This window comes from Epibacterium sp. ABZ3_068, from assembly GCF_056159265.1.
The window spans coordinates 1-228,053 of record NZ_JBSWUV010000002.1 but is presented as its reverse complement, the minus strand read 5'-3'; the positions used below and the strand labels follow the sequence as shown (position 1 = coordinate 228,053).

Below are 228,053 nucleotides of genomic sequence, written 5' to 3'. Positions count from 1 at the left end.
TTTTTGTGCGCTGATTGATCATGGGAGGATCAAGTTATGAAGAGACTTTTGGCTGGTGTTTTTGCGGCTGGTGCGTTGAGTGTTTCAGCGCCTGTTTTTGCGCAGGACATCATTGTTGTTGCGCATGGTCAGGCGAATGATCCGTTCTGGTCTGTTGTGAAGAACGGTGTTGAGGAAGCGGGTAAGGATACGGGTGTGAATGTTGATTTCCGCTCTCCTGAGACGTTTGACATGGTTGCGATGTCGCAGCTGATTGATGCAGCGGTGAACCAGGAGCCGGATGGTCTGGTTGTTTCGATCCCGGATGCGGATGCGTTGGGCCCGTCGATTGAACGTGCGGTTGCGGCTGGTATTCCGGTGATTTCGATCAACTCTGGTTCTGATGTGTCCAAGGGTCTGGGCGCGCTGCTGCATGTGGGTCAGGACGAGTATGACGCGGGCAAGGCTGCGGGCGAGAAGCTTGCGGGCATGGGCGGCACCTCTGCGATCTGTGTGAACCAGGAAGTTGGCAATGTTGCGCTGGATCTGCGCTGCGAGGGTTTCCTTGCGGGATTTGGCGGCACGGGGTCTGTTCTTCCGACGACCAATGACCCGACCGAGGTTGAGGCCAAGGTTGCGGCGGCGCTGTCGTCTGATGAGAGCATCGACACCATCATGGCGCTGGGAGCGTCGACTGCGGGTGAGCCTGCGGTTGCGGCGGCCAAAGCGTCTGGCCGTGATGTGAATGTTGCCACGTTTGATATGTCTGCGCCGTTCCTGCAGTCGATCATGGCGGGCGACGCGGCCTTTGCAATTGACCAGCAACAGTTCCTGCAGGGGTACCTGTCGGTGAACTTCCTGGCGCTGCACGCCAAATACGGTCTGATGCCGGGTGGCAATGTGCCGTCTGGTCCGAACCTGATCACCGCCGACAAAGCCGGTCAGGTTGTTGATCTGTCGGCCAAGGGCATCCGCTAAGCCCGGGCCGGATTTAATCCGAATGCAACCAAACGGAGCGGCGCGTCAGGCGCCGTTCCTCACTCTGGGAGGAAGACATGAGTGTAACAACTCAAGATGCCGGGGATGAGAGGATCAAGTCTGAACCGCTTCTCACCAAATTGATGAAACGCCCTGAGCTGGGTGCCATCGCGGGCGTGGTCCTTGTATTTCTGTTTTTTGCGATCACGGCGGACCGGTCGATGTTCAGCCTCTCGGGGGTTATGAACTTTATGACCCCTGCCTCGCAGCTGGGGATCCTGGCGATCGGGGCAGCCCTGTTGATGATTGGCGGTGAGTTTGACCTGTCGATTGGCTCGATGGTGGCCTTTGCGGGTCTGTTCTTTGGGGTCTGTGTGGTGAACTGGTCGCTGCCTCTGGTGGTTGCGATCCCGATGACCTTTGTTTTTGCAGCGCTTGTGGGTGCGATCAACGGCAATATCGTGATGCGCTCGGGGCTTCCGTCCTTCATTGTGACGCTGGCGTTCCTGTTTATCCTGCGGGGTCTGTCGCTGGTGGGTCTGAAGCTGGCCACGGGCGGGTCGACCCAGCTGCGCGGCGTGCGCGATGCGATCGAGGGGGACTGGCTTGCGCCGGTGTTCTCGGGCGAGGCCTTTGGCGGCCTGTTTGCCTGGCTGGCAGAGGCGGGTGTGATTGCCACCTTCAAGAGCGGTGCGCCCAAGGTGCCTGGCATTCCGGTTGAGATCCTGTGGTTCATCGCAATTGCGCTGGCGGCGACCTATGTGCTGCTGCGCACGCCTGCGGGCAACTGGATCTTTGCGTCGGGCGGGGACAGCAATGCGGCGTCGAATTCCGGTGTTCCGGTGCGCAAGATCAAGGTCTCTCTGTTTATGCTGACGGCCTGCTGTGCGGCTTTGGTGGCGATCATCACAGTGATGGATGCCGGTTCGACCGATGCGCGGCGTGGCTTCCAGAAAGAGTTCGAGGCGATCATCGCGGCGGTGATTGGTGGCTGTCTTCTGACCGGTGGCTATGGTTCTGCGATCGGTGCGTTTTTTGGCTCGATCATCTTTGGCATGGTTGTGATTGGCCTGACCTATACGGATTTTGACCAGGACTGGTTCCAGGTTTTCCTGGGGGCGATGCTGCTGATTGCTGTTCTGTTCAACAATGCGATCCGCAAACGTGTGACAGGGGAGCGCTGATATGACTGAGGATAGCACATTCCACCACGGTGATGCGGCTGATGCTGCGGCTCCGATCGTGCAGATGAAGAACATCGAGAAGCATTTTGGCAATATCATCGCGCTGGCGGGGGTGAGCTTTGATGTGCGCCCCGGTGAATGCCACTGCCTTCTAGGGGACAACGGCGCGGGGAAATCGACCTTTATCAAGACGATGTCGGGGGTTCACAAACCCACCAAAGGGGAGATCCTCTTTGAAGGGAAGCCGATGAACTTCAACAGTCCGCGCGATTCCATGGAGGCCGGGATTGCCACCGTGTTCCAGGATCTGGCGATGATCCCGCTGATGAGCGTGACGCGCAACTTCTTCATGGGGCGCGAGCCCACCAAGGGGCGCGGTTTGCTGAAGCGCTTTGATGTGGAACACGCCAATGATGTCTGCGTGGAAGAGATGCGCAAGATGGGCATCAACCTGCGCGGTCCCGATCAGGCGGTTGGCACGTTGTCGGGCGGCGAGCGCCAGACGGTTGCCATTGCGCGTGCGGTTTATTTTGGCGCCAAGGTTCTGATCCTGGATGAGCCGACCTCGGCCCTTGGGGTGCGTCAGACCTCCAATGTTCTGGCCACCATCGATAAGGTGCGCAACCAGGGCGTGGGCGTTGTCTTTATCAGCCACAACGTGCGCCATGCGCTTGCGGTGGGGGATCGGTTTACGGTTCTTAATCGCGGCAAGACGCTTGGCACGGCCAAACGGGGGGAGATCACCCCGAACGAGCTGCAGGATCTGATGGCGGGCGGGCAGGAGCTTGCGCAGCTGGAAGGGTCGCTTGAGGGCACGATCTGACACGGCGGATCGGGCAGAGACAACCCGCAGCCTGACCCCTCCTCCCGAAGGGCAGGCGATGCGGGGGCGCGGGGAGGGGTGCTGCTTCTCCCCGCCGCAAAGACGGCACAAGAGGGCCAGGGCGGGCGCAGCGGGGACGGATCCCGCAGCCTGCACCGCCTGGGATACGGAAACTTTTGAAGTCCTGAAGAGGAAAAGACCATGCACAAGCATCTCGATGTGATCACCATCGGGCGGTCCTCGGTCGACCTTTACGGCGCGCAGATCGGTGGGCGGCTGGAGGATATGTCCTCCTTTAACAAATACATCGGCGGCTCGCCCACGAATATTGCGGCGGGCACGGCGCGCCTGGGGCTGAAATCGGCGCTGATCACCCGGGTGGGCGACGAACATATGGGCCGCTTCATCCGCGAGGAGCTGGCGCGTGAGGGGGTGGACACCACCGGTGTGATCACCGACCCCGAGCGTCTGACGGCGCTGGTGCTTCTGGGCATTCGCGACCAGGAACAGTTCCCGTTGATCTTTTACCGCGAGAACTGCGCCGATATGGCGCTGAGCGCGGATGACATTGATCCGGACTTTATCGCTTCGGCCAAGGCGGTGGTGGCCACGGGCACCCATCTGAGCCATCCGAATGTGGAGGCGGCGACGCTGAAGGCGCTGCACCTGGCCCGTGAAAGCGGCGCGCAGACGGCGCTGGATATTGATTACCGCCCGAACCTCTGGGGGGTTGCGGGCCATGGCGACGGTGAGAGCCGGTTTGTCGAAAGCCAGGCGGTCACCGAGAAGCTGCAGTCGACGCTGCATCTGTTTGACCTGATTGTGGGCACCGAGGAAGAGTTCCATATTGCCGGGGGCACCACCGATACAATTGCGGCCCTGCGCGCGGTGCGCCAGGTGTCGGCTGCGACGCTGGTGTGCAAACGCGGTCCGATGGGGGCTGTGGCCTTTGGCGGTGACATTCCCGACAGTCTGGATGACGGCGAAAGCGGTCCGGGCTTTCCGATCGACGTGTTCAATGTGCTGGGGGCCGGGGACGGGTTTATGTCCGGTCTGCTGAAGGGCTGGATCGAGGGGGAAGACTGGCCCACCGCGCTGACCTATGCCAATGCCTGTGGCGCTTTTGCGGTCAGCCGCCATGGCTGTACCCCGGCCTATCCCAGCTGGGAGGAGTTGCAGTTCTTCCTGAAGCGCGGGGTCAAGGAGAAGGCGCTGCGCAAGGATCTCGAGCTGGAGCAGCTGCATTGGTCCACCAACCGCAAGGGCGACTGGTCCACCATGCGGGTCTTTGCCTATGACCACCGCATGCAGCTGGAAGAGCTGGAGGGCGCGACGGACGCCAAGATCGGCAGCTTCAAGGAGCTGTGTCTGGAGGCCACCGCAGCGGTGGCCAAAGGGCAGCCCGGCTATGGTCTGTTGTGTGACAGCCGCCTGGGGCGCGATGCGCTTTACAAGGCGGCAGGCCAGGGGTTGTGGATCGGCCACCCGGTGGAGTGGCCCGGCTCACGGCCGCTGCGGCTGGAGCCTGAGATCGGCGCCGATTTTGGCGGGCTGAATGAATGGCCGCTGGAACATGTGGTGAAGGTTCTGTGTTTTTATCACCCCGATGATACGGATGAGATGAAGGCCGACCACGAAGACACGATCAAACGCCTGTTTGAAGCCTGTCGCCGCAACCGACTGGAGATGCTGCTGGAGGTGATCCCCTCCAAGGCGGGTCCGGTGAATGACACCACAACAGCCGAGGTGATCCAGCGGTTTTACGATATTGGCGTCTACCCTGACTGGTGGAAGCTGGAGCCGATGACCACATCTGCGGCCTGGGAGGCCACGGTGGCGGCGATCACCCGCAATGATGCCAATACCCGGGGTATTGTGATCCTGGGGCTTGCGGCGTCCGAGGCGGAACTGGCGGCCAGTTTTGAAGTGGCGGCGGCCTATCCGCTGGTCAAGGGCTTTGCGGTGGGGCGTACCATTTTTGGCGATGCGGCCAAGGCCTATATGACCGGGGAGATCTCGGACGCGGATGCGGTGGCCGATATGGCGGGCAGATATCAGCGCCTTTGTGAGATCTGGGACACAGCGCGGGGCAAGGCCCATTGGCCGAGTAACGAAGGATAAGAGCGATGAGCAAGACGATCCGACTGACAGCGGCGCAGGCGATGGTGCGCTATCTTCAGGCGCAGCTGACCGAGACCGGAGAGCCCTTTATTGCGGGCTGTTGGGCGATCTTTGGCCATGGGAATGTGGCCGGGATTGGTGAGGCGCTTTATGACGCGCGCGAAACCTTCCAGACCTGGCGTGGCCATAACGAGCAGACCATGGCCCATGCGGCGATTGCCTATGCCAAACAATCGGGGCGTCAGCGCGCCATGGCGGTGACCTCCTCGATCGGCCCCGGCGCCACCAATCTGGTGACCGCCGCCGCGCTGGCCCATGTGAACCGGCTGCCGCTGCTGCTGATCCCCGGCGACGTATTTGCCAACCGCGGCCCCGATCCCGTGTTGCAGCAGATCGAGGATTTTGGCGATGGCACCATCAGCGCCAATGACTGCTTCAAACCGGTCAGCCGCTATTTTGACCGGATCACCCGGCCCGAGCAGCTGCTGACCGCGCTGCCGCGCGCCTTTGCCACGATGACCGATCCGGCCGATTGCGGCCCGGTGACCCTGGCGTTCTGTCAGGATGTGCAGGCCGAAGCCTATGATTACCCGGAGGCGTTCTTTGAGCCCAAGACCTGGTATCAGCGTCGCATTCGCCCTGATGCGGGTGAGCTGGCCCGTGTGGCCGCGGCGCTGAAGGCGGCCAAAGCCCCGGTGATTGTGGCCGGGGGCGGCGTGCATTACGCGGGCGCAACCGAGGATCTGAAAGCCTTTGCCGAGGCGCATCAGATCCCGGTGGTGGAAAGCCAGGCCGGGAAATCTGCGCTGGCCTGGGATCATCCGCTGAACCTCGGCCCGGTGGGGGTGACGGGGGCGTCCTCGGCCAATACGGTCTGCGCGGCTGCGGATCTGGTTCTGGGTGTGGGCACGCGGTTCCAGGATTTTACCACCGGCTCCTGGGCGCTGTTCCAGAACCCGGAGCGCCAGCTCGTCAGCCTCAATGTGGCGGCCTATGATGCGGTGAAACACGGCGCTCTGCCCATGCAGGCAGATGCCAAAGTGGGCCTTGCAGAGCTGAGCGCGGCCCTGAGTGCGGACCTGGGAACACATGTGTTCAAGGCGCCGTCGCCAGAGCTGAAAACCAGCTGGTTTTCAGCTGTGGATCCGCTGTGTGACGCGCCTGCAGGGGAGGCGGCCAATGCGCTGCCCACCGACCAGCAGGTCATCGGCGCGGTGCAGCGCGCCTCAAACGAGGACACCGTGGTGATGTGTGCCGCAGGCACCATGCCCGGCGAATTGCACAAACTCTGGAAAGCGCCGCGCCCCGGGGCCTATCATATGGAATACGGCTATTCTTGCATGGGCTATGAGGTGGCAGGCGCCATGGGCATCAAAATGGCCCAGCCCGAGCGTGACGTGATCTGCATGGTCGGCGATGGCTCCTACATGATGGCCAACTCGGAACTGGCCACCGCCTGTATGATGGGGATCAAGATCACCCTGGTGATCACCGACAACCGCGGCTACGGCTGTATCAACCGGCTGCAGATGGGCACCGGCGGGGCAGAGTTCAACAACCTCTTGGAACACAGCTACCATGTGAACCCCTCCGACATCGACTTTGTCGCCCATACCGCCGCCATGGGCGCCACTTCCGAAAAGGTCAAAACCATCGCCGAGCTGGAACAGGCCCTCACCCGCGCCAAAAAGGCCAAGGGACCCTATGTCGTCGTCATCGACACAGACCCATACCCCAGCACACCAGACGGCGGACACTGGTGGGACGTCGCCGTCCCAGAAGTCTCAAACAGAGACAAGGTCAAACAAGCAAGAAAAACATACGAAACAAACATACGCGCAAGATTAAACTAAGCGCATCGTTAGGAAAGAGATCAACATGAGCGTGAAAATTGGTATTTCCCCTATCGCGTGGCAGAACGACGACCTGCCGGATCTGACAGCAGAATTCACCATGGAACAGGCGCTGAAAGAAGCGCGTGAGATCGGCTACACCGGTGTTGAACGGGGGCGGCGCATGCCTCAGGACACGGATGGTCTGCGCGCCTATCTGGCGGCAAATGATATCGCACTGTGTGGTGGCTGGTGTTCCGGCAATCTGATGCAGGCTAGCGTTGCCGACGAGATTGAAGCTGTCAAACAACAGGTTGAGCAGTTTGTCGCGCTGAAGTCCCCCTGTCTGGTCTATGCGGAATGTTCCAACACCGTGCAGGGTGACATTGCGACCCCGGTGAACAACCGTCCCAAGCTGAGCCGGGATGAGGTTACAGGCTATGCGGCGAAGCTGTCCGAAGTGGCCAAGTGGATGGCGGATCAGGGTATGGTTATGGCCTATCACCACCACATGGGATCCATGATCGAAGATCAGGAGGATATCGACTGGTTGATGGAGGGCAGTTCGGAAGAGGTGACCCTGTTGTTTGACACCGGCCACCTGCATTTTGGCGGTGCGGATGTGATGGCGACATTGGACAAATGGGGCCATCGGGTGCGTCATGTGCACTTTAAAGATGTCCGTGAGGATGTGACCAAGATGATCCGGGCAGAAAACAAGAGCTTCCTGGACGGCGTAATCGGTGGGGCCTTTACGGTTCCGGGTGATCCACAGGGCACCATTGACTTTCAGGCGGTGACCGACAAGCTGAAGAAGATGGATTACAAAGGATGGATCGTGGTCGAGGCAGAGCAGGATCCTGTGAAAGCGAACCCCTTTGAGTATTCGAAACTCGGCTATGACTATATTGCCGAGATTTGCGGCAAGTCTGGCCTGACCATCGTGAACGGCAACTGAAACGCGGAGAGACCTAATGGCAGATCTTCTGAAGAAACCTTTTGGTAAACGCGGTAAAGTGCATCAGATCACCCCGGAAAGCGCGGGGTGGCGATATGTGGGGTTCTCGCTTTATCAGCTGAAGGCCGGGGACACGGCGGCTGAGGCCACCGGTGACAATGAGGTGATCCTGGTCATGGTCGAAGGCAAGGCCAAGATTGAGGGCGCGGGTCAGGATTGGGGGGTACTGGGCGAACGGATGAATGTCTTTGAGAAGACACCACCGCATTGTCTGTACCTGCCAAACGGATCCGATTGGAGCGCCGTCGCTGAGACCGATTGCACCATCGCCGTTTGCGCGGCTCCGGGAAAAGGCGGGCATGAGGCCCGTCGCATTGGCCCCGATGGCATCCAGTTGACGGAACGTGGCAAGGGTACAAATACGCGGTATATCAACAATATCGCGATGGAGAATGAAGACTATTGCGACAGTCTGCTGGTGACCGAAGTGTTCACTCCGGCGGGACATTGGTCGTCGTTTCCCAGCCATCGCCACGACGAAGATGACTTTCCGCGCATCACCTATCTGGAAGAGACCTATTACCATCGTTTGAACCCGGCCGATGGCTTTGGCATTCAGCGCGTTTACACCGATGACGGGCAGCTGGATGAGACCATGGCCGTTTCAGACGGGGATGTGGTCTGTGTTCCGCGGGGTCACCACCCTTGTGGCGCGCCCTATGGGTTTGAGATGTACTACCTCAACGTGATGGCGGGTCCCCTGCGCAAGTGGCGTTTTGTGCCCGCTCCCGAGGTCGAGTGGATTATGGAACGCGACGCATGAGTCGGGCCTTTGCATCCTATCCCAGCCTGAAGGGCAAGGTGGTTTTTGTCACCGGTGGAGCTTCGGGGATTGGGGCGACAATGGTCGAGGCCTTTGCCGAACAGGGCGCGAACGTCGGTTTTGTCGACCGGGATGTGGCCGCGGCTGAGACCTTGGTGGATCGGTTGGATGCAGAGGTCTCTTTTGCCGAATGTGATCTGTGCGACATCGCATCGTTGCAGACTGCCTTTGGTCAATTGAAAGATAAATTGGGGGCGGCGGAGGTTCTGGTGAACAATGCCGCCCGCGATGACAGGCACAATTGGCAAGACGTCACTCCCGCGTATTGGGACGAGCGTCAGGCGACCAATCTGCGGCATATGTTCTTTGCCATACAGGCCGTTGCGCCGGGGATGATTGCGGCGGGGCAGGGCGCAATCATCAATATGGGATCAAATTCCTGGTGGGAAGCGGGGGGCGGCTTTCCGGCCTATACCACCGCAAAATCTGCGGTCCATGGATTGACCCGGACAATGGCGCGGGATCTGGGCGCGCACCGGATCCGGGTGAATACGGTGGTGCCGGGCTGGATCATGACCGACCGGCAAAAAGAGCTGTGGGTGACACCGGAAGCCCTGGCCAAACATCTGGAGCGACAATGTCTGCCGGACCCGATCGACCCTGTCTATGTGGTGCGGATGGTCTTGTTTCTGGCCTCGGATGACGCCGCTATGTGCAGTGCAAATAACTACATGGTCGAAGCTGGTTCGATCTAACTGAACACTTTTTATCGAAATGTCTGATTGAAGGACAAAAGACATGACACAACCGTTTCAACTGGCGGCCTGTGCAGAAATGCTTTGGCCGGAACACGCGATCGACTGGCGCGCTGCGCGGCTGACCGAGATGGGCTTTGGCGTCGGCCTGTGGAATTGGCCGGAGCATGACCTCAACAAGCTGGAAGCTGTTGGGGCGAATTATACCATCATGAACGGCTATCTTGAGGGTCGCCTGGCGGATGATGAGGGGGCTGATATGCTCTTGAAATCCGCGTATGAGACAGCGCAGGTGGGCAAGCGCCTGGGTGTGGATCGTCTGAACCTGCACGGCACGGGCTTGGGCGACATGGGTATTCCGATCCCGCAGATGGCGCATGTGGCACCGGGGATGTGGACCAAGGCGCGGGACACGCTGCACCGGATCTGCGACATGGCCGAAAAAGAGGGCGTGGTCTTTACGCTTGAGAACCTGAACCTGCGCGACCATCCGGGTTGCCCGTTCAATTCAACCGCCGCAGTGCTGGAACTGGTGTCCACCGTGAACCGCCCGCAGTTGCGTATTAACCTTGACCTTTACCACACGCAGATCGGCGAAGGTGATCTGATCCGCTGGTGCGAAGCCTGCCTGCCGTGGATTGGTGAAGTGCAGGTGGCTGACAATCCGGGCCGCTGCGAGCCCGGCACGGGTGAGATCAACTATGCCGGCGTGGCCAAAGCGCTCAACGACATGGGCTATCGCGGCCCGGTCGGTATGGAAGCCTTTGCCGCAGGCGACAGCGAGGTGGCATTGGAAGCGTTCCGCGCGGCCTTTACGCTCTGATCTGTCACGCAGGAGATGCGTCGCAGTTTGGCACCCGAAGCAAGGGAAACCTTGCTTCGGGTGTTTCACTATTCGGGCGTGCCCATCTGGTTGATCTGGCCAATCAGCTCTTCTGCGGCGGTCAACGCACGCCCCGAGGCCTGAAGCATCTGTGGCAGGATCATCCACTCCAGCGACCAGGCAGCACCTGAACGTTCTTGTTCATGCACAAGGGCATGGTGCATGCCAGCGACTTGCGTAGCGTTAAACCGGGCAAGGGTCACCAAAAGCTCTGCCAGAACCGGGTTTTGCTTGTGCGGCATGGCTGATGATCCGCCGCCGCCAGAGAGTTTTACCTCGTCCAGTCCTTGCTGGGCCATCAGGGCAATGTCCTGGCCCATTTTGCCCAAAGTGCCCGTGACCAGAGAAAGCCAATTGGCCAATTCCGCAATCCCGTCGCGGCGGCTGTGCCAAGAATTTGCCGGGTTGATGAGATCCAGATCTTCACACATCGCTTTGGCGATTGCTTTTGCATCTTCGCCAAGTGCCGCACGATCCCCGGCAGCGCCGCCCAGTTGTAATTTGAGCAGGCGCGGTTTCACCTGATTCAACCGCTGCATGTGGTTCGCCAGGGGATTTGCCCAGGTGTCGATACGTTGTCCGACTTTGATGGGCAGTGCGGCTTGCATCCGTGTGCGGCCCATCAATGGGGTCTGCCCATGGTCCCGTTGCAGGTCGCGGAGCCAACGCAAGATGGCATCGAGCCGGTCCGTGAACAAGGCGCAGACGTCAGACAGTGTCAGCACCAGCGCGGTGTCTATGACATCCTGCGAGGTCAGGCCCTTGTGGACACATTTGTGCTGTTCTTCGCTCAGACCCGCTTTTAAGGCACGCACCAATGCGGGCACAACGACTCCGTCGGATGCGGTTCCGGTGCGCAGCAGTGAAAGATCCGGGCGTTGGGCCAGAATATGTCGTGCAACCTCATCAGCGGTTGCCGCGGGAACACGGCCGACGCGCCCAAGGGCGCGGGTAAATGAGGCCTCAACCCGCAACATCGCCGCAAGCTGCGCCTCGGGACCAATCACGGCGGCAGTGTCCGGGTCACCAAACAAGCCGCCCAGCCAAGGATGTGCAAAGGGGTCAACCATCAGCGCGCCGCAAGCCCAAGGATTTGACGTGCCTCTTGCCAGGTTGCAACGGGACGCTCGTATTTGGCGCAAAGCTCGGCTGCGCGCCCCACCAGTGCGGCATTGGATGGGGCTAGTGTTTCGCGGTCGAGCCGCACGTTGTCCTCTAGCCCGGTGCGGGTATGACCGCCCGCCGCAATGGCCCATTCATTCACAACAATCTGGTTGGATCCAATCCCTGCAGCACACCATTCCGCGCCGGGTGCGCGGGTTTTCATCGTCTCGACGTAATAGTCGAACACAGCCTTGTCCGCAGGCATTGCGTTTTTCACGCCCATGACAAACTGAACGTAGAGCTTGCCAAACAGTTTGTCGTCGCCGTGCAAGCGGATGGCCTGCAGAATATGGCTGAGGTCAAAGGCCTCGACCTCTGGCATAACGTGGTGGGTCCGCATCTCACTGGCGAGCCATTCAACCAAATCAGGCGGGTTCTCATAGACGCGGGTGGGGAAGTTGTTCGACCCCACAGACAAAGAGGCCATATCCGGAGACAACGGAAGCATACCGCCACGGGTTTTCCCCGCGCCCGAACGACCCCCGGTGGAGAACTGGATGATCATACCGGGGCAGTGTCTTTCCAGCCCTTCCTTGAGGCGCGCGAATTTCTCAGGATCGCTTGAGGGCGTTTCGTCGTCATTGCGCACATGGGCGTGGACAATACTGGCTCCGGCTTCAAAGGCTTCCTGGGTGCTTTCGACCTGTTCTGTAACCGTGATGGGCACGGCGGGATTGTTGGCCTTGGTCGGCAAGGAGCCGGTGATAGCCACACAGATGATACAGGGTTTGCCTGCGACTGGGTTTGGATCAGTGGTCATCCACGCCTCCTCAAAGTGACTGCCGCTCCCGGTTTGGGGGCGGCACATGTTTTAGATGTCAAAGAAAACGGTCTCGTCTTCGCCCTGCAGCTTGATGTCAAAGCGATAGACAACCTGCCCGTCCCGAACGCTACGAGACGCCAGCAACGTTGCCCGGCGGCGCTCCCATTCGATCAGGTTGATGACCGGGTCAGCGGCGTTTGCCTCACTCTCGTCTTCGAAATACATGCGGGTGTTGAGACCAACGTTGATGCCACGCGCCACGATCCACAGGTTCAGATGCGGAGCCATCAAACGCCCGTCTCGCCCCATCACGGGGCCGGGTTTGATTGTGTCAAACCCCCATTCGCCGGTTTCGAAATCGGTGATCACCCGACCCCAGCCACGAAAGCCATCCTCGACCGGGCGACCATCTTCGACATGCGCATAGACGCCGTCGTTATTGGCCTGCCAGATCTCCAGCATCACGTCTTTGACAGGAGATTCGGTGCCGTCGATCACGGTGCCTTCGACACGGATACGCTCGCCTTTGGCGTTGGGACCGGCGATATCCCAGCCGAGTTCCTGTTTGTAGATCTCAAACCCTGCGGCACCGGGCGCGAGGCCGATGTGAACATAGGGGCCTGCGGTCTGTGAGGGGGTTTCTTTCAGATATCCCAATTCCTGTGGCATGATCAGTTCCCCTCCAGACGGTTTTCAAAAAGGGTCGAGCGGCGACCGCGCAAGACGATGTCAAACTTGTAGGCTATACTATCGAGCGGGATGGTTGCGTTCATATCAAGCGCGGCAACCAGCCGTTCGATGGCATCCGGATCAGGAATCGTTTTCACAATCGGACATTTCGGGATCAGTGGATCCCCTTCAAAATAGCATTGGGTGATCAGGCGCTGCGCAAAGGCTGTACCAAAGATCGAGACATGGATATGGGCTGGCCGCCAGCTGTTGACAAAGTTGCGCCAGGGGTAGGCCCCCGGTTTTACTGTGCGGAAAAAGTAATATCCGTTCTCATCGGTCAAGGTACGGCCACACCCCCCGAAATTCGGGTCGATCGGAGCCAGATAGGTATCTTTCTTATGGCGATACCGCCCGCCGGCATTGGCTTGCCAGATCTCAACCAGAGTATTGGGAAGCGGGCGCGCATTTTCGTCCAGAACCCGACCGTGCAGGATGATCCGTTCGCCAATCGGGTTTTCGCCCGGTTTGGCGTAGTTCAGGATCAGGTCATTGTCGATCGGATCTATGTCATTGTGGCCAAAGGTCGGCCCGGTGATTTCGCTGGCAGAGTTTTGCAGCGAAATCAGCGAATACTGCGGCGAGCGAGCGACGCTTGTTTTGTAATCAAGAGCAAGCGCTGGCGGATGCTGGCTCCGGTCTCTTTGGTAGAATTCGCCTGGTTTGGTCATCTGGCGGCTCTCCTCTTGGGTCTGGGAATTTTGCGCGTTTCCCAGGGTTAATCCTGTTGTTCCATCTCGGCGTAAGTCTCTTTGGCGAGCTTCAAGGCGTGATTTGCACGGGGCACACCGGCATAGATCGCCACATGTTGAAAGGCTTCAAGCACATCCTGTTTGCTGGCCCCGGTGCGGGCGGTTGCGCGAATATGCATCGGGATTTCGTCAAAATTCCCCAAAGCCGCCAACAGAGCGAGCGTGAGCATGGAGCGTTCCCGGTCGCTGATCCCATCTGACGCCCAAACCGTCCCCCAGGCCCCTTCGGTGATGAGGGTCTGAAAGGCTTCGTCAAAGGGTGTCTTGTTGGCTTCGGCCCGATCCACATGGGCATCGCCAAGGACCTGGCGCCGGACGGTCATCCCGGTATCAAATCGGTCGCTCATGTCTGGATCTCCTGAATAAATGCGGTCAGATGGGCTGCGTATTCCGCTGGTGCCTCAACGCAGGGCAGATGGCCCGCGTTTTCAATTTCAACGTAGGTCGACCCTGCAATCATCTGTGTGGTCTTGCGAACCAGCTCTGGCGGGCTGGCCCCATCAACACTGCCCCCAATGCCCAGAGTGGGGAGCGCCAGAGTGGCTGTCTGCGGGCCTAGATCTGTCCCGGCAATGGCGTGGCAGCACCCGATGTAACCTTCCTTCGGCGTGCGGGTCAGCATGTTGTGCCAGCCTTCAACCTCGGGGCGGTGCCGGAAGCTGGGGCCAAACCAGCGATCCAGAATGGGCTCTGCCAGGCTTTTGATCCCACCGGATTGGATGGCGGCGATGCGGTCGGCCCACATTGCAGCCTCTCCCATCTTGTGGCCCGTGTTGGACAGAACAAGCGCTTGCACCAGATCAGGGCGTTTATACGCCAGCCCCTGGCCAATCATGCCGCCGATCGACAGGCCAACAAAGAGACAATGGCTTACCGCCAGCTGGTCCAACAGCTCTTCGGTATCTGTAATCAGATCAGACAGAGCAAAAGGCGCGGCAGGGCAGGACGAAAGCCCGTGGCCGCGTTTGTCAAACCGGATCAGGCGCAACCCTGCGGGCAGCAGCGGCAAGACCTGATCCCACAGACGCAGGTCGGTACCCAGGGAGTTGGCAAATACAACTGGAAGACCCTCCGGATCGCCGTCTTCGCACCAATGCATTCGTACCTTTGAGAGTTCTGCGATACGCATCAATACGGAAGTCCCACATAGTTCTGCGCAAAGGCCTTTTGCGCCGCTTCATTATCCCGCAGGAATGCCACATCGGCGGCCTGCATTTTCAGATCAAAGGCGTTCTGGTCCGGGAAATTGTGCAGAAGGTTCGTGGTTGACCAACTAAAGCGTTCGGCCTTCCAAATCCGGGCCAGCGCTTTTTCTGAGTAGCGGTCAATGCCTTCGCTGTCGTCCTCTTCGTAGAACTGTACCAACCCATTATAAAGATAGTGGATGTCGCTTGCGGCCGTATTCAGCCCCTTGGCTCCTGTGGGGGGCACGATATGTGCCGCGTCGCCGCACAGGAACAGACGCCCCCAGCGCATCGGCTCAGTCACAAAAGACCGCAGCGGAGCAATGGATTTCTCAATCGTCGGGCCCGTCACAATCTGTTCTGCGTATTCGGAGGGGATCCGGCGTTTCAGTTCTTCCCAGAATGCCGCGTCGGTCCAATCCTCCGGGGAATCCGACAGCGAACATTGGATATAATACCGGCTGAGGTTCTCGTTGCGCATCGAGCAAAGTGCAAACCCTCGGTCCGACCCGGCATAGATCAGCTCGTGGTTCACGGGCGGCGTTTCGGACAGGATACCCAGCCAGCCAAAAGGGTAGACCTTTTCGTATTCTTTGCGGACCGACAAAGGGATTGTCTGGCGGCTGACGCCGTGAAAACCGTCGCAGCCCGCGATAAAGTCACAATCTAGGCGCTGGCTTTGCCCGTCGACCGAATAGGTAACAAAGGGTCTGTCACCATCGGCCTCGTTGATCACCACGTTCTCAACGTTAAAGACGATTTTACCGTCCGCTGCTTCACGCGCGTCATAGAGATCGCGGGTCACTTCTGTCTGGCCGTAAACCACAACATGGCTGCCGGTTAGCTCTTTGAAATTAATGCCAAACCGTGTTTCCCCATAGGAAATGACCGTGCCGTCATGGACATAGCATTCCGCGTCCATACGTTTGCCAACCCCGGCCTCTCGCATGAGGTTCACAAAACCCGTTTCAAGGATGCCTGCCCGGATGCGGCCCAAGACATAGTCCTTTGTCTTGCGTTCCAGCACCACGGTGTCGATGCCTTTGCGGTGCAAAAGCTGGCTCAACAACAGCCCGGATGGGCCGCCACCAATGATGGCAACTTGGGTCCGCATGGTGTTTCCTCCTCCGAATCTTCACCGATGATATTGATTGTTCGATTTGGCAAAGTAAAATGAAGATAAATCCGACTTACTTATCCAAAATGGAAACTAAATGGACCGACGTATCAAATTTCGCCACATCCAGTGTTTTGTCGAAATTTGCCGTGAGAAGAGCCTGAAAATAGCGGCTGAGAAGTTGTATCTGACCCAGCCTGCGATCTCGAAAACCCTGAAGGAGCTGGAAGACATTCTGGGTTCGACACTTTTGGTACGCAACAGATCCGGCGTTGTCACAACACGGCAGGGTGAGGTGTTCCTGCATTTTGCAGAGATGTCACTGGCGGCTCTCCAACAGGGGCTTACGGAAGTTGAAGAAGTCGGAAGCCAGGGGAAGGCGCGGCTTTCAGTTGGGGTTTTGCCCTCGGTTGCGGCGCGGCTGCTGCCAGACGTCGCCGTTGAATTTGCCGCTCTCAGCCCGAACACGACGCTCAGGGTGATTGATGGGCCGGTTGCCTATCTTATGGAACGTTTGCGGCTGGGAGAGCTGGATCTGGTGATCGGTCGTCAGGGGACGCCCGAGATGATGCAGGGCGTGACCTTTACCCAGCTTTACGAGGAACGGGTAGAGTTCGTTGTGCGCGCTGGTCATCCTTTGCTGGAGGCACCGGATCTGCAAAAGATCGTGGATTGGCAGGTGATCTACCCCCCGGAAGGCGCTGCAATTCGGCCGATTGTGGATCACTTTATGGTGGCCAATGGGATTGGAAAAATCGAAAATCGGCTGGAGACCGTGTCGGGCGCATTTGGTCGGAATTATACCCGCCGCTCGGATGCGGTCTGGATCATCTCAGCCGGTGTTGTTGCCAATGAAGTGGCAGACGGGCATTTGGTGGTATTGCCAATTGATACGGATCTCACCCGGGGGCCTGTGGGCATGATGCAGCGTCCTGACGATATCCAATTGCCGCAAACAGGTGTCTTTAACCGCGCGGTCAATACCGTCCTGCGGCAAATGGGTCTTGTACAGGCGGTTGCCAAAAACGAGATGAATATGTTGCCAATTGGCGGGAAACGGCACAAAACGCCGTCCGTGCCACAGGATAATGGCACATAAATGGACGCATGGGCGCCGGACAATGGCCCGTGCAGGCAAAGGCGTTGCGAGACATATATGAGCCAGAATTCAAAAGGGTCCCACACAAAACCCAATGACGGGTCCCAGGCGGACGTGGATGAATTGGTGCTTGAGAATTACCGGGCCAATGCCCGGATACTGACGCCTTCAGACCGTAAGCTGCTGCATGAACTGACAATCAGTGTGTTCTGGCCGCATCGTGATCACGATCTTGATCTGTTCATGTCCCTGGGGGATGGCTACCTCGCACTGGATGAGATCGACCGGCCAATGGGCTCGGCCATGAGCTTTCCAATGGGCGATGACTTTGCAATGATCGGCATGATGGTGACCCACCCACGTCTTCAGACCCAGGGAACCGGGCGGTGGTTGTTGCAGCGGATTATGGCGGATTGCGAAGGACGCGATCTGCGGTTGAGCGCGACACGTGCCGGCTATTGGCTATATGAAAGCGTCGGTTTCCGGCCCGTGCAGCGGATCTGGCAACACCAAGGCCTGGCCCGCCCCATCCATTTGCCGGAGCCGGTGCCTGCTGTCGAAGTGCGCCCGCTGGAAGAGGGGGATATTGCGGCTGTTCTGGCTTTGGATACGCCTGCATTTGGGGCAGACCGCAGCCATGTCTTGAACGCTTTGTTGGCCCGTTCAACAGGGCAGGTCGCGCTGCGAAACGGCGAGATCATTGCCTATGCTTTGGTGCGCCATTTCGGGCGGGGCAAGGTTATTGGTCCGGTTGTGGCAGAAGATGCCCAGCTTGCGATGCAAATGATTGCGCCTGTGGTACAGGCCAATGCAGGTGGTTTCCTGCGCCTTGATCTGCCTTTGGAAAGCCCTGAGTTTGCGGCGTTTCTTTCGGCGTGTGGTCTTGGCGTTTTTGATACGGTTACGGAAATGCACATCGGCCCCCAGCGTCGCGCGCTGGAGGGACCACAGTTGTTTGGCCTTGCGGCGCATTCCTTAGGGTGAGGGTCAGGACAGGGGCAAGGGTCATGACAGGCGGTCCTTGAGGCCGAACCACATGCCCACAAAGGGGAGAAACCAGGGTTTGCCGGTGTGGCCGGGAACGGCTGGCCAGTCCAACCCGTGGAGCGGAGAGTCGATCTGCCGTCCCATCGCCATATCGGCAAGGTTCTGCCCCACCAGTGTCGACATTTGCGCCCCATGGCCGGAGTAGCCCATTCCATAAAGCCAGCCGTCCTCTTGACCGGCACGTGGGAACCGGTCTTTCGTCATCCCCACAAGACCGCCCCAGCAATAATCGATCTCAACACCTTTCAGATGCGGGAAGATCCGGGCCAGACCCTCTTGCAGAATGGTGCCGGACTTCGCGTCGGACTGTTGATCGGAGACCGCAGAAAACCGCGCCCGCCCGCCAAAGATCAGCCGGTTGTCCGGCGACAAGCGGAAATAGTTGCCGATGTTCATGGACGTCACACAGGTGCGGTTGCCCGGCATGGTCTGCGCAACCTCATCAGAGCTCAGCGGACGTGTGGCAATGATGAAGGAACCAACCGAGATGATCCGGCGTCGAAACCAGCCAAGAGGGGCATTGGCGTGCTGTGCGGTATATGCTCCTGTCGCAAGGATGACCCGCTCTGCCCAAAGCGTGCCACCTTTGGTTTCCAGATCCCACCCCGCACCGGCACGTTTGCGGCCGAGCATGGGCGTCTGTTCCCAGATTTGCACGCCATGGCGATGTGCAGCCTCTGCCAGCCCATTGACGTAGCGGCCCATGTGCATCATGGCGGATTTCTCGTGAAGGATGGCTCCGTGGAAACCGGGGGAGCCGATTTCGGATTTTAGATCGGCTGCATCCAGCCATTTGGTTTCGGGGTCTACTTCCTTGTTGATCAGTTCGAAATTGGCGCGCAGACCTGCGACATGGCTTGGCTTGGAGGCCAGTTTCAGCTTGCCCGCGCGGCGGAAGTCACAGGCGATCCCTTCCTCGGAAATCACCTTTTCGATTACGTCGATGGAGTGATCAAAAGCATGGTAAAGCGCATGGGCGCGCTCTGCGCCCAAATGTGATTTGGCCGCCGCATAGCCATGCGCGATCCCATTGTTGAGATGCCCCCCATTGCGTCCGGACCCACCGGCACCGATGTGTTCGGCCTCTAACAAGGCGACGCGCACGCCTGATTTTGCCAATCGCAACGCAGCTGAAAGGCCCGTGAACCCGCCGCCAACAATGGCCACGTCAAACCGTCCTTCAACCGGACCGGATTGGCCGTTGGCAAAGGGGGCTGAACTGTCGTGCCAATAGGATTTGAACTGCATGTGACCCTCGTTTCTTGGTCTGGGGACGGCGCCGGTCAAAGACCGACGACACCTGCAAGGCCAGAAATATCCGCAATCTCAGTATAGCCATAGTACGGGTTTGCCGGTTCGTGACCGCGGTTCACCCAAACCTTGTTTTTAATGCCGATGTCATGGGCGGTCATCAGGTCATAGCGGAAACTGGAAGAAACGTGCAGAACATCCTCGGGACCACAGCCGAGCTGGTCGAACATATACTCAAACGCGCGCATCTGGGGTTTGTAAGCGCCTGCACTTTCCGCGGTGAACACATGCGCAATCGGCGCGCCCAGTTTTTCGATGTTGTGCGGGATCTGCGCATTCATCGAATTGGTCAGGGCGACCAATGGGATTTCCTTGGCGACTTTGGCAAGGCCGGCAGGTACATCGGCATGCGGACCCCAGGTGGGAACGCGATTATAGATGTCTTCTGCAACAGCTGGATCAAAGGCGATGCCATTGCGTTTGCATGTGCGTTCCAGCGAATTGTAAACAACTTCGGCATAGGGTTTCCACGCGCCAAGAACCTCGTCCAGGCGATAGGCAGAGAAGTCGCGAATGAACACATCCATCGCTTCTGGCGACAGGATTTCGGCATAATGTGCCCGTGCAGCGCCCGCCATGTCGAAAAAGATCATGGTGCCGTGGCAATCAAAGGTGATGAACTTGGGGCGGAAGGTCATGAGGGTCTCCAAAACTCGTTTGACCCAAGTTTTGCGGTTTGTGACAGGCAGCGTGCACTGCAGTTTGTGAATTTTGACGCAGGAAATTGCGTTTCATCGGCGCAGTGCGGCACGGGATGCCGTTGTGTCGCGGCCATCGGTGGCTCTTGTTGCATTGGGTGTGGCACAATAATAGCGAACTGGTATGCCTGTTGGACATAACCGTTGGTGTGCACGCAATTGAGGAGGTCCCATGACACCTGAAGAAATTCTCGCCAAACTGGTCGGGTTTCCATCCGTGGTCGGTCAGCCGAACCAAGAGATTGTGAACTGGGTGAAGGGGTTCCTGGAAGGCCATGGTGTTGCGGTGCGTGTCCTGCCGGGGCCCGAGGGAGATCGCTCGAACCTGTTTGCCACCATCGGTGACGCATCGCAGCCCGGGTATATACTGTCGGCACATCTGGATGTCGTCCCGGCCCAGGAGCCGGAATGGAAGGCTGACCCGTTTGTCTTGCGCCAGGACGGGGAACGCCTGATCGGGCGCGGGGCCTGTGACATGAAAGGCTTTGTTGCCTCGGTTCTGTCCATGGTGCCAGAATTCACGGCGATGAGCCTGAATGCGCCGATCCATATTGCGCTGTCTTACGATGAGGAAGCGGGATGCAAAGGTGTGCCCCATATGTTAGCCCAGCTCCCGGATCTGTGCGCTCCGGCGACCGGTGCCATTATCGGGGAGCCGACGGGGCTGGTGCCGGTTCTGGCGCATAAGGGCAAGGCAGCATTGCGCTTTTTGGCGCAGGGTGTGCCGGGTCACTCATCCCGTCCGGACCTTGGGAAAAACGCCATTCACATGATGGTTCCGGTGCTTTCGGCTGCGACCGGGCTTGCGGAGGATCTGGCCAAAAGGGCACGGGATGACCGGTTCCAGCCGCCATATTCCACCGTGCAAATTGGCACGATCGCGGGTGGTCAGGCGGTGAATATTATTCCGGACAGAACGGAAGCACGGATCGAACTGCGTGCGATTGCCGGTCAGGATCCGGAAACACTTCTGGCACCGCTTGTATCCATTGCCGAGTCTGCGGGCGTATCTGCTGAACTCCTGTCCAGCTACCCTGCACTTGCCCTGGACAGCGGTCATCCTCTGGTCGATTTGGTCTGTGACATCTCCGGCCGTCCCGCGCAGGAAGCGGTGAGCTTTGGGACAGAGGCCGGGTTGTTTCAGGCGGCAGGGGTTCCGTCTGTTGTCTGTGGTCCCGGAGATATCGCCCGTGCCCATCGTCCCGAAGAGTTCATCACCCAAAGTGAGCTGCAGGCGACCCGTCTGTTGATGCGTCGACTGGCTGAGCGACTGGCCGTTTAGGCAATCGAACCCGCGCAGAATTTCCTGCCGCCGACTGCAGTTTCGGCGCAGGAAACTGCCGCGACTTTCTCGAAACAGAGCAAAACTGCCGCTCGAAACGCCCTATGCTGACACAAACAGCAAGTTTCGGAGCGAAAATGACCCTCGCTGAGTCGCAGAATATTGTCCTGTCAGAGTTCACCCCAGAGCACCTGGATGGTGCGCTCCATCTTTCACAACAGGTAAGCTGGCCGCATCGCCGCGAAGATTGGGCGCTGGCCCTGTCCGTCTCCGTCGGTGTGGTTGCGCTGGATGGGGATCGGGTTGTTGGTACGGCGCTGTGCTCCATCTTTGGGGATGTCGCAACGCTGAATATGATTATCGTCGATGACGCCTTGCAGGGGCGCGGCCTGGGCCGCAAGCTGATGAACCAAGCCATCGAGGCCGCGGGCGCCCGCGAATTGCGATTGATTGCCACTGCGGAAGGCTTGCCTCTTTATGAGAAGATGGGGTTTGCTCGAACCGGTATTATCAAACAGTTTCAGGGTATTGCCCAAGGTTCTGAGCCTGAACAGCCGGTTGAGTTCCTGGAGGATGTGAGCGTTTCGACCTTTGCGCGCGATGACCAGTCGGCCTGCGGGATGGAACGTAAGGGGCTTTTGTCAAAAGTCGTCGATGCGGGCCTTGTGCTGACAACTGACGGAGGCTTTGCGATGCTGCGTCCCTTTGGCCGTGGTTACGTTTTGGGGCCGATTATTGCGGAAAACGATGGTGCTGCAGAGGCTTTGGTTGCGGCTGGGGCCTCCCGTCTGGATGGCCAGTTCCTGCGGATTGATTTCCCGGCCGAGCGTGAGCTGGACGCGATGGCAACGCGGGTTGGTCTTGAACATGTCGGGGGCGGCACGGCCATGGTGCGGGATCTGAAGATCCGCCCGGCATCCGACCTCAAAACCTACGCTCTTGTATCTCAGGCCTTTGGCTGACTTCGTGGAGAATATTATGCTGTCCAATTCACTTGTTGAGCTTGATCGCCGTCATTTGTTTCATCCGGTGTCGTCACCCAAAGGCCATGAAGCGCGCGGTGTGCGTGTCCTGACCGGTGCCAAAGGGGCCACAGTTACCGATTCCGAAGGCCGTGAGCTGTTGGACGGGTTTGCCGGTCTTTGGTGTGTGAATGCGGGGTATGGCCATGAAAGCATTGTCGAAGCCGCCGCGCAGCAGATGAGGCAACTGCCTTATGCGACCGGGTATTTTGACTTGGGCGCCGAAGCTCCCATCCAGCTGGCAGCCGCCTTGGCCGAACGTGCGCCGGGGGATCTGAATCATGTCTATTTCACATTGGGTGGGTCTGATGCGGTGGACAGCACGATCCGGTATGTGCGCTATTACTGGCATGCCAAAGGTCAGCCAGAGCGGGATCAGTTTATTTCGGTTGAGCAGGGCTACCACGGATCGTCCTCAGCTGGGGCTGGCCTGACGGCTTTGTCCGCATTCCATGACGGGTTTGGCCTGCCCTATGCATGGCAGCATAAAATCCCGTCGCATTACCTGTATCGCAACCCGGTGGGCGATGATCCGCAAACGGTCATTGATGCCTCTGTTGCAGCGCTGAAGGCCAAAGTCGAAGAGGTCGGTGCAGAGCGGGTTGCCGCATTTTATGTCGAACCGATCCAGGGCTCTGGCGGCGTGCTGGTTCCGCCCAAAGGCTGGATCAAAGCGATGCGCGACGCCTGCCGTGAATATGGCATCCTTTTTATCGCCGATGAGGTGATCACGGGCTTTGGCCGTACCGGGCCGCTCTTTGCTTGTGCCGAAGAGGGCATTGTACCGGATATGATGACCACGGCCAAAGGGCTGACCTCCGGCTATGTGCCGATGGGGGCCGTTTTGATGTCCGATCATGTCTATGAAACCATTGCCGAGGGTGCAGGGGCCAAGGCCGTTGGCCATGGGTTTACCTATTCGGCGCATCCGGTTTCAGCCGCAGTTGCTCTGGAAGTTTTGAAACTCTATGAGGGTGGATTACTTGAAAACGGCGTAAAGGCGGGCGCAAGGTTGCAAGCCGACCTTCAAGACCTGCGCGATCACCCGTTGGTGGGCGATGTGCGCGGTCGCGGCATGCTGGCGGCGGTCGAGCTTGTCGTGGACAAGGAGAAGAAAACACCACTGCCCGCAACCGTCGAGCCGGCAACCCGTCTGTTTGATCGCGCCTGGGAACAGGGACTGGTGATCCGCTCGTTTGCCCAGGGTATCTTTGGCTATGCTCCACCGCTGTGCTGCACGGATGAGGAAATCGACCAGATTGTGGCGCGTACCCGTAAGGTACTGGACCTGACACTTGAAGATCCCGAGATCCGTGAGGTCTTGCGTTAATGGCGATGCTGCTCCGCACGACTCCGGCGCGCACGGATGTGTGGCGCAAGGTGTTCGCAGAAAACGGCGTGCCGCTGTATTGCAGTGTGGATGAGGTGCCGGATTTGGCTGAAATCCGGTATCTCGCCTGCTGGATCCCTCCCGAGGATCTGTCGGTTTTCCCCAACCTGGAGATTGTTCTGTCTGTAGGGGCCGGTGTGGATCAGATGCAGGGGTTGCCGGATGGCGTCAAGCTTTGCCGGACTGTTGCGCCCAGCATCGAAGAGAAGGTGCGCGATTGGGTGCTGATGGCGGTTTTGATGCTTTACCGGGACATGCCTGGCTATCTGGCATCAGCTTGTCAGGGGGACTGGGCTTCCAAACCCGTGCCCCTTGCCCGTCACGGGCGTGTCGGGATCATGGGTATGGGGCGGATCGGCCGTCTGGTGGCCTGTGTTCTGGCTGATCTGGGCTTTCAAGTGTCCGGCTGGTCGCGGTCAGGCACAGCTGTCTCTGGCGTTCAGATGTTTGGCGCAGAAGATCGTGCTGCGTTTCTGGGCCAAAGCGATGTGCTGATCTGCCTGTTGCCTTTGACCAAAGACACCGAAGGGGTTCTGAACAAGGGGTTGTTCGCAGACCTGCCGCGGGGCGCGCATCTTGTTCACGCAGGGCGGGGCGCACAGTTGGACATGACGGCCTTGCAGACGGCCCTCGATGAGGGCCAGATTGCTTCGGCGATGCTTGATGTGACGAACCCAGAGCCTTTGCCACAAGGGCATTGGGCCTGGGCAGACCCGCGTGTTGTGGTCACGCCGCATGTAGCTGCGGATACAGACAATGTCGAAGGGGCGGAGCATGCGCTGGACGTGATCCGGGCTGCGGAGAACGGAACTGCGCTGCCGGGCTTTGTCGACCGGGTTCAGGGCTACTGAGCTTTTGATCCGGACAGTGGGAAATATCACGCACTGTCTGATTTCGAAAGATTCTGCTGCCGAACCCGCGCAATTCGGAGCATTTCCTGCCGGGCGCAGGTTGACACTGAACATAACAGACGGTGCACAGCCGCCGTCGTTGATCACCGAGGGTGCCCCGCCGCCCTTCATAGAGGACGTCAGCCATGGCTGAGATGACAACATGCAAATCGCTGAGCGCTTTTGGTTACGTCACCTTTGACGTGGTCGGGACGTTGATCGACTTTGAAAGCGCCATCAAGGGCGCGCTGGCCGAGATCGCAGCCCGGGAAGGCGTTGAGGTCGATGGCGAAACTGCCCTGGGTCTTTATCGTGACGCCCGCTATGAGGAGGATGCTGGGCTGTTCCCGGACGATCTTGGGCGGTGTTACGGCCGGATGTCTGTGTCCTTGGGTTTGCCCGACACGGCGGAATATCGTCAACTTATGATCGATCGCGTGGGTGAAGCAGAGCCGTTTCCGGATTCAGTTGCGGCAATGAAAAAGCTGGCCGCGCGCTTTAAGCTGATTGCAATGACCAATGCACAACGTTGGGCGTTTGAGAAGTACGAAGCCAAGTTGCAAAGCCCGTTCTGGGCCAGTTTTACAGCAGATGACACGGGAACCGAAAAACCGGATCCTGCGTATTTCGAACAGGTCTTTGCGTTTGTTGCTCAGGACGGTGGCACAAAAGACGACATTTTGCATACGGCGCAAAGCCAGTACCACGATATTGGCATTTCCCGGGCTTTGGGCATGACCAACGTCTGGATTGAGCGCCGACACGATCAGGCCGGATATGGCGGGACGATCGCGCCGCAGGCCTTTACCAAACCCGACTACCACTTTCACGCTTTGGCGGAACTTGCCGCTGAAATTGATACCTAACCTTCATCTCGGGCCACAAAAGCGCCGGACAAGAGCGCATCGGGTCCTCAACAACAGGGAAGTTGATATGACAAAGAAAACACCATCAAACTGGACCAATCGCGATGATGCGATGGTTGAAAATGCGATCCGCCGTGGTGCGTCGCGTCGTGAATTGCTGAAGATGCTGATGGCGTCAGGCGTTGGCGTTGCTGCGGGTGGATCGCTTCTGATGAGCGCGGGCCGGGCTGTGGCTGAAACTCCGAAATTTGGGGGCCACCTGAAGGCTGCTGGTTGGTCCTCGTCAACCGCGGATACGCTGGATCCGGCAAAAGCATCCTTGTCTACGGATTATGTCCGCTGCTGCGCGATTTATAACCGGCTGACATTCCTCGATGAATTTGGTGCTGTCCAGATGGAGCTTGCGGACAGCATTGACTCCGCGGACGCCAAAACTTGGACAGTCAAACTGAAATCTGGTGTGACCTTCCACGACGGTAAGCCTTTGACTTCGGCGGATGTTGTCTTTTCGATGAATCGTCACCTGGATCCGGCTGTCGGGTCCAAGGTGAACTCCATCGCCAAGCAGATGACCTCGATCACGGCCAAGGATGACCTGACGGTTGAGATTGTTCTGGAAGAATCCAACGCTGACCTGCCGACCATTCTGTCGCTGCACCATTTCATGATTGTTGCTGACGGCACCACCGACTTCTCCAAGGGCAACGGCACCGGCGCCTTTATGATCGAGACGTTTGAGCCCGGCGTGAAATCCATTGCGGTCAAGAACCCGAACTATTTCAAGGACGGTCCTTACCTCGACAGCTTTGAGTATTTTGCGATCACCGACAACAATGCCCGTGTTAACGCGGTTCTGTCCGGTGATATTCACATGGGTGCCTCTATCAAGGGTCGTTCGCGCCGTATGCTGGAAGGCCAGGACCATGTGTGGTCGTCGGTTACAAGCTCGGGCAACTACACGAACCTCAACATCCGTCTGGATATGGAACCTGGTGCGCAGGCCGGCTTTATCGAGGGGATGAAACATCTGATCAACCGCGAAGTGATCGAGAAATCGGTTCTGCGTGGGATGGCTACCATTGGGAACGACCAGCCGGTTTCCGCAGCCAACCGCTATCACAACTCGGAACTCGCACCTGCGGCCTATGATCCGGAAAAAGCCAAAGCACTGTTCGAAAAATCCGGTCTTCTGGGTCAAACTGTTCCGATCGTGGCGTCGGATGCGGCAACGGCATCGGTGGATATGGCAACCGTGGTGCAGCAAGCCGGTGCCGAGATCGGCATGAAGTTCGATGTCCAGCGTGTGCCGTCCGATGGCTACTGGTCGAAATACTGGCTGAAAGCGCCGATCCACTTTGGCAACATCAACCCGCGCCCGACCCCGGACATCCTGTTCTCGTTGCTCTACACTTCTGATGCGAAATGGAACGAGAGCCAGTTCAAATCCGAGAAGTTCGACAAGATGCTGATCGAGGCACGGGGTGCTTTGAACGAGGATCTGCGCAAAGACATCTATTGGGACATGCAGGAGATGATCGCAAAAGAGGCGGGCACTGTGATCCCGGCCTATCTGGCGAACGTTGATGCGCTGTCCAAGTCGGTCAAAGGGTTGCGTCCGAACCCGCTGGGTGGCCAGATGGGCTATGCCTTTGCGGAATATGTCTGGCTCGACGCCTGATCATATTTGAACCATGTGACCCCGCGCAGGTCCGGCCTGCGCGGGAATTCGCATCTGATTAACGACTGAACTGACGGGAGCGCCTCTTGCTAGGGTCCTTGAACACATGGATATTGGCCGCACAACGGATTGGGATCGCCTTGATAACATTGGTGATTGTTTCGTTCGCGGTTTTCTTCGCAACGGAGTTGTTGCCGGGGGATGTTGCTGAAATTCTGCTGGGGCAGGCTGCAACGCCCGAGGCGGTTGCTGGTTTGCGGGAAGCGATGGGCCTGAATGAGCCTGCTTTTTCGCGTTTCCTAGGCTGGCTGTCCGGTTTGGCAACGGGCGACATGGGGCGTTCTTACGTAAATGACATAGAGGTGGCCGATCTTTTGGGGCGTCGCCTTGCAAATTCTTTGCGGCTGGCTGCCGTTGTCACCATGATCTGTGTACCCTTTGCGCTGACCTGCGGTATTGCCGCTGCTATGTGGCAGGGGTCCGTTCTGGACCGGGTGGTGTCGATCCTGACAATCTCTGTGATCTCTATCCCTGAGTTTATGGTTGCTACACTGGCTGTGTTGATCTTTGCGGTCTGGCTCGGCTGGTTGCCCGCCTTGAGCTATGGCGCGGATGCGAGCAATTTCTTCGCGCTGCTCAAAGCATATGCAATGCCGGTGATCACGCTGACCTGTGTGGTTTCCGCGCAGATGATCCGCATGACCCGCGCAGCCGTGATTGAAACAATAAACACACCCTATGTTGAAATGGCCTTGCTGAAAGGCGCCAGCCGTCGCCGTATGGTACTGGGCCATGCCTTGCCCAATGCGCTGGGGCCAATTGCCAACGCTGTGGCTTTGTCACTGTCCTATCTTGTCGGCGGTGTGATCATTGTCGAAACCGTCTTCAACTATCCAGGTGTGGCAAAGCTGATGGTGGATGCGGTTGCCACCCGTGATCTGCCGCTGATCCAGTCATGCGCCATGGTGTTCTGCGTCAGCTACCTGTCGCTGATTACTCTGGCGGATGTGATCGCCACCCTGTCTAACCCGAGGCTGCGCAAATGATCCGAGAAACCAAAAGCGCGGCGCGCAGATTTACCTTTCCAACCACTGGTTACTCCTTCAAGCTGACGGGCAAAATTGGACTGGCCATCATCCTGTTCTGGGCCGTGATCGCGCTGGTTGCGCCACTGATCACACCGTATTCTCCGGGAGAGATCATTGACTGGGACTATTTCGGACCGGTCAGCGCAAAATACTGGATGGGCACGGATTATCTGGGACGAGATATCTTCAGCCGCGTCTTGATGGGTGCGCGCTATACGGTTGGTATTTCTTTGGCGGGTGTCACACTGGCCTGTAGTGGCGGTATTATCCTGGGGATGGTTGCCGCAGTTGCAGGTGGCTGGTTTGACACCATCCTGTCCCGCCTCCTGGATGCGTTTAACGGGATCCCGTCGCTGTTGTTCGGCCTTGTTGTCGTCGCGGCTGTCGGCTCTTCCATTCCGGTGCTGATCCTGACGCTTGCGGCCATCTATTTGCCCGGCAGCTATCGGTTTGCCCGCGCGTTGGCCGTCAATGTGAACACGATGGATTTTGTGACCGTTGCCCGGGCGCGCGGGGAGAAAACCCCGTATCTGATCCGCTCGGAAATCTTCCCCAATATCTTGGGGCCCGTCCTGGCGGATCTGGGTTTGCGGTTTGTTTTCATCGTGCTCGTCCTGTCCGGCCTCTCGTTTCTGGGCATTGGTGTGCAGCCTCCGCATGCCGATTGGGGTGGTTTGGTGCGTGAAAACATCGAAGGTCTAAGCCTTGGCGCGCCGGCTGTGATCTTCCCCTGTATCGCCATCGCCTCGCTGACGATTTCGGTCAATATGTTCATCGACAATCTTCCCACCAAAATCCGCGATAGGAGCGAATGATGACGCAATCCCCCCTCGTTTCCGTTCGCGATCTGACCATTGGGGCCAAAACCGATTCCGGTCGAAAGGTGCAGATCATCAATGGTGTGAGCTTTGATATCGCGCCGGGTGAAATTGTTGCACTGATTGGTGAAAGCGGATCGGGTAAAACCACGATTGCATTGTCCCTGATGGGGCATACCCGCCCCGGATGCCGGATTACCGGCGGAGACATACGTCTTGGTGAGCACATGGTGACAGCCATGCGCGAAAAGGAGCGTAGCGCCCTGCGCGGGACCGAAGTGTCTTATGTCCCGCAATCTGCGGCCGCGGCCTTCAATCCGAGCCAGCGTATCATTCAACAGGTGATCGAGGTTACCAATATCCATGATCTGATGCCGCAGGCCGATGCCGAAGCAAAAGCGGTGGAGCTGTTTCGCCTGTTGGCCTTGCCGGATCCTGAAACCATCGGACAGCGCTATCCGCATCAGGTGTCAGGTGGGCAGCTGCAACGTCTGTCAGCGGCAATGGCGCTGATCGGTGATCCGCAACTGGTAATCTTTGACGAGCCGACAACTGCGTTGGATGTAACAACCCAGATCGAAGTGCTGCGTGCGTTCAAATCCGTGATGGATAACAGCCAGATGGCAGGGGTCTACGTCAGCCACGACCTGGCGGTTGTGGCGCAGATTGCGGACCGGATCATTGTTTTGCGAAACGGTGCGATTCAGGAAGAGGGCAGCACAGAGCAGATCCTGAACGCTCCGACCCATCGCTATACCCGGGAATTGTTGGCGGCGTTCGAGCCTGTTCCCCATGCCCAGGCTGATGTAGCGGATGCTGTGTCCAAGCCGATTTTGCAGGTGACCAACCTTTGTGCAGGCTATGGTCCGATTAGGGACGGCCAGCCGCAGGTGAAGATTCTGAAGGACGTAAATTTCACGCTTGAGCGGGGTCGAAATTTGGGTGTGATCGGCGAAAGCGGTTCCGGCAAATCCACACTGGCGCGGGCTATTTCCGGAATTGTCCCTGCCTATCAGGGAAATGTGATGCTGGATGGGCGCGAGCTCAACAAATCACTGGCAGATCGCAGCACGGAAGAGCTGCGCAAGGCGCAGATCGTTTTCCAGCTGGCAGACACCGCGTTGAACCCGGCGCAGTCCATTGAAAAGATCCTGGGCCGCCCGCTCACCTTTTACAAAGGTATGAAAGGCCGTGCGCGGGAGAAGCGGGTGATCGAGCTTTTGGAAATGGTTCATCTGCCGGCCTCAATTCGGCACCGCTTGCCGTCAGAGCTTTCGGGTGGGCAGAAGCAACGGGTCAATTTGGCGCGTGCATTGGCGGCGGAGCCCGAGTTGATCCTGTGTGACGAGATTACCTCGGCTTTGGATACGGTTGTTGCGGCGGCTATTCTGGATTTGTTGAAAGAACTGCAACGCGAGCTGAAGCTGAGCTATATGTTCATCAGCCATGACCTATCGACCGTAGAGGCGATCTGTGACGATGTTCTGGTCATGTACAAAGGGGTGGTGGTCGAAGCGCTACCAGCTGCGCGGATGTCTACCGATGCAACACACCCCTATTCCAAGCTGTTGATTTCCTCGGTGCCCAAGCTGGATACTGGTTGGCTTTCCAACCTTGAACAAGATCCGCAGCTGGTGGCAGAGTTCTCCAATCGCTAAGCCAGAGCAGAGGGCCGGTTACAGCCGGTCCTCAAACAACCGCGTCAGGGGCAATTTGTCTTTGATAAAAGGTGTCTTGATGACGACAAAGCTGAAGTATTTGTCGATCCCCACCTCGCGATCCAGAAGCGATTCAATGATATTCTGGTAGTCCACGATGCCAGCTGTCACGAATTTCACCAGATAGTCATAACCACCTGAAATCAGGTGACATTCCACGCAGCTATCAATTTTCTCAATCGCTTCCTGGAAACGTGCGAAATCGATCTGGCGGTGGTTCTTCAACGTAAATTCGGTAAAGACGGTCAGTGTCTCTCCCAATTTCGCCACGTCTATTTTCCCGGTATAGCCAGTGATGAAACCGGCCTTCTGCAGCTTCTTCACCCGCATCAGGCAGGGAGAGGGTGACAGGTTCACTTTGTCTGCCAGCTCTACATTGGTAATCCGGCCATTTTGTTGCAGTTCTGACAGAATTTTCAGATCTATCCGGTCCAGTTTGAGTTGGCTTTTCATCGTGTCTTCCTTTGGGCCTGAGCCGCAGTATCACACCTGTGAGAATTCAATGGCGCTGCAGTGTCAATCGCATTTAACAGAAAATGCCGAGCGAATGCCCCGATCCGGCATAAGTCTCTGGACTGGCTTGGATAGGTTGCCCGAAACAACCGGAGAAATCCATGCCTGCCCCATTGATGCAGATCGCTACGTCCACCGAATTGCCCGCCCAAGCTGATTGCGTGATAATCGGCGCAGGGATTGTGGGTGTCAGTACAGCATATTGGCTTGCCCGCGCAGGGCAATCGGTTGTTCTGCTGGAAAAAGGGCAGATCGGAGCGGAACAATCCAGCAGAAACTGGGGATGGTGCCGCCAACAGAACCGTGACGCGCGCGAACTGCCGCTGTCGACCAAAAGCCTTGCGCTGTGGGAGGATATGGCACGCGATATTGGCGCCGACCTCGGCTTTCGGCGCTGTGGTTTGCTTTATCTGTCGAACAACGCGGCAGAATTGGAGGGCTGGTCGAAATGGGGCCAGTTTGCGCGTGGTGAAGGTGTGGAAACCCGTATGCTGGCCAGCGTTGAGGCGGCTGAGCGTGGCGCTGCCACCGGGCAAGCCTGGCTGGGTGGTGTGTGGTCGCCCACCGACGGGGTGGCCGATCCCGCGATTGCAGCGCCTCTGATTGCGCAAGGTGTCATGAAACATGGCAGTGTTGTGCTCCAAAACTGTGCGGCGCGCGGGCTGTCTTTGGCCGCTGGTCAGGTGTCTGGCGTGGTTACAGAACGCGGAGAAATCGCAACAAAACAGGTTGTTATGGCTGGTGGGGCATGGGCCAGCAGCTTCCTTCATCAATTGGGGGTCCGCTTCCCGCAGGCATCGGTGCGCAGTTCGATCCTGTCTGTTGAACCCGGAGCAACCGGTTTGCCGGACGCGCTGCACACGGCACAAGTGTCGGTCACCCGTCGGGGTGATGGCGGGTATACGCTGGCGATCTCGGGGCGAGGCCATTTGGATCTGACACCGGGTGCCTTGGCTGAAACCAGACATTTCCTGCCAATGTTTGCCAAACGTTGGCGTGCCTTGCGACCCGGCGGTTTGCAGGGATGGCGCGCGGAATTTGAAACACGCCGCAGATGGGCTTTGGACAAAGAAACGCCGATGGAACGGATGCGCATTCTGGATCCACGTCCCTCGATGCCGTTGATCGAGGAAACCCTGCGCCGCGCGCGGAATTTGTTGCCCGGTCTGGCGGGGCAAAACGTTCAGGCCGCCTGGGCCGGTTTCATTGACTCGACCCCGGACGGGGTGCCGGTCATCGACACAGATACAGGCTTGCCGGGATTGACGCTGGCGGCGGGCCTGTCGGGACATGGGTTTGGTATTGGTCCCGGAGTTGGCCATCTTGTGGCTGACATGCTTATGGGGCGCGAAACCCTGACCGAGGTTGCGCAATATCGGTTGTCTCGTTTCCAAAGCAGCCAGTGGGGCAAAGTATCTGACTTCTGACCTCATGCGGCGAACCGGGTGACTGAAAATGGTTCCAGTGGGATCTCTGATGTTCCGGTGACTATCAGCTCTGCCATCGCGTCGCCCACACCGGGGCCCAACTGGAAACCATGCCCGCAAAATCCGAAGGCATGGAACAGACCTGGTGTCGTTCCCGAAGGCCCCATGACGGGCAGCATGTCCTGGATATAGCCCTCGCATCCTGACCAAGTGCGAATGACCGTCACATCTTTGAGCGCGGGCAGCAGAGGCAGCATCGCCCTGATCTGGGTGGACAGCCCAACGGGGTCTGCTTTGGCGTGGCCAGGATACAGGTCCACGGGGCGACGCGCCACGCCACCGCCAAAGACGATGTTACCGCGCTCGACCTGCCGAAAATAGGCACTGCCATTCTTGGCGCGGCTCCACAGGCCGACCACAGGCAAAATGCGATGCGGCAGCGGTTCTGTGACACCCATTTGCGGTCCAAAGGCTTCGATCGGCACAGGTTCATGAAAACGCGCGGCAATTTCTCCGCCCCAAGCACCTGCGCAGTTCAGCAATGCATCTGCACTGTAGCGTCCCTGACTGGTTTCGACGCTGAAGCCGGTCTCTGTTTGGTGTAACGATTTCAGTTCAGCCTCTTCTACAAGGTTCACCCCAAGCTTGCGTGCGGCGTTTGCAAAGGCGGGCGCAATCAGTCGCGGGTTGCCGCTGCCATCATTCGGCGCAAAACTCGCCGCAATGGCTGATGGACCAAGTCCGGGAAACCGTTTGTGAATCTCTTTCGGCGTCAGTTCATCCAGATCAAAGTCCCAGGATCGCGCCGCAGTGGCAAAGCTGCGCATGTCTTCCAGGCTGTCGTGGTCAAAGATCAGGCGCAGGTGACCGGTTGCACGGAATTCCACGTCTTGGCCTAACAGATCTTCGGCCTCCGCCCAGAGCGAACGTGATCTATGGGCCAGCGGCATCTGGGGGAGGAACCGACCCGTTCTGCGAATATTTCCGAAACTTGCAAGCGTGGCACCGGTTCCAATTCGATTGCGCTCGATCAGAGTGACCCGCGCACCGCGTTTGGCAAGGAAGAAGGCGCAGGCCGTCCCCATCAACCCGCCTCCCAGCACAATAACGTCCATTTTTCGCTCCAGGATCCAGCCGCCGTTCCGGAACAGTCAAACAGGGCTGGCCGTCATGGTCAAAGACAGGTTATGTGTGCTACCATAAGTCAAACCTATGGAGGTGCAATGCGCGCGCGTCAGCTTGAAGTCTTTACCGCAGTCATGAGGGCAGGCACCGTAACAGCGGCGGCGCGGGTGCTGAATATCTCCCAACCTGCGCTCAGCCAGATCTTGATGCATACAGAAGACGAGCTGGGTTTTCAGCTGTTCACCCGCAAGAAGGGACGTCTGCACCCAACGCCAGAAGCCTTGGAGCTCTACCCCGAGGCTGAACGATTGTTCGCGGGCTTGGAGGGGATCAGGCGGAAAACAACGGATCTGAAGCTGGGAAAGGCCGGGTTGGTACGGCTGGCAGCATCGACGCCTCCGGCTCTGGCTGTCGTTCCACAGGTGTTGCGCGCATTTCACGATCTTCACCCGGACGTCCTTTTGCGCTCACATGTTGCCCCGCTCGACGCGATGATTGCGATGTTGCGCACCGGTGATACCGGCTTGGCCCTGGCCCTGGATGACCGGCTTCCCGCTGATATTGAGGTGGAAACACTGGCGCATGTCGGGTTTTGCTGCTTGCTGCCCGCTGATGACATGCGCGCGGATCTGCAGATCCTGGATTTCGCTTCGCTTTGTGATGGGCCGATGATTTCCTATCGTTCCAACACCCGCCCGCATGAGGAGCTTTCCAAGGCCGCAGCGCAGGCGTCTTCTAAATTTATGCCGCAATTTGAGATAGATACGTCGATATCAGCGGCAGGTCTTGTGCAGGCTGGGTTAGGTGTTGCAGTGGTGGACGATTTGATGCCCTGGTCTCAGTTCGAGGGGATCGTGGCACGTCCGATAGGCGTTTCAGTGCAACTTCCGCTGGCTATGTTGAAGCTAAAGGGCAGATCGCTTTCTCGCGCGGAAACTCTGTTGCGCGACCAGATCCGGAAGCAGTGCAAAAATCTATAGGTTTTACTTATGGAGTCTGCCCGGAAGCGTCTTGGACGCTGCTTCCGCTTTCTGAAAGTTTGCAAAAAACAGCTTTTTGAAAGGGATCCTCATGGACGGCAGCCCAAATGCCCAACCCGTTTCCGATTGGAAGATCGGCGTCGATATTGGTGGCACATTCATGGATTTCTGTGCGCTGGACACAACAACGGGTCGTGTTGCCTCGCTTAAAGTTCTGACAACACCGGATGATCCGGGGGCTGAACTGCTGACGGGACTGGACCTTTTGGCCGAACGGGAAGGGCTGGACCCAAAGCAGGTCAGCCGCTTTGTGCACGGCACAACGGTCGGGATCAACACGATCCTTCAGCGTCGCGGCGCGGACTTGGCGTTGATCACCAACGAAGGGTTCGAAGATGTAATCGAGCTCGCGCGGCTGCGAATGCCGGACATGTACTCGTTGTTCTGTCATCGGGCGGACCCGCTTGTGCCGCGTGATCGAGTCTTTGGCATCCCGGCGCGCCTGCGGGCAAACGGGCAAGAGACAAAGGCACCCGATCCCGAAGCGATTGCCAATGCCGTCGCCCAGATCCAAGCGTCAGGCGCGTGTGGCGTGATTGTTTCGCTGCTGCACAGCTGGCGCGATGACAAGCAGGAGGCAGCGGTCAAAGCTGAAATTGAGCGTCTAGCACCCGAGCTTTTTGTATTCACCTCTGCCGAGGTCTGGCCGGTTATTCGTGAATATGAACGCACCTCTACCGCTATTTTGAATGGCTACGTTCATCCGCGTGTATCTGGATACCTCGAAGCGCTGGAAGGTAACTTACGGTCCCAAGGTGTTCCCGCACCTGCGATGCTGACCAAATCCAACGGCGGTGTCATGAGCGCGGGGCAGGGGCGGCGCGATTGTGTTTCCATGCTCTTGTCGGGAACGGCTTCGGGTGTCATCGGCGCGGCTTGGCTTGCGCGCCAGGCCGGAGAGGAAAAGATCCTGACGCTTGATATCGGGGGAACTTCTGCTGATTTCGCGCTGATTATTGATGGGCAAGCGCAGTTTGGCTCGGGCGAGCTGATCGGCGATTTTCCATTGTATATTCCGTCCGTCTCTGTGAGCTCAATCGGGATTGGCGGAGGGTCCATCGCCCATGTGGATGCTCAGGGGGTTCTGCGGGTGGGTCCGCAATCGGCAGGCTCTACGCCGGGGCCCGCATGTTATGGCCGTGGGGGAACGCAGGCAACTGTCACGGATGCGATGGTGGTCTGCGGATGGCTTGGACATTCGCAGATGGCTTATGGACAGTTGACGATGGATCGGGATCTGGCGGCTGACGCTGTTGGAGCGCTGGCGCAGACATTGAACCGCAGTGTCGAGGAAACCGCGCAGGCAATCCTGGACATTGCTGTGTCAGAAATGTTCGTTGAAGTTGAGAAACTTGCCTCGCGCAGCGGGATTGACCTGCGTGATTTTACTCTGATGCCCTTTGGCGGCGGGGGCCCCATGCTGGGAGCGTTTTTGGCGCGTGAGCTTGGGTTGGCCAAGGTCATGGCGCCAAGTCGGCCCGGTGTCGTGTCCGCACTTGGCGGGCTGGTCGCCGAGATGCGGGGTGATTTCTTGCGGACAGTCTATGCGGATCTGACTGCCGAAAGCCTTTCTGCCTTGCGTGATAAGCTGCAGGATCTGTCGTGCGACGGTGCCGCCTGGCTTCGGGCCCAAGGGCATGAGGGCGCGATGGTGGAGAAACTGGCCGCCGACATGCGGTATGCCGGGCAAAGCTACGAGATCGAAGTGGCGATACATCCTGAGTGGCTGAAGGATGGGGTGCGTTTGGCGCAGGCGTTTCATGACACCCACCGTAAAATTTATGATTTTGACGATCCCGATGGAACGGTTGAGATTGTGAACCTGAAACTCTCTGCAATCGGCGCGGGACCTGAGCTGAATTTACCAGAGGCGGCGGACCACGGCGCGGTTGTAACTGCTGCAAAACATGTCCCTGTCTATCTGGGCACCACAACGGATGTCCCGTTGTATGACCGGGCGACCCTGTCTGGCGGAGCGGCCTTCAGCGGGCCAGCCATTGTGGCGCAGGAAGATACAACCTTTGCCATTCCAGCAGGGACCAAGGCGGTGGTCGACCGTCATCTGAATATTCACCTGACCTTTGTGGAGTGACGCTGATGTTTGACAAAATGAACCTTCAGGTGCTTGCCAATCACGCGCGCGCCGCAGCTGAGAATATGGCCTTTACGCTGCACCGGACAGCCCATTCCGCTTTTGTAAAGGAGACACAGGATTTTACTGTGATGCTGATGGACCAGCAGGGGGATACCTTTGCGGTCCCTATGGAGCTGGGGGCCACCTGGTATCCGGGCCTGACCTATGGGCGTGCCATAGATATGATTGCGGACTACAGACCTGGCGATGTTGCCTTTACCAATGATCCCTATTCCGGTCATGTTGCCACCCATGCGCCGGACACCCACTTGTGGAAGCCGATCTTTGTAGGGGATGAAATCGTTGCCTGGGCTGGAGGTCACATCCACAACACGGATATGGGAGGCGCGGTCCCGGCCTCGCTGTCGCGGTCTCTGACCGAGATCCATCAGGAAGGCATCCGTTTCCCGCCCATGAAACTGGTACAAGGCGGGCAGTTCGACGATCAGATCCTGCGGATCATGGAAACAAATGTTCGCAAACCGGATCTGAATATCGGTGACATCAAGGCTTTGGTCGGAGCGCTTAACACCGGTGAACGCAAAGTGCTGTCAATGGTAGAGCGTTTTGGCAAAGCGGGGTTTGTCTCGGGGGTTGCGGCCTTGATGGATGAGGCGGAAGCACAGGCGCGGGACATTCTGCGGGCAATTCCGGATGGGGAATGGGTTTTTGCCGATTATGCCGATGAAGACAGTGACGAAGCCAATCCCTGCCGTCTGAAGCTGACACTTCGGATTTCGGATGATCAGGCGGTGCTGGACTTCACCGGCTCCGATCCGCAACTGGCAAGCTCGCTCAACGTGCCATCTGGTGGGGATCCCCGTCATACCATGTTGCTGGTCGGGGTTTACTACGTTCTTTATACGCTGAACCCAAACATCCTTCTGAACACCGGTCTGACCCGACCCTTTACGTGCATCGCACCGGAGGGGACCGTGCTGAACCCGGTGTCGCCCGCAGCCGTGGGGATGCGGTCGTTAACCTGCGCACGCCTTCGTTCGGTGATCTTTGGGGCATTCTGTCAGGCGATCCCAGATCAAATGCCCGCTGCTCCCGCAGGAAACAACTGTATCGTCAATGTGATGACCCGCGACGAGCGGACCCAGAAAACGGTGATTGCGGCGGTGAACCCTGTGGTCGGTGGCGGCGGTGGGATGCCCCATCGTGATGGTACAAACGGGTCAGGCGCCGATGCGGCCTATCTCAAGAATACTCCGATTGAGATCACCGAAGCCGAAGTCCCGGTGGAGTTTGTCAAATACGGGCTGGCTCAGGATTCCGGCGGAGCCGGGCGCTGGCGCGGCGGGCTTGCCACCCAGATGGCATTCCGTGTCTTTGCGCCGGACAGCCGGATCACCGCACGCAATCGGGACCGGTCGTTTTTCCGCCCGTGGGGGACCAATGGCGGACGGGCTGCGGGGCTGTCCGATATGGTGGTGAATCCAGGCACGCCCGAAGAACGCGCGCTTGGCAATACGGATACGGCCGTTTTGCAGCCGGGGGATGTTCTTGAGATCCGGTCTGCGGGCGGGGGCGGACGCGGCAATCCCTTTGAACGTGAATCCTGGCGGGTCGCACTGGATGTGGCGCGCGGCTATGTTTCGGCTGGTGCCGCTGCGCGGGATTATGGCGTTGTGATAAACGATGGTGAGGTGGACAACACTGCAACCGCTTCTCTGCGCGCGCGCGCATCCAGGACTGTCGGGTTTGATTTTGGACCGGAACGACAGGGCTATGAGGCACAATGGACCGCCGCGGCTTATGATCGCTTGACCGAAATTCTGATGGCTCTTCCCATCCATTGGCGTTTCTTCACCAAAACAGAAATTTTCCGCCGCATGGAGGGGCGCACCGGGGCCGAAGGTGTATCGGCAGCCTTTGCGGAGGTCTGTGAGCGCTTTCCAGAGGTTCCGTCGACCCCTTCTGATGTTTTGGCAGCAGAGTAACGGGCATGGCGAGGGGGCGTATTTATAGGCTGGCAGAGACCGACCGCAAGGATGTTGAATTCCGGCTGGATGGTAAAGTCTGTAGCGCGCTGGAAGGTGACACAGTTCTGACGGCCGTTCTCTCAAACACCGACCATGTGCGCCAATCCGAATTTGGTCCGGAAGCGCGCGCCGGCTTCTGCCTGATGGGGGCCTGTCAGGATTGTTGGGTCTGGCAAGAAGGCGGACCACGTGTGCGGGCCTGCTCTACGCTGATAGAGGCCGGAATGCATATCCTGACAGCACCGATGCCGGCTTGGCCCGACACGGCCTCGGGGGAGTAATTGAAGTGGAGCAGCATACACGCGTTTTGATAGTCGGGGCAGGACCTGCGGGCATCCGTGCGGCTGAAACCTTGTGTGAGGCTGGTTTGCATCCAGTTGTTGTGGATGAAGGGCAACGGGCAGGTGGGCAGATCTATCGCCGCCCGCCTGCGGGATTTCATCGGACCGCCCGGCAGCTTTACGGCTCGGAAGCGGGCAAGGCCCAAAGACTACACGCGCTCTTTGATCGTTTGGTTTCGCAAGGGGCTGTCGACTACTTGCCCCGAGCTTCGGTTTTGGGCATTGCAGAGGGCCAAGCGCAGATCATGACCGATGGCACCCTGCGCCAGATCGCATTTGATCGCCTGATCCTGGCAACCGGAGCGATGGACCGTGTGATGCCCGTCCCAGGCTGGCAATCCGCAGGTGTTTATACGCTGGGAGCAGCGCAAATTGCCCTGAAGTCACAAGGCGTTGCAATGGGAAAGCGCATTGTCCTGGCTGGCACAGGCCCGTTGTTGACGCTGGTTGCGCATCAGCTGATAAAAGCCGGTGCCCATGTTGCCGCGGTTTTGGACACATCCTCTTTATCGACGCAGGTTTCCGCATCGCCGCATCTTCTGGTGCGTCCCTGGTTTGCCGCACGTGGGGTGATGATGCGGGCTGGGCTTGGTCGACGTTATCATGCGGGTGTAACGCTTGATGAAATCACCGGAACCGCTAAGGGGCCTTCCGCAGTAAAATGGCGTGATGGACGTGGCGTGGCGCAGTCCACCGCATGCGACATGGTGGCAATGGGCTGGCATTTGCAGTCCGAGACACATCTTGCGGCGCTTGCAGATATTGCCTTTGAATATTCAACCCAATGGTCCCAGTGGTTGCCTGTGGCGGACAGGTTGGGGCGTGCAGGCAACGGGCGCTATGTGGCTGGTGACAGCGCCAGAATTCTGGGCGCCGATGGAGCGGAACTGACAGGGCGGTTGGCGGCGATTGCCTGTCTGCAGGATCTGAACCTGCCGCATCCCAAAACGGGCCTGCTTCTGCACCGGCTCAAGCGTGTGGAGCGTTTTGCATTGGGGCTGTCACGCGCTTTTCCCTGGCCCAAAGAAGCTGTGATCAGCCAATCGCCCGAAACGGTTCTGTGCCGGTGCGAGAATGTTACGATTTCGGACCTTCAGTCAGCGGTCGCTGAGGTTGGGACAGAAGCGAACCGGGTCAAATCCATCTCGAGGGTTGGTATGGGCCGTTGTCAGGGGCGTTATTGCCAATTGGCCGCCGCAGAGTTGATTGCTGCAAGGCTTAACCTTTCGGTGGAACAGGTCGGCAAACTCCGTCCTCAGGCTCCGGTTCGCCCCTTGCCTGTCAGCGCCGCCCTGTCCGAGAGTAAGGACTGATCTTCAACATCTTCTGCCGCATGCGCACAGGATACAGTATCATATGTTGCAGTTTCCCCGCCATTTCTGATCCCAAGAGCTCATCTGAGGACGCGTTATGACCCTTGCCTTTGAACCTTCTGAGGTTTCACTACCAACCGGCCATTTTATTAACGGCGCATATGTGACCGGCGCAGCAGCTATTTCAGTGCGTGCGCCATCCAGCGGCCAGGTTCTGGGAGAGATCCCTTGCGCGGACGCGGATATCGTGGATCAGGCCGTGTCAGCGGCACGGGCTGCTTTGAAAGCGTCGGGCTGGGCAGATCTGCAACCTCGTGAACGCCTGCGCGCGATGCATGCCTGGGCCGATTTGATCGAAGCTGAAGCGCCAAAACTGGCCCAGCTCGAGGCGATCTGCTCGTCTCGTCCGGTTGCCCAGGCGCTGACCGGTGATATTGCGGTGACAGCCGAACAGATCCGCTTTTTTGCCGAATTTGCAGACAAGGAATGCGGAGAGCTGGTTCCGACTGGCGCAAATCAGTTAGGTATGATTGCGGCGGAACCCTATGGTGTTATCGGGGCCATTACGCCATGGAACTTCCCTATCTCGATGGCAGGCTGGAAGCTCGGACCCGCGCTGGCCGCAGGCAATGCTGTGGTGCTGAAACCGTCGGAAATGACGCCGTTCTCCACGCTTTATCTGGCCGAACTGTCCGTACGTGCGGGTATTCCCGCAGGATTGATCAACATCGTTTTAGGGGACGGTCCGACCACCGGCAATGCGATCACAGGTCACCCGGGCATCGACAAGGTGAGCTTTACCGGATCCACCCGTGCGGGCAGCGCGATTATGGAAAACATTGCGCGCAGCGGAATCAAACCGATGACGCTGGAGCTTGGCGGGAAGTCAGCTCAGGTCGTTTTTGGCGATGCCGACATCGACCGCGCGGTAAACAGTCTTGCCATGGGCATTCTGCCAAACGCCGGCCAGTTCTGTGTGGCGGGATCCCGCATGATTGTACACCGCTCCATTGCGGACCAGATTGCCGATGGCCTGAAAGCGCGTTTTGCGCAGCAAACTCCGGTTGAAACCTGGGCGGATCCGGCGGGCTTTTCTCCGATCATTTCGGAAAAACAGCTTCGACGGATTGACGGAATTGTTCAAGCTGCGCAGGGGCATGGTGCGGAGATCCTCTGTGGCGGGGCAGCCTTTGATCGGCCGGGCAGTTACTACCAACCGACGCTGATCGCGGGTGTTGATGATCGGAACCCGGCTGTGACCGAAGAGATTTTTGGTCCCGTCGCCACCTTCCAGACTTTTGAGACCGAGGAAGAGGCCGTCGCTCTGGCGTCTCATCCGACCTATGGCCTGTGTGCGGGTGTGCATACCCAGGACCTCTCACGCGCCATACGCATCACTCGCGCGATGGAAGCGGGCACTGTTTGGGTCAACCGCTATGGGCGGTCTCGTGACCATATCCTGCCGACAGGTGGCTGGAAAGCCAGCGGCCTTGGCAAAGACCTCGGGCGCGAGGCCTTCCTGGCCAATCGCCGTACAAAATCCGTCCTGATCGACCTTTGAGGGGAATGCCAAATGAAAACCCATAATATCGCCCTGATCCCCGGAGATGGCATCGGCGTAGACGTCACGGATGCGACAATGGAGGTATTGTCCAAGGCTGCTGACAAGTTCGGCTTTGGGTTGACAAGTAAAAGCTTCCCTTGGTCCTGCGAATATTACCTTGAAACTGGCGCTATGATGCCCGCTGACGGGATCGATGTGTTGCGAGGATTTGACGCTGTCTACCTTGGAGCGGTGGGCTGGCCTGAAACCGTGCCGGATGCGGTCTCGCTCCATGGTTTGTTGTTGCCGATCCGCAAGGCATTTACCCAATACGCTAATATCCGTCCGCACCGCCTGCTTCCGGGGGTCACCGGGCCTTTGCGTTCGGAAGGTTTTGATATCCTTTGCATTCGCGAAAATACCGAAGGGGAGTATTCCGGAGCCGGTGGGCGCGTGCATCAGGGGGCGGACAATGAGGTTGCGGTTGAGACATCCATTTTCACCCGCACCGGTGTTGAACGGATCTTGCGGTTTGCCTTTGAACAAGCCCGCGCGCGACGTAAACATCTGACGTCCGTGACCAAATCCAACGCCCAGAAGTATTCAATGGTGTTCTGGGATGAACTTACGCTTGAAATCGCCAAGGACTATCCGGATGTAACCCTCAGCCAGATGCATATTGATGCAATGGCTGCAAAGATGGTGATGAACCCCGAAGCACTGGATGTCATCGTTGCATCCAATCTATTCGGCGATATTCTCACAGATCTCGGGGCCGCGATACAGGGTGGGCTTGGTTTTGCGGCCTCGGCAAATATCTGCCCGGATCGGTCCGCGCCTTCGATGTTTGAGCCGGTGCATGGCTCCGCACCCGACATTGCCGGCCAAAATATTGCCAATCCGATTGCAGCCATCTGGTCTGGTGCGATGATGTTGGATCATCTGGGCGAGCATGAGGCCGCTACAGCCGTCTTGGGCGCTATCGAGACCGCAACCGGTCAGGGGATTGGCGTCACACCAGGTGGTCACTCCACGGATGAGATCACGGCGGCGATTACCAAAGCCCTGTAAACGAAGATCGGGCGTGGCAGTCCCTTGCCTCGCCCACGGCGCAGTTGGTACAGGGTTGGCATCAACTTGCGAAGGCGCCAATCTCCTGTGTCAAAAGACCTGCCGACCAATCTGCGGCTGCTGTGCAGCTATCATAAATCCGTGGCGGAGGTTTGCCGTCAGCTCGGATTGAACCGTTCCCAGTTCAACCGGTACCTTAGCGGCGAAACCTTTCCGTCTTTGCGCGTCATGCGCCGAATTTGCGACTTTTTCGGCGTTGAGGAAGCCGAGTTGCTGATGCCCCATGGGCAGTTTTCTGAGCTTGTGCGCCTTAAGCCGAGTGAATCCGGAGTGCGAGCGGAGAAGAACATAGTGGCGGCGATTGCAGACGATCTGCGATTGGGCTCTCGCACGGCTCTGGACGCCTATGTTGGCTATTACTTCTGCTATTACAATTCCATGTCCCATCCCGGTATGATCCTACGCTCTTTGGCGCGGATCTATCGCACCCCCTTTGGGGTTGATGTCAAAAGCATTGAAAGCGTCGGCCTGCCTGGAGCGCAGAAGTTCACCTGCAAATACCAGGGGGCCTGTTTTATGATGGGGGATCGGATCTTTATGACCGTTATGGAAACCCTAACCCGCAGCGAAGTGATGCAGATCATCCTTTATCCCAGTTACAATAACAGGATACGCTATTTGACTGGGGTGGTTTCCGGGGTTGCGGTGCGCGCGCCTCGTGCGCCAACCGCAACACAAATCATATATCAGCATCTGGGAAAGAAAGTGGATCTGCGCAAATCCATCCGCAAATGCGGCCTTTATGGACCTGAAGATGCGGAAGTGCCTGAGGACATCCGAAAAATGCTCTGCCGGGGCAGCCTCACCGATGGGCACTTGCTTGAGGCGCCGCTGACCTAGCGTTTCGCCTGTTGCTCGCATTGGCACTGATGATGCGACCTTGTCCAAAAACAGCGTCAAGTCGCGTCATTTTTCAACAGGCTACGATATCCCGTGTTGCGTGTATCCTAAATCGGCGTATGTGGCGTGGCGCAGTTTCAGGAGAAGCCCCAAATGCGCAGCGAATACGATTCCCTTGGCCAGTATGACGTCCCGGATGATGCCCTTTATGGGGTGCATACTTTGCGCGCCAAGCATAACTTTCACATTTCCGGTGTCCCGGTTTCTGACTTTCCGGAACTGGTCCGCGCGCTCGCAATGGTCAAGAAAGCTGCCGCCGGAGCGAACCAGAAACTCGGGGTGCTGCCATCGGAAAAAGCGGAAGCTATTCATGCGGCATGTGACCAGCTTCTGGCGGGGGCGCATCACCAGGATTTCATTGTGGACATGATCCAGGGCGGGGCGGGAACTTCCACGAATATGAACGCAAATGAGGTGATTGCCAATCTCGCCTTGCGTCATATGGGGCATGGATTGGGGGAATATGCGCATCTCCACCCCAATGATGATGTGAACAAATCCCAGTCAACCAACGATGTGTACCCCACGGCGCTGCGCCTTGCCGTGCTGCAAAAGCACAAAGGGTTGATTGATGCCCAGGAACAGCTTTGCGCAGTATTTGAGGCCAAGGCGAGTGAGTTTGACGGGATCGGCAAGGTTGGACGCACGCAGTTACAGGACGCCGTTCCAATGACGCTGGGTCAGGAGTTCCGTTCCTTTGCCAATACAATCGAAGAAGACATCGAACGTCTTCGGGATGTTTCGAAACTGTTGCTCGAGGTGAATCTGGGCGGCACTGCAATTGGTACCGGGGTCAACACGCCGGACAACTACGCCGATGTTGCAGTGGCGCAGCTTCAGCGTGTCTCCGGCTTTCCGGTTGTCGCGGCCCGCAATCTGGTTGAAGCCTCGTCAGACCTGGGGGCTTTTGTCGCCTTCTCGGGCATTCTAAAACGGATTGCCGTCAAGTTGTCGAAGATTTGTAACGACTTACGGCTTCTCAGCTCGGGCCCCCGGTCCGGGTTTGGTGAAATTCGTTTGCCTGCGGTTCAGGCCGGGTCATCTATTATGCCGGGCAAGGTCAATCCGGTGATGCCGGAGGTGGTGAACCAGGTGGCGTTCCAGGTTATCGGAAACGATCTTACAGTCACAATGGCTGCGGAATCTGGTCAGCTTCAGTTGAATGCGATGGAGCCGGTTGCGATTTTTAACATCCTGCAGTCCATGCGCATTCTGGAGCGTGCCATGACCTGTCTGGCGGAACGGTGCGTCGCCGGGATCGAAGCCGACGAGGACCGCTGCACTGATCTACTCACCAACAGCCTGGCTGTTGTGACATCGCTGGTGCCGCAGATCGGCTATGAAAAATCGGCTGAGGTTGCGAAATTTGCACTGAAACACAAACTCTCGGTGACCGAGGCGCTGGACCAGTTGGGGATCGACGCGCGCCCGTCAATATAGAAGGCACCGGGATGGCCGGGCAGGGGAGGAGGCATAAGATCTCTACCCTGCCCGATTCCAGGCTCCTTCAGGAACATCATTCAGGGCAGTACGCCAGGCATCTGTCGGTGCGACCGGCTGTCGCGCCAAGTCCAGCGCAGCTTTTGCAGCCTTTGCCAAATAGATATCGCGCTGCTCAGCATTGGTGCGGGGAACGCCATAGCTCAGCAGCGGTGGTGCAACATCATATCCCATATAGCCCAGGACCAGCTTTTGGATCGGCATCAAAAGCGGCTCTATGGGGCCATAGGCTCCTCCTTTTGAAAATCGTTCCACAGTTCCGCCGGTTGTCACGCTGACCATGGCACGTCGCCCTTGAAACAACCCGCTGTCAAACCGGCGACCATCCACATAGGAAAAGCCGTAAGCCATGACCCGGTCAATCCAGCCTTTCATCAGGGCAGGGGGGCCGCCCCACCAGAGCGGAAACTGCAGGATCAGGGTATCAGCCTTGGCGACCCGTTCTTGTTCGCGCGCGATGTCAGGGGCAAAGGTATCCGTGCGCGCGGCCTGTGTTTGTTCGGCCTGCACATGAAACAGGTCAGGATCCGCGATACCGGCCATATCATGACGGCCAAGATCCGCGCGAAACCCCTCTGCTGCCAGGTCGGAGACTGTTACCTGATGCCCTGCCTGCGTTAATGCGGCTTCCATCGACTGCGCCAACGCATGATTGAAAGACTGCGGCTCTGGATGAGCGACAACAATCAAAAAGTTCCGAGGTTTTGACATGGCTTAGAACGCGACCTTATCCGCACCTTTAAGGTCCAGCATCTCGCGCGCCTCATCTGGTGTTGCTACCTCATACCCCAAGTGTTCGACCATCTCACGTGCCAGGGACACCTGTTGTGCATTGCTGACGGCCAGTTGGCCTTTGCGCGCAAAGAGTGAATCTTCCAGACCCACGCGGATGTTCCCGCCCAGAAGAAGCGATTGCATTGCCAGAGGCATCTGATGTTTGCCTGCTCCCAGAACCGACCAATGGTATTTGTCACCGAACAGGCGGTCTGCCGTCCGGCGCATATGGGCCACGTCTTCGGGGTGCGCGCCGATACCGCCCAAAATACCAAAGACGCTTTGGACAAAGAACGGCGGCTTGACCAAGCCGCGCTGAACAAAATGGTTGAGCGTATAAAGATGCCCGATGTCGTAGCATTCGACCTCAAACCGGGTGCCACTGTCGCCGCAAGTGCGCAGGATCTTCTCGATTTCGGCAAAACTGTTGTGGAAAATCCGCGAACGCGACCCTTCGATAAAGTCTTCCTCCCAGTCGAATTTGAACTCTTTCATCTTGTCGAGCAGGGGATAGAAGCCAAAATTCATCGACCCCATATTCAGCGATGCGATCTCGGGCTGGAACGCCGCAGCCGGGCGCAGCCGCTCTTCTACGCTCATCTGTGGAGAGCCGCCTGTGGTGATATTGATCACCACATCTGAACGCTGTTTGATCACTTTGAGGAAAGGTTCGAACCGCTCGGGCGATTGATCCGGTTTGCCCGTCTCAGGATCACGCGCATGCAGATGTACGATCGAGGCACCGGCCTCTCGTGCTGCAAGCGAGGCATCGGCAATCTCACTGGCCGTTATGGGCAAATGCGGCGACATCGTTGGCGTGTGGATTCCACCGGTCACCGCGCAGGTGATAATGATTTTTCGGTTCGCCATTGCTATAGGCTCCTAGAAGAGAGAACGAGGTATGAAGAGTGTGAGTGGCGGTACCAGCGCGATCAAGGCCAATACGCCCAGGCATATCCCGACCAGAGGCAAAGCCTCGCGGATGACCCGCGTGACCGGTTCGCCGGAAATGGCCGATGTAATAAAGAGCAAGATGCCCACCGGCGGTGTCGCCATACCGATCACAACATTCAGAACAACAACCGTACCGAACTGAACCGGGTCCATTCCGATGATTGCCTGGATCTTTAGCAGGATCGGCATGGTGAGAATCAGGATCGAAATCGGTTCCAGAAACATGCCCAAGACCAGTAGAAAGAGGTTCAAAAGCAGCAGGATCAGCCAGGGGTTTTCGGTTATCTCCAGCATCATCTCTGCGATCAGTGTTGGCACCTGCTCCAGGGTGAAAACAAAGGAGACGATGCTGGCCATTGACGTAATGAAGAGGATCGAGGCCGACACCAGTGCCGTTGCGATAAGCGCGTTCCAGACCCGTTCAACCGTCAGATCGCGGTAGATAAATCCGATCACCAAAGCATAGGCCACGGCCACGGCTGCGGCCTCGGTCGGGGTGAAGATCCCGGCCTTGATACCAACCAGAATGATAAGGGGCAGGATCAGAGCCGGCAATGTGCGCTTGGTCGCGGTCAGACGGGCGCGAAGATCCATTTTCTCGGTCACCGGGAAGCCGTCGCGCCGAGCCCGCCAACTGGCATAAGTCAAAAGCCCTGCGGCGATTGCAATACCGGGAACAACGCCGGCCAGAAACAATTGTCCAATCGAAGCCCCGGAAAGAACACCATAGATGATCATGGTGATCGACGGCGGGATGATTGGCCCCATGACCGAGCTGACAGCAATCAATGCGGCCGCATAGGCTGAAGGCATGCCCTGACGGGACATCGTCGGGATCAGGATTGTGCCAAGGGCCGAGGCCTCTGCCGTTGCGCTGCCGGAGATGCCTGCAAAGAAGCCAGATGACAGGATCGATACAGAGGACATACCGCCGCGGCGGTGGCCGACCATGGCGCGGGCAAAATTGACAATCCGGTCAGTCACACCCCCAACGTTCATCAATGAACCAGCCAAAAGAAACAATGGGATTGTCAGCAATACGAACTGGTCGATCCCCGCAATCATCCGCTGCGGCAACATCAACGCCATCATGCCGTTTCCGGAGAGGTACAGATAGGCAGTGCCGCCGATCCCCAACGCCAGTGCAATCGGGATGCCGCTGGTCAGGAGGCCCGCAAAAATCAGGAAGAAACTACCCATCAGTCGAGCTCTTTATTGTTCAGAAGTTGCAGGCGGAAATGGGCGACCAGATCCGCAATCACATGGAGCGCCATCAACACAAGGCCCACAGTGACCGAGACATAGACATAGCGGATCGACAGACCCAATGGCCCGCCTGTCAGGCTTTCCCAGATGAAGTCGAGTGCCGGAATGGTCTGACGATCAAAACGGGAGGCAAAGTCGTAACCATGCCATGCCATCAGCCCCAGAAAGCCGAGGATCGGCACCGCCATCACCGCCCGCAGGATCCAGCGGCCACGCGGTGGCAGATGGCCGGGCAGGAAATCCAGCGTCACAAATTCTCCCTTGGAATAGGCAAGGCCCAGAACCAGAAAGGTTTGCCAGATCAGTAAGTAGCGGCACAGCTCTTCGGCCCAGATCAAGGAGTCGCCCAACACATAACGGGCAAAGACCTGCGCGATCATAATCCCGACAATCAGGGCCATGCATAGGCCCGCAAGCGTGCGCACGACCTTGACGTACCCTCGCACCAGGCCAAGGAGTTTGTTTGTTTCGACGGTCACGTCGGCCTGCCTTTCTTCGGTAATTGTCCCCGCGCAACGGGAGAGGAGGCGCGGGGAAAGTGGCTGTCACCCATGCGGTTTAACCCGCGGCGGAAATCAGCTCACTGATCAGCGGGTCCTTGGCTGCCCAATTCGAGGTCAGCTCAGCCACATTCGCCCGCATCTGGGACAGATCCGCCAATTCGACAATCTCCACACCTTTTGCAGCAAGGGTTGCGCGGCCTTCGGCATCCTGTGTCTTGGCGTAGTCAAGCGTTGCCGAAACAGAGCGACGACCGGCTTCGGTGACAACCGCCTGTTCTTCTTCATTCAGGCCAGACCAGTAGCGATCCGACATAACTGTAACCATATGCCAGGGGTAGTGGCCGGTCAGTGTGAAGTTCTTGCCCACTTCCCAAAGGTTTTCACCCAGCATCGAAGAAACGTTGATTTCAACCGCGTCAATCACCCCGGTTTCCAGCGCTCCGTAGATCTCACCATAGGGAAGGCCAACAGGTGATGTGCCCAAGGTCTCCCAGATTTCCTTGTGCAACGGCACCGGAACGATCCGCGTTTTAAGGCCCGAAAAATCGGAAATCTGAGCGACTGATTTGTTTACCGACAGGAAATGACGCTGCCCCGTGTCGGCCGTGGCCAACGCCTTTAAACCAGCCGCGCGCAGATCTTCCTGAATCTGTTGTCCGACATAGCCAAGAGACAGTTCACCAAAATGGTCGTAGTCCCGAACCAGGAACGGCAATTGCCATGCATTCATGCCCTGTCGTCCCGTTACCAGCGGGATCAGAACACCTGACACGGCCGTCACATCCATGGTCCCTGCAACCGTTCCTTCCAAAAGCTGTTTGTCGCTACCCAGCTGACGGTTCGGGAAAATCTGGGTGTTAAAAGCACCCGGCATCAGCTCTTCGAGCGCTTCGGCAAAGCTGGTGGCCAAACGATGGCCCGGGTGAACCTCGTTTGCACCATGCGCGATGCGCAGTTTCTTGGCCTTTGCGCGTGCAACATGTGGCATGGCCAGCGTCGCACTCATGGCAGCGCTGGCGCGCAGCAGCGTCCGTCTTGTGATCATTGGTTTCTCCTCCCAAATTCGAAAATCCCGAGGCCGGTACAACTCCAGCTTTGGTCCACCTCGGGGAATGACCCGGACTAATCGGGCATTGGATAGTCTTCCGCGTTCAGAACCCACCCCGGTTTCAGCGAGAAGTCCTCGCGGGGGGGGCTAAAAATGTCGACCAGCGTATTCACGCCCTTGCCGGTGGCCCGTGTGGTATGGATCACCGGTGGCGGGATCACCAACATTGACGGTGATCCCATCTCGAGGGCCTGATCCTCGCGCCAATCCGCCATGTCACTTGTCCAGTTCCAGCGCAGATAGTGGGTGAAAGTCCCACCCAATGCGAGTGAACCCTGCTCAAAATCATCGTGGTGGTGCGGGGACATCTTGGACGGATCACGAGGCCCGTCAAACGGGTCCAAAACATTGACCATCAACGTCGTACAGCGGAAAATTCGTCCAAATCGCCCTGCTTCGGGCGTCACGTCCAACGAATAGGTTCGAATTTTCCATCCGCCTTTCGGCAACGGCCAAGGTTTGAACGGCGGGATATGTGAACGTGGTTGATCATAGCTCCGGGCATTTGCGCAGGCTTCGGCCAGATCCGTGTTGTCGGTTGAGAACAGGCGCACCAAAACACCGCCGTCCGGCAGGGTTACGGCGCTGTCTCCTGGCGGAATAAAAGCAATAGAGTTTCCCGCAACCACCGACGTCGATCCGTTCCACGCAATCACGGCACCTGTTTCGGGCAGCAGAACACAGTATTCATCGGCTTGCCCATTTCGGTGAAATTCAGCCCCTGCTTCGGCCTCGGTATAGGCGATCAGGAAATTATGTCCGCGCTGCAGCCATGTGCGCCCTGTAGGGTCGATGACCTGGGGATCACTTTCATAAAAACAGCCGATCTGCGGATCGGTGACTAGGCCGGTTTGAGACAACATGCTGCCGCTTTTTGTCGAGGTGAGTGACGCGCGGGGATCAGATTTGTCATACATTGCGTTCAAGCTGCCCGCATGGACGGGCTCCTCCGAGTTTGAAATGTTTCGCATAGCGTAACATTGTTCTTTTAATCGGAACATAAATACGCAAAGATGTTGCTGTCAAGCATTGCGTGTTTGCGTTGCGTCGCGCAGTTTGTGCGGCGGCGATTCAACGAGAGGAGACCCCATGGCGGCAGACAGCCCAGAAAAAAGTGAAACCATCCAAAGTGTCGCGATGGCATTGCAGGTGCTGGAAACGCTCGCCAATGCGCCTGGCGACATCGGGGTCACCGCCTTGGCAAAGGCGCTTGGCACCACCAAAAGCCGCATCCACAGACATCTGCGAACCCTATTGAATCTTGGTTATATTTCGCAATCTGACCAAACGGAGCGCTACCGTATCGGTTCGCGTTTGATTGCCCTTGGACAGGCGGCCTCGGGTTCGGCGGATCTGCCGTCTGTTGCGCAACCCCATATGAAACACCTGCGGGATCTCACCGGGCAGGCCGTGAGCCTTGGGCAAATCGAGGATCAGGGAATCCGTATTCTGAACACGCTGCATGGCAATATGCAGATTGAAGTTGGCGTGCGCCCGGGATCCTTGTTGGGCTTTTCCAATTCGGCACAGGGCAAGGTCGCGCTGGCTGCTATGGAGTCGGCCAAACGACAGGAGCTGATTCCCGCGACGCTGACGGCAGCAACCGAATTTACGATTACAGATCCTCAGGAATTTTCCGATCACATTGCCACTGTCGCCGAACAGGGGTGGGCAACAGCTCCGAACGAGACGATGTTGGGATTGAACGCACTGGCCTGCGTGATCTTCAATGCGGACCAAGACCCCGTGGCCACTGTGGCGCTTGTCAGCTTGACCCAGTATATTGAAACACCGCCCCAGCCAGAGCAAATCCAAGCCGTTCAAGAAGCCGCGGCTCTGATCTCTGCTGATCTGGGGTATCGCCCCTAAAAACAAGCGTTTGTGCGATTCCAAATGTGCCTGCCAGCCCTTGGGCTGAGCGGGCTTAGGGCTTTTGCTGCTCCAACTTTCCCTGTCTGTTCTGCAGATCCCGGTGTCTTGACAGTGCGGTTTTGAACCCTGTACCAAAGGGAGCACGTTCCACAAAACAGAACGATGATCTGTATGGCGAAACATTAGGCGAGCAAAAGGGAGGGCTGCAATGACCGACGTCCAAGCCATCGAAGCAACTGAAGCAGACCGGATTGCGGAAATTCTAAAGGGGGCCGTTGATCCCCATGTGCACAGTGGACCGTCCATTGCCCCACGTGCTGTGGACCACCTGCAACAAGCCCGTATCTATTCGGATGCAGGTTTTGCAGCGATGGTGTCAAAGGATCATGACTATTCCGGTGTAATGTGCGCCCGGATGCTGCGTGATCACCATCCTGAACTGACAACCCAGCTGTTTTCCGGCCTGGTGCTCAACAATGTGGTCGGCGGGATCAACCCTTATGCCGTAGAACATACCGCAGCGATGAACGGGCGGATTGTTTGGCTGCCGACCTTAGCCGCCGAAAACCACCTGAAGTGGGAGAAAGACTCCGGCTGGGCGCATCCTGCTTCAACCCAGAAAATGCGCCCTGCTTCTGCCGTGCCCCTGTTTGACGGCGACAAGCTGCTGCCAGAGGTTCTGGATGTTCTGGATGTCATGGCGGCCACCGGAATGGCGCTGGCCAGCGGGCATATCCATGTGTCCGAGACCAAGATTGTGTTTGCCGAAGCAAAGAAGCGTGGTGTTAAACGGCTGATTTTCACCCACCCCGAAGACATCGTTGGCGCTTCGCTCGAAGACACTCAGGAAATCGCAGCATTGGGTGCCTATGTGGAGCACTCGCTTGCGTTTTTCCTTGAAGGCTCCAAGTTCCGCACCCGCAACAATGAAGACCTGCGGGCATTTATTGATCTTGTTGGCCCTGAGAAAACGATCTTGTGCTCTGACTTGGGGCAGGTCGGAACGCTTAGCCCTCTGGAAGGCTTTCAGCGTGGCGTTGCGACCTGTTTAGCGCTTGGTTACGGCGACGACGACATTCGACAGATGGTGGCCAGCAATGCCGCTGACGTGATCGGTTTGACAGGCTAGGAACAGGAACCCGAGAATATGACAAGAAATTTTCGCAGCCGTATCCGCGCCAAAGAGCTTTTGGTGGGAACATTTGTCAAAACACCTGCGCCACAGAACGTTGAAATCATTGGCCACGCTGGGTTGGACTTTGCCGTGATAGATCAGGAACATGCACCGATAGACCTTGGCCATATGGATATGATGGCATTGGCGGGAAAAGCTATTGGATTGCCTCTGTTGTCCCGGCGTTGGGGGGCCGATCCAGACTGGATCGCGCCCTTGCTTGATCTTGGTCTCACGGGTGTGATGGTGCCCCATGTTCTGGACGCAGCAGGGGCTGGCGCGGTATGCGACGCCGTCCGGTTTGGCCGGAACAAACGAGGTCTGTCCCCGTCTCCACGCGCCGGAGATTACGGCGGGATGAATATTGCGGAATACAAGGCAGCCTCTGATGCCAACAGCGTGGTCTGTGTTCAGATCGAAGACGCAACTGCGCTCGATCATCTGGATGACATAGCGGCCATTGATGATGTCGACCTTATGTTTATCGGCCCGGCTGATCTGTCCCAATCGCTGGGGGTCGCCTTTCCATCACAGGAATTGGACGATGCAATTGATCGCATCATTTCGGCCGGGCAAAAAGCAGGTGTGGCCGTAGGTCTTTTTGTGGGAGACGCTGCCCAGATCAAAAAATGGCATAGCAAAGGTGTGACGGTCTTTGTTTGTGGTTCTGACCAAGCCATGCTGCGGAAAGCCGCGATGCAGATCACTGCCGCAAAGAATTGACAGATCTGAGCCAGACGGCTGGCTCGGACTGCCAAGAGCACATCACTCCGTCTGGGCCTTTCCGGGGGCCAATTTGCCATCCAGGAGAGATAACAAATCGCAAAGAGACACAGGTCGGACCTTTGCTTTCAGCTCCTTGTCGGGATGATGTGCGTGATCCAGTGCTTCAGCATGACATGCTGGCATCAACACATTCAAAAAATCTAAATTTTGATCATCGATTCGTGTTCTGATCGAATCTATAAAATACGCAAACCAAGCGAAAGACAGTAAATTTATTACACTATATCAATAATTTACCTGATATCCCATAGGGCACCTCTGCTTTATTATCATTAAAAGAACTCGCCTTCCATTTGGAAAAAGTGACGCAACCCGTGTCTCATTTTAGCCAATTCGAGACAGTTTTCAGCGTTTTCAGTTTGCCTAAAACATCAGCATTCCACTCTGCCTGATCTTCCTCCTAGCATAGGTACGAAACATGGGAGGAACACATGACACGATCCAAAGAGACGCTCGCATGGATGTACGAAAAGATGGTCACAAGCCGTCAGTTCGAGATCGAGATCGAGAAAATCTATATGGAAGGCAAGACGCCGGTCTTTAATATGGCCGACGGTCCAATTCCCGGCGAAATGCACCTGTCCAACGGCCAAGAGCCGGTTGCCGTGGGCGTTTGCGCCCATCTCAAGCCGGAAGATATCGTAACTGCTACTCACCGCCCACATCATCAAGCTATCGCCAAGGGCGTCGACCTGAACAAGATGGCGGCAGAGATCTTTGGCAAGGCGACCGGCCTGTCCGGCGGGCGCGGCGGTCACATGCATATCTTTGATGCGGATGTGAACTTTGCCTGTTCTGGTATCATCGCCCAAGGCATGGCGCCTGCCGCAGGCGCGGCCTTGTCTCGCAAGATCCAAGGTAAACCGGGAGTTGCTGTAGCTTTCATTGGCGAAGGCGCCGCAAACCAAGGGGCGTTCCACGAGACACTGAACCTGGCCGCCGTTTGGAACCTCCCGCTGGTGGTGGTGATCGAGGATAACGCCTGGGGGATTTCGGTTTCCAAAGAGGCGTCAACGGCGATCGAGTGCAATGCCGACCGTGCAGCCGCCTATGGCATTCCGGGACGCTACGTGTCCGGCAACGACCCGCTCAAGATCTATGATGTAGCAGGTGAGGCCATCGAACGGGCGCGGGCAGGGCAGGGGCCGACCTTGATCGAGGTAGAGACCTACCGTCTGGCCGGACACTTTATGGGCGACGCCGAAGGTTACCGCCCGGATGGTGAGAAAGACGCGCTCTTCTCCAAGGATCCAATCCCCAAAATGCGCCAGATGCTGATTGACGAAGGCACATTTACTGCAGCCGAAGTTGACCAGTTCGAGGCCAAGGCCAACGCTGCCGTCGAAACGGCCATCGCCTTTGCCCGCAGCAGCCCGGATCCGGCGCCTACCGATGCGCTGAGCACGGTTTTTGCCTGAACGTCCGAGGGAGGAAAAATAATGGAAAATGAACGCAAACTGACAATTGCCCGCGCCATGGCCGAAGCCACTGCACAGGAAATGCATCTGGACCCGACTGTCTTTGTGATGGGGGAAGACGTTGCCGATCTTGGCGGCGTATTTGGCAATACGCGTGGTCTGGCGGAGGAGTTCGGCAAGGACCGGATCCGCGACACGCCGATCTCAGAAACGGGTTTCATTGGCGCAGCCGTTGGTGCGGCTCAGGACGGGATGCGCCCGATTGTAGAGCTGATGTTTGTCGATTTCTTCGGCGTTTGCTTTGATGCGATCTACAATCTGATGGCCAAGAATACCTATTTTTCGGGCGGGAAATTCAACGTTCCGATGGTTCTGATGACTTCAACCGGTGGCGGCTACTCGGATGCCGGGCAGCATTCGCAATGTCTTTATGGCACTTTTGCTCACCTGCCGGGTATGAAAGTGGTCAGCCCCTCAAACGCTTATGACGCAAAGGGGCTGATGACGGCCGCCATTCGCGATACGAACCCGGTAATTTATATGTACCACAAAGGGTTGCAGGGTATGGGTTGGCTGGGCACTGAAAAAGGCGCGATCAACCACGTGCCAGAAGAGCCCTATCTGGTCGAAATCGGCAAGGCCTCAATTGCCCGACAAGGGCGTGATGTGACTGTTGTGTCGATTGCGCAGGGTGTGCATCACGCTTTGAAGGCGGCCGATCAGCTGGAGGCCCAAGGGATCAGCGCCGAAGTGGTCGACCTGCGGTCTCTGGTTCCACTGGATCGAGAAACGATCCGCGCAAGTGTTGCCAAAACGGGCCGCCTGATCGTGGTGGATGAAGATTATCACAGCTATGGGATGTCCGGCGAAATCATTGCAACCGTGACCGAAAGCAACCTGTCGGACCTCAAGGCTCCACCGAAACGGATTGCTTACCCCGATGTTCCGATCCCGTTTGCCCGTGTGATGGAGCAATACTGCCTGCCCAATCAGGACAAGATTGTGGCTGCGGCACTTGAGCTTTGCAAAGGCACCGTGGACGCCTGATCCACACCTCATTTTCAACAGTAGACCATTGTTCCTCCGGGGGGCTCCCGGGGGACGCACAAGAAGGATATGCTTGATGGCAACCGATATTATCATACCCGCAGACCTTTGGGATGGTGACGATGAATGCGTCATCACCGCATGGCTGGCCAGCGAAGGCGCAATAGTTGCAGAAGGTGCGCTGATTGCGGAAATTATGACCGCAAAGGTACAATATGAGATCACAGCGCCTGCCTCTGGCACTTTGGCAATTGCCAAGGACCAAGATGCCGTTGCGGCCAAAGGTGACGTGATCGGGGCAATCTCATGAGCGCGACGGCCACCACATCGGGGCGCGTCGTCCCGCTGCGCGGCGCCCGCGGCATGATTGCTGACAAAATGCTGGCATCGCTTCAGGGCGCGGCACAGCTGACCCACCACGCGCGGGTAGATATGAGCGCTCTTCTGGCGGCCAAGGTCCGCTACAAGGAAGAGGGCGTCGCGCTCTCGGTCGAGGATCTGCTGATGGGCGCTGTTGTCCGCACCCTTTTGCAGCACAAGGACATCAACGGCACCCTCTCTGGCCGCGAAGTCCACCTGGCCGAGGGCGTCGATCTTTGTGTGGCCATCGCGCTGCCGGGCAATCTCTTGGCCGCACCGGCGATCTTTGGCGCTGACAAACTGTCGCTGCCGGAATTGCGGGCGGCCCGCCGGGATCTGGCAGAACGGGCCCGCACAAACAAGCTGACGGTCACGGAAATGACCGGAGGGACGTTTACTGTCTCTAATCTGGGGCTCAGCCGGGTGGAACAGTTCACGCCGATCCTGAACACGCCGCAGATCGGTATTCTTGGAGTAGGGCGCAGTGTCGACACCGTTGTGCCGGAGGGTGACGGGATAGCAATCCGGCCGATGGCCGGCCTGTCCCTGACCTTTGATCACCGTGCGATTGACGGTGCTCCGGCTGCCGACTTCCTGACCGCGCTCTGCGCAACAATTGAAACGTTTGAATGATGCTGTTGGCCCGTTTCAAAACCGCCGCCGATGGGATCTCACGCGAGATGGCGTTGCTGGAACAGGGCAAGCCTGCGATGCTGTTATGGCAGGCGGATGCCCCTGCTTTGGTCATGCCGCGCGCGATCGTGGAGCGTCCTTCGGTCAAGGAACGGGCCAGAGCTGCTGCCCTGACAGGCTGGCCATTGGAACCGCGCCACACCGGAGGCGGCATTGTCCCGCAGGGACCCAGCACCATCAACTTTTCGATGATTTTACCCTGCCCGACAGGTTTTACCCTCGAAGATGGGTATCGGCTGATTTGTGGCAGTCTGAGCGAGGCACTCACCCGCTTTGAGGTGCCAAATACCGCCGGTCCATGTCGTAGCGCCTTTTGCGATGGCGATTGGAACGTGCTGGCGCAGGACCGCAAACTGGTCGGCACAGCGCAACGTTGGCGGTCAACTCCACAAGGACCTGTTGCTCTGATCCATGCGGCACTTCTTGCAGAGCAACCTGCCCATCTGGCCTGGCCCGTAATGGACGCGCTACATCGTGCGGCTTTTCCTGACACCGAGGGCATTCGGGCCCAAGCCCACATCACACTCAAGGAGGTTTTGCCACCAAAGATGCACTTAACGAATTTTCTGGGCGCGTTGGCTCGGGCGGGGGAGGACCGTCTGAAGGCTTTGGCTCAGAAAAAACAAGAGGCGGCCTGAACGTCTCATATCAGTACCCATAATTCCTAGGGAGGAGAGAAAATGACAATCCGGTTTCATCGGTTGAAAGATCAACCGCAAGACCGCGCGGCCATGAGCCGTCGAATGTTCCTGATGACCACTACAATGGCAGGTGTGACCACCAGCGCCATGCTGGGCGGTGGCGCGCTGGCTGCTGGCACATTGGATGCCGGCCAGGCCGGACAATTGTTGCAGATGGTGCAGGATATTTACCCACATCCGGGCCTGCTGAGCATCGGCCATTACCAGGCCATTGCCACGAGTATCGCAAACAATGCGGCCGATGATGCAGACGCGACACAGATGCTGAACGACGGTCTGGCGCGGGTCGAAGAACAGGCACAGGCGCTGTTTGGGACATCCTACACCAAGATCGAAGATCCAGACGCGCGCGAAGGCATTCTGCGCGCGTTTGAAGGGGAAGGCTTTTTCCAATCTGTCCGCTGGACCGCCTATTTTGCCATCTACGACAACAAGGACATCTGGCCGCTGTTTGGTTATGAAGGCTCTTCCGTCGAACATGGTGGTTACATCGATCGCGGCTTCTCTGACATCACATTTGTGCCCCAAGGTCCCTCGCTCGAGGAACGCCTGGCCGACGTACAAAGTTAAGGAGAAGACTGATGACACAATTTGACCTGAACGACGATTCCGTTGTTGTCATTGTCGGCTCTGGTGCCGGCGGGGGCACCCTGGCCAATGAACTGGCGCAAAAGGGGATAAAATCCGTCATTCTGGAAGCAGGCAATCGCTGGGATCTGAGCGACATCGAAAATGATGAATGGGCGATGTTCAACAAGATCTCCTGGCTCGACAAACGTCACTCTGGCGGGGGCTGGCACGGGTCTGTGAACCACCCGAACCTGCCGGCATGGATTGTCAAAGGCTATGGCGGGTCAACCGTCCACTGGGCCGGCGTCTCCCTGCGGTTCCGCGAGTATGAGTTCAAGACTCGCAGCACCTACGGTGCGGTCACCGGAGCAAATGTCGAAGACTGGCCTGTGTCTCTGGAAGAAATGACACCGTGGTATGAAAAGGCCGAGTTGAAAATGGGTGTGACCGGCAAGACGACCGGCATGCCGCATCTGCCCTGGAACAATGGCTTCAGGGTTCTGGCGGAAGGTTGCCGCCGTACGGGACGTACGGATTACAATTCGGGCCCGATGGCAATCAACTCGGTTGAACGTGACGACCGCCCCGCGTGTCAGCAGATCGGCTTTTGTATGCAGGGCTGCGCGATTGGAGCAAAATGGTCCACCATGTACACGGAATTGCCCCGTGCCGAGGAGACCGGAAACTGTGAGATCCGCACCAATGCCATGGCGCTGCGCATCGAGCATGACGAAACAGGCAAGGCGACCGGTGTCCTTTACGCAGATCAGGACGGGAACCAGCACTTCCAGAAAGCGCGGATTGTCTGTGTGGCCGGCAACTCCATCGAAAGCCCGCGCCTGTTGCTGAATTCGGCGTCCTCGATGTTCCCGGACGGCTTATCGAACTCATCCGGTCAGGTTGGACAGAACTACATGACCCATTCAACAGCGGGTGCCTATGCGGTGCTGCCGGAAAAGGTCCATATGTATCGTGGTACCTCGGTTGCGGGCATTGTCGGCGATGAGGTGCATGACAACCCTGCGCGGGGTTTCAATGGCGGCTACTACCTTGAATTCCTGTCACTGGGCTTGCCTTTCATGGCCGCCTTCTTGGAGCCGGGAAACACCGGCTGGGGCCGCAGCGTTGCGTCGAAACTGGAGAATTATGCCAATATGTCCGGCGTTTGGATCTGCGGCGAGGATCTGGCGCAGGAGCAGAACGGAGTAACCCTGCACGGGTCCGAGGTGGATCAGCACGGCCTGCCGGTTCCCATTGTATCCAAGACCCCGCACAACAATGATTATGAGCTGACGTCCCACGCCTATGAGACAACAGCCCAGATCTATGAAACTGTTGGTGCAACAGATGTTTACGAGCTGCCTGCCTATCCGGCGAGCCACAATATGGGCACCAACCGGATGCATGCGGATGCCGACAAAGGCGTCGTGAATGCGCATGGTCAGTCGCATGACATCGACAACCTGTTTGTGTCAGATGGCAGCCAGTTCACCTCGTCCGGGGCCTGTAATCCCACATTGACGATTGTGGCCCTGGCCATCCGTCAAGCGGAATACATCGCCGGTCAAATGTCCGCACGCAACATCTAGTAACCTGTTTGAAGTTTCTCCCGCAGGGGCGGTCGGGCATCTGTCCGGCCGTCTCCCTTTGGGAGCTTTGCATGAGCGAAAGCCCCGCCAAATCGGCGGGGCTGTATCATCTACTCAGGGCGTTGCAACCCTTCGGACGCGATCCATCGGTTGATTGTCGCTCGGCTTTTGCCCAGAACAACGGCCGTTTTCGATACATTCCAATTGGTGCTGTTCAAAGCTTCTCGCAGGGTCTGGCGGGTGATTTCTTTGGGGTTGTTCTGTGATTGCGCGGCCGTCAGACGCGGAGGCAAATCGGTTGAATTCACACGTTCCCCATTTCCGCAAATGACGGCTTCACGCAGCACCGCGCGCAACTCCCGAAGGTTTCCGGGCCACTCATAGGCATTCAGGATTTCCCGTGCCTTGGCTGAAATTTCCATCGGCTTTGGATGCTCATGTGTCAGCACCATCCGCACGGCAGCGGTACGATCACAGTTCCGCAACGCAGGCAATTCCAGAACTGCCTGGCCCATCAAATACAGCAGATTGCGGTCGATTTCATCGCGCGCTTCGATATCTTGCCAGCAAATTCCAGCCGTGCACAAAACCACTGGACGATCGCGACGGTAACCTTGGCTCCCGTCTCGTTCCATTTCTGCGAGATAGGCAGCCAGAACTGATTGCCCAGAGGGATCGAGCTTCTCAACATTGCGCAAGATCAGGGTGGGCGTAATGCGATCTACCGGATAGTCGTTCAAAAACTGCATACCGTGCAAGGCTTCTGCCAAATCCGCACTGGCCTCGGACGAGGCTGCATCCAGCGTCACTCCAAGAGGAGAGACATAGTCCAGATCCTGGAGCAGGGCGCGTGCAAAATCCTCGCTTCCGACACCGGGCTCACCGCAGATCAAAACCGGCACCCGATGCGCAATCAGTTTGCGGGCCCGATCTGCCATCACCGGCCAGCTGCCGCCCAGCTCAACCAGGCGCGCAAGCGATCCGGATTTGTCGATACGCGCTGCCAGTTGCGGTTGTTCCGGCTTACGAGTCCGGCGGCGCGGTGGAACAGTGGCCGGACCGCGCAAAGAAATATCAAGCTCGTGCAGATCAGACAGATGCCGCCCAACAAGACCCTGATGTTCAGCCGGACGCGCACTGTCCCGCCACAGCGGCAAGTAGGATACCACCACTCCGGCATCGTCGCAGGCCACCATGGTTTCGAAACTGCGTTGCTTGCCCATGTCACGAGACATGACACGCGCGGTCATCTTATCTGCATGAAAATTGCGGAAAAGTCGCGTCTGCAACTGCCGTGACGCGCGGCGCAGCGCCTGTTCACACAGGGCGATTTCATCGTCAGTCCGGTTGAGCGAACCCACCAAGGTCACTGTTCCGATCAGGTTGTTCTGACCATCAGTCAGCGGCGCCGAACTGCAGGCGTAATTGGCGAAACAGCGGTGGAAATGGTCTCGTCCCCGGATTGTCATCACACGTCCGGTCTTGAGCGACAGGCTGATGCCGCTGGTGCCGGCCACACGTTCATCCCACACCCCGCCAAAAGCCAGACCCGCCTGTTGAAAATCCGCTTCCAGACCTTCGGGCGCATAGGATTCAATAATGATCCCGTCCGCATCCGACACCAGAAGGCAATAGCGTGACAGGTTCGGCAGAAGTACGGAGCGATCCAACTCAGACGCCGCATCTCCGACCTGATCCAAAAATTTCTCACGCCGCACTCCGGCCTCGGCGCTTTGTAAGCGCAGAACCGGAGACCGACGAGCCGATGTGAGACCATGCTTTACGCCACAACGTGTGTTGGACGTCTCAACGAGTTTCTCTATGTCATTGCGTTGCAAAAACGTGGGCATCCCTAACTCCTCCTCCCTGAAGGCAAGCGTGCCATGTCTACGCATTTCGTGAGTGTCGCCGAAATCAGGCGCTTTGTCCAATTTGCGTTGGGACATTCTGATCCGTGCAGACACACGTGCCCCCGCGTTCACCATCAGGATAGGCGACGCGGGAGAGAACCTGTCTGGACCTAATTGCGTATGAGTATGTGCGCTTATGCCGCCAATTCTTCCAGCGCTTCCAGTGCCCGCGCGCCATAGACCACAGAAGGTCCGCCCCCCATTTCAATCGCCACTGAGAGGACTTCGATCACCTCATCTCGGCTGGCCCCGTGTTTCAGGGCTGCACGCATATGAAACAAAATACAGTCCTCGCAGCGGATTGCGACCGATATTGCAAGCGCCATCAGTTCTTTGACCTTGCTGTCCAGCGCACCGCTTCCGGCTGCAGCTTTCACCAACTGGCTGTATGGGGTCATGACCGTCGGCGCCGCCTTGAACAGTTTTGTCACGCGCGCATCAATTGCAGCGGCTTTTTCGGTGTGGGACATTCTTTCCTCCTCGTCCGTCATGCGGAGAGGATTTCCCCCGTCCCGCATATCCTCCGCCGCAACATTAACGTGAAGGGCAGACCGGACTGGAGCATCGTGATGAGATTTCTGCACAAGATTTCAAAACTGTCTCACTTCGCAAAAATGAGACAGTTCATAATAAACCCCAGTCAGACATGCCATCGGATTTGCAAGGCAGAAATGTCACGGCATAACGCAACGGGGCGCATTTCGTGTGGTTCAGACAGGTTCTGCTCTGCGCCAGTGGCAGCTATCGACCGTGCTTGCAGACTTCTTCCAGTTGTTGGACGAAAACGTCTTCTCCGTTTTGCGCGTCCCGCGATCCCCCATATGCCGAAAGGGCAATCGGTGAAAGCATCGGGAGGTTAAGATCTTCCTCTGCTGGCACCAGAGGAGGCACGATTGTTCGGGTCGGCATGACCGTCAAGGCCAGTCCCGCCTGTACCAGTGACCTAACGCCGATAGGATGCGGGCTGAGATGGGATACGCGCCCTTTCAACCCAGCTGTATCCAAGGCCCTTAGTGCATAGTGTCTTAGGTCTCGACCGTCAGTGAGAAAAGCCAAGGGGATTGGAGCATCCTCTGGTAGCTCAAAATCTGGTGAAGAAACCCAGTCCAGATCCATTGAATGAACAAATTTGCGCTGGCTGTGACGTCCCTGATCCATCATGAACGCCACGTCGATGTCACCATCTTCCAGGCGCTGCAAAAGCTTGTCGCTGCGATCACATTGGATTTGGATCTGAACATCCGGTCTTTGGCGGGAAAAATCCCTAAGCACATCTGAAACAACAGACATTGCAAGGGTAACCGTTGTCCCCAGTCGAAGGATCTGCCGCGCATTTGTCGTTTGAACGGTTTCGATTGCTTCTTCGGAAAGTGACAGAATTCTGCGAGCATAAACCAGAAATGCCTCCCCTTCCGGCGTCAGGAACATGTTCTGGCCTCTGCCGCGTGAAATCAGCTTCTGGCCAAGCACCATTTCAAGTTTCTTGATCTGCGCGCTGATCGCTGACTGAACCGTGTGCTGTTTGTCTGCGACTTTGGTGAAGCTGAGTTCATCCGCCACCAAGGCAAATGTTTGCAGTGTATAAAGGTCAAAAGAAATCTTCATACCAGATTTATAAAGCGAAAAAAGACTGTTTCATAGATTAATCGCCACGGGATAAGCCTTAAGTCGCCACGTCTACGTCAGGAAGCTCATGGAACTTACACTCGCCTTCTACATTTTCGCTGCGATTGCAATTCTGCTTACGGGCCTATCAAAAAGCGGGTTCGGTGGCGGCTTGGGCGTTATGGCCGTGCCGATGATGACTCTTTATGTAACGCCTCAATTCGCGGCCGCAGTCATGATGCCCATTCTGTTGACGATGGATGTCCTGGTTGTCTGGCGCTATCGCCGGACATGGGATCGTAGGATCGTCGCAGCTCTGCTTCCGGCGGCGCTGGTGGTGGGCCTTCTCTTGGGAAGTATGACGTTCCAATTCGTAGACACAGACACCATTCGGCTCCTCATTGGCAGTCTGGCTGCCTTCTTCGTTGGAGGGTTCCTCCTTTCCCGTTCCGATCAACAGCAAACTGTAGAGCCGCCGAGGTCGTTCATTTGGGGGATGGGAGCACTATCGGGGTTCGCGAGTTTCATAGCCCACGCGGGCGGTCCTCCGGTGAAGGGCTACTTGCTTCGGCAAAATCTGGAAAAGTCGTGGTTTGTCGGAACAAACACTATGTTTTTTTTCTCGCTGAATTTTCTGAAAACACTCGCCTATGGCGCGGCCGGAACACTTTCAGTCGACAGCCTTCGAACAAGTGCTGTTCTTGCACCGGCTCTCTTTGTGGGCATCGTGTTGGGGGTGCGTCTTCACGGATTGATCGACCAAAGGATCTTTGTGAATGTGGTCTATGGCTTTCTGGCCATGACAGCGGCAAAACTTCTGTTCGACAGTGGTTCCGCTCTCTTGTGGTAATCGAGCGAAACCGAAGCAATCCTTTGTTAAAACCGCAGCGTGGACGACGGATTACATGGCACGGGGCTCACCAGCAGCAAAACCCGCCGTCCACCAGCAGGTCCACGCCCGTGCAATACGAAGCTGCATCCGATAGCAGGAACACCGCAGGGCCGACCATCTCGTCAACGCTGGCCATCCGCTGCATTGGGGTCTGGCTTTCGAACTCTTTGGTTTGATGGACCATTTCGGGGCGGGTGTTCATCGGAGTTGCTGTATAGCCGGGGCTAATGGAATTCACACGGATGCCCCGGTCCACCCACTCCATCGCCATCGATTTGGACATATGGATCACGCCCGCTTTGGAGGCGTTGTAATGCACCTGGGTCAGCCCGCGGTTTACAATGACGCCCGACATTGAGGCGATGTTGACGATGGAACCGCCTTGCCCATGGGCCAGCATCGCCCGCGCTTCAGCCTGACAAGACAACCAGACACCCTTCATGTTGATGTCCATAAGGGTCTGATACTGGTCTTCTTCCATGTCTTCGCAAGGATTGGCGTTGGCAATGCCAGCTGCATTCAGCGCCAGCCGGAGTGGGCCAAGTTCCGCTTCGGTCTGCTTGACTGCCTCGGCCAGCGCTTCACCAGAGGTTACGTCCGAAGCGATCTGAATGCATTTGCGCCCGGCCTTTGCTATGCAGTCGGCGGTTTGCGAAAGCCCATCGTCGGTACGCCGGTCGAGCAGCGCAACATCTGCACCGCATTGGGCAAGCCCTATGGCAATGCGTTGGCCAATACCGCTGCCAGCCCCGGTGACCAGAGCGACACGGCCCGAAAGGTTGAACAGGGCCGGGGCGTTCAGCTTTATTTCTTGCATGGTCTCATTCACCTTATGTTGTCGACCAACCTGGTCAGGACATGATCAGCCCGCCGTCCACGTTGATGGTCTGGCCGGTAATATAATCCGCGTCCTCGCTGGCCAGGAAAGCAACCAGCCCGGCCACGTCCTTGCCAGTGCCGGCGCGCTTCATCGGGATCTTGTTCTCGACCCAGTCTTTCATCAGCTCGCCCGGCGCATAATCGCCAAGCATCTCGCCCCAGATTTTGTCGTTATAATCCCACATGTCGCTGAAAATGATGCCCGGGCAAATCGCATTCACGGTGATCTTTTCCAGCGCGACCTCCTTGGCGAGGCTTTGAGTAATGCCGACAACTCCCATCTTGGAGGCCGCATAATGAGGCGTAAAGATGAACCCGTCACGCGCCTGACCCGAGGCAGTATTGATCAGCCGCCCGCCTTTGCCTGACTTGCGCATCCGAGCGATGGCTTCCTGGCAGCAGAGAAACACGCCTTTTGTGTTCACCGCCATAGTGGCATCCCAGTCGTTCTCGGTCAGGTCCTCGACTTTACGGATGGTGATGATCCCGGCGTTTTGCATCGAAATGTCGACGCCGCCAAAGGCTTCTTCCGCGCGGTCATAGAGTGTTTTTACGGCTTCCGGCCTAGTGACGTCGCAGATCACGCCGATGGCTTCCGCCCCGGATTTGCGAAGCCCCGCAGCGGCCTCTTCGACCTGCGGCTCGATGGAGGCAATAACGAGATTTGCGCCTTCTGAGGCAAAACGTTCTGCCACCGCATAGCCGATGCCGCGATTGCCGCCAGTGATAACCACTGTCTTCCCTTTGAAACGGTTCATATGATTTTCCTTGTGTGCTTAGGGCAATCTGCTTAGGCCGTTGCGAGTTCCATGACAGAGACATCATTGGCTTCGGTGTGGTCCAGAATGCCGGTCTGACGCCCTGCGGCCATAACCAGAATACGGTTGGACACGCCAAGGACCTCTTCGAGATCAGAGCTGACGACAATTACGGCGACGCCTTCAGCTGCCAGACCGTGGATGATTTCATAGATCGAGGACCGTGCCCCTACGTCAATCCCACGTGTCGGCTCATCGAGCAGCACCACGCGGGGATTGCGTGCAAGCCATTTGGCAATCACAACCTTCTGCTGGTTGCCACCGGACATCTCGCTGGCATTTTGATCGCTCCGGCCCTTCACCCCGAATTTGGCGATATTCTCATTGGCGAACCTGCGCACGCGGTGCTTGTTTATCCAGCCTGCTCTGGAGACTGCTTCGAAGTTTGAGTAGGCGATGTTGTCTTCGATGGAGTGGCTCAGGACCACCCCCTGCAACTTGCGGTCCTCGGGTACGAGCACGATGCCGCTGTCGATTGCGGCCCGAGGCGTGCGCGGCGTGATCTCTTCTCCATCCAGGAGGACAGAGCCCTCTGCAATTGGATCAGCGCCGGCAATCGCACGCACCAACTCGGTCCGGCCTGCTCCAACAAGCCCGGCGATCCCAAAGATCTCGCCGCGGCGGACGGAAAAGTTCACGTTGCTGAAATGCCCCAATGCAGAGCTTAGATCTCGTACTTCCAGCATGGTCTCCGCCGCAGGCTTCGCGAGCGCGGGAAACATCTGGTCCATATTTCGGCCGACCATCGCCTCGACAATGCTGCGCACTGGCACGTCAGCGGTATCGAACTGCTGCACCTTCTCGCCATCGCGCATAACGACGATGCGATCTGCGATCTGTTTGATTTCTTCCAAACGATGCGAGATGTAGATGATCCCGACGCCATCGGCCTTTAGCCGCTCAATCTGTTCAAAAAGCAGTTTGGTTTCTTCGCCACCAAGCGCGGCGGTCGGTTCATCTAGGATCAGAAGCCGCGCATTCAGCGTCAAGGCTTTGGCGATTTCGATCAACTGCTGGTTGGCCGTCGAAAGCCCCTGAACCAGACGGCGCGGCGATACATTCAGGCCGAGGCGTTGCAGGCCATGTGTCGCGCGCCGCTCCATCTCGCGACGGTCAACCCGGCCGTGGCGCATCGGGTAACGCCCGACAAAAATATTCTCAGCGATGGAGAGATGCGGCAGCAAGAGCAGTTCTTGGTGGATCATGCCGACTCCGGCGTCCATGGCCTCGCGGGGGGTGGCGGGCGCATAGGGCGCGCCCTGCCACGTCATCTCTCCGGAGGTAGGGAGGATCGTGCCGGAGATGATATTTGACAGCGTTGATTTTCCGGCACCGTTTTCGCCGAGCAGCGCAACGACCTCACCGGGTCGTACCTCTAGATCCACACCGTGAAGCACCTCTATCGGCCCAAAGGACTTGTAGATATTCTTCAGCGTCAGGATCGGGAATGTATCGGTATTGGTCATTGCGCTGCCCTTTGCCTTTATCTTATGGGTGCTTCTCGACAAAGACAGATGCGTTTTCGCAATCGGTCAGCACAGCATTCGGGATCTGGCGCGCAGGCACAGATGCACCCTTTGCGACAGCAATCGCCGAATTCACCGCCAGAACACCCATCGCCTGCGTGCTTTGCGTTGCAGTCACCACAAAGGGGGTGTCGCAGCGCGCCAGTGATTCAAGGGCGGCAACGTCGCCGTCATAACCTCCAACCACGATCTGATCTGCGAGACCCGCTGCCTCGACGGCTTTGGCGGCGCCCATCGCGATAGCATCGGCCTGGCCAAAGATCATCTTGATATCGGGGTGGGCCTGCAACATGTTTTGCCCGATCGAGAAGCCCTCGTCGGGGGACCACATTTGCGTCCACTGTTGGGCCACCAATTCCACACCGGGGTTTTCGTCGATGGCCATCTTGCAGCCTTCAAAGCGCTGAACCTCAGGGGTTGTTCCTTTTTGACCGTGGATAATCACCATCTTGCCTGTTCCGCCTGCGCGCTCGATGATCGAAGAACAGACCTCGTAGGAGGACATGACGTTCTCACCGTAGATCACAGTATCGCCAGGCTCGCCATCGGGCTCGCGGTCCACATTGATGACCGGTATGCCTTCGGCACGCGCCAGCCGGGTCGGAACAGCGGCCGCAGCCGCACCGGCCGGAATGTAAATGAAGGCGTCGATGCCCTGGGTCATCAGATCCTGGACCTGGCTGACCTGAGTAGCAGTGTCGCCTTTTGCGTCAACGGTGATCACTTCGATGCCAAGAGATGTGGCGTAGTTCTCGACGCCAAGCTTGATCTGGTTGAAGAAATCAGCCTGCAGGTTCGGTACGGCGAGGCCGATCTTTTCAATCCCGATTCCGGCATGGTCGTCTGCTGCGGCTGCCACAGGCAGCATTCCGGCAAGTGCGGTGGCGGCCAGTAGGGCCTTGAGTGTCTTTGTCATAGGGTGTCTCCTCCTTGGTCGTATTGGCCCGATCTTCCCGGGCTTTGGAACCCGACCTTGCGCTCGGGTCTTTGGTCATGGCAGCGGCTCCCTCCGCTGCCAAATTCTACGCCTTGCGCTGCTTGAACGTTTCAGCGGCTACCGCCATCACGATCACCAATCCGATGATCACGGCCTGTAGGAAGGGTGACACGCTGAGCAGGTTCAGCCCGTTGCGCAGTACCCCAATGATCAAAACTCCAATGATCGTGCCGCCGATGCCTCCTGTTCCTCCCGAGAGGCTGGTGCCCCCGATGACCACAGCCGCGATGGCGTCCAGTTCATAGGAGATCCCGATCGTTGGCTGTACCGCATCGAGGCGCGCAGCCAGAAGCACACCGGCCAGACCGGACAGTGCGGCGCAGGCCGTATAAACAAGCACCGTGACTCGATTCACGTTAATGCCCGCCAGCCGAGCGACCTCTGGATTGCCGCCTACTGCATAGACCGCACGCCCACCCTGGCGGTAGCTTTGGAAAAGCCAGGCGATAGCAAAAACGACGAACATGACGGCGACTGTCATTGTAATCAGGCCGCCGTAGCGGATGATTGCGCCCATGTTGAACCATGCCGGGAAGCCAATGATCTGCGAGCCGTTGGTGATCATGCTGGCCAATCCGCGCGCAATCGACATCATCGCAAGTGTCGCGATGAAAGGCGGCACTTTGAAGATCGTAATCATCAGGCCCGAGATGAAGCCAGAAATTGCGGCGGCTGCAATGGCCAATGGAATAGCTGCACCCATAGGCAATCCCGCTTCCACATTGAGATAACCCAAAACCATCATCGCCAGTGCCAGAACGGAGCCCACAGAGAGGTCTATCCCGCCTGTGAGAATGACAAAAGTCATACCTACCGCGATGATCCCAATCACGGTGACCTGATCCAGAATGTTCAGGAAGTTCCGCAGGGAAAAGAAGGAATCGGTTGCAAGTGTCAGGAAGCCACAAAGCAGGATAAGCCCAATGAGCGGTCCGGTCGCGCTCCCCAGCGAAAACCATTCGGTATACTTGCGACCACCCTGTTGAAAGTTGGCACCCGTTTCTGTCATTCTTCCCTCCCGGTGCATAAATATGCACAAATGATGAAAAATACTAACCTTAGAAACTTTTCTGTGTCAACTGTCGAAAGTGACCAACCTTGGAATTCTCGAACATTACTCGCGTCCTTGACGAATTACCAAAACGTATGTTTATATATAGGGGAATAATTATGCTAAGGGTGCGAAAATGACCCCAGAAAACCTAAGCGAACTGGCAAACAAGATCCGACGGCGTGACCTTCAGGCTGTTTTTGAAGCAGGTGCGGGCCATATCGGTGGTGAGATGTCCGTGACGGACCTTCTGACCGCACTGTATTTCAAGATCATGCAGGTAGAGCCGCAGAACCCATCTGCGCCGCTACGCGACCGCCTTGTGCTCAGCAAAGGACACACGGCCCTCGCGCTATATGTGGTGCTGGCCGAGAAAGGGTTTATCCCGACCGAAGAGATTTCCACCTTTCTTCAGCATAACTCCCGCCTAAACGGGCACCCGAATCGTATGAAAGTGCCCGGCGTAGAGACAAATACGGGACCCTTGGGGCATGGATTGCCAGTTGGCGTTGGCATGGCAAAGGCAGCTCAGCTCAACGGTGAGAGCTGGCGCACCTTCGTGATTACCGGGGACGGCGAAATGCAGGAAGGCTCCAATTGGGAAGCCATCATGGCAGCCGCACAGTTCAAGCTGGATAACCTGACCCTGATTATCGACCACAACCGTCTTCAACAGGGCGCACGTCTTGCTGAGACCAACAACATGGCTCCACTGGCGCCAAAGCTCGAGGCGTTTGGTTGGGCAGTGCAAGAGATAGATGGCCACGACATGGATCAGATCTGCACCGCGCTCTCTGCGGAAAGCATCACGCATGGAAAACCGAAATGTGTCGTGGCGCACACCAACAAGGGTCACGGCATTTCCTTTATGTCCGACAATGTCGCCTGGCACCACAAAGTGCCAAATGAAGAGCAATACAAACAGGCCATGGCCGAACTTGAGGGGGCAATGGCATGATCAACCCGTTTGAAGGCGCAAAACTGCACGATTGCCGGGATGCCTTTACCTCGGTTCTCGAAGCTCTTGGTAGCGAAAACACCGACATCGTCGCGGTGTGCAATGATTCTGTCGGTTCGTCCAAACTGGGCGGTTTCCGTGATAAGTTTCCCGAGAGGCTGATTAATGTCGGTATTGCAGAACAGAACATGGTTGGTGTCGGGGCCGGCCTGGCCAATGGGGGAAAAATCCCGTTTGTCTGCGCCGCATCGCCATTCCTGACAGGCCGTGCGCTGGAACAGATCAAGGCAGACGTTGCCTATTCCGAGACCAATGTGAAGCTGGTCGGGATCTCCTCTGGTATGGCCTATGGCGAGCTTGGGCCGACTCATCACTCGATCGAAGATTTTGCATGGATTCGGGCTTTGCCTAACGTGCCTGTAGTGGCTCCCGCCGATCGCAATGAGACCGCGGCAGTGATCAAGTGGGCTGCCGCCACCACTGGCGGGTGCTTCCTGCGTCTAAGCCGGGTCGGAGTGCCAGATCTGCTGCCGGAAGAACACGTCTTTGAGCTCGGCAAAGCCAATCTGCTGCGCAAAGGCAACGATCTGACTCTTATTGCCAATGGTGTTTTGACCCACCGGGCCTTGATGGCTGCAGCTTTGCTTGAAAAGGACGGGATCAACGCCCGTGTTTTGAACATGGCAAGCGTCCGGCCCATAGACGAAACCGCCATCGTCAGCGCCGCAAAGGAGACCGGGGCGATCCTGACCTGTGAAGAACATACCACCTTTGGCGGTCTCGGAAGCGCAGTTGCCGAAGTTGTTGTCGATCAGGCGCCGGTTCCCATGACGCGGCTTGGTGTGCCCGGCGTCTTTGCTCATACCGCATCAGCCAATACCTTGTTGGATGATTATGGAATGTCGCCTGAAGCAATGGCAGAAAGTGCCCGGGCCCTGATAGAGCGAAAAGGATAGACGCATGCCGCGGCAGGTCATTTTGGCGATCGACGAAGGCACAACAAACGCAAAGGCCACGCTCGTCTCGCAGACGGGCGAAATCATCGCCAGCGGCTCTGCGCCTGTTCCGATCGAGCATCCACAGTCAGGCTGGGTCCAGCAGGACGCCGACAAGATCTGGGGTGCGACGCAGGACGCCATCGCCGCCTGTATGGCGACCGCGCAGGATGTCCAGGTCATCGCTTTGGGCATTTCAAACCAGCGTGAGTCGATCCTGATCTGGGACCGCCAGACCGGCGCGCCCCTTGGCCCGGTGATTACATGGCAATGTCGTAGGACCGCCGACGTCTGTAACGCCCTGAAAGCTGCTGGGCACGAGCAGGAGGTTATCGCTCGCACCGGTCTGCCACTGGATCCGTTGTTCCCCCCGACTAAGATCGCCTGGCTCCTGTCGAACCACGGCAGGGGTGGAGCGGATATCTGCATCGGCACGGTCGACAGCTGGCTGATCTGGAAACTCTCTGACGGCCGGATCCACGCGACTGACCGGTCGAATGCCGCGCGCACGCAGCTCTTTAATATCGACGAAGGCTGTTGGGACAAAGAACTCTGCAAAATCTTTGGGGTCGACTGGTCGATGCTGCCAGAGGTGCATGACAGCTCACATGTCTTCGCAGAAACAAAAGGCGCCCGCGCCGTTCCAGACGGCATACCGATCGCTGCAGCGATTGGCGATTCTCACGCTGCGCTGTTTGGCCATGGAGCGTTTGGTCCGGGTGATGGAAAGATAACATTTGGCACCGGATCATCGGTGATGACGACACTCACAGAGTTCATCGCACCGCCGCCCGGTATAACCACCACCATCGCATGGTCGATCGGCGGCAAATCCACCTACGCTTTCGAAGGCAATATCCTGGTCAGCGCCTCCATCCTGCCTTGGACCGCGGCTCTGCTGGGCCTGGCCGATGTAGAGAGCCTGTTAGATCTGGCCCAGACTGTCCCTGACACAAACGGGATCGCACTTGTGCCTGCCCATGTGGGCCTTGGCTCGCCATATTGGAATTCTGAGGCCCGCGGATTGATCACGGGGCTTTCCTTCGGATCGGAGCCGGCCCATATCGCGCGCGCCGCCGCCGAAAGCATCGCGCTCCAGGTGCACGATGTCTTTGCGATTATGGCGGATGCGGCCAAGGGCATCGGGCAGCTTTCCGTCGACGGCGGCCCCAGCCAGAACGCATTCCTCATGCAAATGGTCGCGGATTGCCTGGATCACAGTGTCACCCCCTGTCGAAATGCCGAGGTCTCAGCTCTTGGGGCCGCGCATCTTGCCGGGCTGGCCACCGGGTTTTGGCAAGACCTCGATGAGGTCAGGCGTCTTGCTCACCATGGGTCCGCGATTTTCCCGGCACTGGAGGCAAGCGCGCGGAAAGACCGGCTGGACATTTGGCGAAAAGCCATTGCTCGCACACTTGTATCGCTGTAGTGAATAAATATTCAGCAATTCGGCGAAACAGGAGCCTCGATGACCCGTGTAAATGAACTTCGTCTGATCGCGCGCGTGGCGCAGATGTATCACGTCGAGGGGCAACGCCAGGCCGATATCGCAAAACATCTCCGTATCTCCCAAGCCTCAGTCTCACGTATGCTCAAGAAAGCCCAGGCTGAAGAAATCGTACGCACGACCGTTGTCGCCCCGTCCGGCACCTATGCCGAACTTGAAACCGGCCTGCGTCAGCAGTTCGGCCTGTCCGAAGCGATTGTCGTCGAATGCACCGAGGACCGGGACGGCGCGATCATGGCCCGGATCGGCGAAGCGGCCGCCCATTTTGTTGAGGCGACCCTGCAATCTGACGAAATCATTGGCGTGTCCAGCTGGTCGGAAACCATCTTCCAAATGGTTCAGAACATTCACCCGATGAAATCGGGCAAGGCCAAATATGTTGTGCAGATGCTCGGCGGTATGGGCAATCCAACGGTACAGATGCATGCCAACCAATTGGTGACACGTCTGGCAAAGCTGACAGGCGCAGAGCCTCATGTGCTCAGCACGCCTGGCGTCGCGCAATCGCGAGAGGCCAAGCTGGTTTTACTGGGTGACACCTTCGTGCGCGAAACAATGGATCTCTTTTCGCAGATTACGCTTGCGATTGTCGGCATCGGGGCTGTCGAACCCTCGGGCATGCTGGCACGCAGCGGAAACGTCTTCTCTCCACGTGAGCTGGCCGATCTGACAGCGTCCGGCGCGGTAGGCGACATGAGTTTGCGTTTCTTTGATGCCGAGGGGGCGCTTGTAAAAAGTTCTCTTGATCGGCGGGTGATTGGTACCACACTGGAAGAGCTGGCCAATGTGGACAGGGTGATGGCCTTGGCTGGCGGCAAAGCCAAGACCGAAGCCATCAGAGGCGCGCTGAAGACTGGCATCATCGATCTGTTGATAACCGATAAATTTACTGCAGAGCGCCTCGTGGGCTCCAACTCCGAAAATCAGCCCGCCTGACCCAGTATCGCACGGCAGGGGCGCGCGTTTCCGGCGAAGGTGAAAATCTTCATAATCCGTCTTATGGTAAATTAAATAATGTCGTTTGGTGCAATCGCCACAGACTTGATGATTGCATAACACTTCACACCCGTTTCCAATCCAAGCCGCTGAACACTGCGCTGGGTGACCCGTGACAAGAACGAACCAGCGGTACTGTCGATTGCAACGATCGCACCTGGACCTTCGCCACTTCGGACATGGGCGACGAAACCACAGAGCACGTTCAATGCTGAAATTTCCTCTGGCTTGACGCGAGCCAGGATCACGTCATGGGCCGAAATACGGATACTGACTTGCGCGCCAATCGCATGAGGAATGCGTGGTACAAACAAGGGCTGACCTCCCGAAGAAAGCTCTGTCAAACCGTCTGCATGTTGTTCTTTTACAATGGCATTCAGTACCGCGCCGGCACCACGTGGCCCCAAAGGTAGAACCGAAGGATCCCCCAAAACAGACGCTGGTGTTCCTTGGCGCAGCACTCGACCGTTTGACAGCGCAACAACACTTGTTGCCAGTCGCGCCACTTCGGAACCGGAATGGCTGACATAGAGCATCGGCGTGTTGATCTCGTCTCTCAACCGTTCGAAATAGGGCAGGATTTCAGCTTTCCGCGCCTGATCCAGCGCGGCCAATGGCTCATCCGCTATAATCAGCTCTGGTTTGCTTAAAAGCGCACGGCCAATGGCAACTCTCTGTTTTTCACCACCGGACAAATGGGCTGGACGCCGATCAAGCAGAGCCTGCAGACCAAGCATTTCGATTACGCGGTTGAACTCTCCGGCTTGGAGAGGCGCACGCGCGAACCATCGGCCAAACCGCAGATTGTTGCGAACCGTTAGATGCGGGAAAAGACGGGCGTCCTGGAAAATGTACCCTATGCGACGGCGATGTGGCGGTTCACATATGCGTGCTGTCTGATCAAACACCACCCGCGTGCCCAGCTGAACCCGCCCGTGATCCGGGCGCAGCAAGCCGGCAACCAGATTTGCAATTGTCGACTTCCCAGAGCCCGATGCACCAAACAGAACCGTAATTCCGCCATTGGAAGAAAACGAAACATCCAGTTTAAAATCGGGAAAATGATGTTGTGCCTCGACCTGGATCACCCGACATCTTCCAACTTCTTGCGTGCACGCCGCGCCAGTGTTTCAGACAGAAACAACGCCCCCAAGGCGATACAGACCGATATAAGAACCAACCGTGCTGCAGCCGCTTCCTGGCCTGGCACCTGGAGCAGCGCATGGATCGCGGACGGGATCGTTTGCGTCTGCCCCGGGATATTTGCAGCAAATGTGATTGTGGCTCCGAATTCTCCCAATGCCTTGGCAAAGGCGAGAATGGAGCCAGTCAGAATGCCGGGGATCATCAGTGGCAATGTGACGGTTAAAAACACCCAGATCGGCGACGCCCCCAATGTTGATGCTGCATCTTCCAGACGCATATCAACGGTTTCCAGCGACAAGCGCAAAGCCCGAACCATCAGTGGAAAGGCCATAACCCCGGCTGCCAGCGCAGCCCCGGTCCAGCGGAAGGCCAAGATGATACCGACCTCCTTGAGCCAAGCCCCAACACCCCCCTGGGTTCCAAACACCAGCAACAAAAGATATCCGGTCACCACAGGTGGCAGAATCAAAGGCAAATGCGCCAGACCATTCAACAGAGACTTTCCGGGGAAGCTCCAGCGCACCAGAGCATAGGCCGTCAAAAAGGCCAGCGGTGTCATCAGCAATGTCGCCCAAACAGCAATTTTCACTGATAACGCAACCGCCTGCCATTCGGTTGGCCCAAGCCAGCTTTGCATTTTCAAACTACCCCTCTGTCGGCAGAAAGCCATAGGTCCCAAGCCGGGCACGTATATGATCTGACTGGAGAAATTTCAGAAACGCAAGTGACGCTTCGGTCGGAGAGGTTCCAATTGCTGCCGCCGTGTAAATAATTGGGTCATGGCTTTCTTCGGGAAACAAACCCGCCTGAAAGACATCGGGAGCAGTGGCCGCATCACTGGCATAAACAATGCCGAACCGCACTTCCTTGAGAGTGACAAGATTCAGCGCCGCCCGCACGTTGTCGACCTGCACCGCCAAGGGTGCAACAGATTTCCAAAGGCCCAGATACTCCAGAGCTTCCCTGCCATATTGACCGGCTGGAACCGAATTTACCATCCCCATGGCAATCCGATCATCTGCGCCCAAATGCGCCAGTCGCTGCGCAATTGATTGCTCGCCCGTCAGTTCATCAGAGGAAACCAACGCTAGCCTATTGCGCAGCAAATCAAAACGATAAGCATCCGAAATCAAACCAGCGCCTGCCAGGTAATCCATCCATTGCTGGTTTGCGGAGACAAAAATCTGTGCCGGAGCACCAAGTTCGATTTGTCGGGCCAAGAGCGCTGACCCAGCGTAGCTGAAACTGGTGCTATGCCCTGTCTGCTTTTCGAACTCTTTGGCCAAACCATCAAATAGCGGTTTCATACTGGCGGCGGAAAAAACAGTAACAGTGTCGGCCATCGCCGAAACGGACCAGAGACCGACAAAAACCAGCGCAAATGCACCCGCACCCGCCCGCGTGAGCGAGCGGCGCATTTTGGTAAACTTCGGGGCGCGTCGAAAATAAGTCATGGCGTTCACCCAAAATGGGTGCTGCATCCCAAAACACAAGTCAACAAAGAGAAAAGCCGCACCAGTCAGGCACGGCTTTTCATAATCAAAATAACTGTCAGATCTATCAGAACAGCATAACGTCGCCTGAACCTGCAGCCGGTTTTGCCGGTGCGGCCGGAGCCGGGCGCGCCACTGTACGTTCGATGTTTTCAAGCGTTTGGTCGTTCTGTACGCGAGTTTGCTGTGCGGCACCTGAAACCGGATGGAACCGAACGCGGCGTGCAGAGGTGCCTCCAACACTGGAGGAGATACATGGGATACCCTCATCACGCAGAAAGCTCTGGATAAACGCCGCGTTTTTCGCTCCAATATCAGAAAGATTCACCGACATCTTGGCCCCACCAAACACTTTGGCTTGCAAGTTGCGCCGTTCGGCTCCCTTCTTCATGACACCGTTGATCAAAAGCTCCATAGCGTGCACACCATAGCGTGCACTGGCAGCCCCACCTCCGTTGGCATGCGCCAGCAGAAAATGGTTCATTCCTCCAACGCCGTTTTTCTCATCATAGATGCAGGCGGCAATACAGGAGCCAAGAACAGTCGACAAAACCACATTCGGGTCGGTCGTCAGCTGGTACTCACCCTGGAGAACCGTAACAGTCTTTTTATTCATGAAAGCATTGCTCACGGTAGGTTCCTTCCCGAATTCGTTCTATGTCTTACAGGCTTGAAGTAGCGTGGTCGCCATGCGCGACAACGAGATTTGTTTCTGGGCACCGCCGTTCTCCCATGCCACACGTGGCATGCCATAAACGACGGAGCTTTGTTCATCTTGCGCAAAGGTTGTGGCGCCAGCTTTACGCAGTTCCAACAAGCCTTTTGCACCATCCTGCCCCATTCCGGTGAGAATGGTCGCAACAACTTCGCGTGCAAACGGGACCGCCGAAGTAAACAATGCATCGACCGATGGCATGTGGCCTGAAATAGGCGGCCCATCTTTCATACGCGTGCGCAGAGGTTTGCGCTGGGACATGCCAAAATGGCGAGTTTGCCCTGCAGCTACGTAAACTCGGCCACTCTCAATCGGCAGATTATCATCTGCTGGAACAACTTTGGCCGGGCAGATACGGTCCAGAAGTGAAACCAACCCTTGCCCAAAGTTTTTCCCGGTATGCTGGACGATCAATGTCGGCGGGCAATTGGCCGGAAATCCAACCAGAACATTGCGCAACGCTTCAACGCCTCCCGTTGAAGATCCGATCAGAATCATTTTGTTCGACCGCGGCCCTGCTGTAGAAGACAGGCCACCGGTTCGCGCCGCCGGTTGGTTGCGGCGTGGCGCCTTCACCATCATATCATAGTACTGAACAAACTGCCGCGGGCTGTCAGATTTGGTCAGTTCGAAAATACCGGCGCCAACATTCAGGAGCGGTGATGCATTGCGTGCAGGTGCAGCATTCATGTCATCCATGACAGAAACCCACCGCACGTCCAACGCATTGAAGAGCGCGAGCATCATCTCAAACTCAGGTAGCTTGGTGAACCCGTCCTCGACAAATGCAAATGTCGGCTGGCTCGCTTCCGCTTGGTTATAAGCCATCATCAGATTGTTCGCCAACAACACCTGCATACCCGCATAGGCTGATTGCAAATTGCTTTGCAAACTGCGCGCGAAGTGTTTGTCGGTTGTAATAATTAAAACGCAAGAGGATGGCAAATCAGCACCTTTAGTTTTGTCCGGCACCAAATGCCGCATGTATTCGATTCTTAACGGGCGAGTTCGATCTCTCTGCCTTGGTCGTCCGTTGAAAGAATTCACCCGAAAATCTTTCGGAAGAGTTTCCCGGCAGATCATTTTTGCGCTCTCAGAGCAAAATGTACCGTTTTTAACCCGCGTTTCGTTCTGAAACCGTTTTAAGTTAACTGTTTCGGCAGTGAATTGACGCCGAATAGCGTCAATCAAACATGCGCCCGGTAAAACACGAATCTTTTGTACATGTTTCAAACGGTCTCGTCTCGGACGATTTAGCTCTCGCCGCACCTCTTATGAGAATATTGAAAACACGGCCTGGCCTCTCATTATAATAGGACGGAAGAATTTTCGATTTGTGGAAAATTCGAGAAATTCCACGGCCCCATCTACATAAAAAAATGCGCTACCTTGGCCCGGCTCGGCAATCAAATATTAAGGCCCACGTCCTACGAATATTGCATCGAAAGTCAAATCTGTCGCCAACAACGGGGGTGCGAATCGCTGGACATGTCGATGGAAGCACAAAAATTCTCATTGGATTTGCCAAATCCATTCGCCGAGCTTGACCCGCTTATCAATTTCCTGCGCGGAGCTCAGGCAAAAGCGGTTGAGATCGACTGCAGCAATGTAAAAGTCATGCCGTCGCGCGGACTGCAATTGCTGCTGAGCGCCGAACAACAATGGCGTTCAGAAGGGTTAGGTTTTTCCGTAACCAATATCGGCGAAACCTGCCGCAAATCTCTGACCCTCCTGGGCCTTGAACCCACCCGATTTGAAGACGAGGAAACAGCATGAAGACCAAAGTTCTGGCAATCGACGATTCCCGCACCATCCGGAATCTGCTTGCAGCCGCCCTGGAAGAGGCCGGCTTCGAATATCACAGCGCCGTTGATGGCCGCGAAGGTGTCGACATGTACCCAAGCGTTGCCCCCGACGTTGTGATCACCGACATCAACATGCCGAATCTAGACGGTTTCGGTGTGATCGAAGAATTGCGCGGAACCAAAATCAACTCCAAAGTTCCAATCCTGGTTTTGACGACCGAAAGCGCACCGGAACTGAAAGTCCGTGCACGCGATGCGGGTGCAACTGGCTGGATTACCAAACCTTTTGATGATCAGTCACTGATCTTTGCTCTGAAGCGCGTTACGGGAGCAGCGGCATAAGATGTCGGGGTCGATTCAAGATACATTCTTTGAGGAGTGTGAAGACCTCCTCGAAGCAATGGACGAGGGTCTGACCGCCATCGAAGGTGGCGAACATGACCAAGAGGTTGTGAACGCAGTTTTTCGCGCCGTCCACTCCATCAAAGGTGGCGCTGGAGCTTTCGGGCTCGACGAACTGGTGGGCTTTGCTCACAAGTTTGAGACTGTGTTTGACGAGTTGCGCAGCGGCAAGCTGGAGTTTGACGCATCGCTCATCCAACTGTTGCTACGCTCCAGTGACCACCTTGCAGATTTGGTGGCCACAGCACGTGACGGTGGTTCGACCGATGAGGCACACCACAATGTGCTGATCGAAGCGCTGCAAAAATACATTCCCGAGGAGGAGGAAGACCTCACCTTTGAACCCATGGGTCTAGGTGGTGGAATGGATACCGGCTTTGCACCTGCACCAATTGCGGAAGATAAGGAACGCACATACGAGATCCGCTTCCATCCCCTGAAAGAAATGTATGGCACCGGCAACGAGCCTTATTTCTTGTTTCAGGCATTGTCTGAACTGGGTGAACTTGAAATCCGCATGAACGATTCGGAGCTTCCAGGGTTCGACACTATTGATGTCAGCGAAAGCTACATCTCTTGGGAGATGACCCTGAAATCCAAAGAATCGACGTCTTCGATCGAAGCTATTTTTGAATTCGTCGAAGGCCTTTGCGAGTTGTCCATTTCGTCAGATGGCGATGCCGAAGACGAAGCCAATGCACTTGCTGCCTTGAACGCGGCTTTTGGTACCGGCGACGACGCAGCCCCAGAGGCGGACACACCCGCCCCTTTTGAGGCTCCGGTTCCCGCACCCGAAGCAGAGGCTTCGGCACCCGCCGAAGGAAAAGCTTCGTCTCCCAAGGCCGAGACCGCCAAGACGGAGCAACGAGGCCCCAAGCCTACTCTCCGTGTCGATCTTGAGCGGGTGGACCGGTTAATTAACGCCGTGGGAGAACTCATCATCAACCACTCCATGCTCGCGCAGCAGATCGCGAACTTGGACGCGGGAGATGTGCGAGACGTTGAAACTGAGCTCGAAGGGTTCAAAAACCTGGCGCGTGATATCCAAGAAGGCGTCATGTCAATTCGAGCGCAACCGGTAAAGCCCCTGTTCCAGCGGATGGCGCGTATTGTTCGCGAAGCGTCTTCTGCCACAGGTAAAACCGCAAAGCTTGTGACCGAAGGAGAAGCAACAGAAGTCGATAAAACCGTTATCGAACGTTTGTCGGACCCTCTGACTCACATCCTGCGCAATGCGGTTGACCACGGTATCGAGAAACCTGAAGACCGTGAGGCCGCAGGCAAAGAAAAAGCGGGTGAAATTCGCCTGACAGCATCACATCGCTCCGGCAGCGTTTGTATCGAAATCAAAGACGACGGTGCAGGTGTGAATCGCCCGCGGGTCAAACAGATTGCGATTGAAAAAGGGTTGATCCCTGAAAACGCAGAGCTGACGGACTCTGAAATCGATAACCTCCTGTTCTTGCCAGGTTTCTCAACAGCCAAGGAAGTCTCCAATCTTTCAGGGCGTGGCGTTGGCATGGATGTGGTCAAGAATGCGGTAACCGGATTGGGTGGTCGCATAAACATCACGTCGACACCCGGCCAAGGATCAACCTTCACCATTATTTTGCCTCTTACGCTGGCGGTAATGGATGGGATGGTCGTTTCGGTCGCAGACCAGACCATGGTAGTGCCGATCACGTCTATTGTTGAAACAATGCGCGGCAGCGATGACATGATTAACAACCTTGGCGCAGATGGGACCCTTTTGTCGATCCGAGGCAATTTTGTCCCGATTTGCGACGTAGCCGGAGCGCTTGGCCTGCGTCACTTCAGCAATGACCAACCGCCGGGTGTCTACCTCCTGGTCGAAACAGAAACCGGCCAACGCAGCGCGCTCGCAGTCGATGACATCTTCGACCAGCGCCAAGTCGTGATCAAAAGCCTTGACGGCGTGTGTGGCAACATTCCCGGCGTCGCTGCGGCAACCATTCTTGGCGATGGTAAAATAGCCATGATCCTTGATCCAGAAAGCATCATTGCGGCCTCGCCCTCGGCAGCCGCCTTTGACACAGAGCGGAGAATGAGCAATGCAATCGCAAGCTGAAGTCAAACAGTCTGACCACGAGGTCAAACATACCCAGTACAGTGAGTTCGTCAGCTTTTCGGTTGCGGGCCAGGCGTTTTGCCTGAAAATCACACAGATCCGAGAGATCCGTCGCTGGTCGCCGGTCACCATCCTGCCTCATGCACCGTCTGACGTGCTCGGGGTGATGAACTTGCGCGGTGCAGTGATCCCTATTTATGATCTTTCCGCTCGCTTTGGCCTGCACCAGACAGAAGCCACCGAACGCAACGTCGTTATTGTTGTCGCCGTACACGGCAAACAGGTTGGCCTCTTGGCAGAATCCGTGTCCGAGATCATCTCGATCAACCCGGAAGAGATTCAGGACACGCCACAGGTCGATAGCCGCAACACTATGGAGTACATCCAGGGCATCATCTCTCATAATGATACAATGGTGCGGATTATCAATCTGGACGCTGTGATCACTGCCCCGGAACAGGTGATGCTGTGACAATAGAACGACCCATCGATCCCAGCGGTCAGGATCTTTCCATGACCGATGCCGACTTTGAAATCGTCTCCCAATACGCTCACAAGCATTTTGGGCTGGCGATGTCGAGCAGCAAGAAGCCTCTGGTCTCCTCCCGACTGGCGCGGCGTCTGCGGCACCTGAGGATCGATAAATTCAAAGACTATATCAAGCAGCTGGACGGCCCGAACGCCGAAAACGAAAAGAACGAGCTCCTGTCTCTACTGACAACAAATGTGACGCATTTCTTCCGAGAACCGCATCACTTTGAAACTCTGCGTGACGAAGCTCTGCCACCGGTTATCGAAAAAGCGCGCCGGGGTGGGCGCTTGCGGATTTGGTCGGCTGGCTGCTCCACCGGCCAAGAGCCCTACTCCATTGCGATGCTCTTGAAGTCGATGTGTCCGGATATTGCCAGTTTAGATGCGAAAATTCTGGGAACGGATATTGACCCGGTGGTGGTTCGAAAAGCGCAGGCTGCAAAATACCCATTGGACGAACTGGCGCAGATCCCCAAAGAGTTCAAACCGAAAGATCTAAATGGAGATACGATGCCCCCCAGCATTAAATCTCTCATTACCTTCGGGACTCTAAATCTTATCCAGCCTTTTCCGTTTAAGGGAAAGTTTGACGCTATTTTTTGTCGAAATGTTGCGATCTATTTCGACAATCCAACTCAGCAAAATGTTTGGAGCGCATTTCAGCGTGCTCTGAATCCCGGCGGATATCTTTTTATCGGCCACTCCGAGCGCATGTCAGGGCCCGCATCAGCCCATTTTAAGACTGCAGGCATTACAACTTACATCAACACGCCAGCCGGTGGGAGTACTTGAGTAATCCGGTCGGCAAGCCAATGAGGAAATAACATGGGCCTTAAAGATCAGTTGAGAGTGATGGTTGTTGACGATATGTCCACCAGCCGCGGCATTCTAACCCAATGCTTGGATGAGCTGGGCATCAGCAACTACATGGTAGAGAACAATGGACAGTCAGCTTATGAAAAGCTGACCAAAACCCCCGTGCATCTGGTTCTCTCGGATTACAACATGCCGGGCATGGACGGGTTGGGGCTGTTGAAAGCTCTTCGTGAACACCGCGTAACCCAACGCGTCGGTTTCATCCTGGTAACCGGTAAACCAACGCCGGAAGTCATCGAAGTTGGCAAACGTCTTGGTCTGAACAACATCATCCGCAAACCGTTTACGGTTGCGACGATGAAACAGTCGATCGAGCAAGTTGTAGGTCGTCTGTAAAAATGAGCCAACCGGAGAACGCTATAAACGATCTCTGTGCGGTATCAGCACGCGAGATGCGCCAGCTACAGGAGAAAGTGCAAGTTCTTGAAGACGTGGTATTGACCGTTTTTGAGCGTGGCACGAAACCGAACAGCCAGGAAATCCGCGCGCTGCAAGATTTTGACCTTGTGTCTCAAACACTGGCGGGCATGTCCAGTTTCTTTGAAAAACTGCGCGAACAAAACGAACAACATGGTGTTGCGGATCTCGAAAGGGCTAGCGAGACGGTGACTTTGGAAAAGTTACGAAATCGCCTGCGCGATCAGAGTGATCCAGCCGACGCCTAAACGATTGAAACGCCGCTCCTGATATGGGCGGCGTTTCGCATTAGGCTTTGTCGATTTCAAGCCTTCCCCTTGATCCTCCCCCAGTGAAGTTGTCCTCCGCTATGTTTAAAACAACGGAAGACCCGCGATGACCATTAAGAGACCGAAGCCTAGGGAGATTGTCGTGAAGCTGCGGCAGGTTGAAGTACTGATGGGTCAAGGCATGCCCCTGATTGATGCAATCAGACAGATCGGCGTGACTGAACAGACATTCTATCGCTGGAGTGCAGGCGGATGAAGAAAAGCGTCCAGTGGACGGTTTTCCCGCCAAACAAGTACGGTGGCATGGGTACAGAGCCGCTTAAGGAACTGAAACGGCTTCAGAATTGGAGCCGGTCAAGCGAACGATCTGGGAGATCGTTTGTCAGGCGGAACAACGAGAGCCTGCGTAGGGCGGTTTCTGATCTGACGCCGGACGAATTGGTTCTGTCCGAGGCCGCAAAGGGAGTTTGCAGCGGTTCCCGAAGGGGTGGACGATCCAGTGGATCGTTCAAGCCCACAAACGGGCGGGGCCCCTGAGCCCCTCGCGCCGCCGCGCCGGCATCGATCCACACAGAGACGAGAGCCGGTTGGTCGGAGGCGCATGCCAGGGCATCTCAGGATCAAACCAGACAGATAGCGATCCGCGCTGCCTCAACGCGTCGGCCATTGTGCTCGAAGCAATGGCGCATCAATGGCCAACTGTACGAAGGCCAGTTCCTGGTCTTGTACGTCGTAGAGGACCAACTGCTCATGCAAGATTGCTACCCTACTGGATTCGAACAGGAATTCCCTCGCCCCATTTGTGCAACAAAGCCCCTGTAAGGCCGCGGACAGGCGATCCAACACACCCGTATCTGCCCAATGGCGCATCCGAGTGTAGACCGTGTGCCAGTTGCCAAAGCGCGAGGGCAGAGCGCGCCATTTGCAGCCATTTTCGGCGACAAACAGGATGGCGTTTCTGATTGTCAGGTTGGACATCCGTACATTGCCGCGCTGAATTGGCAAATGTGGGGCACTCACGGCGTGCTGATCTTCAGTTATCTCATTCATAACAGATAGATGTAATCACCGCCTGCAAAGCTGTAAGGGACCTGGTTTGTTGACCCCATCAGGGCAAGCGGTCAAAACCGCGCAAACAGGCCCCTCTCGGCAGATTTGCGTTGCAAACAGCCAGCCGGACAATGGGAATACATGACTGCTTCTTACAAACGCACAAATCAGATCAAAAAGGACTTGCTACACAGGAGCCATCCACGCATCTCATTCGCTGCGGATGCGGCGAAGAGCGGAGGTGCATAGGGCATTTGCCCGATCGCTCAGTTCGTCACCGCACGATGGGCCACGATGACCGCGTTGCCGGTCCTGTCCTTTAAAACTTCGCTGTCGATGCGGTAAGCGCGGTTCAGGCATGGTGCTTGCAGCACGTCCGCGGTAGATCCCGCCATGACCAGCCTCCCGTTTTCGAGAAAGACGATTTGGTCGGCATAGCGCGCCGCAAGGGTCAGGTCATGCAGGGCGGCGAAGATCAGCCGCGTCGAGGACAGGGTGCGCAGGTGGTCCAGCACCTCGAGTTGGTGGTGCAGGTCCAGCGCGCTTGTTGGCTCGTCCAATATCAACACGCGCGGGTCGCGGATCAGGCGTTGTGCCAGCAGGACGCGTTGTTGTTGCCCACCGGACAAACGATCCATGCGGCGATCAGACAACGCGCCAAGGTTCAGCACCGCCAATGCGCGGGCGACCTCGGCACGGTCTTGGGCGGTGATACGCCAGCCTAGTCGCTCACGTCGCCCAAGCAATACGCAATCGGCCACGCTCATCGCTGCCGAAACCGCGAAATCCTGCGGCATGAACCCGATGCGTTCCGGCGCGGGCCATGCCCCGTCCAGACTGCGCGTGCCGCCATGTGCGATCACCCCGGCCAGCGCCTTGAGAAGCGTCGATTTGCCCGCGCCATTCGGGCCGATCACGGCGACCATCCCGGTCGATGGCAGACGCAGCGCGTCGATCCGCAGCAGGCGGCGGCGGGCGGCGTCGACGGTGAAACCCTCCAAGATCAGGCTCATCTTCGTCCTTTCATCAAAATGATCGCCAGCAACATCGGGATGCCGGCGATTGCGGTGATGATGCCCACCGGGATCACCGCGCCGGGCGAGATCGCCTTGCCGATGACAGAGGCCGCGACCAGCACCACCGCGCCCATGATCCCTGCCATCGGCAGGCCGAACCGGTGATCCTCGCCCACCAGCGACCGCCCGACATGCGGCGCGATCAGCCCGACGAACCCGATGGTACCGGTGAAACTGACCGCGCCCGCCGTCAGCAGGGCCACAAGGACAAGCACGCGGCGGCGCAGGGCTTCGACATTCAGCCCAAGGCTGGCGGCATTCCCATCGCCAAGGCGCAGCGCGGTCAGGTTCCAGACCTCGCGCAGGATGAATGGCAAGGTCACCGCAAGGATGAGGCAAAGCACCTTGACGCTGGTCCAGCTGGCCTTGAGCAGGCTGCCAAAAAGCCAGAACACGATCTGTTGCAGCACCTCGGGCGCGGCCATGAATTGCAGCAGCGATTGCAGCGACTGGAACAGGAACAAGACGGCGATGCCTGCCAGCACCAGCATCTCGGGCGACGCACCGCGATAGCGCGCGACAAGATAAACCAGTGCGGCGGCGACCAGAGTGGCGGCAAAAGCCGCAAGCGGCACGCCGATCCAGATGGCGACGGGCAGCGCCGTGCCGAACAGGATCACCAGCGCAGCACCAAAACCAGCCGCCGCCGAAAACCCCAGCGTATAAGGGCTGGCCAGCGAGTTGTTAAGGATGGTCTGCATCATCAGGCCTGCTATTCCCAAGGTGCAGCCAACCAGTGCCGCCATGATCGTTTGCGGCATCCTCAGGTTCCACAGGATGACGGCAAGGCGGCGATCCTCGCCGCCCGGCCCATCCGCCAGACCGCGCAGCACATCGCCCAGCGGCAATCCCGCCGGGCCGGTGATAAGATCGGCCACCATCAGACAGAGCAACAGGACGAGGGCGGCGCAAACCGCCCCCGCCTGACCCAACCCAAAGCGCCGGGCGGCGCTTTGGTCACTGGTTACAACACTCATTCCGCCTGCATCACGAAGGTGCCAACGGGTTCGATCGGCAGCCAATCGGCATAGAATTGGGCCAGCTCGGCTTCTGGATCGACATCGACAAAGGTTTCGGGATGCAGCGCCTTTCCGAGAAACCGGAAATAGGCGAAATCCGACAGTGTGCGTGTGCCGCCATGGTAGATGCCGTAGACCTTGCCGTTTTGCACCGCAGGCAGATCGGCCCACCCTGCACGGGCTTTATAGGCGTCGATCCGCTCTTGCGCCAAACCCTTGTCGGCACCAAACCCCATCGGCACAGAAGCTGGGCGATCCAGCCATTCTGACCCGGACAAAAGGATGGCCTCGGGTGCTTCGGCCAGCACGTACTCCGGCGACAGGGGACCCCAGTTTTCGATCTGCCCATTGGCGATATTCTGTCCTTTGAGTCGGTCGATAATGCCGCCCCACATGCCCCCGGCATAGGAATTGCCGACCTCGTCTGGGCCCTTCTGAGCCAGTTCGACATAGACCTTGGGCCGCGCATCCGACCGGGCCACGCGGGCTTCGGTGTCAGCGGTCATTTCGGCATAGAGCGTGGCCAATGCATCGGCCCGATCCGTGGTGCCCATGGCCAGGCCCAAGGCATGGGTCGAAGCAAGGTGTCCTTCCAGCGTCTGCGCATTGTAGTCCAGCACCAGAACCGGGATGTCCGCGGCGTCGAACTGCGCCGCCGTTTCGCCCAGAGCGTCATATTGCCAACCAGCAAGGATCACGAGATCCGGATCTGTCGCAATGGCGCTTTCGATCGAAAAGGTGGACGACTCGGTATTGCCCACGTCCGGCAGAGCGGCCAGTTGCGGGAAGGTCTGGGTGTAAGCCTGCCATTGCTTGGGCCGCCACTCGGCCCAAGGGCCGCGCGACAGGCCGACGATCTTGTCGACAGCGCCCTCGCCCGCCACCGCAAGGTAATCCTCATAGTAAAAGCCCAGCATCACCCGTTCCGCGGGTGCCTCCAGCGTCACGGAGCGGTTCCGCAGGTCCGTGATGGTAATCTCTGCCATGGCAGATGTCCCCAGCAGCGCGGCGATGCAGGTGGTCAAAACCAGTTTCATTCTGTGTCCTTTCAGGGTGTAAGTGTTTCAGGCAGCGCGGCGCGCAAGCGCCGTGCCGGTCATGGCGTTCAGGGTGCAGGCATCCAGCACCCGAATGCGTGTCGGAGAGGGCAAGGCGATGATCCCAGCCTTTTCAATCGCGCGCATCTGGCGTGAGACTGTTTCCAGCGTCAGGCCAGTCAATTGACCCAGCTCGCAACGGCTGAGCGGCAGATGCATCTCATCCGGCGTGCCCTGACGGTCGGAGAACCACGCTAACAGGGCGGCCACGCGTTCCGACGCTGTCATGCGCCCCAGCAGAACCTGCCAGCGTTGCGCCTCGGCCAGTTGGTCTTGCACAAGACCCAGAAGGTTCAGCCGAAGGCGCGGGACCATCGCGGCCAGCCGGTCAAAGTCATCGCGCCTGCAGGTCAGAACCTCGCTCGGCCCGATGGTCGACAACTGCCCCTGCGCCCTGCGCGGCAACAACGGCGACAGGGTTTCGCCCGCAAAGGTCAGCGCGAAAAGACGCCTGTGACCGTCGCGCATGCGCATGTCTTCACGCAGCGCGCCGACGCGGACCAGCGCGACAAAGGGCGCATCCGAGGGATCATGAGGCAGTGCAGCGCCATCGGCAAAGGTTTCCAGCGCAAAACCCCGCCGCACAAGGCGCAATTGGTTGTAGGATAGCCCCCGAAACAGGGCTGGTCGTGTGGCCACGGACCGCGCAGGCGCAGGGTCGGGCCACGGTTGAAGCAACGCAGTCATACGGTTAATCCTTGTCTCATGGATTGAACAAGGGGGCGCTGTGCCCCCGGCTGACGGGTCAGGCCAGACAGGGTGGCGCGCGGGCGCGGTTGCCCGACGGGGCGCGTTGGCGGGTGGGAGACGCCCGATCGTGACTGCCCAGATTGGCGGGGCGCAAATCTAGAGCCAAGGCGACAGGCTGCGGCGGCGTTAGGTCGACGCTGCCGATGGACAGCTGCACGCAATGGGTCTGGACATGGTCGGTATCGTGGTCTTCGACCGGAACGGTCCGGCCATCGTCGGTCAGCCAGACCTCTTGCGGGCCATCTGTTGTGCACAGGACAAGCCGCATCCCGTGAGCCCCACCCGCACGCATCATCCCCTCGGGCACCGAACCGGTGCCGAGAAGCGCCAACAGCAGCAGCGCACGCGTTATGAGGCCGACCAGAGGCACCCGTCAGTGTCCGGAATGGTCCATCGTCGAATGATCCGCGCCATCGGCGGGATCGACCATGAATTCCACTGCAACCTCGCCCGCGTGGCGAAAGATCAGCGTCGCGGGGATCATGTCGCCCTCGGCGACCGTGCCGGTCAGGCCCATGAACATCACATGCATCCCGCCGGGTTCCAGATTGACAACCTCGCCCGGGGCGATGGGCACACCGATCACCGGGCGCATCTTGGCGATGTCTTCCTCGAAAACCGTCGTGTGCAGGGTTGTCGAGGCGGCAAAAGGGCTGCGAACCCCGACCAATTCTTCGGGCGTGTTTCCCTCGTTTGAGATGGTTACATAGCCCGCGGCGGATTTGGCCATACCAGCGGGGAGCGGGATCGACGGGTGGATGATATGCAGGGTGCCGGCCATCTGGTCATGGGCCATAGCGGGCGTGGCCAGCAACATCAGGGCAAAAAGCGCGCGTTTCATGTCTGTCCTTTCTTCATGGGTCTTTATGGATCAGCCCGGTTGATCCGGGCGGGGTGATCACCCGGCCATGGGTCGGCATGGGCGGGGTTGGTCAGGAATGTCTGGTCGGTCAGGCTGTGCAAAAAGGCGATGATGTCGTCGATTTCCGCCTCGGTCGCCTGAAAGCCGACGATCATGCCATCCTGATTGGCGTGGCCCTCGCGCCCGCCGCGGGCGTAATGCGCCAGCACGCCGCGCAGATCGGGGATCGACCCGTCATGCATATAGGGGGCCGTCACCGCGACATTGCGCAGGCTTGGTGTGCGAAACAACCCGGCATCTCCGGGCTCTCCGGTGATCTCGATCCGGCCGGGTGCGCTGGCGGGATAGGCGGCATAAAGCCCGGTGTTATGAAACCCGATTTCGACCCAAGGGCTGCCCTCGCGTTGGAAATTATCGGTGAACAGCACCCCTTGATGGCAATGATAGCATTCGAACCGATGGTCAAAGAACAACTGCTCGCCCCGCTTGGCGGCCTCTGACAGCGCGTCCAGATCGCCGCCGTATTTGAACCTGTCATAGGGGCTGTCAAACGACATGAGGCTGCGCTGGAACGCCGCCAGCGCCCGAGTCACGGTGAACAGATCAGGCTCTGTCCGGTCGGGAAAGGCAGCGACAAAGGCCGTGCCATAATACGGGTCCGCCGCGAGGGTGGCGAAAATGCGGGCCTCTTGCCCGGTTGCGCCCATCTCGTCCGGGGCCTCGCCGAACAGCGGCACCAGCGCCTGAAACTCAAGCGAGATCATATGCGGATTGGCCCATGCGTTCACCGGAAAATAGGCCACATTGGCAAGGCTGGGCGCATTGAGGTTGCCCACGGTGCCATGAATTCCAACCGCCCGGTCGCGCCCGTCGGTAAAGGCGCGCACGGGGTCGTGGCAGGATGCACATGCCACGGAACCATCCCCCGACAGGCGAGCGTCATAGAACAGGTGCCGACCAAGATCGACCTTGGCGGCGCTCATCGGGTTATCCTCAGGCACGGGCGGGCGCGGCATCCAGTCCGGCAGGGGCCAGTCGAACCCCCCTTCGGCCTGTGCCGGGGCCATCACAGCCCCGGCCAAAAGCGCCAGCACCACGCCAAGCGCGGCGCGTCGCATGGCTTAGCGCGCGCGGATCAGGGCTTGGTCGTCGGCAGGCACGTCGCCATAGCCGAGCCCCAGCTTTGCCATCACCGTCATGCAATCCTCATCGCCGGGAAAGGACATGCAGCCCGGAGATGTCTCCGGCGCATTGACGCGCAGATCGGCACCCGCCACCACATCTGCCGGGTCGATCACGACCGTCTGCGTCTCCGGGTCGAACCCCTCCAGCCTGATTTCCATCAGATTGGGGTTCTTGCACGGGGCCTTGGGGGCATCGGTCTTGCCATCCGAGGCGCACATTGTGGACCCAAGGTGCAGGAACCAGCCCTTTGGCCCGTCTTCGCTGCGATCGGTCGGAACCATGTCGATCCGCACGAATTTGTAACCGCCACGCCAGTTCCAGAACATCGAAGTCAGGTTCAGCGGCGACGGTGCCGTGGTAGGGTCGCCATGGTTCATAGCGAACGGCACGCCGACCTTAAAGGTGACGCCAGTGTAGTCGCCCTCTGCAACGGTGCCTTGCAATGCGGTGTTTATCGGCTCGGTGCCATTGACGCAGGCGGCGCGGCCATCCTCAAAATCCAGCAGCGCTACGCCCGCATGTTGCCAATCGCTTTCGTCCAGGGTCACAGGCGCGCGGCTGCCATCGGCGGCGACCATCGCTACATCGCTGACATAGAGCCGGAAATCAGTGCCACGGACGGCAGCGCCTGTTCTGCCAAGGCCAGCATATGTGGCATCACAGGCAAAGGGCTGCCCGCCGATCTCAGCTGCGAAATTGATGGTCACAGGTTGATCGGCAAAGGCCGGGGTCGCAGCAAGCGCCGCGAGAACTGCGAATTTCTTCATTATGGTCTCCAACTATCTGACCCTGGCGACAGGCCGGGCGTGTTTTACGAAAAGATCGGAAAACTCAGACGGTTGGTGGGGCCCTTGCTGAGTGGGTCGCTTCGACGGTGAGCGCGTGCAGAACCCGTGGGGCCGTCGTCCACTCGGCCGGATCAAGCGAAAGCTGGATCACAATCTCAGTAATTGCCGGGACAGGCAGGGACATTGCAGCATGCAGGCGGCAGGCTTCGCAATCAGACGGGGCACCGTCACCATCGACATCGCCACAAATCGCGCCCGCATCCAGACCAAAGGCCTGCATATAGGCGGTTGCGGCCTGATCATCTGGGGTGGCGAAACGATGCCCGAAACCCGAACTCGCCAAGGCGAGAACCAGCAACGCTACCGCGACCCGCAAGGATGATATGCCAAACAACCGTTCCATGGTGGAAGTTTGATAGCACAAGTTCACCATTGCGCAAGCTCAAGCAGGTTCTTGTGGCGATTCAGCCATTCGACAAGAACTCCACGGCAAAGTGACCGTCGCTTTCGCCATCTGGCAACTGGGCCTCGGTCCAATGCTGCAATAGCAATGGAAAGAGCCGATGGGGTGTATGGCGCCTGCTCCAACTTGAGGTAGAGTGCATCCAAACGAAGGAAACGAACAGAATAAAGAGATCACGGTTCAACGAAAAGCATATAATCGCGATTCTGAGGCAGCACGAGAGCGGTGTGTCCGTATCAAAACTGTGCCGTGAACATGGGAATAAGGCGGATCAGTGCCAGTTTTTACATCTATGGATGTCTCTCCCATTGCAAGGTTTTTCGGTCCTGATCGGCAGGCGTTTCCCTGGTTGCAAACGTCTATCCGGCGTGGCCAGTTGGATGGCGCGCCCAAAGGTGAACTCCGCGTGGCGAGCCTCAACAATTGGTCGGCCTCATCGGGCCATTACAAAAGCCAGGTTCCCCACACACCGGAGTGTGCCGGTCGGTTCATTTCCTTGGTCGTCTTGCAATCCTCTTGTTTTCTTCGCAGCATTGCCCAGATGATGCGCGCGTTCTTGTTGGAGACTGCTGACAATACGAGCTGCGTATTCGGGCCGATAGTAGGGCTTCAACCCTTGTGAAATCCAAACATCCCAAAGGGGGTGAATGGCATGGAGGGAGCGCCCGGGCAGGGAAGTATTGACGATGTCAAAGAGCGGCTTATGTGCGCTTGTTGCATAGTCAGCTTCTTATGGGAGGACATTGAAAGAGCTGTTTCGGGCCCGCGAGAAGATTGCGGCCTGGAAGAAGGACTACAGTCGCTACAGACTTCATTCATCCCTCGGCAATCTAACGCCACGGGAATTTGCAATAAATTCGAGACTGGAAGCTAGGGCCGCATCAGGCCAGAAAACAACAGACGGTTTCTCCCAAACACTGGAGGGAAGTCGGGGCTCAGGTCGGTCCTCCGTTTCCTAATCATAGGGGCGGACCAGTTCTTTGAGGGAGGCACAAGTGTGAAAACCGATCTACATCGGCGCCGAACACCCGGTCAGACTCAATCCTTTTGACAACATGATCACGACTGCCAATCCTCATACTGCAAGCCCGGAACTCTGCGAAACTCTTTGACGTTGTGGGTGATCAGCACCAAAGATCGGGAAACCGCCTGCCCCGCAATCAGCACATCATAGGGGCCAATCGGGTTGCCCTGCCGTTTCAACTCTGCCCGGATCTCACCTGCTGCCCTGCCGTCGCTTTCTGAGAAATCCAGAACTTCAAACCGCAGCGCCTCAATGCGTGCAATGTTGGCCTCAACCTTCTGGCTCTTAAAAGCGCCGAAATACAGTTCGTGCATCACAACAGACGGGACGCCAAAGTCCTTGGGTGCGTATTGGGAAAGCCGTTCGATGACGTTGCTGTTTCCAGCGATGATGGCGATGATAGCATTGGTGTCGAATAGGAACTTCATTCGAAAACGTCCAGTCCTGGCCTGTCTTGCTGCGGAACCTCTTCAGTTGCTGCATCCGCAGCATCTTGATCCAAAGGCCCGAGTTTGTGCAACTCCTTCAGCCACCCCCAGCCCTCTTCGATTGGCTCCAGGATGACCTTGCCTCCTTCAGCCCGAATACGGACTTCATCGGTGCTGAAGCGAAATTCCTTAGGAAGCCGCACCGCCTGGGAACGACCTGTCATAAAAACCTTTGCTCTCGACGGTTCAGTGGTATTTGGCATTGCGCGACCTCATTGATGTATATCAAAAATATATACCTCCAGCAGAAAAACTCAAGAGCCAGCACTCCAGATAAGTGAGAATACCGTTATTTTCACCAAACCGGCGGCCTAGAAACGAAAGGAATTTCACTGCCCTAATCAGGGGCTTGGGTACATTGGATACCCTATATACCTCTTGTTCATTCAGCTGGGACTGTTGGATAGCCGAGTGGGTCTGCTCATTGTGCCAATGCTAATCAACCTGCCGATTATTGTCTGGATGCTCTACACCTAATTTCCGCAAAATTCCGGGAAAGATTTTGGAAGCCGCGCGAATGGATGGGGCTACGTTGAAGGATGAGATCCTTTATGTGCTCACGCCAATGGCTGTGCCTGGGATCGGCTCAAAGCTTATGCTGAATTTCATTCTCGCATGGAACGAAGCGTTCTGGACGCTAAACCCGACCGCCGTTGATGCTGCCCTGCGCACAGCCTTCATCGCGAGCTATTGATCAGCCCCACTTGAGTGGTCCAATTTGATTGTTAGTACATGACCGGCTGAGCCGCTCCCCTTGTTCGGACCACCCGGCTGGAGATTTTCCGGGCCGCGAGATGTCGAGGATCACGCCGCGCTGATAGGCCCAGAGGTCCATGCCGCAGGAGATGAACTCGCTACCCTGGTCGACCCGGATCGTCTTCGGATAGCCGATCCGGCGGCACACCCGGTCCCAAGTGGTGGCGACGTCTTCCCCACGATAGCTGAACCGAACATCCAGCACCGGCGAATGGCGCGAGAACGTATCCACGACCGTCAGGACGCGCAACTTCTTGCCCATGGCAAGCTGGTCATGCACGAAGTCCCTTCCGGCAGGTTGCGCTTGCACTATCACCTTTCGGGCAAGGCATCGCCCAGACATCGTTGGGGCCGACAGCCGCGGCCCGGTCATCGCGCAGCTTGGCCTTCACCCGCCGCTTTGGCGCCTTGTTTCTGAGTTGCAAGCCCAACTCCCTGTAAATGCGATAGACTTTCTTGATGTTCACGTCCCAGCCTTCGCGACACAGGACGACATGCACCCTGCGATACCCATAGCGCATACGCTACGACAAGACCGCTGAGAGCTTCCTCGGTTTTGTCGACATCACGTCGATCCGCATCTGGATCCGCCATTTGTCAATATGACCTAGATTTGGCCAAAGATGTGTTTCAAGTTCACGGACTTTCCGAAAACGGACGCGTTGTTTTCAACAAAGCTATTAAACGAGCGAAGCTGCTCAGCTTCTTTGACAAGCTTCCGCCGTGCCTGATCGGTATGAAGGCGTGTGGATCTTTTCATCACTGGGGCCGCCAATTGCGCAAACTTGGGCACGACGTGAAGCTCATGCCTGCCAGTTACGTCAAACCTAATGTGAAGCGCGGAAAAAACGACGCCGTTGATGCTGAAGCTGTCTGTGAGGTAGTCAGACGACCGACCATGCGTTTTGTCGATATCAAAACAGAAGATCAGCAGGCCATTCCATCACTCCACCGCACGCGAGATCTGGCCGTCCGTTGATCCTCCCCCAGTGAAGTTGTCCGACATCGGCCGACGCTACTGCCAGCGCATTCGGCGCTCCATTTCGGAGGCGTATTTTTGAACCCATCGGCAGATCGTGCTATGATCGACACAGGCACCGCGCTCCGCCATCACAGCCTCCAAGTCGCGGTAGCTGAGCCCGTAGCGGCAATACCACCGCCCAAAGTACGACTTCACCGGTGAAGTGACTTCTTTTGAAATAACTCACAGCTCATCTCCCCTATTTAGCCTAGTCGAGACAATTGAAGCCTAGGGTGGAGTTTGCAACAGAGCCGCTAGCTGGCCAGGTCACGAATGTTTCAAATCCACCATTTCGGCCAAATCCGACAGCACTACGGAGTAAAAACCCGCACAATGGGCACGCCGTCCAGAATTTCGTAAAGGCTAGGCGTATGGGCTTGCTGGTTAAACTGCCCGGATTGAAGACCATTGCCGATAAGCTGCACAATCTCTGGCGAGCCCGCGAATTTGGAATGTGTACCGGCGGCAGAATCGTCGACCGCGCTCAGGTCCAGTACATCAACGCCCAGCCCGGCGAGATCCGATGCATCAGCATTGCCAACCCTATTTACCCCACCTGACACACGCTGCGAAATCCGTAAGGCTTTGTCGTCCTTAGAAATCATCAGATAGATGTTTTTGTCAGCATCATCCAAGTAGGAAAGCTGCGCTTGGAAAAGGTTCAGGTCAATGTCTGGAGAGGCAAGGATAATACCGCGCGGACGCACATTTGAATCATATAGCCCATTAAGCTTGGCGTGAACGATGGCTTCCATGGTCAAAAACGTGCCCATGGAGTGGGCGAATACATTGACGCCTTCCGCATTTGTGGTGCGCAGGATACGCGCGGCCTCCAACAATTTGGGGCGCGCTACCAGTGCACTGTTGATGTCATAGACATAGCGGGAAATCTGATTTGCGGAGGCCCAGGAAAACAACACCGGAACGCCCTGGAAATCCGTATCCTCGACAAACTGGGCCAGACGCAGGATCGCATCGCTCATTGAGGTATTGTAGCCGTGGACAAAGAAAAGCAGCTGGCGTTGCCCGGCAGGTTTTTTTGCCAAAGCCGCGTCGATGCGGCTGGCAAAGATCCGGCCGTCTTCATAGACCATAGGCGACACCACGGCAAATTCCTTACGTGGGTCGGGAGGCAGGCGCTTCGGGCGTTCAATCTCGCCCGAGACATGGGTCGGCGGAATGGTGACCTCCACTGAGGCAAAACCCAATTCGGGTGCACGATCTGGCCCGTAAAAAACGCCTTCGGCTTCACTTGCCTCACGTGTGGTCATAATGAAGATGCTTTGGCGATCAACCACAGGGACGCTCAGCGCCGGAGTTTCAAGATTATCAACCCCAACCAGATCCGGCGCTTTGCTACAGGACGCGACCGCAAAGCCAATAACAACGGCCATAAAAAGCTTTAGATGTAAACGCAAAGGAATATCCTGTCCTTTTAATAGTCACTGAAAACAAGCCCGGTGTATTCGCCGAGAATTGACTCACGCTTGATTATGCTTCGCTCACTCCAAAGCGGTCAACATTCACGGTCTCTATCTTTGAAAATATTTCCAAAGATCAAGCCGCTGTCGGCGGTCTGGGAGATTTGATCAGGAACCATGCGACTCTCGAAGACTTCATGCGCATCGTCCACCAGCCCATTCACATGCGGCATATTCAAGGGATTGAGAGCTGTTTGGGAACAACAAGGGGCTTGGTGCCATCGTTCAATTCTACCCTGCGGATCCTATCGGAGTGCGCAATTCCAGCGAAACGCAAACATGTCAGAAATGGTATGCTGTCACCCATCGATTTCGAAAACAGCCAGCACCAAGAAGGTGTCTAGGCCGTGTTGACAAAAGGGATTCACACCGCGCTTCAAGCGTGATTCAAGCTGGTATCTGCTATGGAGACCAGCTTGGCACGAGACCTTATGTCGGATGGAGAATGGGCGTTCTTTGAACGTTTCGTCCTTTCTGTCCGCGCACCGAATGGACGCAAGCCTACCAACCACCGACTTGTTTTGGATGGAATTTTCTGGATCGCGCGCACCGGGTCACCGTGGCGAGATTTGCCCGAGGAGTTCGGAAAATGGTCCAGCGTCTATCGCCAGTTCAGGCGCTGGACGCTGGCGGGATTGTGGGAAGACATCCTTGATGCTCTGAACCTCAGCGGGGCGGTGCCTGATGCACTTCAAATGATCCCTCTCGGCGGCAAAGCCGCCTGCCGGGCAGCGGACAGCACCGTGGTCCGCGCCCATCATCGGGCAACAGGCGCTAAAGGGGGACTCCGCGGCAAGGTTTTGGCCGTTCAAGAGGTGGCTTCTCCCCTGCCCGGCAGGCGATTTGCATCGCAAATCTGCCGAGAGGGACCAAGATCCACCTCCGCGTCAACGCACATGGCCTGCCTATGAGAACGGAGATCACGCCGGGGCAAACATCTGACTATCTCGGTTTCGATCAGGTCATGGCCGACAATCTGCCAGAGCCCAAGGTGCTGCTGGCCGATCGTGGCTATGATGCTGACCGTATTCGAAAAAAAATGAACAAACGTGACATCCTAACCCAAATCCCGATGCGTAAGACCCGCAAGATGCGCGTCGGTGTGGATCACACGATTTATCGGCTACGCAACATGGTTGAGAGATGCTTCAACAAGCTCAAGAATGCTAGGCGCGTCGCAACACGATACGACAAGACTGCAGAAAGCTATCTAGGCTTCATCGACATCACATCGATCCGCCTTTGGCTGCGCCATTTGTCAACATGACCTAGGCAACCAGGGACTATTCAAACATGCGGTTTCCGTTTTTGCACAAAGGAAGGGCAACCAGTGCTGCCCTTCTTGCATCGCTATTTAGCAAGCTTATTTTGAGCCAATTTCTTGGATGCGGAAGCTATCCAGCAAAGGTGTCTCTCCCTTGAGGCTTCCACCCAAAGTGTTCAGCCGCCCGTAGCTGACAAAGATCTTGCCATCACGCAGGGTTCCGGTGGTGGCATATACGTTTCCAGTGTCAAAAGTGTCGGCGATTTTTGCGCTTTCCCAATCATCGTTTGTGGTCAGCTTGAAGATCGTGTCCGACTGGACGCCAGAAGCAACATTCGTGATCGCAACGAGAGTATTGGCATCCGCCAGCACCAAACCATCGGTTCCAATCAGCGCTTTTGGCAGTTTCACTTCGCTAAAATTCTCCGGCGCGTCCAAAGGCACTTTGAACAGCGACCCATCGCTTTTCTTGGCGACCAGCAGATAACCGTCCGGATGGGTTTGAATTCCATTGAGATTGAAACCCTCCCCGCGGAAGCGCTCATTGGTCAGGAAAACGCTTGCCTGGCCATCGGGCGTTACTTTGTAGATTGCAGCGGCCAGACTGTCGGTGACATAGGCATTGCCGTCTTCATCCACTGTCAGATCATTGGCAAATCTCTTCTCATCCGGACGCAAGCCTGAGAGATCCACATAGTGCAGCGGCTCACCTGTCTCGAGATCATAAATAGCAAGGGCAACAGTATCGAATTTGTCCGACGGCGCACTGCGCTCGGCCACGCCATAGTCTGAGTTATTGACGAGCAGCCGCCCACGTTCCACATCCACCCGGATCCCAACCGCAGAGCGCAAACGCTCATCCTGGATCAGATCGCGGACTTTGCCCTCTGGCGAGATGGCCACGACCTTGCCTTTGCGGATTGAGCCCAGAATAAATTCACCGGTTGTCGGGTGTGTTTCAATTCCTTCCGGATAAAGGCTCGGAGCGTCATAAGCGAGGAAGGCGCTATCATCTTTCGCCAGTGTAACAGCCTTTCCTGCAAAAGCAGGTGTGCTGATCATCAGCGCAGTGGAAAAGATGGCAAGTGCCTTGGTGGAAAAGACGGTCATTCTTGATCTCCGCAATTTGAAAATGATGCGCTTCACAAGTAGGCAAACAGGGCAGAGCCGACGACTGAAGGTTTTTCAAGGCACGGATGAGGCTGGCTATGCAAGATCACGCACGCTTTATTTGCGTTATCTGAAATGCATCTTTTGCGCTCGACTGCAGACGCGATGCACATCTGCGACCGGTGGTTTAGCCTGTGCCCCCATCCAGCACACGCAGCCCGATTTCGCTGTCCCGAAACAGGTCAGCCTGCGCCAGTATCCACTCCTGAAACACGCGCACTTTGGCCTGGGCGAAATTGGCTGGCGGGCAGACAAGATAATAGCTTTTGTCTTTCAGCCTGATGTCGAACGGCATTTCCAATTGATTGTGTTCGAGGTCCCGCGCCGCCGCGATTACGCTAACAAGCGCGACGCCGTGACCATCACGCGCGGCTTGCAGACACATATGAGCATCGCTGAACGTTGAGATCACCGAGCTGGAAGGGGTTTTCACCCCGGCCGCATGAAACCATTTTGCCCAGCTGGGATCAATTTTGGAGAACCGGCTCCATTCATAGTTCACCAATGGCTGGTCCAGCAGGTCCGAAGGCTGTTGAAGCTGTGCGCTGATTTCCTTGGTACAAACGGGAGCCGCAAAATCATCCAGCACCCACGCCGCATGGAGGTCCTTATACCCCCCAAAGCCGTAGCGGATGGCCACATCAATTCCATCCCGGGCAAAGTCAGACACTGTATCAGAACTAAGGATGCGCAAGGACAGCCCAGGATACTCTTTCAAGAATTCCGGCAGTCGATGGGCCAACCACTGACCTGCAAAAGAGGTGGTGGTACTGACGACCAGCTCCCCTTTAACTTCGTCGGAACCCAACACGGTCGATGCCTCCGCAAGCTTCTGAAATCCCTGTATCACCAGCCGCGCATAGGCTTCGCCCTCCCCGGTCAATCGCAGTGAGCGCGTCAGGCGGTGAAACAACTTCACCCCAAGATAATCCTCCAAAGCTTTGACCTGATGGCTGATCGCGGTTGGGGTTACACACAACTCTTCAGCTGCCAATTTGAAGCTCAAATGGCGCGCTGCTGCCTCAAAAGCTTGCAGTGCTTTCAGTGGCGGGAGGCGATTGGGACGGTCCGAGTGCGGCATTTAAGGTCCAATTTTCCCGGCTCCCTATCAAAGCCGGTTCAAAACATAAACAATTGAAACACGGATCTTTTGTCATCCGTCGGCTGATATAACTGCATGTGACTTCACCCGCAGAGAAACCTAGCTTGATCGGACAAACTACAGTCTCGATTGAGGTTAATATGAAAATCCTACGGATAGATGCAAGTGCGCGGACCAACAGGTCCATTACGCGCGATCTTGCCGATACATTCATTCACGAAGTTCAGACACTGCATGGGAAAGCAGATGTGATTGTGCGCGACGTGGGGCGTGCGCCACCACCTTTCATCGACGAAGACTGGATCGCGGCCTGTTTCACCCCGGAAGCTGAACGCAGCCCCGCCCAACAGCGCAAACTGTCGTTGTCAGACACATTGATATCAGAACTGAGCGCGGCACAGATCATCCTAATTGCTGTGCCGATGTACAACTATGGCATGCCCGCAGCGCTGAAGGCATGGGTTGATCAGGTTGTTCGGGTGAACAAGACGTTTTCATTTGACCTGTCGCGCGGCGATTGGCCGCTTGAGCCGATATTGTCGGGAAAACAGTTGCTGGTTGTTTCATCCCGAGGGGAATTTGGATTTGAACCGGGCGGGGTCCGCGCAGAAATGAACAATCTCGACCCTCATATCGCAGCATGCGCGCGCTACCTGGGGGTGTCGGATATCAAAACGGTTGCGGTGGAATATCAAGAATTTGGAGATGACCGCCACGCGGCATCAATAAAGTCTGCAAAAGCAGAACTGGCTGCAATAGCGCAGGAAATATGTCCTTCCCAGTTACCAGAAATCGTTTGAAGAAACGTCTGATTAGCGGCGCACGAACCTCGGCATCCGTGGAAACCGCCACACGCTAGGTGCCCAGTGTGGCGGTTGCACCTATTTCAAAGAACCTTGAGAACATCGTTTCAGGACCCTTCAACGACCTTTCGCAACAGCCCGCGAAGTTCGCTTACTTCGTCTTGGCTCAAACCGCCCAGGATATCTTGTTCCATTGCTCTCATCATTCGAACCAGACAGGAAAAGACCTTTTGGGCCGCCTGCAGATGTACGCAGGATATGGCCGCGACCGGGACCGGTATCGCCTGCGCAACCTCGTTAAAAGGTGCTTCAACAAGCGGAAGAACGCCCGCCGCACCGCCATCGGTACGGCAAGACTGCGGAGAGAGCATCATGAACTTAACCTCGATCCGCCTGTGGATGCGGAATTCGTCAACATGGCCTGAACTCCCCAGAATTCACGATCACGTGTGCTGCCATTGCTGAGGAAAAGGAAGTGTCATAGGGCACATTTATCCAGCCAAAGGGCATCCCCTTCGCCAGACAGTATATTTCTTTGCTGAACTGGAATTTCGCGATGCCTGCTCAATATAGACATTTTTGCCTTGCTCCATTGATTGCCCTTTATACGTCGACTGCGCTGTCGCAGGAGGGAAGCGGCACTTTGCTCCTGGACCCAATTGTGATCCATGGAGAACTGCAAGATCGCGAACTGTTTGACACGGTGACATCGGCCGCAGTGGAGCAAGGTAAAGATCTGGAGCGACGTGGCGACGTCGATGTGTATGACGTGGTCGAGCGCACACCAGGGGTTTCATCCACGGCCGGGGATCGCGGTTTTGCAATCCGGGGAATTGATCGGGGTGGGATTGTTGGGCGCGGGTTATTAATCAGCACGCAGGTTGATGGTGTCGCCCTACCCAACCAGCAGGCAACAATTTTTGGTCCCTATTCCGCGTGGGATGTGGAACAGGTCGAAGTCCTGCGTGGCCCGCAATCCACGCAACAAGGGCGCAATTCTCTGGCCGGTGCTGTCATCATCCGATCCAATGACCCGGACTATGAACAGTTGACCAAGGCGCATGTTGAAATCGGATCGCGCAACACCCGCCGTTATGCCTTCACATTGAACCAACCGATCATTGATGATCGTGTCGCCTTTCGGTTTTCTGCCGAAAGTTTTGAAAACGATGGTGATATCACAAATGATACAACGGGGGCCACGGATTACGATCGCCACAAATCAACCACCTACCGTGCTAAGCTTCGGTGGGATGCAACGGATCGTTTGAATTTTGTTTTCTCCCTCAGCCATTCGGACAGTTCGGCAGGGGAGGATTTTATTGAAGAGAGTCTGTTTCCGGAGCGCCGCGTTACCTTGTCCAACGCAGGAGCACGCGAGTCAGCCCGCCACAACATTGCAAGCCTTAAAACCACCTATGAATTCAATTCAAACCTCACTCTGGAGTCGACCACCAGTTTTTACGCGCTGGACTACCGTCGAATAGAAGATCGTGATTTCTCCGCCGCCGATGCGGAGTTGTTTGACAGAACCAATGATGCGGAGACCTTTTCCCAAGACCTGCGGCTGCGCTTTGATACGGGGCGCGGAATAACCGGTGCAGTGGGTCTCTTCTACACAAGCGTGGATGACACGGTGAACGACTATCGCAGGCTTGACGCGGCCGTAAGTGGCGGTGCGCCTTTGCCACCCGGCGCGCTGTCCTTTGATAGCATAACGCGTGACGTGTATGACGAGGAAAACATCGCCCTTTATGGCGAGGCAGAGATTCAGGCTGACCGCTGGCTCCCCGGGCTGCGCTTCACAGTGGGCGCACGCTATGACTATGAATCCGTCGATTTTGGATCCAGTCGTGTGACCGCGCCTGCAACGCCGCAGTTGCCAGATTTTGATAACAATTCCAGCACAAGTTTTGATGCGTTTCTACCCAAGCTTGGTGTCGCCTATGATTTCGCTGACGGGCAAACGATTGGCCTTACTTTGCAACGTGGCTACCGAGCCGGCGGGTCGCAGGTCAATTTTGTGACCGGCGAGGTCAACGAATATGATCCCGAGTTTACGGACACGATTGAGCTTGCCTATCGCGGAAGCTTCCGAGGAGACACGCTGCGCGTGGCTGCCAATGCATTTTATACCGAATGGACGGATCAACAGGTTTTGGTTGATGGAGCCTCTGGTGTGAACTTTGACCAAAACATCGAAAATGTCGGGGAATCCGAATTGTTTGGTGCGGAGCTTCAGATCGAAAATGATGTCAGTGAAAATTTCAGCCTGTTTGCGTCAGCAGCTTATGTAAGAACCGAATACAAAGATTTTGTCAGCAACGGGCAGGATTTTTCGGGAACTAGCTTTGTGTTTGCACCACAGCTCACGGCAAGTATCGGCGGTAGCTACCGTTGGGCCAATGGCCTGACCCTCGGGGTAGACGCATCTTATACCGACAGCGCATTTGGGAATGTCGAAAACACCGCTGACGAGGCCACAGACAGTCGATTTCTGATTAATGCGCAGTTGACATATGATGCGCCCGGAGGGTGGACCGCAGGGATCTACGCGCGAAACCTTCTTGACCGTGATTATGCCACAGCTCGCCTGCCTCTGACCTCTACAAATGCCAGCGGATCTTCGGTTGAACAGCGAAGCTTTGTCCGAGGCGGAGAACCGCGAACGTTGGGTATCTTTGTAACCAAAACGTTTTAAAAAAGGTTTTGTCGCGGTTTCAAGTCTTCTGGCGTAACCGAGTCCGAAGTTGTCGTTTTCGGCTGCGTGTTTGCACGCTATCGCAAACGCTCAATTCATGAACGAAATCCTAGCGCGCGTGGCCAATCTCCTGAAGGAAAAAACGGTGGTGAAAGCGTCACTTTGCAGATGGTTCCTTTGCGCGCCTCAGTGCAAGTTTTGCAAATGCCCCTTTGCATCTACCGATGTAAAGGGGCGAGGTACGAAAGGTCCTTTGAAATGCCGGGTAAGTCACTGAACGAACAGTGGAAAAGGGGAGTAGTGTTCACAATGCCGTTGAAAAGCACTAATCCCGGCTTTTGCAACCAGCGCCTTCAGTGCTTGTTGGACATATATTTGTTGGGATTTTTGCAGTTCGTGCATGGCAGCCGTCTTGAACCCAAGCCATCTCAGCCTCATCCGGCGGCATGAAACCATGTGATGAATAAACATTGGGGAGTAGCTTAGCCGCGCAATCAGGGCCAGACAGGAAATCGTGCTCCAGGGCGCACCCAGCATAATGCATCCAATTTAAGGTCTCGATTTTTCTTTTGTTATCCATGTGTCGCCATTTAATCGCGCCGCCGCTGCATCCGCGCTTCACATTGCGTAAGCGCTGACTGGACCCGATCCAAAACACCTGGACGCAGATAGGCCAATCCCCAGCCCCCGGCAGTGATCGCGCCAAACCAGATCACCCAATGGGCAAAGGGCGCGACAAACGGCAGGATCACGGCCGGGCTGAGGCACAACAGCCATAAAGCTCGAGACGACAGCCAAACCCTGCGCGCATCTTGGCGAAAGACCCGTGCCCGTTTGGGGTCTTGTTGCACCAATGCCGCCAGCGCGCCAAAAGAGATAAAAATTGCAATCAAGGCCAACATAACATCACTCCGCCGGGTTCAGCGCGTTCTGCGCCGCGCGGTCCTGCACCCGCTGTTGCACCAGTAAAATCACCGCCAGCGCCAGGCACAGCGCATCTATCAACAAAACCTGCCAGATATTGTTCAATATCGCCTCTCCCCAGGACACGCCCCCGGTCTGCAACCGCAACACCGGCAGCATAAGAACGGACCATGCAAACATGCGGCGCAAAACGCGGGACAGCTCCTTCGGTGTTGCCATCCGCAACGACAGGACCAGCACCACAAACCCAGACACCACAAACCCCGCCAATGTGCCGCGATGCACATCATGGCCCAGGATCGACAGAAAGAACCCGTAGGCCGCACCGGACAACATCACCGGCAAGCCCCAGACAACGGCAGCAAACACCATCCGGCAGCTGCGCCAAACCGGATCGTCTTCGCGTCGTTTCAGCCAAAGCTGCATGCCACTGACAACAGAAATGGTCATCACCGTCCCCAAGGCCAGCCAGACGGCCCGCGACGCCAGCCCCGAGAAATCACCAAAATGCAACGGCGACATCAACGCAACCGTGGCCGAGCCAACCGAGGGTTCATGCCCCACCAAAGGGCGGTCGCGCAAGAAGGCGCCCGTGGCACCGTCAAACTCCAATGTGTGCGATCTCACCGCCCCATTGCCGCCGTTGCGGTGGAGCGTCGCAATCCGGGCGTCACGACGGCCTGCGTCTTCGATCGTCAGGAGGCGCGGGTAGGTTCCGGAAATCCGCAAGGCATCTGCCATCACCTGATCCAGATCCGCCAGATCGGCCGGGGCAGCGTTTTCAGCCTTGGTCGGGGTGGTCACCGCTGCAAAGGCCCGGTCAATGTCACCGCCAAAGGCAGACATCGCCACAATCGGCAGGCCCAGGCTGGTGGCAAAGCTGAGGAAGGTGCCAGTAAACGCCAAAAGAATTGAAAACGGCAAGCCCCAGACCGAGGCCAGACCGTGGCGGTCGCGCAAGGACACCACACGCCCACCGGGGCGCTCGGTCACAAAGAGGTCGCGCAGAATATGACGATGTATCAGGATCCCGGTGATTACGGCCACCAGCAAAAACACCCCCAATACCCCGGTGGCATAAAGGCCCAGGCGACCAGGGATCAAAAGCCGCGCGTGCAAGTCGACAATAAAATGCGACAGCTCATGGGCCCGGCTTTCCACCCGCTGATGAGGCGCACCCCCTTGGCGGGCGGCCAGAATGGAATGGGTCTCTGGATCCAGCAGATAGTCCCGTCCAAAATCCTGGGTACCCTGCCCGGGGATCTTGCGCTTCTCATAGAAAAACACCCGCAGCGAACCATCCCGCGCGTGTTCAACGCGGACCTGCGCGCGAAACGCCTCGGGAACCTGATCCGACAAGCGCCGCACCGTGGCATCAATGGGCCGGCCAAACGGGTGCACAATATGGCGCTCTGAATCGGACCAGCGGGCGATCTCATCTCGCAGCACCGAAACAGTTCCTGTCAGAACCACCGCATAGAGGAAAATCGACAACACCGTGCCGCTCCAGCCATGTAGCGAGATCAGGCGTTTTATAGCTTGGTTGGATGGACCCTTCATAAGCTACCCCCACATACCAGCGACAATCAGCACAAGTTCCACAAAGACCGTCCCGATATAGGCCGCCTGCACCCCGCCAGGGCGTTCCGGCAGCATAGGCACCACAATCAATACCGCCCAAAGCAAAGGGAACAGAACAACCGGCATCACAAGATGATCCACCCCGCCTGCCCCGACCGGCAGGCCATGTGGCAGACTGGCCATCGATAAAATGGCCATCACAAACCCCAAAGGTCCGGCCGAAATCCAACGCGTGCGCCGCGGGTGCGCATTCCATTTCTCAATCAGGCGAAGGTGTGGAAAAATGCCTGCGCTGCTTTTATCTTGCTCCGTCATCGGGACAAATGCCTCTTTTGTTGCCGGCTTTCTCACGGGTCCGGGCGAAACAACCCATCACTCAAACTTCAACGGCAAGGTGCTGCGCCTTGGGCGCTGGTGCAGGTTCGAGTTTCAGCTTGGGGATCGATTTGACCAAATTGGCAGCGTCGCATGACGCGTCTGCGCAAGGGCGGTACCGCCATGCCAAATCAAAAAAAGCGCTTACTGCCAATAGCCTAGCCATAGATCTCCACTCCAGACGTCCAACAAATTTCTGTTGACCAACGGTGTAAATTTAGAAAATGGCTTGATCGCAATGGCTTGCGGGAGAACTGCAATCTGGCTTCTACGCGGCAAGCAGAATAGGTAGAATGCTCGCTTGTTCTGGCTGGTACCTATTTCCTACATATTTTGTCAATTACTGCCTGTGCGAAATCGTGACACCAACCGGATCACAATCCAGTGTTCGCTCTGTCTGCGCAGGTCCACATCAGGCGGTTTGGTCAATGGCCCGGGATTTCCGGATGCACGCCGCAACAGGGCACCCGGCCATTGGAAAAGGGGGCATTGGCGGAATGGGTGCGCGGTCCCTCGAGTGATTTACCGACCGATCCGGGTAAGCGCCACGCGATGGGGATGTGCCTACAGGATCGCGCCCATGGCCGGGTTATCAGGCTCAAATAGCGACCGTCCCACATTGGCATTCAGCAGCATCCGCAACGCGGGGTCTGCCGCGCGAATACAAAAATCCACCTGCATCTGTTTCAGCCCCATATCAAACAGCTCTGCGCCTTCGTCCTGCCGCCGCAATGCATCAAGGTCCGGGCCAAGCGCTGTCAGAACCACACGCTGGTGCATCGCCGCGCGATCAGACGGCAGGCACAGCGCGATCGCTTGGGTCCGGCGGTGTGGTTTGGGGCTCAATATCTCATAGGCCACTGGCCGCAGGTGCTTCAGACCGTCAATCCGCACCCCGCCCCGCTCGGTCACCTGACGCAGCCCGGCCAAGACCTGCGGCGCGGGATCTCCGTGCACATGGTGAAACTCGGCAATGGCACCAAAGGAGCCCATGCTCCAACCACAGTCCTCCTGCTTCAGCGCAGCCTTTAAGACCTGTTCCAATTCAGGCATCCTGCCCCCTTCCCCGTTGTGATGATGCCCATTCCAACGCCCCGTCCAGAACGGCCTTGTATGTGGCAGCGCCCACCGCCTCGCCGAGGGCCGTATGCAACCCCGCATAGGCGGTCTCGCCCCGTGGGGCTGCCACCGCCACACAATCGGTTCCCGTGCCGGTGGCACGCCCCATGGGCAGGTCTACCCCCGCCTCCATCACAGCAGCGGTGCGGGCCTGAACCGCAATGCTCATCGCCTCGATCAAGCCGGCCTGGGTCAGCCCGACCAAGAGGCGCAGCGCGACATTTATCGTGCCCCAATCGCGGTTGGCATAGGCCATCCGATGGCCGATCCTCTCCGCATTGGACAGGCCCACAGTGGCCACCGCATCCGCACGGATGCGGTCAACCTCTGCCGTCGCGGTGGCCAATCGGCGCAGATCGCGCGAGGTCCGAAAGGCAACCGCATCCTCAGCGCCCCCGCGTTTTCAGCTCCGCGGCAAACCAGGCAATCACATCCATATCCCGCGGCAGATCCGCGTTACACACGTCCCGCCATAGGATCCGCCGGGCATTGACAAAACCGGGCCGGTTGATCGCCCAGCTCAGCACCTGCATCTCGACGCCCAGATCAAACTCGATCCAAGGCCGCTCCAGCCACACGCCCTCTTTCACGGCACCTCAAGCGGTTGGAAGATCGGACCGCCCTTGGTCATCTGATGCCAGACCGAAACGCCAAAGGCCTGGGCCATCAGCGCGGGAGTCAGAACCTCATTCGGTGGACCATCCGCCAGAATGCCACCTTCCGCCAACAGGATCAGACGGGTGCAATGACGCGCCGCCAGCCCCAGATCATGCAACGACACCAGTGCCGCCCGCCCCTCTGCCGCGAGCTGCGCAAAAACGTGCATTGTCGAGATCTGATGCGCCGGATTCAGCCCCGCAGCTGGCTCATCGGCCATTAACAAGGGCGTGTCCTGTGCCAAGGCCTGCGCTATCAAAGCCCGCGCCTGCTCGCCCCCTGACAAGCGCGACGGCTGGCCCTGCACAAAGGGCCGCAGAATATGCGGCACCACCAGCCTGATAAAACCAATGGCCCAGGCCACCGCTGTGGCACCGCCAACAACACTGGCCGTGCCGATCACCAGCAACAGACGCAACCGGCTGAGGTTCATACCCGTGGCCTGCGCCGCATCCTCGCCCAATGTCAGCGCATCCAACCCCCGCGCCAGTGTCAAGAGGATCACAGCCCCCACAGCCGCAGACGAGGAAACACCAATCAAACCCGAATTGCTCAAACATGGTCGGATTAACAAAGGCACGCCCGGTGGCCGCGCGCAGACGAATATCCCGGTTGGCCAATTGATAAGAAACCGAAAAATTCCAGGTCAAAGCGTCCTCGAAATTGTCGTTGCCAATCGTTGCAAAGACCGGCCTGAACATCAAATCCAGGCGCAAACTCCCCCTGATACTCTACCGCGATCGCTTTGCTGCTGCGCTCAAACTCATTTTGACCGCTGACCGACAGGCGATTTTTTCTGCGCCCAGACCCGCTTTCGCCTTCAACCCACAAGGATCCAAAGGTCTCATTCCGGGCCGCATTAGCCGGGCTTTCGACCAAGTAACCTCCGGAGGTTGAAACGGTGCTGCCAAAGGGCAGCGTATCCTCAAACCCGTATTCCTGCCAGGTGCGACGAAAACTGAAACCTGCGCAGAACTTCGATCCGTTCAATATCGCTGACCGTCAAGCCGCTGAGGATGTATTCCCCACCTGATCCGGTATTGGCTTCCAAACCATCGATCAGAATAAGCACGTGGTTGCTTTCACCCACACGGATCCGCACCTAGGTAAAGCTTTGGCCGGTTGAGTTCACCGCAACGCTAGGGACACCGCTCAGCGCATCTTGGATGGTGGTGATCCCGCGGTTTTCCAGTTCTTCGGACATGATGACCGAGACTGAGCGGCCAAAATTCTCGGCTTCAATGGGAGCCAGTCCACCTGAGACGACGATTCCATCCAAGGCCACAGGTTTTGTCTCCTGTGCCAAGACACGGTTTGGAAACACCGCTGTCAGAGCGGTTCCCAAAATGAGGCAGCGGTTTGAGGTAAAGACACCCGGAACATAAATCTTCCTTCCGACCGGCAACGCCGCAGGTCAAATGACTGCCGTTAGGCAGCGTCTGACGGAATGGTCTTTGAAAGGGAGCCCTCCCGCAGACGGTGAATCGTCACCACTACGGAAGTCCGTTGTCCTTGGCGCGCCCCGCACCCGGACAGGGTGGTCATCCTGGCAGGTCTCCTGACTTGCGGGTCAAAGCTTTGGTGCACCTTCCCGCCGGGACTAAGGCCGGTCGCCACGCACCTCCAAGATGGTGGTTTCACCCAGGCGCTCGATCAAGCTCTTCTCGATCTCCTCCAGGATACCCGAAACCCGATCATGCAAAGCGTTTTCGACCGAACAACTTGAGGTTTCGATAGGATCACCCGACACGATAAGGCCTTCATCCAAGGTCAGATAGACATCAGCCAAGGTGATTGTTTCCGGATCACGCGCCAGCCGCCACCCGCCCGAATGCCCTCGTTCAGAGGTAAGCAGCCCAGCCTCACGCAGCCGCCCCAAGACCCGGCGCACAACGACCGGGTTGGTTCCGGCATGCTGGGCGATATCTGCCGATGTGCGCACCCGGTCTGGTTCTCCGGCCATATGGCCGAGCGTGTGTAAAGCAAGCGATAGCCGGCTGTTGCGCTTCATTGATTGCTCTCCCAACTTTCGTACATTTGTAACTTTTTCAGTTGCGTAATTATAGTAACTGCGTAAGTTACAAGACCTACCACAGGCAACGGAGGTCACAATGTCAGATACGCGTCTGCCCGTCACGGTCCTTTCAGGATTTCTGGGGGCTGGAAAAACAACGCTGCTCAACCGCGTGTTGAACAATCGCGATGGCCGCCGCGTGGCAGTTATCGTCAACGATATGTCCGAAGTGAATATTGACGCCGATCTGGTCCGTGAGGGCACAGAACTGTCGCGGTCCGAGGAAAAGCTGGTCGAGATGTCAAACGGGTGTATCTGCTGCACCCTGCGCGATGATCTTCTACAAGAAGTGCGCCAACTGTCCGAAGAGGGGCGATTTGACTATCTCTTGATCGAATCCACCGGCATTTCGGAGCCGCTGCCGGTTGCCGCGACTTTCGATTTCCGCGACGAGCAGGGCCAAAGCCTGTCGGATGTGGCCCGCTTGGATACGATGGTCACCGTGGTGGATGCGGTGAACTTACTTCAGGATTATTCCAGCCATGATTTCCTGACCGACCGTGGCGAAAGCCTGGGCAATGAGGATGACCGCAGTCTGGTCAGCCTGCTGACCGAGCAAATCGAATTTGCAGATGTGGTGATCTTGAACAAAGTATCGGATGCGGGGCCAGAGCGGGCGGACAAGGCGCGCAAGATCATTCGCAGCCTGAATAGCGACGCGAAGATCATCGAAACAGATCATTCCGATGTTCCAGCAGAAGAAATCTTGGATACCGGGCTGTTTGACTTCGAAACGGCCCACGAGCATCCAATGTGGGCCAAAGAGCTCTATGGCTTTGCCAACCACACGCCCGAGGACGAGGAATACGGCATCACATCCTTTGTCTACAACGCCCGTGCGCCCTTTCACCCGGAACGCTTGCACGCGGCCCTGAACGGTACGCTGCCCGGAACCATCCGTGCGAAAGGGCATTTCTGGATCGCATCGCAGCCCAATTGGGCGATGGAGTTTTCGCTGGCGGGCGCCATGTCTTCGGTCAAGCCGCTCGGCTGGTGGTGGGCGTCGGTGCCCGAGGACCGCTTGCCGACGCATCCAGAGGCGCAGGCCGAGATTGCGCGGCTCTGGGCCGAACCCTGGGGCGACCGGCGACAGGAGATTGTCTTTATTGGCGTCGGGCTGGAGCGCGAGACGATCTGCGCCAAGCTGAACGCCGCCCTGATGGACGTTACCGAGTTTACCCCAGAAGAGTGGGCCGACCTGCCGGATCCTTTCCCGCGCATGGGCGGCCAGCAGGCGGCATGAGGGTGAGACACGACATGCAGATCACGTCCAAAGACATCGCAAAAGCCCTGGACACTTGGGGCAACGGCAAAGTCGCAATTTCAAAGGCCTTCGAGGAAGGCGGGATCGAAGCAGCTCGGCAAACCGCTGCCGCAAACCTCGACACATATTACGGTTACTGCCTCGGCCCGGTCCTGTTTAAACCGACAATGGCCAGCGGCGCGCAGACATTCCGCCCGACAAAGGACGGTGCTTTAGCCTATTTCTGCGGTCACTCGGAAGACTATCCGCTTGATGCGGGGTTCGCCATACAAGGCTGGCGATCAATGAAGAGCGAGATGTCAACAGAATTCATCCAGGGCGATATCGCCATGTGGATGGGTTGGGTCAGCCTCACGGACAAGAACGGCGCCGTCACCAAGGTCGACAAGAGCTTTGGCTACAAGATGGACTCGCAGGGTGTGCTGCGCATCGTCCTGCATCACTCCTCTTTGCCCTATCAGCCCTGAACCAAGGACGACATGATGACCTATGCGACGCGCGCCACGATCAAAAATTTCAAGTTCAAAGGCCCGGGCCTCGAAGACTGCACCGTCCGGAGCGAGAGTGTCAAAGGTCTGACTGCCATCCACAGGCCGGACTGTGCGGCAGCCATCTGGACCCGCCAGCCCATGGTGCGTTTCCAGCAATGGATCGATGCTTTGCCACCAGAACAATTGCCCGCCACGCGCTTGATCCTGCGTCCAGCCTCGGTTTGTGATGCGCTGATGCGCATCGTGGAAATATGCGGCACGCCGGATTGCCCGGAACGCGACATTCTGGTCGAGGACGCATCGGCGCTTGCCGCGATCTTTGCCGATATTACGCAAGCACCTTATCTGCGGCTGCGATTGGATGTGATCAGCACTAATGCCTGCCGTAAGTTCCACATTGACGCCGTCGAGAGCCGCCTTGTCTGCACCTATCGTGGTACCGGCACGCAATATGGTATCGCCGAAAGCGGCTCTGACCCTCTGGAAATCTGCACCGTTCCGACCGGTGCGCCGATGCTGATGCGCGGCACGCGCTGGCCAGAAAAGCCCAGCTCCGGGCTGAGGCACAGATCTCCGCCAATCGAAGGCACAGGTGAGACTCGCCTGGTGCTTGTGCTCGACCCGGTCCGCGATCTGGAAGGCGAAGCCGACCCCCATTTGTCTAACCTTCATTGATGCACAGAGGAGTACCATCATGAAAACGCGCGCTGCGATCGCCTGGGAGCCGAACCGGCCCCTTGAGATTGAAGAAATTGATCTGGAAGGGCCCAAGGAGGGAGAGGTCCTGGTCCGCATCGTCACCACCAGCCTATGCCACACCGATGTATTTACCCTGTCGGGCGACGACCCTGAGGGGCTGTTCCCTTGCGTTCTTGGCCACGAAGGCTGCGGCATTGTGGAAGAGATCGGGCCGGGTGTCACCTCGGTGAAACCGGGCGATCATGTGATCCCGCTTTACGTGCCGGAAGATCCGAACTGCCGCTATATCCAGTCAGGCAAGACCAATCTTTGCCAGACGATCCGCAAGACCCAAGGCGCCGGGCTGATGCCTGATGGCACCTCGCGTTTTTCCTATAAGGGCAAGCAGATCCTGCATTATATGGGCACCAGCACCTTCAGCGAGTACACTGTGCTGCCGGAAATCTCGGTCGCAAAGATCTCGAAAGACGCTCCCTTGGCAAAGGCTTCGGTCATGGGCTGCGCCGTGCCCACCGGCATGGGCGCTGTGCGCAACACGGCAAAGGTGGAAGCGGGCGCAACCGTCGCCGTCTTTGGTTTGGGCGCAGTCGGCATGGCGGTGATCCAGGGCGCAGTCATGAATGGCGCCTCGCGGATCATCGGGATCGACACGAACCCTGCGAAGTTCCCGCTGGCGCAAGCCTTGGGGTGCCATGAGTTCGTCAACCCCAATGATCACAGCGCCCCGATTCAGGATGTGCTGGTGGACATGACGGATGGTGGGCTCGATTACACCTTTGAATGTATCGGCAATGTGCACGTCATGCGCGCCGCGCTGGAAGCCTGTCACAAGGGCTGGGGCGAATGCACCGTGATCGGCGTTGCCGGCGCCGGCCAGGAAATCTCCACCCGTCCTTTCCAGCTGGTCACAGGCCGGGTCTGGCGCGGCACAGCCTTTGGCGGCGTTCTGGGCCGGAGCCAATTGCCCGGCATGGTCGATGAATGGTTGCGGGGCGATTTCGATGTGGACCCCTATATCACCCACAACATGACCCATAACCAGATCAACACCGCTTTCGATCTGCTCAAAGCGGGCGAGTCGATCCGCTCTGTCATCCACTTCCAGCCCGACGAGACCATGACGGTCAACTCGCTGCCCGGTGTCATCGTACCCGAATAAGGAACGCGCATGCCAAGATCCCTGCGCAGGTGGCTTCGCCTGCGCAAGCCCTCGATAACCCAACCGCCACCGCGCTCCGGCTCCGGCGGAGGGCAAGAGCATCGACGCGCGAATTCTAGCGACTTCCCCCGGGGCCAGGCTGGCGCGTGCCACCCTGCCTGAACGCTGGCGCTCAATCTCGGGCTTCAGTTCCGCGTCACGCCCAGTACCACCGGTAAGCGCACCGCAAAAACCCTAACAACAGATCGACCATAAGTTGAGATCTGAATGGCCCGCAGATTGCGTTTTGATCCAATGGCTTATATATCTTGGGAAGATTTATTTTATTGCGGCACCGGAACGGTACTTCTTTTGACTGATCAAAAAACAGGCCAAAGAATAGACTCGGATTTATTGTCGGGTGGGCAGGATTATTTCGGCGATGACACTGCCACGACAGCCTACAATCGGGTCTGGTTCAATATTCTCCGAACCCATCGGAAGCTGCTGCCTGAGATTGGCGCGTCCCTGCGGGAAAGCGGCATAAAAGACCCGGTCTGGTATGAGATTTTCCTTGAGATTGAACGCGGCGGCGCAACCGGGCGACTGGCCAGCGAGATCCAGGACGCGTTGAACATCCCGCAATATGCAATGTCGCGCCATGTGACGCGCATGCTGCAGGCCGATTTTGTACGCCGAGAATTCATCGCCGATGGCCGCCGCAAACAGGTCTTGCACCTGACCGAAAAAAGCAAAGGTCTAAGCGATAAGATCTGGCCCCAATATATGGCGGAAATCCAGGCCGTGGTCTCGCAAAAGCTGACCACCGAAGAGGGATACGTTCTGACCCGGCTCTTGATCAAGCTTCAGCAATGACGTCCCATCATCTCCGGGCGCAAGATGTATAGCGGACGGGCGGCACAATATATGCCACCCGTCTGGTCTGGATCAGAACCGCATGGTTGCAACAACCGAAATATTGCGGCCCGGCTCGTTCAATGTGTTGAAGTCCGAGAATTCAGCGCCATAGGTGGCGCGATCCGCATATTGTTCGTCAAACAGGTTGTTGATGCTGCCGCGGATGGTCACGCCGTTCCAGGCTGGTGGCGCGTATTCGGCAAAGAGATTCACAACCTGATATCCCGGCAGTTCCTGATCTGCATAAGAACCACCCGCATCCAGGGACAATGCCGCCTCGACACTGCCGCCAACCAACAGGTTATGCTGCGGTAATTCTTGTTGCATTTCAAAGGCGATCACACTGCCCAAGGGCGCACCAAAGTTGCCCAGATCATAGTTGCTGGAAGCTTCGCCATTCAAGGTGGCATCGCTGTATGAATAGGTCAGGCGGGCAAAACCATCAGCCCAACCATAGGTCGCCGCCAGATTTACACCTTCGCTTTCAAAGTCGTTCATCGTCACAACACCGCGTGACAGGTCGCGGGCATCATCGATCTGGGTCCGGAAGATTTCGGCCCCCAACCTCCAGTCACCGCGCGCCCAATCGGCACCGATCACGATGTTTTCTGCGCGTGAGCTTTCCAAAGCGCTATAGTCAAAGGCGCGCCAGAACTCAAAGTTGTCGCCAAGGTCGACCCCGCCAAAGACGTTGGAATAGGCCACCCGCAGCGAAAGCGCCTCTGTGACATCATAGACAACCGACAGGTTGGCGCTGGCCCCGGACTCCGACAGGTCAAACCGGGTGCCCGTGTCGCCAGCATCATGTCCAGTAAAATCCATCCAATCGTACCGCAGCCCCGCCGAGACCTGCAGGTTTGGGCTCGGCTCCAGACGCGCCTGCGCAAAAATCCCGTTGAACCTGCTTTCTTCGGTGGCCGATGTCGCCAGACCATTGACGGGCGACCAATAATCCCCGGTCACCGTGGTCTCACGCTTTTGGTAATCGATCCCTGCGGTGATGGTGTTCACTTCCGACAGGTGGAACGTGTTCTTGAACACAAAGGACGCTGTCTTGGTCGTCCCAGAGGCATCATCGCCCGGGTTCAGCTTGGTCACTTCAGCATCAGACCGACCCATTGTGAAGGACGGATCCCACAGCCCAGAACCTTGGGTGTTCTCATAATTCAACGCAAAGATTGACCGCTCTGTATCATAGAACTGCAGCGGGGCGCTCGATGGGCCAAAGTTTGCTTTGGAATTGCGCCATTCGCGGTCGGTCAGGTTCTGACCGGACAGTTCGATTCGGTGACCTTCATCGGACTCATAAGCAAATTTCAACAGGCTGGCGGTCAAATTGGCCCCGGTTCCGGTCATCTCGACCCCGTCACCATCCTCGTAATTGTCACCGGTTGCGCGTTTGGAATAGGCCAGAACCTCAAACCCTTGGCTGCGACCTGCCAGGGTCAGCGACCCCTGGGCGGTGTTGCCATTGCTGTCATAAGATATGCGCGCGCGGCCGCCAAAATTTGCACCCTCTTCCAGGATGTCTTCGGCATCAACCGTCTCCATCACCACACGCCCGGCCAAAGCACGTGGACCAGCATCAGCCGGAGCCACTCCGGGATCCACGCGGACCGATTTCATTAGACCGGGGTCAAAGGCATTGGCGCTGACGTGGTGGAAAATACGATTGTTCTGCGACACACCGTCGACCTGCACGGCAAGCTTCAGCATATCTACGCCGTTTACATAGATCTTTTGTGCAATTGGGATTGCACCGCCCACCGACACGGATGCGATGCCCGCAAACAGATCCTTCAGATCCCCCATCGAGGCGCGTTCAAGCTCCGCTTCGGACACATAGGCCGAGGTCGCCCGATCCGCAGCCCCGCCCAGCGGATCTTTCTGACGCACAATGATCGGATCAAGCGAGAGGACTTCGGTTTCAATGTCCTGCGCCGCAACAGGCAAAGCGGACAAAACTGTAAGCGCGGTTCCACAAAGCAGACGAGCCCGCGGCGCAATCTGAGAAGCAGCCATGGTCTTCCTTAAAAATGATACTGGTTGGGAGTTTGGCTTGTTCCATTGCGGAACTGGCAGTCCATTGGGGGTCTTTACGACAAGCCCCATTGACATGCAAGTGCATGTTTAGATCAGGATTGGGCCCACAACCCTTGTGAAGCCAGAGTGTTGTGGACATTCGCACCTCCAAGCTGTGGCGCTTGGACGTGATGTTTTTCAATTAAAACAGAAGATTATATACTGCCTGGGTTGCTTCCATGTCTTCTCCTCCATCAGAGCCTTTCAAAATCGAAGCAATCTTGGAGGTTTCGCAATTTCGCGCTAGACTGCACATTATCTTATTCGGTCAGGTGAATTCATGGTTTCGAGTTTTTTGCGCATTTCCTGCGGTGCCCTCTTTGTTGCGCTTTGTCTGGTTCAGGCCTCTTGGGCTGCGTCGGATCGGGTCGCATTGGTCCTTGGAATGGCCCAGTATCAATCTCTGCCAAGCCTGGAAAACACCGCCAATGATGCCCGCGACATGGCAAAGACCCTTGAAACCATTGGATTTGACGTAACACTAGCTGTGGATGCGAGCGGTGCAGAGATCAACCAACTGCTGGATGATTTTGCATTCCGCTCGGAAGTTGCCGACTTGGCACTGGTCTATTTCGCAGGTCACGGTATCGAAGTGCAGGGTGAAAACTTCATGATCCCTGTTGATGCGCAGGTTCAAAGCAATCTGGACGTTCAACGACAGTCTGTCTCGCTCAAACAGCTGCTGGCGGCGGTGGATCGGGCCCGGAAGATGCGCATTGTCATCCTGGACAGCTGTCGCGACAACCCGCTGGGAGATTCCATTGATCCGGTTCAAAGCGCGGCTGTGACCCAGACGACAGATCAAACCGTGCGCGGCGGCGGCGGCCTGGCACCCGCAGATCCTGATCGCGGTACCCTTGTTGCGTTTGCTGCAAAAGACGGACAGGTAGCGCTGGATGGCTCTGGCAAGAACAGCCCCTTTGCGCTTGCCCTGATGGACAAGATGGTAGAGCCCGGTTTGGAAATTAGCCTGATGTTCCGCCAAGTACGTGACAGCGTTCTGCGCCAAACCGGCAACCTGCAGGAGCCGCACACTTATGGCTCACTCACCGGTATTCCGTTTTATTTGGCCGGTGCAGAAGACGGGCAACCCAAGCTGTCCAACAAGGCAACCGAAGCCTGGGCCGCTATCCGACCAGACCAGGAAGAACAGCTGTTGGCGCTTGCAGACCTGGGCGACACACGGTCCATGCTCGGCCTTGCCTATATGCGTCTGAACCCAAACGAAGGACGTTTTGACCCGACCGAAGCCGTATCGTTCCTGCAACGCGCCGCTGACGCAGGCTCGCCGGAAGCGCAGTTTGAGTTGGCCAAACTTTATGAACGTGGCACCGGCGTTGAACCCGACGCCGAAAAAGCGCTGGCGCTGTATCGCGCCGCCGCCGATCAGGATTTTGCGGACGCCATTAACGACCTCGGCTTCCTGCATTACCAGGGTGGGCTGGGGCTTCCAGCAGACCCTCAAAAAGCGCTTCGTTTCTTTGAGCGCGCCGCAGATCTACGCCATCCTCAGGCCCAGTTTAACTTTGCTGCTTTGATTGATGACGGATTAATTCCCACAAAAGGCCCCGAAGATTCAGCGTTCTACCTTTATGCGGCCCTTCGATCCGGAAGTTCTGACGTGTTGAGCCTGCTTAGCGAGCGTCCCAATATGTTCACAACCGAAACCCGCCGCGCGCTCCAGGTCAAACTGCGTGAAAAGGCCTTCTACAGCGGTGCAATCGATGGCGATTTTGGCCCCGGAACCCAGCGTGGAATCCGGCGCGCCTATGGGATCGAGGAATAAAGATTACAGCTTACCCTCAGAGATCCAGGCGTCCAACTGACGGCGGCTGATCTCGAAATGCATGCTGTCTTCGCGTCGAAAACCCGCGCCCCAGACCCAACCCTGATCAAAGAAGAAATCCGCCATAATTGTCAGGCCCAGCTGGGTCTTTCCATCGGTGAAATTGTCCAGTTGCCCGTCGATGTTCAGATCAACCGCCAGACCGTAACTGTGCGTCGACAAAGCGTTTTGTGTCCCACGAATGCGACGGACACACAGCGCTCCGGCTGTGTTGATGCGCGCATAAAGGTCGGGATCCGCCTTACGGATGTTTTCGAACACCACTTTCAGGCTTTCGATCGCAGGGCGCAGCATGCTGACACGGATGGGACCCACCTGTTCCGTAACCAGTTTTTCCTTTAGGTCCGGATTTGTCATCGGCTGACATGTGTCGTTCAAATCCTCGCGCGGGCGCCCCAAGCGTTCGGTCAGATATCGCCCACCCGTGACCTGCAACCCCCGGTTCACATTCAAACGGTCCGCAATCAGCACAACCTGAGCGTAGTCTAGGTCTGCACCTTCTGTCTGCTCCCAGATCTGCTGCTCGGCCTCTTCATCAGGGACGAAAGGGCCTGCGTCACCGCCCCCTCCTGCGGGCATGCGGGCGATGGCCTCTTCCAGCTCATCGGTTCTGATCTGCAAATCTTCGATCTGTTGGCGCAGCAACTCAATGTCGATCCGCGCCCCGGAATCGATCGAAGCCCCCTGAAATCCATCTTTGGCCATAAAAGACGACAACACAAACCAGACAACAGGTGCCAGAACAATTCCAACGGCCAAAATAATGGCAGGGACAAGCTTCATAGGGGCCTCAACTACTCGTAATGGGTACAGTTTGCGCGAAGTCAGACCGGAAGGTAAAGAGGGATATGAAAATGTGAAATTCATTCCCTTTTCCCCCCATTGGCAGGCCCTTGGGCGTGGTATACACTTGCATCATCTGTGTACTTAACGAGGGAGGGTCGGCGCGTGCTCCGTCTCAGCCAAATTTCAAAAGCCTCTGTTTTTCTTCTGTGTTTGGGCGTTGTGCCTGGCCATGCCCAGCAGACGGCAAACGAAGAATTGAGTGTCGAGGCAATCACCGAAGCCTTCCGGAAACAAAAGACTCGTGGGTTGGTCATCGTGCCCAATACCAACGTGAGCGGTGCTGCATCAGAAGACGCGCAAGGCACCACAGTGGCCGCCGCAACGGAGGAATATACTCCCGTCGAGCGCGAGACGCAGATCAATGTCCAGATTTCGTTTGATTTCGACAGCGCGGCACTGCGTCCCGATCAGGAACCAAAGCTGGCGAATATGTGCACTTCTATGAAACTGATGGATGGCACCGTCTTCCAGATCATCGGCCACACCGACAGTTCTGGCTCTGCTGCGTATAACGAACGTCTGTCGCTTTTGCGTGCTCAGGAAGTCCGGCGCCATCTGATCAGCTCCTGTGGCGTCGCCGAAGACATGCTCAAGGCTATTGGATTGGGTGAAACCGCGCCTTTCAACAGCGCAAACCCGCGCGCGGATGAAAACCGCCGCGTTGAATTCCAGGCGCTCGGCTAAGCACGGCCGCACCCTTCCATCTGCACAAGCGACGAGGCCATAATGCTGGAATCCCTGCCCGGAGACCTGTTTCAACCGGGTGACCTGCTGAACAATACCTATCGGATCGAAGGTCTGTTGGGGCGCGGCGGTACATCCGACGTCTACAAAGCCCGCTCCGAGATTTCCGGCAACCTCGTCGCGCTAAAGGTTTTAAAACGCGAACACGCCGCAAATGAGGATTTCCATGTCCTTTTGGCGCGTGAAGAAAACATCCGGGAAATCCGCCATGCTGCGGTGGTACGCTATTCTGAAAACCACCGCACCCCGGATGGGCATATTTACCTGCTGATGGATTTTGTCGACGGACCCGCGCTCGACAAAAAGCTGAGGCAGGGCCCGATGGAGATGCAGGATCTGCTGACAATCTGCCGCCGTGTTGCCCAAGGGCTGGAAGCCGCTCACGCTCGCAATATCGTCCATAGGGATCTGAGCCCCGACAACATCATCCTGCGTGACGGCAACCCGGCCGAGGCGGTGATTATCGACTTTGGCATCGCCAAGGATACCAATCCGGGGGCGCAAACCATTGTTGGAAATGAATTTGCGGGAAAATACTCCTATGCCGCTCCGGAACAGCTGAGCGGGCAAACCGATGCGCGGTCAGACATATATTCCCTTGGTGCCCTGATCCTTGCCAACTTCCGCGGTGCCTCTCCAAAACTGGGCAACAACCCGATGGAAGTGGTCGAGAACAAGCAAAAGCCACTCGATACAGACGGCGTTCCCGAGCCCTTGAAAACCCTGATCGAACGGATGTGTGCGCCCAATCCGGATGATCGCTTCCAATCCGCAACCGAGGTCGTGACGTTCATCAACGACCCGCAGACCGCCCCGACGCCCGGGCTTGTCGAAGAAGCAACAATCATCATTCCCAAAGCATCAGAACCGCCAAAACCGGAGCCTGAGCCGCAACAACGATCCCGGCTGCCGTTGGTGGCAGCTGCGGCGGCCCTTGTGTTCGGCGGTGGGGCCGCGGCCTATTTTTCCGGCGCTTTGGACGGCGTCACCGGAGCCAAACTGCCCGTAGCCGCGCCGTTTTCTCTGGTTATTGAAAAAGCCGACGGCACGATTTCGGCCAACGGGTTTGTGCCCAACGAACACGGTCTGGAGGTGCTGAACGCACAGACCAATACGGCGGATTTAACCATCGCACGCGGTGACATCGCGGACAGCTGGACCGTAGACATCGAAACGGTTCTGGCCGTTGTGGCCCCCCTGCCCGAATGGAAGCTGAGCCTTTCCGGGAATTCAGGCACTCTGACCGCATCCACAACCGACGCAGCGCAGGCCGCAATGTTGGAACAGGCGTTCGGGGGGGCTCTGCCCGGTGCGTTGGAAGGCCCCATTGAGGTGGCGTTTGAACTGCCCATTCTGCAAGAACAGATTGTCACCGACATCCTGCAAGAAATCGCTGATTGCGGTCCGCTTTCCGTCAATGCACCACAGTCTCCGACCGGCTATGCCCCATCAGAACCGCTGCAAATCCAGGGACCCGTCGCCGAAACCGCAACCCGTGTCACCCTGTTTGACGCTTTGCGCGCCCAGGCCGGGGAGCGCCGTGTTGTTCTGGATGTCGACGTCCTGAACGCCTCTCTTTGCGTGGTGGAACAACATATCCCCAAAGCCCCAACCGGCGCGGTTGAGGTTGCCTATTCCGTCGGTGGCGAAGGTACTCCAAACCCGTCCGGGCGGTTCTACGTTGGCGAAAACCCGGTAATCGACGTGGTGATCCCGGCAGAGATGACCGACGGTTTCCTGACCGTCTCTATCTTGGACGTCTCCGGCAATGTCTTCCACCTGTTGCCCAATATCGGCCGGCCTGACAACGCAGTTTCAGATCTGCGCGGCGGAGAAACCGGTCCCGTTCCGGTGCGCGTTGCCTTTGATCTGGCGGAAGCCGCAGAAAACGGTGGCATCGCATTCAAAGTTGATGACAGCTCGCTTGGTAAGAGCAAGATCCTTGTCCTGCACTCAAACGCGCCGCTGTTTGAAGGGTTACGCCCGACGACCGAAAGCGCTACCGGCTTTGCAGAAGCTCTGAAAGAAAGCGCCGATGCGGATGCGGGGCGGATTACCTCGCTCGACACCCGAATGTTGATCACCGCTCAGCCTTAAGGCGGGCTTAAACCACGTCGACCACAATTATCGAGATATTGTCGGCCCCACCGCCGGCAAGGGCGATCTGCAACAGCTCATCCCCCGCAGTCTCCAAGGCTGTCCCGCTCAGAACCTGGGTCAGCATCGCTTCGGTTGTGTATTTGGTCAGCCCATCCGAACAGATCAGGAAACGATCTCCGGATCGTGTTTCCCCCCGGATCTTGTCGATCTCAATCTCATCGCCCACTCCAACCGCGCGGGTAATCGCGTTGGACTGAGGATGTTGGTCGGCCTCGTCCCAGGTCATCTGCCCCGCCAGCACATATGCCGCAACAGCAGAGTGATCGGTGGTCAGCATCTCAAGCCGCCCGTCCCGGATCCGGTAGATCCGACTGTCACCAGCCCACAGCGCCACAAAATGACCCGGCGCCATCAAAAGTGCGGCTACCGTTGCGCCAATTGTCCCCCTACCGCGACGTTCCGCCTCGACCACGATCGCACGATGGGCGGATTGGATCGCATCGCGCAAGGCGTGCATGCGCGCCGCCGGATCCAGACCTGCGGGGATCATTGCAACACTGTCAGCGATCAATCGGCTGGCAAAATCCCCTGCATCATGCCCGCCCATTCCATCGGAAACCAGCCATATATCATGATCCGGAAGCGCCAGAACCGCATCTTCGTTCACCTTCCGCACCAGACCCGTATGTGTCTGAACTGTATATCGAAAATCCCCTGGGCTACTCATAATGGTGCCGCCTCCCTCCAGATGGGAGCCCGCATGTCAAACAACGCCATTGCCGCCGAACCACGTGGCAGCCCCGGACAGGCAAGAATGCGCGGACCCCCATCCAGCACCGCACTCCATACCGCGGCCTCGGGCGTGGTCCCGGCCATCACATGCCCTTCCAGGATCCGCGCCAGACCGCCGCCGTCAGCCACACCTGTCACAACCACCGGCCCTACTGGCCCGCGAAACGGGGGCGTATCCGGCGTTGCGCTTTGGGGCAAATTGGCCAGCCCCTCTCTCAGACTCTCTAGCGTGGTTGAATCTTCCAGCGCCAGGAGCGCGAGATCTTCCAACCGTTCAAATTCAGCCGCTGCTTCCAGATGATCGCGCGGCGCCGGGCCGGGAGTCGACACAGTCCGCATCAGCGTCAGCGGAAATCGACGTCCGACACGATCCACCGACGGCATCAAAACGCCCATCGCCTTATTCGGTCCAACCACCCCGCGCGGCAGCGTAAACCGCCAGATTGGGGCTGACATATAATGCGCATCAAATCCATCGCCATATGCGGCGCGCCCCTCGGACAGGATCTCTTGCAGCCATGCATCCCAAACCCGTACAAACCCGGAGGGTGGCGACAGGCGGAAGAAATCCCCAACTGTCGGTATCTTGCCGTATGCCCCGAACTCCAGCGTCATTACATCGACTTGGGACAGCTGAATTTGGCCATGGCAGGCAGGGCAAATGGATTTACCACCGACCCCGACTGCAATTCAAACAGGGCCAGACGGCCCCCCACGCGGAAGTTCACCCGACGCCGGTCAGACACATTTGTGCGTCGCACCTCGGCCGCATCCAACAGACGGAACCACGCCCAGGGCCCGTCTTTGGACAAAGAGTTTTCAGTATCGCGCTTATCCGGCAGCAGAGTAATGCGCGCCAGTCCCACGGCACCGGGCCAGGTCACCGCAACCGGCGTAGGCTGCCCGTCCTTATGCGCATAGCCAACCTTGGCCCCGTCAATCTCTAACACAACCTCCTTGGCTTTGGGGTCCAGCGCCTTGGGCGTGATCTGGAACTGCACCTTGGGCGCAGCAGCGCCCGCAAAGAAGGCATCGCGAATTTCGGCCGCATATTGCATCTGCTGCAAGACCGCGGGGCTGATCCCCAGATCCACACCATTGACACGTTTCCACGTCCACGGACGACTGCGTGTGTCGATATGTTTCAGCAGGTGATCATCCACAAACGCATCAATCAGCCCACCCGGAGCGAAGAGTTTGGAAAAGTCCGCCATCGCCACATCCGCCCGCGCGCGGCGGTTGAACGGGTAACGGTTGTCCAGTGCTTTTTCACAGAAGGGCAAGACATTGGCCTGCCAGCTTGCATTGATCGACGCCCGTGTGCCCTCGGAGGTAATACCGGATGAGCCCACGGTGATCTGTTGGGCCCAGCGTTGGATCGGTCCATCCACCCGCGACGCGGCCTGCTGGAATTGCAGCAACGCCTGCCCTCCCTCACCCGAAGTGATGCCGCTGAACGACATTTTGTTCAGCTCTTGGTAAACAAGCTGCAGCGCGTTCATCAGATCATCCAGCTGTGAGGGCTGATCCTCGGGCCGGACCACAAGATCATGCAGCCATTGGAACCGGTCTTCGACATATAGACCCGGCGTGCGTGGCGGTTCTCCCGGCGCGTTCTGCGCCGAATCCACCAGTGCCTCCAACAGGATCTGTGCCTCGACGCTCAGAACGGACCGCGCCTCGATTGCGGCAACGTTGGACACACCTGCGTTGATCGCCCCGGAATCCAGCAAAGACCGATCCTCGGTCAAACGGGTCTCTTGGGACACTGCCATGAGGATATTTTTGATCGGAGAGGTCGGCCCCGACAGGATATTTGTCACCTCCACAGCGTGGCTCAGAGATTCCAGCGGGATAATGTCGATGTCGCCCAGAATCTGATCATAGCGCGTGATATAATCGTTGTAGTACAGGTCCAGCACATCACGGCTGAGCGCGACAAGCACGGATTGGCTCTGGGCTTCCTCCGCCGCCTGCCCCAAAACCCAGCTTTCCCGCTGAACACGTTTGGCAACGCTGACCGCTTCAGGCAGGAACACAGTGTTGAACCCGTCATAGGTAAAGATGCCTTCGATCCCGTCGTTCAAGGCTTTGCCGGAGCTGCGGACCAAAGCGCGTTTGACCGAAGGTCCACCCACATCCGTCAAGCGCCATTTGGGCAGGCTGGTCGCCTTGTTGGAGTTGATGATGCCCGTGTACACGCGCTGTGCCAGCGGCATTTCCGACAGGATATCCTGCGCTTGCTGGATCAACGGCCCATTTAACGCAACTTCCTGCATCGGCTGGTCCAGAAGCGCCTCCAGATGCGCCATCAGATCATCCCGCAGGGTAATCCGCGCGGCACCCGGATATTGCACCAATTCCCAGTCAATCCGCATCCATTCCTTGATCAGATCCGGGTTGATCGGCCCCTGAAGTCCCAACATCAGATAGATTTTGAGCGCTTCATAAAGGACATCCGGGTTGTTCACATTGGCCGAGATCTGCTCTTCCAGGCGCACCAGAAGCCGGGGCAACAGACGTTGGTTCAATGCCGCCCGATAGGTCTGAGCCGCTTGGGTTCCAATCACGTCCCCCTGGTAAAGACCATAGGTCATAGAGCGGTCTGGTCTGGGCGTGCTGACAACCGGATTTCCGGGCATGTCCCGCAGAATATTGAGCGCCTCAACCACCGGAACCAGATCCGTGTCCCCAACCGGGCTTGGCGGCAAAGCCGCCGCTGCGGCCTGAAATGCTTCGACCTGATTGTGCACATTTTCGGTGAACTTAATGTTCTCCAGATAGGAATTGACCCACAAACCACCTGTCAAAAGCGAGACAACAACCGTCGCAGTAATTGCCGCACGACGAGTCCAGCGATAGCGACGCTCCACCCGGTCGTCCGCAGACACCAGCCCCGCTTCCGGGAACATCACCCCTTCAAACAGCCGCGTCAAAAAGTAAGACCGCCCCGAACCCGAGCCGGTGCCAATGGCCTGACGGCCAATGCCAAAGGTCTGCGCCATACCCAGCATCAGCCGGTCAATTGGCGTGCCTTCCTGGGTTCCCGACGTGAAATAAATCCCGCGCAACATCTGGCGGCGTTCGAATTTATTGTCCTGAAACACCTCGTTCAGGAAATCACGCGCCACCCCGCGCATCGAGGCAACTTGGGACGGAAACCCCGCCACCAAAGCACGACGCTGCGGGTCCGTTTCAACCTGCATTTTCTCCAGCAGCTGCGCGTTCAGCTGCCCCAGAAGGCTTGCGAATTCCTCGTCAAAACGCGCGATGGGTGCGTCTGATTTGCCCTTGGGCAGATCCAGCGTAAAGCCCCAGACCTGTTCGCGCTCCTCCTTTCCAAGTGTATCAAAATACTCCTGGAAACCGGCAATCAGATCCGCCTTGGTGAACAGCACATAGACCGGGAAATGCACGCCCAATTGTTCGCGCAGCTCGGACAGGCGACGACGAATGGCCTGCGCATGGGCTTTCTGGGTGATTTCATCCTGCAGGGACAAATCCGACAGGGAAATCGCAATCATCGCGCCATTGATTGGCTGGCGTTTTCGGTATTTCTTCAACAGGCTCAGGAACCCGACCCAGGCCGCGTTATCCCCTGTCGCATCGCTGTCCTGTGTCGTATAGCGTCCGGCTGTGTCGATCAGAACCGCATTATTGGTGAACCACCAGTCGCAATTTCGCGTACCGCCAACACCGCCAATCGCGGCCTTGCCCATCTTGTCCGCCAGCGGGAACTGCAGGCCGGAATTTACAATCGCAGTGGTTTTGCCCGCTCCCGGAGGACCAATGATGACATACCACGGCAGCTCTTTCAGATGGCGGCGTCCGTTTTTGGATTTGCGCAGCTCCGTCATTGCGGTTTTGAACTTACCGCGCAGCTCGACGATTTCTTCGGCCCATTCATCATCGTCGCTTTGCGTATCAACGGCTTCGACGATTTCCTCGGTCATGGCCTTGTCACGCTTGCGACGCAGCAAAAACACAGTCAGCAGGATCCCAAGGATCAGGAACCAAATGACACAAATCGCTACGATACGAGCCGTTGTCCCGTCAAACGGGCGCCATTCATCGCTGCCGATAAAGGGCGCAAAGAACCAGACGCAGGCAGACAGAACCACCGCCAGCAGGATCATCACCGTGTAGATCGAGCTGAAGAAGGGGATAATAAAACGCCTCAGCATCACTCGCTCTCCTGGATCAATAGAACTTCGATCCGCCGGTTACGCGCACGCCCGGCCTTGGTGGTATTATCTGCAATCGGTTCTTTTTCGGCGCGCCCTTCGGCGGACAGGCGGCCTGGGTCGTCAATCACCTTTGCCATGCCCGCCATCACCGATTTCGCCCGCGCCAGTGACAACGCCATATTGGAAGGGAAGCGGGAAGATCGGATGGGAATATTGTCGGAATGTCCCACAACAATCAGGCGCCCCTTTTCATCGTTCAGCGACCGGGCAACCCGGTTCACCGGATCCACAAATCCGGTCTGCAATTGATCGGAGCCGGAGCCAAACATCCCGGACCCCACCAGACGGATGATCAGCGTGTTGCCTTTCTGGAAGACCTCCACAACGCCATCGTTAATCTCAGCCTCAAGGAAGCCCGAGACCTTGGCCACCTGTTCCTCGATCGTGGGTGTGGGCGGCGGCGGAGGGGGCGGTGGCGCGCGGCGTTCCAGCACCGCAACGGGACCGCTTTCGACCACCGACAACTGGCCAACCACATTTTCCGTATCGCGCGATAACGCCCAGCTGAGGCCCGCAAACTGCAGTGCAAGAATGGTGCCCAACACCGCGAGCGTCAGCCAGACAACACGCCAAGCCGACAACGCCTTGAACGGTTTTTCCAACCCCTTCCAGCGCGGCGACAGATCCCGTTCGACATTGCCACGCTGGCCACGGATAATCCGGGCAAGGGCCGCACGGATCTGCAGATGTTTCTCGCTGCCCCCCTGTTCGACACGCAGGCGCCCCTCAAAACCAAGGGACATGCACATATACAGGAATTCGAGCATATCGATATTGGCGCCCGGTTCCTTCTCCAGACGGGCCAACAGATCATAGAACCGATCGCCGCCCACGGTTTCCCGGTGGAACGTGCCGACCATGGACTGTAAACCCCATGAGGATTGTCCGCCCCAGGGCGTGTTCAGCACCACATCATCCAATGTCGCACACAGAGCATAGCGCGCGACTTTCACGGTTTGCGCCGCAATCCCGGCCTTCAGCGCCCGGTTTTCAAAGGCACGCACCTCGGCAACAACACTTTGGCGCAGCTTGTCGGGATCCATATGCTGGGCGCGATTGCGGATCCGGCTGATCAGCGCAAACAAAGACGTCGCGCAGGCAGTCAGCTGGTTCATCCCTGTCAGCGCAACCTGAGCTGCCTTGGGCGTTGCAGCTTTTGGCGCAGCGGCCGCGGGCTGCGGCACGCCAAAAGAATCCACCTCCGGCACTGCGGGCGAGGGATCGGGAGTTGCCGCCGACGGTGCGGGCGTTGGCGTTGCCATCGGACGTCGCCCGCCCGGATTGGGCCTAATCACCGTCTTGTCGGTATCTCCCGGCTCTGCAAAGGGATCGTCAAAATCAGCCATATTGCTTCCCGCTTACCCGTTCCGGATTGCCCAAAGCTCCATTTTGAGCCCCGGATATTGCCCCGATACATGGACGGCCACCCCGCCCGAGGTTGTCATCTTGCCCCAATAGGGGCTGTCCGCGTCCAATTCAAAATAGACCACACCCGCGTGATACGGGATCTGGCGTGGAGCCACCGGCAAAGGTCGCAGCGTGATGCCCGGCAAGGCCGAGTTCACCAGCTGACGAATTTCTTCCACCGGCCCGATTTTGGTTTGGCCCGCAAAATGACGGCGCACATCTTCGGCCGGGATCTCGGCACTGACCGACAACACAAAACCCGCATTGCCGATCAGCTTACGATCCGCAATCACACCAACCGAGATGCCGTATTTACGCGGCTCCAGCTTGATCGAAATTGCCGTCTGTTCCAGAACCGCGCTCAGGTATTGGCGCAGAGTTCGAACCACCGGGGCAAAACAACTGGTCAAATCCGCATGCGTATAGGCCGGCATGACCGGAGCTTGTTTGTCAGCCGCCATAAAGGTCGCCAGCTCTCCGGCCAGCATACCGCAGGCCGCATAGAAATCTTCCGGATGGAGATTTTCAACCTGCGCCATATGGCGCACCAGCGGCAACATGCGGTTCACCACTGTCAGCAGCATGAAATCAGAGATATCCGCCACACCACGCGCGCCGCCGGCCTCGGCCAGACGACCAGCCAATGCTTCCATACGGTGCCCCAAAAGACCTTCCAGTTCCCGCAGGAAACCAGACAAGGCCGGCGCGGCCCGAATATCGAGACAGGACGGAATAAAGGCCTGATCCAGGATGATCTCCTGATCCGCGCGCACCTCGATCACCCGCGCAATCGGGATCGCCAGCAGATCCGCCAGATCATCCACTTCCAGCGCGAATTGCAGGCGTAGCTTGCCCACGTCGATTTCAACCGGTTTCATCTCGGTTGAGGTAACATCGGTGACTTCCTGCGTCGCCGGGCGCAGACGGCTTGCGGAACGCTCCGCCCCGCTCAGGTCCACCTCAACAGCGCCCTGACGGCGCTGCGGAACCGTCAGGTAGATCACGCAGTCCTTGACCGTCTGCGGCACCTCCAGCGCAGGCGGATGCGCATCGGCCATTGGCACCCGAAACACAGTGCCGTCCTGTGTCAGCCCTTCACAGGATTTAACCGCGAACTGGCCGATTTTCAGCGCTTCATGATCAATCTCAAGCGCGGTCACCCCCCAGGCATAGGGGCGTATCCGCCGGGCGAGGCCTGAAATCAGCCCCTCGGAATAACGATCCTGCTGTTGCAGGTGATGGGGCTGCAAAAACAACCCTTCGGTCCAAAGCACCTTACTGTCCCAGGACAAATGCCTCTCCTTCTCATTCGAGCCACATCACAACGCGCCCCATGTTCCTGATGGCGCACTCCGCGCCTTAATTCTTCAACCTATCGAGCTGCGCTTGATAAGCCTTGGCAAATTCGCGGCTGAACAGCTCATGAAAATCGTTTTCCGCCTGATCCGAAATCTCGGCATACAGTTTTTCATAAACGTCCCAATACTGCGCCTTCTTGCCCCGCAAGAGCCCGCCAAGCCCGCCGCTCTGTTCGATCTGGCCTTCCAGCGCTTTGGGGTCGAGCCGCGCCAGAACCCCTTTCAGAGCGGCCTCCATACCAGTGACCATTGCCACCTCATGGGCCTTGATGTCATCCAACGCCTGATGCGCGGCGCTCTCGGGGCTCAGATAGCCTTTGGTTGTCGGGCGCACCATTGCCTCGACCGCCTGCTCGGGTGTGATCGAGAATTTCAGAGGATTGTTCCCCCCGGCAGAGATCATCGTCTGTTCGATCCGGAACTCCGATTTGATCGTGGTACGGGTCATCAGAATTTCCCGCAGCCCCGTCACCAGGGTTTTCATCACCCGCCCCATACGCAGGAACGTATTATGCTGTTCCTCCGGTGCAATCGACAGATCTTCCGCACCCAGCCCCTGCAAAAATGCCTCCATTGCATCTGCATGGCCCGCGGGAGGGGCGGCCGACTTGATTTTCTCCCCAGGCGCCGTGACGTCATCCATCGCTTCGGACGCAGGTGACGGGGGCATCGTATCAGATACGGTAGATGCAGATGAATCTTTGATCTGAGGGGCTGCAACAGGGGCAGCAGCGACTTTGGCTGCTGGATCTTCACCAACGCCAGAAAGGAACTCGTCGTCCCAGTCATCCGGGATAACAGACGACTGCGCAACAGGTGCGGTAAACCCATCCGATGCCGAAGGTGCATGATGGGGTAAACTGGCCCCCTCCCCTTCACGCCCGTCCGAGGCTTTTGCAAAGAACGGATCCTCGTCTTCCCCCATCGGCGGCAGAAGATCATCAATCGGGTCAGCCGGTTTCAGCTGAGACGGCCCGGTAGGCCCTTCCCCCAGCAGATCATCCAGAAAATCTCCGCCCGGCCCGACGTCGTCCAGAAGCGCCAACGGGTCCGGTGCATTATCGGCGACCCCATGCGACGCCCCAGGCAACACGGCAGGCGCCAGATCCAGCGGATCTGCGGGCGCGGCGGTGTCCACGATCTCCACCACCAGCTCATAGTTGCCGACACACAGAACATCGCCATCGTTCAACGGCGTCGGGTTTCGACCCAACGGGATCTTGGAATAGTTCAGGAAGGTGCCATTGGCGCTCAGGTCCACGACCACCACATTGCCGTTGTGATCTTCGATCACGCAATGACTGCGCGACAATTGCTGATCCGGGTCAGGCAAAACCAGATCACATCCGGCACCCCGCCCGACTGTCAGGCTGGGACCGTTCATCACCACAGGTGCACCGCGACCGGGCACCGCGCCTGAGCTTTGAAATTTCAGCCGAACACCCATCGTCAATCACCCGCCAACAAGAACGGTGAACTCACCTTTGACAATCATCCCACCACATGCGGCCTGGTCCATCATCCGGGCGGCCGGCAGGTTCTGAATCAGCACGGTTGCCGAACCTTTGATAATCGGGTGAGGCGGCGCAGCGGTGCACATATCCGTCATCCGCGCCGCGGGCATTTTACCGACCAGAACCTGAACCGCACAGGGCGGCAAGATTGGTGTTGGAACCGGCAAAACCGGAGGCGGCGGTGTCGAGGGCAACATACATGCGTGCAGATCCGCCACTCGGGCCTGGGGCATAGTCATTTGTTACCTCACATACTCTTCAACAATCGAATTATTTTGGGCAAGCAAATCGAAATTCACTCGCCATTTGCCGCAACTGAACCGCGGCCTCCCTTGGCAATATCCAAAGCGCGGTCCACCAGCAAGCGGCCGTGTTGTTCAAACTTATCAGACAATTGTCCCAAGGCTACCATATTCATGGCAAAAGCCGCAGTTTCTGCCGCCCCCGCCGGTGCCGGATATTGTCGCAAATCGCCCGGCCCAAGGGTTCCGTCATGGTACAGAACCGCCAGCGCACAATTTACCGTGTCGTCGTCAACATAGGCATGATCCAGCGTGATACGCGCAGCATCTCGGTTTTCCTCGGAAGGGTCCAGCACCCAGGCCTCTGACGTGGACAAGGACGGCGGATCATCCGGACCGCGCGGCCCGATATAATCACGCGCGGCCAAACAGGCCCACCAGACCCGCTCACGCGCGGGCAAGACAACCGCCAGTACGCGCAGCAGATCCACCAACGCGCCCTTGCGTTCCAACTCTTCCAATACAGTTGCCGCATCTGCCGTTGGCGGCGCGTCCAAACGCGTCTTCAACAGAACATTTGCATGTGACAACATTTTGGCCACGGGATCTGGCGGAACCTTAACCAGATTATCAAACCGACCACTCATTCCCACCACCTAGTTAATCATTGTCAAGCCACCCTTGAGGGTGAGCATGGCATCGCCTTTTACTGTCGTCATCGGAGCTTTCGCTTCGATCATTCCGTCACCTTGAACCTTGATAATCGGCCCTTTTATGGTAACCCCCGAATTGTCGATTTTAACAGAAGACCCCCCGACCTGCAGTAAAATCTCCATCCCGGCGGTCATCTTGATCTTACCTGCAGTCACGTCCACCGTCAGATTGCCAAGCTTCACAGTCTCTTTGTGATCTCCCATCTCGATGGTCTCTGTCTTGTCGCCCATCTTGATGGTTTCGGTCATATCGCCTTTTTCGATGGTTTCGATCTTGTCCCCCGTTTTCACGGTTTCGGTCCGATCCCCCTTGTTGACGGTCTCGGTAACGTTCTCTTCAACCGTCAGCACATAGGATTTGTCGTCCGCGCTTGTGACTTCCGGGCTGGGGCTGTCCAACCCGATTGTCACGGTGGAGCGATCCTTGACCAGCATCTGATGATCTTTCTGCGCCTGAACACGCATCAGTTCGCTGTCTTTTTTGTCCTCAAACATCAGTTCGTTATATCCGCCGCCCCCCTTGGAGGAGTTGGTCTTGATGCCAAGCTGGGTCTGATCATCCGGAAATTTATAAGGCGGCATCGTGTCCTTGTTGAACAACATGCCGGTACAGATCGGCCGGTCGGGATCGCCTTCCTCAAACTGGATAACAACCTCCTGACCGATACGCGGGATTGCAACCATACCCCAGTCGGCGCCAGACCAGGGTGTCACCACACGCACAAAGCAGGAGGATTTGTCATCCTTTTTGCCTTCGCGATCCCAGTGGAACTGAACCTTGATCCGGCCGTATGAATCGGTCCAGATTTCCTCACCGCTGGCCCCGACAACGGTAGCCGTATGCAAACCGCTGATCTCGGGCCATGGGGTGCTCAAAGGCGCGCGGTACTGTTCTGCCTTCTCGATCGCGCCAAATGTGGCAGAGTAGGAATCGCCCGCAACCTCTTCCGGAAAATCCAGATTTGCAGGCTTCACATCGCGGCGCATTTCGCGCTTTTCACCCGCCTCTGCTTTTTTACGCTGTTCCCGTTCGCCGTAATCCCCGGAAATCTGCAGATAATGGATCGCATCGGTGACCAGATATTCGGCGTTGAATGACTTGTCCGGGTGTTCTTTCAGCTTGAACGTATTGCCGGTTCCAAGCGTGCGCACATTGGATGCTCCACGCCACCGTTTGTGCCGGATGGCTTCGGCTTCCATACGTACCCGAGCCTGCTTGTTCCCAAGGCCGGTGTTCTTGCGGTAATGCCCCGGATAGTCGTAAAACTCAAACGACTTGTGACTGTGCGACCCTTTTGGAATAGTGCTGTTGGTCTTCTGATCCGCTGTTGGAGCCAGAAAATCAAAGTCATTCAGCGTGACCTTGCCGGTTGTCAGGGCCTCGGCCATGGCCAGTTCGGAAATATGATCACCGCGGCGACGATCATTGTCGTCGCGCGCATGAAATTCGACATCCGCAAACCCGGTTGCAGGCGCATGGGCACTGATCCCGTCACACAGGATCAACTGTTCAGGCTTGTTTGGATCACTGGCACTGTCGAAATAGAAGTAGATCCCCTCTTCTTCCATCAACCGACAGATAAAATCATAATCGCTTTCGCGATACTGCACGCAATATTCGCGCATTTCATAGGTTTCGCTCAGCTTGTCCTTGAAATCGCCGAACCCGTGATCGTTGAAGATCTGTTTGATGATCTCCACTGCTGTCTTTTCCTGAAAGACCCGGCAATCGGTTGTGCGCGTCAACAGCCACAGCCAGGGGCGCACCTCGGCCACATAGGTGCCATACCCATCGCGAAACCCCATGTTTTCAACAGAGACACAAAGCCCCGAGAACACATGTTCGGCCTCATTTGCCGTCTGCACATGCAGTTTCATGTTTTTGCCAACCAGATCCTGCAACTTGACGGATTTATTCTTGGACTGAAACTCGATTGTCGTCTCTGTCAGGGTGCTGAACCCTTCACGTATGATCGCCCGTTTCATAAACAGGTCACGCACGGAATAGTTTCCGGACATCCAGACCATATCGCTATCATGGGATTTACTAACTACCATTGCTCCCCCTTTCGGTGTCAGAGGGGTGCGAGCGTGTTAATCTCATCTCTCGCCTCGTCATCATAAATCATCCAACAATGCGGCAAGCTCCGCATCAAAATCATCGTCATCGGATACATCCGTATCCGGCGTAGTATCATCAAACCCGGAAAGCAGCGCGTCCAACTCCGCATCCAGGTCGCTGCTCTCATCTATCACATTTTTGTCGTGTTGCGCAGGAGATTGCTCAGCCCCTTGTGCCACCCCTTCGGCTTGTGGTTCCGGTTTGGCCTTGGGCGGAGACGGAGGAGGAGGCGGAACGTCGCTCCACGGCCCTGCCAAAGGCCCGCCATTCAAAGCCATAAAGGACGTCAAACGCACTTCATCCCGCCCTTTGACGGCCGACACAGCCATAATCCCGCGTTCCTTGGCGGCGGCGATCTTGTCCAGGTCGATATTGCGTTCCGTACAGGGCAGCGCCACCTGATCGCCAAACCGGTCCAGAACATAGTGGTAGGGCATCTGCCCCAGCGACATAATCGATCCCAGGTTCAACCCAGGTCCGTTTTCCTTGAACGAACGTGCCATTAGGATCGCAGCCAAAGCCACCGGATTGCCCCACAACATGCCCTTCAACCCTTCGGATTGAGAGAACTCCTCAAAATCGAACTCATAAATCGGATCTGTCTTGGCCCCATAGGGTCTGCGCAGCAGGAAACGGGGGGAGATCAGCCCCAGGTGACTGGCCTCGGACATACTGCTCAGCGTATCCCAGGCCTCGGCCACCAGCGGCGGTCGCTCTTCCTTGGCGGACCCCCAGAACGTCGGCGAGATCGCTCCCAGGAAGGGCGCATCCACATGAGCGGCTACCCGCGCCAACCGCCCCAAAAGCTCTGCATGAGGGGGGGTCTCTTCAAACGAATACAGGCCCACAATTGCGCAATACCCGCCACGACCCAATTCCGGGTCCAATGGGCCTTCGGTCAGCAGGCGCATAAAACCGCTGCCGGTCAGGTCTTCCTCGGCTGCCAGATCCGCTGCCAGTTCTTCGGCCGACACGTCATAAAGCACCAGTTCAAGCGTATCATCTGTCTGGATCGACCGCGCCATCAGGTCCAACGTACGCCATTGCGCCTCGACTGCCTGAAATTCGGGGTGGTGCAGAACCATCCGCATCGCATGGCTCAGCGACTGGGTCACCGCTTCCTGCAAGGCCGTGGTGTTCGGATCCGGCAAGGCCCGCACATGGGGGCCCACCACCCGCTCCAGCAGATCTTCAACAGGAGACCCTTCCACCTCTTGCGGTGTTGTATCCCCGATCAGCCGCTGAAAATCGCTCAGCCGCAGGTCCGCCGGAACCGAAGTCGCCGCCGATGTCATCCGGGGTGCCACCGCCGGGGTGCCATATTTCTCCCCCCAGGCTTGCAGGCTCTTGGCCGCGTGATCCGCCGTCGCCCCACTGGCCAGTTGCTGCTTCAGACCGGACAGTTCTGAAAACAGGTCGACGTTCTCGTAAAGCTCATCCGGGTGCAGATCATCCAACCCCGAAAGCGGCACAGCCAACGTGGTCCCGTCTTTACCAATGGGCAGCGCCAGATCCCCGGCAAAACCCTCAATCACCTCTTCAACAGTGTCCACATCCAGCAGCTGCCCGGGCCGGTTGGCCAGATCATCTCCGATGCCCAAAACGCCTTTGGCCGCCCGGCCGGAAAAATCCCCCAGAACTGCAATCCGGAACCGACGACGCTTTAATACCTCCGGCGCAGGCCGGTCTGCGGAAACGGTGCCAAAGGGCAGGTCAATCTTGGCACGCGACGTCAGGCGGGCATCCTCCTCCGGGGTCTCTTCCGCAAGCGGATCATCCTCCCCCTCGTTCAGATCACCCAACAGTTCTGCCAATAGATCGTCGTCTGCCTCTGGCGCATCTGCCAGCAGCGCATCAAGATCACCGTCCGGCAGAGCCTCATCTTGAGCGGTCGCGCTGTCGACCTCAGCCAACAGATCGTCCAATGTCGTGTCCTCGGCCCCATCACCCAATTCCAGGTCGCCCAACAGGTCATCCAGATCAAAATCATCCCCTGCCGCCGCAACCGCAGCGGGTTCAGGTTCAGGTTCAGGTTCAGGTTCAGGTTCAGGTTCAGGTTCAGAAAGCACGTCCGAGATCGGATCATCGTCAAGTCCCAGATCCGCCAGCAGATCGTCCAACCCATCGCCAGCCGCAGCATCGTCCGCACCGGTGACGTCCCCCAGCAGGTCTCCCAGATCGAGGTCATCCCCCTCCACATCGGTGGGACCATCCCCCAATGCCTCGTTCGCCGGGGTGGACGTGGCCTCCACCGTTTCCGCCTCAATCGCCCCTAGATCGCCCAGAATATCGTCAATCTCATCAACCGCCGCGTCCGGCACGGTGGTGATCGTTTCAAGAATGCTGCCAAGCTCTGCCTCTTGTTCAGAAACAGGATCATCCCCGATGTCGAGATCCGCCAGAATATCGTCCAGACCAACCTCATCAGCGCCAGCCTCTGCCGTTGAGGTCTGAGGCAGAAGGTCCCCCAGATCAATATCAGCAGTTTCGTTTTCCTCCGGCACATCATCGACCAGCGCGGCCAAGGTCGCGTCTGCGGTGTCCGGTTGGCCGACGTCCTCGGGGACAAGGTCCACCAGATCCGACAGCACGCCCTCCACCCCATCTGCCTCTTCCGCAAGCGGAGTGGACGTCACAGATGCAAGATCCGCCAGGGCAGAGGCAACCTCGTCACCGGTCTGCGAAATCTCTGGCCCGGTTTCCGCAAGCCCGGACAGGACATCCGCAACCCCATCACCTTCCTCGTCTGAGGAGAGCGGCGCATCGGCGCTGAGTTGGTTCAAAATGTCTGCCGCTGTGTCCTCTGAGGGCTCCTGTGGCGCATCCGGCGCAGCGTCTGAAAGAGCTGCAAGGGTCGCGGCTGCGGCGTCTTCTGTCTCATCAGGTTCTGCCGCAGCCTCTGCCAGCCCGCTGAGGACATCCTCCACACCGCGCGCGTCGTTCTCTGGCCCGTCATCAGCAACGGCATCGGACAGATTTGCCAGCGCAGAGGCAACCTCGTCCATGTCCTCAACCGGATCTGGCGAAGACTCAGCAAGTCCCGACAACACATCTGCAACGCTGTCTCCGTCCCCTTGTGACGGTTCGGGCGCAACCGCAATCAGCCTATCCAGCACATCCGCTGTTGTATCCACATCGCGCGTCTCATTTTCAGTTCCGGCTTCGGCCAGCGCGTCCAGAACGTCAGCGATCCCATCCGCAACATCCTCGGATGTTTCAGGCTTTGCCGCTGCAAGCCCGGCCAGAACATCCGCTGTCTCCGTTTCAGGTTCCTCACCTGCAGGCTCTGTCGCGCGCAGAGCATCCAGAACCCTGTCGGATGCCGACCCATTGTCCTGCACGCCATCATCAGGCGCAGCTTCGGCCAGGGCACTCAGAACGTCGGCGGCAGGGTCGCCCGCCACAGGCGCCTCGGCTGCGGACGCCGCCAATCCATCCAGAACCGCTTGCGTATCCGTTTCCGGCGGCGCATCCGGGATCTCAACAGCCGCAAGGCTTGCAAGTGCGGATGCGGCCTGATCCACGTCTTCTTCCTGTGGCGCTTGATCACGCAGCTCATCCAGGACTGCGGCCAGATCCTCGGGCGCGGTGGCGGCCGGTTGAAATCCGGACAAAAGACCAGGGTCCTGCAAGACCTTCTCCATCAGGGCCTCGGCCCCCGCCTTCCCATCCATATAGGCCATCAGCGTCGTCAACTCCTGACGGGCCTGCAACAGCGGGCGCAGCGCCTCCACCTTTGACGCAATGGCACCGGGTGAAAAATCCTCCATCTTCTCAAAGGTCAGATCCACCGCCAGGTTGCCTTCACCGGTCAGGGTATTCTGCACGGTAAAAGCCGCCCGCGGGGCCATCGCCCGCATACGTTCGTCAAAATTATCAACGTCGATTTCCAGAAACTTCCGCTCGGCAACCGAGGGCTGCGCGACCGTGGACTTACCCATCAGATCGCTCATCACCCCCATGACAAAGGGCAGCTGTACCTTCTTTTCCGCGCCATAGAGTTCGACATCATATTCGATCTGAACCCGCGGCGCGCGGTTGCGGGCGATGAACTTTTGCGAGCTATCAGCCATCGCGCCCCCCTTTCAGGTCGGCCACCTCGGACCGCAGCGCCTTGATCTCCTCATGCAGCGCCAGAACGTGGGCATCAACCATATCCGTCTCGGTGCGCACCAGATCCCGCAGCTTTTCAAACTCCTGCTCGGCCTCTTCCTCAACCGCCGATTGCATAGTGTTGACCAACAAACCAATGAACAGATTCAAGACAGAGAAGGCCGTGATGATGATAAACGGAACAAAGAACGCCCAGGCCGCCGGGTAGGTCTCCATCACGGGGCGCACAATTCCCATCGACCAGCTTTCCAGCGTCATAATCTGGAACAGAGAATACAAGGATCGGCCAAGGGTACCGAACCATTCATCAAAGCTCGGCCCGTACATCAGCGTGGCCATAACACCAAAGACATAAAAGACGATGGAAATCATGATGATCACGGCACCCATGCCCGGCAGCGCATCCAGCAGCGCCTGCACCACCGCACGCATCTGCGGGATCACCGATAACAGACGCATCGCCCGGATCACACGCAACCCACGCAGGGCAGACAGGCCCTGGCGATCCGGCAACATGCCCAAACCCACAACCACAAGGTCAAAGATATTCCAGGCCGAGGTGAAGAACCGCAGCCCATAGGCATAGAGCTTCAACAAAAGCTCAACCACAAAAATCGCCAGTACAATATCATCCAGAACAGAGATCAAGCCGCCAGCCACCGCCATCACGTTGGTGGACGTGGACAGCCCCAGCATAACGGCGTTGAAGATGATAATCGTAAGAATAGCGTTGCCGACCCAGGCGGTCTCAACAAAGACGCGAACCTTGTCCCGCAACGTCGCTTCCCCCGCCTCTGTACTCTCTACGTTCATCCCCTGTCTCCCCGTTCTGGTTCAGGTCAGCTGCGCGCCTTCTGGCGGTGCGTCACAGAATGTCTGACGCAACCTCAAATACTTTGAGTGCAATATCGATGGCCTTCTTAATCTTCTCCGCATGGGCTTTGATCGTCTTCAGATCCAATGTGCCGTGCGCGTCCTCAGCCTTTTTCAACGCAAAATCAGCAAACTTGCGACCATTCTGTTCGATGGTGTTGAACTCTATGATCTGGCCGATCATCGAATTGATCGCCGCTTCCTGTTTTTTGGAGACGGCAACGCCTTCATCCTGAAGCTGCAGCAGTTTTTCCAAGGGTTTCGCCATGGAAGAGGCCTTCTGACGCGCCGCCGTCAGCTTGACCTTATATTCCTTCACCGCGTCTTCGACCGATGAGATATGGCTTTTGCCAACCTTGCCGTCCTTGGTCGCCTTGGCCATTTTTTCCAGGGCTTTCATCAGGTCTTCGCGCACTTTGGTCTCGGTCGCGATGGCCTTTTTCACCTCTTTGGCGATGCTATAGACGGATTTGGCGACCTTATAGTATTCATCCAGCTTCGCGCCGGAACTGGCCACAAGGGCCGCAATGGATTTGCCGATCTTGACCACACCCCAAGTGATATTGGCGGCGATCTTCAGCTTCCACTTGGTGTATTCCTTGTTCTCTTTCTTGATCTTTTCCCAGGACGCCTTGATCCGGTTCTGGGCTTCCTTCTCAAGGTTCGCGACCAGCTTCTTCAGCTCGTCATTGACAAGTTTGGCCAGCTTTTCGACCTCTTTCTTGTCGCTCATCCCCTCGAACTGTTTGTCGTATTTCTGGATCGCCGGGTTAATCGCCATTTTGCGATAGTCATTCAGATAGGAATAGACCGGCTCCATAATCCGCGCGAGCAGGGAGGTGTCGATCTCTTTGCCCGACACCTTCAGAGTGATCTTCCCATTTGGCAAATCCATATTTTTGGCATTCACCGTGATCAGATCGAATGACTTATTTACTTCGGCCATTTAATACTCTCCTCATGCGCGCAAGTGGAAACAGCGCAAATCATTCAAAACTATAGGTGAAATCACCGTCGGCCACATCGATGGCAACCTTCTCGGCGTGCTTGCCTTCGATCAGGCGGCGCAGGAATTCGTTTGAAACCTCCGGCAGCATGGTATTGGTCACAATCGCGTCGATCATGCGGCCGCCACTGTCGAGTTCCTGACAGCGGTTGACGATCTCTTCGACCACCGCGTCGGTGTATTCAAACGGCACGCTATGCGCGGTCTGCACCCGTTTCTGGATCCGACCCAGCTGCAGCTTGGTGATCTCGGACAGCATATCGGGGCTGAGCGGATAATAGGGGATCGTCACCAAACGTCCCAAGAGCGCGGGCGGGAAGATTTTCAACAAGGGTTCGCGCAGCGCTTTGGCGATGCCATCCGGTTCCGGCATCAGATCCGGGTCACTGCACAGATCCATGATCAGCTCGGATCCGGCATTGGACGTCAGAAGGATCAGCGTGTTCTTGAAGTCAATCAGGCGACCTTCGCCGTCTTCCATGATGCCCTTGTCAAAGACCTGAAAGAAGATCTCATGCACATCCGGGTGGGCTTTCTCGACCTCATCCAGCAGCACTACAGAATAAGGCTTGCGCCGCACCGCTTCGGTCAACACGCCACCTTCGCCATAGCCGACATAACCCGGAGGCGCGCCTTTCAGCGAGCTGACGGTATGGGCCTCTTGGTATTCGCTCATATTGATGGTGATGACGTTTTGCTCACCGCCATACAGCACCTCAGCCAGGGCCAGCGCGGTTTCGGTTTTCCCCACGCCCGAGGTGCCTGCAAGCATAAAGACACCGATCGGTTTGTTGGGGTTGTCCAACCCCGCCCGGCTGGTCTGGATGCGTTTGGCGATCATCTGCATCGCGTGATCCTGACCGATGACGCGTTTGGCCAGATGCTCTTCGAGGTTCAGGATGGTCTCGATCTCATCCTTGACCATGCGACCCACGGGAATGCCGGTCCAATCACCCACAACAGAAGCCACGGCCTGATGATCCACAATCGGCAGGATCAGCGGGCGATCCCCCTGGAGGGTTTCCAGTTCAGCATTCTTGTCCTTGAGTGCCTGCATCAGCTTGGCGCGGTCCTCATCCGACAGCGGGCTCTCGGTGGCGCCCTCCGCCGCCTCACTCCCAGCATCAACCGGAGCATCAACGGGCGCGGCCCCCTCCCGGAGTTTGGCGCGCAGGTCCAAGATCTCGTCAACACAGGCCTTTTCCTTGTCCCATTGGGCCGTCAGATCCACCAGCCGAGCCTCTTCCGCCTCCTTGGCCGCCGTGACGGCCTCGCGACGGTCCGCGACCTCGTAACCCGCGGTTTCATCACGGCCGATGATCTCAAGCTCGGTGGTCAGTGCCTCAATCCGGCGTTGGCAGTCGTCAACCTCAGCCGGAACCGCATGCTGGCTGACCGCGACACGGGCGCAGGCGGTATCCAGAAGGCTCACGGATTTATCCGGCAGTTGACGCGCCGGAATATAGCGGGCCGAGAGCGTCACCGCCGCCTCGATCCCCTCGTCCAGGACCTGCACCCGGTGGTGACCTTCCAGCATGGTGGCAATGCCGCGCATCATCAGGATCGCCTTGGGGATGTCCGGCTCATCGACCTTTACGACTTGGAAACGCCGGGTCAGGGCGGGGTCTTTCTCGATGTACTTCTTGTATTCCGCCCAGGTGGTGGCCCCGATGGTGCGCAGGGTGCCACGCGCCAGCGCCGGTTTCAGCAGGTTCGCCGCATCACCGGTGCCAGCAGCGCCCCCTGCGCCAACCAACGTGTGGGTTTCATCCACAAACATCACAATCGGCACGGGGCTGGCCTGCACCTCGTCAATCACCTGACGCAGGCGGTTCTCAAACTCACCCTTCATGCTGGCACCCGCCTGCAACAGACCCACGTCCAGCACCAACAGGCGCACATCCTGCAGCGACGGCGGGACGTCGCCGCGCGCAATCCGCAGGGCAAACCCTTCGACCACCGCCGTCTTCCCCACACCCGCCTCACCGGTCAGGATCGGGTTGTTCTGGCGGCGCCGCATCAGGATATCCACGATCTGTCGGATTTCCTCGTCGCGCCCCACGATGGGATCAATCTCTCCGTTGCGCGCCTGTTCGGTGAGGTCGGTGCAGAACTGCGCCAAAGCCTCCCCCTTGCCCATCGCGCCCGGTGCCATCGCGCCCGAGGCCTCACCCGGTTCCGCGCCGCCCCCGACGTTGGAGCCATCCTGCGGCGCCAGACCTTCTTCGGGTGAACCACCCGTGGCCTCGGCAAAGTTATCGGCCAGATCATCGGCCCCGATCTTGGCCAGCTCTGGCGAGATCGACGTCAGGATATTGCGCAGCGACGGTGTTTTCAGGATGCCTAACAGCAGATGCCCCGACCGGACCTGGCTGGCGGAATACAGAAGCGAGCCCCAGACCCAGCCGCGTTCCATTGCGTCCATCAGATGATCTGACAGATCCGAAATCGTCGAAGCTCCACGCGGCAAACCGTCCAGATTGCGGGTCATCTCCGCCGCGATCCTGCCGGTGTCCAGATCATAATGAGCAATGATCCGATGCATATCGCTGTCCTGCCCCGCCAGAAGCTGATGCAGCCAATGCACCAGTTCCACATAAGGGTTTCCGCGCATCTTGCAGAAGACCGTCGCGCTTTCGACGGCCTGATAACCCAGTTTGTTCAACTTCCCAAAAAGCGCAACACGGCTGATTTCGGTCATAACTCGTTACTCCTCACTGAGCTGTGCACTCGGCTGTGCCAGGGTATAGAAAAAGATCATCGACATCGGGCTGATCCGCATCCGGATCGGGGCGCGAACGCACCCAGCTGGTGTGACCCAGGCGGGCGGATCCACCCAATTGGGTGCGCGGGACGTCATCACCCGCCAGAATTAGGTTCACGTCCCAATCCAGCTGGTCGCCAATATAAGTCCGCACAATGGCCCGCAGCCGGTTGAGAGACGCACCACCGGGCAACAGACGTTCGTAATCAGCCAACGACAAGGGGCCAATCCGCAAGCGGAACTTGGCACTTCGGGACCAGACTTTCTGTCCGACATTGGTGGTTTGCCCCAGATTGCCTCGCCCCAGCTGCCACAGGTCATCCGGCTCCAGATGCAGCCAACTGCCAACAAATTCCTCCAGCGTGACAGGCACGCCCAGAAACTCTTCCAGAATGGTTTCAAGCCCCTCCGGATTGCGCGCCCCTTGCGACAACAGCCCGGAGAAATGCAGCCGGGACAGATCGGGCATATCATCGCGGTCCAGCAACGCATCCGCGTTATACCCACAAACAGAGGCCACCCGACGCGCCATCGGATCATCGTCACGGTCAAAACTGTTGGTCAGCGCACCCTGGCTCCAGGCCCGGTACCACAGCCCCATCAACCGATGCGTCAGCATATCGGCAAAGGCCACCATCGCCCCGTCACGATGGTTGCGCTTGCGGTCACGTGCATAGCCGGTCAGATGCAGCGGCAACGGACCCTGCGGTCCGAACAGACCAAAAACCCGATTTGTCAGCCGGGCCGGAGCCCCCCCGCCACCGGGTTTGAATTCGGCAATGGTTGTTGGCGGAAAGGCCAGCTCTGCCTCTTGCCCCAGGCGCACCTGATCCTGACGCGGTCGGCGGCTTTCCCCCAAACGCGGGGAATCGGCGTAATGCGCCTCAAGGATGCGCAACGCCTGAAAGATATGATGTGCCTTTGGGTCCGCCGCCAGACGGGCAAAAAGGCCTAAATCATCCGGCCGAGGCCCACCGTCGGACGCCATCGGGCAATCTCCCCCCGTTTTTCGGTTTTAAGAACGGTTTCAGTAAAGCTGTTGATTGTGGCATAGCCCCGGAAAAACCGTTCCAAGACTGCGCCCAACGCATAAATGTTGGACCCTTCAAAAAAGCTCTCATCAAAGCCCAACGTAATCTCGATCCCCCGCACCGCTGTGGCCAGGATCTGATCGCTCATCCGGCGCACAATGGGGCGGGAACTGACGGAGATAATGCCTTCCAGCTGCTTCTCTGTCACCCGGTCCCCCAATGGCGCATAAAGCCCGATCAACTCGCGCAGGGCCTCGGCGGACTGGCCGCGATCCGTTTGTGCAATGGACGCATAATTCAGGCTGAGATGGGAGATCAGCCGCCAGGCCGTGTCCCCTTGGGCCAGTGTCGGATGGGGCCGCGTGGGGGATACCGGCAAAGTGATCCGCTTGATCGGCCCCCCTTCGGGCAGATGGAACACATCCGCATCGCCCGTTGCCAGAAGCAGCGGCAAATCCCGGTTTGTGCACAGCGCTGTCACGGCCAGCTGCTCAAGCTGCGCACTGTAAGGAACCTGCGCACGGTCGACCAGCGACAGGTAGACCTCAGAGCCAAGGTAAGAACTGCGCACGCCCCGCAGACGCTCTTTTTCAGAGCGCTGCCGCATCCGCCGTTTGATCGTGTAATAGGCCGGATGGGTTTCACCTGCGGCTGTAAAATCATCCGAGGAATAAAAGGGGCGGAATTCAACGTCATCCTCACCCGCCGCGCTGATCCCGGTTACGGACTTCAGCGCATAAAGCTCATAATCCAGACCCGCTGTCCGGTTTGCGATGACATGATGCTCTGTTTCGGTGGGCGTGATGCGGACCCGGTCACACCGCTTTTCAAACAGGTTCACTGCCGGAACCGCGTTCAATTGGAACGTCTCTGGCGCCACAAGAGGCGCAACAGAGCTCATGCCGTCGCGCAGCAGGATATAGACGTCAACCTCTGTGTCCTCGGACCGGTTCAACCCGGCTTTCAGCCCCTGAAGCTCTACAAAACGATAGCGCTCCGGCATGGCAAAGAATTCCTGCAACAGCCGATAGCCATCAAACACACGGCGTGGCAACGGCAACAGCGCCTCATCCGGGCTGAACCCCTTTTGCACCACCTTGCCCTCGGGCAAAGTATGGGTCCAATCCGCGCGCCGGTTGGTGGATTTGGCCACAACCCCCTGAACCTGCGTACAAAGCAGCTCCAGAAGGGGCCAGGAATTTCCCCCGGATCCAGACAGGAAAAACGTCAGCCGGTCCATATTCAAGTCGCGGATCGGATCGCCATCACTGCGTTTCAGACGCAGGCGAATGCCCGCCCGCGCGTCCACATTCTTGGCCACACCAGCTGCCACAAGATCGCCGCGCCCGTCGATATACTGCGCCTCGGTGATCTCAATCGGCCACATGGTTGTGTCTGCTGCGGTCCGGAACTCACAGGCTGTCTGCGCCCCATCCGTCAACCGCGACCGCAAGACTGAACCGCGCGGCAGTTTGAACCCGGATTTCACTGCCGAATTCGCCTTGTCCGGTTCAAAGGCCGCAATCATCATCGACGGCGTCGGCGCCAGATAGTGGGGATAGATGATCTCCAGCAGGCTGGAGGTAAAATTCGGATATTGCAGCTCAAGTTCCAGCTGAACCCGTGCGGATAAAAACGCCACACCTTCCAGCAGGCGCTCCACATAGGGGTCCAGAACCTCGACCCCTTCCATGCCCAGACGGGCGGCGATCTTGGGGTAGGCGGTTGCAAACTCCGCCCCCATGTCGCGCAGGAAAGTCAGCTCGGATTCATAATGTTCCAGCAGTCGCGTGTCCAAAGATCAGCCTCCCCGGTCCACGTCAACCTCACCCGTGGTCAGATCCACCTTGCTGCGCAGATACAGTTCCAGCGGCATCGGTTGCGCCCACATATCGGCACGAATATCCAGCCCCACCGTCATATCCGCCGGGTCAGTGCCTTCGCGCAGCTGCACATCAACAGAGCCTTCGATAATGCGGGGTTCGAACTCTTCTATCGCATTTTCAATCGAGCGCCGGATCGCCTCGGCCCGTTCACTGCCCGTGTATTTGCCTGACACTTCCGACAGGCCGAAATTCAACACTGAACTGGCTGCGCGCGGGTAGCGTTCCGCGTCCAGATGGCTTTCAGCGTTTTGCGTGTTCAACAGCCAGGACAGATCCCGCTGAATGATCATCCGCAATCGGTGCAGGTCAATGACCCGGCTGTCCCGCGATTCCTTGAGATTACCGGGATCATTATCCGTCAACCGGTCCAACAGGGACGGTTGCAGCCGTTCTGCAAGCCCCTTGTCAACCATCGCTGTCGGCATCTCCCATAACCAACGAGCGAACATCCATCAGCGCCACATCATTCTGATCCGTCGCCAGCAGCCGTTGCCCAAGACCCACAAAAGTGTCTTGGCCCAGATCCTGCCATGTGGTGGCGCGCGCCAGTTTCGTCGCGTTATCCCCCGCCGCCGAGCCGGGATACCGGGTCGGGATCAGGGCCGCCAGCTCACCCCCATTGACCAGTGTCAGAACGCCGGCCATCCAGACCGTATCCCGCAGGTCGCTGGGCGCTTCGATCTCAAGGCTTTTGATCTGGGCAAAGGGTAGCCAGTAATATTTACCGTTGATCAGCACTTCAAGAACCGGGCCAAGCCGCACATCGGCATCTGCAACCCATTCAAATGACGCACCATTCAACGTGCCGCTGCTGCTGGGGGCTGCGTCGAACGCTTTGGCACGCAGCTCTGCGGCCTCTCCCACCCGGCCCGCAGCCAGATGTTTCTGCGCTTCCACCAGATGCGCCAGCCAGGTTTCAGGCTCACCCAGAATGAGGGGATCCTTTTCGCCCGCAAACACCTTGTCGCGATAGACCTCACAAATGATGGCTTCGCGATAGGTCTTTGCCATCATTGTGGCGCTGTCGTCCAGTTCAGCGCTCAGCTTCAGCTGGGCAATCGCCCGCTTCCAATCGCCAAGGACACACAACAGCTGAAACAGGAAAATCCGCAGTTTCGGATTAGACGGATCCTTGCGCACACTGTCCTGCAACGCAGCCAGCGCTTGTACAGGATCGCCCGCTTTTAAATAGTCTTCGGCGGTCATGGCAGGGACTCCGGGAATACTTGTTACTTGGATCATGCCCCGCAACAGACTGCGAGGCATGAGAAAAAGGCCGGATCAGTACTCGAACTTGCCCTTTTGAACGTTCCACTTGAAGACAATCGGGCTTTCCAGCTTACCGGTCTTCTGGTTGGTGGACTTGTAGGTGTGTTCCATCGCGGCATAGGCCAGCGACCAGGTTTCCTCTGGGATGCCATCCGCGCTGGCCGACAGGGAATAGCTGTCGATCACCACTTCCTTGAACTTCCAGACGGAATATTCCAGCAAACCATCAGCCTGCGCATCACCCGAGCGACACCAGTGCATGGTGATTTCCGGACGAACGGTGCCGTTGGCAACCGATTTGGCAATCTCGTTTGACGCTTTGCCCATCTGCGACGTCAGCTCGACTTTGCCAAAGTTAGAATTCGCATGCATACGCTGGGTGGATCCCAGATCGCTCATCTCAACCGAGCGTTCCACGTTCCAGCTTGCGGATTCAATAACAATCCACTTCTCGTGTTTTTGCTCCATCGAATCCCCTTCGATGTCGGAGATCTCGATAAACATATTCGCAGCCATTGTGCCGTCCTTTCAAAAATCTGAACTCGTTTACGTTTTCGTTGTGCCAAGGGTGATTTGTGAAATATTAACCTCCCTTTTCCGAAGGCAGTTTGGATACCAGACGGAGCGAGACCGACAGCCCTTCCAACTGGTAATGCGGGCGCAGGAAGAACTTCGAGCTGTAATAGCCCGGATTGCCTTCGACCTCTTCCACGACAACCTCGGCCGCAGCCAGAGGTTTGCGCGCCTTTTCAGCCTCTGACGAAATGTCAGCGTTGAAATCCACGTAATTGTTGATCCATTCCTGCAGCCAGTTCTCCATGTCCTGACGGCTTTTGAAGGAACCGACTTTGTCCCGCACCATACATTTCAGGTAATGGGCAAAGCGGCAGGTCGCGAAGAGATAGGGCAGACGTGCGCCCAGGTTCGCATTCGCCGTTGCATCGGGATCATCATATTCTGCGGGTTTGTGCAGGGATTGCGCCCCCATAAACGTCGCCACATCGGTGTTTTTCCGATGGATCAGCGGCATCATCCCGTTTTTCGCCAGCTCTGCCTCGCGACGATCGTCAATTGCGATCTCGGTCGGGCATTTCTGATCCACGCCACCGTCGGTGGTCGGGAAAGTATGGGACGGCAGGTTCTCCAATGTACCGCCGCTTTCAACACCACGGATCCGCGAACACCAGCCGTACATTTTAAACGAACGGGTGATGTTGACCGCCATGCCATAGGCTGCGTTGACCCAGCCGTATTTCTCGCTGCCCGCACCTGCGGTGTCTTCCTCAAAGGCGAATTCCTCAACCGGATCGGTTTTGGAGCCATAAGGCAGACGCCCCAGGAAACGCGGCATCGCCAGACCCACATATTTCGCGTCTTCACTGTCACGCAGTGACCGCCACGCGGCATATTCGGGTGTCTGGAAGATCTTGGTCAGATCGCGCGGGTTCGACAGTTCGGACCAGCTGTCCATCTGGAACAGAGTTGGTTTGGCACCGGTGATCAGCGGCGCATGGGATGCGGCAGCGATCTTGGACATCTCTCCCAGCAGTTCGATGTCTGGCGGCGAATGGTCAAAGTGGTAGTCCGCAACCAAAGAGCCAAAGGGCTCACCACCCAGCTGGCTGAATTCCTCGGTATAGATCTTCTTGAAGATCGGGGATTGGTCCCAGGCGGTGCCCTTGAACTTTTTCAGCGTCTTGCCCAGTTCCTTTTTGGTGACAGGCATCACCCGGATCTTGAGCATTTCGTCGGTTTCGGTGTTGTTCACCAGATAATGTAGACCGCGCCACGCGCTTTCCAGCTGCTGGAATTCCTCATTGTGGAGGATATGGTTCACCTGTTCCGTCAGCTTCTTGTCGATCTCTGCGACAATGCTCTCGATCGAGCGCAGCGCGTCATCCGAGATCAGACCGGCATTGGCCAGCGCCTGTTCGGCCAGCGTTTTGACCGCGCTCTCAACCGCGGTCTTTGCCTGGTCCGATTTGGGACGGAATTCTTTTTGCAGAAGGCTCGCAAATTCGCTGGAGCCAAAGGCCGCTTCGCCGGCAGCCGCTTCCTGTTGAAGGTCTTGTTCAGCCATCATCCGCTCCTTTCTTACTCTTCGCTCTCTTCACCGCCCGGCTTGGGCTGCGCGGCGAGGGTTTTCAGAAGGCTCGGGTCCTGAATGATCTTCGAGATCAGATCCTCGGCGCCGGTTTTACCATCCATATAGGTCATCAAGTTCGACAACTGTGTGCGCGCTTCCAACAGCTCACGCAGGGGCTCCACCTTGGCCGCGATGGCCGCAGGTTTAAAATCGTCCATGCTGTCAAAGGTAATATCGATTGCCAGATTGCCTTCACCTGTCAGGGTATTCGGCACGGTAAAGGCCGCACGTGGGGCCATCGATTTCATCCGGTCATCAAAGTTGTCGACATCGATTTCCAGGAACTTGCGGTCCGCAACGGCAGGTTGTTCGACTTCGGATTTGCCAACCAGATCGCTCATCACGCCCATTACAAAGGGGAGCTGAACTTTCTTCTCGGCACCATAAAGCTCCACATCATATTCAATCTGGACCCGAGGCGCCCGGTTCCGGGCTATGAACTTCTGTGAACTGTCGGCCATCTAGCTCTCCTTACTCGTCACCTGTTGCCAGCGTCAGGCTTAAACGCCCGTCACCTCGCCCTTTTGGGCTTAATCGTCGTCTTCAAGACCACCAACGAGCTGGACATTGTCCATCCCATCCGGCGCCATATCCTTTACAATCGTCAGGAAGTCTGCACCCACCAAACGCTTTGCCCGCTCTAGCAAAATCGGCAAAGGGCTGGAAGGCTCAACACGCTGATAATATGATATAATTCTTTCCAATGCGTTGGTTACATCCGCAGGTGTGTTAATGGCCCCCGGAACCACAACCGCTGCGGGTGCCGTAACGGCAACGCCGCCTGTGTCCTCTACAGAGTCCCCCTCATCCGGCGCGTCCTCTCCGGCCATACCACCCAGATCACGCATTTTGGCAGATAGAGTCCGCAGCAGTTTGATCAGCGGATCAAGCTCCGGCCCCTGACCCGGCGTTTTGTCATCAAACACGGCTGAGATGGCGCGCACGTCGGCCTCGGCCTGCTCCCAGGCAGCCAACCACTGCGCCAGTTCATCCGCATCGCTATCCTGAAACGCAGCGCTGACCGTGGCCCGGTCCGGCGGGTGATCCATATCACTGGCCGCCGTAGCCAACCCTTCGGCCACCTCGATGTCACGCAGTGAAAACCGGCCAAAACCACGGCTATTGGTCAACGGAACCCGCCGCAACGACCGGTACAGCGGCGAAGGCCCGCCCATCCCGTCCGGCTGCCCGCACAGACCTTGAACCGCGTTTATCCGCATCGTAGGGTCGCCGTCGTCCTCATCCAGCTCCGGATGGCACGTGTCCCAGAACTGCTCCAGCTGCCCCCGGATCAGCGAAATAGCCTTGGCAAACTCCTCCGGACCTTTTGTGTTCAACAAAGCATCCGCCAGAAACACAGCCGCACGCAACTCGTGGCTTTGTTCCAGCACCTCGACGGCTTTGACACAGACCTCACGGTAATCCGGATCGCTGGCCTCGATCCGCTCATCGCCCATAACCGACTCTTCGCCGGGCTGGGCCGCCAGCTCCATTTCAGTAAAGACCGGATCGTATTCCAGGTTCTCACCGCTGGGCGCGGCGTCACTTTTTGATTGCAATAGGATCTCTGGATCCATGCAAAGCCCCTCCAATTCGCACCAGGACAATTACGAAACAGACGACCAGGGCCCTATCACCCCCGGCACAGTGTCAATCCCGCAGAACCGATAACAATAACTTGACGCTGAGTGAGCCTTATCGGCATCCTAAAGTCAATTGCTTTCACACGTTTAAGTGAGTGTTCGATTATGAGTGCGACCCGGATTGAAGCCGAAGATGTCCGTACAATGATGCGCGAAGGCGCCAAGAAACGCATGAGTTTTGCGTTCTGCCTAGATGGATCCAAAGATCCTCTGGCCATGATCCAACCCGGAAAAAAGCCGGAAACCCTCAGAAACCTGTTGAAGAAATCCGGCGGTACGACACCCATGATGTGGGGCACCTATACCACCCGCTCGGATGTGGCCGAAATGATCTGCGAGGACTTTGCGACATCCCTTCTCGGCCAGTTCAAACGGTTCATCAAAAAGGGCCGCCCCGGCGTCAATGTGGTCTTTGTCGACAGCGGCGGCAATATGCTGGACAGTCTGAAACCCGAAGGGGCGGCACCTGTGGTCGAGGACACCGATGACCTCGACACCACCGGTCAGACCGATCAGTCTGTGCAGCCATTGATCAAACGCCTGAAACGGATCGAACCGCGCATCGCGCTGGCTCCGGGCAAGCTGGAGCTGAAACTGAAACGCGCGCTTGCCAAATGCGTGACCCAGATCAACGCCGGTGACTTGCAGCCCGCCGAAACCACCCTAACCGTAATCGAACGGGCCATCGCCCGCATTGGTAAAGACCGCGAGGATGAAGACACCGCAATGGCGCGCGCCCAACGGGAGCAGCAGGGCCGCGCCCTGCAATCCGGGGCCGAACGCGCCCGCAAGCTCAGCTCCAATATTGCCCGCACGCCGGGCAGCCCCGCACGGGACAAACTGGACCGTGCCGTCCATCTGGCCGCACGGCTGCTCAAAAACAGGAACCCGGAAAAAGCAAGCGCCGTCATGGACCGGGTCGAGGCCGCGCTGACCCAACTGACCTGACACGACCTGTACATTATGACCCTGCTGGAGAAAAAGATGTCCCATCTGCACCGCATATTCGCTTTGACTCTGGCCGCTGTGCTGCCCTGTGCGGCCATGTCCCAGAGCGTCGGCCCCCTAGGCGTGGAACTCAACAAGGTCGAAGAGATCAACGGCGGCGGATGCCGGGCCTTCTTCCTGTTTCGCAACCAGACCGGCAAATCCTTTGAAGCCTTTGAGATGTCTTTGGCCATTCTGGACGCTCAGGGCGTAATTGACCGGCTGCTCTCGATCAACGCGGCCCCCCTGCCCGTTCAGCGCACCACGCTGAAACTGTTTGAAATCCCCGAAATCGCCTGCAGCAATATCTCTGAAATGCTGCTCCATGACATCCCGGCCTGCACGCCTCAGAACGAAGAGCCGATGGATTGTTTCTCTGTCCTGTCGCTGTCCTCCCGCGCCGATATCCAGCTGGTGCAGTAACCCATGGGCAACCCATTTGACACATTGGGCAACAGCGCCCCGATCCTGATCCTGCTGGCGCTGATGTCGCTGGTGTCGGTTGGGGTGATCCTTGCCAAAATCGTGCAGCTCTGGCCCGCCGCAGCAGGCCATGCCAATCGCGCCGCGGCGCTGGCAGACTGGCGCGGAGGGGACCGCACCGCCGCCGTTCGCCGCATCGCACACTCCAAGGTGCCCGCCGACCGCATCCTGCATTTCGCCATGCAGTCCCTGCAGAAAGGCATACCCCCCGCCCCGCTGGAACGGGAATTGGAACGGCGCGGCAATGAAGAGCTGATCAAGCTCAACAGCCTGATCCGCCTGCTTGAACTGATTGCAATGGTCTCTCCGCTCCTGGGGCTTTTGGGCACGGTCCTTGGCATGATCCAAAGCTTTCAGGATCTGGAGCTGGCCCAAGGGGCCGCCAATGCCTCTATTCTGGCCGGCGGTATCTGGCAGGCGCTTCTGACTACGGCGGCAGGTCTGCTGGTGGCGATCCCGGCCGCGGTGGCGGCGGGATTGTTTGCCGCCCGCATTGACCGCGCCGCCCAATCCATCGAAAGCGCCGTCAGCGAGCTAATGCTGATCGAGGCCACCCGGTAGACGCGATGCAGCTCCAACGCCGCCATACCCCACGCGGATTGATCTCACTTGTTCCGATGATCGATGTGATGATGATCCTTCTGGTGTTCTTCATGGTGACGTCGACCTATCTGAACCTTGATATGATCCCTGTGGTCAAACCAGCAGGCACCGCAGGCCCGACCTCAGGCACCGACCGCGCAGCCCTGATGATCCGAATTTCGGCGGAGGGCCAATTCATGACGCGCGGCTCTGTTGTGACAGGGGATCAACTGGCACAGCTTCTGACAGAGACCGCCCGGACCGCGCCCGAGACACGCCTGTTCCTGCTGCCATCCGGCGCGGCCCCACTGCAATCCATGGTCGCGCTGATGGATCTGGCCGCGCAATCCGGCCTACATGACCTGCGCGTTCTGCGGCTGGAGGCGCACCGATGAAACTGCGCCGCCCCCGGCCCTCGGTCCAGTCGGAAACCATTGTGACGCTGATTGACGTGGTCTTCTTTCTCCTCGTCTTCTTCATGCTGATCGGACGTATGGACGCGACGGCACCCTTTGACGTCTCTCCGCCCGTGGCCCTCAGCGGGCAGGACATGCCGACGGGCGGGCTGACCGTGTCGATCTCTGAAACCGGCACCCTGGCGTTTGGCGGAGAGACCTACACTCTGGATGACCTTGCCGCCGTTCTGACCCCCACAAGTGAGGCCTCGCGCCTGCGGATCAACGCCCATCTGAAAACCGCAACCCGCCATGTGCTGCCGCTGATCACACTGGGCGAACAGCTGGGATTTGCCGAGGTTGTGCTGGTGGTCACACCTGAACTGCAAGAGGCCCGCCCGTGACCCGGCAGGCAGGGATCTGGGCCGCCGCTCTGGCAGGCTCGTTCCTGATGCATCTGGGCGGTTATGTGCTGGTCAAACATCACCTCGCCGCGCGCGCCATCCCGGAACAGCCCACCGGAACCAGCCAATTGGCGGTGCAATCAGAGCCCGTCCGTCAAACCACGGCAGAGACCGGCGACACCAGCGGCCAGGTCACACCGGAACAAACCGCAACGGGCCAGAGCATCACCGCCGGGGCGATTCCGCAGACCACGGCGAGACCGACTGCACCACCCGAGACTTCGCTTTTGGCAACCGCGCACGCAGGCACCAACCTCGCGGCCACCACACCCATTACCGCACCAACACCCCCGACCCGTCTGCCCACTGCGCACACCGTGGCAACATCTGGCGGCGCAACACCTGTGGTCGCAGTGTCTGCCCCGCTCACCTCGGTGGCACCCGGCCTGCCAGATATACACAGTCTTGCGGCGGCGGCGGCCCCGGTCATCCCCACCGCCGCAATCGCCGCATCCGGGACGGCGGTCCCTGACGTGGCCCCGCCTACCGCCACAGCAGACACAGTTGCGCCGCCTTCGGAAACGCTGGTGGTCCACAGACCAACCGGAGAGACGATCACCGCAGAACTCGCCTTCCTCGGCACGGCCCAGGACATCGACGCACAATCCCTTGCCGCTTTTCAGAGCTTTACCCAACCCGGTGATCTGATCGCTGGTTCGGATCCGTTGCGCGATGGGGTTGCCAGTATCCTGTCCCAAGTGCCCTGCGCCCGGTTGCAGGTGGAATTCGACCCCGAGACCACAACATTAAACGTACGCGGCCATCTTCCGGAGAGCGGATTGAAACCGCCGGTGCTGGCCCTTTTGCAACAACAGATGGGCGGCAATATCACGGTCTCGGACAAAATGGCGTTGCTGCCGCGCCCGCAATGCGGCGCGCTGCAGGCCATCGAAGACGTCGGCCTGCCGCAAAGCACCGACCAGATCACCAACCCTGCACTTCTGGGTGCCGATGCCCATGTGCGCACCTTCGACTTTCGAGCAGGGGATCTGTTGTTTCTGGACCTGACCGGACCTGACTACCCAGCCTTTGTCTATGTGGACTATCTGGACGCGGCCGGAAACGTGTTGCACCTCAGCCCAAATGACCACGCGCCCTTGATTGAACTGGCCGAGAAACAGCCCTTTTCCGTGGGGGCACGTGCCGGTCAGACCAGCGGCCTGCAACTGGTGATCGCCCCTCCCTTTGGACAGGAGATCGTGGTGGCCTTTGCCGCGTCACACCCGCTTTATGACGGCACCCGGCCACTGGTTGAACCTGCCGCGCCTTATCTTGATTGGTTGAATACCCAGGTAGAAACGCAACGGGCCGCATACGCCGATTTCAAAGGGGAATGGGTCTATTTTCTGGTCTCTACAGGGCCATAGGAACCGGGCCACAAAAAACCGCTACTGACAGGAATTATCCGCCCAGGCCCGCAGCACGGATTTGAACTGCCCGCCAAAGGGATGCGGTTTATGCAAGGAGCGCGCCGAGGCGGTCACCTGATAACGCTGCCCCTGTTCACAAAGACGTTCGCGGTTCCATTCATGGCAGTTTTTACATTGCTGCCCTTTCCAGACCTCGTCCGGCAGACCTTCGATGGGCGGGTAGTTCGGTGTCCCGTTGATCAGCTCCGCCATTGTGCGCCCGGCAATCTCGGTCAGCTCTGCCCCGATGGCCGCTTCAAAAGTCACCGAGGTCAGGGCCGCAATCGGCACCCCAGCCGCTTCGGCAAATGTACTCTCCGCCCTCAGGGAGGCCAACAGGCTCTGAGCCTCAGCCAGATGCTGCCCGGCGGGATAGCTGCGCAGGTATTCTTCGACCGCTTCGATGCTTTGGCGCGCCTTGGCCTCGCGGAACATCAGGCTTTCGGCAGACGGCAGGCCGTCAAGCGCCTGCGGATTACCCGTGACCTTGGGCAATGTGGCAGATACCGCCACATGCGGTGCAGGGGTGGTATTGCCCACGCGGAATGCAAAATCACTGACCAGAGACGATGTATCCCAGGGTGTCTGCATCCCCTGGCTTTGGGCCAGCACATCGCGACGCACGTTTTTGAACGCCTGTTCGATCTGCAATCCCGGCGTATCCATCTGCCGCACCAGCGCCTCGGTAAAGGGGCTGTTGTCCCCCTCGCCATCGAACGCCACTTCACCCGGAGCCGTCGCATAGGCCACAAAACTGCCGGTCGGCGCTTTCATCTCAGCCAGACCGTTTTCATTCAGCTCGGCGACCGTCTCAAACGGGTTGTTGCGGCAGGCGTCCAGAATAACGATATTTGTCCGGTTCCTGGCCGAGGCCATCTGGCGCAGCACAGACTGCGCCTCGACAGCCACCAGATCCAGATCCGCCGCATCCAGCAGCGCCACATCCACCGGCAACAGATAGTTGTTGCCAAAGCTCTGGACACCATGCCCCGCATAGTAAAACAGCCCGGTGGTTTCTTCGCCGGCATGACGCAGATCGCGGCCAAATTGGGCGATGGCCCGTTTCATGGTGACCTGTGTCGCATCCACCAGCAGCTGAACATCAAATCCCAGACGTTCCAAAGTTGTCGCCATCAGTTCGGCATCGTGGCTTGGATTGTCCAAAGGGGAAACCTGCCCATAGGCACTGTTGCCCACCACCAGAGCAATGCGCGGCTCTGCAGTGGCAGACAAAGTCTGCATCACATAAAGCGCGGCAATCAATACCAGTGAAAAAAGACGACTAAACATCACACCTTTTACTCGTGACAGAATTCTTTGGACCATCAACATGCACGGTTGCATTTGTAACCGGCCTCGGCAATCCTTCGCTTGGTTAAGATCGTCCCTTTTTCGGGCAATCTCCTTTTCATCCCTAGACCGACACCTGTGGTTTAACAAGTGAGCCTTATGAAACGGTTTCTAATCCTACTCTCCAGCCTTCTCTTACTCTCTGCGCCGGTCATGGCCCGCTCTCCGTTTGACGGCGGCTGGACCTTACAGCCAGCCTCATCGTCCCTCAGCTTTACATCGGTCAAAAAGGGCTCGGTCGCAGAGACAAGCCATTTCGACACCATCGAAGGCCAGATCGACGCCAGCGGCCTTGTCCGCATGCGGGTCACACTGGAATCTGTCGACACCGGAATTGACATCCGGGATGTGCGCCTCAGATTTCTGTTCTTTGAGACCTTTACATATCCTTTGGCCGAAATTGTGGCACAGGTCCGAAATGAGGATATCGCAGGCCTCAGCCCCGGACAAAGCCGCCAATTGGTTCTGCCGCTTCTGCTCACGCTGCATGGGATCACCGCCGAGGTGGACGCCCATGTGCGTGTTACCCTTCTCAGCGATCAGGACGTGACCATTCACACCATCCAGCCGGTTCTGGTTCCTGTGGAATCTTTCGAACTGATGAGCGGTTTCCGCAAGCTGGAAGAGGCCGCCGAGGCAAAGATCGTGCCCCTGGCCATGGTCACCGCCGACCTGCATTTCCACCGCGCAGCCGACCCGGATGCAGATCCCGATGCGCCAACACAGCCTGTTGCACAATCCACCGGTGCCAAACCCGTTGTTCAGGCCTCCAAACCGGTTGTTGTTGCACCGTCCGCTGCCGCAACACCGGCCCCAACGGCAGTGGAGCTTGCGGCAGCGGTCCAGACCGGCGGGTGCCTGTCGGGACTGGTGCAGATCGTCCAATCCACCCGCGTCTCATTTGCGGATGGGGGAGCCGTTCTGACCAGCAATGCCAAAGTGGCTTTGGACCAACTGGCAACCGTGCTGGTCAGCTGTCCGGCGGCCATGCTGGAAATCGCAGGGCACACCGACACCACCGGAAGCGCTACATCCAACAAGCGTCTCAGCCAACGCCGCGCCGAGCGTGTCGCCTCCTATCTGGCGCAAAAGGGCGTCCCGGAACAAAGGCTTGCCGCTGTGGGATATGGGGAAGCCTTCCCGCTGGTGCCCAATACCAGCGATGAGAACCGCGCCCAGAACCGGCGCATCACCATGCGGATCCTGAATTAAACGCCGTCCAGATCCAGACGGAATTTCAAAAACTGCGCGCCGTCCTGTGTGACCTCACCCAGGGCGGCGGCCCCCATCCGACGCAACGCACCCAGATGGCGCCGACTTGGTGGCAACAGGAAGGTCACAAAGGGGATGCGCGGATCCTGTCGTGCCCAGGTCAAAGCCTGCCGGGTGATCCGCAGCCCCAGACCAAAGGCTTCGGGCGTCAGGACCAGACCAAAATCCCACTCATCCCCCTCTTTCTGGAATCCACCCCAGCCAACATAAGCCCCGTCTGCCAAGATCGCCCAATGGCCCAGCCCATCGCGTTGCCAACAGGCTTCCTTGGCCGCAACCAAATCCCGGCTTTGCGCATCATCCCATGCCCCGGTCAACAGGGGCAGATGCGCCGCCACCCGTGGATCAGACATATGCGCGGTGATCACGGTCACTGGGATCTTGGGCAGGCGGGTGAACTCAATCTCGGGCAATGGGGTGGTCCTTTTGAACAGATCCCCCAGACCTGCCCTGCCAGATGACACGCGTCAATCACCCTGGCGCAGACGTGAACACATGAAAAAACCGCCCTCCTTTTTGGGGGAGGACGGCAGAGTTTTGTCAGATCAGTTGGATCCGCCTCAGCTGCGCTTGGGCCAGGCTTTGGGATCCAGATCCAGATCCGAGAAGTCTTCGATATTCAGAACCGGTCGTTCAACACCCGCTTTCAACTGCTTGCGGAAATCGTTCAGGATCCGCATCGCAACAGGGAACAGCATCATGATGACCATCAGGTTCACCAGCGCCAGAACCCCCATCATCGGATCCGAGAAGAAGAAGACCGAGGTCGCCGAAGGCGCAACCGCCCCCAGAAGCACCACCCCAATCACGCCGATGCGCAGCAGATGGATACCAATCGGGCTCTTCCACAGAACCGCCATTGCGTTCTCACCGAGGTAATAGTTGTAGATGATCGACGAGAAGGCAAACAGCAGCACAGCACCGGTCAGGAAATACTGGGTCCAATCGCCCAGATGCGCCACCAGCGACTGTTGGGTCAGAGCCACACCGTTCACGTCTTCTGCACCCGGCTGATAAACGTCACCCAGCAGGATCACAAATGCCGTGCAGGAACAGATGATGATTGTGTCGATAAACACGGAAAACGCCTGAGTAATACCCTGGCTGATCGGGTGACGTACTTCTGCCGTCGCCGCAACGTTCGGCGCCGAGCCCAGACCTGCCTCGTTCGAGAACAGACCGCGACGCAGACCTTGCGCAATCGCTGCGCCCATACCGCCGCCAACGGCCTCTTCCAGACCAAAGGCATTGGCAAAGATCGACGACAGAACCGCCGGGATCTCGCCCGCATTCATCACGATCACAACCAGCGATAGGCCGATATAGCCAAAGGCCATGACCGGAACCACAATGTCCGCGGCTTTGGCGATGCGGTGAATACCACCGTAAACGATGAAACCGGTCAGAACCGCCAGGAAACCACCGGTGTACCAGCGATCAATTCCCAACGAGTCATTGGCCGCAGCAGCAACGGTATTGCCCTGAAACGCGACAAAGCCCACGCCAAAGGCCGCCAGCAGACAGACCGCATAAACGATCGCCAGCCAACGATAGTTCGAACCCAGACCGTGAATGATCGCCAGCGCCGGGCCACCGCGATAATCACCATCGTCATCGGCCCGTTTGAACAGCTGCGCCAGCGAACATTCGACCAGACTGGTGGCCATGCCAACCAGGGCAATGGCCCACATCCAGAACACAGCACCCGGACCACCCAGGGTGATCGCAACCGCCACACCGGCGATGTTACCGCCGCCGACACGACCACCAATCGACACCAACAGCGCTTCGCGCGCGGAAATCTTGTTCCCATCCTCAGGACCGCGGGTCAGAACCCGGAACATGCGACCAAAGAATTCAAACTGAACAAAACCGGTGGCCATGGTGATAAACAAACCCAGGACCACCAGAATAGGGATGAGCGACCACCCCCAAGTCAGGTCTCCAACAAGACCAAAGAAACTCTCAATATGAGCCATTATCCCCTCCAAATGCCCTTGTACGGGCTGGAATTTTTTTAGTGGGGCGTGGCCTATAGAGGGGGGAACAAACTGTCAATCATCGCCCATTTTTTAATCTTCAAGTCCCATTGTGCCTACTGTTTAATCAAAGCCGCTATGCAGCACGTGCAACGCTACGTCACAAATGGAATTTTCCTTGTTATATCAACAGCTCGCATAAACGCGCCTTCAGCGCAGTTTGCGGCCCATTCTGCCCCCCAATTGCACCGGAAAAATATTCTGGGAAATCAGATTGCAACCGCAGAATTCAGCGCCCAGGACGTTTTTTCGCGACTCACTTTCTTGGGCGCGCGCAGGAAAATGATCGCCGGGTGGTTGATCTGTGCCACCTTCATCTGCTCCGGCAATTGTCCGATTTCAGCATGCAAAACCGCCTCCCCCGGTTTGCTGGCCGAGGCCACGACCTGCACCGCCATTTTGGCATCAAAGCCAGCCTCCAGCAGCTGACGACGCAGGTCCTCGGCGGTGCGCGTCGCCATATATAGCGCCACGCTGGTGCCCGGTTGTAACAGCGCCGCAATATCCGGCGCAATGTCCCCCTCGCGGCAGGTTCCGGTGGCAAACACCACCCGGTCGCTCAGCCCCCGGCTGGTCAGCGATTGTCCCAATGTGGCCGCCGCCGCGCTGGCGGCGGTGATGCCGGGGATGATCTCAACCTCCAGTCCGGCTTCTAACGCAGCGGCGCGTTCCTCGTCAGCGCGGCCAAAAATGCTGGGATCCCCACTTTTCAGACGCACCACATGCTTGCCCATCTGCGCCAAGGAGATCATCAACTGATTGATCGCCTCCTGTGGCCAGGCACAGGCCCCGACCTCTTTGCCGACAAACATCTGCTCGGCACGTGGGTTCACCAGATCCAGCACCTCCGGCTCGATCAACCGGTCATACAGAACCATATCGCAGCTTTGCAAAACCCGCAGCGCCCGCAGGGTCAGCAGATCCGCCGCTCCGGGCCCCGCCCCCACCAAAGAGATTCGGCCCTGGGGGCCTTCTGCCGGAACAAAAGGGTCCAGGGCCGACAAGTTGGGGAGTAGTGTCATTCCGCAGCCATCCTTTGGTTGCTGGTGGAGTCGAGAAGCTCCTGAATTTCAGGTGTGCAGGATCCGCAATTGGTGCCTGCGCCGGTGCACTCTCCCAACAGCGGGATTGTATTTGCACCACCGGCAATCGCGCGGCGCAGATCTTCGCGGCCCACATCCATACAGGCGCAGACAATTGCCCCTTTGGCGGGTTGATCGGCACCGGGCACCCCGGCCAGCACCTGCAACGGCGCAACCTCTTTGCCGATCTGGCCAACACTGGCACTGCGCGCCACCGCCACGGGCGCAGGCCCGGCAAAGAACACCCCGGCCAGAACCGGCCCCCGGTGGATCGCCACGCGCACCAGACCCCGCGCGGCATCCTCAACCACGCTGGCCTCCCCGTCCGGCAGGTTCAGGATCTGGCGGGCTTCACCCTCCCAGTCCTGCGGCAGTTTGTGGCCTGCAACTTCGGCACGCCAGCCTGTCTTGGTCCGGGCCACGGCGGCATAGGGGCGCGCGGGCGACATCTGCGCCGCGCTGGCGGCAAACCCATACCAAGCCGCGACATAGGGCGTGACCCCGACGCTGGATCCTTTCAGCGCCGGCTGACCCGAGACCGGATCAACCACGCCGGTGACCAACGCATTGACCCGCCCCTGGCTTGCGGTTTCACCGGTCCAATGCATCGGGGCAAAACACTCGCCGACCCGCACCTTGTCCGAGACCAAGACCCGCAACAGCGCGCGGCCGTGGTTGTTTATCACCTCCGCCAGACCAGCCTCCTCCAGACCAATCCGGGCGGCGTCCTCTGGGTGAATTTCCAGATAGGGTTCTGCCAGATGTGCCCCCAGCTGTGGCGCGCGCCCCGTGCGGGTCATCGTATGCCAGTGATCACGCACCCGCCCCGTGTTCAGCCGCAGCGCGGTTCCGTGGTCCGACAGCGCAGGCGGCGTGATCGCCAGCATCCGCGCCTTGCCATCCGAATGGTAAAACCCACCCCCCGCAAAAAACCGTTTGGGGCTGACCCCATCCGCCGGAACAGGCCAAACCGTGGGCGCCAGCGCGTCGTAATCACTGTCGCTCAGATCCGCGAGGCCCGAGATATCAAAATCCCGCCCCTGATGTGCGGCCACGCCGGACAATGCCGCGTGTTCGCGGAACACCTCGGCTTCATTGGCAAAATCAAAAGCCTCCGCCCAGCCCATCCGGCGGCCCACCTCGGCGATAATCGCCCAATCCGGGCGCGCCTCACCTGGGGTTGGCAAAAACGGGCGCTGGCGCGAGATGCAGCGTTCGGAATTTGTCACTGTACCCGATTTCTCACCCCAGCCGGTGGCGGGCAGCAACAGGTCACAGCATTTATTGGTATCCGTATCAGCCAAAATATCGCTGACCACGGTAAAGGGCACGGTTCTGATCGCCTCGGCCACCTGATCGGCTTCGGGCATGGACACGGCCGGGTTTGTCGACATCACCCACAACGCCTTGATATTGCCATCGGCGCAGGCCTGAAACAGATCCACCGCTTTTAAACCCGGCTTATCCGCCATCCGAGGCGCCGCCCAGAATTCACGCACCGCGCTGCGGTGGCCCGCGTTTTCCAGATCCAGATGGCAGGCCAGCATATTCGCCAGCCCCCCCACCTCGCGCCCGCCCATGGCATTGGGCTGGCCAGTCATGGAAAACGGCCCCATGCCCAGACGTCCGATGCGCCCTGTGGCCAGATGGCAGTTGAGGATCGCATTGACCTTGTCGCTGCCACAATAGGACTGGTTCACGCCCTGACTATAAAGCGTCACCACCTTTTCGGTGGAACACCACATGTCCAGAAACTGCGCAATCTCATCCTCACGGAGGCCGCAGGGATGCGGCGTCCCTGCGGCCTCTAATGCCGCACCCAAGCCCTCCACATGAGCATCGACATAGTCCTGATTGATCAGCCCACGGCGCGAAATCTCAGCCAGCAGGCGGTTGAACAAGGCCGCGTCCCCATCGGGCGCAATCGCCAGATGCAGGTCGGCGGATTTGGCGGTGGCGGTGCGACGCGGATCGATCACCACAATCTTCAGATTGGGCCGCGCGGCTTTGGCGGCTTCCAGACGGCGGAACAGAACCGGGTGGCACCAGGCTGTATTGCTGCCCACCAGCACCACCAGATCCGCCTGCTCGAAATCCTCATACTGCCCCGGCACCGTATCGCTGCCAAAGGCGCGTTTGTGCCCGGCCACCGATGAGGCCATACACAGGCGTGAATTGGTGTCGATATTGGCCGAGCCGATGAAGCCTTTCATCAGCTTGTTCGCCACATAGTAATCTTCGGTCAACAACTGACCCGAGACATAAAATGCCACCGAATCCGGGCCATGGTCACGAATGGCAGCCAGGAATTTTTCCGCCACCAACCCCAGCGCGTGATCCCAGCTGACGTCTTTGCCCCTTAGGCGGGGCGCCAGCAAGCGCCCTTCCAATCCAACCGTGTCCCCCAAAGCGGTACCTTTGGAGCACAAACGCCCAAAGTTCGCCGGGTGTTTGGGATCACCCAAAACAGGCGTATCTGGCTGGGCCAGAACCCCACATCCAACACCACAATAGGGACAGGTCGTACAGGTTGTCATTCGGCAGCTCGCAGTTGAAGGAAAGAGGCTTCCAGCATGATCCGGCCCTCGGCCACTTGCGCGGGATAGGTCGCAACCTGCCCCTCATCCGCGCCCTGGGCCTGACCTGTTTCCAGATCAAACACCCAATTGTGCAGCGGGCAGGTCACGGATTTGCCGTGCACGATCCCTTCGGCCAGGGGCCCCTGTTTATGAGGGCAGGCATTGTCCAGCGCATAAACCTCATCCTCGGCGGTGCGAAACACCGCCACGCAGCCAAAGGTGGTTTTGATCACCCGCGCGCCGCGTTGGGGCACCGCATCCAAAGCGCCGATATCGATCCAGTCGCTCATTCTGCGGCCTCCAGTTTCTTGAAGTCGGCCAGAGGTTTGTAGCTTTCGGCCTTGTCCTTGACGTGTTCGGCCCAGGGATCCTTGCGATAGATCGACTGCGACAGCTCAAACCGGTCCACCAGCGCTTGACGCTCTTTGGCGTCATTGACCCGTTCGGCGATCCACTCCAAGCCCACTTTGGCCATCCACTTGTAGATCCGGTCCAGATATTTGGCGTTCTCGCGATACATCTGCGTCACCGCTTTGATCACGTCGATCGCCTCGTCTTCGGTTTCGACCTGAATCAGCCCGGTGGTCTCACGCACATCCATGCCCGCAGCGCCGCCGATGGACACCTGATAGCCGCTGTCAACACAGACAACGCCAATGTCCTTGCAGGTGGCTTCGGCACAGTTGCGCGGACAGCCCGACACGCCCAGCTTCAGCTTATGCGGCGTCCACGACCCCCACAGCTCCTTCTCCAGCTTGATCCCCAATCCGGTGGAATCCTGCGTGCCAAACCGGCAGTGATCGGTGCCCACACAGGTTTTCACCGTGCGCAGACCTTTGGAGTAGGCATGGCCTGACACCAGACCGGCATTGTTCAGATCAGCCCAGATCTCTGGCAAGTCTTCGCCTTTGACACCCAACAGGTCGATCCGCTGACCACCGGTGACCTTGACCGTGGGAACCGCAAACTTATCCGCCGCATCGGCAATCGCGCGCAGCTCATCCGGCGTGGTGATCCCACCCCACATGCGCGGCACGACTGAGAACGTGCCGTCCTTTTGAATGTTGGCGTGTTTACGTTCGTTGATGAACCGGCTTTGCGGATCGTCTTTGTATTCCAGCGGCCAATCGGCCAGCAGGTAAAAGTTCAGCGCAGGCCGACAATGGTGACACCCACAGGATGTCTTCCACCCCAGCTCCTGCCAAACGGCTGGCATGGATTTCAGCTCTTTCGATTTGATCAAGCGCCGCACGTCCTCATGGGTCAGATCGGTACAGCCACACATCGGCTTGGCCGCAGGCATCACAAAATCATCGCCCAATGTGGTGGCCAGCACCTGCTCCACCAGACCGGTACAGGTCCCGCAAGAAGCCGAGGCCTTGGTCACCGCTTTTACCGCATCCAGATCGGTTGCCCCATTCTGGATCGCCTCGACAATCTGACCTTTACATACGCCGTTGCAGCCGCAGATTTCTGCGTCAGCCGGTAAGGCTGCAACGGCCGCCATAGGGTCCAGCGGTTCTCCCCCCTGATAGGCAGGACCAAAGATCAACGTCTCGCGCATCTCTGAAATATCGGTCTTGTCCTTGATCAGGCCAAAGAACCAATTGCTGTCGGCAGTATCCCCGTAAAAGACCGCACCAACCACGATGTTGTCTTCGATGACCAACCGTTTGTAGACACCGCGCGCCGGATCGCGGAACACGATATCCTCGCGCCCTTCTCCATCGGCAAAATCCCCGGCCGAGAAGAGATCACAGCCCGTGACCTTCAGCTTGGTCGACAGCTCCTTTTGCACAAAAGCAGCGTCCTGCCCCATCAGGGTCTGCGCCAGCACTTTGGCCTGGTCATACAAAGGCGCCACCAATCCAAACAGCGCGCCGTTGTGTTCTACACATTCGCCAACGGCAAAGACATTTTCATCCGAGGTCAGCATCTGGTCATCCACATGGATGCCCTTGCCCACCGCCAGACCGGCCTCTTGCGCCAGGGCCACATTGGGGCGAATGCCCACGGCCATCACCAACAGATCACAGGGCAGCTCGGTCCCGTCATCCAACATCAGCGCGCGGACTTTGCCGTTCTCACCCAGGATCTCTCTGGAATTGGCAGAGCATTTGACCGTAATGCCCTTCTCCACCAGCGCCTTGCGCAGCAGATAACCCGCCGCCTCGTCCAGCTGGCGTTCCATCAGATGCGGCATGATGTGGACAACCGTCACATCCACACCCCGCGCCGCCATGCCAGCTGCCGCCTCCAGCCCCAACAGACCGCCGCCGATGACAACCGCTTTGTGGCCTTTGCCCAGGCTCATCATCTGTTCGGTGTCTTCCAGATCGCGGTAGGCAATCACACCGTCCAGATCATGACCCGGCAGCGGGATCATAAACGGGTTCGACCCGGTGCCAAACACCAGCTTGTCATAGGCCAGCACATCGCCGTTTTCCGCCGTCACCGTCTTGGCCGCGCGGTCGATGCCTGTGACCTTCTCGCCAAAGCGGCAGGTCACATTGCGCTCGGTATACCAGGTGTCATCATGAGTGACGATATCCTGATAGGTCTGATCCCCCGCCAGAACCGGCGACAGCATGATCCGGTTATAGTTGCCACGCGGCTCCGCATTAAACAGGGTGACGTCAACATCCGCCCCGTTGTCAAAAAGGTGCTCCAACACCCGACCCGAGGCCATGCCGGCACCAATTACAATTATCTTCTGTGTCATCTCTTTCACTCCGCTGCGATCGGCTTGGCCGCCGCTTTGGGTTTGGGCTGGGATTTTGGGGTGGCGCCGTGTTCGTATTCCTCAAGGAAGTCGAGCACGTCCTGGCGATAGCGGTAGTAATCCGGGTGCTCCAGCAACGCCTTACGGGTGCGCGGGCGCGGCAGGTCCACATCCACGATCTTGCCGATGGTCGCTTGCGGCCCGTTGGTCATCATCACCACACGGTCGGCCAGCAAGATCGCCTCATCCACATCATGGGTCACACAGATCGCGGTCACTTTGGTGCGCGACCAAACCTCCATCAGTACCTCTTGCAGCTCCCAACGGGTCAAGCTGTCCAGCATCCCAAAGGGTTCATCCAGCAACAAAAGCTTGGGCGACAAGGCAAAGGCCCGCGCAATCCCCACCCGCTGCTGCATGCCGTTGGACATGGACGATGCAGGCTTGTCCATCGCATCCGCCAGACCCACCCGTTCCAGATAATATTCCACCACATCCTGCCGTTCGGCTTGGCTGGCCTTGGGATAGACCTTGTCGACCCCGATGGCGCAGTTTTCACGGGCCGACAGCCAGGGGAACAGGTTCGGCGACTGGAAGACGACAGCGCGTTCCGGGTCCGCGCCCTCAACGTGTTTCTTGTCCAGCTTGATCGCCCCTTTGGAGATCTCATTCAGCCCCGCCGCCATGGTCAGAACCGTGGATTTACCACAGCCCGAATGCCCGATCAGCGAGATAAACTCCCCCTTGTTGATCTGCAGATTGAAATCTTCGACTACCGTCAACGGCCCTTTGGGCGTCGGATAGACTTTGTGCAGCTGCGAGAAATCCAGGAACCGTTCTTCGGTCAAGGATTTCGACGCCTCGGTCACCGCTGTGGGCAGCCCGTGGATCGGGGTCACATCCGGCAGCTCCTTGGTGCCTTCCGCCTTGGCCTCGATCCCGACGTCCATCAGGTAATTGGTGACCTGCATCCGCAGCTGTTTGAACCCCTCGTGATGGTTCATCTCACTGCGCTCGCGCGGCCGCGGAATGGTGACTTTGAACTCATCCCCCAAGGTGCCATCCGGGTTGAGCGCGATGATCCGATCCGCCAACAGGATGGCTTCATCCACATCATTGGTGATCAATACGCAGGTCTTCTTGTCCGCGTCCCAGATCGCCTCGATCTCATCCGCCAGATTGGCCCGCGTCAGCGCATCCAAGGCCGACAGCGGCTCATCCAGCAGCAGCATTTCCGGATCCATCGCCAGGGCGCGGGCAACGTTGACCCGCTGACGCATGCCTCCCGACAGTTCAGCAGGGCGCCGCGTGGTGGCATGTCCCAGCCCCACCATTTTGACGTAATGGTCAACCTTGGCCGCCTTCTCTGCTTTGGAGAGGCCCGGGAACATCGTGTCCACCGCCAGGCTCACATTGCCGTTCACCGTCAGCCACGGCATCAAGGAATAGCTCTGGAAGATCACACCGCGCTCCGGCCCCGGACCGGTGATCGGCCTGCCCTTAAAGCTCACAGATCCCCGCGTCGGCGTCTCAAGCCCCGCCATCAGATTGATCAGCGTCGTCTTGCCGGTGCCCGAAAATCCAAGGAGCACAAGGAACTCGCCCTCCTCAACTTGCAGATTGATGTCGTTGAGAACTTCGGTTTTGCCCGCGCCTTCACCAAAGCTTTTGTAGACGTTTTTGAATTCCAACACAGCCATGTCGATCACCGGTTATTGGTAAAGGTGAACAGGGACTGGATCGCATACATCATCCGATCCAACAGGAAGCCGATGACGCCGATGGTCAGAACCGCAACCATGATCTTGGCCAGCGATTGGCTCGACCCGTTCTGGAACTCATCCCAGACAAACTTGCCCAGACCCGGGTTCTGCGCCAGCATTTCCGCGGCAATCAGAACCATCCAGCCCACACCCAGGGACAGGCGCAAACCGGTAAAGATCAAAGGCAGCGCGGAGGGCAAAACCAGCTTGGTGATCTTGGTCCAGGTGTTCATTTTCAGAACTTTGGACACGTTGACCAGATCCTTGTCGATCGACGACACACCCAGCGCTGTGTTGATCAGCGTGGGCCACAGCGAACACAGCGTCACGGTGATGGCCGACACCAAGAAAGATTTCGAGAACAGGCCGTCATTGGTGGTATAAGTGGCCGAGACGATCATGGTCACAATCGGCAACCACGCCAGCGGCGACACCGGTTTGAAGATCTGGATCAACGGGTTCAGCGCCGCATTTGCCGTCTTGGACAGACCGGCGGCAATCCCCATCGGCACCGCAACGGCCGTGGCAATCAAAAAGCCAAAGAACACGGTTTTGATCGAGGTCCAGATCTGAGCGTAATAGGTCGGCTTACCGGTATAGGTGCGGTGCTTGACCTTGTCTTCCTTACCCGCCGCGATCAGCTTTTCGTTGCGCACCTCTTGGCGTTCATAAAAGGCCGCTTCCTTCTCCCGTTCGCGTTTGGCATCCGCGTTCAGGTTCCCCACCTGCTCCCAGACCTGCGCCGGTCCGGGGATCGCCCCCAATGAGGTCTGAACCTGCGGCGCAAGCCAGGCCCACAACAGCAGGAACCCCGCAATCGCGCAGACCGGCACGCCCAGCAATTGCCAGATCTCTTTGCCCTGCGCTTTGGGGTTGTCGCCTGCAATGGCTTTCAGAATGGGCGTGATCCAGGCCAGGCCCAAAACCTGAAACCAGGCATCCGCCTTGTTGATCCGCGCAAACACACGCTCTTTCTTGGCGGCACGCGCCGCATCTTCGGCAAATTGGGGGTCGACGGTGGTCATGATGCGTCCTTCACATCTATCTTGGTATGAGAGAGAGGGCGGGAGGGAACGGGACGGTGGGCGGGGCGACGTTGCCGTCAGGCAACCAGCGTCGTCCCACCCGTCCAGATTACGGCTTACCCTTGGACTTCATTGCCAACGACAACCTGATCACCCTTCAGGCCGATTGGCAGGCTCTCCAGATAAGCGTTCGGGGTTTTGCCATCAAAAGGAATACCATCGATGATGTCTTCCGCCGGGGTTGGCGCTTTGTACCCATCGCTGTCCCAGGGAAAGTCCCCCTCATTGGCCAGACCTTCTTCGACCAGCATCTTGGCCGCTTCCAGATAGATCTCAGGCTTATACACCGACTTCGCCACTTCATCATACCAGCTGTCGGATTTGGCTTCTGGGATCTGGCCCCAACGGCGCATCTGGGTCAGATACCAGACCGCATCGGAATAGAACGGGTATGTGGCATTGTACCGGAAGAACACGTTGAAATCCGGAACTTCGCGCTTGTCGCCCTTCTCATATTCAAAGGTCCCGGTCATCGAGTTCGCGATCACGTCGTAATCCGCACCCACATATTCCGACCGGCTCAGGATCTCTACGGCCGCTTCCCGGTTGGCGTTGTCGTTCTCATCCAGCCACATGGCCGCACGGATCAGCGCTTTGGTAATCGCCAACGTGGTGTTCGGGTTTTCTTCGGTGAATTCTTTGGACAGGCCAAAGACCTTTTCCGGGTTGTTCTTCCACAGCTCATAATCGGTGATGACCGGCACGCCGATGCCTTTGAACACGGCCTGCTGGTTCCACGGCTCGCCCACGCAATAGCCATGGATGGTGCCCGCTTCCATGGTGGCCGGCATTTGCGGCGGCGGGGTCACAGACAATAGAACATCCGCACCAATCTGACCCGAGATATCGTCGGGCGAGTAAAAACCCGGCTGCAGACCACCGGCGGCAAGCCAATAGCGCAGCTCATAATTGTGGGTGGACACCGGGAACACCATGCCCATGTTGAACGGCTTGCCCTGGTCTTTGTAATCTTCAACCACGGGCGCCAGCGAGGCCGCCGAAATGGGGTGTTGTGGGCGACCATCGTCCATTTTTGGCACATGCGGCAACATCTGCTCCCAAATCTCGTTCGACACGGTGATCCCGTTGCCGTTGAGGTCCATTGAGAATGGGGTGACGATATGCGCTTCGGTGCCATAACCGATGGTCGCCGCCAGCGGCTGTCCCGCCAGCATATGGGCGCCGTCCAGCTGACCATCGATCACGCCGTCCAGCAGAACTTTCCAATTGGCCTGCGCTTCCAATGTCACAAACAGGCCTTCGTCTTCAAAATAGCCGTTCTCATAGGCCACAGCCAGCGGCGCCATGTCGGTCAGCTTGATAAAACCAAACTTCAGCTCGTCTTTTTCAACATCCAGGATTTCAGCCCAAACGGGGGATGCCAGCGCAGTGGTGGCAGCCAGGGTGGCTATAATACGTTTCATGTCGCTTCCTCTGTCAGACTTGTTCGCAGGCCCTTATGGGCGGGCCAAAACAAAAAGAAGCCGCTTGATCACATCCGGGCCGGGAGGAGGGATAGCCCAAAAAGGATCAAGCGGCTTTGCTTGGATGTCCGCACGCCATGGCAGACATATGTCGGTGGAACGCCATTGTTCCGAATTTCTATATTCATCCTGTCGGGTCACAGGCTCGGGGGTCAAGCGCTGGGTAAGGGTCAAACTTTGAATGCTGCTAATGCAGTCTCATTTTTCTGCATCTGCACAAAACTTGCTCACACTTAGGACGGATCACGCCCGTCTGATGCTTCAAACGGGTCAAAAACCCGTCCGTCGAAAAACTGGTCCGGCTCCAGAATCAGCGTCCCCGAAGCCGATGCGACCTCTGTCGGCACCCCTATTGCGCCTTCCAGTTTCTCGCTGGCACCCGGCAAATCCACATGCAGCGGCTCCAGTGCATGGCGATAGATGTCACTGCGAAACACCTCGGCCGCCGTGCGGCGCGCGGCATCCCTGTCCAGCCCCACCCGCTGGGCAATCTTCTGCCCGATCCAGGCCGCCTGGCTGCGCCAGGGAAAACTGGCCGCCCCCCCATGGAAACGCAGGAACCCGTCACACTGCCGGGTCTCTCCGGTGGGAGAGACCACAATCCGCCCGGTCAATCCGCGCTCCAGGATCTCAGCCGGCACATCCAGATATTCCCGACGCGACAGAATATCTGTGGCGGTGCCCTGGTTCTCTGGATTTTCGATCCACCGACTGGCCCGCCACAGGGCCCGCACCAGCGCCTCGGCCAGATCCGTATTGTCATCGGCCCAGGGCGTGCACACCGCCAGAACCTTTTCAGGAGCCGCCCCCCAGATCGCGCGCCCCGGCAACAACAGGCTGCCCAAGCCCCGCTCCACCGCAAAGGAGCCCCAGGGCTCGCCAACAAAAAACGCCTCAATCTCTCCGGCTGCCATGGCTTCGGCCATCAGCGGCGGCGGAATGGTGCGCACATCCAACCCCTGCGGGGCCGGCAGACCAATCGCGGACAGCCAATAATAAAGCAGCTCCGCATGCATCGAAAACGGGAACGGCACGCCAATGCGCAGCTTGCCATCCACCGCAGCTTGCAACGCGGCGCCCACCGCACGGGGGTCGCAGAATGTATTCTGAAATCCGTTGGCCTGCATCCGCGCCACCAGATCAGCGCTGGCCCCAAGCACATTGCCATTGACCGAAGTCACCGCCAGTGCCGAAAACCGCGCTTGTCGCCCCCCCAGCCCGAGGGCCGACACCACCGGCACCGGTGACAGCATATGCGCCGCCTCAACCGAGCCAATCGCCAGCCAGTCCCGCAAGGTCGACCAGCTCGGGGCCTTTTGCATGTCAAAGCTCAGGCCTTCTTCCTCGGCAAATCCAATTTCGCGCGCCACCACATAGGGAGCCACATCCAACAGCGGGATGAACCCGATTTTCACCTGACGCGCCTTCATGACAACAACCCCGCGGCGGTCACAATGGCTTCGGCCACATCTACCATCTTGCGCCCCTGGCTCATCGCGGTTTTGCGCAGCAACGCATAGGCGGCGTCCTCATCCAGCCCCTTGGCCTTCATCAGGATGCCCTTTGCCCGATCGATCACCTTGCGCTCTTCCAGCGCACGTTTGGTCGCCTGCAGCTCGGCGCGCACCTGCTGGAACATATGAAACCGGGTCACCGCCGCCTCGACGATGGGTTTCAACCGCTCGGGCCGCAACCCATCCACAACATAGGCTGAGACGCCCGCCTCGATGGCGGCTTTGGCCAGACCCTCATCGCTTTCGTCGACAAACATCGCCACCGCGCGTTCCTGCGGACCCGATGCCAGTGTCAGTTCCTCCAGAATATCGCGCGAAGGGCTGGCAATATCGATCAGCACGATATCGGGATTGGTTTCCTGAATCCGGCGCGCCAGGCCGGTTTCCTCGGCCAGCACCACAACCTCATGAGGACCCGCGGCCTTCAGGCTCTCGATGATCTGCAGGGCGCGATCGCGGTCCTGCTCAACCACAACTATGGACAAAGGTGTCTGCATATCTGTTCCTGTGCCCCGTCTTTGTGGCAAACTGGTCATGGCGCGATGACGCAGGAGGGTGTTGAGATCGCTTGCCGCACGATCTATAGGCATGATTCCGTGCGCTGCACAATTTTTGACCAGTTTGAAAACACGAGGCCACCCCCTGCCCCCATCTGCATCCACACATGCCCAACTGCAAGAGACCCTGGATCGGATCGCTGCCCGTATGGCCAGTTTCCCCGACCGGGGCAAAGTGGCGGATTACATACCGGAGCTCGCGCATGTTGACCCGGACCAATTTGGCATTGCCGTTGCCCTGCCCGACGGCAGCCTGCTGAGCGCGGGCGATGCGGATACGCGGTTTTCAATCCAGTCGGTCTCCAAGGTCTTTAGCCTGGCGCTTGCACTGGGGCGGCTTGGCGATCAGCTCTGGCAGCGAGTTGGGCGCGAACCTTCGGGCCTGCCGTTCAATTCGATCCTGCAACTCGAAAACGAAGGCGGCATCCCGCGCAACCCGTTTATCAACGCAGGCGCCCTGGCCGTGACCGACGCCATCCTCGAAGGCCACCAACCACGCGAAGTGCTGGGAGAGCTGCTGCGCTTTGTCCAATCGGCCTCTGGCGACAGTGACATCCGCATCAACGAACATGTGGCGCGCTCGGAAACCGCCCATGGCGACCGCAATATGGCCCTTGCGCATTTCATGGCTGCTCATGGCAACCTGCGCAACCCCCCTGCCCTGACCTGTGGCACCTACTTCCACCAATGCGCCCTGGAAATGACTACTCGGCAGCTGGCCCTCTCCGGGCGCTTTCTGATCGGCGGTGAAACCCGGACCGAAATCCCGCATCTGATCTCCCCGAGCTCAGTGCGCCGCATCAACGCCCTGATGCTGACCTGCGGACACTATGACGGCTCTGGCGATTTTGCCTACCGGGTGAGCCTGCCCGGAAAAAGCGGCGTTGGCGGCGGCATCCTGGTCATTGCGCCGGGCCGCGCGGCGATCGCCGTCTGGTCGCCGGGACTGAACGCTCAGGGCAACTCGCAACTTGGCACATACGCGGTGGAACTGCTGGCCCGCGAAACCGGCTGGTCAATTTTCGGTTAAGACACAACCGCGACATATTTCTACAATTTATTGCGTTTTTATTGGTGAATTGCGTGCCTGGTTTACCGCTGTTCAACGCATTTCCCCCAGTTTTTAAAGGGAATTGCGATGAGGGCGTGTAACGCATGTGGGTAGTAATGTGGGTATTGGCGGGCTGTGTTGCGTTATTGGCGCCCGCTTTGGTGCGCGCAAGCGACCCTGCTCCAACCATGACACAGGCTTTGGATCTGACCGTGGATCAACCTGTGGATCAGGCGCGCCCTGTGCTTGACGAAGACCTGCAACCGCTGCCCCACATCCGTGCGCAATACCAGCGTCCAAGCCGGGTGCCCTTTCCCGCAGACAACCCCTATCGGCACGATGTGGCCACCTTGGGCAAGATGCTGTTCTTTGATCCGCGCCTGTCGGGCAGTCAGAACATCAGCTGCTCGACTTGCCACAATCCCTCCTTTGGCTGGGCAACCCCCGTGCACCCCGTCGCCAACGGCCGAAGCCAGATCCGACGCCACGCGCCCACCATCGTAAATGCAGCCTGGATCACTCCGCTGTTCTGGGACGGCCGCAGTGCCACACTGGAAGAACAGGTCGCCGGTCTGATCACCGACCCCGACAAACTGGATTCTGACTTTCCGACCATCGTCAGGCGCCTGCACAAGGTGCGTAAGTACCGCGCCTGGTTTGAACAATCCTTTCCCGGCGAAGGCATCAGCGAACGCACCATTGTCGCGGCTCTTGCGACCTATCAGCGGACAGTGGTCAGCGGAATTGCCCCATTTGATCTGTGGCTCCATGGGGAGCAGGACGCCGTCTCAGAGGACGCCAAACGCGGGTTTGAACTGTTCGTGGGCCGCGCCCGCTGCGCACAATGCCATAACGGCTGGATGTTCACCAACAACGCCATGCATGATATCGGCCTCGCCGGGCTGGACCTGGGGCAAGGCGCCCTGATTGGCCAACCCTCCGAGGCGAATTTCAGATTCAAAACACCGGGCCTGCGCAACATATCCATGCGCGCACCCTATATGCACGATGGCTCAATTCTCGATCTACGCAGTGTCATCCGCCACTATGCAAATGGCGGGTCCATCTGGATCAACCGCCGGCCGGAAATTGAACCCTTTCAGATCAATGCACGTGAAGTGGACCAGATCATCGCGTTTCTGAACGCCCTGACAGAGACCGGAACTGTAACCCAAGCACCAATCCTTCCCGCGAACTAAGCGAACATGAATTAGAACCCAGTATGAGCATCAAACAATCCATTGTCAGACCGGTTATGATCCTTGCCGTCGCGATTTTCGTAGGCGGCATGCTGGTATCTGGCACCGTGATCGTTGGCAGTACGCGGACCAATGCAGGTGTGCGCGATGCGCTGTCGGTCACGTTGGAAACCCAGCTTCTCAGCTCTGAAATGCAAGAGGCGCAGGATTATCTGAACAAAATTCTGGATATGACCCATTTTGTGGAGGCCGACATTCTGGAGGCGGACCTGAACCGGCACACCAGCCATATCCGCACAAAACTGGACGGCATTTCCGAACGTCCGCTCCCGGATGAGCTAGCGGCCCGTGTCCGTCTTCTGCAGACTGAATTCAATTCCTGGGAAACTCTTTTATTTCAACGCCTTGGACTTTCAAAAAAGGCAAGTATCCCAACTCGGCCAACCCTTGATCTGCAAGCGCGCACCGTGATCAACGCCACCCGCTCCCTGGCCGAGGCGGCCGCCCAATACGTCACGGCCGAGATTCAAAGCGCCCGGATCAGGACACTTTCGATCTTTGGCATTGCCATGGTCCTGACCCTTGCCGTCCTGGCGGTCGCCCTGCTTTTTGCCTTCAGACGCGCGTCAGAGATGTCACAGGCCGTTCTGGAGATTTCGTCACGTCTGATGGCGCTGGCCCGCAGCGACACCCGAAAGATCAGCACGTCTGAGAACGAGCTGCTGGCCGTGCACGACGCCCTCAACCAACTGGATGAGGCACTGCAGGACAAGCGGCGCATGGAACAGACCCTGCGCGAAGAAAAAACCCGCGCCGAAGCCGCAACCGAGGCGAAATCCCGCTTTCTCGCCACCATGAGCCACGAAATCCGCACGCCAATCAACGGGGTTCTGGGCATGGCGGAACTGCTGCACGAAAGCCCGCTCAACAGCGAGCAGCGGTCCTATTCAGAAACCATCCTCGCCTCCTCCGAGGCTCTGCTGCGGATCGTCAACGACATCCTTGATTTCTCCAAGCTGGAGGCCAGGAAAACGCTTTTGCTGGAACAGCCTTTCAACATGCGCGACGTGGTGTTTGACGTGGCCACACTGGTGGCTCCAAACGTGGCGGCCAAGGGCGTGGAAATCTGCATCGACGTCCCCGAACACACTCCCCGCGATTTCATTGGCGACAACGGTCGTATACGGCAAGTGCTGATGAATATCATCGGCAATGCGGTCAAATTCACCACTCAGGGGTTTGTCGGAATAACGATGAGTTACGATGCCGCCAAAGACTACCCCCTGACGATCGAGATCCGCGACACCGGGGTTGGCATCCCGAGCAATCAGATTGATCATATTTTTCAGGCCTTTGAGCAGGTCGAAAGCACCACCGCCCGCCGATTTGAGGGCACCGGCCTGGGGCTTGCGATCTCCTCCCATCTGGTCGAGGCTATGAAAGGCAGGATCACGGTCACCTCAACCCTGGGTGAGGGGTCCTGCTTTACCCTGCACCTCGGCCTTCCCCTGGCCCCCGGTGCCGCCGTCCCGCTGCCGCGACTGGCGCGATATGGCCCTGATTTATCAGGGAAATCCGTGGTCCTGGTGTCAGGACTGCCCTTTGCCCAGGATCTGCGAAAACGTCTGCTGAACAGCTGGGGGATGACCGTCCATTGTTTTGACGGCGGCAACAGCGCCCTCACCGCCCTGCCCGATCTGATTGGTGATATTGATGTGGTTCTGGTGGAAACCGGCATGGATGATGAAGCGGCAGAGCTTTTCTCTGCCACGCTATGGCAGCAACCCGGCTGCGCCGAAATCCCAATTGTCTTTGCCACGGATGCCCAGCACCTGACCGCCCTGCAATCACTGGAAACACGGGGACCGCTGACCGCCTTGATGAAACCTCCGCGCAACGGGGCCCTCATGCGGGCGTTGCTCACGGTGCTCTATCCTCAGCGCAGGCTACAGGCCCGCAGCATCGCAGCGCCGCAGGGTGTCGCTGATCTGTCGGCCTTTCACGTACTGATCGCCGAAGACAACCGTACCAATCAGCTGGTCCTGCGCAAAATGCTGTCGCCCACCGGGCTGGAAATGACCTTCTGCAACGACGGGCAGGCAGCGGTGGACGCCTATCGCTCGGGCCTGTTTGATCTGGTTCTGATGGACATGTCGATGCCGATCATGGACGGGTTGCAGGCCACCCGCATGATCCGCAAGATCGAAGAGGACGGCAACCGCGCGCCCTGCCCGATCATTGCGCTGACGGCCAATGTCATGGACACCGACGAGGACGCCTGCCGAGCAGCCGGCATGGTGGATTTCCTCACCAAACCGGTGCGCAAGCAGCTGCTGATCCAGGCGCTCTGCCGCTGGACCCTACCCACAGACGAAGAGCCGCTGGAGGCCAGCAATATCTGACCTCCTGTGCCATGGCTTCAGGTCATCACAGTCGGCTCTGTCCGGCCTGTACGCCCAATCCCTGCGATCTCATAGGCGGCGGCGCGCACCGGCTCCAACGCGGCCTGTGTCTCTTGCAGCAGATCCCCGTCGCCGGGCGTGTAGTTCTGCAGATAGACCCGCAGCGTCGCCCCATCCGTCCCGGTACCCGACAGGCGGAACACAGCCCGTGCGCCCCCTTCAAAGAACACCCGGATGCCCTGCTGATGGCTCTCGCTGCCATCAACCGGATCCAGATAGGAAAACTCATCCGCTGATGCCACGGTCAGCGCGCCAAAACTCTGGCCTGCAAACCCGTCCAGGCCCGCCCGCAGATCCGCCATGATCGCATCGCCTTCCTCGCTGGGCAGCGCCTCATAATCGTGGCGCGAGTAATAATCGCGCCCGTATGTCTGCCAGTGATCCTGCAGGATCGCCTGCACGCTCTCACCGCGTTTGGCCAACACGTTGAGCCACAGAAGAACCGCCCACAACCCGTCCTTTTCCCGGACGTGGTCCGATCCGGTGCCGGCGCTTTCCTCGCCGCAGATGGTCGCCTTGCCCGCGTCCAGCAGGTTGCCAAAGAACTTCCAGCCCGTGGGGGTCTCAAACGATCCGATACCCAGTTTCGCCGCCACCCGATCCGACGCCGCAGAGGTCGGCATCGACCGCGCCACCCCGGCCAGTCCACGGGCATAGCCCGGCGCCAGATGCGCATTGGCCGCCAGAACCGCCAAGCTGTCCGACGGCGTCACATAAATCCCCTTGCCCAGGATCATATTGCGGTCCCCGTCCCCGTCGGAGGCTGCGCCGAAATCGGGACCATCCTCTGCCATCAGCAGATCCACCAGCGGCTTGGCCCAGACCGGGTTCGGGTCCGGATGGCCCTTGCCAAAATCAACACTGGGGATACCGTTCAGAACCGTACCCGCAGGGGCACCCAAAGCGCCCTCCAGAATGGCATGGGCATAGGGCCCGGTCACAGCATGCATCGCGTCGAACCGCATGGAGAACCCACCCGCAAACAGCGCGCGAATGGCGTCAAAATCAAACAGCTCTTCCATCAGCGCCTGATAGTCGGTGACCGGATCAACCACCTCAACCGCCATCCCGTCCAGCGTGGTCTCGCCCAGGGCTCCCAGATCCAGATCATCCGCGTCTGAAATCTTGTATTCGCTGATCGACTTGGTGGCCTCCAGAATGCGTGCGGTCACCCCTTCGGGCGCAGGTCCCCCATTTGCGATATTATACTTCAGACCAAAATCCGCATCGATGCCGCCGGGGTTGTGGCTGGCCGAAAGGATCAGCCCGCCATCGGTGCCGCGTTTGCGGATAAGGTTGGAGGCCGCAGGCGTCGACAACAAGCCCCCCTGCCCCACAATCACCTTGGCCGCACCATTGGCCGCCGCCATCTTCAAGATGGTCTGGATGGCCTCGGCGTTGAAATAGCGGCCATCGCCCCCGACCACAAAAGTCTTCCCCGCGCCGCCGTCGATCGCGTTAAAGATCGACTGCACAAAATTCTGCACATAGTTCGGTTCCATAAACACGCGGGTCTTCTTGCGCAGGCCAGAGGTGCCAGGCTTTTGCCCGTCAATAGGTTGGGTTGAAATGATCTGTGCGGGCATCAAGGCCTCCTTTAAAAACATGCGGACCGGGTCCGCCCCCTGGGTTAAAAACAGCCCACAGGGACTGCCGATCTGCCGTTGCCTAATTTACTTTCATGGTCCTTCTATGACAACGCGATGGAGCCAGTGAAAATCAGCCTGTTGCAGATCCGCGAGGTTTCGCTGCGAAACCGGGCAGAATGGTGCAGTTACCGGCATAAACCCGCCATCCTCCCCGACCACCCCGCTTCACAAGTTGATGCGGCGCTGCGTGGAACAGATCGCGCCGTCTCCGGCTGCTCTGATCTGCCAGCGCGCCAGGGGATGACGAACACAAAATACGAATTATTATTTAATTTCAATACATTAAGCAAGATTAACCAAGCGGGAATAGCGCATTTATCCAGCCATCCCACCGATCTGCTGAGCATATGACAAGATTCTGGCAGTTTCTTCGGCTGTCATACCTCTGCCCGTCGCCCTGGTAGAAGAGGTTTCGCAGCGAAACCTGCTCAGGTGACGCCCCTGCCGCTACGCAGTGTGCGGCATCGGACCAACCACCGCCCGCAGCTCCGTCTCCAGAGCAGGCACCATGGCAAGGAAATATTTCGGAGAGCCTATAAACGCCTTCACCGGCAGACAGTCCACAACGGCTCCCGCTTCTTCCAGGATCAGCCACATGGCAAAGACATCCCACGGGTTCACATATCGCTCCCAGTAGCCCTCTGCCCGCCCCATGGCAACCGCCAGACAGCCCAGGACAGCCGCTCCGTTGCGCCGATATTCCATACCCGCATCCAGCGCCTTTTGGATGGTCTCCAGATGGTCCGGCACCGGTTGATATTTGGACCAGCCCAGCATCACCATCGCTGCCTTTGGATCCGTGCAGGACGACAGGGTCACGGGCCGTTCCCCCCCATCATGGCGCACCCAGGCTCCCTGCCCGCGCGCAGCCCACAACAGCACATCAAGCTCCGGCGCACAGACCGCTGAATGGGTCACCGCATCATGGTCGACAAAGGCGATAGAGACCGCCCAATCCGCCGCACCCCGCATGTAATTCGCGGTGCCGTCGATCGGGTCCACCACCCAAAGTCTCGGCCCATCCCCGGTTTGTCCGGCTTCTTCACCCAGCACGTCTTCGCCGGGAAATGCTTCGGCAATCCGCGCCCGGATCAAATCTTCAACGGCGCGGTCCGCAAAGGTGACAAAATCCTGATGCCCTTTGGTCTGGATAAAATCCGCGCCCTTCTCACGCCGCAGCTTCAACGCCAGTTCCGCAGCCTCCTGCGCCAGAACCCGAATGAACTCTTGTCTGTTGATCATATGCTGTCCGATCTTCTGGCCGCGGTTCCGGGCCGTTCTCCCTCATGTTTCTGTCATAGGACGCCGACGAAAATATGAAACCCCAAACCGACATCCGCCTCCGGCTCAGAGGTTTCGCTGCGAAACCTGCCCGGTGATCATGCGCGCCAGCCGGCCCTTGAGGTTTCGCTGCGAAACCTCAAGCGGCTTAAACAGCAAAAGGCCCCGAGCATTCCGGGCCTTTTTCAACTGAATTCAAAAATCCGTTCACTTTGGTTCCAGCAAATGCCGGACGCTCTCCATTACCGCATCCACAAGATCCGCAGTGGCATGTTTGCCGTAAAACCGGATGGCATATCCGCCGGGACCGCTTTCGCGGGCGATCTCGATCCCGTTGGCCATCTGTTCGCGCGGGCTGATAACCACCTTTTCTTTGACCTTGGGGCGCCCGCCACGTGCTGGATCTGGCGCGGCGCCTTCGGCCTGTTCCACCAAAGGCAGCATCACCTGCCACTCTTCTTCGCCATTCCGGGGATCGGCGCGCTCCAACCGGTCACGGATTTCCTCTGTCAGCCCCGCCCGCAGTGCGGTTGCCAGCCGAAGGCACTGTCGCTCGCTGTATGTCACCGCATGGGACAGCAGATCGCCCAGATCTTCATGGACCAGCGCAAAGGAGCGGATCTTGGACCGTTTCGCCTTGGAGGCCGTTTGGAACAGGGTGGCGACGGCTTCATCCACCGTGGCAAAAACCCCGTCATACACCGCCATCGCCGCCGCCCGGCCCCGTTCATATTGGCTGAGGCCGACACGTACCTCATTCTCTTCGATCATCGCGACCAGCGCCTCTTTGACACCGCCCGGGTCGCGCACAAAGGCGGCGATGGTGGGGAAGCGTTCACCGCCGCTCATGGCGTTCAGACGGCGGATCGCCGCCAGACGACGGTAGCCGGAAATCAGCCCGAATTGCGTGCTGCCTTCCACATGCTGAGGGACATAGACTTCGATCGGGAGGCGCAGACCATTGACCGAGATCGAGCTCATCAGCTCCTGCATCTCATCCTCATCCAACTCCATCCGGTCGCGGGACAGGGCGTCGGCGGTGATGTCGTGGATGGGGATTTCAACCGCGACCAGGCCTTTTTCCTCGGCCGCGCGCAGGCGTTCGGCATCTGCCTTATCCCTGGCCTGAGCCTCGCGGTCAGCCTGGGGCAGGGGAGAGGCACGCATCGCCGCATCTGCCACCACATCGGCAATGGGCGGACGCACGGCGGTGCGATTCAGCTCTTGGTCGATGCCTGCTTCGATCTCTTTGAGCGCTTCGGCCGATGGGGCCTCGAGTTGTCTGCGTCGTGCCATTTACTCTGCCTCCTCCTGAGGTTTCGCTGCGAAACCTCCCGTTGCGTCCGCCTCCGCCATCTGGGCATCGCGCCACCAGGCGCCGATCAGCAGCTCTTTGAACTCGGCATAGGTGCGGTCAAAGACTTCGCGGCCACGGGTATAGGTCTCGCGGTTGAAATTGCGGTAATCCGCTTCATAGATGCCGGACACGCTTTCGCCGGCCTGGCCCACAAGCGCGGTATAATCCTGGCGGTGGGCATTCATGAAATCGCCGAAATAGGCCTGGATCACATTGGCCAGATCCGCCTGTTGGCTGGCGTCAAAGCGGGTGATTAGGGCGCGTACCACATCCCATTCGAACTTCATTTCCGGCAGGCCCGCACGGCGACGACCGGCGTTTTCCCCGTCCTCGATCGAGGCAAAGGTGGAATAGAGCATATCAAAGAACCGCCCCGTCGAGTCAAATTCAAGGAACGACGCCCCAAGCGGCACCAAGAGGATGTCGGCGGCGGCCAGCGCATTGATTGTCAGATAGCCAAGCGCCGGAGGCGTATCGAGCAGGATGATGTCATAGTCGTCCAATGCGCCTCCTTTCTCCAATGCGCCGGTGAGCGCGTCCCACAGGGGCCAGTTGCGCAGCCCCATGCGCCAGACCGGGATCTGAAATTCCGCCCAATAGAGGTTCAGTTGCGCCCCGATCAGATCAATGTTGGGCCAATGGGTTTTCTGCACCACATTTCGCAGCGAAACCTGCAACGCCTCGGTCAGGGTTTCATCCAGTGGCAATTCCGGGTCGCCTGCGGCGGCGCGGATCTTATTCTCGGCCTGCAGATGCTCGGCGTAATCGCGTGCCATCAGCGGGAAGACCGTGCTCCATTCATCCGGCACGGTGCCGCCCATAATTGAGGTCATGGATCCCTGGCTGTCCAGATCCACCACCAGCACCTTGTAGCCATCAAGAGCCGCCGACATGGCCAGATGGGCCGCAGTGGATGTTTTACCAACACCGCCTTTAAAGTTCGCTACCGCTACGGTCTTGGCGTTAAGGTTTTGTGGACGATAGGGGCGATACTCTTTGGTGCTTATGCCTTCCTCAGCAAAATGATCGCGCAGCTTCAGAACCTCTTCTAGGGTGAACCAGCGTGAGCCCGCATTGCCTTCGCCCTGGGGCAGCTCCGGGTGTTTGTTGAGAACCCGGCGCAAATGGGCGGCCTGGACCGGGATCAGGTAACGGCAGATCTCCCAGGTTGAGAATTTGCGCAGTCGTTTTTGCCCATCCGGAGAATAGCCGCGTTTGGCCAGATCATCGCGCCCGCGTCCCGCCAGCGCGGCGGCTTTTGCAAAGCGGGCGGTGTCCACCAGCGGACCAAGCTTGCCTGCGGCGGTTTCAGGGTCCAGATTGAAATAAGGGGGCAGGGGGGTGTCAGGTTTCTTTGCCATGTCAGCTATGCCTCGGTCAGATCGCCTATTTGTGGCGTTATCCTGCAAACCATCGCACATCTTGGATGAACTGTGAATCGGAGAATTGCAGAGCACGCAATTTCGCCTGTTGGAGCCAATCCGGGGAGGTTTCGCAGCGAAACCCCTGTATTTCATCAAAAAGAAGCAACTACTGGCCTCATAAAGCTTGTATTTCTTGAATATACTTTAGAATCTTTGCGCTGGAAATATGGTTTTAAATCAAAGAGTAACCGGCCATTAGGTACCCGTCTTCGGGTCTTCGGGTACCTGGATGCGGGATCAATGGCACCCGAGAGCAGGATTACAGGTTCCGATTCTCAGGGAGAGGGGCACCGATTCCCGGTTTGGCTCTATATTGAGGTTTTCAGACTCTGTTTACGGGGCAGTCTGCCGCAAAATCACGCTAAGGGGCAGGGTTTTTTGCAGGGCAGGGGACAAAGGAACCCGTTTGCGGGACGGGGCTTTCCCGTAAATGGGTCCCTTTCATGGGACCCTGACCAAGGATTGAGCGCGGGTACCTTTTTATGGCATAAAGACCCAAGACAAAGCCGCCGCGCAGAATCGGTGGATGAGCATATATAGGACAGGCTGTTTCAAAATGGCGATGGAGCAGGGTGATATTCCCCATACGCAGTTGACCGGGCCGCTCAGACGGCAATCGGTCAAAAAGAATGTGGCGGCGATCCATATCTCGGGAAAGCTGACGTTGCTGCAGCGCAAGCTGTCGAATGTGCTTTTGCTGAATGCCTATGATGCGCTGACCACCAAGCAGAAGCATCAGATTGATGCGCGCACGCTGTGTATGATGGTGGGCTATAACTCCAATGATATGGAGACGCTGAAACAGTCGCTGCGCTCGCTTGCCGAAACCGTTGCCGAATGGGACATGCTGGATGAAGAGGGGCGGCAGGAGTGGGGGGTGTCGTCGCTGTTGTCCTATGCCAAACTGTCGGGCGGGATCTGTGAGTACGCCTATTCCCCGGCCCTTGCGGAAAAGCTGCACGACCCCAAGGTCTTTGCCCTGATCAATCTGAACATCCAGCGGCGATTTACCTCGGGCCATGCGCTGGCACTGTATGAGAACTGCTATCGCTTTGTGCGGACGGGGTCGACGGGCTGGTGGCCGATTGATCTCTTTCGGCGGCTGATGGGTGTTGATGGCAGCGCCTATTACGAAAGTTTCAAACATCTGAACGCCAAGGTGATCAAACCCGCGGTGACGGAGGTCAACAAGACGTCCAACATCATCCTGACGCCTGAGTTCAAGAAGATGGGGCGGCAGGTGGCCGAGCTGCGTTTTCTGATCAAGGAGAACCCGCAGCTGGCGATGCTGGATATTGATGACGGGGCCGGGGTGCGGCAGGGCGCGGTTTATCAGCGGTTGCTGGCGGTTGGGGTTTCGGACCGGCTGGCACGGCAGTGGATTGCCGAGCATGGGGAGGATTACGTCTCTGAGAAGCTGGATTATCTGGGCGGGCGTAAGGGAATCGAAAGCCCTGTGCGCTATCTGACGGCAGCCCTGCGCGATGATTACAAGGACGAGGCCCCGGCAAAGCCCAAGGCGGATCCCGAGATCGTGGCCCGTGTGGAGGCCGAACGCGCAGAATTGGCCCGCAAAGAGGCCGAGCGCGATCAGGCCAAGGCGCGCGAAAGAGGGCTGCGTGCGGCGCGGCTGGAGCGTATTCGCGATCTGGCGGCTGAACGGTCTCCGACGCAGCGGGATGCGGACAAACGTCTGTTCCTGAGTCGGCTGGAAGATGAGCTGGAGCGCAGTGAGTTCCGCCGGGCGGGCTGGGCGGCTGCGCTGCTGGAACATGAAATGGTGGATTTCTGGAGCGAGCTGATGCCCGGAGCCTTTGACGATCTGGCGGTTTAACCGACGCGCTTAATCTCTTTTTAGGCAGTTTTGCGTAGCCTGTTTGCCTGAGGGGTGTGTAATTGCAGGTAAGCAGCGCGGTCCTTTTGAAGCGAACGCAACGCAATTGCGCCATTTAAGATGAGAACTCATAGGTGTCGGAATGAATTTCTCTCCCGTTTTGCTAGGAAGTGGTCTGACCGGATATAACTATCTTGTGCGCACCCGCGAGGAGCAGCAGCAGCGGCTGTCTGAATCCTCCGTGGTGCAGCGGGAGACCGAAGGCTTTATCGAGAAGCTGAACGATATCCAGAGCGTTGACGATCTGATGGCGGATCGAAACATGCTGTCGGTGGTTCTGGGGGCCTTTGGTTTGCAGGAGGATATCGGCAATACAGGGCTGATCCGCAAGGTGCTGGAGGCCGACCCGAGCGATAGCTCGTCATTGCCGAACCGCCTGTCGGATTCGCGGTATCTTGATCTTGCGAGCGCGTTCAATTTCGGGGGCGAAGGCGGCCCGCAGCTGAGCAGCCTGACAGCCGCTGACCCGGTTTTGGAGCAACTTGCCAATTATGATGATCCAGAGGCTTTCCTGGCCGGAGAAACATCGCAGGATCGCGCTGTGTTGCGTGCGGCGTTGGAACATTTCGAGATTGAAGAATTTTCGAACAACACTCTGTTCCTGCAGAAGGTGTTGGAGTCAGATCCCGCAGACCAGAATTCTTTTGTAAACAAATTGAACAATGACAATCTTCTGCGTTTTGCCGAGGCGTTTGATTACAAGAACAAGCAGACGGTAGCCCCCGAGGGGGAGGCCACGATTTACAGTTTTGCCAATCTGTTTAGCGACGAGGCGGTTGACCTGCAATCCGCGGATGATCTGCTTGACAGCCCGGAGCTGTTGCAATCTGCGTTGGATCTGTTTGGCCTTGATGGCGCGGAGGAGGATCTTGATTATCTGCGCGATGTCCTCAACTCGGATCTGGATGATGAAAACTCCGTTGCAAACCAGGCAGAGGACAAGCGGTTTTTGGCGCTGGCCGGGGCGTTTGAATTTCCCGCCCGGGCGGACCATGCCGCGCTGATCGCCGCTACGCCAGATGGGGAAGAGCCCCCAGCGCCGTTTGAAGGACGCCTGGAAGAGATGCTGGATGCGGTTGGTGAACCGCTGGAAGACGCGGGCGATTACTTCTCTAACTTTGGGTATTTGCTGAATGCGCCGGATTTCTTTGGTCTTGAATTCTTTCAGATCAACACCGACGGCACCAATACCACCCAAAACCAGTATGAGCAGGATTATCTGAGACGCATCCTTGAATCGGATTTGTCCGATCCGAACTCCTTCGCAAATTTTGTCAGCCAGCGTGATTCAAGGTTTGAAAATTTTGCCCGTGCGTTTGATATTCCCCAGCCGGTTGAAGAGGGGGGGATTGAATATCCTGCAGGTTTTGGGCAGGCGATCCTTGACCGGTATCTGGATCAGGAGTTTCTGGAAGCGGTGGGCGAAGAAGATGCAACCTTGCGGTATGCCCTATCGTTTGAGCCGGGCCTGGAAACGATTGTTCAGGGCGGGGGGAGCGATACGGCGCATTGGTACTCTGTCATTGCGTCGAACCCGCTGCGCGAAGTGTTTGAAACGGTTCTGGGATTGCCGAGCTCCTTTGGAGCGCTGGATGTTGACCGTCAGGTCGAAGATATCCAAGCGCGGACAGAAGCCTTGTTTGGAACCTCTTCGATTACCGAACTGTTGGAGTCTGACAGTATCGAAACAATGCGAAACCGATATCTGGCGCTTGCGGAGGCGGACACCACGGCCGATACAAGCAGCGTGTTGTTGAGCCTGTTCAGCTGACGGATTTTCCGGAGTCTACACCGGCTGCGCGCGTTGAACCTGAAACGGTGCGTTTTGCGACGCAGTGATCCCCGGCGCCTTTGACGTTTCATGCGCAGAGCGCATAGACTGGTTTACCTCTGCTATGTCATTGGCATAATGGACGGTAGCGGTAACATCAGTTTCGGGGAGAGGCGCAATGTGGAATTTGATTGCCGACGTCGGCGGGACCAATATGCGTCTTGCTTCGGTGTCTGAAGACGGGCGCATGCTGCGCAATCAAACCTTGCCCAGCAAGGGGGATATCTGGCTGGAGCAGGCCTGTGCGAATTTTGTTGCGGCCGAGGGCTCCGCGCCAGCGCATGTGGTGATGGCAGCAGCTGGGATTGTCGCCAATGGGCGCGTGACATTGACCAATGCCAATCAGTCCGCCAGTGAAGCCGGGTTGGTTCAGGCCTGCGGGGCGCAGTCGGCGCGGATTCTCAATGATTTTGAAGCTGCGGCCTGGTCTCTGGAAACGGTGACGGTGCGCGAAGTCACCCAACTGCAGGGGCAGGGCGGTTTTCACGAGGGCGCGCGGTTGATCATCGGGCCGGGTACCGGCCTGGGCGTTGGCGCGCTGGTTTTTGACGATGGGCGGCCTGTGGCGATCCCGGGGGAGGGCGGCCATGTCAGCGTTGGCCCCCGCCGTGCAGAGCTGGTGCCGGTGTTTGAAGCCCTAATCGCAGAATGGCCCGAGGCTGCGATGTCCGATCTGACGGTTGAGGCCGAAGCACTGTTGTCGGGAACCGGTCTGCCGCATTTCTATGCTGCGGTGGCCAAGGCAATGGGAGTTGAGGCCAACGCGCTGGAGGGGCCGCAGATCTTTGCCGCCGCAGAGGCCGGGCAGGACCCGGTCGCCGTGCGTACGGTGGCGTTATTTGGCGAATATCTGGGTGCGGTGGCCGGGGATCTGGCGGTGACGGTCAAGGCGCTTGGCGGTGTGTTTGTCACTGGCGGCGTTGTGCAGAAGAACCCGAATGTGCTGGATTCCGCTTTTCTGGCGGCGTTCAATGCCGGGGGGCGGTATACCGACTGGCGTCTGCATGTGCCTGTTTATCTTTATGAAAACGAGAATTTTGGTCTGATTGGTGCCCGAAACTGCGTCCAGCACATGTAGGCGGGATCAGGCTGTCTTGGCTGTGACGGTTTCTGTGCCGCTGCAGGCATGTGTGTTGGCGGTTTCCAGGAAGCGCTGGATCGGGGCGGTTTCGCGCAGGGCCTGCTGACAGACCAGAAGATGTTTGGCGCTGAGCAGGGGGTCGTTGATGGGGATAAAGCAAACGTCGGTTTCATCCTGACATTCCCGTTCCAGCGCGATGGCCAGACCGAGGCGCTGTTGAACCAGCGACACTGCGGAACTCCAGCTGCCAAACCGCAAGGTCTGTTTCGGGGGCACGCCGCGACGACGGGCGGCGGCATCAAAGATCTTTTGCGTGCCTGATCCCGGCATACGTTGGATCAGGGGCAGGGTGGCAACATCGTGCCAGTTCAATGTGGGCTTTTGCGCCAGCGGATCGTTGATTGGCACGGCAAGGCCAATTCGGGTGCTGCAGATTTCAACTCCGGTCAGATCGCTGGGCAGATGCTGCGCCGTGATAAAGGCCACATCAAGCTGACCGTTGCGCAGATCCTCCAATAGATCCTGGGCGGAATCGCCACAGGCGTTGACCTGCAGTTCCGGGTAGGATCTGACAAATTCGGCGATAATGGGAATGGCGATCTGATGCACGGAATAGCCGATTTCAAAACGCCCCGTGACCAGATCCTGACCTGAAACCAGGTGGCGCGTAATGGTTTCGCTCAGCGCGAGCACCGATTTTACATGGCCGCCGATTTGCATGAATTGTTCAGTTGGGGTGATGGTGTTGCCGCTGCGGTCCAGAAGGCGGCAGTTAAATTGCCGCTCTAGCGTGTAAATCAGATTTGAAACAGTTGGTTGTGATACGCCGAGTTCACGCGCCGCAAGCGTAAAACTTCCGTGTCGCGCCACCGCCTCTAAGGCCTGGAGCTGCTTAAAACTGACTTTGGCTTTCATAATCGTGACCGAAAACAAGGAACTGGGGGAGTATTTCCAATACCCAGATTCTACCGGACAAATATTGCAACCATGAAACACTTTATGCTGATGTGATGGGTTTTTTTACTAAAATGACAAAACCAGGGCGTTTTACCACCCTGGTTCCTAGAAGTTGTAAATTTTGATCGTAAGATTTGCGCTTATTCTTCGTAATCTTCCATGGTCGGGCAGGTGCAAACCAGATTGCGGTCGCCATAGGCATTGTCGACTCGGTTCACGGGCGGCCAGTATTTATCGACGCCGAGCGCACCCGGCGGGAAACAGGCCTGTTCGCGGGAATACGGTCGATCCCAGTCGCCCACCAGGTCTCGCACCGTGTGGGGGGCGTGTTTCAGCGGGTTGTTTTCAGGATCTATTTCGCCGTCAATCACCGCCTGCGCCTCAGTCCGGATGGACAGCATCGCATCCACAAACCGGTCCAGCTCTGCCTGGGGTTCGGATTCTGTGGGCTCCACCATCAGCGTGCCTGCGACGGGCCAGGACATGGTCGGCGCGTGGAAGCCGGAATCCACCAGACGTTTTGCCACATCATCCACGGTAATATTCCCGGCCTCATTCAGCGGGCGGGTATCAAGGATACATTCATGCGCCACCAGCCCGGATTTGGAGGTGTAAAGGATCGGATAGGCGCCCTTGAGCCGGGCTGCGATGTAATTGGCATTGAGGATTGCAACCTTGGTCGCTTGCGTCAGGCCTTCGCCACCCATCAACAGCACATAGGCCCAGGAGACCGGCAGGATCGAGGGCGAACCAAAGGGTGCAGCGGACACCGGACCCACCGCATCATCATGTTCCGGGTGGCCGGGCAGGTGAGGTGTCAGGTGGGATTTTACACCGATGGGGCCCATGCCGGGGCCGCCGCCGCCGTGGGGGATGCAGAAGGTTTTGTGCAGGTTCAAGTGGCTGACGTCGCCGCCGATGTCACCGGGACGCGAGAGCCCCACCATGGCGTTCATGTTGGCGCCGTCGATATAGACCTGCCCGCCAAATTCATGGGTGATGGCGCAGACCTCCTGCACGGTTTCTTCAAACACACCATGGGTGGAGGGGTAGGTGATCATACAGGCGGCCAGCGTGTCGGCGTATTTCTCTGCCTTGGCGCGGAAATCGGCGGTGTCGATATTGCCGTCCTCATCCGATTTCACCGGCACCACCTTGTAGCCGACCATTTGTGCGGTGGCCGGGTTGGTGCCGTGGGCGGAGGTCGGGATCAGGCAGACGGTGCGATCCGCGTCACCGCGCGCTTCGTGATAATTGCGGATGGTCATCAGCCCCGCATATTCGCCCTGCGCGCCTGAGTTCGGCTGCATGGAGATCGCGTCATATCCGGTGATCTGGCAGAGCTTGTCGCTGAGATCGTCGATCATCTCATAATAGCCGGTGGCCTGATCCTTGGGCACAAAGGGGTGCAGATCGGCAAATTCCGCCCAGGTCACCGGGATCATTTCAATGGTCGCGTTGAGCTTCATGGTGCAGGAGCCAAGCGGGATCATCGCACGGTCCAGCGCCAGATCGCGGTCGGCCAGACGGCGCATATAGCGCGTCATCTCGGCCTCGGCGCGGTTGCGGTGGAAGGTCGGGTGGGTCAGATATTCCGAGGTGCGCAAAGAGGCGTCCGGCAGGCGATAGGCCGCGTCGCGGGTGGCCTTACGGGTAATGCCAAAGGCGCGCCAGACGGCCTCGATTGTGTCATAACGGGTCATCTCATCAACCGAGATGCCGACCTTGGTGGTGCCGACTTTGCGCAGGTTGATACCTTCGGCCACAGCGGCCTGCATGACGGTGCGTTGCAGCGCGCCGACCTCAACCGTGATGGTGTCAAAGAAGACCTTGGGTTCAACTGTAAACCCGTTTTCTTCCAGCCCATTGGCCAGACGCGCGGCGCGGCGGTGAACGGTCTGGGCAATCGCCTTGATCCCGTCGGGGCCGTGATAAACCGCATACATGGAGGCCATGACCGCCAGCAGCGCCTGGGCGGTGCAAACGTTGGAGTTGGCTTTTTCGCGGCGGATGTGCTGTTCGCGGGTCTGTAGCGCCAGACGATAGGCCGGGTTGCCCTGGGCGTCGACCGAAACCCCGATGATCCGGCCGGGCATGGCGCGTTTGAATTGATCGCGGGTTGCCATATAGGCCGCGTGAGGTCCGCCAAAGCCCATGGGCACGCCAAAGCGCTGGGTCGAACCCACGGCGATATCCGCGCCCATTTCACCCGGCGATTTCAGAAGCGCCAGCGCCAGCGGGTCGGCGATGACAATCCCCAGCGCCTTGTTTTCATGGAGTGCGTCCATCTGATTGGTGAAATCTCGCACATGTCCATAGGTGCCGGGATACTGGAAGATCGCACCAAAGACGGCGGTGGCGTCCAGCGTGTCCGGGTCGGCGATGATCACTTCGATCCCCAGCGGTTTGGCGCGGGTCTGGATCACGGCGATGTTCTGCGGGTGGCAGTTTTCATCGACAAAGAAGGCGTTGGATTTCGACTTGGCAGAGCGTTTTGCCATGGTCATCGCCTCGGCTGCGGCGGTGGATTCATCCAGGAGCGACGCGTTTGCAATGTCGAGACCGGTAAGGTCCGAGACCATGGTCTGATAGTTCAGGAGCGCTTCCAGACGGCCTTGGGAAATTTCCGGCTGATAGGGGGTATAGGCGGTGTACCAGGCGGGGTTTTCCAAGATGTTACGCAGGATCGGCGCAGGCGTGGCAGTGCCGTAATAGCCCTGACCGATCAGAGACCGCAGCACGGTGTTCTTGTTTGCGACCTGGCGCATATGGTGCAGCGCGTCCCGTTCCGACAGGGCGCGGCCCCAGTCCAGCGGTTGTTTCTGGCGGATGCTGTCCGGCACGGTGGCGTCGATCAGATCGTCCAGTGTTTTGAAGCCGATCTGTTTAAGCATCTCCGCCATTTCCTGGGGCGAGGGGCCGATGTGGCGGCGGTTGGCAAAATCATAGGCTTGGTAATCAGTGAGTTTGAACGCCATCGTGGTGCTCCGTTCAGAAAAGGGCAGCGCGGGCCGAAGGTGCGGGAGCCTCCGGCGGAAGTATTTGGGAAAAGATGAAAGGGGCGGCGTGCGTCCCCTTCGCGCAGGATCTATGGCTTAGCCGATGAACTCTTTGTAGGCGTTCAGATCCATCAGCTCTTCGAGCTGGGAGGGGTCTGTCAGCTTGATCTTGTAGATCCAGGCGTCGGCTTCGGGCTGTTCGTTCAGTGCGGCGGGGGTGTTGGCCAGGGTTTCATTGGCCTCGATCACTTCGCCGTCGACGGGGGCATAGACCTCGGACGCGGCCTTGACGCTTTCGATGACGCCGATGTCGTCGCCCTGGGAGAAGTCATCGCCTTCTTCTTTCAGTTCGACAAAAACGATGTCGCCCAGCTGGTCTGCGGCATGTTGGGTGATGCCAAGCGTGGCCACGTCACCTTCGACGGTGAGCCATTCGTGTTCTTCGGAGTAGTAGGTGGTCATTGAGGGCGCTCCTTGCAAAGAGAGAGAGAAGGCGAGGGTTAGCGTTTGTAGTTTTGCGCAACAAAGGGCAGGGCGACAACCGTTGCGGGCTGTGCCTTGCCACGAATAATCAGATGGACGGGGGTGCCGGGGGTGGTGTGGCTGGTGGCAACATAGCCCATGGCAACCGGGCCGCCGACGGTGGGGCCAAAGCCGCCCGATGTGATCTGGCCCAGGGGCGCGCCCGTTTCGGACTGGATTTCGACACCTTGGCGCGCAGGGGCGCGGCCAGCGGGCTTTATGCCGACCAGTTTGCGCGCGGGGCCATCGGTGATTTCGGACTGGATGCGGGCGGCACCGGGGAAGCCGCCTCCCTCGCGGCGTTTCTTCTGGATCGACCAGATCAGCCCGGCCTCGATCGGGGAGGTTTCGGGCGTGATATCATTGCCGTAGAGGCACAGTCCGGCTTCGAGCCGCAGCGAGTCGCGGGCGCCAAGGCCTGCGGGGGCGCAATCGTCATGGGCCAGAAGGGCGCGGGTGATCTCGACCGCTTTGTCTTCGGGGATCGAGATTTCATAGCCGTCTTCGCCGGTATAGCCGAGGCGCGATATCCGCACGGGCGTGCCCAGAAGCGTGGCGGCGGTGGTTTCCATGAACGTCAGCTCTGCAGCGGCGGGGCAGAGCGGGGCGAGGATCTCTTCAGCTTTGGGCCCTTGCAGCGCGATCAGCGCGTGATCGGTGATCTCGGTCAGTTCAACCCCGTCCAGCGTGGCCATCAGCGGCAGGTCTTGATCCCGCATGGAGGCGTTGACCACCACAAAGAGGTGATCGCCGGCGTTGGATACAATCAGATCGTCCAGAATGCCGCCCGCGTCATTCGTGAACTGGGTATAGCGCGCCTTGCCTTCGGGCAGGGTTTGCAGTGCGGCGGGGACCAGAGTTTCCAGCGCGGCCGCCGCGGAGGTGTCCCGCAGGATCACCTGACCCATGTGTGAGACGTCAAACAGCGCGGCTTTTTCCCGGCATTGCGCGTGTTCGGCCATAATCCCGGACGGATATTGTACCGGCATGGACCAGCCCGCAAAATCAACCATCTTGGCCCCCAGTTCGAGGTGCAGATCATAAAGCGGTGTCTTGCGTGCAGCGTCGGTCATCATGAGGCCTTTGCAATTGGAGAGGGTCAATCGGTTCAAGGAACCTGATATGTTTCCTATAGGAAACTAATTCCCTATTGGCAACAGGATTTCCAACAAAGAGATGTGATGCAAGACCCGCATTATGCCGCGAAACGGATATAAACTGTCGATTTTTGCCGTCTATCTCAGGTTTGCGGCTTTGTGAAGGGGGGTATTTGGTCGGGGTGAAGAAGGCATAACGAATACCTATTGCGGGATGCCGTCCCGGAGGCGGGGCTTGACCAGAAGAAGGGTGGCGGGCATTTGGCCACAGACGAGACAGCGACAGTGATCAGGAGGGTTGGCCATGCGGCTTTGTGTTATTCACACCGGGGGAACGATTGGCAGCGTTGCCACTCCGACGGGGTTTGCGCCCAAGGCGGGGCTGGTCGAGGATACGCTGGCGCGACTGGTTGCGGAGGGTCAGGTTCAGGGGGGCTATGACATTGTGCTGGCCGATCCGCTGATTGACAGCTCGCAGGCTACGGTTGCCGATTGGAACTGGATCGCCGGAGAGATTGCCGCGCGTCATGCCAGCCATGACGGGTTTGTGGTGATCCACGGCACGGATTCGCTGGCCTTTTGCGGGGCGGCTTTGGCGCTGGCGCTGGAGGGGCTGGAGAAGCCGGTTGTGGTGACCGGGTCCATGGTGCCGCTGAGCGTTCCGGAGAATGACGGGGAAAGCAATCTGATCGAGGCCATGGCCGCGGCCTGTAGCGCAGCCGCCGGGGTCTGGGTACAGTTTGCCGGGCAGCTGCTGCCGGGGACGCGGGTGCAGAAGGTGCATTCCGTGGCCCATGATGCCTTTGGCGCGGACCGCCGGGATGTGGAGCCCCGGATCGCGGCGGATCTGTTCCACTGCCATAGCTACAGCGAGAAAGCGATTGCGGTGATCACCCTGACCCCGGGCCTTCAGGCTGCGATGTTGGGGGAGATGTGCAAAAGCGCTGATGGGGTGATCCTGCGCTGTTTCGGGTCGGGCAATGTGCCGGGTGATGCTGCGTTTCGTGGGTTTCTGCGTGATCTGGCTGCGCGGGATGTGCCGGTTCTGGCGATCAGCCAATGTGCGGCCGGCGGTATGGTCATGGGCACCTACAGCGCCGGTGCCGCCTTGGCCGAGGCGCGGGCGATGGATGGTAAGGATCTGACGCTGGAGGCAGGTTATGCCAAGCTGATGATGGGCCTGTCGCGGTTTGAGGGTGCGGATCTGCGCGCCTATGTTGAAACGCCGGTCTGTGGTGACATCACGATGTAGCGTAAAGGTGCGCAGTTACTTGCCGCGCACCTTGAAGGTGAACCGATGCGCCTTGCGATCCGGGGGCGCGGGGAAAGGGGCTGCCTTGCGTGCGGCCCGCAGCGCCAGTTGATCCAATTGCGGCGAGCCTGAACTGCGGGCAACGCTGACCCCAGTCAGTCGCCCGCGTTCCGAGATCGAGAGCGCAATGACGGTTGTACCCCGATGGTTGCTGTTGGGACGCGCGCGCTGGATCTTGCGCCAGACTTTGCCCGCGTAATTTGTCAGATCTGCATTGCCAGCGGCAGACGATCCGGTGGCGGGTTTGGCGGCGGACGCCCGTGCCGTTGTTTCGGAGCGCTGGCCGTCTGCAGAGCCCTGACGTTCTGCCCGTGCGCCCCCGTGGTTCGAGGGTAGTTTTTCCACAGGTTTTGCGGCGGGCCTGGGCTTTGGCTGGAGGTCGGGCGGGGTTTCAGGTTGGGCGGTCAGCCGGGTTTCAGCTCGCGTTGGGGGCAAGCTGAGGTGCGGGTGTGTGCTTTGTGCGGTTGTTGGTTTAAGGGGGCGGGTCAATACCGGTGTCACGGTGCTGGCTTTGATCGGGTCGACCGCCGGGTTCAAATCTGGCTGGGTCAGAGCGGCCTGTTGGGGCGGGATTTGGTTGGCGGCTTTTAACGGTTGCGTGTGCTGAGGTTGGAGCGCGGGCACAGTCTGAGGCGGAGCGGCCTGCGCGCTGCCCTGGGCCACATCGCGGAAACTGTTGCCCAAACGGCTGATGGCGACCGGGCCGCCGCCTGCGATCTCGACCGGGGGGGTGGGCACCGCGAGCCGCAGACCGCCGGCCATATGCAGAAGGATCGACAAGGACAGGGCTGCGACGCCTGCCATGGCGGCATGAGGAGGCGTGGCTGCATTCATGAACCGGACCCTTTGAGGCTGCGCTGGGTCACGATCATCACCCGGTCCGCGCCTTGGGCTCGCAGCTGTTGCGCAACAGAGACCAGCCGGGCGGCAGGGGCGGCACGATCCGGCAGGATGCGGGCAGGGGACTCTGGGGCCAGCGTGTCCAGATAGGGCTGCCCGTCGTGCAGCACAGCGCCGCGAAACCGCAGATCGCCATTGGCGGTAATGACCAAAGCATCCGGTGGTTCCGTGCCGTCCAGCTTGGCCGTGTCGACCAGTTGCAGCTCTGTGTCCAGCGGTTGGGTCAACGTGCCTGCAATCAGAAAAAAGACCAGCATCAGAAACACGATGTTGATCAGGGCAATGGTTGGTTCCGGTTTGCGGCGTGTGCGGCGCGGGGCGCGAGGTCTCATGCGGGATCCAATACAGTAAGGGTGAGGCCAGGGATCTGGCGCAGCCGCACCAAAGCATCGGTCAGCTCTTGGGCGGATGTGGCGGCTGTAAGGCTGATCAGGACCATTGGCGCGCCGTTCTGGGACCGGAGGAGCCTTGGCGCCAGATCACCGGGGGGGATGGCCTGGCCGTTCAGGTGCATTTCGGCTTTGTTCAGACGCAGGAACATCAGATCCTTGGTTGTCTGCGCAGCACCGGATCCGCCGCTGTCTGTCATCAGCTCGACGTCCGCGAATTCGGTGAAGGTGGACGTGAGCATAAAGAACAGGAGCAGCAGAAAGATCACGTCAATCAGCGACGTGACCGAAAGCGCGCGGCGCTGCCGTTTAGGACGCGACGGCATGGGGCTGGACCCGAGGGGGGCACTGGCGCGGGTTCAGGATTGTGGTCCAGGCGGTTTCGGCAAAGGAGCGTTCCGCCTCCATCCGGGCATCCAGCCAGGACAGGGCAAGCGCGGTTGGCATGGCCACCGCAAGACCTACGGCCGTGGTCAGAAGGGCGACCCAGATCCCGCCGGCCAACAGCGACGGATCCACGGCGGTGCCGGCGTCCTGGAGCGACTGGAAGGCATTGATCATGCCAAGGACCGTGCCAAACAGGCCCAAAAGCGGGGCCATCTGTGCGATACTGTCCAGAATGCGAAAGCCGCGTTCGAGCCTCATAAATTGCTCTTCGGCCTCTGCCTCGCAGCGAAACAGGAGATCATCCGAGGCCGGGGCGCTCATGGCGCGGGAGACCAGCGGCGCAAGATACCCCTCTGCCATGGCCAGCGTATGGGCCGAGGCGTCGCGCTGGCCGTTGTCCCATTCCGTCAGCGCACGGCGCAGGGCCGCGTGGCGGCCGACTCCAACGGTGGAAAACTGCCAGAGCTTGAACAGCACCACGGCCAGCGCCAGGACTGACAGCGCCGACAGCAGCGCCACCACCGGGCCACCCAGTTTCAGAAGGTTCAGGATCGGGTCGAGTGAGAACATCATTATCCCTCCAGTTTGATGGGCACGCGGCTGCTGAGCGACAGGGCAGCCGCGCAGCTTTGGGGTGTGTGACCTTGGCCGTCGCAGGTGTCGGCACCGTTGATCAGCACCATGCCGAGCCGATCGCATGAGACCTCTGGTACCTGAAACTGACGCACGCGGGGGCGGTCCTTGGGCAGGGTGCCGAAGTCAAACAGGGTCAACAGGGCCACCTGCCCCTGATCGGAGAACAGCACCGTTTCAGCGACAAAGGCGTCAATGTCGCTGGCGGTCTCATTGCGCAGAAGGAACGAGAGGCGGCAGGATTCACCAATTGTGTCCGCCGCGTTCAGTTCCAGGGATAAAGGGGCCGGAGAAGGTATGTTGAGGGTGGGGTATTCTCCGGCCCAGGCAGGTGATGCCCCCGAGGGAGAGGACATCGCTGCGGTGGTTATGACAAAGGCTTTGAGCGCTTTCATCTGTGGTCCCGTATGTTCAGAAGACTTTGGAAACAGAGAGCTTCAGGTTGCGTCCGGTGGCCGCGCGGGTCGAAAGGCGCGGGGTGTAGAGCTTGTCAAAGGCGTTTTCCAGGCTGACGCGGATCTGGGTGCCCTCAAACACGCCCTGTTGCGGCACAAAGGTGGCGCGAAGGTTGTGGACGCCATAGCCGGGCGACGTGGCAGAGCTGCCGGTGTATCCTTTTGCGGCTTCCAGTTCCCAGCTAAGGTCCAGGGTCTGGCCGAATTTCTTGCCCAGTGTCACCCGCAGTGTATCGGCGGGGTTTTGCGCCCAGTCTCCTTCGATCCCGGCTTCTGTGGTGGAGGTCCCGTCCGAGATATGGCCGTTCACATCCATATAGAACCCGCTGGCGAGCGCATAGGCGGCCTCCAGTTCAAAGCCCTGACGGTCAATGGAGGTGATCGAATTGCCAGGTGTGAAACTGCGATAGGTGGTCAGGTCGCGTAAGGACAGGTCATAGTAGTTCAGTTTCACCGCCAGCGTATCGCCATCCGAGAAAATGCTGTCGCCTTCGTAGGAGACGCCGATTTCATAGGTGGTGCCTTTTTCCGACTGGGCAATCAGGCTGGATGAGAGCACATCGTCAATGATCGGCAGGTTTTCCGTATAGGAGGCAGAGCCAAAGACCGCGATACCATTGGCAAAGGCATAGCGCAGGGCAAGGCCGCCCATCAGCGCGTCGCTGTCAAATTCCACATCGCCGAGGCCGGTGGCCTCGTCCGGGTCGATGGTCTGGGATTCGTAGCGCAGCGCCGGCGTGATGGTCCAGGCGTCGCCGATTTGCATTTCGTCCACCGCGTAGATGGCAAACACATCCTTGACCCCGCCGGGGGCAGAGCCAGAGGTGGCGTCCTTGCGGTCGCGTTTGATCCATTCCACACCTGTGTCCAGACTATGGTCCACGGTTCCGGTGCTGAACAGCGCCAGGTTTTTCAGGCGCAGCGTGGTGGTTTCATATTGGTTGTCCGCATCCAGCAGCGCCAAGGTGCCGGCAGCGGCGGTGCGGTCGATGGCCTGGCTGTTTACCACTTCGTCGGAATATGTGGCTTCGGCCGTGAGGTTCAGCCAGCTGCGGTCTGCGGGGTTCCAGTTGTAACGCAGGGTGGCGACCTTGTTGCTGATCTCCCGGTCGACGTTGCCGAAATTCGCCAGTCCAAAACTGTCGTAGGGCACATCGCTGATGTCCTGTTCGGTTTCCGAATAGCTGACGGTCAGGGTTTGATCCAAGGCCTCGCCAAAGGTGAACTTGCCTTTGACCAGCCAGGAGGGATCGCCGATGTCACCTGCGGCGGGGTTGATGTCCTGGCCGTCGCCATCTTCGCGGACGTCCAGCTTGCGATAGGTGTAATTGGCCAGAAACTCCGCATTGGCGGTGGGCTGCCAGGCCAGTGTGGTCGAAGACACCAGCCCGTTGCCATTGCTGCTGGCCTCAAGGGTTTGGCGCAGGCGCATGCCGATTTCGCCCTGTGTCAGATCCGAGGCATCAATGGTCTCCAGGCGCACAACCCCGCCAAAGACGCCGGAGCCATAGGCAAAGGAGCCGATGGTGCCGCGCCGCACTTCTACCTCACGGTAGAGATAGGGATCGGTATAAAGCTGAGAGCCGATACGGTAGAGTTCTTCGCTGCCTTTGGTGGCCCCGTCCACCTGGATCAGCACTTTCTGGTCCGTGCCATAGGTGGAGTTTGCGCCAACGCCTCGGATGTTGATGCCGGATCCGGCAGCGGTGGAGCCGTTCACCAGCGTGACGCCGGGCACCGAATCGATCAGCTCCGCTATGGTGCCTGCCTGACGGTCCTGAATCTCGGCTGCGTCGATGGTGGTGGTGGGAATGGCAGTTTCGGTGGCAACGTCGCGTTTGCTTTCGCCAAGCACCAGCTCTCCCAGATAGGTGCTGTCCTCGAATGAAATATCGGCGTCCTGAGCAAATGCAACAGGGGCGGCAACCAATGCTGTTGACGCGGCCAGGGCCGCGCGCAGGGTGAGTGTTTTGAGCACAGGAAGGCTCCTTTCGTTCCTTGGTCCTGTGCTTGCGCCCTGCTGGCCGGGATATTCGTGAGTGTTATGGGTTGCACCGTTTATATATTCTTACTATTATTGTCAACTATATTAAAGTACCACAAAGCTTCAGCCACGCGGATCACTCTTACGGCAGCCAGAAGTTCTCACTGAACTAAAGGGCACATCATGGCTGCTTTGCTGACTTTGTCCCCCGAAGAGATTCGGGCCAGACGCGCTGACACTCCCAAACTTCGAGATCGCGATTTTGCCGAAGCCAATGGCATTTCCGAGGCGCAGCTGGTTGCCGCCTATGTCGGGCATGGGGTGACCCCGGTCTTGCCGGATCTTGATGCAACAATGTCGATCGCCATGGACCTGGGGGAGGTGATGGCGCTGACACGTAATGCGTCTTGTGTGCATGAGAAGGTCGGCGTGTACGGGAACTATCGCAGTGGCCCCCATGCGGGGATGGTGCTGAACGGTGCAATTGACCTGCGCATGTTCCCGAGCCATTGGCAGCACGCTTTTATGGTGGAACGGGAGGTCGAAGGCGGCCTGCGCCGCTCGTTACAGATTTTTGATGCCGCAGGGGATGCGGTACACAAGATTTTCCTGCGGGACGATGCCTATGTTCCGGCCTGGGAGACTGCCAAGCACCGCAACGCCCTACCTGATCCGGTGGACCATCTGGAGGTTCTGCCACGGGCAGCAACACCCGCCCCCAAGGGCGATCCGGCCAAGGTGAAGATCCTGCGGGATGAATGGTCCAAAATGACCGACACCCATCAGTTCATGCGCCTGACCGCGCGGCTCAAGATGAACCGGCTGGGGGCCTATCGCATTGCGGGTGAGCCTTTTGTGCAGCGGCTGCAGGTCAGCGCGGTGGAGCAGATGTTTCAGGCGGCGCAGGCGCAGGGGCTCGCCATTATGGTCTTTGTTGGCAATATGGGCTGTATCCAGATCCATTCCGGGCCGATCCACAGTCTGAAACCCATGGGGCCATGGCTGAATGTTCTGGACCCCGGTTTTAATCTGCATTTGCGACTGGATCATCTGGCCGAAGTCTGGGCCGTGCACAAGCCAACCCGGCGCGGTCCTGCGGTCTCGGTCGAGGCGTTTGACAAAGACGGCGGGCTGATCTTTCAGGCCTTTGGTGTGGGGCAGGGAGAGATGGAGTGTCGTACAGAGTGGGACAGGATGGTGGCCACATTGCCACGTCTGGAAACGGTGGAGGTGTAATTATGGGTATCCGTCATCTGATTGCCGCAGCGGTCCTGTCAGGTCTGGGCCAGACAGTTTGGGCCGGGGATGTGGTTTCGGTCGGAGGGTCAGTCACCGAGATCATCTTTGCCCTTGGAGAAGAAGAGCGGCTGATCGCGCGGGACACCACGTCGAAATTTCCGCCCGAGGCGCAGGCCTTGCCGGATGTGGGATACATGCGGGCGCTTTCGGCCGAAGGGGTGCTGTCCCTGGGGCCCAAGGTGATCCTGGCCGAAGAAGGTGCGGGCCCGGCAGAGACGGTTGACCTTCTGAAGGCCGCGTCCGTGACCTATGTGGAGATCCCCGAGGTCTATTCTCCGGACGGGGTCGCCAACAAGATCCGCGCCGTAGGGGAGGCATTGGGGGCCGAAGACAAGGCCGAAGCGCTGGCAGGTGAGGTCTTGGCGCAGCTTGCAGAGGTCTCCGGCAAAGTGGCGGCGGACACAGGTTCGCCCAAACGGGTGATGTTTGTCCTGTCGACCCAGGGCGGGCGCATTATGGCGGGTGGGCAGGGGACCTCGGCCGATGCGATCATCGAGATGGCGGGGGGCGTCAATGTGATGCAGAGCTTTGAGGGCTATAAGCCGGTGACCAACGAAGCCGTCGCCGCCGCCGCGCCCGAGGTGATCCTGATGATGGACCGGGGTGGCGATCATGGCGGCAGCAATGCGGATCTGTGGGCGATGCCTGCCTTGGTTGAAACCCCTGCGGCGGCCGCGGATGCGGTGGTGCGGATGGACGGGCTGCTGCTGTTGGGGTTTGGCCCGCGCATAGCCGAAGCGGTGACCCGCCTGCATGACGCTCTGGGTGAGGCCGGGTGATGGTGACGGTGAGCGAACATCGCGCGGTTGTCGCTGACCGGCGGGCACTGGCGCGGCGCGGCCATGTGGTTCTGGCCGCGCTGTTGGCTGTTGTTTCGGTTGCAAGCCTGGCGGCGGGACCATCGGGCACTTCGCTCTGGTCGGCGCTGGCGGATTTGGTGCAGGGGCATCCGATTGACCGGGTTGAGGCGCTGATCCTGAGTGACATTCGGGCTCCGCGCACGGTGATGGGTCTGTTGGTGGGCGGAGCCCTGGGCGTGTCCGGCGCCGTGATGCAGGGGTTGTTTCGCAACCCTCTCGCAGATCCCGGCATTCTGGGTGTGAGCACAGGCGCAAGTCTGGGTGCGATTATCGCCATTGTTCTGGGCGGTGTGCTGCCCTGGGGAATTGCGCCGCTGCTTGGGCGGGCGATGCTGCCGGTCTTTGCCTTTGTTGGAGCCTGGATTTCGATGATGATCCTGTTTCAGGTGGCAACCCGGTCGGGGCGCACTTCGGTGGCAACTATGCTTCTGGCGGGAATTGTGCTGGGTGCGCTTGGCGGCGCATTGTCCGGCGTGCTGGTGTATCTGGCCGACGACAGCCAGCTGCGCGAACTGACGTTCTGGCAGATGGGCTCGCTTGCCGGAGCCAGTTGGCCCAAGCTGCTGGTGGCCGGTCCTGTGATCCTGCTGGCCTGCCTGTTCAGCCTGACCCTGGGGCGGGGGCTCAACGGGCTTGCCCTCGGAGAGGCGGCGGCGCACCACATGGGGATTGACGTGCAGCGGGTCAAAATGGGGGCAATCCTGTCGGTATCTGCGGCGGTTGGCGCGGCGGTTGCGATTGCCGGAGGTATCGGTTTCGTTGGGATCGTGGTGCCACATCTGCTGCGCCTGGTGTGGGGACCGGATCATCGCGGGCTGTTGCTGAATGCCGCCCTGTTGGGGGCGTCCTTGCTGCTGGGTGCAGATATTGTTGCACGGCTGGTGGTGGCGCCGGCGGAGCTGCCGATCGGGATCGTGACTGCTACGCTTGGCGCGCCGGCGTTCCTGTGGATCCTGCTGCGCAATCAATCGGTGGTGGATTTGTGACATGCTGAGTGTAGATCATCTGAGTGTCACGCTGCGCCGTAAAGAGATCCTGCGGGACGTGAATTTCACTTTGGCACCGGGGCAGGTTGCGGCCATTGTCGGCCCAAACGGCTCTGGGAAGTCGACATTGATGAAGGCGGTGACCGGCGAATATGCCTTTGGCGGGCAGGTCATGCTGAACGGGTTGAACGTGGCCACGGCGAAACCCTGGGCGCTGGCTGAAATCCGGGCGGTGTTGCCGCAGTCGGTTCCGCTGTCCTTTCCGTTTCAGGTGATCGAAGTGGTGCGTATGGGTCTTGCCCAAAGCCGAGACGGCCAGGGCACTGACACGCCTGCCCTGGCCGCGCTGGAGCGGGTCGGCTTGGGCGGGTATGCCAACCGGTTTTATCAAGAGCTTTCGGGTGGGGAACAACAGCGGTGTCAGCTGGCCCGGGTGCTGTGTCAGGCCGGTTGGCAGCTTGGCGCGGATATGACAGGGCGTTGGCTGTTTCTGGACGAGCCTGTTGCAAGTCTCGACATTGCGCATCAGTTGCAGGTGATGCAGATCGCCCGCGACTTTGCGGATCAGGGCGGCGGGGTTCTGGTGGTGATGCATGACCTGAACCTGAGCGCCATGTTTGCGGATCGGGTTCTGGTGATGCGGTCGGGCCGGTTGGTGGCCGATGGCAGGGTGGGGGAGACCCTGCGCGATGATGTGCTGTCAGAGGTGTATGGCTGCGCGGTGCGCAGCAATGAAACCCCAGCGGCGGGGCAATGGTTCTTGCTGCCCCATACCGCCGGTTGCTAGGGCAGGTCAGGCCTGGGCCGCGTCCCAGGTCATTTCGGTGAACTCTTCGCGAAAGGCAAAGCGTTCCAGATGTTTGTCGACGATGCTGCGCGCATTTGCCAGCGCGTCGCTGTCGGGAGCGGTTACATGGGCGGTCAGGGTTTCACCGTCTGCCTGGAGCGTCGCGGGCCCCATACCAAACGCAATTGTGGCGCTTGGCGCGTCCGGGTTGGTTTCGTCCAAGGCGACCTCCACCTTGTGGCCGAAGTGTTTGCAAAGCTGCCGCAGGTATTTTGCTGCATGAGGCGTGTCAAAACGGCCGGTGTCCGCGAGGAGCGTCGGGGTATCGGTTGGCATTTCTAAACCTTATCTTTTAACTCAGGTAATGCCAACATAAGGGGGCCGCGCTTAAAATCAAAGCGCGGCGTTGTGTTTTGGTGCACAATTTCTGTGGCGCAGCTGCGGGGTTAGCCCAGGTCTGCCATTGCCATCAGCGCATAGGTGATCTGGGCGGTGGTGAAATCCGAAACGCGGCTGTCGGCGCCTTCGGGAGCCAGTTCAACCACATCCAGACCAACCAGACGCCGCCCTTTGAGGCTGTGCGCAACCAGATCCAGCGCCTGATAGAACCCCAGACCACCGGGCACGGGCGTGCCGGTTGCGGGCAGGATTGCCGGATCCAGACCGTCCACATCAAAGCTAATGTAGATATCATCCGGGAAATCGGCGGGCAGGTCGACGGCGGACAGGCCCTTGGTCACCAGTTCACGGCCATCCACCGCAAAGATATTGCAGGCGGCGCGGCGGTCGACCTCTTCCTGGCTCATGGCGCGCACGCCAAACTGGGCGATGCGGATGCCGTCTTCCTCGGCCAGGAGCTGCATGACCGAAGCATGGGAATGGCGTTCGCCCTGATAGGCCTTACGCAGGTCGGCGTGGGCGTCGATTTGCACGATCCCGACGGGACGGTTCAGCGCGCGGGCGACGCCGCGCACGGCCCCATAAGACAGCGCGTGTTCGCCGCCCAGTGTCACCGGAATGGCTCCGGCTTCAACGGCGTCGGCGGTGCGGGCGGCGATACGTTCCATCACTTCCGGCAGGGATCCGGTGCAGTCCACAGGGCCAAGGGTTGCGATGCCGTGGGCGCAGGGTTCCGTTCCATCCCACAGGCGTTCAAGCTCGACGCTGGCTTCCAGAATGGCTTCGGGTCCGCCTTTGGTCCCGGCACCATAAGACACGGTGCGTTCCAGCGGCACAGGGATCACCCGGAAACGGGCGGTGGAAGGATCGCGCTCTTGGGGTGAAAGTTCACCCTGAAGGAAATAGGTCATGACAAACGGTCCAGAAAATCACTGTATTTGGGTTCGCGCAGCAGGGTCAGCGCGTCGGTGTCGGAATTCCACAGCGCAATTGCAGGCAGCGGTACGCCGTTGAACGTGTTGGTTTTCACCATGGAATAATGAGACTGGTCGAGGAAGGCGAAGCGATCCCCCGGTTTCGGCGGCGTCGGGAAGGCATAATCGCCGATCACATCGCCCGCCAGACAGGACGGTCCGCCGAGACGGTGTTTGTGATCGCTGTCCACCTCTCCCATAAGGTCGGGGCGATAGGGGGCCTCCAGCACGTCGGGCATATGACAGGTGGCGGAGATATCGGTGATCGCCAGCGGCATGTGGTTTTCGGCCACATCCAGGATTTCGCCAACCAGAATGCCGGAATGCAGCGCGCAGGCTTCACCGGGTTCGATAAATATCTCGACATTATGGCGGCTGCGGATGTCGCTGAGCAGGGCGATCAGCCCGTCGCGGTCATAATCGGGTTGGGTGATATGGTGGCCACCGCCGAGGTTGATCCATTTGAGGCGAGGCAGCAGCTCCGCGATCTTGGGCTCCAATGCGGCCCAGGTCCGGGCAAGCGGTTCAAACCCCTGTTCGCAGAGCGTGTGCATATGCAGCCCCTCGACCCCCTCCCAATCGGCATCGGTCATCTGCGAAATTGGCGTCCCCAGGCGCGAGCAGGGCGCGGTGGGGTCGTATTTCTCGTTCCAGCCTTCGGAATGTTCCGGGTTGATGCGCAGGCCGATGCTGATGGTCTCGCCTTCTGCGCGGGCGGTCTCGATCAGCGGCGCAAAGCGGCGGGCTTGTGCGGGGGAGTTAAAGATCAGGTGATCCGACAGCTGAATGATCTCGGGCAGGTCGGCGGCTTTGAAGCCTGCAGAATAGGTGGTGACCTCTCCGCCGAATTTTTCCCGCGCCAGTCGCGCTTCGTAAATGCCGGATGCGCAGGTGCCGGAGAGGTATTTCTGCACCAAGGGCGCAATCGCATAGAAAGAGAACGCCTTGAGCGCCATCAGCACGTTTGCATCAGAGCGGTCGGCAACGTCGTGCAGGATGCGCAGATTGCGTTCAACGGCGACCTCATCCACCACAAAACAGGGCGAGGGCACACGGTTGAGGTCGAATGTGGCGAAGCTTTTGCTGGAGAGCGCTTTGATGTCCATGGGTGTTTTAGATCCAAGTCCCCGGTTTGTGCACGAGCGCTGAGCGGCTGCCCGGGCGGGTGCGGAACGCGCCCGCCGTGGGGCGGGCAGGCGCGTGCCAGTCGCTGGCGCGACCGGCGGTTTGTCTCACGGTGCTGAACCGATCAGAACGCGGGATGGCCGTCGAGTTCGACAACCTGCCAGGGCAGGCCGTCGGTGTTCAGCATGTCCATAAATGCATCCGGGTCCAGCTGTTCGGTGTTCCAGACACCGGGGTCGAGCCAGATCCCCTTCATCATCATGGCCGCGCCAATCATGGCAGGCACGCCGGTGGTATAGGCCACGGCCTGGCTGCCGACCTCGGCATAGCATTCCTCGTGGTCGCAGATGTTATAGATGTAATAGGTCTTCTCATCGCCGCCGTCTTTGGCCGGACCGGTGATGATGTCGCCGATGCAGGTCTTGCCCTTGGTCAGCTCACCCAGATCGGAAGGATCCGGCAGTACGGTTTTCAGGAATTGCAGCGGGATGATTTCGACGCCGTTATGCACCACCGGTTCAATGCCGGTCATGCCGATGTTCTGCAACACGGTGACGTGGTTGATGTAGGCATCGCCAAAAGTCATCCAGAACCGGGCGCGCTCGATCTCGGGGAAGTGGGTCGACAGGGACTCCAGCTCCTCGTGATACATCAGATACATGTTCTTCTTGCCCACTTCGGGGAAGTCGAATTCATATTTGTGGGTCATCGCCGGGGATTCAATCCAGGCACCATTTTCCCAATGACGCGCAGGTGCGGTCACTTCGCGGATGTTGATTTCCGGGTTGAAGTTCGTTGCAAAGGGCTTGCCGTTGTCGCCGCCGTTGCAGTCCAGAATGTCGATCAAGCGGATGCCGTCCAGCTTGTGCTTGCGCACCCAGGTTGCCATGATCGAGGTCACGCCCGGATCAAAACCAGAGCCGAGGATCGCGGTCAGACCGGCCTCCTTGAAGCGCTCCTGATAGGCCCATTGCCAGCTGTATTCGAACTTGGCCTCATCTTCCGGCTCATAGTTCGCGGTGTCCAGATAATGAATGCCCGCTTCAAGGCATGCGTCCATCAGCACCAGATCCTGATAGGGCAGGGCGAGGTTCACCAGCAGTTCGGCGCCGGTCTCACGGATCAGCGCAACCGTGTCGGCCACATTCATCGCATCCAGCTGCGCGGTGCGGATGGTGACGCCTGTGCGTTCCTTGACGTTTTTGGCGATGTCTTCGCATTTGGACAGCGTACGGCTGGCCAGAGTGATCTCCTTAAAGATCTCTGAGTGCATTGCCATTTTTGTCACCGCGACGGAGCCAACCCCGCCTGCGCCAACAACCAGAACCTTTTCCATGTATCCCATCCTCATTTTTGGGCAGAATCGAGCTGAGGCCGATCAGTCAAAATAAGTATGACCGGCCAGCGCGTCTTTGTAAGCCGCAATCATCATACGGCGTTCGGAAGTATTGACCTGACCGGCGGCCAGAGCCTTTTCAACCGTTTTGCGGAAGGCGTCCAGGCAATCGCGCGGGTCGTATTCCACATAGGACATGACCTCTGCGATACTATCGGCCTCGGTCTCATGTTCGATATTGAACCCGCCGTGACCGTCCAGCGAGATGGTGACCACATTGGCGTCGCCAAAGAGATTGTGCAGGTCTCCCAGGGTCTCCTGATAGGCCCCCACAAAGAAGACGCCGATGTGATAGGGGTCGTCGTCTTTCAGATCATGGACGGGCAGGGCATCTGCCGCGCCATCGGCCAGGATGAACTTGTCGATCTTGCCATCGCTGTCGCAGGTGATGTCGCTGAAAATGGCCTGACGTGTGGGTTCTTCGTTCAACCGTTGCAATGGCACAATCGGGTGCAGCTGGTCGATTGCCCAGACATCCGGCAGCGATTGGAACAGGGAGAAGTTGCCGTAATAGTAATCGACAAAGGAACCCAGCTGCGCCTGCGCGTCACCGGTAATATCGCGGCCCTTGGAGGCGGATTTGAACTTGGCCGTCAGATAGAGGAAGGCTTGTTCGGCGCGGGCCAGTTCTGCCAGTCCGATTTGACCCCGCCGGAACAGGGCGCGCAGCTCGTCCCGGTAATAGATCGCGTCGTTCAGAGCTTCCTGAAAACGGTTGCTGTCGATATATGCCTCTACCGCCATCAGATCGTGCAACAGGCGGTTGTCGCTTTCAAAGGTTTCCGGCTTGTCGGCGCTGTCATACAGCGTGGCACCCAGCACGTTGAAGACAAAGATCGAGGAATGCGCCACCACAAAGCGGCCGCTTTCGGTCACGATGGTGGGGTGGGGCAGCGCGGCTTCGTCCATCGCATAGCGGATGGTTTCCACTACATTGGTGCAGTATTCTTCGACCGTATAGTTGACAGAGTTCTCGTCTGATCGGCGTTCGCCAGTATAGTCGACGCCCAGACCACCGCCCAGATCCAGATGGGTCAGCGGCGCGCCCATGGCGGTGAGTTCGACAAAGAACCGGCAGGCTTCGGCCGCGGCGCGGCGGATGTCGATGATGTCGGGAACCTGGCTGCCCAGGTGGCTGTGTTGCAGCACCAGACAATCGAGGAAACCGGCGTCTTTTATCCGGTTGATCAGCGTCACCAGTTCATGCGCGCCAAGGCCAAAGGTGGAGCGGTCGCCAGAGCTGGCCTGCCATTTGCCGGTGACCCGCTCGGTCAGTTTGACACGCACGCCCAGCAGGGGACGAATGCCCAATTCGGTTGAAACCTTGTGAACCACGTCAAATTCATCGAGGCTTTCGATCACGATGACCGTGTTCTGGCCCAGCTTGCGCGACAGGGTGGCGAGGCGGACGAAGGCCTCGTCCTTGGAGCCGTTGCAGATCAACAGTGATTCCGGCGAGCGGGGCTGGGACAGGGCGATCAACAGTTCGGGTTTGGAACCCGCTTCCAGACCATAATGCAGCGGCAGGCCGGTCTGCATCAGGTGGGTGATCACCTCTGCCTGCTGGTTCACCTTGATCGGGAACACACCGCGATAGACACCAGTATAGCCGGTTGACTGGAACGCGGACTGAAAGGCGTCGTGCAGATGGTGCAGGGCCTCGTCCAGAAAATGATGGACCCGCAACAGGAAGGGGGCGGAAATGCCGCGTTCCGACAGCGCCTCGATCACTTTGGGCAAGGAGGTGGGCGCACCACCGTTTGGTGCACGCAGCGCAACCTCTCCTGCTGCGTTGACAGCCAGCAGGTCGTCGCCCCAGCGGTCCAGGCCATAGAGGCCGCTGAAATTCGGATTGCCCGCCGTGGTTTCGGTGGAAACGCCAGACGCGGTCGGATGATGTTGAGGCAATTGCAGATCCCCTGCCAAAGGTTATCAATCCAGCGGTTGCATGTTGCCAGGGGGGCCGGTGAACCCGGAATCGCGCGCCCCAGTCAACCCGTTGGTCGAAAGGTGGCCTGCGGTTTAGGCGCAGGTCCATTCAATATCAAGCCTTATTGTAACTTCTATTTGAATTCTGCCCCGTTTTGCCACGCAGGCGCGTGTTTGCAGATTTGAACGTTTTTGAGCAATCCGTGTGCAAATTCGTGACTGTTGCCGGGGGGAGGACATATTCCAAGTTGCGATGGAGTGACACCGTACATGCACGGTGATGCAGCGCCTTGGGAGGATAAGATGCAGGATCTTGGGACCTATGATTATGTGATTGTGGGCGCGGGCAGCGCGGGATGTGTGCTGGCCAACCGGTTGAGCGAAGATGCCAATACGCGTGTTCTGCTGTTGGAAGCTGGGGGCAAGGACAATTACCACTGGATCCATATCCCGGTTGGCTACCTCTATTGTATCGGCAACCCCCGCACCGATTGGGGGTTCAAGACAGCGCCGTGTGATGGGCTGAACGGGCGGTCGCTTCTGTATCCGCGTGGGCGCGTTCTGGGGGGCTGTTCGTCGATCAACGGAATGCTTTATCTGCGGGGGCAGGCGGCGGACTATGACGGCTGGCGGCAGATGGGCCTGGCCGGGTGGGGCTGGGAAGATGTGCTGCCCTATTTTATCAAATCCGAAGACTACTATGGCGGTGCGGACGAAGCGCATGGCAGCGGTGGCGAATGGCGTGTGGAAGAGCAGCGTCTGCGGTGGGAGGTGCTGGACGCCTGGAAAGCCGCAGCAGTTGAAGCGGGCCTTCCTGCCACGGATGATTTCAACCGGGGCAACAATCACGGTGTGGGCTATTTCAAAGTGAACCAGCGCGGTGGCTGGCGCTGGAGCACGGCCAAAGGGTTCCTGAAGCCGGTAAAGACCCGCAAGAATCTGACAGTGATGACCCATGCACAGGCTGAGCGGCTGATCTTTGACGGTCGCCGTGCCGCAGGGGTTCGGTTTCTGGCCGGCGGGGTGCCGTCCAAGGCTTTGGCCCGGCACGAGGTCATCCTGTCCTCGGGGGCGATTGGGTCACCCCAGTTGCTGCAACTCTCTGGTATCGGGCCGGGCGCGCTGCTGCAGGACAAGGGGATCGAGGTCAAGCTGGACCGCGCAGGTGTCGGGGCAAACCTGCAAGACCATTTGCAGATCCGCTGCGCCTATCGGGTGCAGGGGGTGAAGACCTTGAACACCATGGCCAATAGTCTGGTTGGTCAGGCAAAGATCGGGTTGGAGTATCTGCTGAAACGGTCGGGACCGATGTCGATGGCGCCAAGCCAGCTGGGGGCTTTTGCCTATTCTTCGCCGGATGTGGCAACGCCGGATCTGGAATACCACGTGCAGCCCGTGACTTTGGAAGCCTTTGGTCAGGCTCCCCATGATTTTCCCGCCATAACCGCAAGTGTCTGTCACCTGCGCCCTGAAAGCCGGGGCCATGTGCAGATCACCTCACCCGATCCATCGGTCGCGCCGGAAATCCAGCCCAACTACCTGTCGACCGAAGGGGACCGGCTGGTGGCGGCGCGGGCGATCCAGATGACCCGCAAGATCATGAGACAGGATGCCTTGGCGCAATATAAACCTGTCGAGTTCAAGCCCGGACCGCAGTATCAAACCGATGCGGAGCTGGCCGAGGGAGCGGGGCAGATTGCGTCCACCATTTTCCATCCGGTGGGCACCGCCCGTATGGGGCGGGACGAGGCGGCCATTGTTGATGAGGAGCTGCGGGTCAAAGGGGTCGAAGGGCTGCGTGTCGTGGATGCTTCGGTTATGCCGACAATCACCTCGGGCAATACAAACTCTCCCACCATTATGATTGCCGAGAAGGCCGCAGACATGATCAAGGCGGCCGCACGTGAGGCGGTTCTGGCGTAAGTAAACCCGGCCTTAGGCCTCGTTTGTCTCCAGCGCGTTGCGATAGGAGTCATAGGACTGGCTGAGTGTATTAATGTGACCGCGCATCAGATCGGCTGCGCGGTCTGCGTCGCCTGCATCAATGGCGGCGATAATATCGGCATGTTCCTGCATCGAATTTCCGGGGCGGCCGTCTATCCCCAACTGCGCCCGGCGGAATGGTCGCAGGCGGCGCTCCATGCGTTTGGCCTCTTCGGCGAGGACGGTATTTCCGGAGGCTTCATAGAGGGTTTCGTGCAATCGCGTGTTGGCCTTGTAGTAGTCTGACGTCTGGCCGGACTTTTGCGCGGCGGCGCATTCCTGCGCGGCCTGTCCAAGAAACAACCGTTGGGCCGGGGTGATGCGTTTGGTGGCGAGGGACACGCACCAGGCTTCCAGTTCGGCCATGACTTCGAACATTTCGATCAGCCGTGTCATGTTGGGGCGCACCACAAATGCGCCGCGATTGGGAATGAGTTCCACCAGACCAAGGCCCGCAAGGGTTTGAAACGCTTCGCGCAATGGGGTGCGGGACACGTCGAATTCCTTGGCCAGCGCAGCTTCATTCAGCTTTTCACCGTCCTGAAATCGCCCGTCTGCAATGCGCTGCTCGATTTCCATGCAAAGCTGCGCGGCGCGTCGAGATCTCCCTGTCATATGCAATCGTCCCTTGACGGAGTACACTTCCAAGGTTTTGTATACAAAAAATAACAAAAAAATACAAACCAAAATCTGCGACAGATTCGACAGAGAGGGAGTTCTTATGAAGATCACATCATTGCTTGCCAGCACCGCTTTGCTGGCGACCGCTGCCACCGGTGCTTTGGCTGATAAATCCAGCGATACCTTGAACATGGCGTTCCAGCGCGAGCTGGAGTCGGTGGACATTTATTACAACTCGGCCCGCGAAGGTATTTTGCTGGCGCGTGCCCTGTGGGACAGCCTGCTGTATCGCGATCCCGATACCGGTGAATACAAAGGCAATCTGGCCACCGAATGGACCTGGATTGATGACACCACGCTTGAGCTGAAACTGCGTGAAGGTGTGACCTTCCACAATGGCGAGCCGTTTAATGCGGATGATGTTGTGTACACGGTCAACTATGTGGCGGGGCCGGACAGCGACGTGAAGGTTCAAAAGAACGTCTCGTGGATGGATCACGCCGAAAAGGTGGATGATTATACGGTACGCATCATTCTGGACGCGCCTTTCCCACCTGCAGAGGAATTTCTGGCAGGTCCGGTTGTCATGTACCCTAATGAATATTACGCTGAGGTCGGCCCATCGGGCATGGCGCTGAAACCCATTGGCACCGGCCCTTACAAGATGGCCGAGCTGGAGCCGGGCAAACATTATCTGCTGGAGCTGAACGAAGACTATTTTGGCGGCCCCAAAGGTAAAGCCACCATCGGCAAGATCGATATTGAGACCATCCCGGACATCAACACGCAGGTCGCGGAGCTGTTCAACGGCGAGCTGGACTTCCTGTGGAATGTGCCCGCGGATCAGACCGAAAAGCTGGCGGGCCTTGGCAAGTACACCGTTGAAAACGCGCAGGCGATGCGGATCGGCTATATCTCGATGGATGCTGCGGGTGATGTCGATGCCGAAGGTCCGATGACCAACAAGCTGGTGCGTCAGGCGATTTATCACGCGATTGACCGTCAGGCGATTGTGGATGCGCTGGTCAAAGGCTCGTCAGTTGTTGTGGACTCCGCCTGTGCGCCGATCCAGTTCGGCTGTGAGCAGGATCTGACCTCCTATGACTATGACCCGGAAAAGGCCAAGGCGCTGCTGGCCGAAGCTGGTTATCCGGACGGGTTCGAGATCGACTTTTACGCCTATCGTAACCGCCCCTTTGCAGAGGCGATGATGGGCTTCCTGAATGAGGTCGGGATTACCACCAATTTCAACTACCTGAAGTATGCGGCCCTGCGTGAAAAACGCACCAAGGACGAAGTGGCGATTTCCTTCCAGACCTGGGGATCTTATTCGCTGGCGGATGCTTCTGCGATTACCGGCGAATTTTTCACCGGCGGCGTTCTGGATGATGCGCAGGATCCAGAAGTGATCGACTGGCTGAAGGAAGCTGACGCCACCGGAGACAAGGAAAAACGCAAGGGGCTTTACTCCAAAGCGCTGAAGAAGATCGCAGATGAGGCCTATTGGGTGCCGTTGTGGACGTACAATGTGAACTATGTGATGTCCCCGGATGTGACCTATAGCCCGACCGACGACGAGATCGTGCGCTTCTTTGACATCGGCTGGAAGTAAGCCGTTCCACTTTGCAATGACCGGTCCCCTTGGTTTGGGGATCGGTTGCTTTGACCTTCAGACATAAGGGGCGTTTTTCAAATGCTCATGTTCATCCTCAAGCGCCTGGGTCTTGCTGTCCTGGTGGCGTTGACCGTTTCTGCCATCAGTTTCAGCCTCTTGTTCCTTGCCGGTGATCCAGCTGTTGCCATCGCGGGTGAAAATGCGACGCAACAGGATATTGCGGCGATCAATGAACGCTTTGGCTTTGATCGCCCCTTGCCCATTCAATATCTTGACTGGCTGACAAGCGCGGTTCAGGGCGATCTGGGCATGTCCTGGTATTTCGATCTGCCGGTGACCGAGCTGATCGCCGACCGCCTGTCGGTGACCATGCGGCTGGGTCTGTCGGCGATCACCTTTGCGTTGGTTCTGGCCATCCCGATGGGGGTGGCGGCGGCGGCGCGGCCGAATTCGCTGATCGACCGTGCGGCGCTGTTGATCTCGGTTGTGGGTCAGGCGATCCCGTCCTTTTGGTTTGGCCTTATTCTGGTGGTGATTTTCTCCATCAACCTCGGGCTGGTTCCGGCCTCGGGCAATGAGACATGGCGCCATTTCATCCTGCCAACGGTTGTGCTGGGCTACTATGCAACGCCTGCCATCATGCGTCTGACCCGTGCGGGCATGATTGAGGTGCTTTCCGCTGATTATATCCGCACCGCCCGCGCAAAAGGGCTGGGGACGCGCAAGATCATGTTCAAACATGCGCTGCGCAATGCGATCATTCCGGTTGTCAGCCTGGCTGCGGTGCAGATGGGATTTATGCTGGGAGGGTCCATCGTGGTGGAGTCGATCTTTGCGCTGCATGGAGCGGGCTACCTGGCGTGGGAGTCGATCTCGCGCAATGACTTGCCGACGATGCAGGCGCTGATCCTGATTTTCTCGACCTTCTATATCTTTTTCACCTTCCTGGCTGACGTGCTGAACGCCTGGCTGGATCCGCGTCTGCGCGTGAGCTGAGGGGATTGACCAATGACTGATACAACGACTGAACTGGAGCCGGTTGTGACCGCAACAGACCAGAGCAAACCCCTGACGCCGCGGCAGGCGATGGTCCGGCGCGCACTGCGCCACAAAGGGCTGCTGTTTGGATCGGCCGTGATCCTGGCGATTGTCTTTATCGCGGTGTTTGCACCGTTTCTGACCGAACACGACCCGTTCAAACAAAGCCTTCTGGCGCGGATGAAGCCTCCGGTCTTTATGGGGGGGGACGAAAACCACGTCTTGGGCACCGATGCACTGGGGCGTGATTACTGGGCGCGGCTGGCCTATGGCGCGCGGATCTCGTTGATGATTGGCCTGCTGGCAGCGGTGATTTCGGGCCTCATTGGCTCCACCATGGGGATTATGGCGGGATACTTCGGTGGCCGTGTTGATACGGTTGTTACCTTCCTGATCAACGTGCGTCTGGCGATGCCGGTAGTTCTGGTGGCGCTGGCTGTCGTGGCGCTGTTTGGCGGGTCGCTGATGGTTGTGGTCTCGGTTCTGGGGTTGTTGCTGTGGGATCGTTTTGCAGTGGTTTTGCGATCTGCCACCATGCAGGTGCGCAAGCAGGAATATGTGGCCGCAGCCGAAGTTCTGGGTGCTTCCCTGCCGCGTATTCTGATCAAGGACATCCTGCCCAACGTCATGAACCATCTGATCGTGATTTTCACACTTGAGATGGCCCATGCAATCATCCTTGAAGCCGCGCTGAGCTTTCTGGGTCTGGGGGTGCAGCCTCCGACGCCAAGCTGGGGTTTGATGATCTCGGAAGGGAAAGAAATGCTGTTGTTTGAACCCTGGCTGATTACCATTCCCGGCATTGCCTTGTTCCTGTTGGTTCTGGCGATCAACATGATGGGGGACGGTATCCGCGATGTCACCGCACCGGAGGGTCGTAACTGATGAGCACCCCAATTCTCTCTATTCGCAACCTGACCGTGGACCTGCCCAAAGGGGGCGATCGTCCTTTTGCGGTGCAGGATCTGTCGCTGACCATCGCGCCCAAGGAAATCGTCTGCATCGTGGGCGAGTCCGGTTCGGGCAAGTCGATCACCTCTTTCACGACTATGGGGCTCTTGCCCAAGGCGCTGACGCCATCGACCGGTGAGGTGGTGTTTGACGGCAAAGACCTATTGAAGGTTGGGGCCGATGAACATGCCAAGATGCGCGGATCGCAAATGGCCATGGTGTTCCAGGAACCGATGTCAGCGCTGAACCCCTGCTATACCGTCGGCGATCAGATCGAGGAGATGTTCCAGGAGCATACGCGCCTGTCCAAGGCGGAGCGCAAGGCGCGCACCATGACACTGTTGGAAGAGGTGCATCTGCCGGAACCGGCGCGGATCTATTCCAGCTATCCCCATCAGCTGTCGGGCGGGCAGCGTCAGCGGATCGTGATCGCTATGGCGCTGGCGCTGGACCCCAAGCTGTTGATCGCGGATGAGCCGACCACGGCCCTGGACCTGTCGACCCAGGCGCAAATCCTGCATCTGTTCAAGGAACTGCGCGAGAAACATGACGCGGGCATTATGTTTGTAACCCATGACTTTGACGTGGTGGCCGAGATTGCCGACCGGGTTGTGGTCATGCAGCACGGGCAGATTGTTGAAGAGGGCACAGCCGAAGAGGTCCTGAACCGTCCCCGCCATCCTTACACCCGCCTGTTGATTGACGCTGTTCCGCGACGGACGCGGGAACAGCGGGATCTGGGGGATGCGCAGCCCATGCTAAAGGTCGATGGGTTGAACAAGACCTATCATATCGCCGGATCCATGTTCAAAAAGGCGCGTGACGTGCATGCCTGTAAGGACATCAATTTCGAGGTCCGTCCGGGTGAAACGCTGGGGATTGTGGGCGAAAGCGGCTCGGGCAAGTCGACGCTGGTGAAATGCCTAATCCGTCTGGAAGATCCCGATGATGGTTCGGTCTGGGTCGAAGGCAAGAACATTGCAGGCTATTCGCGCAAGGGGCTGCATCCCTATCGCAAGATGATCCAGATCGTGTTTCAGGATCCCTATGGATCCTTGAACCCGCGCCGCACCATTGGCGACCAGCTGGTCGAAGGGCCGGTGAATTTTGGTGCAAACCGCGCCGAAGCGATGGAGAAAGCGCGCGAGTTGATGCGGATTGTGCGGCTGGATCCCGATGCGCTCAACCGCTACCCCAACCAGTTCTCGGGCGGGCAGCGGCAACGGATCTGCATTGCACGCGCGCTGATGGTCGAACCCAAGGTGCTGATCGCGGATGAGGCCGTATCGGCCCTGGATGTGTCGGTGCAAAAGGAGGTTCTGAAGCTCCTGAACGAGATCCGCGACCGGATGGGGCTGACGGTTCTGTTTATCACCCATGATCTGCGGGTGGCGGCACAGGTCTGCGACAATCTGATTGTGATGCAAAAGGGCGAAATCGTCGAACGTGGGACGGTTGATCAGGTCTTTGGTGCGCCGTCGCATGCCTATACGCGGATGCTTCTGGATGCGCAGCCCGGCAAGGGCTGGGAGGTTCCTGATGTCTCCAAACTGCCACCGGTGATGGTATGAGCGGTTCGTTTTCCCTCTCGCAAGAGACCCGCAAACCGGGCGTGACTGCCACCTCGGGCGGGGTGGTGGCCGCGCAGCATGTGCTGGCGGCCAAGGCCGGGGCCGAGGTTCTGGCGGCAGGTGGTGATGCGGTGGATGCCGCAGTCGCCGTGAGTTTCGCCATGGGCGTTCTGGAACCCTGGATGTCTGGCCCCGCCGGTGGTGGGGCCATGATGCTGTGGCGCGCCGATGAAGACCGTGCCCATGCGCTGACCTATGGAATGCGATCTTCGGCGTCGCTTGATCCGGGGCATTTTCCACTCTCTGGCGCGGGCAAGGCGTCCGATCTTTTCCCCTGGGAGGCCGTGGTCGAAGATCGCAACATTACCGGGGCGAGTTCGATTGCCGTGCCGGGGACGGTGGCCGGGATTGCGGCCGCCCATAGCCGGTTTGGCCGGATGCCATGGTCAGAGCTGCTGGCCCCTGCAATTGAACATGCGCAGGCCGGGATGCATGTGGATTGGTATGCGGCGCTGATAATTGCCGCGTCAGCGCGGGATCTGGCCCGCGATCCGGATGCGGCGGATTTGTTCCTTGACGATGGTCAGTGGCCCAAAGGCTCCGGTTGGACGGCGCAGGCCAACCAGCGGCTGGACCAATCGGCAATGGCGGCCACCTTGGCCCATCTGGCAGATGCCGGAGCGCAGGATTTTTACACCGGGGATCTGGCGCAGGCGCTGGTCAGGGATGTGACCGAAAAAGGCGGGTTCCTGACGGCTGGGGATTTGGCCAGCTATGCGCCGATCTGGGCCGATCCGTTGCAGGTTCCGTTCCGGGGGGGCACGATCTTTGCGGTGCCTGGACTGACCGCAGGTCCGACACTGTCGGATGCGGTGGCACAGTGGCAGACCGGATATGCCACCGAAGATGCGGCAACGCCCGCGGCTTTTGTAGGGCGTGCCAGCGGTTTGCGCGATGCCTATGCGACACGACTGGCCACGATGGGCGACCATGAAAGCGCCAAAACACCGGGCTGTACCACGCATTTCTCCATCGTAGACCGAGCGGGGAACATGGTGTCGATGACTCAGACCCTGCTGTCGATCTTTGGCGCCAAAGTGGTCTCACCCTCAACCGGTCTGCTGATGAACAACGGGATCATGTGGTTTGACCCGGAACCGGACAAGCCGAACACGCTGGCAGAGGGCAAGGCCTGTCTGATGAACGTCTGTCCTGTGGTGGGTGAAACGGGCACGCGCCGCTTTGCCCTGGGTGCAAGTGGTGGGCGTAAGATCATGCCAGCGGTCTCACAAATCGCGGCCTATCTGATGGAGCAGGGCATGACCATGCAGGAGGCAATCGAAGCCCCGCGTCTGGATGCATCGGGGGGCGATCTTGTGGTCGCGGATGAGCGTTTGATTGGTCCCGTTACCGAAGCCCTGGGTGAGGTGTTCCCGCTGGCAACTGCACAGCGCCTGCCGTTCCCCTTTGCCTTTGCCTGCCCTGCCGGGGTGATGCGCGAGGGTGAGATCAATTCCGGCACCACCGAGACCTTCTCTCCCTGGGGGGATGGAGTGGCGGAAGTGCCAAATAAATGAGGACAGGAATGACTCTTCGCGACACCGCGTTTGCCCATGTGGCGCAGTATTTTGATGACGGGCATTTTCAGCAGGAGCTGGCCGCGCTGGTGGCGCGTCCTACCGAAAGTCAGGATCCCCGTGGTGCGCCGCATCTGATCGCCTATCTGAAGGAGGCAATGGAACCTTTGCTCACCGGGTTGGGGTTCTCCTGTCAGATCCACGACAATCCCACAGAGGGTGGGCCGCCGATTCTGACCGCCGAACGGATCGAAGATCCGGATCTGCCCACGGTGCTGACCTATGGTCATGGTGATGTGGTGCGCGCCCAGGAAGGGCAGTGGCGCGACGGGCTGGACCCATTTGTGTTGATCGAGGACGGCGATCGCCTTTATGGGCGGGGAAGTGCCGACAATAAGGTGCAGCATCTGATCAACCTGCGCAGCATGGCTGCTGTGATTGCGGCGCAGGGCAAGCTGGGGTTCAATGCTAAAGTCCTGATCGAGATGGGCGAAGAGACCGGCTCTCCGGGGCTCAAGGCGTTTTGCGCGCAGAACAAAGAACTGCTGGCGGCGGATGTCTTTATTGCGTCGGACGGGCCGCGGCTGCGGCCGGATCTGCCAACAATCTTCACCGGATCTCGGGGGGGCATTGGGTTTGATCTTCGTCTCGATCTGCGTGAAGGCGGCAACCATTCGGGCAATTTCGGCGGGCTTCTGGCCGATCCGGCGATCATCCTGGCACATGCGCTGGCCTGCATCACAGATGCACGCGGGCAGATCAAGATCCCGGAGTGGCGCCCCACCAGTCTGACCGCAAGGGTGCGCGAGGTGCTGGCCGCGCTTCCACCCCATGAGACCGGGATCGCATTGGACGCCGACTGGGGCGAAGACGGGCTGACCCCGGCCGAGCGGGTTTTTGGCTGGAACAGTTTTGCGGTTCTGGCGATGACGTCGGGGGTGCCGGAAGCGCCTGTCAATGCGATTGCCGGATCCGCGCGGGCCACCTGTCAGCTGCGCTTTGTTGTCGGCACGGACACCAAGGAAATCCTGCCCGCCCTGCGGCGGCATCTGGATGCCCATGGGTTCGAACAGGTCGCGATCGAGGCGTCAGGACACGCTTTCCCGGCCACCCGGCTGGACCCCGATCACCCGATGGTGCAATTTGCAGCGCACTCGGTGGAGCAGACTCTGGGGGCGGCTCCGCATCTGTTGCCGAACCTGGGCGGCTCGCTTCCGAATGACTGTTTTGCCGAAGTTCTGGGCCTGCCCACCATCTGGGTGCCGCACTCCTACGCCGGGTGTTCGCAACATGCGCCAAACGAGCACGTCCTCAAATCCCTGTCCCGGCAGGCGCTTCTGGTCATGACCGGCCTTTTTGCCGATCTGGCGGAACACGGGCTCCCCTGCGAATAAGGCACAGCCGATGGAATATGTGACATTGCTTGCCATGATGGTGGGAGCCGGTCTGGTTGCGGGGATTATCTCTGGCATGCTGGGTGTGGGCGGCGGAGTGGTGCTGGTGCCGGCCTTCTTTTATGCCTATCACGCGCTTGGCTATCATCCGGATCAGCTGATGCAGATCTGTGTGGCAACCTCGACCGGAACCATTATCTTCACCTCGCTGCGCTCGGTGTCCTCCCATGCCAAACGCGGAGCGGTCAGCCTTGAACTGATCAGAAGCTGGGGACCCTTTATTGCTCTGGGGTCCATTGCCGGAGTGCTGGCGGCCACGGCGCTCAGATCTCAAGAGCTGCAGCTGGTCTTTGGCATAATCGGAGTCTGTCTGGGTCTCTATATGCTTTTGGGAAAGAAACACTGGCGAATTGCCGACCACCTGCCGCCGCGCCCTTTGGGGGCAGCATATGGCGGTACAATCGGATTTCTATCGGCGCTGATGGGCATCGGCGGCGGTTCGTTCACAGTGCCGTTGCTGACCGCCTATAATGTGGCGCCTCATCGGGCGGTGGGAACGTCGCCGGGATTCGGTGTGCTGATCTCGGTTCCGGCCTTTGTCACATTCATGCTGACGGGCTGGAATGTGGAAGGGAAGCCACCTTTGACCCTGGGTTACGTCAACATGCCGACCGTGGTCCTGATCGTGCTGTCGACCATGTTCACCGTACCCTTGGGGGTGCGACTGGCGCATAGCCTCAGCCCGGCTCGGCTCAGGTTGGTGTTTGCCTGTACGATCTTGCTTTTGACCGGCAATATGCTGCGCAAGGCGCTGATGGGCTGAGGGCCCGATAAAAGAAGGAGACTGCCATGACGGCGACAGACCCTGCTGACCTTGGCGCGATTGAAGCGCGCCGTCTGATTGATCGCAAAGCCCTGTCGCCGGTAGAACTGGCAGAGGCCTGTCTGGCCCGTGTGGATGCGTTGGATCATGCTGTGAACGCCATTGTGGCGCGTGATGATCAGGCGATGATGGAGGGGGCCAGGGCCGCCGAAGCAGCCGTGATGGCGGGTGAGCCTCTGGGGGCGCTGCAGGGCCTGCCCTTTGCGGTCAAGGATATGATTGATGTCAAAGGCTTGCCCACAACCTTTGGCTCTGAAGCCTTCAAGGACAATATCGCCCAGAGAGATGATGCAATTGTCGCGGCGATGCGTGGGCAGGGCGGCCTGCCTTTGGGCAAGGCCAATAATCCGGAATGGAGCGCGGGTGGCAATACCCGCAACCGTGTTTATGGGGTGACAGCGAACCCCTATGATCTGTCCCGTACCTGTGCCGGATCTTCCGGGGGATCTGCGGTGGCGCTGGCCTGTGGCTATGCCCCGCTGGCCACCGGGTCAGATACGGGTGGTTCCCTGCGCAACCCGGCAGCCTATTGCGGGATAGTGGGCTATCGTCCAAGCCCAGGTGTGGTGCCTGGAAACACCCGCGCCGCGGGCCTGATCCCAATGCCCACCTCCGGCCCGATGGCGCGCAGCGTGGCGGATGCGGGGCTGATGCTGTCGGTTCTGGCGCGGGCTGACCGCAATGACCCCTGCACTGTGGTGATTGACGGGCAAACACCCTGGGAGGGAAGCGCTTTTGCCAACCTGCCGCGCCGGGATCTGTCGTCCTTGAAAATCGCGGTGACCGAGGATTATGGATTTGCTCCGACGGAAAACCTGACCCGCGACCATTTCCGCAAAGTCCTGCCCCAACTAACGCCGGTCTTCGGTCAGGTCGAAGAGACTGCGCCGAAATGTGTTGACGCAGACCGGATCTTTGCGGTGCTGCGCGCGGTGCAGTTCCTTGGCATTCACGCCAAGCTGTATGACGAACAGCGTGCATTTGTTGGCCCCAATGTCGCCGACAATGTCGAAGAGGGGCGCCGGTACTCAGCCGAGGATGTTGCTCAGGCGATCTTTGCCCAGGGTCAGTACTATTGGGACTGGCAGGCGTTTTTTGAGACGCATGATTTTGTCATCTCGCCGGCCGTGACGATCAGCCCGCGCCCCTGGCGTGAGCTTTACCCGACCGAAATCGACGGGGTTGCCACGCAGAGCTATTATCATTGGCTGGCTATGGCCTACGCCTCAACCATCGCGGGGCATCCCTCGATTACCATCCCCTGCGGTCTGGATGCCAATGGCATGCCCTTCGGGCTTCAGATCGTTGGCAAACGCCATGACGATCTGGGTGTGCTGGCGGTTGCAGCTGAAATCGAAGCGATCATTGCTGGTCGCGATCTGCGTGTCCCGCCGCCGGATTTGGCAGCGCTGAAAGCCGCGCCGAACCTCAGCGATGCCGATGAATTTCTGACTTTCAACTAAAGGATCAACAACATGAACATCCCCCTGTCCAAGACCCGCCGCGTTGGCACCACGCTTTATCTGTCGGGCGAGCTGGGCTTTGACGCCGATGGCAAAATCCCGGAAGGCATCACCGCGCAAACGGAAAACACTCTGAACAACATCAAGGCGACATTGGCCAAAGAGGGCATGGATCTGTCAAATGTGGTGTCCTGTGCCTGCTATCTGACCGACCCGGCGGATTTTGCCGATTTCAACAAGGTCTATGCGGAAGCCTTTCCAGAGCCTTATCCGGTGCGCACGACCGTGGTGTGTTCGCTTGTCATCGACGCCAAAGTCGAAATCACCGTGATTGCGGAAGAGTAAACCCCCATGGCTGAGTTCCTTGTTCTGGGGGCCGGAATGGCCGGAGTTGGTGCGGCGCTTGCCCTGCTGGCGCGCGGCCACAAGGTGACGCTGATGGACCGGCGCACCCCGGGGCAGGAGACCAGCTTTGGCAATGCCGGCGTCATCCAGGCCGAGGCGCGTGCGCCCTATGCTTTGCCGCGCGCGCCGCTGACGTTGCTGAAATACGTATTGGGGCGCAGCAATGATGTGACCATTGATCTGGCGTCCTTGCCGAGCATGGTGCCTGCCCTATGGCAGTATTTCCGCAATTCCACCCCAAAGCGCCATGAGCGGATCACCGCAAGCTACGCGCAGCTGATTGCCCGTGCGGTTGGTGATCATGAGCGCCTGATCATTGCCTCGGGGTCGGGAAACCTGATCCGGCAAAATGGCCTGGGTGAGATCTACGAAACCTCCAAGGGGTTTGACGCGCGCGCGGGTGAGGCGGTGGCATTTGCGTCGGAATTTGGTCTTTCCCTTAAAGTCCTGAGTGGCGCAGAGCTGCGCCGCGAAGAGCCGGGGCTGATTGCGACGCCTGCGGGTGCGGTCCAATGGGGCAACAGCTGGAGCTGTGCGGATCCCGGTGGGCTGGTGCAGGCCTATGCGCAGCTTTTTGCAAGACAGGGTGGTGAATGGGTGGAAGGCGCGGTTCAGACGCTGTCGCCAACGGCGCAGGGATGGGGCGTTACCACCGAAAACACCGGCCTGTCGGCAGAGCATGTGGTGGTGGCCATGGGACCGTGGTCGCCAACGCTTCTGAAACCGTTGGGATATGACATTTCGATGGTCCTGAAGCGCGGCTATCACAGTCATTACGAAATGGCCGTTGGACCCAGCCGGCCCTACTTGCTGGCAGATCAGGGCGTGGTTTTGTCCGCCATGGCGCAAGGCGTTCGGATGACCAGCGGAGCGCATCTGGCAACGCTGGAACGCCCCCTGCGCTATGACCAGCTGGAACAGGGCCACAGAGGGGCGGCACGTCTGTTTGATATCGGCGCCGAACTGCCTGAGAGTCGCTGGCACGGAACACGCCCCTGTTTGCCGGGCATGTTGCCTTTTGTCGGTCAGGCACCAAAACACAAAGGGCTGTGGTTCAATTTTGGCCACGGACACCAAGGGTTTACCCTTGGGCCAACCACGGGAGAGCTGCTGGCGGACATTGTTGACGGACGCCGGGACGCGCTGACCGAGGCTCTGTCGCCTGTGGTCTAAGTCTGGATCAGGCGCTGTCGCGTGGAATCAGCTCTCCCAGAAAGCAGGTCAGTGTTTCACCTTGGCTGTCGCCCTTTAAGACTTCAACCAGCCCATCAACCATCTTGGTGAGCGGTTGGCGGTAGGTTGTCAGACGATACTGCGGGCCGGCGGCCTGTGGCGCGTCATCAAAGCCGGTAACGGCAATGTCTTCGGGCACACGCAAGCCGAATTCGTAACGCAATGCGTCGATCGCCCCCATCGCCAGGGCGTCATTTTCACAGACCAGAATATCTGGACGTGCCGATTGCGGACGATCCTTCAGATATGTGGAAACGGTGTCATACGAAAGCTGCGGATCATAGGCGGGAACCGAGATAAAGGCGGGCAGGGACTCTTTGGTCTCCTGCCATCGGTTTAGGAAGGTTTCCTTGCGCAGGAGATGTGCCGAGATGGTCTGTGGTCCGGCTAGAAACAAGGGCCGTTCATAGCCCTTGGCAATGACATAGTCCGTAATTGTTGTCATTGCGGCCTGATCATCGCAGCAGATCGAAATCGTGTTGGGGTTCTCTGACTGGCGGGCAAACAGGATCAGCTTGCGAACCCTGCGCGCGCCCAATGCGGTTTTTAACACCTGTTCGTCAAACTGCACCCCAATCAGCACTGCCGCATCCACCCGGCGCTGGCTGGCGGTCAACAGCGCTGAGGAGGCGTCGTCTTCGTTTAAGGTGTTGACCAAAAGCGTGTCCCAGCCGTTTTTGCGTAGGATGCGGGTCAGCCGCTCCATCATCACCAGCTTGTGCGGATTGGCAAAATCATCGACCAGAAGCGCAACCAAATTACTGCGATCTGATGCCAGGCTGGAGGCCTGCAGATCCGGCGCATAGCCAAGCTGTTCAGCGGCCGCCAGCACTTTCTTGCGGGCTTTTTCAGATATTGAGGCCTCACGCTTGAACGCGCGATTTACGGTCCAGCGCGAAACACCGGCAAGTGCGGCCACATCATCTGCCGTAACCGGCCCCAGGTTTTTATCAGCGGTCATGTTGTATCTGTCGCCTCCCTATCTGTGACACTAGCGGAAAAAGCTATGAGCTGCCAACCTTCTTGCTCGCGCGTGCAAAAACAGCTTGCACGCGCGAGCAAAAATACTAATTGTAACCACAACAACTGAGATTCGGAGGAGCACATGCTCAAAGTTGGTCTACTGGGTGCGGGTCGTATCGCGACTGTTCATGCCCGCGCAATCACCACCCACCCTGGCAGCGAGTTGGCGGCGGTATCGGACGTATTTGCCGAAAACGCTGAAAAGCTGGCGGCGGAATTCAACACCGTTGTGCGTAGCACCGACGAGATCCTGGCCGATGCTGAGATCAACGCGGTTCTTATCGCCACCTCGACCGATACACATTCGGATCTGATCGAAAAGGCCACCGCCGCCGGCAAGGCTGTTCTGTGTGAAAAGCCGGTGGATCTGAGCCTTGAGCGGGCGCAGGCCTGCCAAAAAGCTGTTGCGGGAACTGATCAGCCTGTGATGATTGGCTTCAACCGCCGGTTTGATCCGAATTTTGCCGCTGTCAAAGCCGCACTGGACGCGGGCGAAGTGGGCAAGGCAGAGCTTCTGTCGATCACCTCTTTTGATCCGGCGCCGCCGCCTGTTTCCTATATCAAAGTATCTGGCGGATTGTTCCGCGACATGATGATCCATGATTTTGACATGGCAAACTTCATCATGGGCGAAGCACCCGTGACCATTGCGGCCAGCGGCACGTCTATTGTCGATCCTGAAATCGGCGAAGCCGGTGACGTTGACACTGCGGTCGTGACCATGACCTATGCAGATGGCCGGATTGCGGTGATCAAGAACTCGCGCCGCGCGGTTTACGGATATGACCAACGTGTCGAACTTCTGGGTGCCGACGGCCTATTGCAGGCGCAGAACATGCTGGAAAACACAGTTGTAAAATCCACAACTGCAGGCGTGGTCAGCGCCAAGCCGACCTATTTCTTCCTGGAGCGGTACATGCCGGCCTATGAGGCAGAGTGGAGCGCCTTTGTTGAAGCGGTCTCTGGCGGCGCGGCGCTGCCCGTCACGCTGGCTGACGGTGTGGCTGCTCTGGCCATGGCCGAAGCGGCGACCAAATCTGTGAAGACAGGTCAGCCGGTTCAACTGGCTGAGTTTATCTAATGGAATTGCGGGGCGCTTAGCGCCCCGTTGGAGGTTTCGGCCCGCTTGCGACCACAGGCGTGTGACTTGCGGGCCGTCATATAATTCCGGTGTCTATACCGGAATACGTCAGCGAAAGAGGGCTGATGTTATTTTTGGCGTATGGT

General features: G+C 58.2%; 203 protein-coding genes and 10 pseudogenes. 100 read left to right on the top strand and 113 right to left on the bottom strand.

Annotated features, from left to right (window positions below; genetic code table 11):
• Positions 1 to 36: 36 nt before the first annotated feature.
• The 9 genes from ACXAEW_RS20880 (at position 37) to ACXAEW_RS20840 (ending at position 10,276) form a co-directional block, all read left to right on the top strand.
• On the top strand, positions 37 to 957 hold the full coding sequence (locus ACXAEW_RS20880; protein ID WP_474941434.1) for a sugar ABC transporter substrate-binding protein: 921 nt from the start codon (positions 37 to 39) through the stop codon (positions 955 to 957).
• A 77-nt stretch (positions 958 to 1,034) separates the two neighbouring features.
• Positions 1,035 to 2,141 (top strand): ABC transporter permease, encoded by a 1,107-nt coding sequence (locus tag ACXAEW_RS20875; protein ID WP_474941435.1) that lies wholly within the window; start codon positions 1,035 to 1,037, stop codon positions 2,139 to 2,141.
• Between the two features lies 1 nt (position 2,142).
• Positions 2,143 to 2,964, top strand: a complete 822-nt coding sequence (locus ACXAEW_RS20870; RefSeq protein WP_474941436.1) for an ATP-binding cassette domain-containing protein — start codon at positions 2,143 to 2,145, stop codon at positions 2,962 to 2,964.
• Positions 2,965 to 3,165: 201 nt separating this feature from the next.
• On the top strand, positions 3,166 to 5,085 hold the full coding sequence (locus ACXAEW_RS20865; protein WP_474941437.1) for a bifunctional 5-dehydro-2-deoxygluconokinase/5-dehydro-2-deoxyphosphogluconate aldolase: 1,920 nt from the start codon (positions 3,166 to 3,168) through the stop codon (positions 5,083 to 5,085).
• A 5-nt stretch (positions 5,086 to 5,090) separates the two neighbouring features.
• Complete coding sequence (iolD, locus tag ACXAEW_RS20860) at positions 5,091 to 6,938, top strand: 3D-(3,5/4)-trihydroxycyclohexane-1,2-dione acylhydrolase (decyclizing) (protein ID WP_474941438.1); 1,848 nt, start codon at positions 5,091 to 5,093, stop codon at positions 6,936 to 6,938.
• A 25-nt stretch (positions 6,939 to 6,963) separates the two neighbouring features.
• The gene (gene iolE / locus ACXAEW_RS20855; protein ID WP_474943270.1) at positions 6,964 to 7,875 is read left to right on the top strand and encodes a myo-inosose-2 dehydratase; all 912 of its coding nucleotides are present in this window, start codon (positions 6,964 to 6,966) and stop codon (positions 7,873 to 7,875) included.
• Between the two features lie 16 nt (positions 7,876 to 7,891).
• Positions 7,892 to 8,698, top strand: a complete 807-nt coding sequence (gene iolB / locus ACXAEW_RS20850) for a 5-deoxy-glucuronate isomerase (protein ID WP_474943269.1) — start codon at positions 7,892 to 7,894, stop codon at positions 8,696 to 8,698.
• Positions 8,695 to 9,453: an SDR family NAD(P)-dependent oxidoreductase gene (locus ACXAEW_RS20845; RefSeq protein ID WP_474943268.1), complete on the top strand. Its 759-nt coding sequence runs from the start codon at positions 8,695 to 8,697 to the stop codon at positions 9,451 to 9,453. Before iolB ends, ACXAEW_RS20845 begins: the two co-directional genes overlap by 4 nt.
• Before the next feature lie 43 nt (positions 9,454 to 9,496).
• Positions 9,497 to 10,276, top strand: coding sequence for a TIM barrel protein (locus ACXAEW_RS20840; protein ID WP_474943267.1), 780 nt, complete (start codon positions 9,497 to 9,499; stop codon positions 10,274 to 10,276).
• 68 nt (positions 10,277 to 10,344) lie between these two features.
• On the opposite strand, the gene ACXAEW_RS20835 is transcribed toward ACXAEW_RS20840, so the two are convergent.
• Genes ACXAEW_RS20835 through pobA form a run of 7 tightly spaced genes read right to left on the bottom strand, consistent with a single transcriptional unit; the run spans position 10,345 to position 16,042 of the window.
• Positions 10,345 to 11,406, bottom strand: a complete 1,062-nt coding sequence (locus tag ACXAEW_RS20835) for a 3-carboxy-cis,cis-muconate cycloisomerase (protein WP_474943266.1) — start codon at positions 11,404 to 11,406, stop codon at positions 10,345 to 10,347.
• Complete coding sequence (locus ACXAEW_RS20830; protein WP_474943265.1) at positions 11,406 to 12,260, bottom strand: 3-oxoadipate:acetyl-CoA acetyltransferase; 855 nt, start codon at positions 12,258 to 12,260, stop codon at positions 11,406 to 11,408. The genes ACXAEW_RS20835 and ACXAEW_RS20830 overlap by 1 nt, the downstream gene beginning before the upstream one ends.
• Positions 12,261 to 12,311: 51 nt before the next feature.
• Entirely contained in the window at positions 12,312 to 12,932 is a 621-nt protein-coding gene (pcaG, locus tag ACXAEW_RS20825; protein ID WP_474943264.1) for a protocatechuate 3,4-dioxygenase subunit alpha, read from the bottom strand.
• A 2-nt stretch (positions 12,933 to 12,934) separates the two neighbouring features.
• Positions 12,935 to 13,663, bottom strand: a complete 729-nt coding sequence (gene pcaH / locus ACXAEW_RS20820; protein ID WP_474943263.1) for a protocatechuate 3,4-dioxygenase subunit beta — start codon at positions 13,661 to 13,663, stop codon at positions 12,935 to 12,937.
• A gap of 47 nt (positions 13,664 to 13,710) precedes the next feature.
• On the bottom strand, positions 13,711 to 14,091 hold the full coding sequence (gene pcaC, locus ACXAEW_RS20815; RefSeq protein ID WP_474943262.1) for a 4-carboxymuconolactone decarboxylase: 381 nt from the start codon (positions 14,089 to 14,091) through the stop codon (positions 13,711 to 13,713).
• Positions 14,088 to 14,873: a 3-oxoadipate enol-lactonase gene (gene pcaD / locus ACXAEW_RS20810; protein WP_474943261.1), complete on the bottom strand. Its 786-nt coding sequence runs from the start codon at positions 14,871 to 14,873 to the stop codon at positions 14,088 to 14,090. The genes pcaC and pcaD overlap by 4 nt, the downstream gene beginning before the upstream one ends.
• Complete coding sequence (pobA, locus tag ACXAEW_RS20805) at positions 14,873 to 16,042, bottom strand: 4-hydroxybenzoate 3-monooxygenase (RefSeq protein WP_474943260.1); 1,170 nt, start codon at positions 16,040 to 16,042, stop codon at positions 14,873 to 14,875. Before pobA ends, pcaD begins: the two co-directional genes overlap by 1 nt.
• A 100-nt stretch (positions 16,043 to 16,142) precedes the next feature.
• Here pobA and pcaQ point away from each other — a divergent pair, with 100 nt between their 5' ends.
• On the top strand, positions 16,143 to 17,144 hold the full coding sequence (gene pcaQ, locus ACXAEW_RS20800; protein WP_474943259.1) for a pca operon transcription factor PcaQ: 1,002 nt from the start codon (positions 16,143 to 16,145) through the stop codon (positions 17,142 to 17,144).
• A 57-nt stretch (positions 17,145 to 17,201) separates the two neighbouring features.
• Positions 17,202 to 18,128 carry a GNAT family N-acetyltransferase gene (locus ACXAEW_RS20795; protein ID WP_474943258.1) on the top strand — a complete coding sequence of 309 codons (927 nt, stop codon included), beginning with the start codon at positions 17,202 to 17,204 and terminating at the stop codon, positions 18,126 to 18,128.
• Positions 18,129 to 18,149: 21 nt separating this feature from the next.
• Here the strand turns inward: ACXAEW_RS20795 and ACXAEW_RS20790 are convergent, their stop codons facing one another.
• Positions 18,150 to 19,439, bottom strand: coding sequence for an NAD(P)/FAD-dependent oxidoreductase (locus ACXAEW_RS20790; protein ID WP_474943257.1), 1,290 nt, complete (start codon positions 19,437 to 19,439; stop codon positions 18,150 to 18,152).
• A 35-nt stretch (positions 19,440 to 19,474) separates the two neighbouring features.
• Positions 19,475 to 20,140 (bottom strand): haloacid dehalogenase type II, encoded by a 666-nt coding sequence (locus ACXAEW_RS20785; protein WP_474943256.1) that lies wholly within the window; start codon positions 20,138 to 20,140, stop codon positions 19,475 to 19,477.
• A gap of 232 nt (positions 20,141 to 20,372) precedes the next feature.
• Between ACXAEW_RS20785 and argE the strand changes: the two genes are divergently transcribed.
• The 9 genes from argE (at position 20,373) to ACXAEW_RS20740 (ending at position 30,892) form a co-directional block, all read left to right on the top strand.
• On the top strand, positions 20,373 to 21,482 hold the full coding sequence (argE, locus tag ACXAEW_RS20780; protein ID WP_474943255.1) for an acetylornithine deacetylase: 1,110 nt from the start codon (positions 20,373 to 20,375) through the stop codon (positions 21,480 to 21,482).
• 137 nt (positions 21,483 to 21,619) lie between these two features.
• Positions 21,620 to 22,444: a GNAT family N-acetyltransferase gene (locus ACXAEW_RS20775; protein ID WP_474943254.1), complete on the top strand. Its 825-nt coding sequence runs from the start codon at positions 21,620 to 21,622 to the stop codon at positions 22,442 to 22,444.
• Between the two features lie 16 nt (positions 22,445 to 22,460).
• Complete coding sequence (locus ACXAEW_RS20770) at positions 22,461 to 23,834, top strand: aminotransferase class III-fold pyridoxal phosphate-dependent enzyme (RefSeq protein WP_474943253.1); 1,374 nt, start codon at positions 22,461 to 22,463, stop codon at positions 23,832 to 23,834.
• Complete coding sequence (locus ACXAEW_RS20765) at positions 23,834 to 24,745, top strand: 2-hydroxyacid dehydrogenase (RefSeq protein ID WP_474943252.1); 912 nt, start codon at positions 23,834 to 23,836, stop codon at positions 24,743 to 24,745. Before ACXAEW_RS20770 ends, ACXAEW_RS20765 begins: the two co-directional genes overlap by 1 nt.
• Before the next feature lie 185 nt (positions 24,746 to 24,930).
• On the top strand, positions 24,931 to 25,650 hold the full coding sequence (locus ACXAEW_RS20760; protein ID WP_474943251.1) for an HAD-IA family hydrolase: 720 nt from the start codon (positions 24,931 to 24,933) through the stop codon (positions 25,648 to 25,650).
• A 67-nt stretch (positions 25,651 to 25,717) separates the two neighbouring features.
• Complete coding sequence (locus ACXAEW_RS20755; protein WP_474943250.1) at positions 25,718 to 27,328, top strand: ABC transporter substrate-binding protein; 1,611 nt, start codon at positions 25,718 to 25,720, stop codon at positions 27,326 to 27,328.
• Between the two features lie 86 nt (positions 27,329 to 27,414).
• Positions 27,415 to 28,374: an ABC transporter permease gene (locus ACXAEW_RS20750; RefSeq protein ID WP_474943249.1), complete on the top strand. Its 960-nt coding sequence runs from the start codon at positions 27,415 to 27,417 to the stop codon at positions 28,372 to 28,374.
• Positions 28,371 to 29,231, top strand: coding sequence for an ABC transporter permease (locus tag ACXAEW_RS20745; protein WP_474943248.1), 861 nt, complete (start codon positions 28,371 to 28,373; stop codon positions 29,229 to 29,231). Before ACXAEW_RS20750 ends, ACXAEW_RS20745 begins: the two co-directional genes overlap by 4 nt.
• Positions 29,231 to 30,892, top strand: coding sequence for an ABC transporter ATP-binding protein (locus ACXAEW_RS20740; protein ID WP_474943247.1), 1,662 nt, complete (start codon positions 29,231 to 29,233; stop codon positions 30,890 to 30,892). Before ACXAEW_RS20745 ends, ACXAEW_RS20740 begins: the two co-directional genes overlap by 1 nt.
• 18 nt (positions 30,893 to 30,910) lie before the next feature.
• On the opposite strand, the gene ACXAEW_RS20735 is transcribed toward ACXAEW_RS20740, so the two are convergent.
• A complete protein-coding gene (locus ACXAEW_RS20735) occupies positions 30,911 to 31,405 on the bottom strand; it encodes an Lrp/AsnC family transcriptional regulator (RefSeq protein ID WP_474943246.1) in 495 nt (164 codons plus the stop codon).
• Between the two features lie 161 nt (positions 31,406 to 31,566).
• On the opposite strand from ACXAEW_RS20735, the gene ACXAEW_RS20730 reads away from it, so the two are divergent.
• On the top strand, positions 31,567 to 32,892 hold the full coding sequence (locus tag ACXAEW_RS20730) for an NAD(P)/FAD-dependent oxidoreductase (protein ID WP_474943245.1): 1,326 nt from the start codon (positions 31,567 to 31,569) through the stop codon (positions 32,890 to 32,892).
• 2 nt (positions 32,893 to 32,894) lie between these two features.
• Here the strand turns inward: ACXAEW_RS20730 and ACXAEW_RS20725 are convergent, their stop codons facing one another.
• Complete coding sequence (locus tag ACXAEW_RS20725) at positions 32,895 to 34,007, bottom strand: NAD(P)/FAD-dependent oxidoreductase (RefSeq protein WP_474943244.1); 1,113 nt, start codon at positions 34,005 to 34,007, stop codon at positions 32,895 to 32,897.
• A gap of 108 nt (positions 34,008 to 34,115) precedes the next feature.
• Here ACXAEW_RS20725 and ACXAEW_RS20720 point away from each other — a divergent pair, with 108 nt between their 5' ends.
• The 9 genes from ACXAEW_RS20720 to ACXAEW_RS20680 all read left to right on the top strand — a co-directional run bounded on the left by ACXAEW_RS20720 (position 34,116) and on the right by ACXAEW_RS20680 (position 45,847).
• Positions 34,116 to 34,997, top strand: a complete 882-nt coding sequence (locus ACXAEW_RS20720) for a LysR family transcriptional regulator (RefSeq protein ID WP_474943243.1) — start codon at positions 34,116 to 34,118, stop codon at positions 34,995 to 34,997.
• Positions 34,998 to 35,088: 91 nt separating this feature from the next.
• A complete protein-coding gene (locus tag ACXAEW_RS20715) occupies positions 35,089 to 37,149 on the top strand; it encodes a hydantoinase/oxoprolinase family protein (protein ID WP_474943242.1) in 2,061 nt (686 codons plus the stop codon).
• 5 nt (positions 37,150 to 37,154) lie between these two features.
• Positions 37,155 to 39,137, top strand: a complete 1,983-nt coding sequence (locus tag ACXAEW_RS20710) for a hydantoinase B/oxoprolinase family protein (protein ID WP_474943241.1) — start codon at positions 37,155 to 37,157, stop codon at positions 39,135 to 39,137.
• A 5-nt stretch (positions 39,138 to 39,142) separates the two neighbouring features.
• Positions 39,143 to 39,460, top strand: a complete 318-nt coding sequence (locus ACXAEW_RS20705; RefSeq protein ID WP_474943240.1) for a (2Fe-2S)-binding protein — start codon at positions 39,143 to 39,145, stop codon at positions 39,458 to 39,460.
• A 5-nt stretch (positions 39,461 to 39,465) separates the two neighbouring features.
• Entirely contained in the window at positions 39,466 to 40,833 is a 1,368-nt protein-coding gene (locus tag ACXAEW_RS20700) for an FAD/NAD(P)-dependent oxidoreductase (RefSeq protein ID WP_474943239.1), read from the top strand.
• Positions 40,834 to 40,930: 97 nt separating this feature from the next.
• A complete protein-coding gene (locus ACXAEW_RS20695; RefSeq protein WP_474943238.1) occupies positions 40,931 to 42,394 on the top strand; it encodes an aldehyde dehydrogenase family protein in 1,464 nt (487 codons plus the stop codon).
• Positions 42,395 to 42,406: 12 nt separating this feature from the next.
• Positions 42,407 to 43,447, top strand: coding sequence for a tartrate dehydrogenase (locus ACXAEW_RS20690; RefSeq protein ID WP_474943237.1), 1,041 nt, complete (start codon positions 42,407 to 42,409; stop codon positions 43,445 to 43,447).
• Between the two features lie 87 nt (positions 43,448 to 43,534).
• Positions 43,535 to 44,347: a helix-turn-helix domain-containing protein gene (locus ACXAEW_RS20685; RefSeq protein WP_474943236.1), complete on the top strand. Its 813-nt coding sequence runs from the start codon at positions 43,535 to 43,537 to the stop codon at positions 44,345 to 44,347.
• Between the two features lie 153 nt (positions 44,348 to 44,500).
• Entirely contained in the window at positions 44,501 to 45,847 is a 1,347-nt protein-coding gene (locus ACXAEW_RS20680) for an aspartate ammonia-lyase (protein ID WP_474943235.1), read from the top strand.
• 42 nt (positions 45,848 to 45,889) lie between these two features.
• Here the strand turns inward: ACXAEW_RS20680 and ACXAEW_RS20675 are convergent, their stop codons facing one another.
• From ACXAEW_RS20675 to ACXAEW_RS20650, 6 genes are all read right to left on the bottom strand, one after another.
• The gene (locus tag ACXAEW_RS20675) at positions 45,890 to 46,618 is read right to left on the bottom strand and encodes an NAD(P)H-dependent oxidoreductase (RefSeq protein ID WP_474943234.1); all 729 of its coding nucleotides are present in this window, start codon (positions 46,616 to 46,618) and stop codon (positions 45,890 to 45,892) included.
• Between the two features lie 3 nt (positions 46,619 to 46,621).
• Positions 46,622 to 47,551: a 3,5-dioxohexanoate:acetyl-CoA acetone transferase gene (gene kce, locus ACXAEW_RS20670; RefSeq protein ID WP_474943233.1), complete on the bottom strand. Its 930-nt coding sequence runs from the start codon at positions 47,549 to 47,551 to the stop codon at positions 46,622 to 46,624.
• A 12-nt stretch (positions 47,552 to 47,563) separates the two neighbouring features.
• Positions 47,564 to 48,835 (bottom strand): TRAP transporter large permease, encoded by a 1,272-nt coding sequence (locus tag ACXAEW_RS20665; RefSeq protein ID WP_474943232.1) that lies wholly within the window; start codon positions 48,833 to 48,835, stop codon positions 47,564 to 47,566.
• On the bottom strand, positions 48,835 to 49,380 hold the full coding sequence (locus tag ACXAEW_RS20660) for a TRAP transporter small permease (protein WP_474943231.1): 546 nt from the start codon (positions 49,378 to 49,380) through the stop codon (positions 48,835 to 48,837). Before ACXAEW_RS20660 ends, ACXAEW_RS20665 begins: the two co-directional genes overlap by 1 nt.
• 79 nt (positions 49,381 to 49,459) lie before the next feature.
• Entirely contained in the window at positions 49,460 to 50,449 is a 990-nt protein-coding gene (locus ACXAEW_RS20655; RefSeq protein WP_474943230.1) for a TRAP transporter substrate-binding protein, read from the bottom strand.
• 77 nt (positions 50,450 to 50,526) lie between these two features.
• Entirely contained in the window at positions 50,527 to 51,375 is an 849-nt protein-coding gene (locus ACXAEW_RS20650) for a cupin domain-containing protein (protein WP_474943229.1), read from the bottom strand.
• 226 nt (positions 51,376 to 51,601) lie between these two features.
• Between ACXAEW_RS20650 and ACXAEW_RS20645 the strand changes: the two genes are divergently transcribed.
• The 10 genes from ACXAEW_RS20645 (at position 51,602) to ACXAEW_RS20600 (ending at position 60,722) form a co-directional block, all read left to right on the top strand.
• Complete coding sequence (locus ACXAEW_RS20645; protein WP_474943228.1) at positions 51,602 to 52,381, top strand: IclR family transcriptional regulator; 780 nt, start codon at positions 51,602 to 51,604, stop codon at positions 52,379 to 52,381.
• A 211-nt stretch (positions 52,382 to 52,592) separates the two neighbouring features.
• Complete coding sequence (locus ACXAEW_RS20640; protein WP_474943227.1) at positions 52,593 to 53,513, top strand: DUF6282 family protein; 921 nt, start codon at positions 52,593 to 52,595, stop codon at positions 53,511 to 53,513.
• An 18-nt stretch (positions 53,514 to 53,531) separates the two neighbouring features.
• Positions 53,532 to 54,281, top strand: coding sequence for an HpcH/HpaI aldolase family protein (locus ACXAEW_RS20635; protein WP_474943226.1), 750 nt, complete (start codon positions 53,532 to 53,534; stop codon positions 54,279 to 54,281).
• Between the two features lie 494 nt (positions 54,282 to 54,775).
• Entirely contained in the window at positions 54,776 to 55,762 is a 987-nt protein-coding gene (locus ACXAEW_RS20630) for a thiamine pyrophosphate-dependent dehydrogenase E1 component subunit alpha (protein WP_474943225.1), read from the top strand.
• 21 nt (positions 55,763 to 55,783) lie between these two features.
• On the top strand, positions 55,784 to 56,809 hold the full coding sequence (locus ACXAEW_RS20625) for an alpha-ketoacid dehydrogenase subunit beta (protein WP_474943224.1): 1,026 nt from the start codon (positions 55,784 to 55,786) through the stop codon (positions 56,807 to 56,809).
• A gap of 76 nt (positions 56,810 to 56,885) precedes the next feature.
• Positions 56,886 to 57,119 (top strand): biotin/lipoyl-containing protein, encoded by a 234-nt coding sequence (locus ACXAEW_RS20620; RefSeq protein WP_474943223.1) that lies wholly within the window; start codon positions 56,886 to 56,888, stop codon positions 57,117 to 57,119.
• Positions 57,116 to 57,802, top strand: a complete 687-nt coding sequence (locus tag ACXAEW_RS20615) for a 2-oxo acid dehydrogenase subunit E2 (protein WP_474943222.1) — start codon at positions 57,116 to 57,118, stop codon at positions 57,800 to 57,802. The genes ACXAEW_RS20620 and ACXAEW_RS20615 overlap by 4 nt, the downstream gene beginning before the upstream one ends.
• Entirely contained in the window at positions 57,799 to 58,500 is a 702-nt protein-coding gene (locus tag ACXAEW_RS20610) for a lipoyl protein ligase domain-containing protein (protein ID WP_474943221.1), read from the top strand. The genes ACXAEW_RS20615 and ACXAEW_RS20610 overlap by 4 nt, the downstream gene beginning before the upstream one ends.
• Before the next feature lie 42 nt (positions 58,501 to 58,542).
• Positions 58,543 to 59,133 carry a hypothetical protein gene (locus tag ACXAEW_RS20605; RefSeq protein WP_474943220.1) on the top strand — a complete coding sequence of 197 codons (591 nt, stop codon included), beginning with the start codon at positions 58,543 to 58,545 and terminating at the stop codon, positions 59,131 to 59,133.
• A gap of 11 nt (positions 59,134 to 59,144) precedes the next feature.
• Positions 59,145 to 60,722, top strand: coding sequence for a GMC family oxidoreductase (locus ACXAEW_RS20600; RefSeq protein WP_474943219.1), 1,578 nt, complete (start codon positions 59,145 to 59,147; stop codon positions 60,720 to 60,722).
• Positions 60,723 to 60,832: 110 nt separating this feature from the next.
• On the opposite strand, the gene ACXAEW_RS20595 is transcribed toward ACXAEW_RS20600, so the two are convergent.
• The 3 genes from ACXAEW_RS20595 to ACXAEW_RS20585 all read right to left on the bottom strand — a co-directional run bounded on the left by ACXAEW_RS20595 (position 60,833) and on the right by ACXAEW_RS20585 (position 64,237).
• Positions 60,833 to 62,572 (bottom strand): AAA-type ATPase lid domain-containing protein, encoded by a 1,740-nt coding sequence (locus tag ACXAEW_RS20595; RefSeq protein ID WP_474943218.1) that lies wholly within the window; start codon positions 62,570 to 62,572, stop codon positions 60,833 to 60,835.
• A 194-nt stretch (positions 62,573 to 62,766) separates the two neighbouring features.
• Complete coding sequence (locus ACXAEW_RS20590) at positions 62,767 to 63,102, bottom strand: carboxymuconolactone decarboxylase family protein (RefSeq protein ID WP_474943217.1); 336 nt, start codon at positions 63,100 to 63,102, stop codon at positions 62,767 to 62,769.
• Positions 63,103 to 63,373: 271 nt separating this feature from the next.
• Entirely contained in the window at positions 63,374 to 64,237 is an 864-nt protein-coding gene (locus ACXAEW_RS20585) for a LysR family transcriptional regulator (RefSeq protein ID WP_474943216.1), read from the bottom strand.
• 88 nt (positions 64,238 to 64,325) lie between these two features.
• On the opposite strand from ACXAEW_RS20585, the gene ACXAEW_RS20580 reads away from it, so the two are divergent.
• A complete protein-coding gene (locus ACXAEW_RS20580) occupies positions 64,326 to 65,087 on the top strand; it encodes a sulfite exporter TauE/SafE family protein (protein WP_474943215.1) in 762 nt (253 codons plus the stop codon).
• A gap of 67 nt (positions 65,088 to 65,154) precedes the next feature.
• On the opposite strand, the gene ACXAEW_RS20575 is transcribed toward ACXAEW_RS20580, so the two are convergent.
• The 5 genes from ACXAEW_RS20575 to ACXAEW_RS20555 all read right to left on the bottom strand — a co-directional run bounded on the left by ACXAEW_RS20575 (position 65,155) and on the right by ACXAEW_RS20555 (position 70,358).
• Positions 65,155 to 65,946, bottom strand: coding sequence for an SDR family oxidoreductase (locus tag ACXAEW_RS20575; RefSeq protein ID WP_474943214.1), 792 nt, complete (start codon positions 65,944 to 65,946; stop codon positions 65,155 to 65,157).
• A gap of 34 nt (positions 65,947 to 65,980) precedes the next feature.
• Positions 65,981 to 66,766: an SDR family NAD(P)-dependent oxidoreductase gene (locus ACXAEW_RS20570; RefSeq protein ID WP_474943213.1), complete on the bottom strand. Its 786-nt coding sequence runs from the start codon at positions 66,764 to 66,766 to the stop codon at positions 65,981 to 65,983.
• A 32-nt stretch (positions 66,767 to 66,798) separates the two neighbouring features.
• On the bottom strand, positions 66,799 to 68,292 hold the full coding sequence (locus ACXAEW_RS20565; RefSeq protein WP_474943212.1) for a sugar ABC transporter ATP-binding protein: 1,494 nt from the start codon (positions 68,290 to 68,292) through the stop codon (positions 66,799 to 66,801).
• A gap of 22 nt (positions 68,293 to 68,314) precedes the next feature.
• Positions 68,315 to 69,268: a substrate-binding domain-containing protein gene (locus ACXAEW_RS20560; RefSeq protein ID WP_474943211.1), complete on the bottom strand. Its 954-nt coding sequence runs from the start codon at positions 69,266 to 69,268 to the stop codon at positions 68,315 to 68,317.
• 106 nt (positions 69,269 to 69,374) lie between these two features.
• The gene (locus tag ACXAEW_RS20555) at positions 69,375 to 70,358 is read right to left on the bottom strand and encodes an ABC transporter permease (protein ID WP_474943210.1); all 984 of its coding nucleotides are present in this window, start codon (positions 70,356 to 70,358) and stop codon (positions 69,375 to 69,377) included.
• Between the two features lie 178 nt (positions 70,359 to 70,536).
• Here ACXAEW_RS20555 and ACXAEW_RS20550 point away from each other — a divergent pair, with 178 nt between their 5' ends.
• From ACXAEW_RS20550 to ACXAEW_RS20535, 4 genes are read left to right on the top strand one after another with little or no spacing between them, the layout of a single operon-like run.
• Positions 70,537 to 71,358, top strand: a complete 822-nt coding sequence (locus ACXAEW_RS20550) for a transketolase (RefSeq protein WP_474943209.1) — start codon at positions 70,537 to 70,539, stop codon at positions 71,356 to 71,358.
• Positions 71,355 to 72,314 (top strand): transketolase family protein, encoded by a 960-nt coding sequence (locus ACXAEW_RS20545; RefSeq protein ID WP_474943208.1) that lies wholly within the window; start codon positions 71,355 to 71,357, stop codon positions 72,312 to 72,314. The genes ACXAEW_RS20550 and ACXAEW_RS20545 overlap by 4 nt, the downstream gene beginning before the upstream one ends.
• Positions 72,315 to 72,318: 4 nt before the next feature.
• Positions 72,319 to 73,782 (top strand): FGGY family carbohydrate kinase, encoded by a 1,464-nt coding sequence (locus ACXAEW_RS20540; protein WP_474943207.1) that lies wholly within the window; start codon positions 72,319 to 72,321, stop codon positions 73,780 to 73,782.
• A 39-nt stretch (positions 73,783 to 73,821) separates the two neighbouring features.
• A complete protein-coding gene (locus tag ACXAEW_RS20535) occupies positions 73,822 to 74,796 on the top strand; it encodes a sugar-binding transcriptional regulator (RefSeq protein WP_474943206.1) in 975 nt (324 codons plus the stop codon).
• 71 nt (positions 74,797 to 74,867) lie between these two features.
• On the opposite strand, the gene modC is transcribed toward ACXAEW_RS20535, so the two are convergent.
• The 5 genes from modC to ACXAEW_RS20510 form a co-directional block, all read right to left on the bottom strand.
• The gene (gene modC / locus ACXAEW_RS20530; RefSeq protein WP_474943205.1) at positions 74,868 to 75,944 is read right to left on the bottom strand and encodes a molybdenum ABC transporter ATP-binding protein; all 1,077 of its coding nucleotides are present in this window, start codon (positions 75,942 to 75,944) and stop codon (positions 74,868 to 74,870) included.
• The gene (modB, locus tag ACXAEW_RS20525) at positions 75,941 to 76,639 is read right to left on the bottom strand and encodes a molybdate ABC transporter permease subunit (protein WP_474943204.1); all 699 of its coding nucleotides are present in this window, start codon (positions 76,637 to 76,639) and stop codon (positions 75,941 to 75,943) included. Before modB ends, modC begins: the two co-directional genes overlap by 4 nt.
• Before the next feature lie 7 nt (positions 76,640 to 76,646).
• Entirely contained in the window at positions 76,647 to 77,456 is an 810-nt protein-coding gene (gene modA / locus ACXAEW_RS20520; RefSeq protein WP_474943203.1) for a molybdate ABC transporter substrate-binding protein, read from the bottom strand.
• A gap of 106 nt (positions 77,457 to 77,562) precedes the next feature.
• Positions 77,563 to 78,126 (bottom strand): chemotaxis protein CheD, encoded by a 564-nt coding sequence (locus ACXAEW_RS20515; protein ID WP_474943202.1) that lies wholly within the window; start codon positions 78,124 to 78,126, stop codon positions 77,563 to 77,565.
• Between the two features lie 24 nt (positions 78,127 to 78,150).
• Positions 78,151 to 79,089: a CheB methylesterase domain-containing protein gene (locus tag ACXAEW_RS20510; RefSeq protein ID WP_474943275.1), complete on the bottom strand. Its 939-nt coding sequence runs from the start codon at positions 79,087 to 79,089 to the stop codon at positions 78,151 to 78,153.
• Positions 79,090 to 79,599: 510 nt separating this feature from the next.
• Between ACXAEW_RS20510 and ACXAEW_RS20505 the strand changes: the two genes are divergently transcribed.
• From ACXAEW_RS20505 to ACXAEW_RS20470, 8 genes and pseudogenes are all read left to right on the top strand, one after another.
• Positions 79,600 to 79,986: an STAS domain-containing protein gene (locus ACXAEW_RS20505; protein ID WP_474943201.1), complete on the top strand. Its 387-nt coding sequence runs from the start codon at positions 79,600 to 79,602 to the stop codon at positions 79,984 to 79,986.
• A complete protein-coding gene (locus ACXAEW_RS20500) occupies positions 79,983 to 80,357 on the top strand; it encodes a response regulator (RefSeq protein WP_474943200.1) in 375 nt (124 codons plus the stop codon). Before ACXAEW_RS20505 ends, ACXAEW_RS20500 begins: the two co-directional genes overlap by 4 nt.
• Before the next feature lies 1 nt (position 80,358).
• The gene (locus ACXAEW_RS20495; protein WP_474943199.1) at positions 80,359 to 82,506 is read left to right on the top strand and encodes a chemotaxis protein CheA; all 2,148 of its coding nucleotides are present in this window, start codon (positions 80,359 to 80,361) and stop codon (positions 82,504 to 82,506) included.
• Positions 82,490 to 82,978 carry a chemotaxis protein CheW gene (locus tag ACXAEW_RS20490; RefSeq protein WP_474943198.1) on the top strand — a complete coding sequence of 163 codons (489 nt, stop codon included), beginning with the start codon at positions 82,490 to 82,492 and terminating at the stop codon, positions 82,976 to 82,978. The genes ACXAEW_RS20495 and ACXAEW_RS20490 overlap by 17 nt, the downstream gene beginning before the upstream one ends.
• Entirely contained in the window at positions 82,975 to 83,829 is an 855-nt protein-coding gene (locus ACXAEW_RS20485) for a CheR family methyltransferase (RefSeq protein WP_474943197.1), read from the top strand. The genes ACXAEW_RS20490 and ACXAEW_RS20485 overlap by 4 nt, the downstream gene beginning before the upstream one ends.
• Before the next feature lie 33 nt (positions 83,830 to 83,862).
• Positions 83,863 to 84,249, top strand: coding sequence for a response regulator (locus tag ACXAEW_RS20480; RefSeq protein WP_474943196.1), 387 nt, complete (start codon positions 83,863 to 83,865; stop codon positions 84,247 to 84,249).
• Between the two features lie 2 nt (positions 84,250 to 84,251).
• Positions 84,252 to 84,578 (top strand): hypothetical protein, encoded by a 327-nt coding sequence (locus tag ACXAEW_RS20475; RefSeq protein ID WP_474943195.1) that lies wholly within the window; start codon positions 84,252 to 84,254, stop codon positions 84,576 to 84,578.
• A 127-nt stretch (positions 84,579 to 84,705) separates the two neighbouring features.
• Positions 84,706 to 85,194, top strand: a pseudogene (locus tag ACXAEW_RS20470) (hypothetical protein); the annotation flags it as partial.
• Positions 85,195 to 85,415: 221 nt separating this feature from the next.
• Here ACXAEW_RS20470 and ACXAEW_RS20465 read toward each other — a convergent pair.
• From ACXAEW_RS20465 to ACXAEW_RS20420, 10 genes and pseudogenes are all read right to left on the bottom strand, one after another.
• A pseudogene (locus tag ACXAEW_RS20465) lies at positions 85,416 to 85,649 on the bottom strand (transposase); the annotation flags it as partial.
• Between the two features lie 266 nt (positions 85,650 to 85,915).
• Entirely contained in the window at positions 85,916 to 86,662 is a 747-nt protein-coding gene (locus ACXAEW_RS20460; protein ID WP_474943194.1) for an ABC transporter ATP-binding protein, read from the bottom strand.
• Positions 86,659 to 87,702 (bottom strand): FecCD family ABC transporter permease, encoded by a 1,044-nt coding sequence (locus ACXAEW_RS20455; RefSeq protein ID WP_474943193.1) that lies wholly within the window; start codon positions 87,700 to 87,702, stop codon positions 86,659 to 86,661. The genes ACXAEW_RS20460 and ACXAEW_RS20455 overlap by 4 nt, the downstream gene beginning before the upstream one ends.
• Positions 87,699 to 88,781 carry an ABC transporter substrate-binding protein gene (locus ACXAEW_RS20450; RefSeq protein WP_474943192.1) on the bottom strand — a complete coding sequence of 361 codons (1,083 nt, stop codon included), beginning with the start codon at positions 88,779 to 88,781 and terminating at the stop codon, positions 87,699 to 87,701. Before ACXAEW_RS20450 ends, ACXAEW_RS20455 begins: the two co-directional genes overlap by 4 nt.
• A 27-nt stretch (positions 88,782 to 88,808) precedes the next feature.
• The gene (locus ACXAEW_RS20445) at positions 88,809 to 89,528 is read right to left on the bottom strand and encodes a Crp/Fnr family transcriptional regulator (protein ID WP_474943191.1); all 720 of its coding nucleotides are present in this window, start codon (positions 89,526 to 89,528) and stop codon (positions 88,809 to 88,811) included.
• Between the two features lie 58 nt (positions 89,529 to 89,586).
• Positions 89,587 to 89,961: a DUF2946 family protein gene (locus ACXAEW_RS20440; RefSeq protein WP_474943190.1), complete on the bottom strand. Its 375-nt coding sequence runs from the start codon at positions 89,959 to 89,961 to the stop codon at positions 89,587 to 89,589.
• Positions 89,962 to 89,964: 3 nt separating this feature from the next.
• Positions 89,965 to 90,432 (bottom strand): copper chaperone PCu(A)C, encoded by a 468-nt coding sequence (locus ACXAEW_RS20435; RefSeq protein ID WP_474943189.1) that lies wholly within the window; start codon positions 90,430 to 90,432, stop codon positions 89,965 to 89,967.
• A gap of 23 nt (positions 90,433 to 90,455) precedes the next feature.
• Positions 90,456 to 91,571: an MbnH family di-heme enzyme gene (locus ACXAEW_RS20430; RefSeq protein WP_474943188.1), complete on the bottom strand. Its 1,116-nt coding sequence runs from the start codon at positions 91,569 to 91,571 to the stop codon at positions 90,456 to 90,458.
• A 3-nt stretch (positions 91,572 to 91,574) separates the two neighbouring features.
• Positions 91,575 to 92,405: an MbnP family copper-binding protein gene (locus ACXAEW_RS20425; RefSeq protein ID WP_474943187.1), complete on the bottom strand. Its 831-nt coding sequence runs from the start codon at positions 92,403 to 92,405 to the stop codon at positions 91,575 to 91,577.
• Positions 92,406 to 92,469: 64 nt separating this feature from the next.
• On the bottom strand, positions 92,470 to 92,829 hold the full coding sequence (locus ACXAEW_RS20420) for a polyketide synthase (RefSeq protein ID WP_474943186.1): 360 nt from the start codon (positions 92,827 to 92,829) through the stop codon (positions 92,470 to 92,472).
• Positions 92,830 to 93,632: 803 nt separating this feature from the next.
• Between ACXAEW_RS20420 and ACXAEW_RS20415 the strand changes: the two genes are divergently transcribed.
• On the top strand, positions 93,633 to 93,848 hold the full coding sequence (locus tag ACXAEW_RS20415; RefSeq protein ID WP_474943185.1) for an integrase core domain-containing protein: 216 nt from the start codon (positions 93,633 to 93,635) through the stop codon (positions 93,846 to 93,848).
• Positions 93,849 to 93,948: 100 nt separating this feature from the next.
• Here the strand turns inward: ACXAEW_RS20415 and ACXAEW_RS20410 are convergent, their stop codons facing one another.
• On the bottom strand, positions 93,949 to 94,341 hold the full coding sequence (locus tag ACXAEW_RS20410) for a PIN domain-containing protein (protein ID WP_474943184.1): 393 nt from the start codon (positions 94,339 to 94,341) through the stop codon (positions 93,949 to 93,951).
• Positions 94,338 to 94,604: an antitoxin gene (locus ACXAEW_RS20405; protein ID WP_474943183.1), complete on the bottom strand. Its 267-nt coding sequence runs from the start codon at positions 94,602 to 94,604 to the stop codon at positions 94,338 to 94,340. Before ACXAEW_RS20405 ends, ACXAEW_RS20410 begins: the two co-directional genes overlap by 4 nt.
• A gap of 160 nt (positions 94,605 to 94,764) precedes the next feature.
• On the opposite strand from ACXAEW_RS20405, the pseudogene ACXAEW_RS20400 reads away from it, so the two are divergent.
• Positions 94,765 to 95,092, top strand: a pseudogene (locus ACXAEW_RS20400) (ABC transporter permease subunit); the annotation flags it as partial.
• An 87-nt stretch (positions 95,093 to 95,179) separates the two neighbouring features.
• Here the strand turns inward: ACXAEW_RS20400 and ACXAEW_RS20395 are convergent.
• Positions 95,180 to 95,681 (bottom strand): annotated as a pseudogene (locus ACXAEW_RS20395) (DDE-type integrase/transposase/recombinase); the annotation flags it as partial.
• Between ACXAEW_RS20395 and ACXAEW_RS20390 the strand changes: the two are divergent.
• Positions 95,680 to 95,763 (top strand): annotated as a pseudogene (locus ACXAEW_RS20390) (IS5/IS1182 family transposase); the annotation flags it as partial. The pseudogenes ACXAEW_RS20395 and ACXAEW_RS20390 sit on opposite strands and share 2 nt — an antisense overlap.
• Positions 95,750 to 96,133: pseudogene (locus ACXAEW_RS20385) on the top strand (IS110 family transposase); the annotation flags it as partial. The pseudogenes ACXAEW_RS20390 and ACXAEW_RS20385, both read left to right, overlap by 14 nt.
• A gap of 42 nt (positions 96,134 to 96,175) precedes the next feature.
• Here ACXAEW_RS20385 and ACXAEW_RS20380 read toward each other — a convergent pair.
• Together ACXAEW_RS20380 and ACXAEW_RS20375 are read right to left on the bottom strand one after the other, a co-directional pair.
• A pseudogene (locus tag ACXAEW_RS20380) lies at positions 96,176 to 96,365 on the bottom strand (IS6 family transposase); the annotation flags it as partial.
• Positions 96,366 to 96,489: 124 nt separating this feature from the next.
• On the bottom strand, positions 96,490 to 97,596 hold the full coding sequence (locus ACXAEW_RS20375; protein ID WP_474943182.1) for an alpha/beta hydrolase: 1,107 nt from the start codon (positions 97,594 to 97,596) through the stop codon (positions 96,490 to 96,492).
• A gap of 467 nt (positions 97,597 to 98,063) precedes the next feature.
• Here ACXAEW_RS20375 and ACXAEW_RS20370 point away from each other — a divergent pair.
• Positions 98,064 to 98,926, top strand: a protein-coding gene (locus ACXAEW_RS20370) for an IS5 family transposase (protein ID WP_474939890.1) whose coding sequence is annotated in 2 segments (ribosomal slippage) — positions 98,064 to 98,436 and positions 98,436 to 98,926 — 864 coding nt in all. Because the reading frame shifts where the segments join, the coding sequence is not laid out codon by codon here.
• Between the two features lie 96 nt (positions 98,927 to 99,022).
• Here the strand turns inward: ACXAEW_RS20370 and ACXAEW_RS20365 are convergent.
• Positions 99,023 to 100,033: a hypothetical protein gene (locus tag ACXAEW_RS20365; RefSeq protein WP_474943181.1), complete on the bottom strand. Its 1,011-nt coding sequence runs from the start codon at positions 100,031 to 100,033 to the stop codon at positions 99,023 to 99,025.
• Between the two features lie 187 nt (positions 100,034 to 100,220).
• On the bottom strand, positions 100,221 to 101,174 hold the full coding sequence (gene gcvA, locus ACXAEW_RS20360; protein ID WP_474943180.1) for a transcriptional regulator GcvA: 954 nt from the start codon (positions 101,172 to 101,174) through the stop codon (positions 100,221 to 100,223).
• 161 nt (positions 101,175 to 101,335) lie between these two features.
• On the opposite strand from gcvA, the gene ACXAEW_RS20355 reads away from it, so the two are divergent.
• From ACXAEW_RS20355 to ACXAEW_RS20345, 3 genes and pseudogenes are all read left to right on the top strand, one after another.
• On the top strand, positions 101,336 to 101,995 hold the full coding sequence (locus tag ACXAEW_RS20355; protein WP_474943179.1) for an FMN-dependent NADH-azoreductase: 660 nt from the start codon (positions 101,336 to 101,338) through the stop codon (positions 101,993 to 101,995).
• Positions 101,996 to 102,264: 269 nt separating this feature from the next.
• Positions 102,265 to 102,463, top strand: a pseudogene (locus ACXAEW_RS20350) (hypothetical protein); the annotation flags it as partial.
• A gap of 91 nt (positions 102,464 to 102,554) precedes the next feature.
• The gene (locus ACXAEW_RS20345; protein ID WP_474943178.1) at positions 102,555 to 104,699 is read left to right on the top strand and encodes a TonB-dependent receptor; all 2,145 of its coding nucleotides are present in this window, start codon (positions 102,555 to 102,557) and stop codon (positions 104,697 to 104,699) included.
• Between the two features lie 590 nt (positions 104,700 to 105,289).
• On the opposite strand, the gene ACXAEW_RS20340 is transcribed toward ACXAEW_RS20345, so the two are convergent.
• The 9 genes and pseudogenes from ACXAEW_RS20340 to ACXAEW_RS20300 form a co-directional block, all read right to left on the bottom strand.
• Positions 105,290 to 105,601, bottom strand: coding sequence for a hypothetical protein (locus tag ACXAEW_RS20340; RefSeq protein WP_474943177.1), 312 nt, complete (start codon positions 105,599 to 105,601; stop codon positions 105,290 to 105,292).
• A gap of 4 nt (positions 105,602 to 105,605) precedes the next feature.
• Positions 105,606 to 107,183: a PepSY-associated TM helix domain-containing protein gene (locus ACXAEW_RS20335; RefSeq protein ID WP_474943176.1), complete on the bottom strand. Its 1,578-nt coding sequence runs from the start codon at positions 107,181 to 107,183 to the stop codon at positions 105,606 to 105,608.
• A 3-nt stretch (positions 107,184 to 107,186) separates the two neighbouring features.
• Positions 107,187 to 107,402 (bottom strand): hypothetical protein, encoded by a 216-nt coding sequence (locus tag ACXAEW_RS20330; protein WP_474943175.1) that lies wholly within the window; start codon positions 107,400 to 107,402, stop codon positions 107,187 to 107,189.
• Between the two features lie 741 nt (positions 107,403 to 108,143).
• Positions 108,144 to 108,632 carry a DUF6925 family protein gene (locus tag ACXAEW_RS20325; protein ID WP_474943174.1) on the bottom strand — a complete coding sequence of 163 codons (489 nt, stop codon included), beginning with the start codon at positions 108,630 to 108,632 and terminating at the stop codon, positions 108,144 to 108,146.
• A complete protein-coding gene (locus tag ACXAEW_RS20320; RefSeq protein WP_474943173.1) occupies positions 108,625 to 109,044 on the bottom strand; it encodes an adenosylcobinamide amidohydrolase in 420 nt (139 codons plus the stop codon). Before ACXAEW_RS20320 ends, ACXAEW_RS20325 begins: the two co-directional genes overlap by 8 nt.
• 40 nt (positions 109,045 to 109,084) lie before the next feature.
• Complete coding sequence (locus ACXAEW_RS20315) at positions 109,085 to 109,288, bottom strand: hypothetical protein (protein ID WP_474943172.1); 204 nt, start codon at positions 109,286 to 109,288, stop codon at positions 109,085 to 109,087.
• Positions 109,285 to 109,896, bottom strand: a complete 612-nt coding sequence (locus ACXAEW_RS20310; RefSeq protein ID WP_474943171.1) for an iron chelate uptake ABC transporter family permease subunit — start codon at positions 109,894 to 109,896, stop codon at positions 109,285 to 109,287. The genes ACXAEW_RS20315 and ACXAEW_RS20310 overlap by 4 nt, the downstream gene beginning before the upstream one ends.
• A gap of 384 nt (positions 109,897 to 110,280) precedes the next feature.
• A pseudogene (locus ACXAEW_RS20305) lies at positions 110,281 to 110,640 on the bottom strand (TonB-dependent receptor).
• Positions 110,641 to 110,955: 315 nt separating this feature from the next.
• A complete protein-coding gene (locus ACXAEW_RS20300) occupies positions 110,956 to 111,366 on the bottom strand; it encodes an RrF2 family transcriptional regulator (protein ID WP_474943170.1) in 411 nt (136 codons plus the stop codon).
• 100 nt (positions 111,367 to 111,466) lie between these two features.
• On the opposite strand from ACXAEW_RS20300, the gene ACXAEW_RS20295 reads away from it, so the two are divergent.
• The 5 genes from ACXAEW_RS20295 (at position 111,467) to ACXAEW_RS20275 (ending at position 115,897) form a co-directional block, all read left to right on the top strand.
• A complete protein-coding gene (locus ACXAEW_RS20295; protein ID WP_474943169.1) occupies positions 111,467 to 112,672 on the top strand; it encodes a GTP-binding protein in 1,206 nt (401 codons plus the stop codon).
• A 14-nt stretch (positions 112,673 to 112,686) separates the two neighbouring features.
• On the top strand, positions 112,687 to 113,160 hold the full coding sequence (locus ACXAEW_RS20290) for a phosphoribosyl-AMP cyclohydrolase (protein WP_474943168.1): 474 nt from the start codon (positions 112,687 to 112,689) through the stop codon (positions 113,158 to 113,160).
• A gap of 15 nt (positions 113,161 to 113,175) precedes the next feature.
• Positions 113,176 to 113,859, top strand: coding sequence for a DUF1826 domain-containing protein (locus ACXAEW_RS20285; RefSeq protein ID WP_474943167.1), 684 nt, complete (start codon positions 113,176 to 113,178; stop codon positions 113,857 to 113,859).
• A gap of 19 nt (positions 113,860 to 113,878) precedes the next feature.
• Complete coding sequence (locus tag ACXAEW_RS20280) at positions 113,879 to 115,042, top strand: S-(hydroxymethyl)glutathione dehydrogenase/class III alcohol dehydrogenase (protein ID WP_474943166.1); 1,164 nt, start codon at positions 113,879 to 113,881, stop codon at positions 115,040 to 115,042.
• Between the two features lie 351 nt (positions 115,043 to 115,393).
• Positions 115,394 to 115,897, top strand: coding sequence for a MarR family winged helix-turn-helix transcriptional regulator (locus ACXAEW_RS20275; RefSeq protein ID WP_474943165.1), 504 nt, complete (start codon positions 115,394 to 115,396; stop codon positions 115,895 to 115,897).
• A gap of 72 nt (positions 115,898 to 115,969) precedes the next feature.
• On the opposite strand, the gene ACXAEW_RS20270 is transcribed toward ACXAEW_RS20275, so the two are convergent.
• Positions 115,970 to 117,961: a TonB-dependent receptor domain-containing protein gene (locus ACXAEW_RS20270; protein WP_474943164.1), complete on the bottom strand. Its 1,992-nt coding sequence runs from the start codon at positions 117,959 to 117,961 to the stop codon at positions 115,970 to 115,972.
• Positions 117,962 to 118,301: 340 nt separating this feature from the next.
• On the opposite strand from ACXAEW_RS20270, the gene ACXAEW_RS20265 reads away from it, so the two are divergent.
• Positions 118,302 to 119,807, top strand: coding sequence for a caspase family protein (locus ACXAEW_RS20265; protein WP_474943163.1), 1,506 nt, complete (start codon positions 118,302 to 118,304; stop codon positions 119,805 to 119,807).
• Between the two features lie 3 nt (positions 119,808 to 119,810).
• Here the strand turns inward: ACXAEW_RS20265 and ACXAEW_RS20260 are convergent, their stop codons facing one another.
• Complete coding sequence (locus ACXAEW_RS20260; protein ID WP_474943162.1) at positions 119,811 to 120,650, bottom strand: M15 family metallopeptidase; 840 nt, start codon at positions 120,648 to 120,650, stop codon at positions 119,811 to 119,813.
• 165 nt (positions 120,651 to 120,815) lie between these two features.
• Between ACXAEW_RS20260 and ACXAEW_RS20255 the strand changes: the two genes are divergently transcribed.
• Positions 120,816 to 121,397: an OmpA family protein gene (locus ACXAEW_RS20255; protein ID WP_474943161.1), complete on the top strand. Its 582-nt coding sequence runs from the start codon at positions 120,816 to 120,818 to the stop codon at positions 121,395 to 121,397.
• Positions 121,398 to 121,439: 42 nt separating this feature from the next.
• Positions 121,440 to 123,554 carry a serine/threonine protein kinase gene (locus ACXAEW_RS20250; protein ID WP_474943160.1) on the top strand — a complete coding sequence of 705 codons (2,115 nt, stop codon included), beginning with the start codon at positions 121,440 to 121,442 and terminating at the stop codon, positions 123,552 to 123,554.
• 7 nt (positions 123,555 to 123,561) lie between these two features.
• On the opposite strand, the gene ACXAEW_RS20245 is transcribed toward ACXAEW_RS20250, so the two are convergent.
• The 22 genes and pseudogenes from ACXAEW_RS20245 to tssA form a co-directional block, all read right to left on the bottom strand.
• Positions 123,562 to 124,284 carry a PP2C family protein-serine/threonine phosphatase gene (locus ACXAEW_RS20245; protein ID WP_474943159.1) on the bottom strand — a complete coding sequence of 241 codons (723 nt, stop codon included), beginning with the start codon at positions 124,282 to 124,284 and terminating at the stop codon, positions 123,562 to 123,564.
• The gene (tagF, locus tag ACXAEW_RS20240; RefSeq protein WP_474943158.1) at positions 124,281 to 124,964 is read right to left on the bottom strand and encodes a type VI secretion system-associated protein TagF; all 684 of its coding nucleotides are present in this window, start codon (positions 124,962 to 124,964) and stop codon (positions 124,281 to 124,283) included. The genes ACXAEW_RS20245 and tagF overlap by 4 nt, the downstream gene beginning before the upstream one ends.
• Entirely contained in the window at positions 124,964 to 128,533 is a 3,570-nt protein-coding gene (tssM, locus tag ACXAEW_RS20235; protein ID WP_474943157.1) for a type VI secretion system membrane subunit TssM, read from the bottom strand. Before tssM ends, tagF begins: the two co-directional genes overlap by 1 nt.
• Positions 128,533 to 129,942 (bottom strand): type IVB secretion system protein IcmH/DotU, encoded by a 1,410-nt coding sequence (gene icmH / locus ACXAEW_RS20230; protein WP_474943156.1) that lies wholly within the window; start codon positions 129,940 to 129,942, stop codon positions 128,533 to 128,535. The genes tssM and icmH overlap by 1 nt, the downstream gene beginning before the upstream one ends.
• A gap of 12 nt (positions 129,943 to 129,954) precedes the next feature.
• Positions 129,955 to 131,295, bottom strand: coding sequence for a type VI secretion system baseplate subunit TssK (gene tssK / locus ACXAEW_RS20225; RefSeq protein WP_474943155.1), 1,341 nt, complete (start codon positions 131,293 to 131,295; stop codon positions 129,955 to 129,957).
• Positions 131,296 to 131,362: 67 nt separating this feature from the next.
• Entirely contained in the window at positions 131,363 to 132,808 is a 1,446-nt protein-coding gene (tagH, locus tag ACXAEW_RS20220) for a type VI secretion system-associated FHA domain protein TagH (RefSeq protein ID WP_474943154.1), read from the bottom strand.
• A 6-nt stretch (positions 132,809 to 132,814) separates the two neighbouring features.
• Positions 132,815 to 133,114 carry a PAAR domain-containing protein gene (locus tag ACXAEW_RS20215; protein ID WP_474943153.1) on the bottom strand — a complete coding sequence of 100 codons (300 nt, stop codon included), beginning with the start codon at positions 133,112 to 133,114 and terminating at the stop codon, positions 132,815 to 132,817.
• 56 nt (positions 133,115 to 133,170) lie between these two features.
• The gene (locus ACXAEW_RS20210; RefSeq protein WP_474943152.1) at positions 133,171 to 133,764 is read right to left on the bottom strand and encodes a DUF6931 family protein; all 594 of its coding nucleotides are present in this window, start codon (positions 133,762 to 133,764) and stop codon (positions 133,171 to 133,173) included.
• Between the two features lie 9 nt (positions 133,765 to 133,773).
• On the bottom strand, positions 133,774 to 135,888 hold the full coding sequence (locus ACXAEW_RS20205; protein ID WP_474943151.1) for a type VI secretion system Vgr family protein: 2,115 nt from the start codon (positions 135,886 to 135,888) through the stop codon (positions 133,774 to 133,776).
• 60 nt (positions 135,889 to 135,948) lie between these two features.
• Complete coding sequence (locus ACXAEW_RS20200; RefSeq protein ID WP_474943274.1) at positions 135,949 to 138,957, bottom strand: type VI secretion system contractile sheath domain-containing protein; 3,009 nt, start codon at positions 138,955 to 138,957, stop codon at positions 135,949 to 135,951.
• Positions 138,958 to 139,563: 606 nt separating this feature from the next.
• Positions 139,564 to 140,025, bottom strand: a pseudogene (tssB, locus tag ACXAEW_RS20195) (type VI secretion system contractile sheath small subunit); the annotation flags it as partial.
• The gene (locus tag ACXAEW_RS20190) at positions 140,018 to 140,878 is read right to left on the bottom strand and encodes an ion transporter (RefSeq protein ID WP_474943150.1); all 861 of its coding nucleotides are present in this window, start codon (positions 140,876 to 140,878) and stop codon (positions 140,018 to 140,020) included. The gene ACXAEW_RS20190 and the pseudogene tssB (ACXAEW_RS20195), both read right to left, overlap by 8 nt.
• Before the next feature lie 52 nt (positions 140,879 to 140,930).
• Positions 140,931 to 141,884, bottom strand: a complete 954-nt coding sequence (locus tag ACXAEW_RS20185; protein WP_474943149.1) for a hypothetical protein — start codon at positions 141,882 to 141,884, stop codon at positions 140,931 to 140,933.
• A 40-nt stretch (positions 141,885 to 141,924) separates the two neighbouring features.
• A complete protein-coding gene (gene tssH, locus ACXAEW_RS20180) occupies positions 141,925 to 144,645 on the bottom strand; it encodes a type VI secretion system ATPase TssH (protein WP_474943148.1) in 2,721 nt (906 codons plus the stop codon).
• A 13-nt stretch (positions 144,646 to 144,658) separates the two neighbouring features.
• Positions 144,659 to 145,696, bottom strand: coding sequence for a type VI secretion system baseplate subunit TssG (gene tssG, locus ACXAEW_RS20175; protein ID WP_474943147.1), 1,038 nt, complete (start codon positions 145,694 to 145,696; stop codon positions 144,659 to 144,661).
• Entirely contained in the window at positions 145,660 to 147,537 is a 1,878-nt protein-coding gene (tssF, locus tag ACXAEW_RS20170) for a type VI secretion system baseplate subunit TssF (RefSeq protein WP_474943146.1), read from the bottom strand. The genes tssG and tssF overlap by 37 nt, the downstream gene beginning before the upstream one ends.
• Positions 147,538 to 147,540: 3 nt before the next feature.
• The gene (tssE, locus tag ACXAEW_RS20165) at positions 147,541 to 148,038 is read right to left on the bottom strand and encodes a type VI secretion system baseplate subunit TssE (RefSeq protein WP_474943145.1); all 498 of its coding nucleotides are present in this window, start codon (positions 148,036 to 148,038) and stop codon (positions 147,541 to 147,543) included.
• On the bottom strand, positions 148,031 to 148,831 hold the full coding sequence (locus tag ACXAEW_RS20160) for a type VI secretion system accessory protein TagJ (protein ID WP_474943144.1): 801 nt from the start codon (positions 148,829 to 148,831) through the stop codon (positions 148,031 to 148,033). The genes tssE and ACXAEW_RS20160 overlap by 8 nt, the downstream gene beginning before the upstream one ends.
• A gap of 75 nt (positions 148,832 to 148,906) precedes the next feature.
• The gene (locus ACXAEW_RS20155) at positions 148,907 to 149,410 is read right to left on the bottom strand and encodes an Hcp family type VI secretion system effector (protein ID WP_474943143.1); all 504 of its coding nucleotides are present in this window, start codon (positions 149,408 to 149,410) and stop codon (positions 148,907 to 148,909) included.
• A gap of 67 nt (positions 149,411 to 149,477) precedes the next feature.
• Positions 149,478 to 150,974: a type VI secretion system contractile sheath large subunit gene (tssC, locus tag ACXAEW_RS20150; RefSeq protein WP_474943142.1), complete on the bottom strand. Its 1,497-nt coding sequence runs from the start codon at positions 150,972 to 150,974 to the stop codon at positions 149,478 to 149,480.
• 14 nt (positions 150,975 to 150,988) lie between these two features.
• Complete coding sequence (gene tssB / locus ACXAEW_RS20145; protein ID WP_474943141.1) at positions 150,989 to 151,501, bottom strand: type VI secretion system contractile sheath small subunit; 513 nt, start codon at positions 151,499 to 151,501, stop codon at positions 150,989 to 150,991.
• A gap of 69 nt (positions 151,502 to 151,570) precedes the next feature.
• Complete coding sequence (gene tssA / locus ACXAEW_RS20140) at positions 151,571 to 152,617, bottom strand: type VI secretion system protein TssA (protein ID WP_474943140.1); 1,047 nt, start codon at positions 152,615 to 152,617, stop codon at positions 151,571 to 151,573.
• Positions 152,618 to 152,788: 171 nt separating this feature from the next.
• On the opposite strand from tssA, the gene ACXAEW_RS20135 reads away from it, so the two are divergent.
• From ACXAEW_RS20135 to ACXAEW_RS20110, 6 genes are all read left to right on the top strand, one after another.
• Complete coding sequence (locus tag ACXAEW_RS20135; protein ID WP_474943139.1) at positions 152,789 to 153,631, top strand: hypothetical protein; 843 nt, start codon at positions 152,789 to 152,791, stop codon at positions 153,629 to 153,631.
• Positions 153,632 to 153,727: 96 nt separating this feature from the next.
• Entirely contained in the window at positions 153,728 to 154,093 is a 366-nt protein-coding gene (locus tag ACXAEW_RS20130) for a hypothetical protein (protein WP_474943273.1), read from the top strand.
• A 3-nt stretch (positions 154,094 to 154,096) separates the two neighbouring features.
• Positions 154,097 to 154,714 (top strand): MotA/TolQ/ExbB proton channel family protein, encoded by a 618-nt coding sequence (locus ACXAEW_RS20125; RefSeq protein WP_474943138.1) that lies wholly within the window; start codon positions 154,097 to 154,099, stop codon positions 154,712 to 154,714.
• A 5-nt stretch (positions 154,715 to 154,719) separates the two neighbouring features.
• Positions 154,720 to 155,130 carry an ExbD/TolR family protein gene (locus ACXAEW_RS20120; RefSeq protein WP_474943137.1) on the top strand — a complete coding sequence of 137 codons (411 nt, stop codon included), beginning with the start codon at positions 154,720 to 154,722 and terminating at the stop codon, positions 155,128 to 155,130.
• Positions 155,127 to 155,534: an ExbD/TolR family protein gene (locus ACXAEW_RS20115; RefSeq protein ID WP_474943136.1), complete on the top strand. Its 408-nt coding sequence runs from the start codon at positions 155,127 to 155,129 to the stop codon at positions 155,532 to 155,534. Before ACXAEW_RS20120 ends, ACXAEW_RS20115 begins: the two co-directional genes overlap by 4 nt.
• Positions 155,531 to 156,961, top strand: a complete 1,431-nt coding sequence (locus ACXAEW_RS20110) for a DUF4384 domain-containing protein (RefSeq protein WP_474943135.1) — start codon at positions 155,531 to 155,533, stop codon at positions 156,959 to 156,961. Before ACXAEW_RS20115 ends, ACXAEW_RS20110 begins: the two co-directional genes overlap by 4 nt.
• Positions 156,962 to 156,982: 21 nt before the next feature.
• Here the strand turns inward: ACXAEW_RS20110 and ACXAEW_RS20105 are convergent, their stop codons facing one another.
• Positions 156,983 to 158,293, bottom strand: coding sequence for a caspase family protein (locus tag ACXAEW_RS20105; RefSeq protein ID WP_474943134.1), 1,311 nt, complete (start codon positions 158,291 to 158,293; stop codon positions 156,983 to 156,985).
• A 159-nt stretch (positions 158,294 to 158,452) separates the two neighbouring features.
• Here ACXAEW_RS20105 and ACXAEW_RS20100 point away from each other — a divergent pair, with 159 nt between their 5' ends.
• Positions 158,453 to 159,565, top strand: a complete 1,113-nt coding sequence (locus ACXAEW_RS20100) for an OmpA family protein (RefSeq protein ID WP_474943133.1) — start codon at positions 158,453 to 158,455, stop codon at positions 159,563 to 159,565.
• Here ACXAEW_RS20100 and ACXAEW_RS20095 read toward each other — a convergent pair.
• From ACXAEW_RS20095 to ACXAEW_RS20045, 11 genes are all read right to left on the bottom strand, one after another.
• Positions 159,562 to 159,978 (bottom strand): hypothetical protein, encoded by a 417-nt coding sequence (locus ACXAEW_RS20095; protein WP_474943272.1) that lies wholly within the window; start codon positions 159,976 to 159,978, stop codon positions 159,562 to 159,564. The two genes, ACXAEW_RS20100 and ACXAEW_RS20095, sit on opposite strands and share 4 nt — an antisense overlap.
• Positions 159,979 to 160,185: 207 nt before the next feature.
• On the bottom strand, positions 160,186 to 161,604 hold the full coding sequence (locus tag ACXAEW_RS20090; protein ID WP_474943132.1) for an alanine/glycine:cation symporter family protein: 1,419 nt from the start codon (positions 161,602 to 161,604) through the stop codon (positions 160,186 to 160,188).
• Positions 161,605 to 161,873: 269 nt separating this feature from the next.
• Complete coding sequence (gene cobA / locus ACXAEW_RS20085) at positions 161,874 to 162,686, bottom strand: uroporphyrinogen-III C-methyltransferase (RefSeq protein WP_474943131.1); 813 nt, start codon at positions 162,684 to 162,686, stop codon at positions 161,874 to 161,876.
• The gene (locus ACXAEW_RS20080) at positions 162,683 to 165,283 is read right to left on the bottom strand and encodes a nitrate reductase (protein WP_474943130.1); all 2,601 of its coding nucleotides are present in this window, start codon (positions 165,281 to 165,283) and stop codon (positions 162,683 to 162,685) included. The genes cobA and ACXAEW_RS20080 overlap by 4 nt, the downstream gene beginning before the upstream one ends.
• Positions 165,280 to 165,615 (bottom strand): nitrite reductase small subunit NirD, encoded by a 336-nt coding sequence (gene nirD / locus ACXAEW_RS20075; protein WP_153217065.1) that lies wholly within the window; start codon positions 165,613 to 165,615, stop codon positions 165,280 to 165,282. Before nirD ends, ACXAEW_RS20080 begins: the two co-directional genes overlap by 4 nt.
• Entirely contained in the window at positions 165,612 to 168,047 is a 2,436-nt protein-coding gene (nirB, locus tag ACXAEW_RS20070) for a nitrite reductase large subunit NirB (RefSeq protein ID WP_474943129.1), read from the bottom strand. The genes nirD and nirB overlap by 4 nt, the downstream gene beginning before the upstream one ends.
• Before the next feature lie 5 nt (positions 168,048 to 168,052).
• A complete protein-coding gene (locus tag ACXAEW_RS20065) occupies positions 168,053 to 169,747 on the bottom strand; it encodes an ABC transporter ATP-binding protein (protein ID WP_474943128.1) in 1,695 nt (564 codons plus the stop codon).
• Positions 169,748 to 169,752: 5 nt separating this feature from the next.
• On the bottom strand, positions 169,753 to 170,835 hold the full coding sequence (locus tag ACXAEW_RS20060; RefSeq protein WP_474943127.1) for an ABC transporter permease: 1,083 nt from the start codon (positions 170,833 to 170,835) through the stop codon (positions 169,753 to 169,755).
• Between the two features lie 116 nt (positions 170,836 to 170,951).
• A complete protein-coding gene (locus ACXAEW_RS20055) occupies positions 170,952 to 172,319 on the bottom strand; it encodes a CmpA/NrtA family ABC transporter substrate-binding protein (RefSeq protein ID WP_474943126.1) in 1,368 nt (455 codons plus the stop codon).
• A gap of 293 nt (positions 172,320 to 172,612) precedes the next feature.
• Positions 172,613 to 173,809 carry an ABC transporter substrate-binding protein gene (locus ACXAEW_RS20050; protein ID WP_474943125.1) on the bottom strand — a complete coding sequence of 399 codons (1,197 nt, stop codon included), beginning with the start codon at positions 173,807 to 173,809 and terminating at the stop codon, positions 172,613 to 172,615.
• Positions 173,806 to 174,390, bottom strand: coding sequence for an ANTAR domain-containing response regulator (locus ACXAEW_RS20045; protein WP_474943124.1), 585 nt, complete (start codon positions 174,388 to 174,390; stop codon positions 173,806 to 173,808). The genes ACXAEW_RS20050 and ACXAEW_RS20045 overlap by 4 nt, the downstream gene beginning before the upstream one ends.
• A 115-nt stretch (positions 174,391 to 174,505) precedes the next feature.
• On the opposite strand from ACXAEW_RS20045, the gene ACXAEW_RS20040 reads away from it, so the two are divergent.
• The 3 genes from ACXAEW_RS20040 to ACXAEW_RS20030 all read left to right on the top strand — a co-directional run bounded on the left by ACXAEW_RS20040 (position 174,506) and on the right by ACXAEW_RS20030 (position 179,102).
• Entirely contained in the window at positions 174,506 to 175,480 is a 975-nt protein-coding gene (locus ACXAEW_RS20040; RefSeq protein WP_474943123.1) for a glutaminase, read from the top strand.
• A gap of 125 nt (positions 175,481 to 175,605) precedes the next feature.
• On the top strand, positions 175,606 to 176,700 hold the full coding sequence (locus ACXAEW_RS20035; protein ID WP_474943122.1) for a cytochrome-c peroxidase: 1,095 nt from the start codon (positions 175,606 to 175,608) through the stop codon (positions 176,698 to 176,700).
• Positions 176,701 to 176,723: 23 nt separating this feature from the next.
• Positions 176,724 to 179,102, top strand: coding sequence for a response regulator (locus ACXAEW_RS20030; protein WP_474943121.1), 2,379 nt, complete (start codon positions 176,724 to 176,726; stop codon positions 179,100 to 179,102).
• A gap of 17 nt (positions 179,103 to 179,119) precedes the next feature.
• On the opposite strand, the gene ACXAEW_RS20025 is transcribed toward ACXAEW_RS20030, so the two are convergent.
• Positions 179,120 to 180,748, bottom strand: a complete 1,629-nt coding sequence (locus tag ACXAEW_RS20025; protein ID WP_474943120.1) for an alpha-D-glucose phosphate-specific phosphoglucomutase — start codon at positions 180,746 to 180,748, stop codon at positions 179,120 to 179,122.
• Positions 180,749 to 180,865: 117 nt separating this feature from the next.
• On the opposite strand from ACXAEW_RS20025, the gene ACXAEW_RS20020 reads away from it, so the two are divergent.
• Positions 180,866 to 181,162, top strand: a complete 297-nt coding sequence (locus ACXAEW_RS20020; protein WP_474943119.1) for a hypothetical protein — start codon at positions 180,866 to 180,868, stop codon at positions 181,160 to 181,162.
• 96 nt (positions 181,163 to 181,258) lie between these two features.
• Here the strand turns inward: ACXAEW_RS20020 and ACXAEW_RS20015 are convergent, their stop codons facing one another.
• From ACXAEW_RS20015 to ACXAEW_RS20005, 3 genes are all read right to left on the bottom strand, one after another.
• Positions 181,259 to 182,053: an inositol monophosphatase family protein gene (locus ACXAEW_RS20015; RefSeq protein WP_474943118.1), complete on the bottom strand. Its 795-nt coding sequence runs from the start codon at positions 182,051 to 182,053 to the stop codon at positions 181,259 to 181,261.
• Positions 182,054 to 182,299: 246 nt separating this feature from the next.
• On the bottom strand, positions 182,300 to 183,388 hold the full coding sequence (locus ACXAEW_RS20010; protein ID WP_474943117.1) for a ParB/RepB/Spo0J family partition protein: 1,089 nt from the start codon (positions 183,386 to 183,388) through the stop codon (positions 182,300 to 182,302).
• Entirely contained in the window at positions 183,389 to 184,810 is a 1,422-nt protein-coding gene (locus ACXAEW_RS20005) for an AAA family ATPase (RefSeq protein ID WP_474943116.1), read from the bottom strand.
• Between the two features lie 625 nt (positions 184,811 to 185,435).
• On the opposite strand from ACXAEW_RS20005, the gene ACXAEW_RS20000 reads away from it, so the two are divergent.
• The 3 genes from ACXAEW_RS20000 to ACXAEW_RS19990 all read left to right on the top strand — a co-directional run bounded on the left by ACXAEW_RS20000 (position 185,436) and on the right by ACXAEW_RS19990 (position 189,676).
• Positions 185,436 to 186,707, top strand: a complete 1,272-nt coding sequence (locus tag ACXAEW_RS20000) for a replication initiation protein (RefSeq protein WP_474943271.1) — start codon at positions 185,436 to 185,438, stop codon at positions 186,705 to 186,707.
• A gap of 142 nt (positions 186,708 to 186,849) precedes the next feature.
• Complete coding sequence (locus ACXAEW_RS19995; RefSeq protein WP_474943115.1) at positions 186,850 to 188,538, top strand: DUF1217 domain-containing protein; 1,689 nt, start codon at positions 186,850 to 186,852, stop codon at positions 188,536 to 188,538.
• Positions 188,539 to 188,716: 178 nt separating this feature from the next.
• Positions 188,717 to 189,676, top strand: a complete 960-nt coding sequence (locus tag ACXAEW_RS19990; RefSeq protein ID WP_474943114.1) for a glucokinase — start codon at positions 188,717 to 188,719, stop codon at positions 189,674 to 189,676.
• A 6-nt stretch (positions 189,677 to 189,682) separates the two neighbouring features.
• Here the strand turns inward: ACXAEW_RS19990 and ACXAEW_RS19985 are convergent, their stop codons facing one another.
• The 4 genes from ACXAEW_RS19985 to gcvT all read right to left on the bottom strand — a co-directional run bounded on the left by ACXAEW_RS19985 (position 189,683) and on the right by gcvT (position 195,230).
• The gene (locus ACXAEW_RS19985; RefSeq protein WP_474943113.1) at positions 189,683 to 190,594 is read right to left on the bottom strand and encodes a LysR family transcriptional regulator; all 912 of its coding nucleotides are present in this window, start codon (positions 190,592 to 190,594) and stop codon (positions 189,683 to 189,685) included.
• Positions 190,595 to 190,776: 182 nt separating this feature from the next.
• A complete protein-coding gene (gcvP, locus tag ACXAEW_RS19980) occupies positions 190,777 to 193,614 on the bottom strand; it encodes an aminomethyl-transferring glycine dehydrogenase (RefSeq protein WP_474943112.1) in 2,838 nt (945 codons plus the stop codon).
• A 117-nt stretch (positions 193,615 to 193,731) separates the two neighbouring features.
• Positions 193,732 to 194,097 carry a glycine cleavage system protein GcvH gene (gene gcvH, locus ACXAEW_RS19975; RefSeq protein WP_474943111.1) on the bottom strand — a complete coding sequence of 122 codons (366 nt, stop codon included), beginning with the start codon at positions 194,095 to 194,097 and terminating at the stop codon, positions 193,732 to 193,734.
• A gap of 38 nt (positions 194,098 to 194,135) precedes the next feature.
• Positions 194,136 to 195,230, bottom strand: a complete 1,095-nt coding sequence (gene gcvT, locus ACXAEW_RS19970) for a glycine cleavage system aminomethyltransferase GcvT (protein ID WP_474943110.1) — start codon at positions 195,228 to 195,230, stop codon at positions 194,136 to 194,138.
• A gap of 328 nt (positions 195,231 to 195,558) precedes the next feature.
• Here gcvT and ACXAEW_RS19965 point away from each other — a divergent pair, with 328 nt between their 5' ends.
• A complete protein-coding gene (locus tag ACXAEW_RS19965; RefSeq protein ID WP_474943109.1) occupies positions 195,559 to 196,506 on the top strand; it encodes an asparaginase domain-containing protein in 948 nt (315 codons plus the stop codon).
• Between the two features lie 15 nt (positions 196,507 to 196,521).
• Here the strand turns inward: ACXAEW_RS19965 and ACXAEW_RS19960 are convergent, their stop codons facing one another.
• Genes ACXAEW_RS19960 through ACXAEW_RS19935 form a run of 6 tightly spaced genes read right to left on the bottom strand, consistent with a single transcriptional unit; the run spans position 196,522 to position 201,308 of the window.
• On the bottom strand, positions 196,522 to 197,400 hold the full coding sequence (locus ACXAEW_RS19960; protein WP_474943108.1) for an energy transducer TonB family protein: 879 nt from the start codon (positions 197,398 to 197,400) through the stop codon (positions 196,522 to 196,524).
• Entirely contained in the window at positions 197,397 to 197,798 is a 402-nt protein-coding gene (locus ACXAEW_RS19955; protein ID WP_474943107.1) for an ExbD/TolR family protein, read from the bottom strand. Before ACXAEW_RS19955 ends, ACXAEW_RS19960 begins: the two co-directional genes overlap by 4 nt.
• Positions 197,795 to 198,181 carry an ExbD/TolR family protein gene (locus ACXAEW_RS19950; RefSeq protein WP_474943106.1) on the bottom strand — a complete coding sequence of 129 codons (387 nt, stop codon included), beginning with the start codon at positions 198,179 to 198,181 and terminating at the stop codon, positions 197,795 to 197,797. The genes ACXAEW_RS19955 and ACXAEW_RS19950 overlap by 4 nt, the downstream gene beginning before the upstream one ends.
• Positions 198,165 to 198,815, bottom strand: coding sequence for a MotA/TolQ/ExbB proton channel family protein (locus ACXAEW_RS19945; RefSeq protein WP_474943105.1), 651 nt, complete (start codon positions 198,813 to 198,815; stop codon positions 198,165 to 198,167). Before ACXAEW_RS19945 ends, ACXAEW_RS19950 begins: the two co-directional genes overlap by 17 nt.
• Positions 198,815 to 199,270 carry a hypothetical protein gene (locus ACXAEW_RS19940; protein ID WP_474943104.1) on the bottom strand — a complete coding sequence of 152 codons (456 nt, stop codon included), beginning with the start codon at positions 199,268 to 199,270 and terminating at the stop codon, positions 198,815 to 198,817. Before ACXAEW_RS19940 ends, ACXAEW_RS19945 begins: the two co-directional genes overlap by 1 nt.
• A 16-nt stretch (positions 199,271 to 199,286) precedes the next feature.
• Positions 199,287 to 201,308 (bottom strand): TonB-dependent receptor domain-containing protein, encoded by a 2,022-nt coding sequence (locus tag ACXAEW_RS19935; protein ID WP_474943103.1) that lies wholly within the window; start codon positions 201,306 to 201,308, stop codon positions 199,287 to 199,289.
• 189 nt (positions 201,309 to 201,497) lie between these two features.
• On the opposite strand from ACXAEW_RS19935, the gene ACXAEW_RS19930 reads away from it, so the two are divergent.
• Genes ACXAEW_RS19930 through ACXAEW_RS19915 form a run of 4 tightly spaced genes read left to right on the top strand, consistent with a single transcriptional unit; the run spans position 201,498 to position 205,246 of the window.
• On the top strand, positions 201,498 to 202,550 hold the full coding sequence (locus ACXAEW_RS19930; protein ID WP_474943102.1) for a hemin-degrading factor: 1,053 nt from the start codon (positions 201,498 to 201,500) through the stop codon (positions 202,548 to 202,550).
• Between the two features lie 2 nt (positions 202,551 to 202,552).
• Entirely contained in the window at positions 202,553 to 203,392 is an 840-nt protein-coding gene (locus ACXAEW_RS19925) for a heme/hemin ABC transporter substrate-binding protein (RefSeq protein ID WP_474943101.1), read from the top strand.
• The gene (locus ACXAEW_RS19920) at positions 203,392 to 204,459 is read left to right on the top strand and encodes a FecCD family ABC transporter permease (protein ID WP_474943100.1); all 1,068 of its coding nucleotides are present in this window, start codon (positions 203,392 to 203,394) and stop codon (positions 204,457 to 204,459) included. The genes ACXAEW_RS19925 and ACXAEW_RS19920 overlap by 1 nt, the downstream gene beginning before the upstream one ends.
• Before the next feature lies 1 nt (position 204,460).
• Entirely contained in the window at positions 204,461 to 205,246 is a 786-nt protein-coding gene (locus ACXAEW_RS19915) for a heme ABC transporter ATP-binding protein (RefSeq protein ID WP_474943099.1), read from the top strand.
• Positions 205,247 to 205,252: 6 nt separating this feature from the next.
• Here ACXAEW_RS19915 and ACXAEW_RS19910 read toward each other — a convergent pair whose 3' ends face one another.
• The 5 genes from ACXAEW_RS19910 to speA form a co-directional block, all read right to left on the bottom strand.
• The gene (locus ACXAEW_RS19910; RefSeq protein WP_474943098.1) at positions 205,253 to 205,582 is read right to left on the bottom strand and encodes a DUF2218 domain-containing protein; all 330 of its coding nucleotides are present in this window, start codon (positions 205,580 to 205,582) and stop codon (positions 205,253 to 205,255) included.
• Positions 205,583 to 205,692: 110 nt separating this feature from the next.
• On the bottom strand, positions 205,693 to 206,556 hold the full coding sequence (gene speB / locus ACXAEW_RS19905; RefSeq protein ID WP_474943097.1) for an agmatinase: 864 nt from the start codon (positions 206,554 to 206,556) through the stop codon (positions 205,693 to 205,695).
• Positions 206,553 to 207,725 (bottom strand): carboxynorspermidine decarboxylase, encoded by a 1,173-nt coding sequence (locus ACXAEW_RS19900; protein WP_474943096.1) that lies wholly within the window; start codon positions 207,723 to 207,725, stop codon positions 206,553 to 206,555. The genes speB and ACXAEW_RS19900 overlap by 4 nt, the downstream gene beginning before the upstream one ends.
• 143 nt (positions 207,726 to 207,868) lie before the next feature.
• A complete protein-coding gene (locus ACXAEW_RS19895) occupies positions 207,869 to 209,080 on the bottom strand; it encodes a saccharopine dehydrogenase family protein (RefSeq protein ID WP_474943095.1) in 1,212 nt (403 codons plus the stop codon).
• Positions 209,081 to 209,122: 42 nt separating this feature from the next.
• Positions 209,123 to 211,048, bottom strand: a complete 1,926-nt coding sequence (gene speA, locus ACXAEW_RS19890; RefSeq protein WP_474943094.1) for a biosynthetic arginine decarboxylase — start codon at positions 211,046 to 211,048, stop codon at positions 209,123 to 209,125.
• Between the two features lie 324 nt (positions 211,049 to 211,372).
• Here speA and ACXAEW_RS19885 point away from each other — a divergent pair, with 324 nt between their 5' ends.
• Complete coding sequence (locus tag ACXAEW_RS19885) at positions 211,373 to 212,992, top strand: GMC family oxidoreductase (protein WP_474943093.1); 1,620 nt, start codon at positions 211,373 to 211,375, stop codon at positions 212,990 to 212,992.
• A 12-nt stretch (positions 212,993 to 213,004) separates the two neighbouring features.
• Here the strand turns inward: ACXAEW_RS19885 and ACXAEW_RS19880 are convergent, their stop codons facing one another.
• The gene (locus ACXAEW_RS19880) at positions 213,005 to 213,667 is read right to left on the bottom strand and encodes a GntR family transcriptional regulator (protein WP_474943092.1); all 663 of its coding nucleotides are present in this window, start codon (positions 213,665 to 213,667) and stop codon (positions 213,005 to 213,007) included.
• Between the two features lie 106 nt (positions 213,668 to 213,773).
• On the opposite strand from ACXAEW_RS19880, the gene ACXAEW_RS19875 reads away from it, so the two are divergent.
• The 10 genes from ACXAEW_RS19875 (at position 213,774) to ACXAEW_RS19830 (ending at position 225,743) form a co-directional block, all read left to right on the top strand.
• Entirely contained in the window at positions 213,774 to 215,285 is a 1,512-nt protein-coding gene (locus ACXAEW_RS19875; RefSeq protein ID WP_474943091.1) for an ABC transporter substrate-binding protein, read from the top strand.
• An 81-nt stretch (positions 215,286 to 215,366) separates the two neighbouring features.
• Positions 215,367 to 216,284 carry an ABC transporter permease gene (locus ACXAEW_RS19870; protein ID WP_474943090.1) on the top strand — a complete coding sequence of 306 codons (918 nt, stop codon included), beginning with the start codon at positions 215,367 to 215,369 and terminating at the stop codon, positions 216,282 to 216,284.
• Positions 216,285 to 216,296: 12 nt separating this feature from the next.
• A complete protein-coding gene (locus ACXAEW_RS19865) occupies positions 216,297 to 217,211 on the top strand; it encodes an ABC transporter permease (protein ID WP_474943089.1) in 915 nt (304 codons plus the stop codon).
• A complete protein-coding gene (locus ACXAEW_RS19860) occupies positions 217,211 to 218,848 on the top strand; it encodes an ABC transporter ATP-binding protein (protein ID WP_474943088.1) in 1,638 nt (545 codons plus the stop codon). Before ACXAEW_RS19865 ends, ACXAEW_RS19860 begins: the two co-directional genes overlap by 1 nt.
• Positions 218,845 to 220,425: a gamma-glutamyltransferase gene (locus tag ACXAEW_RS19855; protein WP_474943087.1), complete on the top strand. Its 1,581-nt coding sequence runs from the start codon at positions 218,845 to 218,847 to the stop codon at positions 220,423 to 220,425. Before ACXAEW_RS19860 ends, ACXAEW_RS19855 begins: the two co-directional genes overlap by 4 nt.
• An 8-nt stretch (positions 220,426 to 220,433) precedes the next feature.
• Positions 220,434 to 221,819, top strand: coding sequence for a M20 family metallopeptidase (locus ACXAEW_RS19850; protein WP_474943086.1), 1,386 nt, complete (start codon positions 220,434 to 220,436; stop codon positions 221,817 to 221,819).
• A 10-nt stretch (positions 221,820 to 221,829) separates the two neighbouring features.
• Positions 221,830 to 222,642, top strand: coding sequence for a sulfite exporter TauE/SafE family protein (locus ACXAEW_RS19845; protein ID WP_474943085.1), 813 nt, complete (start codon positions 221,830 to 221,832; stop codon positions 222,640 to 222,642).
• Positions 222,643 to 222,668: 26 nt separating this feature from the next.
• A complete protein-coding gene (locus tag ACXAEW_RS19840) occupies positions 222,669 to 224,165 on the top strand; it encodes an amidase (RefSeq protein WP_474943084.1) in 1,497 nt (498 codons plus the stop codon).
• 12 nt (positions 224,166 to 224,177) lie between these two features.
• Positions 224,178 to 224,510 carry a RidA family protein gene (locus ACXAEW_RS19835; protein WP_474943083.1) on the top strand — a complete coding sequence of 111 codons (333 nt, stop codon included), beginning with the start codon at positions 224,178 to 224,180 and terminating at the stop codon, positions 224,508 to 224,510.
• A 6-nt stretch (positions 224,511 to 224,516) separates the two neighbouring features.
• Positions 224,517 to 225,743 (top strand): NAD(P)/FAD-dependent oxidoreductase, encoded by a 1,227-nt coding sequence (locus tag ACXAEW_RS19830; protein ID WP_474943082.1) that lies wholly within the window; start codon positions 224,517 to 224,519, stop codon positions 225,741 to 225,743.
• A 7-nt stretch (positions 225,744 to 225,750) separates the two neighbouring features.
• Here ACXAEW_RS19830 and ACXAEW_RS19825 read toward each other — a convergent pair whose 3' ends face one another.
• Positions 225,751 to 226,764 carry a LacI family DNA-binding transcriptional regulator gene (locus tag ACXAEW_RS19825; protein WP_474943081.1) on the bottom strand — a complete coding sequence of 338 codons (1,014 nt, stop codon included), beginning with the start codon at positions 226,762 to 226,764 and terminating at the stop codon, positions 225,751 to 225,753.
• Between the two features lie 144 nt (positions 226,765 to 226,908).
• Between ACXAEW_RS19825 and iolG the strand changes: the two genes are divergently transcribed.
• Positions 226,909 to 227,907, top strand: a complete 999-nt coding sequence (gene iolG, locus ACXAEW_RS19820) for an inositol 2-dehydrogenase (RefSeq protein ID WP_474943080.1) — start codon at positions 226,909 to 226,911, stop codon at positions 227,905 to 227,907.
• Positions 227,908 to 228,053 lie beyond the last annotated feature (146 nt).

What these genes read in the sequence shown, in the direction of transcription:
- ACXAEW_RS20650 (WP_474943229.1), bottom strand. Translation starts at nt 51,375, where the DNA reads ATGTTGTCTCAAACCGGCCTAGTCACCGATCCGCAGATCGGCTGTTTT.
- ACXAEW_RS20715 (WP_474943242.1), top strand. Translation starts at nt 35,089, where the DNA reads ATGGACGGCAGCCCAAATGCCCAACCCGTTTCCGATTGGAAGATCGGC.
- iolD (WP_474941438.1), top strand. Translation starts at nt 5,091, where the DNA reads ATGAGCAAGACGATCCGACTGACAGCGGCGCAGGCGATGGTGCGCTAT.
- ACXAEW_RS20610 (WP_474943221.1), top strand. Translation starts at nt 57,799, where the DNA reads ATGATGCTGTTGGCCCGTTTCAAAACCGCCGCCGATGGGATCTCACGC.
- ACXAEW_RS20640 (WP_474943227.1), top strand. Translation starts at nt 52,593, where the DNA reads ATGACCGACGTCCAAGCCATCGAAGCAACTGAAGCAGACCGGATTGCG.
- ACXAEW_RS20435 (WP_474943189.1), bottom strand. Translation starts at nt 90,432, where the DNA reads ATGAAACGCGCGCTTTTTGCCCTGATGTTGCTGGCCACGCCCGCTATG.
- ACXAEW_RS20430 (WP_474943188.1), bottom strand. Translation starts at nt 91,571, where the DNA reads ATGCGACGCGCCGCGCTTGGCGTGGTGCTGGCGCTTTTGGCCGGGGCT.
- ACXAEW_RS20725 (WP_474943244.1), bottom strand. Translation starts at nt 34,007, where the DNA reads ATGGACGTTATTGTGCTGGGAGGCGGGTTGATGGGGACGGCCTGCGCC.
- ACXAEW_RS19985 (WP_474943113.1), bottom strand. Translation starts at nt 190,594, where the DNA reads ATGAAAGCCAAAGTCAGTTTTAAGCAGCTCCAGGCCTTAGAGGCGGTG.
- ACXAEW_RS20695 (WP_474943238.1), top strand. Translation starts at nt 40,931, where the DNA reads ATGACCCTTGCCTTTGAACCTTCTGAGGTTTCACTACCAACCGGCCAT.
- ACXAEW_RS20205 (WP_474943151.1), bottom strand. Translation starts at nt 135,888, where the DNA reads ATGGTAGTTAGTAAATCCCATGATAGCGATATGGTCTGGATGTCCGGA.
- ACXAEW_RS20760 (WP_474943251.1), top strand. Translation starts at nt 24,931, where the DNA reads ATGGCTGAGATGACAACATGCAAATCGCTGAGCGCTTTTGGTTACGTC.
- ACXAEW_RS20500 (WP_474943200.1), top strand. Translation starts at nt 79,983, where the DNA reads ATGAAGACCAAAGTTCTGGCAATCGACGATTCCCGCACCATCCGGAAT.
- ACXAEW_RS20080 (WP_474943130.1), bottom strand. Translation starts at nt 165,283, where the DNA reads ATGACAACCTGTACGACCTGTCCCTATTGTGGTGTTGGATGTGGGGTT.
- ACXAEW_RS20035 (WP_474943122.1), top strand. Translation starts at nt 175,606, where the DNA reads ATGTGGGTAGTAATGTGGGTATTGGCGGGCTGTGTTGCGTTATTGGCG.
- ACXAEW_RS20410 (WP_474943184.1), bottom strand. Translation starts at nt 94,341, where the DNA reads ATGAAGTTCCTATTCGACACCAATGCTATCATCGCCATCATCGCTGGA.
- ACXAEW_RS20755 (WP_474943250.1), top strand. Translation starts at nt 25,718, where the DNA reads ATGACAAAGAAAACACCATCAAACTGGACCAATCGCGATGATGCGATG.
- ACXAEW_RS19990 (WP_474943114.1), top strand. Translation starts at nt 188,717, where the DNA reads ATGTGGAATTTGATTGCCGACGTCGGCGGGACCAATATGCGTCTTGCT.
- argE (WP_474943255.1), top strand. Translation starts at nt 20,373, where the DNA reads ATGACACCTGAAGAAATTCTCGCCAAACTGGTCGGGTTTCCATCCGTG.
- ACXAEW_RS20665 (WP_474943232.1), bottom strand. Translation starts at nt 48,835, where the DNA reads ATGGGTAGTTTCTTCCTGATTTTTGCGGGCCTCCTGACCAGCGGCATC.
- ACXAEW_RS20345 (WP_474943178.1), top strand. Translation starts at nt 102,555, where the DNA reads ATGCCTGCTCAATATAGACATTTTTGCCTTGCTCCATTGATTGCCCTT.
- ACXAEW_RS20730 (WP_474943245.1), top strand. Translation starts at nt 31,567, where the DNA reads ATGCCTGCCCCATTGATGCAGATCGCTACGTCCACCGAATTGCCCGCC.
- ACXAEW_RS20765 (WP_474943252.1), top strand. Translation starts at nt 23,834, where the DNA reads ATGGCGATGCTGCTCCGCACGACTCCGGCGCGCACGGATGTGTGGCGC.
- ACXAEW_RS20570 (WP_474943213.1), bottom strand. Translation starts at nt 66,766, where the DNA reads ATGAACCGTTTCAAAGGGAAGACAGTGGTTATCACTGGCGGCAATCGC.
- ACXAEW_RS20575 (WP_474943214.1), bottom strand. Translation starts at nt 65,946, where the DNA reads ATGCAAGAAATAAAGCTGAACGCCCCGGCCCTGTTCAACCTTTCGGGC.
- gcvP (WP_474943112.1), bottom strand. Translation starts at nt 193,614, where the DNA reads ATGGCGTTCAAACTCACTGATTACCAAGCCTATGATTTTGCCAACCGC.
- ACXAEW_RS20865 (WP_474941437.1), top strand. Translation starts at nt 3,166, where the DNA reads ATGCACAAGCATCTCGATGTGATCACCATCGGGCGGTCCTCGGTCGAC.
- ACXAEW_RS20125 (WP_474943138.1), top strand. Translation starts at nt 154,097, where the DNA reads ATGGGCAACCCATTTGACACATTGGGCAACAGCGCCCCGATCCTGATC.
- ACXAEW_RS20135 (WP_474943139.1), top strand. Translation starts at nt 152,789, where the DNA reads ATGAGTGCGACCCGGATTGAAGCCGAAGATGTCCGTACAATGATGCGC.
- ACXAEW_RS20020 (WP_474943119.1), top strand. Translation starts at nt 180,866, where the DNA reads ATGGAGCCAGTGAAAATCAGCCTGTTGCAGATCCGCGAGGTTTCGCTG.
- ACXAEW_RS20425 (WP_474943187.1), bottom strand. Translation starts at nt 92,405, where the DNA reads ATGAAGAAATTCGCAGTTCTCGCGGCGCTTGCTGCGACCCCGGCCTTT.
- ACXAEW_RS20450 (WP_474943192.1), bottom strand. Translation starts at nt 88,781, where the DNA reads ATGAAACTGGTTTTGACCACCTGCATCGCCGCGCTGCTGGGGACATCT.
- ACXAEW_RS20120 (WP_474943137.1), top strand. Translation starts at nt 154,720, where the DNA reads ATGCAGCTCCAACGCCGCCATACCCCACGCGGATTGATCTCACTTGTT.
- ACXAEW_RS19955 (WP_474943107.1), bottom strand. Translation starts at nt 197,798, where the DNA reads ATGAGACCTCGCGCCCCGCGCCGCACACGCCGCAAACCGGAACCAACC.
- ACXAEW_RS20185 (WP_474943149.1), bottom strand. Translation starts at nt 141,884, where the DNA reads ATGGCCGAAGTAAATAAGTCATTCGATCTGATCACGGTGAATGCCAAA.
- ACXAEW_RS20115 (WP_474943136.1), top strand. Translation starts at nt 155,127, where the DNA reads ATGAAACTGCGCCGCCCCCGGCCCTCGGTCCAGTCGGAAACCATTGTG.
- ACXAEW_RS20565 (WP_474943212.1), bottom strand. Translation starts at nt 68,292, where the DNA reads ATGACCAATACCGATACATTCCCGATCCTGACGCTGAAGAATATCTAC.
- ACXAEW_RS20060 (WP_474943127.1), bottom strand. Translation starts at nt 170,835, where the DNA reads ATGACCACCGTCGACCCCCAATTTGCCGAAGATGCGGCGCGTGCCGCC.
- ACXAEW_RS20845 (WP_474943268.1), top strand. Translation starts at nt 8,695, where the DNA reads ATGAGTCGGGCCTTTGCATCCTATCCCAGCCTGAAGGGCAAGGTGGTT.
- ACXAEW_RS19840 (WP_474943084.1), top strand. Translation starts at nt 222,669, where the DNA reads ATGACGGCGACAGACCCTGCTGACCTTGGCGCGATTGAAGCGCGCCGT.
- ACXAEW_RS20745 (WP_474943248.1), top strand. Translation starts at nt 28,371, where the DNA reads ATGATCCGAGAAACCAAAAGCGCGGCGCGCAGATTTACCTTTCCAACC.
- ACXAEW_RS19900 (WP_474943096.1), bottom strand. Translation starts at nt 207,725, where the DNA reads ATGGACATCAAAGCGCTCTCCAGCAAAAGCTTCGCCACATTCGACCTC.
- ACXAEW_RS20635 (WP_474943226.1), top strand. Translation starts at nt 53,532, where the DNA reads ATGACAAGAAATTTTCGCAGCCGTATCCGCGCCAAAGAGCTTTTGGTG.
- ACXAEW_RS20000 (WP_474943271.1), top strand. Translation starts at nt 185,436, where the DNA reads ATGGAGCAGGGTGATATTCCCCATACGCAGTTGACCGGGCCGCTCAGA.
- nirB (WP_474943129.1), bottom strand. Translation starts at nt 168,047, where the DNA reads ATGACACAGAAGATAATTGTAATTGGTGCCGGCATGGCCTCGGGTCGG.
- ACXAEW_RS20445 (WP_474943191.1), bottom strand. Translation starts at nt 89,528, where the DNA reads ATGACTGCGTTGCTTCAACCGTGGCCCGACCCTGCGCCTGCGCGGTCC.
- ACXAEW_RS20190 (WP_474943150.1), bottom strand. Translation starts at nt 140,878, where the DNA reads ATGAACGTAGAGAGTACAGAGGCGGGGGAAGCGACGTTGCGGGACAAG.
- ACXAEW_RS19830 (WP_474943082.1), top strand. Translation starts at nt 224,517, where the DNA reads ATGGCTGAGTTCCTTGTTCTGGGGGCCGGAATGGCCGGAGTTGGTGCG.
- ACXAEW_RS20880 (WP_474941434.1), top strand. Translation starts at nt 37, where the DNA reads ATGAAGAGACTTTTGGCTGGTGTTTTTGCGGCTGGTGCGTTGAGTGTT.
- ACXAEW_RS20590 (WP_474943217.1), bottom strand. Translation starts at nt 63,102, where the DNA reads ATGTCCCACACCGAAAAAGCCGCTGCAATTGATGCGCGCGTGACAAAA.
- ACXAEW_RS20030 (WP_474943121.1), top strand. Translation starts at nt 176,724, where the DNA reads ATGAGCATCAAACAATCCATTGTCAGACCGGTTATGATCCTTGCCGTC.
- ACXAEW_RS20015 (WP_474943118.1), bottom strand. Translation starts at nt 182,053, where the DNA reads ATGATCAACAGACAAGAGTTCATTCGGGTTCTGGCGCAGGAGGCTGCG.
- ACXAEW_RS20830 (WP_474943265.1), bottom strand. Translation starts at nt 12,260, where the DNA reads ATGACCACTGATCCAAACCCAGTCGCAGGCAAACCCTGTATCATCTGT.
- ACXAEW_RS19870 (WP_474943090.1), top strand. Translation starts at nt 215,367, where the DNA reads ATGCTCATGTTCATCCTCAAGCGCCTGGGTCTTGCTGTCCTGGTGGCG.
- ACXAEW_RS20300 (WP_474943170.1), bottom strand. Translation starts at nt 111,366, where the DNA reads ATGAAGCGCAACAGCCGGCTATCGCTTGCTTTACACACGCTCGGCCAT.
- ACXAEW_RS20770 (WP_474943253.1), top strand. Translation starts at nt 22,461, where the DNA reads ATGCTGTCCAATTCACTTGTTGAGCTTGATCGCCGTCATTTGTTTCAT.
- ACXAEW_RS20740 (WP_474943247.1), top strand. Translation starts at nt 29,231, where the DNA reads ATGACGCAATCCCCCCTCGTTTCCGTTCGCGATCTGACCATTGGGGCC.
- pobA (WP_474943260.1), bottom strand. Translation starts at nt 16,042, where the DNA reads ATGCGGACCCAAGTTGCCATCATTGGTGGCGGCCCATCCGGGCTGTTG.
- ACXAEW_RS20100 (WP_474943133.1), top strand. Translation starts at nt 158,453, where the DNA reads ATGAAACGGTTTCTAATCCTACTCTCCAGCCTTCTCTTACTCTCTGCG.
- ACXAEW_RS20550 (WP_474943209.1), top strand. Translation starts at nt 70,537, where the DNA reads ATGACCCCAGAAAACCTAAGCGAACTGGCAAACAAGATCCGACGGCGT.
- ACXAEW_RS20645 (WP_474943228.1), top strand. Translation starts at nt 51,602, where the DNA reads ATGGCGGCAGACAGCCCAGAAAAAAGTGAAACCATCCAAAGTGTCGCG.
- modB (WP_474943204.1), bottom strand. Translation starts at nt 76,639, where the DNA reads ATGCAAAGCTGGCTTGGGCCAACCGAATGGCAGGCGGTTGCGTTATCA.
- ACXAEW_RS19880 (WP_474943092.1), bottom strand. Translation starts at nt 213,667, where the DNA reads ATGACAGGGAGATCTCGACGCGCCGCGCAGCTTTGCATGGAAATCGAG.
- ACXAEW_RS20090 (WP_474943132.1), bottom strand. Translation starts at nt 161,604, where the DNA reads ATGGCTCATATTGAGAGTTTCTTTGGTCTTGTTGGAGACCTGACTTGG.
- ACXAEW_RS20875 (WP_474941435.1), top strand. Translation starts at nt 1,035, where the DNA reads ATGAGTGTAACAACTCAAGATGCCGGGGATGAGAGGATCAAGTCTGAA.
- ACXAEW_RS19920 (WP_474943100.1), top strand. Translation starts at nt 203,392, where the DNA reads ATGGTGACGGTGAGCGAACATCGCGCGGTTGTCGCTGACCGGCGGGCA.
- ACXAEW_RS19915 (WP_474943099.1), top strand. Translation starts at nt 204,461, where the DNA reads ATGCTGAGTGTAGATCATCTGAGTGTCACGCTGCGCCGTAAAGAGATC.
- tssG (WP_474943147.1), bottom strand. Translation starts at nt 145,696, where the DNA reads ATGGCGTCCGACGGTGGGCCTCGGCCGGATGATTTAGGCCTTTTTGCC.
- ACXAEW_RS19930 (WP_474943102.1), top strand. Translation starts at nt 201,498, where the DNA reads ATGGCTGCTTTGCTGACTTTGTCCCCCGAAGAGATTCGGGCCAGACGC.
- ACXAEW_RS20330 (WP_474943175.1), bottom strand. Translation starts at nt 107,402, where the DNA reads ATGGCCATTTTATCGATGGCCAGTCTGCCACATGGCCTGCCGGTCGGG.
- ACXAEW_RS20155 (WP_474943143.1), bottom strand. Translation starts at nt 149,410, where the DNA reads ATGGCTGCGAATATGTTTATCGAGATCTCCGACATCGAAGGGGATTCG.
- ACXAEW_RS20250 (WP_474943160.1), top strand. Translation starts at nt 121,440, where the DNA reads ATGCTGGAATCCCTGCCCGGAGACCTGTTTCAACCGGGTGACCTGCTG.
- tagH (WP_474943154.1), bottom strand. Translation starts at nt 132,808, where the DNA reads ATGGGTGTTCGGCTGAAATTTCAAAGCTCAGGCGCGGTGCCCGGTCGC.
- ACXAEW_RS20455 (WP_474943193.1), bottom strand. Translation starts at nt 87,702, where the DNA reads ATGAGTGTTGTAACCAGTGACCAAAGCGCCGCCCGGCGCTTTGGGTTG.
- ACXAEW_RS20870 (WP_474941436.1), top strand. Translation starts at nt 2,143, where the DNA reads ATGACTGAGGATAGCACATTCCACCACGGTGATGCGGCTGATGCTGCG.
- ACXAEW_RS19835 (WP_474943083.1), top strand. Translation starts at nt 224,178, where the DNA reads ATGAACATCCCCCTGTCCAAGACCCGCCGCGTTGGCACCACGCTTTAT.
- ACXAEW_RS20675 (WP_474943234.1), bottom strand. Translation starts at nt 46,618, where the DNA reads ATGTCAAAACCTCGGAACTTTTTGATTGTTGTCGCTCATCCAGAGCCG.
- tssA (WP_474943140.1), bottom strand. Translation starts at nt 152,617, where the DNA reads ATGGATCCAGAGATCCTATTGCAATCAAAAAGTGACGCCGCGCCCAGC.
- ACXAEW_RS19995 (WP_474943115.1), top strand. Translation starts at nt 186,850, where the DNA reads ATGAATTTCTCTCCCGTTTTGCTAGGAAGTGGTCTGACCGGATATAAC.
- cobA (WP_474943131.1), bottom strand. Translation starts at nt 162,686, where the DNA reads ATGACACTACTCCCCAACTTGTCGGCCCTGGACCCTTTTGTTCCGGCA.
- ACXAEW_RS19960 (WP_474943108.1), bottom strand. Translation starts at nt 197,400, where the DNA reads ATGAATGCAGCCACGCCTCCTCATGCCGCCATGGCAGGCGTCGCAGCC.
- tssC (WP_474943142.1), bottom strand. Translation starts at nt 150,974, where the DNA reads ATGGCTGAACAAGACCTTCAACAGGAAGCGGCTGCCGGCGAAGCGGCC.
- ACXAEW_RS20335 (WP_474943176.1), bottom strand. Translation starts at nt 107,183, where the DNA reads ATGAAGGGTCCATCCAACCAAGCTATAAAACGCCTGATCTCGCTACAT.
- ACXAEW_RS19885 (WP_474943093.1), top strand. Translation starts at nt 211,373, where the DNA reads ATGCAGGATCTTGGGACCTATGATTATGTGATTGTGGGCGCGGGCAGC.
- pcaD (WP_474943261.1), bottom strand. Translation starts at nt 14,873, where the DNA reads ATGCGTATCGCAGAACTCTCAAAGGTACGAATGCATTGGTGCGAAGAC.
- gcvT (WP_474943110.1), bottom strand. Translation starts at nt 195,230, where the DNA reads ATGACCGACGCTGCACGCAAGACACCGCTTTATGATCTGCACCTCGAA.
- ACXAEW_RS19940 (WP_474943104.1), bottom strand. Translation starts at nt 199,270, where the DNA reads ATGAAAGCGCTCAAAGCCTTTGTCATAACCACCGCAGCGATGTCCTCT.
- ACXAEW_RS20540 (WP_474943207.1), top strand. Translation starts at nt 72,319, where the DNA reads ATGCCGCGGCAGGTCATTTTGGCGATCGACGAAGGCACAACAAACGCA.
- ACXAEW_RS20605 (WP_474943220.1), top strand. Translation starts at nt 58,543, where the DNA reads ATGACAATCCGGTTTCATCGGTTGAAAGATCAACCGCAAGACCGCGCG.
- pcaG (WP_474943264.1), bottom strand. Translation starts at nt 12,932, where the DNA reads ATGCCACAGGAATTGGGATATCTGAAAGAAACCCCCTCACAGACCGCA.
- ACXAEW_RS19850 (WP_474943086.1), top strand. Translation starts at nt 220,434, where the DNA reads ATGACTCTTCGCGACACCGCGTTTGCCCATGTGGCGCAGTATTTTGAT.
- ACXAEW_RS20735 (WP_474943246.1), bottom strand. Translation starts at nt 31,405, where the DNA reads ATGAAAAGCCAACTCAAACTGGACCGGATAGATCTGAAAATTCTGTCA.
- ACXAEW_RS19865 (WP_474943089.1), top strand. Translation starts at nt 216,297, where the DNA reads ATGACTGATACAACGACTGAACTGGAGCCGGTTGTGACCGCAACAGAC.
- ACXAEW_RS20200 (WP_474943274.1), bottom strand. Translation starts at nt 138,957, where the DNA reads ATGGACGAGGTTGCCTCTGCGCTGGCAAATCTGTCCGATGCCGTTGCT.
- ACXAEW_RS20265 (WP_474943163.1), top strand. Translation starts at nt 118,302, where the DNA reads ATGGTTTCGAGTTTTTTGCGCATTTCCTGCGGTGCCCTCTTTGTTGCG.
- ACXAEW_RS20655 (WP_474943230.1), bottom strand. Translation starts at nt 50,449, where the DNA reads ATGATCACAAGACGGACGCTGCTGCGCGCCAGCGCTGCCATGAGTGCG.
- ACXAEW_RS20630 (WP_474943225.1), top strand. Translation starts at nt 54,776, where the DNA reads ATGACACGATCCAAAGAGACGCTCGCATGGATGTACGAAAAGATGGTC.
- ACXAEW_RS20325 (WP_474943174.1), bottom strand. Translation starts at nt 108,632, where the DNA reads ATGCCTGAATTGGAACAGGTCTTAAAGGCTGCGCTGAAGCAGGAGGAC.
- ACXAEW_RS20005 (WP_474943116.1), bottom strand. Translation starts at nt 184,810, where the DNA reads ATGGCAAAGAAACCTGACACCCCCCTGCCCCCTTATTTCAATCTGGAC.
- ACXAEW_RS20545 (WP_474943208.1), top strand. Translation starts at nt 71,355, where the DNA reads ATGATCAACCCGTTTGAAGGCGCAAAACTGCACGATTGCCGGGATGCC.
- ACXAEW_RS20495 (WP_474943199.1), top strand. Translation starts at nt 80,359, where the DNA reads ATGTCGGGGTCGATTCAAGATACATTCTTTGAGGAGTGTGAAGACCTC.
- ACXAEW_RS20620 (WP_474943223.1), top strand. Translation starts at nt 56,886, where the DNA reads ATGGCAACCGATATTATCATACCCGCAGACCTTTGGGATGGTGACGAT.
- ACXAEW_RS20480 (WP_474943196.1), top strand. Translation starts at nt 83,863, where the DNA reads ATGGGCCTTAAAGATCAGTTGAGAGTGATGGTTGTTGACGATATGTCC.
- ACXAEW_RS20160 (WP_474943144.1), bottom strand. Translation starts at nt 148,831, where the DNA reads ATGACCGCCGAAGACTATTTAAAAGCGGGCGATCCTGTACAAGCGCTG.
- ACXAEW_RS20055 (WP_474943126.1), bottom strand. Translation starts at nt 172,319, where the DNA reads ATGAAACGTATTATAGCCACCCTGGCTGCCACCACTGCGCTGGCATCC.
- ACXAEW_RS20260 (WP_474943162.1), bottom strand. Translation starts at nt 120,650, where the DNA reads ATGAAGCTTGTCCCTGCCATTATTTTGGCCGTTGGAATTGTTCTGGCA.
- ACXAEW_RS20625 (WP_474943224.1), top strand. Translation starts at nt 55,784, where the DNA reads ATGGAAAATGAACGCAAACTGACAATTGCCCGCGCCATGGCCGAAGCC.
- tssB (WP_474943141.1), bottom strand. Translation starts at nt 151,501, where the DNA reads ATGGCCGACAGTTCACAGAAGTTCATAGCCCGGAACCGGGCGCCTCGG.
- ACXAEW_RS20050 (WP_474943125.1), bottom strand. Translation starts at nt 173,809, where the DNA reads ATGAAGGCGCGTCAGGTGAAAATCGGGTTCATCCCGCTGTTGGATGTG.
- ACXAEW_RS20280 (WP_474943166.1), top strand. Translation starts at nt 113,879, where the DNA reads ATGAAAACGCGCGCTGCGATCGCCTGGGAGCCGAACCGGCCCCTTGAG.
- ACXAEW_RS20405 (WP_474943183.1), bottom strand. Translation starts at nt 94,604, where the DNA reads ATGCCAAATACCACTGAACCGTCGAGAGCAAAGGTTTTTATGACAGGT.
- ACXAEW_RS20285 (WP_474943167.1), top strand. Translation starts at nt 113,176, where the DNA reads ATGACCTATGCGACGCGCGCCACGATCAAAAATTTCAAGTTCAAAGGC.
- ACXAEW_RS20105 (WP_474943134.1), bottom strand. Translation starts at nt 158,293, where the DNA reads ATGTTTAGTCGTCTTTTTTCACTGGTATTGATTGCCGCGCTTTATGTG.
- ACXAEW_RS20365 (WP_474943181.1), bottom strand. Translation starts at nt 100,033, where the DNA reads ATGACCGTCTTTTCCACCAAGGCACTTGCCATCTTTTCCACTGCGCTG.
- icmH (WP_474943156.1), bottom strand. Translation starts at nt 129,942, where the DNA reads ATGGCTGATTTTGACGATCCCTTTGCAGAGCCGGGAGATACCGACAAG.
- ACXAEW_RS19945 (WP_474943105.1), bottom strand. Translation starts at nt 198,815, where the DNA reads ATGATGTTCTCACTCGACCCGATCCTGAACCTTCTGAAACTGGGTGGC.
- ACXAEW_RS20475 (WP_474943195.1), top strand. Translation starts at nt 84,252, where the DNA reads ATGAGCCAACCGGAGAACGCTATAAACGATCTCTGTGCGGTATCAGCA.
- ACXAEW_RS19895 (WP_474943095.1), bottom strand. Translation starts at nt 209,080, where the DNA reads ATGGAAAAGGTTCTGGTTGTTGGCGCAGGCGGGGTTGGCTCCGTCGCG.
- ACXAEW_RS20600 (WP_474943219.1), top strand. Translation starts at nt 59,145, where the DNA reads ATGACACAATTTGACCTGAACGACGATTCCGTTGTTGTCATTGTCGGC.
- ACXAEW_RS19965 (WP_474943109.1), top strand. Translation starts at nt 195,559, where the DNA reads ATGCGGCTTTGTGTTATTCACACCGGGGGAACGATTGGCAGCGTTGCC.
- ACXAEW_RS20585 (WP_474943216.1), bottom strand. Translation starts at nt 64,237, where the DNA reads ATGAAGATTTCTTTTGACCTTTATACACTGCAAACATTTGCCTTGGTG.
- ACXAEW_RS20210 (WP_474943152.1), bottom strand. Translation starts at nt 133,764, where the DNA reads ATGAGTGGTCGGTTTGATAATCTGGTTAAGGTTCCGCCAGATCCCGTG.
- ACXAEW_RS20795 (WP_474943258.1), top strand. Translation starts at nt 17,202, where the DNA reads ATGAGCCAGAATTCAAAAGGGTCCCACACAAAACCCAATGACGGGTCC.
- ACXAEW_RS19950 (WP_474943106.1), bottom strand. Translation starts at nt 198,181, where the DNA reads ATGCCGTCGCGTCCTAAACGGCAGCGCCGCGCGCTTTCGGTCACGTCG.
- ACXAEW_RS19855 (WP_474943087.1), top strand. Translation starts at nt 218,845, where the DNA reads ATGAGCGGTTCGTTTTCCCTCTCGCAAGAGACCCGCAAACCGGGCGTG.
- tssM (WP_474943157.1), bottom strand. Translation starts at nt 128,533, where the DNA reads ATGCTGAGGCGTTTTATTATCCCCTTCTTCAGCTCGATCTACACGGTG.
- ACXAEW_RS19845 (WP_474943085.1), top strand. Translation starts at nt 221,830, where the DNA reads ATGGAATATGTGACATTGCTTGCCATGATGGTGGGAGCCGGTCTGGTT.
- ACXAEW_RS20560 (WP_474943211.1), bottom strand. Translation starts at nt 69,268, where the DNA reads ATGACAAAGACACTCAAGGCCCTACTGGCCGCCACCGCACTTGCCGGA.
- ACXAEW_RS20065 (WP_474943128.1), bottom strand. Translation starts at nt 169,747, where the DNA reads ATGGCTGTGTTGGAATTCAAAAACGTCTACAAAAGCTTTGGTGAAGGC.
- ACXAEW_RS20580 (WP_474943215.1), top strand. Translation starts at nt 64,326, where the DNA reads ATGGAACTTACACTCGCCTTCTACATTTTCGCTGCGATTGCAATTCTG.
- ACXAEW_RS20025 (WP_474943120.1), bottom strand. Translation starts at nt 180,748, where the DNA reads ATGCCCGCACAGATCATTTCAACCCAACCTATTGACGGGCAAAAGCCT.
- ACXAEW_RS20720 (WP_474943243.1), top strand. Translation starts at nt 34,116, where the DNA reads ATGCGCGCGCGTCAGCTTGAAGTCTTTACCGCAGTCATGAGGGCAGGC.
- ACXAEW_RS20615 (WP_474943222.1), top strand. Translation starts at nt 57,116, where the DNA reads ATGAGCGCGACGGCCACCACATCGGGGCGCGTCGTCCCGCTGCGCGGC.
- ACXAEW_RS20095 (WP_474943272.1), bottom strand. Translation starts at nt 159,978, where the DNA reads ATGTCTGATCCACGGGTGGCGGCGCATCTGCCCCTGTTGACCGGGGCA.
- gcvA (WP_474943180.1), bottom strand. Translation starts at nt 101,174, where the DNA reads ATGCCGCACTCGGACCGTCCCAATCGCCTCCCGCCACTGAAAGCACTG.
- ACXAEW_RS20555 (WP_474943210.1), bottom strand. Translation starts at nt 70,358, where the DNA reads ATGACAGAAACGGGTGCCAACTTTCAACAGGGTGGTCGCAAGTATACC.
- ACXAEW_RS19910 (WP_474943098.1), bottom strand. Translation starts at nt 205,582, where the DNA reads ATGCCAACCGATACCCCGACGCTCCTCGCGGACACCGGCCGTTTTGAC.
- ACXAEW_RS20270 (WP_474943164.1), bottom strand. Translation starts at nt 117,961, where the DNA reads ATGGCTGCTTCTCAGATTGCGCCGCGGGCTCGTCTGCTTTGTGGAACC.
- ACXAEW_RS20710 (WP_474943241.1), top strand. Translation starts at nt 37,155, where the DNA reads ATGTTTGACAAAATGAACCTTCAGGTGCTTGCCAATCACGCGCGCGCC.
- ACXAEW_RS20535 (WP_474943206.1), top strand. Translation starts at nt 73,822, where the DNA reads ATGACCCGTGTAAATGAACTTCGTCTGATCGCGCGCGTGGCGCAGATG.
- pcaC (WP_474943262.1), bottom strand. Translation starts at nt 14,091, where the DNA reads ATGAGCGACCGATTTGATACCGGGATGACCGTCCGGCGCCAGGTCCTT.
- iolB (WP_474943269.1), top strand. Translation starts at nt 7,892, where the DNA reads ATGGCAGATCTTCTGAAGAAACCTTTTGGTAAACGCGGTAAAGTGCAT.
- ACXAEW_RS20355 (WP_474943179.1), top strand. Translation starts at nt 101,336, where the DNA reads ATGAAAATCCTACGGATAGATGCAAGTGCGCGGACCAACAGGTCCATT.
- ACXAEW_RS19925 (WP_474943101.1), top strand. Translation starts at nt 202,553, where the DNA reads ATGGGTATCCGTCATCTGATTGCCGCAGCGGTCCTGTCAGGTCTGGGC.
- ACXAEW_RS20045 (WP_474943124.1), bottom strand. Translation starts at nt 174,390, where the DNA reads ATGCAGACACCTTTGTCCATAGTTGTGGTTGAGCAGGACCGCGATCGC.
- ACXAEW_RS20775 (WP_474943254.1), top strand. Translation starts at nt 21,620, where the DNA reads ATGACCCTCGCTGAGTCGCAGAATATTGTCCTGTCAGAGTTCACCCCA.
- ACXAEW_RS20420 (WP_474943186.1), bottom strand. Translation starts at nt 92,829, where the DNA reads ATGGAACGGTTGTTTGGCATATCATCCTTGCGGGTCGCGGTAGCGTTG.
- pcaQ (WP_474943259.1), top strand. Translation starts at nt 16,143, where the DNA reads ATGGACCGACGTATCAAATTTCGCCACATCCAGTGTTTTGTCGAAATT.
- ACXAEW_RS20840 (WP_474943267.1), top strand. Translation starts at nt 9,497, where the DNA reads ATGACACAACCGTTTCAACTGGCGGCCTGTGCAGAAATGCTTTGGCCG.
- ACXAEW_RS19860 (WP_474943088.1), top strand. Translation starts at nt 217,211, where the DNA reads ATGAGCACCCCAATTCTCTCTATTCGCAACCTGACCGTGGACCTGCCC.
- tssE (WP_474943145.1), bottom strand. Translation starts at nt 148,038, where the DNA reads ATGGTTGACAAGGGGCTTGCAGAACGGCTGCAACCGTCCCTGTTGGAC.
- ACXAEW_RS20130 (WP_474943273.1), top strand. Translation starts at nt 153,728, where the DNA reads ATGTCCCAGAGCGTCGGCCCCCTAGGCGTGGAACTCAACAAGGTCGAA.
- ACXAEW_RS20790 (WP_474943257.1), bottom strand. Translation starts at nt 19,439, where the DNA reads ATGCAGTTCAAATCCTATTGGCACGACAGTTCAGCCCCCTTTGCCAAC.
- nirD (WP_153217065.1), bottom strand. Translation starts at nt 165,615, where the DNA reads ATGAGCGACTGGATCGATATCGGCGCTTTGGATGCGGTGCCCCAACGC.
- ACXAEW_RS20680 (WP_474943235.1), top strand. Translation starts at nt 44,501, where the DNA reads ATGCGCAGCGAATACGATTCCCTTGGCCAGTATGACGTCCCGGATGAT.
- pcaH (WP_474943263.1), bottom strand. Translation starts at nt 13,663, where the DNA reads ATGACCAAACCAGGCGAATTCTACCAAAGAGACCGGAGCCAGCATCCG.
- ACXAEW_RS20595 (WP_474943218.1), bottom strand. Translation starts at nt 62,572, where the DNA reads ATGCCCACGTTTTTGCAACGCAATGACATAGAGAAACTCGTTGAGACG.
- iolG (WP_474943080.1), top strand. Translation starts at nt 226,909, where the DNA reads ATGCTCAAAGTTGGTCTACTGGGTGCGGGTCGTATCGCGACTGTTCAT.
- ACXAEW_RS20245 (WP_474943159.1), bottom strand. Translation starts at nt 124,284, where the DNA reads ATGAGTAGCCCAGGGGATTTTCGATATACAGTTCAGACACATACGGGT.
- ACXAEW_RS20690 (WP_474943237.1), top strand. Translation starts at nt 42,407, where the DNA reads ATGAAAACCCATAATATCGCCCTGATCCCCGGAGATGGCATCGGCGTA.
- ACXAEW_RS20835 (WP_474943266.1), bottom strand. Translation starts at nt 11,406, where the DNA reads ATGGTTGACCCCTTTGCACATCCTTGGCTGGGCGGCTTGTTTGGTGAC.
- iolE (WP_474943270.1), top strand. Translation starts at nt 6,964, where the DNA reads ATGAGCGTGAAAATTGGTATTTCCCCTATCGCGTGGCAGAACGACGAC.
- tssH (WP_474943148.1), bottom strand. Translation starts at nt 144,645, where the DNA reads ATGACCGAAATCAGCCGTGTTGCGCTTTTTGGGAAGTTGAACAAACTG.
- tagF (WP_474943158.1), bottom strand. Translation starts at nt 124,964, where the DNA reads ATGACGCTGGAGTTCGGGGCATACGGCAAGATACCGACAGTTGGGGAT.
- ACXAEW_RS20340 (WP_474943177.1), bottom strand. Translation starts at nt 105,601, where the DNA reads ATGTTGGCCTTGATTGCAATTTTTATCTCTTTTGGCGCGCTGGCGGCA.
- ACXAEW_RS20010 (WP_474943117.1), bottom strand. Translation starts at nt 183,388, where the DNA reads ATGGCACGACGCAGACAACTCGAGGCCCCATCGGCCGAAGCGCTCAAA.
- ACXAEW_RS20215 (WP_474943153.1), bottom strand. Translation starts at nt 133,114, where the DNA reads ATGACTATGCCCCAGGCCCGAGTGGCGGATCTGCACGCATGTATGTTG.
- ACXAEW_RS20490 (WP_474943198.1), top strand. Translation starts at nt 82,490, where the DNA reads ATGCAATCGCAAGCTGAAGTCAAACAGTCTGACCACGAGGTCAAACAT.
- ACXAEW_RS19875 (WP_474943091.1), top strand. Translation starts at nt 213,774, where the DNA reads ATGAAGATCACATCATTGCTTGCCAGCACCGCTTTGCTGGCGACCGCT.
- kce (WP_474943233.1), bottom strand. Translation starts at nt 47,551, where the DNA reads ATGGCGAACCGAAAAATCATTATCACCTGCGCGGTGACCGGTGGAATC.
- modA (WP_474943203.1), bottom strand. Translation starts at nt 77,456, where the DNA reads ATGACTTATTTTCGACGCGCCCCGAAGTTTACCAAAATGCGCCGCTCG.
- ACXAEW_RS20785 (WP_474943256.1), bottom strand. Translation starts at nt 20,140, where the DNA reads ATGACCTTCCGCCCCAAGTTCATCACCTTTGATTGCCACGGCACCATG.
- ACXAEW_RS20460 (WP_474943194.1), bottom strand. Translation starts at nt 86,662, where the DNA reads ATGAGCCTGATCTTGGAGGGTTTCACCGTCGACGCCGCCCGCCGCCGC.
- ACXAEW_RS20295 (WP_474943169.1), top strand. Translation starts at nt 111,467, where the DNA reads ATGTCAGATACGCGTCTGCCCGTCACGGTCCTTTCAGGATTTCTGGGG.
- ACXAEW_RS19825 (WP_474943081.1), bottom strand. Translation starts at nt 226,764, where the DNA reads ATGACCGCTGATAAAAACCTGGGGCCGGTTACGGCAGATGATGTGGCC.
- speB (WP_474943097.1), bottom strand. Translation starts at nt 206,556, where the DNA reads ATGACCTATTTCCTTCAGGGTGAACTTTCACCCCAAGAGCGCGATCCT.
- ACXAEW_RS20705 (WP_474943240.1), top strand. Translation starts at nt 39,143, where the DNA reads ATGGCGAGGGGGCGTATTTATAGGCTGGCAGAGACCGACCGCAAGGAT.
- gcvH (WP_474943111.1), bottom strand. Translation starts at nt 194,097, where the DNA reads ATGACCACCTACTACTCCGAAGAACACGAATGGCTCACCGTCGAAGGT.
- ACXAEW_RS20290 (WP_474943168.1), top strand. Translation starts at nt 112,687, where the DNA reads ATGCAGATCACGTCCAAAGACATCGCAAAAGCCCTGGACACTTGGGGC.